The sequence below is a fragment of the Nonomuraea sp. CA-141351 genome (genome assembly GCF_050944675.1).
Lineage (GTDB): Bacteria > Actinomycetota > Actinomycetes > Streptosporangiales > Streptosporangiaceae > Nonomuraea.
This window is the reverse complement of the sequence record NZ_CP191982.1, coordinates 7567523-7797364: the sequence shown is the minus strand read 5'-3', so window position 1 is coordinate 7797364 and position 229842 is coordinate 7567523. Positions and strand designations below refer to the sequence as shown.

Here is a 229842-nt window from a genome sequence, read left to right as displayed (position 1 = left end):
AGGGGGCGAGGTGCGTCTCGAGTCGCCGCCTCCCGCCAGGTCGGCGATGATCTCCAAATTCCAGCGGCCCGCGAGCCAGTCGACGAGCTCGCCGGTGACCTCCCAGCTCACGTCCACGGTCCAACCCTCGTTACTGCGTACGACGTTCGTGGGCTGAGCTCCGGGATCGACAACCTGGCTGTGGAGAACACCGGCTAACTGCTCGGCCGGAACTTTCATCACCTGGAATTCTCCGGTAGCCATTCGATCTCCTTTTCCGGTGGGAACGTCGTCCCCGTGTGAAGGAGCAGAGTGGCGACGGAGGCGGCGAAATACGCGTCCGTGTTGTCAATAAATGACGGTTATTGGTCAGACACCGCCGATCATGATCAGGTCGCTCGGCCCCGCGGTGACGACGCTCTCGCCGTTCAAGGACACGCGGGCGGCGACCGCGGACGACAGGTACTCGTTGACGCCCTTCACCAGCAGGTCACCCAGGCGGCCGCCGGCCAGCCGCAGCACGGCCGCGCCGCCGTCCGCCGCGACGAGCTCGACGGTCCCGTACGGCGTCCGCACGCCGATCGGGCCCGTGTTGCCGGTCTGGACGAGCACGACGAGGTAGTGGACGTCCCGCTCGGGATGGCTGCGCAGGAACGCGTCGGCGGCGCCGTACAGCACGAGGCCGTCGCCGAGATCCGGGGCGGCCGACGGGGTGAACAGGGCGCACGGCGCGAGGTTCTCGTCCTGCGTGGGCACGGGCCCGTCCACCAGCACCCGGCCGCCGCCGTCGGCGTAGCCGGCGAGCAGCCGCTGCACGCCCCGGTGCATGAAGGGCCCGCCCGGCACGGTGACGGAGCGGTACGCGGCCAGCTCCTCGGCGGTCGTGTGCTCCAGGTCGACCAGCGCGTAGTCCAGGCCGCGCTCGCGCATCCGCTCATGGAAGGCCCGCAGCGCCCGCCCGCACCCGGGCCCGCCGGAGCCCGACAGCGCCGCGATCCCGGCGTACGGCAGGTAGAGGCCGAACGCGTCCCGCGCAGTCCCCGCGCACTCCAGGAACTCCGCCCCGTGCGCGGCGAAGAAGCCCGCCAGCGCCCGCACCACCGGCGCCTTGCCGGTGGCCGTGCCGCCGGCGTCGATCGGCGCGCAGTCCGGGTACGGCCCGTCGTGCGCCGCGTCGAGGTCCGCAGCCCAGCCCGAGGTGGACACGCCGGTGTAGACGTTGAACCCGGTCGCGCCCGCCGCCATGGCCAGCAGCGACTGGTGGAAGCTGGTCGCCCCGTCGATGTAGGCCGGGTCGTAGAGCCGGGAGAAGCCCCAGTTCTCCTCCATGTTCGGCCCGGGGGCGCGCTTGGCGGCGATCACGTAACGGGCCTGGGCGTCGCGGTCGGCGGAGACGACGCCCATCCAGTTGGTGAAGCCGTACGAGATGCCTCCCCACAGCTCCGGCCTGACCCTGGCCAGCCAGTCGTCCAGCTCGGGCACGGTCGGCGGGTTCAGGTTGACGACGACGGGCAGGTCGGAGCCGACTGCCTGGGCCCAGACGCGGTAGACCTCGGCCATGTACTCGGCGTGGAAGCGGCCCCAGTCGGCCTGGGCGAGCATCCCGCCCGCCCTGGGCGGCGGCTCGATCTCGGTCCAGTCCCGGTGAGCCGTCTTGTGCGCCGCGTTGTACGCCTCCGGCGTCCCGTACCAGGAGCGCAGCAGATCGCGGTAGAACGCCAGCCCGGACGGGCTGTAGTCGTAGGCGGTCAGCGGCCGCGCCCCGCTGGTGTAGATGCCCTCGTTCGCGATCTGCAGGGCGACGACCGGGCCCTCTGGGGCCAGCATGGGGGCCAGCACCTCCTTGCCCACGGCCGACAGCCACTGCGTGGTCTTCGTCAGGAACGCGGCGCCCAGCGGCGCGGGCAGCGGCCGGGAGACCGTTCCGTCCCACCAGCGCGACGGCTTCCCCCCGGAGTCGAGCAGCGGCTCGATCGAGGGGTCCGCGTCCGGGCAGACCCAGTCGGGCAGCCCGCCGTAGCCCACCTCGGCGTGGATGAACGGGCCCGGCTTGGCGATGACCCGCAGCCCCAGCTCGGCGCAGAGCGCCAGGAAGCCGGCGACGTCCCTGGCCGGATGGGTGGCACCGGTGAAGTCGGGCGCCAGGCCCGGCTCCGGCTGGTGGTGCCGCCAGGGCAGGTAGCAGGTGATCACGTCGATGCCGAGCTCGTCCCGTACGGCCCGCAGCCGGTCGGCCCAGACGGCCGGATCGTCGCGGTAGTAGGGGTAGTCGGCGGTCACGAGCGCCTGCCCGTCGATGAGCACGTTCGGTCTCCTCAAGCTTTCAATCCGGTGAACGCGATGCCCTGCAGGATGCGGCGCTGGAACACGATCAGCACCGCGATGACCGGCAGGACGGCGAGCGTGGCGCCCGCCATGATGTAGTACGCCCGCCCGCCGTCGGGGCTGGCGACGAGTTGCTGCAGCGCGAGCGGCAGCGTGTAGAGCTCGGGGTCGTTGGTGACGACCAGCGGCCACACGAGGTCGTTCCAGTGGAACAGGAAGCTGGTGATCGTGACGACCGCCAGCACCGGCTTCGACAGCGGCAGCACGATCCGCCAGAAGATCTGCATGCGGCCCGCGCCGTCGATGAGCGCGGCCTCCTCCAGTTCGGCCGGGATCGACAGGAAGAACTGCCGCAGCAGGAAGATGTCCAGCACGGAGGCGATGTTCGGGACGATGAGCCCCCACCCGGAGTCGAACATGCCGAGCGCCTGCGTGACGTGGATGCGCGGCACCAGCAGCGTGATCGCGGGCACCATCATGCCGCCCAGCATGATCACGAACAGTTTGTCGCGGCCGGGGAACGGGATCCGCGCGAACGCGTACGCGGCCAGCGCGTCCACCAGCAGCTTGGCCGGCACCAGGATGGCGCAGACCCACACGCTGTTGACGAACGCGTTCCCGAGCCCGCCGACGTCCAGCACGTAGTCGTAGTTGTCCAGCGTCGCCGCCCACTCGCCGGTCTTCTTGTCCAGCGGCAGCAGGCTCGGCACCTTGTTGTAGATGTCCTGTCCGTGCTTGACCGAGGTGGCCAGCATCCACAGGAACGGCACCACCGACACGGCCGCCAGCAGCACCAGCGCCACGTAGATGGGGACCTTTCTCATGCCGCCTCCTGCTTGACGAATCTGAACTGCAGAGCGGTCACGATCATGATGAAGACGAGCAGGATGAACGACATCGCGCAGGCCGCTCCCATCGCGTCGTAGCGGAACGCGAAAAGGTAGAGGTGCAGCACGTACGTCAGGCCCGACTGCTCGGGGCCGCCGGTGACGCTGCGCCCGTTCCCCGAGAAGATCACATACACCAGGCCGAAGACCTGCAGCGCCGCGATCACGCCCGTCACCAGCAGGTAGAAGGTCGTGGGCCGCAGCATGGGGAAGGTGACCCGCCAGAACCGCTGCCAGGGGCCGGCCCCGTCGATGATCGCGGCCTCCGTGATCGCGCCCGGGATGCCCTTGAGCCCCGCCAGATAGATGATCATCGAGATGCCGCACTGCCAGGCCGCGATGAACGCCAGCGCGGGGATGACCAGCTCGGGGGTGTTGAGCCAGTTCTGCCCAGGGATGCCGAACAGGCCGAGCACGGAGTTGATCAGGCCGTACTGCGGGTCGTAGAGCCAGCGCCAGATCGCGCCGACCGCCGCCTCGGCCGTGACGACCGGCAGGAACAGCAGCAGCCTGAACATGTTGGAGCCGCGCTTGATCGCGTTCAGCAGCAGCGCCTGCACCAGCGCCGAGATCATGGTCAGCGGGACGGCGATCAGCGTGTACTGCAGCGTGACCTGGACCGACCGCCAGAAGTGCGGGAACTTGACGTCGTCGAAGAGCAGGTCCGCGTAGTTGGCCAGGCCCACCCAGTTGGCGTCGGAGCGCAGGTTCCAGTCGGTGAAGCTGTAGTACAGGGCGGAAAGGGCCGGATAGAGCAGAAATATCAGGAAATAGGCGAGCGCCGGGGCGACCAGCAACCAGCCGATGAGCCGGTCGCGGCGGCGTGCTGAGGGCCGCCGCCGCGACCTGGTCGCCACCTGCGCTTCCGCCAGTGCGGGAGCGGTCACGTCAGCCGTTCCAGCCGAGCAGGGAGCGCGTCTTGGCCGCCGCGTCCGTCAGCGCCTGCTGGGCCGTGACCTTGCCGGTCAGCGCCGACTCGATCGCCGGGGCGATGATCTCGTCGTTGACCTGGATCCACTGCGGCACGGCCGGTCGCGCGTGCGCCACCTTGAGCTGCTCGAGGAACGCCGCCTGCTCGGGACCGCCGGCGACCACCTGCGCCTTGAGGTTGACGGGGAAGCCGCCGAACGCGTCGGCCACCGCGCCGTTGTTGGTCTCGTTCGCCAGGAACGCCAGCCACTTCCACGCCAGATCGGCGTTCTTGCTGGAGGAGAAGACGACGGAGTCCTCGCCGCCGATGTTGCCGGCCGGCTCGGTCTTGTACGGCAGCGGCGCCACGCCGAAGTCGAGGTCGGGGAACTGCTCGTGGATCGTCGGCACGTCCCACGGGCCGGAGATCGTCATGGCGGCCAGGCCGTTCTCGAACGGCTTGTCCGAGTCGGTGATCTGGCGCGGCGAGGACTTCAGCAGGTCCACCCAGAGCTGCAGCGCCTCCACCGCGGGCGGCTGGTCGAACAGCACCTTCTTGCCCGCGTCGTCGACCATCTGGCCGCCCGCCCCGTGCACGATGCCGGGGAACATCCAGGCGCCGTACCCGTCGCCCTTGGGGACGTTCATGCCGGCCACCTTGGCGTCGGCGGCGTGCACCCGCTCGGCGGCCTGCTTCAGCTCGTCCCAGGTCTTGGGCGGCGCCGGGACGAGCTTCTTGTTGTAGAAGAGCGCGACCGTGGTCTGGTCCTGCGGGAGGCCGTAGAGCTTGCCGCCCGCGCGGTTGGTGTCGAGGGCGCCCTTGTAGAAGGCGGCCTCGTCGACCAGGCCGGCGGGCACCTCCTTGATCGTGCCGTCCAGGGCGTACTTGGAGACGAGGGGCTGGTCGAGGATGCCTGCGTCCGGCGCGCTCTTGCTGGCCACGGCGCTGCCGAGCTTGGTGTTGTAGTCGTCCTTGGGGATCTTGACGATCTTCACCGTGACGCCGGCGTTGGCCTTCTCGAAGTCCTTTCGGACCTTCTCGATGACCTGCCCGGCCTGCGGGGTGCGGTCCTGGTACATCCAGAACGTCAGCGTCTTCTCGCCGGAGTCGCCGCCACCGCCGCCGCAGGCGGCCAGCCCGGCCGCGAGCACCGCCGCCAAGGCGCCACGCACAAGTACTCGGCTCATAGTCGTCTCCTCGTTGGGGGGATGGCCAGACCATAATCTAAGTATCGAAAAAAGTCAGGGATGGCCCGGAAACGCTTCGGTAACACCCAGTTCATGGCGATTTCGGGTTGTGAACTAACATGGCGGGGCATCCGGGGAGAGGGCGGGGACGAGAATGGGCACGTCAGAGCGCAGGACCGTACGGGATCTCCGCAGGGGCAACCGGGCGATGCTCCTGCGCGCGCTCTACTTCGGCGGCCCTGCCAGCCGCAACGAGCTGTCGGCCGCGACCGGGCTGAGCGCGGCCACGGTCAGCACCATGACCGGCGACCTGCTCTCCGAGAACGTCATCGTCGAGGCCGGCCAGGTCGACTCCGACGGGGGCAGGCCCCGCGTGCTGCTCAAGGTCAACCCCGTCTACGGGTACGCCGTCGGCGTCGACGTGGGGGAGACCCAGGTCAGCGTCGAGCTGTTCGACCTGGACATGACCAAGCGCGCCAGGGCCCACTACGCGGTCCGCTCGGCCAAGCACGACCCCGAGCTGGTCGCCCGGCACATCCTGGCCGGCGTCGACGCCGTGATCGCCGAGGGCGGCGTGCCCGCCGATCGGGTGCTCGGCGTGGGAGTGGGCGTCCCCGGCATCGTCGAGCCGGGACCGGACGCGCTGGTGCGGGCCAAGACGTTCGGCTGGGAGGCGGTGCCCCTGGGAGCGCTGCTGCGGGCCGGGACGTCGCTGCCGCTGTTCGTGGACAACGGCGCCAAGACCATGGGGCAGGCCGAGCTCTGGTTCGGGTCCGGCAAGGGCACCCGCGACGCGATCATCGTGCTCATGGGCTCGGGCGTCGGCGGCACGATCGTGACCGACGGCCACATCTACCGGGGCGCGGGCAAGGCCGCCGGAGAGGTGGGCCACCTGAAGCTCGTCGCCGGCGGGCGGGCCTGCCGGTGCGGGGCGCGCGGTTGCCTGGAGGCGTACCTGGGGGCCGAGGCGATACTCGAGCGCGCGGGCGTCGAGGCCGACTCCGCCGACGAGGAGTCCGCGCTGGCCCGGCTGCTCGACCAGGGCTCCCCGGTCATCGCCGAGAGCGTCGAGCTGCTGGGCGTGGGCCTGTCGAGCCTGGTGCACCTGTTCAACCCCGAGCGCATCGTCATCGGCGGCTGGGCGGGGCTCATGCTGGGTGGCCGGCTGCTGGCCGAGATCAGGGCGGCCACCGCCGACAACACGCAGGCGCAGCCGTTCGAGCCTTCGACGGTCGTGCTCGGCCGCCTCGGCGCCGACGCCGTGGCGCTCGGCGCGGCGACGCTGGTGATCGAGCCGTTCTTCGTGGACGCCGCCTTTCACCGGCCCGTCAGCACTATTGCCTAGGAGTTAAATCAAGCATTGACATAAGTTCCGGCCGCAGGCACGCTCTGCTCGATAGAGCGCTCTCTCACCACCCCCCAGTTTGTGAGGAGGAGCTGTGCACCCCCGCCGAAGTACCGCCCTCATCTGTGCCCTCATCGCCGGTCTGATCCTGCCGGCCCTGGTCGCGGCCCCCGCGCTGGCAGCCGACCCGCTCCTGTCGCAGGGCAGGCCCGTGACCGCCTCCTCGACCGAGAACGCGGGCACGCCCGCCTCGGCCGCCGTGGACGGCAACGCCGGAACACGCTGGTCCAGCGCCTTCAGCGACCCGCAATGGCTCCAGGTGGACCTGGGCGCCACCGCCGACGTCACCAGCGTCGTCCTGCAATGGGAGGCCGCCTACGCCAGGGCCTTCCACATCCAGGTCTCGGACAACGCCTCCACCTGGACCGACATCTACTCGACCACGACCGGCGCGGGCGGCACGCAGACGCTGAACGTGTCCGGCCACGGCCGGTACGTCCGCATGTACGGCACCACCCGCGCCACCCAGTACGGCTACTCGTTGTGGGAGTTCCAGATCTACGGCACCACCGGCTCGACCCCGCCCGGCGGCGGCGACCTCGGCCCCAACGTGCACGTCTTCGACCCGTCCATGCCGTCGGCGAGCATCCAGTCCACGCTCGACTCGGTCTTCGGCCAGATGGAGTCGAACCAGTTCGGCCTCCAGCGCCACGCCTTCCTGTTCAAGCCGGGCAGCTACAACGTCAACGCCAACATCGGCTTCTACACCTCCATCGCCGGCCTCGGCCGCAACCCCGACGACGTGACCATCAACGGCCAGGTCCGGGTGGACGCCGGCTGGTTCGGCGGCAACGCCACCCAGAACTTCTGGCGCTCGGCCGAGAACCTGTCCATCACGCCCCCGGGCGGCACCAACCAGTGGGCGGTCTCGCAGGCGGCGCCGTTCCGGCGGATCCACGTCAGGGGCAACCTCAACCTGGCGCCCACCGGGTACGGCTGGGCCAGCGGCGGCTACATCGCCGACAGCAAGATCGACGGGACCGTGCAGCCGTACTCGCAGCAGCAGTGGTTCACCCGCGACAGCACCATCGGCGGCTGGCTCAACGGGGTCTGGAACATGGTCTTCTCCGGCGTCGCCGGCGCGCCGGCGCAGTCCTTCCCCGACCCGCCGTACACGACGCTCGACACCAGCCCGGTGACCAGGGAGAAGCCGTACCTGTACGTGGACGGCTCCGGGAACTACCAGGTGTTCGTCCCGGCCCTGCGGCAGAACTCGCGCGGCGCGAACTGGCCGGGCACCGGCACCTCGATCCCGCTCACCCAGTTCTACGTCGCCAAGCCCTCCGACACCGCGGCCACGATCAACGCCGCGCTCGCCTCCGGCCTGCACCTGCTGTTCACGCCCGGGATCTACCACGTCAACCAGACCATCAACGTGAACAGGGCCGGCACGGTCGTGCTGGGCCTCGGCTACGCCACGATCATCCCCGACAACGGCGTCGTGCCCATGCGGGTGGCCGACGTGGACGGGGTCAAGGTCGCCGGGCTGCTGTTCGACGCCGGCGGCGTCAACTCGCCCATCCTCATGGAGGTCGGCCCGGCCGGCTCGACCGCCTCGCACGCCGCCAACCCCATCTCGATCCAGGACGTGTTCTTCCGCATCGGCGGCGCCCACGCAGGCAAGGCCACCACCAGCCTGGTCGTCAACAGCGACAACACGATCATCGACCACATCTGGGCCTGGCGCGGCGACCACGGCACCGGGATCGGCTGGACCGTCAACACGGCCGACACCGGCCTGATCGTCAACGGCGACGACGTCACCGCCTACGGGCTGTTCGTCGAGCACTACCAGAAGTACCAGGTCATCTGGAACGGGCAGCGCGGCCGGACCATCTTCTTCCAGAACGAGATGCCGTACGACCCGCCCAACCAGGCCGCCTGGATGAACGGCTCCACCCGCGGCTACGCGTCCTACAAGGTCGCCGACTCCGTCACCTCGCACGAGGCGTGGGGGCTGGGGGCGTACTGCTACTTCAACGTCGACTCGAGCATCGTGGCCGAGCGCGGCTTCGAGGCGCCGGTCAACTCGGGCGTGCGCTTCCACGATCTGCTCACCGTCTCCCTCGGGGGCAACGGGACGATCGCGCACGTGGTCAACAACACGGGAGGTCCCGCGCAGGGCACGGACACGATCCCGGTGAAGATCGTCACCTATCCCTGACGCGCACCATGCCGGGGCCGAGCGCGGCGACCCCGCCGACGCCCAGCAGCTGAAGGGTGCGTACGAGCTCGGTGTGCAGCAGGTCGAGCACCCGCCGCACGCCGGGCTCGCCGCCGGCCATCAGCCCGTACAGGTAGGCCCGGCCGATGAAGCAGGCCCTGGCGCCCAGCGCGACCGCGGCGGCCACGTCGGCGCCGCTCCGCACGCCTCCGTCCAGGAAGACCTCCGTGCGGTCGCCCACGGCGGCCACCACGTGGGGCAGCAGCTCCAGCGGCGTGGGGGAGCGGTCGAGCTGCCGCCCGCCGTGGTTGGACACGACGATGCCGTCCACCCCCACCGCCGCCAGCTCCTTGGCGTCGTCCACCCGCTGCACCCCTTTGACCAGCAGCGGCCCCTGCCACGCCGACCTGATCCACTCCAGGTCGGCGATGGTCACCGAGGGGTCGAACATCATGTTCGTGATCCCCGCCAGATCGTCCGGCGCTCCATCTACCGTGGCGAACCTGAGCGGCTCGCTGGTGAGGAAGTCGAACCACCACGCCGGATGCCGCGCCGCCTGCAGCACGCTGCGCCAGCGCAGGGAGGGCGGGACCGTCAGCCCGTGCCGCACGTCGCGCAGCCGCGCCCCGGCGACCGGCACGTCCACCGTCACCACGAGCACGTCCATGCCCGCCTCCCGCGCCAGGGCCAGCGAATCCAGGGTGCGGGCCCGGTCGCGGACCACGTACAGCTGGAACCAGTTCCACCCGCCGGGCGCCGCGGCGGCCACGGCGGCGGCGGTCGTGGTGCCCATGGTGGACAGCGTGTACGGCACGCCCGCCCGCTCGGCCGCCCTTGCCACGGCCCGCTCGCCCTCGCGGTGCATCATCCTGGTGAACCCGGTGGGCCCCAGCACGACCGGCATCGCGATCCGCCTGCCCAGGATCTCGACGGAGGTCGGGGCCTCGGCGACGTCGCGCAGGACCCGCGGGCTGAACTCCACCCGTTCGAACGCCTCCACCGCCCTGGCCATCGACCGCTCGCCCTCGGCCGCGCCGTCCACGTAGTCGAACACCATGTGCGGAGCACGTTTCCTGGCGAGCAGCCTGAGGTCCGCGACGTCGGCGGCGTCGGCCACCCGCTGCGCCCGCGAGAGCCGGGGCCAGGTGGGCATGACCGCACGCAGCTCCCGCCACCGGGGCAGGCGCCTGGGCTCCCGCTGACTCTCGTCGATAGTCAGGACGCTACCAAAGGTACGGTTATGTCGTGATCGACGACTGGACCACGCTGGCGGGGGAGTCGCCCGCCTCCCTGGCCACGGGGGCGGAGCTGATCGCCCGCTGGTCCGAGCCGCACCGCCGCTACCACACCCTCGACCACCTCGCCGCCGTCCTCGCCGCGGTCTCCCAGCTCGCGGAGCCGGCCGGCGATCTCGCGGCCGTGCGCCTCGCCGCCTGGTTCCACGACGCCGTCTACGACGGGCGGCCGGGCTGGGACGAGGAGCGCAGCGCCCAGCTCGCCCAGTCCAGGCTGCCCGGGTGCGGAGTGCCCGCCTCACGGGTGTCCGAGGTGGCCAGGCTGGTACGCCTCACCGCCGCCCACGACACGCTGACCGCGGGAGACCGGAACGGCGCCGTCCTGTGCGACGCCGACCTGGCCGTGCTCGGCCGGCCCGGCTACGACGATTACGCGGCCAGGATCCGGCAGGAGTACGGCCACGTGCCCGACGACCTGTTCAGGATGGGACGCGCCGAGGTGCTGCGCCGGCTGCTGGCCGTACCGAGCCTCTACCGGACGGAACGCGCGCGCGAGCTGTGGGAGGAGCGGGCGCGGGCGAACATGTCAGGGGAGCTGGCGGCTCTCACGGGCATGCGAGGTTAGCGGCGTCTGCGGCGGCGGAGGCCGGAGGCGACCAGCCGTAACAGCAGCTCCCGCGAGCTGACCGCCTCCGCGCCCAGCTCCACCGCCCGGGCGTGCACGGTCTCCGGCACGTCGTAGTGATCCCGGTCGAACGCCCGCTCCGGCACCCCTAGCCGCCAGGCGAAGTCGTGCAGCTCCTCCAGCGAGCTGTCACTGACCAGATGCGACCACATCAGGCCACGCGGACCGGGCCAGTTGGGCGGGTCGATGAGAACGGTCACGACGTCAAGGGTAGGGTCACGACGTCACGGGCGGGACCTTGCCCTGGATCGCCAGCTCGGCCAGGTCGGACACCACGACCTCGGCGCCCGCGGCGCGCAGCTCGGCCGCGCCGCCTTCCCTGGCCACCGCGACGACCAGCCCGAACGCGCCCTTCCTGCCCGCCTCCACTCCCGGCAATGCCGCGTCCACCACCGCGACCTTGACCGCGGGCAGCGCCAGACGGCGCGCCGCCTCCAGGAAGAGCGCGGGGTCGGGCTTGCCGGGCAGGTTCATCAGCGCCGCGTCGTTGCCGTCCACCAGCAGGTCGAACAGGTGCATCACGCCGGCCGACGTGACCAGCTTGCGGCCGTGCAGGCTGGCGGAGACCGCCGCCGTACGGGCGCCGCGCCGGCGCAGCTCGTGCAGGAGCACCACCGTGGACGGGAACGCGGCCACCCCGTACTTCTCCACCTGCGCCATGAAGATCTGGTCCTTGGCCAGGCCGAGCCCGTGCACGGTCGCCGCGCCCGGCTCGTCGTCGGGTGAGCCCTCGGGCACCGTGATGCCGCGCGCCGTGAGGAAGGCGCGGATGCCGTCGAGGCGCGGGCGGCCGTCCACGTGGCGCAGATAGTCGTCGCGGATGTCGAACGGCGCCGAGCGGCCGCGCAGGAACGCGTCGAAGACGTGCTTCCAGGCGGCCGCGTGCCCCCGAGCGGTGTCGGTTACCACGCCATCGGTGTCGAACACGACGGCGCTGATCGAGGTCAGGTCGATGACAGGCTCGTTCACATTGCGAACGTAGCTTCTCTACCAGGCGACGGGTAGCTCTTTGACTCCGTAGACGATGGCGAGTTCCCTGAACGGCACCTCGCCCGCGACGTGCAGCCCCGGGAAGCGGCGCAGCAGGGCGGGGAAGGCGATGCGCATCTCCATCTGAGCGAGCGGCGCGCCGATGCAGCGGTGGATGCCATGGCCGAACGCCATGTGCGAGCCCGCCATCTCCCTGCCGGGCTGTACCTGGTCCATGTCATCGCCCAGGGCGGGGTCGCGGTTGGCGCCGGTGAGCGAGCAGAGCACCATCTCGCCCTTCTTGATCGGCACGCCGTGCAGCTCGAGGTCGTCGCGGGCGAAGCGCGGGAAGGCCACCTGGACGACCGTCATGTAGCGCAGCAGCTCTTCGACGACGTCGTTGACGTATCCGTCGACCTCGCGCACCTTGGCGGCCTGCTCGGGGTTGCGCAGGAGCCACAGGGTGCCGAGGGCCAGCATGCTGGTGCTGGTGTCGTGCCCGCCGGTCAGCAGACCGTCGGCCATGCTGGCGAGCGTACGGTCGTCGAGCTCGTCACCGTGCTCGCGCAGCAGCTGGCCGAGCAGCCCGTCGCCCGGGTTCTGCCGTTCCCGCGCGACCAGGTCGGTCAGATACGTCATGGCGTCGTTGATCGCCTGCAGTGACGCCTCCGGCCCGGCCGTGAAGTCGAACCGGTCCTTGCTGATCTTCACGAAGCCGGCGCGCTCCTCGTACGGGACTCCGAGCAGCTCGCACACCACGAGCGACGGGATCGGGAGCGCGAACTCCTCGACCAGGTCCACCGGGGAGCCCTTCGCCTCGATGCGGTCCAGGTACTCCTGGACCATCGCCTCGATGCGCGGCTCCAGCCTGCGCAGGCGGCGCATGGTGAACTCGGGGGTCAGGTACTTGCGCAGCCGTGTGTGCTCGGGCGGGTCGCGGAACCCCAGGCCGCCCGGGTCCTCCTGGTTGGAGCCCAGGCCGATCACGCCGGCGAAGTCGTTGCTGAAGCGCTCATGGTCGCCCAGGACGCTCCGAACGTCCTCCCAGCGGGTGACGAGGTACACGGTCTGGCCGCCGGGGATCTCCATGGGGAAGACCGGGTGCTCGGTCCGGATGCGTCCGAGCTCGCCCACCGGGTCGAAACCTTCGCGCATGAACTGGACGAGGGGGAACTCATTGTCTGACATCGATATCCGTCCTGCTGGGATACATCACACCATGTCGGGATAAATCCCTGCATAGATGGTGCCATCAGGAACGGTGAATGTTGCCCTCCGAAAGGACGAATTTCCACCTCACCCTACGGACCCCTTCTCCACGGCGGTGGAACGATCTATCCGCCCTGCCCGGCCAGGACCGTGGTCGCCTCGCTCCGATGGTGGGTGTACGGGGGTGGTGGTTCGGGCGGCGGCGCCTCGGCTGACAACGACGGCGGGGCGGGCTTGGGCTTACGCGGCTCCCGTACCCCGCCCTCTGGCGGGTCGTCGAACGGGAAGTCCTTCCCTTCGGGCCCGTGCGGCTCCCCGGGCCCGAACCCGGGCGGCCAGGCGGGCGCCCCGCTGGGAAGAGCACGACGTCTGCGCGATCGTTTGCTCACCATTCCCCTCCTTCCGGGCCATTGTGCGCCCGCCCCCGCCACACGAACAGCCGTATTCCACGCCTCTATCCCTCGCGCCACCCCGGTGTCCCGTCAGGCCGCCCTTCCCCTCGGCCACCGTTCCGCGTCACCCGCGGCGCTCCGCCATCGGTCGCACGGCCACCACTCCGCGTCATCCACACCCTTCCGGCAAGGCCGGAACAGCAGTGAAACAGGGGCAAAATGGGGCGGCAGATGCCGTTTGGCGTACAAGATGGCGACATTCTGCGATGATCTCGTCGCATAGAGCCGGAGTTTGAGCCTCACGGATAGTGACTGATGCCGACATTTGAGGAAATAGCAGCCTTCGTCACCGAGAAGCCGCTCGCCACCGCCGTCATCGCCCTGCTGAGCCTGGCGGGGTTGGCGCTGGCGTTCCTGGTGATCAGGGTCGCCTGGCGCGCCATCGCCTGGTTGATCACCCGATACGTCGCCCCCCGTCCCATCGAGGACGTACTGACCATCGTCGCGGCGTCCATCGCCACCGGCGTGTCGGCGCAGGGTATGTGGCGCTTCTCCGGGGACGTGCTGGGCCTGGACGGGCCGCTCAGGCTGCTGCTGTTCGCGTTCATCGAGGTCGCGATCATCACGAGCGCGGTACGCGCCCGCCGCAACATGCGCGAGAACTTCTCCGCCGGGATCGACGGCATCGCCGTGTGGGCCCTCACCTGCCTGACCGCAGTGCTGTCCAGCATGGACGCGCGCAGCCTGCCCGAGGCGATGTTCAGGCTGGCCGCGCCGCTGGTGGCCGCCTGGTTGTGGGAGCGCGGCATGGCCATCGAACGCCACCGCATCCGCGGCACCGGCCGCATCAACTGGCGTCTGACGCCCGAGCGGCTGCTGGTCAGGATGGGCCTGGCCGAGGTCAGCGACCGTACGGCGAGCGAGGTCGACGCCCACCGCAGGCTGACCCGCGTCGCGCTGGCCGCCAAGCGGGCCAAGGCGTTGCGCGAGGGCGGGGCCTCCGACCGCAAGCTGCGCGCCGCGCTGGCCAAGCTCGACAAGGCCATGGACCAGGCCGTCGAGCACACCGGGCTGGCCGTCGACCAGGCCCGCCAGGAGGCGCTCCTGGCCCAGATCGCCGCCCTGTACAACACCACCGCCCTCATCGACGCCGATCCCCGCGTACCGTGGGAGCCCGAGGCCGACCACCATCCGGTGCCCGCCCGCCCGGCGCTGCCGCCCGCGCTGGCCGAGCTCGTCGAGGAGGAGGACGAGGACATCGAGGTGCTCGACACCACCCCGCAGGTCGTCGACACCGCCCAGCGGGCGGCGCTGATGCGCAAGGCACGCGCGTTCTGGGACCGCCAGATCGCCAAGGGCATCGTGCCTCGTACGGTGGACATCGCCCAGGAGATCGGCATCTCGCTGGCGACGGCGCGCGAGTATCGTGCCCTGTGGAAGCTCGAGCCGCAGGCACACGCCCTGATCGAGGCGCTGTTCCAGCAGCACGGCATCGTCGACACGGGCGCCTTCCCCGCCATCGCGGACGACGGGAGGGTCCTGACCAAGTCGTAGGGGGAGCACGCTTGCGGGAGCGCACGCTCGAACGCGTCAGGAAACTCCTGGCCAAGGCCGAACGCACCGACAACGAGCACGAGCGCGCGACGTTCATGGCGGCCGCGTCGGCGCTCATGGCCAAGCACGGCATCGACTCGCTCCCCCCGGCGGGCACGCGGCAGACACCCGGCGACCGGACCGTCACCCTGCCCAACCCTTGGGCCAGGGAGAAGGCCCGCCTCGTCAGCCTGGTGGCGCAGGCGGTGCGGTGCCGTCCCCTCCTCATCGGGCGTGGGGAGGAGGGCGGCCAGCGGGTGCACGTGTTCGGGTTCGCCGCCGATCTGGAGCGGGCCGACCTGCTGGCCACGTCGTTGCTGCTGCAGATGGCGACCGGGCTGGCGCGCGTGCGGGTGCCCGGCGACGTGACCTCCGTGCGGGCGTACCGCCGGTCGTGGCTGCTGGGGTTCACGGACGAGGTGTACCGGTTGCTGTGCGCGGCGGAGTCCCGGGCCGAGGAGGCCAGCACGGGGGCCGCGCTGGTGCTGGCCGACCGCCGGGCCGAGGTGGAGCGGGTGGTGGCGGCCCGCTACCCGAGGATCCGGGTGAGCGTGCCCCGGACGAGCGGCACGGGCTACCGGGACGGGGTGGCGGCCGGCCGCCGCGCCGACCTCGGCCGCACCGGAATGACCGTCGCCACCGCCCCCGAACTGACCCCGGGCTGAACCCCCCTCACGCGCCCGCTGGGCCCCTCTCCCGGCCCCCACCGCCTCTGCAGCCTCGTGCGCCCGCTTGGCGGCTCGCTGCACGCTTTAAGCGGCTCGCCTGGCCTCACCGCGCCTGGCCCTCGCAGGGGCACGCCTTTGGCTCGCCTGGCCTCACGCGCCCGGCCCTCGCAGGGGCACGCCGCCGAGGCGCTGCGCGGCGCGTGTTCAGCCGGGTGGGCGACCTCGGTGTGGAGGCCTCCCAGCGCGAGACCCCAGCGGGCACCCACCTCAGGGCTGTGCGCGGCCCAGACCGGGACAGGCGCGTGCCCGCGGATGGCGAGCCGTGCGGGCGGCCGGAGGGGCGGGGGCGGGATCCTCAGCCGAGGGCGGCGGAGACCAGGGAGCGGGCCTCTTCCTGGACCTTGGCCAGGTGGTCGGAGCCGCGGAACGACTCGGCGTAGATCTTGTAGACGTCCTCCGTCCCCGAAGGCCGCGCGGCGAACCAGGCGCTCTCCGTCGAGACCTTCACCCCGCCCAGCTCCGCCCCGTTGCCGGGCGCCGCGGTCTGCACCGCCGTGATCGGCTCGCCCGCCAGTGACGACGCCGTCACCTGTTTCGCCGAAAGCTTCCCGAGCACCGCCTTCTCCTCGCGCGTCGCCGGGGCGTCCACCCGGGCGTACGCGGGCTCCCCGAACCGCTCGACCAGCTCACGGTAGTGCGCGCTGGGCGACTTGCCGGTGACGGCCAGGATCTCCGAGGCCAGCAGCGCCAGGATGATCCCGTCCTTGTCGGTGGACCACACCGACCCGTCCCGCCGCAGGAACGACGCCCCCGCGCTCTCCTCGCCCCCGAATCCCAGCGACCCGTCGAGCAGCCCCGGGACGAACCACTTGAAGCCGACCGGCACCTCATAGAGCCGCCGTCCCAAAGAGGACGCGACCCGGTCGATGATCTGGCTGCTGACCATGGTCTTGCCCACACCGGCGTCGGCGGGCCAGCCGTCGCGGTGCGTGTAGAGGTAGGAGATGGCGACGGCGAGGTAGTGGTTGGGGTTCAGCAGGCCGCCGTCGGGGGTGACGATGCCGTGCCGGTCGGCGTCGGCGTCGTTTCCGGTGGAAATATCGTATTTATCCCGGTTGGCGATAAGAGAGGCCATCGCGTACGGCGACGAGCAGTCCATCCGGATCTTGCCGTCCCAGTCGAGCGTCATGAACCGCCACGTCGGGTCCACCAGCGGATTGACCACGGTCAGTTCGAGCCGGTGCCGCTCGGCGATCTCCCCCCAGTAGGCCACGCTGGCCCCGCCCAGGGGATCGGCTCCGATCCGGACCCCGGCGGCCCGGATCGCGTCCAGGTCGACCACGGAGGGCAGGTCGTCCACGTACATCCCGAGGAAGTCGTAACGCCCCACCACGCCCAGGGCCTTGGCGTACGAGACCCGCAGCACGCTCTCCAGCCCGCTCGCCAGCAGCCGGTTGGCCCGGTCCTGGATCCACGTGGTCGCGTCGGTGTCGGCCGGCCCCCCGTGCGGCGGGTTGTACTTGAACCCGCCGTCGCCGGGCGGGTTGTGCGACGGCGTGATCACGACGCCGTCCGCGAGTCCGGTGGTGCGCCCCTGGTTGTGCCGCAGGATGGCGTGCGAGACGGCCGGGGTCGGCGTGTAGCCGTCACGCGTGTCGATCAGCACCTCGACCCCGTTGGCCGCGAGCACCTCCAGCGCCGACACCCGCGCGGGCTCGGAGAGCGCGTGCGGGTCGATGCCGAGGAACAGCGGCCCGTCGGTCCCCTTCGACCGCCGGTAGTCGCAGATGGCCTGACTGGTCGCCAGGATGTGGTCCTCGTTGAACGCCGTCTTCAGCGACGACCCCCGGTGTCCCGACGTGCCGAACGCCACCCGCTGCCCCGCGTCGCCGGGGTCGGGATGCAGGGCGTAATAGGACGTCACGAGCCTGGCGACGTCGACGAGGTCGGCGGGCTGAGCGGGCTGTCCTGCGCGATCGTGCGTCATAGAGGCCACTTTACAAATCCGGCTGGGGCTCGCGGATGACCGCACGACGGCATGGGAAGGTACAGTCGCGTCAGCTACTAGAACGGAGTTCTGTTATGCGATTCGGATATTACCTGACCGAGCCGAAAGGGCCCGACCCGATCGGCGGGCTGCGCGACCAGATCGCCCAGGCGGCGGACGACGGCTTCGCCTCCGCCTGGCTCTCCAACATCTTCGGCCTCGACGCGCTCACCGCCCTGGCCGCCGCCGGCAACCAGGTGCCCGGCATCGAGCTCGGCACCGCCGTCGTACCCACCTATCCACGCCATCCGGCCGTCCTGGCCCAGCAGGCCATGACCGCCAACGCCGCCCTCGGCGGGCGCCTCGCGCTCGGCATCGGCCTGTCGCACCAGATCGTCATCGAGGGCATGTACGGCCACAGCTTCGAGCGCCCCTACCGGCACATGAAGGAGTACCTCGACATCCTGCTCCCGCTCAGCCGGGGCGAGCACGTCAAGTACGAGGGTGAGACGCTCAGGGCCGACCTCCAGCTGACCACGCCGGGCGCCGGCTTCCCCGTGCTGGTCGCCGCGCTCGGCCCGCGCATGCTCAAGCTGGCGGGCACCGCGGCCGACGGCACCGTCCTGTGGATGACCGGCCCCAAGACGGTCGCCGAGCACATCGCGCCCACCATCAAGGCGGCGGCTGCCGAGGCGGGCCGCGAGCAGCCCAGGATCGTCTGCGCGCTGCCGATCTGCGTCACCGACGACCCCGCCGCCGCCGTCGATCGCGCGAACGAGATCTTCGCGGTGTACGGACAGCTTCCCTCCTATCGTGCGATGCTCGACAGGGAGGGCGCGGCCACCCCGGGCGACATCGCGATCGTCGGCGACGAGGACACCGTGCTGGCCAAGCTGGACGAGCTGCGGCAGGCCGGCGTGACAGACTTCGTGGGCTCCGTGTTCGCCGGCAAGGAACGCACGCGAAACCTCCTGATCGGCGCGGCAAAGGGCTGATCGGAAGACATCTCAATAAACTCCGGCGGGGTGAATCGTTTGCTCCATGGCATTGATGTGTCCAACTGGCAGGGGACCGTCGACTGGACTGATCATGCGGAGGCAGGAGTGGCCTTCGCGTTCGCCAAGGCCACCGAGGGCGGCGACTTCACCGACAAACGGTTCGCGCGTAACTGGAACGGCATGCGCGAGAGCTGGCTCGTCTGCGGCGCTTATCACTTCGCCAGGCCCAAGGGCGATCCCGTCGCGCAGGCGCGGCACTTCTTGGCCACGATCAGGTCCGCCGGGGGCCTGCGACGCGGCGACCTGGTGGCCCTCGACCTGGAGACCAACGACGGGCTGCGCCCCGAGCAGGTCGCCCGCTACGCGCGCCGCTGGTGCCACCACATCGAGCGGCACGGCGGCGTGCGGCCGTTCGTCTACACCTTCCTGTCGTTCGCGGGCGGCGGACACTGCGCGGGCCTGGGCGAATACCCGCTGTGGATCGCCAACCCGGAGCGGCCGCGCGGCCAGCCCGTGGTGCCGCGGCCGTGGCGAGACTGGACGATCCACCAGTACGCGAACAGCCCGCTCGACCGCAACATCTTCCACGGGACCAGGCAGGAGCTGACAAAGCTGGGGTTTCACCCGCGATAGCATCGGTGTTCACCATCGAAGCAGCTCCGGTGTTGAGCGCCGGGGCGCGATCAAAGGGAGTCACCGTGTCAGCCGAGCTACGCATCACCCTCGCCGGAGCCGAGCGTGTGGTGGCGGCCGGCACGACGGCCGGCGAGGCGCTCGAAGCCGACGGCCGCACGGTCATCGCGGCCAGGGTCAACGGCGAGCTACGCGACCTGGCCCACCCGCTGTCCGAGGGCGACGCGGTCGAGCCGATCGAGATCTCCAGCGAGGACGGCAGGGCCATCGTCCGCCACTCCACCGCCCACGTCATGGCGCAGGCGGTGCAGGAGCTGTTCCCCGAGGCCAAGCTGGGCATCGGGCCGCCCGTGCACAACGGGTTCTACTACGACTTCGACGTCGCCCAGGCGTTTCACCCCGACGATCTCAAGCGCATCGAGAAGCGGATGCGGGAGATCGTCAAGCAGGGGCAGCTGTTCTCGCGCCGGCCCGTGTCCGACGACGAGGCGCGTGAGGAGCTGGCGGCGGAGCCGTACAAGCTCGAACTGATCGGGCTCAAGGGCGGCGCCGCCGAGGAGGAGTCGGTCGAGGTGGGGGCGGGGCAGCTCACCATCTACGACAACCTCGACCCCAAGACCGGCGAGCTGCAGTGGAAGGACCTGTGCCGCGGCCCGCACGTGCCGTCCACCCGGTCGATCCCGGCGTTCAAGCTCATGCGCTCGGGCGGCGCCTACTGGCGCGGCAGCGAGAAGAACCCCCAGCTCCAGCGCATCTACGGCACCGCCTGGGAGTCCCGCGACAAGCAGGACGACTACCTCAAGCTGCTTGAGGAGGCCGAAAAGCGCGACCACCGCAAGCTGGGCGTGGAGCTCGACCTGTTCAGCTTCCCGCCGGAGCTGGGCAGCGGCCTGCCGATCTTCCATCCCAAGGGCGGGATCATCCGCAAGGAGATGGAAGACTACATGCGGCGGCGGCAGGCGGAGGCGGGCTACGAGTTCGTCAACACCCCGCACATCACCAAGTCGTCGCTGTTCGAGACGTCGGGGCACCTTCCCTGGTATGCCGACGACATGTTCCCGGCCTTCGAGCTGGAGGGCATCGAATACCGGGTCAAGCCGATGAACTGCCCGATGCACAACCTGATCTTCAGGGCGCGCGGGCGGTCCTACCGCGAGCTGCCGCTGCGGCTGTGCGAGTTCGGCTCGGTCTACCGCTACGAGAAGTCGGGTGTGGTGCACGGGCTGACCCGGGTGCGCGGCATGACGCAGGACGACGCGCACATCTACACCACCAGGGAGCAGATGGCCGATGAGATCAAGTCGCTGCTGAGGTTCGTGCTCAGCGTGCTGCGCGACTTCGGCCTGGAGGACTTCTACCTCGAGCTGTCCACCCGCGACGACTCCGACAAGTTCATCGGCGACCCGGCGGAGTGGGAGGAGGCCACGCGGGCGCTGCACCAGGTCGCCACCGAGTCGGGGCTGGAGCTGGTCGACGACCCGGGCGGCGCGGCGTTCTACGGGCCGAAGATCTCCGTGCAGGCCAAGGACGCGATCGGCCGCACCTGGCAGCTGTCCACCATCCAGCTCGACCTCAACCAGCCCAAGCGCTTCGGGCTCGAATACCAGGCGGCCGACGGCAGCCGGCAGACCCCGGTCATGATCCACCGGGCGCTGTTCGGCTCGGTCGAGCGATTCCTCGGCGTGCTGACCGAGCACTACGCGGGCGCCTTCCCGCCCTGGCTGGCGCCGGTGCAGGTGGCGGGCATCCCGATCGCCGACGCGCACGTGCCGTACCTGCAGGATGTGGCCAAGAAGCTGCGCGAGCGCGGTGTCCGGATCGACGTGGACGCCTCCGACGACCGGATGCAGAAGAAGATCCGCAACGCGCAGAAGGCGAAGGTCCCGTACATGCTGCTGGCCGGCGACGAGGACATCGCCAACGGCGCCGTGTCGTTCCGCTACCGGAACGGGGAGCAGAAGAACGGCGTGCCGATCGACGAGGCCATCGCCGAGATCGTCAGCTCTGTGGAGCGTCGCGTCCAGGTCTGACCTGTTGCGGAGAACGGCGGAGTCGGCGGCTCCGCCCTTTTTCCTTGCCCGGCTCCGTGGCCGGCGGCGGATTAGCGGGGAAACAGGCGGAATGGTATGGCGGGGCGGCCGCCGAAGCGTTCGGCCTGCTGGTGGGCCAAGCCCTCGATCAGGTTGCGGGCGTACGACTCGGGGTCCTCGTCGGTGAGCGCCTCGATGTAGGCGCGGTGTTCCGTGAGCGAGCGCACACCACGCTCCAGGCCGTCGGTGACGTCCACGGCGTGGGTGGGGGAGTCGGAGCCCGCGACGGCGATCCAGCGGACGCCGTTCCAGGGCTCGGCGTCCGTATCCGGAAATATCCACCTGTTGCCGGCATCTCCGGCGGCGTCCAGCACGGCCCTGCCGACGGCTCGGTGGTCGGGCGTGTTCCAGTACGTACCGCCTGCCCAGGTGTCGTCCGGGTTCAAGGTGATCAGGAGCTCGGGGCGGTGCCTGCGGATGGCGGCGGTCAGGTCCTTCCTGAGCGCGATGCCGTACTCGATCACCCCGTCGGGGTGGTCGAGGAACTCCACGCTCGTCACCCCGACGACGGCCGCGCTGGCCCGCTCCTCCCGCTCCCGCAACGGCCCGGCCTCGGCCGGCGTCAGCGTGTCGATGCCTGCCTCGCCCCTGGTGGCGATCACGTACACGACCTCGCGGCCCTCGTCGGTCCAGGTCGCCACGGCCGCCGCGCAGCCGTACTCGAGGTCGTCGGGGTGGGCGACGACGGCCAGCGCGCGTTGCCAGTCGGTGGGCATGGGTTCGAGTTCGCCGGTCATGGCCCACACCCTAGGCACGGCTTGCAGGACGTGGAAGGGGTGCCGGTCCCGGTCAGGGGGTGGCGGGCAGATCCTCGTCGTCGGGGGCCTCGCGGAAGGGCGGGCGGGGCTCGCCGGGGAGGCGGACGTCGTCGACTGTCACGTTGACCTCTGCGACCCGCATCCCGAGCATGTGGCTGACGTTCCTGGCCACGTTCGTCTTGACCTCGGAGGCGACCTCCAGCACCACGTGGCCGTACTCGACCACGATGGTCACGCTCACCGCCACCTGCCGGTCCTGGATCTGCGCGCTGACGCCCTGGTTGGCGCGGCGGGAGCCGATGCCGATGCGGTCGCGTACGGACTCGAAGGCCCGCGCCAGGTCGCCACCCAGGTCGGCGACCCCGGCCACCTCGAGGGCCGCGAGCGCGGCGACCTTCTCGACCACCTCGTCGGCGACCTTGATCCGGCCCTTCACGACGGGGCCGAAGGACGGGGCTTCCGAGTGTGCCGGGGCGGGGCCCGAGCCGGTGCCGGTGACCGGGTCCGGCGCGAGGCCATCGGCCGGTTCCGGAGCGGGATCGGCGGGCGGGTCCGGAGCGAGGTCGGCCGGATCCGGGGCGTCGGGGGCGGGCTGGGTGGTCGGTGGGGCGTGGTGCTCGGCTAAAGCGTCGCTCATCGCGGCCTCCTATAGGCGGTGCTTGGGATTGTGCCGGAAGGTCCCCCCGTTTGTCCGTGGTCCTATGCTGCTAGTTATGCACGATCAGGCAGGGGCAGGGGCCCCCGACAACTTCGAGCGTCTGTGGACCCCGCATCGCATGGCCTACATCAAGGGCGAGAACAAACCGACGGGCAACGGTCCCGGCGACGGCTGCCCGTTCGACGCGATCCCCAAGATGAGCGACGAGGACGGCCTGATCGTCGCCAGGGGCGAGACGGTCTACGCCGTGCTCAACCTCTATCCGTACAACTCCGGCCACCTGATGGTGGTCCCCTACCGGCACGTGTCCGACTACGACGAGCTGGTGGCGGCCGAGCTGGTCGAGCTGGGGGAGTTCACACAGAAGTCGTTGCGCGCGCTGCGCAAGGCCAGCGGGGCGCAGGGCTTCAACGTCGGCATGAACCTCGGCCACGTCGCCGGCGCGGGCATCGCCGCGCACCTGCATCAGCATGTGGTGCCCAGGTGGGGCGGCGACACGAACTTCATGCCGGTCGTCGCCCAGACCAAGGTCCTGCCGCAGCTGCTCCGCGACACCCGCCAGCTGATCGCCGACGCCTGGGACTGACCCGAGCCCGTGACACCCGGTGGCGTGAGGCGCTCGGCGCCCTTCCCTCCACCGGACGAGCGGCGCTACGTCCGGGGCGGCGTCACTTCGTCGCGGCCGCTAAATCCGTGACGGGTCCGGCGACATTCTCGCGGTCACGCCGCAGCACGCCGATGCCGGTGGCCAGCAGGAGCGGTACGGCCAGCGCCAGCGCCATGGACAGCACGGCCGCGCCCGAGTCGTTGACGAGCATGCCCACCACGCCGCTGACCAGCGTGCCGATCAGGCCGGCACGCAGCGCGGGGGAGTGCTCGAACGCGGCCGGCACCACACCGGCCGACGCCTGCTCGGGCCGCATGATCGCGTACACGAGGAACGCGGCGGCGGCGATCACGATCGGCATCAGGTTGGGGCTGAGCAGGGTGGCCAGCATGGCCTGAAGCTTGCGCAGGATGACGTCGAACGCCTCCCCGCTCAGCACCTGCCCCACGAACCGGCCCAGGTGCGTCTGCTCGTCCGGCGGCTTCATGTAGTTGATCCAGGCGAACGTCATCACGATCACCCCGCCGGCCACCAGGAACGCGCCCAGCTTCACCAGCGAGACGCGCTTGCCCGCCAGGATCAGCGCAGTCACCGCGATGCCCGGGACGAACGCGATCACGCCGCCGAAGTCGCTGCCCATCCCGGATCCGCCGAGGACCATCGCGGACGCCCCCAGGACCACGATCGCGACCAGCCCCACCTTGCCGGGCCACCGGTGCGCGATGACCGTGGTGGCCAGGAGGGTACCGGTGGCCAGGAGCGCGAACGGGATGTTGCCCAGCCCGTAGTAGCGGGCCCCGACGTCGGCGCTGTAACCCATCACGCTGTTGAGCTGCAACGTCGTGCCGGTCAGCAGGTCGCCCGCCAGCGTCAGCGCGGTGAGCCCGGCCACCACCGCCAGCGGGCCGAGCGGCCTGCGCCGCCACGGCCCCGCGAACGCCACCCCCGTGACGACCGCCGCCCACCCGAGCACCCCGGCGATCAGCTGCGGCAGGCTCGACCAGGGCAGCAGGTTGACCAGGTAGCTGGAGACGGGCAAGGCGGCCAGTGCGACGGCCGCGAAGCGTACCGGTGCGAGGCCCTTGCGGCGGCGCAGCAGCAGGAACGCGATCACGTAGAACAGCACCTGCAGCACCGCCACGACCGTGAAGTAGATGCCCTTGATCGAGCGGATGGCCTGAGCGGTGGCGTCGGCCCGCTGGAGCCGTTCGAACGTCGCACCCGGACCGCCCACCTGCAGCGGCACGCCCACCACGGTGCTCGGGACCGGCACGCCGAGCTTGGTCAGCACGGTGGAGGTCAGGTCGGGCAGGATCGAGATGTCCTCGCGGTGAGTGGAGGCCGCGCCGAGCAGGTGTCCCTGCGCGCCGGGCTCGCGCAGCGCGGCCACGCGCAGATGGGGCACGGAGCCGTGGTCGGACAGGCCCGCGAGCAGCACCGTGGTGTCGGCGGGCAGGACCGACAGCAGCGCGCCCGCCTTGGCGTCGGCCATCCGCAGCGCCTCACGGCGCTCGGCCGCGCCGAGCGCGTCGGGCACCTTGGGCAGCTTCCCGCTGGTCAGGTAGGGGAGCACCAGGTCGTCCACGTCCATGGCGACCATCCGGCACTGTTGCAGGTCCGCGGTGCTGACCTGCAACGGGGACGGGTGGTACCGCTGGACCACGCCCTGCCGGTCGGCCAGCGCCAGCGCGGCGCCGGGGCCGATCGCGATCGAGCACTGTCCGGCCGCCTTCAGCGACTCTCCCAGGGTGCCGGCGTTGCGCTGCCCGGCGACGTCGATGAGGTAGCGGTAGTCGGGGATGGCCGCGCCCGCGCCCTGCTGCTCGGGCCTGGGGGGCGAGCCGCACCAGTAGCCGGCCGCCGACCTGGTGCCCGCAGACACGGTCAGCCATCCGTCGTAGGGGCAGGTCACGCCGCCGACGGTACGTACGGACAACGAGCCGATCGCGCTCGACCTGGCCAGCTCCCACAGGTTGGGGGTGTCGGCCCGGGTGATGTCGTTCCAGTGCAGGCCGGACACGCCGATGAGCGCCACCCGGCTCGCCGCCGTCTCCTGTCTGGCTTGGGCCGGCCCGGTGAACAGCCCTTGACCGATCAGTACTTGACCGATCAGCACGGCCAGTACGACTAGCGCGCGCCTCACCCCGATGACCTCCCACGATCGATTGGTTCCGTGGCACGGTGGAGCAAGGTCATGTTCCGGCGCCACCAGACCCGCCTACCCTCTCATGGGGTGCGTGTATCACGTGCATCGTTTCGCTCGTGCGCCGGGGCGGCCCTGTGCGGTCGAGGGGTGGCGTGGCAGGGTGCGCGAGGTCAGACGGCCTCCACCGTCACCTTGACCGCCTTGCTCTCGTGCTGGAGCCGGTCCAGCGCCGTGATCAGGTAAGTCCCCTCGGACTTGGCCGCGAACGACGGGCTGGTGACGATGGCCACCAGGTTGCGGGCGTCCGTGCCGTGGCAGTCCTTGCCGGACTTCGGCACCTCGTACACCGCGTACGCCCGCGCCCCCTGCGAAGGCGTCCACGACACCTGGGAGCCGGCGGCCTTGACCCCGGCGGGCGGGGCCGGGGCCGCGCCGCCGCGGGCCTTGAACAGGGGCAGCAGGGCGGGACGGGCGTAGTAGGCCTTGGCGACACGGTCCACTGCGCCGAGGGGGTTCGCGAGCAGGTTCGTGGCGCTGAAGTAGACGTCACCCTTCACCTGCTTGTGATCGCGGTTCACGCCGATCTGGGCGGCCAGCTCGCCGGGCTTCGTCCAGGACCGGTCGTCCTTGGTCCCCACCCGGTAGAGCCCCTCGCCGATGTACAGCTGCACGTCCGTGCCCTTGACCTCGTTGGACCACCAGGCCGCCAGCGTCTCGTAGTCGGCCAGCTTGTGGCCGCGCGGCCAGTAGAGCTGGGGCAGCACGTAGTCGACGGTGCCCGACTTGATCCAGGCGCGCGCGTCCGCATAAATCGAGTCGTACGCGGACATGCCCGAAGTGTCCGACCCGGTTGGGTCGTCCGACTTGTTGCGCCAGATACCGAACGGGCTGATCCCGAACTTGACGTAGTCCTTGGTGCCGTGGACGGCCTTGTCCACCTGGGCGACGAGCGTGTTGACGTTGTCGCGCCGCCAGGCGGCGAGCTTCTTGCCGTCGCCGTACTTCGCGAACGCCGCCGAGTCGTCGAACTTCTGACCCGCCTCCGGGTACGGGTAGAAGTAGTCGTCGAAGTGCACCCCGTCCACGTCGTACCGGGACACCACGTCGGTGATGACCTTGGTCACGTGGTCGCGCACGGCGGGCAGGCCCGGGTTGTAGTAGAGGCGGCCGCCGTACTTGACCGTCCAGTCAGGGTGCCGGCGCGCCGGGTGGCCGGCGGGCAGCTGGGCGGGGTCGCCGCCATAAGAGGCGCGGTACGGGTTGAACCAGGCGTGGAACTCCATGCCCCGCTTGTGCGCCTCGTCGATGAGGAACGGCAGCGGATCCCACCCGGGGTCCTTGCCCGCCTTGCCCGTCAGGTATTGGGTCCACGGCTCCAGCGACGACTTGTAGAGCGCGTCGGAGGCGGGCCGCACCTGGACGAAGACCGCGTTGAGGTTGCGCTTGGCGGCGGCGTCCAGGATCTTCACGTACTCGGCCCGCTGCCGGTCGGGCGAGAGCCCGGGCTTGGAGGGCCAGTCGAGATTCGTGGTCGTGGCGATCCACACCCCGCGCAGCTGGCGCTTGGGATAGCGGGCGGCGGTCTTGCAGGCCTCGACGGGGGCGGCGGCGACGGCCGTCTTCTTCTTGCTCGCTGCGGGGCTCGTCCCGGCTCCGGGACCGAAGACGTAGGCCGCGGCGGTCGTGACGACCGCAAGGGCGGCAGCGGCCAGGAGTGGGCGTCCGGTTCGCATAATGCCACCCAGTGTGGCAGCCACTCCGTCATGCTCGGGACGGAAAATCGAAATCGACTCGTGATAATTCTGTGACAAATGATATCGGCTGGGCCGGGAGGGGAACAAGACGCCCTCCCGGCTCCCCCAGCCATACTCCAGGGCCTTACTCCGCGGCGGAGGCCAGCTTGTTCGCGAGGTTCGGTGGCAGCGGCTCGTAGCGCAGGAATGTCCGCTGGAACGTCCCGGTGCCGTGTGACATGGATCGCAGGTCGATGGCGTACCGCGTGATCTCCAGCTCGGGCACCTCCGCCTTGACCAGCGTGCGCCCCGTGCCGACGGGCTCGGTGCCGAGCACCCGCCCGCGCCGCGACGACAGGTCGGACATCACCGACCCCACGTAATCGTCGGCCACCAGCACCGACAGCTCGTCGACCGGCTCCAGCAGCAGTGTCGGCACCTTCGACGCCGCCTCCTTGAGCGCGAGCTGCCCGGCGATCTGGAAGGCCATGTCGGACGAGTCGACCGAGTGGGCCTTGCCGTCGTACAGGGTGACGCGCACGTCCACCATCGGGTAGCCGGCCACGACGCCCCGATCCATCTGGGCCCGCACGCCCTTCTCCACCGACGGGATGAACTGCCGGGGCACCACGCCACCGACGATCTTGTCCACGAACTCGAACCCGGCGCCCGACGGCAGCGGCTCGACCTCGAGATGGCAGATCGCGTACTGGCCGTGGCCGCCGGTCTGCTTGACGTTGCGGCCCATCGCCTGGCACTTGCCGCCGAACGTCTCGCGCAGCGGCACCCGCAGCTCGACCCGCTCCACATCGACGCCGTAGCGCTTGGACAGGCGGTCGAGCAGCACGTCGGTGTGCGCCTCGCCCATGCACCACAGCACGAGCTGCTTGGTCTCGGCGTTGTTCTCCAGGCGCAGCGTCGGGTCCTCGGCCACCAGCCTGCCGAGGGCCTGTGCCAGCTTGTCCTCGTCGGCCTTCGACTTGGCCCTGATCGCCACGGGCAGCAGCGGGTCGGGCATGGCCCAGGCGGTCATCAGCAACGGGTGGTCGGCATCGGACAGCGTGTCGCCGGTCTCGGCCCGCGACAGCTTGGCCACCGCCACGATGTCGCCCGCGACGCCCTTGGCCGCCGGGCGCTGCTGCTTGCCCAGCGGGCTGGTCAGCGTGCCGATGCGCTCGTCCACGTCGTGGTCCTCGTGCCCGCGGTCGGCCAGGCCGTGGCCGGACACGTGCACGGTCATGTCGGGCCGTAGCGTGCCGGAGAAGACGCGTACGAGGCTGATGCGGCCCACGTACGGGTCGCTGGTGGTCTTGACGACCTCGGCCACGAGCGGGCCGTCCGGGTCGCACGTGATGTACTTGACCGGCTTGCCCGACAGGTCGGCGATCTCCGGCATGGGGTGCTCGAGAGGCGACGGGAAGCCCTGGGTCATGATCTCCAGCAGTTCTTCCGCGCCGACGCCGAGCCCGCTGCACAGCACCGGGTAGAAGCTGCCGCGCGCGACGGCCTTCTCCAGGTCCGCCACGAGGATCTTGGTGTCGATGGGCTCGCCCTCGAGGTATCGCTCCATGAGCGATTCGTCCTCGCTCTCCTGGATGATCCCCTCGATCAGCGCGCCGCGGTGCTCCTCTATCTGCGCCGCGTACTCCGCGCCCGGCTCCTTCTCCGTACGTTTGCCCGTGGCGTAGTTGTAGAACTTCTCGGACAGCAGCCCGATCAGCCCGTTGACGTTGCCGTTGGTGATCACCGGGAGGTAGAGCGGCGCGACCCCGTCGCCGAAGACGTCCTGGCAGGTGGTGAGCACCTCGTCGAACTCGGCCCGCTGGTGGTCGATCTTCGTGATCACCACCGCCCGCGGCATGCCGACCTGGGCGCACTCCTCCCACAGCATCTGGGTGAGGCCGTCGATCCCCTCGGAGGCCGACACCACGAACAGGGCGGCGTCCGCCGCGCGCAGACCGGCGCGCAGGTCGCCCACGAAGTCGGCGTAACCCGGGGTGTCGATCAGATTGATCTTGATGTCATTGCGCACCAGCGGCGCCACGGCGAGGTTGACCGACCGTTGCTGGCGCACCTCGACCTCGTCGAAGTCGCTGACCGTGTTGCCGTCCTCCACGCGTCCGGGGCGCTGAATGGTGCCCGTCGCGGCCAGCAGCTGCTCGACGAGGGTCGTCTTACCCGCTCCTGAGTGGCCGACCAGCACGACATTGCGTATCGCATCCGCCCTGTCGGCCGCGGGTGCCCTGCCCGCGGCTCCCACGGCGGCGCCTGGGTTCCGTTCTGCCACTTCGGCCTCCTGTGTTTCCGGCCTCACCACGTGAGGCTTTGGCTCCGTCGCCGGGACCCGTCGCCTTCCCTCAACGCTGGTCGCTACGCTCCTCCGCTCGCTCAGGCAGGCGACAATCCGTGACCGCGCCCGCGCGGAAGGTGTTGGAAACCGCATGGACGCGGTGTGTTCACCAAATACCCGTGTGGCGGATATCACAAGGGGGGTGGGGCAAAGAAAGTTGTCAGGCGTTCAATGGCCTACGATCGGACGGCGATGCTCAAACTCCTGCGCCCGGTCATGACCCGGATACTCACCCCGCTGGGCAGGGCTCTCGTCGGCCGCGGGATCGGCCCGAACGCCGTCACGGCGATCGGCACCCTCGGCACGGTGGTGTCGGCCCTGCTCTTCTTCCCCCAGGGGCAGCTGACCTGGGGCGCCCTCGTGATCACCGTCTTCGTGCTGTTCGACCTGCTCGACGGGGTGGTGGCCAGGCTCGGCGGGAAGGGCGGCTCCACCTGGGGGGCGTTCCTCGACTCGACGCTCGACCGGGTGGCCGACGCGGCCATCTTCGCCGGGCTGATCCTCTACTTCATCTCCAGGCATGACACGCTGATGGCCGCGGTGACGCTGGTGTGCCTGATCGCGGGCACCCTGGTCTCGTACGCCAAGGCCAGGGCGGAGGGGCTCGGGCTGACGGCCGACGTGGGGCTGGCCGAGCGGCCGGAGCGGCTGGTCGTGGCGCTGGTCGCGGCCTGTTTCGCCGGGCTCGGCGTTCCGTACGTCCTGCCTGCGGGGATGTGGCTGCTCGCGGCGGCCAGCGTGATCACCGTGGTGCAGCGCGGGGTGGCGGTCTACCAGCAGACGAGGAGAGATGAGCGATAACGCGTCTTTCGCCGATCGTGTGGTGGCCGCGGGCTTCGCGGCCGGCTGGAAGCTCGTGCCGCTGCTGCCCGAGCGCCCGACGGCCGCGATCTTCCGCTTCCTGGCCGACCGGGTCTGGAGCAGGCAGGGCAAGTCCGTACGCCGGCTGGAGTCCAACCTGGCCAGGGTGACCGGGCTCGACGTGGGCAGCCGCGAGCTGCGCGAGCTGAGCAAGGCGGGCATGCGCTCGTACTTCCGCTACTTCCACGAGATCTTCCGGCTGCCGTCGATGAACGCCGGCGAGATCGTGCGCCGGACCCACGTCATCGGGGCCGAGCACGTCCACTCCACCGTGGCGGCCGGCAGGGGCGTGGTGCTCGCGCTGCCGCACATGGGCAACTGGGACCAGGCGGGCGCGTGGCTGGTAGGCGTGGGCCACCCGTTCACGACCGTGGCCGAGCGGCTCAAGCCGGAGTCGCTGTTCCGCCGGTACGTGGCCTTCCGCGAGGGGCTCGGCATGGAGGTGCTGCCGCTCACCGGCGGCGACGGGCACAACTTCGGCACGCTGGCCGTCCGGGTGCGCAAGGGTGGCGTGGTGTGCCTGCCCGCCGAGCGCGACCTGACCAAGAGCGGCGTCGAGGTGCGCTTGTTCGGCGCGGCCACGAAGGTGCCCGCGGGGCCGCCGCTGCTGGCAGTCCAGACGGGTGCCGCGCTGCTCCCGGCCATCCTCTACAACGTGGGCGACGACTGGGGCATCCACATTCACGAGGAGATCCCGGTCCCCGCCGAGGGCACCAGGAAGGAGAAGGTCGCGGCGGTGGCCCAGGCGCTGACCGACGTCTTCGAGAAGGGCATCTCCGAGCATCCGGAGGACTGGCACATGTTGCAGCGGTTGTGGCTGGAAGACCTCTCAAGATGAGAGTCGGCATCGTCTGCCCTTATTCGTGGGACATGCCGGGCGGAGTCAAACAGCACATCGACGACCTGGCCCAGGCCCTGATGGCGCAGGGGCACGACGTGTCGGTGATCGCGCCGGCGGCCGACGACGACGAGCTGCCCTCCTACGTGACGGGCGCCGGCCGGGCGGTGCCGGTGCCGTACAACGGGTCGGTGGCCAGGATGTCGTTCGGCTTCCTGTCGGCCGCGCGGGTGCGGCGCTGGGTGCGCACGGGGGAGTTCGACGTGCTGCACATCCACGAGCCGCTGATCCCGAGCCTGGGCGTGCTGGCCTGCTGGGCGGCCAAGGGGCCGATCGTGGCCACGTTCCACGCGTCGTTCACCCGCTCGCGCGCCATCGCGGTGGCCGAGCCGCTGCTGCGCAGCGCGCTGGAGAAGCTGAGCGGCCGCATCGCTGTCTCCGACGCGGCACGCAAGAGCCTGGTCGAGCAGTTCGGCGGTGACGCCGTGCTGATCCCGAACGGTGTCACCGTCTCCCGCTACACCGAGGCCGAGCCGCTCGACGGCTGGGGGCCCGACGGCGCCACGATCGGCTTCCTGGGCCGGATGGACGAGGAGCGCAAGGGACTGCCGATCCTGCTCGACGCGTTCAAGACGCTGGCGGCCGAGCGGCCCGAGCTGAAGCTGCTGATCGCCGGGCCCGGCGACGCCAAGGACGTGTTCGAGCGGGTGCCCAAGCGGTTCCACGACCGGGTGACCGTGCTGGGCATGGTGAGCGAGGCCGACAAGATCCGCGTGTACCACTCGGTCGACGTCTTCTGCGCTCCCAACACGCGGGGGGAGAGCTTCGGCATCGTGCTGGCCGAGGCCATGGCGTCCGGGGCGACGGTGCTGGCCGGCGACATCCCGGCCTTCCGCAAGGTGCTCGGCGACGGGCAGGCGGGCGCGCTGTTCGCCAACGGCGACGCGGCCTCGCTGGCGCGGGAGGCCGCCACACTGCTCGACGCGCCTGAGCGCCGGGCCAAGCTGGCCGCCGAGGCGCTGGTGGCGGTGCGCAAGTACGACTGGTCGACGGTGGCGCGCGACGTCGTACGCGTCTACGAGACGGTCACCACGAGCGGCGCCGGGCGCGTGGAGGAGGACCTGTGACGCTGGGACGCGCTGCCGGCCACGTGGAGGATGACCGTTGACCTCGACCATGATCGTGCTGATCGTGGGCATCGTCGTGGTGCTCACGGCCGTCTACATCTCCTGGCGCGCGGGCCGGCTCGACCGCCTGCACATCCGGCTCGAGCTGGCCCAGGAGTCGCTGGACGCCGCGCTGATGCGGCGCAGGGCGGTGGTGCTGGAACTGGCCGGATCGCGCCTGCTCGACCCCGCCACCTCCCTGGTGCTGGCCGCCGCGGCGCACGAGGCCAGGACGGCGGGGCCCGAGGAGCGCGAGCACGCCGAGAGCGACCTGTCGCGGGCTCTGCGTGCCGCCGTGGACCAGGAGCGGTTCAGGGAGAAGCTGTCGGAGTCGCCCGGCGGCGGCGACCTGCTGGAGGAGCTCGACACCGCGGTGACCAAGGTGGTCTATTCGCGTCGCTTCTACAACAATGCCGTAGCGGTCACCCGTACGGCCCAGCGGCGCTGGCTCGCCAGAACCCTTCGCCTGGCGGGGCATACGGAATATCCGCAGTTCTTCGAGATCGATGACAATCCGCCGGCGACTATGGCAACTGAATGACCCCATTTGCGGAAGCCAGTAAGCTTCATCCCGTTTTCTGGGCTGAAGCGAGGAGTATTACACGTGCGGCTACCCCGGATGATCACGGTCACACTGGCCGGCGCGGCCGTGCTGCTGCCCGTAGCGGCCTGTTCCTCGGATGAGCCCGCCCCGGGCAAGGCGCCCCAGGCCGCCACGGCCGCGCCCAGCGAGGAGCCCACGGAGCCGGTCAAGGGGCACCCGTTCACCGGCAAGCCGTACGACGAGCTGAAGCCGGTGCTCGCGGTGAAGATCGAGAACACCGCGGCCGGCAAGCCGCAGCTCGGGCTGAAGAGCGCGGACATCGTCTACGTCGAGCAGGTCGAAGCGGGTCTGACCAGGCTCATGGCGATCTTCTCCTCCAAGGTGCCTCCCAAGGTGGGCCCGGTCCGCAGCGCCCGCATCTCCGACCTGCACATCACCCCGCAGTTCGGCAAGCCGGCCTTCGCCTACTCGGGCGTGCAGACCAAGATGCTGCCGTTCGTGGCCAAGGCGTCGCTGTTCGACGTGGGTGACACGCGTAATCCGGGCGCGTTCTTCCGCCAGCCCGGCCGCTTCGCCCCCTACAACCTGTTCGCCAACACCAAGCAGCTCCTCGCCAAGGCGCCCAAGGCGAGCAAGGCCAAGGACATCGGCCTCACCTTCGGCGACGCCCCGGCCGAGGGCGGCGTGGACAAGAAGTCGTACACGGTCAAGTGGCCGGGGGCGCGCTTCACCTTCGCCTGGTCGGCGGCGAAGGAGCAGTGGCTGATCTGGCAGGACGGCAAGAAGGACATGGCGGCGGAGGGCGGCCAACTCGGCGCGCCCACGATCGTCGTGCAGTACACCAAGACGGAACGCTCGGAGTTCCACGACAAGAACCAGAGCTACACGCCGCTCGTGCACACCGTGGGCAAGGGCAAGGCGATCGTGCTGCGCGACGGCAAGGCGTACAACGCGAACTGGGAGCGGGAATCAGAAGACGTCGGTACGACGTTCACCACCGAGAGCGGCGAGCCGATGAACTTCGCCCCCGGCCAGGTCTGGATCGCGCTCGCCAGCCGGAAACCCGTCATCCCCTAGCCCGCCGATCTGTCCAAGTATGGCGATAAATCCTGACATCTTGGCATGTCGGGGAAGGGGTCCTTCAGGACCTACCATGGGGTTGATAACTTACCGACCAGCCGTGAGAGCCGTGAGGATGACCGTGTCCACCAGCACGCCTGAAAGCACCCCCGTCACCGGAACCGCCCGTGTCAAGCGCGGCATGGCCGAGATGCTCAAGGGCGGCGTCATCATGGACGTCGTCACCCCCGAGCAGGCCAAGATCGCTGAGGACGCCGGCGCGGTCGCCGTGATGGCCCTCGAGCGCGTGCCCGCCGACATCCGTGCCCAGGGCGGCGTTTCCCGGATGAGCGACCCCGACATGATCGACGGCATCATCAGCGCCGTGTCGATCCCCGTGATGGCCAAGGCCCGCATCGGCCACTTCGTCGAGGCCAGGGTGCTGCAGGCGCTCGGCGTCGACTACGTGGACGAGTCGGAGGTGCTGACCCCCGCCGACTACGCCAACCACATCGACAAGTGGCAGTTCACCGTGCCGTTCGTGTGCGGGGCCACCAACCTGGGTGAGGCCATGCGCCGCATCACCGAGGGCGCGGCGATGATCCGCTCCAAGGGTGAGGCCGGCACCGGCGACGTCTCCAACGCCGTCACCCACATGCGCACGATCCGCGCCGAGATCAAGCGCCTCACCTCGCTGCCCGAGGACGAGCTGTACGTCGCGGCCAAGGAGCTGCAGGCCCCGTACGAGCTGGTCGTCGAGGTGGCCAAGACCGGCAAGCTGCCGGTCGTGCTGTTCACCGCGGGCGGCATCGCCACCCCGGCCGACGCGGCGATGATGATGCAGCTCGGGGCCGAGGGCGTGTTCGTGGGCTCGGGCATCTTCAAGTCGGGCGACCCGGCCAAGCGCGCCGCGGCCATCGTCAAGGCCACCACCTTCTACGACGACCCCGACGTCATCGCCAAGGTCTCGCGCGGCCTGGGCGAGGCCATGGTCGGCATCAACGTCGACGAGATCCCGCAGCCGCACCGTCTTGCCGAGCGCGGCTGGTAATCGGCGCGTCGTTGCAGGTCACCTGGCCTTTCCACGTGGCATGATCACATGCGGTGGGGCGCGTCCCGCGGCTCACTGCAGGTAGGTGATGGCCTGCCGTAAGGCAGGCAGGGTGCACCACAACGCGACGGTGAAAATTGCCGGAAGAGGCGACATCCGCGAAGGATGTCGCCTTTTTCGTGTTGTGTGATGTTCACTCCTTGGTCATGATCGTCAGTAAGGCTACCTGGCGTCCCCCTCACCCTCGACCGTCACAGGAGCGTCATCGTGTCCAAGCTGAACCGCCGGCAGTTCCTCGTCACGGGGTTAGCGGCAGGTGCCGCCGTCACCATCCCCGCCACCGCCGCGCAAGCCACGGTCTCCCGTGAACTGAGCGCCGACCCCTTCACGCTGGGCGTCGCCTCAGGAGACCCGGACCACGAGGGCTTCGTGCTGTGGACCAGGCTCGCCCAGCAGCCGCTGGCCGAGGACGGGTTCGGCGGCATGCCGCAGCGGCCGTTCACGGTGCAGTGGCAGGTGTACGCCGACGAGCACTGCCGCCGCGTCGTCCGTTCCGGCATCAGCGTGGCCACTCCCGAGTGGGGCCACAGCGTGCACGTCGAGGTCGACCGGCTGAGCTCCGACCGGGACTACTGGTACCGCTTCCGCGTCGGCAAGTACGTCTCGCCGGTCGGGCGCGCCCGTACCACCCCGCACCCTCTCTCGTACGGCAGCCCGCTGGCCATGGCGTTCGTCTCGTGCGCCCAGTACGAGCACGGCTTCTTCACCTCGTACCGCCGGCTCGCCGAAGATCACCCGGACCTCGTCCTGCACCTGGGCGACTATCAGTACGAGTACACCAAGGACACCTACACCATCCCCGGCGGCAACGTCCGCGACCACGAGGGCCCCGAGACGGAGACCCTGGCCAACTACCGCCAGCGCCACGCCCAGTACAAGGCCGACCCCGACCTCCAGGCCGCGCACGCCGCCGCGCCGTGGCTGGTGGTGTGGGACGACCACGAGGTCGACAACAACTGGGCCGACGAGATCCCCGAGAAGCCCGAGGTCCCCCAGCCGAACTTCCTGTCCAGGCGCGAGGCCGCCTTCCGCGCCTACTCCGAGAACATGCCGCTGCGCCGCACCTCCATCCCTCGCGGCATCGACATGCAGCTCTACCGGCGCATCCGGTGGGGGCGCCTGGCCACGTTCCACATGCTCGACACCCGGCAGTACCGCGACGACCAGGGCTGCGGCGACGGCTACCGCGACTGCCCGGCCGCCGTGGACCCGGCGCGCTCCATCACGGGGTCGGAGCAGGAGGCGTGGCTGGTGGACGGCTTCCACAAGTCGCGGGCGCAGTGGGACATCATCGGCCAGCAGGTGTTCTTCGCCCAGCGTGACAACAACGCCGGGCCCGCCAAGGTCACCAGCATGGACGCCTGGGACGGCTACGTGGCCTCCCGCCAGCGCATCACGCAGGGCTGGGTGGACGCCAAGGTGCGCAACGCGGTGGTGCTGACCGGCGACGTGCACGCGCACTGGGCCAGCGACCTCAAGCTGGACTACGACGACCCGACCGGGCCCTCGGTGGGGTCCGAGCTGGTGGCGAGCTCGATCTCGACCGGCGGCGACGGCGCCGACTCGGACCCGGCGACGCATCCGTTCCTGGCGATCAACCCGCATCTGAAGTTCTACAACAACCAGCGCGGTTACGTGCTGACCAAGATCGACCGAGAGCTCTTGACGTCGGACTTCAAGGTGGTGCCGCGGGTGCAGGCGCCCGGTGCCGAGGCTTACACGCGCGCCACGTTCGTCGTGGAAGACCGGGTTCCCGGGGTGCAGCAGACGTACCTGCGGCCGCTGGACCCGACGCTGCGCGTCGCGCAGCAGATGACGGTGGAGGAAACGGTCCGCCTGGAGACGGAACGCCCGTAACGGGCTCCGCCCTCGAACCCGTTCCAGGAGCCGGCGCCGGATCCGGCTCCTGGAACGGGAAGCCCCCGGCACAGTGGCCCCGGCAGGCCGGAATATTAGCCAGGCTAAGTTAGTTGGGCTAAGCATGAGGGACGATCCCACCCGTCTGGCCGAGCAGACGTCCAGCGTGCTGCGGCACGTGGTTTTCCTGCTCAGGCGCACAGTCGCCGGCCAGCCCATCACCAGTCAGCAGTACGGCGTTCTGGGCTCGCTCGAGCATGGGCCGCGCCGGATGACCGCGCTGGCCGAAGAGCATGGCGTGCAGCTCCCCACCATGACCGTGCAGATCAACCGGCTGGAGGACGCGGGGCTGGTGGCGCGGGGGTCCGATCCTGCGGATGCGCGGGTCAGGACCGTCGAGCTGACCGGCGAGGGACGCGAACGGCTGCTCGCCGTCCGTCAGGCCAGGGTCGCGTACCTCACCCAGGAGTTGTCCGCTCTCACCGAAGACGAGCGGACCGCGCTGGCGGCGGCCCTCCCCGTCCTGGCGAAGCTCGGCCGCTCCTGAGGCGCCTCCAGCCGAAGCCCGTCATGCGACAGGGCCCGTCAAGCGACAAAGCTCGCAGCAAAGGAGCACCATGCAATCCGGTGGCGGAATCCTTCGCCAGCCCATGTCCGTCTGGGCCACCGCGTTCGCGGCGGTCGTGGCCTTCATGGGCATCGGTCTCGTCGACCCCATCCTCCCCTCCATCGCCCAAGGTCTGAAGGCCACGCCCAGCCAGGTCTCGCTGCTGTTCACCAGCTACTTCCTGGTGACGGCGGTGGCCATGCTGATCACCGGCTGGGTCTCCAGCCGCATCGGCGGCAAGCGGACGCTGCTGGCCGGGCTGACGCTGGTGATCCTGTTCGCCGCGCTCGCCGGAACCTCCACCAGCGTGGCCGAGCTCGTCGGCTTCCGCGCGGGCTGGGGCCTCGGGAACGCGCTGTTCGTGGCCACCGCGCTGGCGGTCATCGTGGGTGCGGCCAGCGGCGGCGCGGAGTCGGCCATCATCTTGTACGAGGCCGCGCTCGGCCTGGGCATCTCCGCCGGTCCCCTGGTGGGCGCCCTGCTCGGCGACTGGAACTGGCGGGCCCCGTTCTTCGGCACCGCCACCCTCATGGCCGTCGGCTTCGTACTGATCGTCACCCTGCTCAAGGCGCCACCCAAGCCGGCGGCCAAGACCAGCCTCGGCGCTCCCATCAGGGCGCTCGCCCACGGCGGTCTGTCCACCACGGCCTTCACCGCGCTCTTCTACAACTTCGCGTTCTTCACGGTGCTGGCCTTCACCCCGTTCATTCTGAACATGTCCCCCTACGGCATCGGCGCGGTCTTCTTCGGCTGGGGCGTCTGTGTGGCGCTGTCCTCGGTGTTCGCCGCGCCGCCGCTGCAGCGCAAGATCGGCTCGGTGAACGTGCTCCACCTGGCGCTGGCGCTGCTCGCCGTGTTCCAGATCGGCATCGCGCTGTCGGGACATACCGGGATCATCGTGTTCACCGTCCTGTCCGGCATCCCCATCGGCCTGAACAACACCGTCTTCACGGAGTCGGCCATGGAGGTCTCCGACGCGCCCAGGCCGGTCGCCTCCGCCGGCTACAACTTCGTGCGCTGGATGGGCGGCGCGCTGGCCCCCTTCATCGCCACCAAACTGGGCGAGGAGATCGGCGTCGCCGTCCCGTACGTGCTCGGCGCCGTCTGCTGCCTCGTCGGCATGGCCATCCTCTACGCCAGGCGCCACCACCTGCGCGTACTGTCCACGGTCGACGAGGACCACACGGTGCACGACGCCGCAACGGTCCCCACGTACTGAGATCGCCGGCCCCTCCGAACGGCACGCCGGTCGCCTGAAGATGGCCCAATAGGAAGATCCCAGGCCATCCTGGTGTTGAATTGTCTGAACCCGCACCCAGACGGAAGGATCGGCTGTGCCCACGATCGGTGTACTCGCTCTCCAAGGAGACGTGCGCGAGCATGTGCGCATGCTTCAGGAGGCAGGCGCCTCGGCGACCGCCGTGCGCAGGCCGGCCGAGCTGGACGCGGTCGACGGCCTGGTCATCCCCGGCGGGGAGTCGACCACCATGTGGAAGCTCGCCGAGACCTTCGACATGCTGCAGCCGCTGCGGATGCGGGTCAAGGAAGGCATGCCCGCCTACGGCTCCTGCGCCGGCATGATCATGCTGGCGGACAGGATCGAGGACGGCATGGCCGGCCAGCAGACCATCGGCGGCATCGACATGGTGGTCAGGCGCAACGCGTTCGGCCGCCAGGTCGACTCGTTCGAGTCCGACCTGGACTTCGCGGGGGAGCAGGTGCACGCGGTGTTCATCCGCGCCCCCTGGGTCGATTCCGTCGGGGACGACGTCGAAGTGCTGGGCAGGTGCGAGCCTGGAGATAGGATCGTCGCAGTCCGTCAAGGGCCGCTGCTCGCGACGTCGTTCCACCCCGAGCTGACCGGGGACACGCGCGTGCACCGTTACTTCGTAGACATGGTGAGGGAGCTCTAGGTAATGTCCGGCCACTCCAAATGGGCGACGACGAAGCACAAGAAGGCCGCGCTCGACGCCAAGCGCGGCAAGCTGTTCGCGAAGCTCATCAAGAACATCGAGGTCGCGGCACGGACCGGTGGCCCTGACGCGGACGCCAACCCCACCCTCTTCGACGCCATCTTCAAGGCGAAGAAGAACTCCGTGCCCAACGACAACATCGAGCGCGCCCGCAAGCGCGGCGGCGGCCTCGAGGCCGGCGGCGCCGACTGGCAGACGATCATGTACGAGGGCTACGCGCCCGGCGGCGTCGCGGTGCTCATCGAGTGCCTCACCGACAACCGCAACCGCGCCGCCTCCGAGGTCCGCGTGGCGCTGACCCGCAACGGCGGCTCGCTGGCCGACCCGGGCTCGGTCTCCTACATGTTCAACCGCAAGGGCGTCGTGATCGTCCCCAAGAACGGGCTCGACGAGGACTCCGTGCTGATGGCCGTGCTCGACGCCGGCGCCGAGGAGGTCAACGACCTGGGCGACTCGTTCGAGGTCGTCTCCGAGGCCGGTGACCTGGTGCCGGTGCGCAAGGCGCTGCAGGAGGCGGGGATCGACTACGACTCGGCGGAGTCGAGCTTCCTGCCGACGATGAGCGTGCCGCTGGACGAGGAGGGCGCCAAGAAGGTGTTCCGCCTCATCGACGCGCTGGAGGACAGCGACGACGTGCAGAACGTCTTCGCCAACTTCGACGTCTCGGACGACGTGCTGGCGGCGCTGGACTAGCGCGGCCGGTTCGCGGGGGGCTCGGCTCGATGCCGGGCCCTTACTCTTGCGCGCGGCGCTTCACGGGCTCCTCGCACGGAAGCTTCCGCCGAGGTCGGTCGGCAGGAAGCCGCCGGGATCCGGGCGGCTCCGGTGCGCTCTTCGGGTGCGCGAAGGGGCCCGGTCAGCGTAAGGTCGGGCGACGTGACTTCCCCCACCACCCCTGCACAGGCACCTTCTCGAGCGCTGGGCTGGCTGCTGGCCGTGCCGGCGCTGTTCGGCACCCTCATCTCGCTCGTGCTGCCGACCGTCCAGACGATCTGGCTCAGCCTCCAGCGCGGCGGCGTCCTGACGGAGAGTCACTTCGTGGGGATGGACAACTACTACAAGCTGCTCAGCACGGGCGAGGTCTGGCGGGCGTTGTGGTTCACGTTGTCGCTGGCCGTGGTGCCGTTGCTGGTGGCCGTGGTGGTGGCGCCGCTGCTGGCGCTGGCGCTCGACCGGGCGGGCACGTGGCCGAGGCGGGCCGGGCGGATCGCGCTGTCGCTGGCCGTCGTCACGTTCTCGCCGGTGGGGGTGGCGGCGGCCTGGATGCGCGGGCTCATGCCAGACGCGCCGGGCCTGACAGGCCTGGTCGAAGGGCTGCGTGAGCCGGGAACCGCCCCTGGAACGCTCCGTCTGATCGTCGCGGCCGCCACGTTCGGGGTGGTGTGCTCGCTGGCGGTCATGGCGTTCCTGCCCGCCCTGCGCGCCGGGTCCGTCTCGTCCGCCGTCCCGTCCGGCTCCGTCGAGCCCGGCGCTCCTGTCCCGTACGGCGCCGTCGCGCCCAGCACCGCCCGCTCATACGGTGCCGCCCCGTCCGGCCCCGCCCAGCCCTACGGCTCCGTCCCTTACGGGACCGTCCCGTCCGGTGGGGCCGTTCCTGGCGGCGGCACACCTCCCCCTGGCGCCGGTGGGCCCGGCGGTGGTGGCGCGGCGCGTGCGATGCTCGTCGTGGGGGTGCTGCTCGCGATCGCCATGCTCGCCGTCGGGCTCCAGGCGTTCTCGATGGGGCTGGTGCTCACCAAGGGCGGCCCTGAGCGCTCCACAGAGACGCTCGCGGGTCTCCAGTACGACCTTGCCTTCAGGCTGGCCCAGTTCGGCCCTGGCGCGTCCGTTGCGACCCTCACAGGGGTGATCCTCGGCGTGCTGGGCATCGTCGCGACCATCATCGTGGCGGCCTCCCGGCTGAGGATCACGCTGACCCCGCGGGTCACACCGGTGACGCCGGAAGGCGCGGGGGAGGCGCCCGCCGATCGCAGGCCCCGCATCGCCGGCGTGGCCATCGGGGTGACGGCGCTGGTCGTCTTCGTGGCCGTCGCCCTGGTGCTCGCCTGGCCGTGGATCGACGGCGTGCTCGCCTCGCCCGGCACCGAGGCGGGCGCCCTGCGCACCCAGGTGAACACCTGGGTGCCCGCGGCCGGCGGAGCGATCATCTCCGTCGGCGTCGCCTACCTGGCCGCGCTCGGCATCGGCGGGCTGCGCCCGCTCGGGCGCGGGAGCGAGTGGCTGCTGCTGGTGTTCGCGCCGTGGCTGTTCGTCGGGCCTGGCCCGCTCGGCGTCGCGAACTGGCAGACCATGCGCAACATGGGCCTCATCGACTCCTTCCCGGCCCTCTTCCCGCCTCTCCTGATCAGCGTCCCCGCCCTGCTGGTGCTCACCTTGCTCTGCAAGGGGCTGGCGGAGCGCTCCGACCAGGACTTCTTCAGCGGGGTCTTCCTGCCGTCGCTCCCCATGGCGGGCATTCTCGCGGGGGCCGTCGCCCTGGTGAACGCCCAGGACCTCTTCTGGCCGCTGCTGGTCGCCCAGAAGCCCACACTGTTCACCTCGCCGGTCGCGCAGGTGTTCCAGCTCGGCAGCTTCTCCGTCCGCACGCCGGACGTCGGCGCCGCCACGCCGCTCCTCGTCGTCGCCGTCGCGCTGATCGCGATCGTGGCCGCCCAGCTGCTCTACCTCGACAGACTCACCATCACGACAAATGGTTCGCGACCGCGTACCCCTGCTGCATAAGTTGGGTCCTCGTGGATATTCGTGACCTGACTCCTGAGGACCTGGACGACGTCCTCGACGTTCGCAAGCGCTCGTTCGGTCCGCTCCCCTCGGGCGATGTCGAGAAGTGGCGCCGGTTGGTGCTCCCGGCGCTCGGCGAGGGCCGCTACCTGGGGGCGTTCGACGGCTCCAGGCTCGCCGGCGCCGCCCGGCTGCGCCAGTTCACGCAGTGGTGGCACGGCAAGCCGCAGCCGATGGCGGGCATCGCGGGGGTCACCCTCAACCCCGAGGACCGCGGCCGCGGCCTCGGCACCCGGCTCATGCGGGCCGTCGTCGAACGGGCCGCCGCGCTCGGCGACGCGGTCTCCGCCCTCTACCCGGCGACCACGCCCATCTACCGCTCGATCGGCTACGAGCACGCCGGAGCCCAGCACAACGTGACGCTCCCCGCCGAGTCGCTGCGCCAGATCAGACCGTCCGGGCAGGTCAAGCTGCGCAGGATGGGCCCGGGCGACGCCGCCGAGCTCGTCTCCGTGCTCCATCGCGTCCACGCCGGCGCCCGCTCGAGCGGGCCCATCTCCTGGGACGAACACACCTGGAGCCTGTGGCTCGAGAACGAGGACGACTTCCTCTACCTCGCCGAGGACGGCTTCGTCATCTACCGGTGGCGCGGCGACGACCTCCAGGTCGAGAACCTCGTCGCCGTCTCCGGCGAGACCACCAGGGCCCTGTGGTCCCTGGTGGGCAGCGCCTCCTCGATCGCGCACAACGTCGTCGCCTCCGTGGCCCCGGACGATCCGGTGCTGTGGCTGCTGCGCGAGCGGTCCAAGGAGGAGGTGAAGCAGGCGCGGTGGATGTTCAGGGTGCTGAACGTGGCCGCCGCGGTCGAGCGCCGTGGCTATCCGGCCTACGTCGCCTGCGACGCCGTGGTCACCGTGGACGATCCGCTGGCCGGTGGGGGGACGTGGCGGCTGGAGTTCGCGGGCGGGTCCTGCGCGGCCACCGCGGTCTCTGAGCCTGGGGTCGTGTTCAGCGCGAACGGGTTCTCGGCGCTGTATGCCGGGGTTCCGACGGCCACGCTGCGGATGTGCGGGCTCATGTCGGGCGACGAACGGTACGACGAGGCCCTCGACACGGCCTTCGCCGCCAAGCCGTACATGCTGGACTACTTCTGATCCGGCGCGCTGATCTCGTGTGTTGATCGCTGCGTGTTGATCCCCGCGCGCTGATCCGGCGTGCGACGGCCGGGCGTGGCGCGCGGGCGATTCCCCTGGCGTACGGGCGATTCTCGGTGCGTGGGCACCTCTGCCGGGGTAGAGTCTCGTGCCGAACAGGTGTTCGGCAGCGCGGGAAGGATGGACCGGTGCGGGTGATGGGCGTCGATCCGGGGCTGACCCGGTGCGGCCTGGGCGCCGTGGAAGGGCGTCCAGGCGCGCCGCTGCGGCTGGTGGCCGTCGGGGTGGTCCGCACCGGAGCCGACGAAGAGCTCGGCACCCGGCTCGTCGGCATCGAGGCCGGGATCGAGCAGTGGCTCGACGACGTACGGCCCGACGCGGTGGCGGTCGAGCGCGTTTTCAGCCAGCACAACGTACGCACCGTCATGGGCACCGCCCAAGCCGCCGGGATCGCCGTCCTGTGCGCGGCCAGGCGCGGGCTGCCGGTGGCGCTGCACACGCCGTCCGAGGTCAAGGCGGCCATCACCGGCAGCGGCACGGCCGACAAGAAGCAGATCGGCGCCATGGTCACGCGGCTGCTGCGCCTCACGGAGATGCCCAAGCCCGCCGACGCCGCCGACGCCCTCGCCCTGGCCATCTGCCACGTCTGGCGCGGCGGCGCCCAGCACCGCCTCGCGGAGGCCCTCGCCCGGGCCACGCGGAAGGACCCGAGGCCGTGATCCCCTGCCTGCGCCGTCATGTGTTCCAGCCACAGGCGGGGGACGAGGCGCAACGCGGGTCCCGGGTGCAAGGGAGGCACGTCGCCGAGCGCCACCCACGGCGTGTCGTACGTGGTCGTGCGGGAGGATGTCAGGCTGTGAGCGTTGTCGGTGGCGCGTCGGCCGTGGCGGCGTGGAAGGATGGTGGGCTGTGATCGCGTCAGTGTCGGGAAAGGTGACGGCTATCGCTCCCGACGGAGCCGTGATCGAGGTGGGCGGCATCGGCATCCTCACCCACTGCACACCCGGCACGCTCGCCACGCTGCGGATCGGCGATGAAGCGCGCCTGGCCACGTCGCTGGTGGTGCGGGAGGAGTCGCTCACCCTCTACGGGTTCGCCAGCGACGACGAGCGGGCCGTGTTCGAGCTCCTGCAGATGGCCAGCGGGGTCGGGCCCAAGCTGGCGCTGGCGATGCTCGCCGTGCACACGCCCAACGCGCTGCGCGTCGCCATGGCCAGCGCCGACCTCAAGGCGCTCACACAGGTGCCGGGGATCGGGCAGAAGGGGGCGCAACGGATCGTGCTGGAGCTGAAGGACCGGCTCGGCACCCCCGAGGAGGCCGTCAACGCCGCGCTCAACGGGGAGCGGCGGGCGGCGGCATGGCGCGATCAGGTCCACTCGGGGCTGGTGGGGCTGGGCTACTCCAGCAAGGACGCCGACGAGGCCGTCGCCACGGTGGAGCCGCGCGCCGACGCCGACCTCGCCGCGGGGCGTCAGCCGCAGGTCGCCGCACTCCTGAAGGCCGCGCTTCAATTCCTGAGTCTCCGATGACCGCCCCTTTTTCTCCCGGTGGGGCCGCTCTTCTCGCGTTCATCCGTTACGGCGGGGCCGGCGCCGACGCTCTTCCCGCGTTCATCCGTTACGGCGGGGCCAGCGTAACCGCACGCGCCGACGCTCTTCCCGCGTTCATCCGTTACGGCGGGGCCAGCGTAACCGCACGCGCCGACGCTCTTCCCGCGTTCATCCGTTACGGCAGGGCTAGCGTAACCGCACGCGCCGACGCTGGTTTCCGTCTGTCATGGCCGGTCGTGAAGGCTCACGGGCTGCCCGCCGTTACGAGCGAGACGTTGGACTGTCACCGTGCCCCGGCTCGGCGCCGTTCGCATTGCGCCGGGCCCCGCCGCACGACATCCCGCCGACGCGGCGCGGGTGTGGTGGCGGTGCTGCGGTGTTCCTGCGCCCCTGTGCCTGGTCGCCGCCCGCATTGCGCCGAGTCCCGTGGCGCGGCGTCTCGTCGCCGTGGCGTGGTGAGGGGTGCCGTGGTCGGGCCGTGGGGTGCCGGTGGGGGAGTTGCCTGGAGGAGGTGGGGGCGTGGAGTTTGAGCGGGAGCTCGTCTCGCCCGATGCCGGGGGCGATGAGCTGCAGATCGAGGCGGCGCTCAGGCCCAAGCGGCTGAGCGAGTTCATCGGCCAGAGTCGCGTGCGTGAGCAGCTCTCCCTCGTGCTCGAGAGTGCGTTGCGCCGGCAGCGGCCACCCGATCACGTGCTGATGAACGGGTCGCCGGGGCTGGGTAAGACCACGTTGGCCATGATCATTGCCGCGGAGCTCAACGCCCCGCTCAGGATCACCTCCGGGCCCGCGCTCGAGAGGGCCGGGGATCTCGCCGCCATCCTCTCCACGCTCGCCGAGGGCGAGGTGCTGTTCATCGACGAGATCCACCGGATGGCCAGGCCCGCCGAAGAGATGCTCTATCTCGCCATGGAGGACTTCAGGGTCGACATCGTCGTCGGCAAGGGACCGGGTGCCACGGCGATCCCGCTGGACATCGCGCCGTTCACGCTCGTCGGCGCCACCACCCGCGCCGGGCTGCTGCCCGCGCCGTTGCGCGACCGGTTCGGGTTCACCGCGCACATGGATTTCTACGAGGTCGGCGAGCTCGAGCAGGTGCTTTACCGGTCGGCCAAGCTGCTCGGCGTCGGGCTGCCGGAGGACGGCGCGCGTGAAATCGCCAAGCGGTCCAGGGGGACGCCTCGAATCGCGAATCGGCTGCTCAGGCGGGTGCGGGATTTTGCGGACGTAAGGGCCGATGGGGTGATAAATCGGGAAATCGCCTCGGCGGCGCTCAACCTGTACGAGGTCGACGCCGAAGGGCTCGACCGGCTCGACCGGGCGGTTCTGGGCGTGCTGCTGAAGAAGTTCGGCGGCGGCCCGGTCGGGCTGTCCACGCTCGCCGTCGCCGTGGGGGAGGAGCCGGAGACCGTCGAAGTGGTGGCCGAGCCCTTCCTCGTACGCCAGGGACTGCTGGCCAGGACCCCGCGCGGCCGGGTCGCGACCGCCGCCGCCTGGAGCCATCTCGGCATGACCCCACCCCCCGACGCGTTCGGAGCATCCCTTTTCGACTGATCACAGAACGGTTGCAACCGTTTCAAATTGGGAACTTCCCCGCGCGCCGAAACGCTGCCTCGTTGCCGCGTTTCGCAACAAGCGCCTACACTCCGTGGCTTGGCTGGCTGTGTAGGCTGACGGGCTGAGCGGCGCGGCCCGACGCAACGCACGGAATTTCCGGCGCGAGGCCGGTGTCAACTTCTTGTACGACTATGGAAGGTCGCCCCTTATGGACATGGGACAACTCGGAAGCATCCTGCCGCTGATTCTTCTGGTGGTGGTGTTCTACTTCCTGCTGATCCGCCCTCAGCGCAAGCGCCAGCAAGAGGCGGCCCAGATGCAGAACTCCTTGACGCCCGGCGCCCGGGTCATGACCACGACCGGTCTGTTCGGCACCGTGGTCGCGGTGGAGAATGAGGACGTGGTCCTCGAGGTGGCGCCAGGGATCGAGACCCGCTGGGTCAAGGCCGCGATCGGCCGCGTCGTCACGCCCGGGGACGGTCCCGCGGCCGACGAGTCCGCAGGTGACGAGGCCGAGACCGGCGAGGAGGGCAAGAACGAGTCCGAAGCCACCGCGGAGCGCGAAGGCGGTCAGGACTCCAGCACGAAGCAGTCCTGACTAAGCTCTGCCACAAACCTCTACCCGAAAGAACTGACGACCAGTGGCCCGACCGACCAGCCGCCACAGCCGACCGGGGCGTACGCTCCTGGTGTTGCTGGCGCTCATCCTCGCCCTGGGCGGGACGATGTTCCTGCAGAAGGCGTTCACGCCGAAGCTGGGACTCGACCTCGCCGGCGGCACGACGATGACTCTGTCCCCCGTGACTCTCAACAACGCGGCACCGCCGGAGGAGATCCTCGACCGAGCGGTCAGCATCATCCGCGACCGAGTCAACGGCAACGGCATCTCCGACGCGGAGGTCGCCAAGTCCGGCAGCAACATCATCATCTCGATCCCGGGCGTCGGACAGAGCGAGGCCCTCAAGCTGGTCTCGACCACTGCGGAGATGCGCTTCCGCCAGGTGCTCGCCATGGCGGCCACCCAGGTGCCGCAGGACCTGGCCACCAACGCGCCGACGCCGACCCCGTCGGGCTCGGCGAGCCCGTCCGCCACGCCGAAGTCCGGTAAGTCCGGCAAGTCCAGCACCTCCCAGGCCACTACGCCCAAGCCCAGCACGTCCCCGACGGGCAAGGCGCTGTCGTCCGCGCTGACCGCGCCGACCCCCACCGCGTCGGCGGAGGCGCCCAGCGCCTCGGCGAGCGCGCAGCCGTCGGCGACGGAGAACCCCCAGAAGCAGCCGAAGAAGGGCCAGAACGCCAAGGCCACGCCGACGGCGTCCCCCACCGCCCAGGCCAGCACGCCGCCCGCGCAGGACCAGGGCATCAACACCCAGGGCGTCGACCCCGCGGTGCTGGCCCAGTTCAACAAGCTCGACTGCGCCAACCCGGCCAACCGCGGCCAGGGCGTCCAGGACGACCCGAAGAAGCAGTTCGCCGCCTGCGACGCCGACGGCAGCTACAAGTACGTGCTCGACGTCGCCAAGGTCGTCGGCACCGACATCGCCTCGGCCTCGGCGGGCGTCCGCCAGGGCACCGTCGAGTGGCTCGTCCAGCTCGACTTCAAGAGCCAGGGCGCGGGCGAGTGGGCCAAGCTCACCCAGACCGCCTACAACGCCCAGGAGCCGCGTAACAAGGTCGCGGTCGTGCTCGACGGCGTCGTCATCACCGCCCCCAACATCATCAGCCCGATCCCCGGCGGCCGGGCCGAGATCACCGGCGGATTCAACCAGACCAGCGCCACCCAGCTGGCCGACCAGCTGAAGTTCGGCGCGCTGCCGCTGAAGTTCAAGCGGCAGTCGATCGACACGGTCTCCTCCACCCTCGGCCAGGACCAGCTCCAGGGCGGCCTGATCGCGGGCATCATCGGCCTCGCGCTCGTGGTCGTCTACTCGATGCTCTACTACCGGGGCCTCGGCATCGTGGCGGTGCTGAGCCTCGTGGTCGCCACGATCCTGACATACACGGCGGTGGTCGTGCTCGGCCACAACGCCGGGTTCCGGCTGTCGCTGCCGCACATCATCGGCCTCGTGGTCTCGATCGGCATCACCGCCGACTCCTTCATCGTGTACTTCGAACGAATACGAGACGAGATGAAGGAGGGCCGCCGGTCGCTCCGCGCGGCCGTCGAGGTGGCCTGGGTCCGTGCCCGGCGCACGATCCTGATCGCCGACGCCGTCATGTTCATCGCCGCGATCGTGCTGTACTTCCTGGCGGTGGGCGGTGTGGCCGGGTTCGCGTTCGCGATGGGCCTGACCACCTTGATCGACATCGTGGTGGTGTTCCTGTTCACGAAGCCGTTCATCGCCGTGCTGGCGAGGCTGAAGTTCTTCGCCAAGGGGCATCCGCTGTCCGGCCTCGACGCCGAGCGCATGAGCGAGGTCGGCTCGTCCGGCCGCCCGACCACTCCGCAGGAGGCCTGAGATGGGACTCGCGCGTCGCCTCTATCGCGGCGAGATCAACGTCGACTTCGTCGGCCGCTGGAAGTTGTGGTACAGCCTGTCCGGCTTCCTGCTGATCATCTCCCTGGCCGGTCTGCTGATCAACGGCCTCAACCTGGGCGTGGAGTTCAGGGGCGGCACGGTCTTCTCCTTCAAGGCGCCGACCGCCACCATCGAGCAGGTCCGCGAGGAGTTCCTCGCGGAGGGCGTGCACCAGCCGATCGTGCAGACGGCCGGCGACGGCTGGAGGGTCACCACCGAGACCCTCCAGGAGGGCGCCCTCAACCAGGTGCAGGGGGCGCTCGCCAAGGACTTCAACGTCCCCGCCGGGCAGGTCAGCGTCCAGTCGATCGGCGCGTCCTGGGGCGGTGAGGTCTCCCAGAAGGCCTGGATCGGCCTGGGCGTGTTCATGCTGGCGATCATCCTGTATCTGTCGATGGCGTTCGAGCCGAAGATGGCCTTGTCGGCGATCGTCGCGCTCATCCACGACCTCGTCATCACGGCCGGCATCTACGCCTGGTCGGGCTTCGAGGTCACGCCGGCGACCCTGCTGGGCTTCCTGACCATCCTCGGTTACTCGCTCTACGACGCGGTCGTCGTGTTCGACATGATCAAGGAAGTCACGGCCAAGCTGGGCCACACGTCGAAGCAGACGTACTCGATGGCGGCCAACAACGCGCTCAACCACACGCTGATCCGGTCGCTGAACACCTCGCTGGTCGCGATCCTGCCGGTGGCGGCGATCCTGTTTATCGGCACCACGCTGCTCGGCGCGGGCACGCTGAAGGACCTGTCGCTGGCGCTGTTCGTCGGCATGATCGTCGGCACGTACTCCTCGCTGTGTGTCGCCACGCCGCTGCTGGTGACCCTGAAGGAGCGGGAGCCGAAGTACCAGGCCATCGCCAGGAGGCTCGCCTCCACAGGAGGTGGTAAGGGGTCGAAGGGCTCCAAAAGCACAGCGGTAGCCAAGGGGTAACCAGAGCCGCACACGTACGACGCCCTCGGCCTTCACGGGCCGGGGGCGTCGTTCTGTGCGGGCGGAATGCACCATCATGGAGCCCGGCACACCGCCGGTGGAGAATTGCGAGGAAATGCCATGACCGAGCTCAGCACGATGATCCTGGACAAGATCAGGGACGTGCCCGACTACCCCAAGCCGGGCGTGCTGTTCAAGGACATCACCCCGCTGCTGGCCGACCCGGTCGCCATGGCGGCCGTGGTGGACGAGCTGGCCGGGCTCCGCCAGGTGGACAAGATCGTCGGGATCGAGGCGCGCGGGTTCATCCTCGCGGCCCCGGTGGCGTACCGGGCGGCGGCGGGGTTCGTGCCCGTGCGGAAGAAGGGAAAACTACCTGCCGCGACTCTTGAAGAGTCCTACGATCTGGAGTACGGCTCCGCCACCATCGAAGTCCACCGTGACGCCTTCGCGCCCGGCGACCGCGTTCTCGTGGTCGACGACGTGCTGGCCACGGGCGGCACCGCGAAGGCGGCCGTGGATCTGGTGAAGAGGGCCGGAGCCGAGGTCGTCGGCATCGCCGTGCTGATGGAGCTGGCCTTTCTCAAGGGACGTGAGCGTCTGCCGGGAGTGGAGTTGCACTCCCTCGTGATCGTCTGAGCCCGCCCGCGACGGTCCAGGTTCGCCTCCTGGATACACTGGGGAACCTGGACTCGAACGTGAGGAGCCATTGCGTGAGGAGTCTGTGTGCCCCGTGATGTGGTCGCGCCCGACGTAACCGACGCCGGCAATGCCGATGCGCCCGGCGTTCCGGCGCGTCGAAGGCGGTTTGGGGGTGGGGCCATGAATCCGGTGCTGGAGCCGTTGTTCCGTACGGTCCGCGCCACCCACCCCAAGGCTGACCTGCGCCTGATCGAGCGTGCCTACGATGTCGCCGCTTACCACCACCGCGACCAGAAGCGGAAGTCCGGCGACCCGTACATCACGCACCCGCTGGCCGTGGCCACGATCCTGGCCGAGCTCGGCACCGACGACGAGACCCTGTGCGCCGCGCTGCTGCACGACACGGTGGAGGACACCGCCTACAGCCTCGACGAGCTGCGCGGCGACTTCGGCGACACCATCGGGTCCCTGGTCGACGGCGTGACCAAGCTGGACAAGGTGAAGTTCGGCGACGCCGCCCAGGCCGAGACCGTGCGCAAGATGGTCGTCGCCATGTCGCGCGACATCCGCGTACTGATCATCAAGCTCGCCGACCGGCTCCACAACATGCGCACCATGCGTTATTTGCCCGAGCACAAGCGCCACCAGAAGTCCCGCGAGACCCTCGAGATCTTCGCCCCGCTGGCCCACCGCCTGGGCATGAACACGATCAAGTGGGAGCTCGAAGACCTCGCCTTCGCCATGCTCTACCCCAAGCGCTACGACGAGATCGCCCGCATGGTGTCGGAGCGCGCGCCGCGCCGCGACCTGTTCCTGCAGGAGGTCATCGAGAAGGTCTCCGGCGACCTGCGCGAGGCCAAGATCCGCGCCGTGGTCAAGGGCCGGCCGAAGCACTACTACTCGGTCTACCAGAAGATGATCGCCCGCGACGTGGCGTTCGACGACATCTACGACCTGGTGGGCATCCGCGTGCTGGTCGACAGCGTACGCGACTGCTACGCGGCGCTCGGCACCATCCACGCCCGGTGGAACCCGGTGCCGGGGCGGTTCAAAGACTACATAGCGATGCCCAAGTTCAACATGTACCAGTCGCTGCACACGACGGTGATCGGTCCCGAGGGCAAGCCGGTGGAGCTGCAGATCCGCACCCACGCCATGCACCACAGGGCCGAATACGGCGTGGCCGCCCACTGGAAGTACAAAGAGGAGGTCGGCACGCCCGGCCCCACGGGCAAGGTCAAGCCGGGCAGCGACATGGCCTGGCTGCGCCAGCTCCTCGACTGGCAGAAGGAGACCTCCGACCCGGGCGAGTTCCTGGAGTCGCTGCGCTTCGACCTGTCGGTCTCCGAGGTCTACGTGTTCACCCCGAAGGGGCAGGTCATCGCGCTGCCCGAGGGGGCCACGCCGGTCGACTTCGCCTACGCCGTGCACACCGAGGTGGGCCACCGCTGCATCGGCGCGCGGGTCAACGGGCGGCTGGTGCCGCTGGAGTCGCGGCTCGGCAACGGCGACACGGTCGAGATCTTCACCTCCAAGTCGCCCGACGCCGGGCCTTCGCGCGACTGGCTGAAGTTCGTCAAGTCGGGCCGGGCCCGTAACAAGATCCGGCAGTGGTTCTCCAAGGAGCGCCGCGAGACCGCGATCGAGGCGGGCAAGGAGGCCATCGGGCGGGCCATGCGCAAGCAGGGCCTGCCGCTGCAGCGGCTGATGTCCGGCGAGGCGCTCCTCGCGCTCGCCCGCGATCTGCGCTATCCCGACGTGTCCGCGCTCTACGCGGCCGTGGGGGAGGGGCACATCGCCGCCCAGGCCGTCGTGCAGAAGCTTGTGGCCTCGATCGGCGGCGTCGACAGCGCCGAGGAGGACATCGCCGAGACCTCCCTGCCCACCCGCCTCCGCGGCCGTCCCCGCGGAGGCGGCGCCGGCGTGGTCGTGGCGGGCGACGCCGACGTGTGGGTACGCCTGTCGAAGTGCTGCACCCCGGTGCCCGGTGACGAGATCGTCGGGTTCGTGACTCGAGGGCACGGGGTGTCGGTGCACCGGGCCGACTGCACCAACGTGCAGCAGCTCAAGTCGCAGCCGGACCGGCTGGTCGAGGTCAGCTGGTCGCCCAGTGACGACAGCGTGTTCCTGGTGGCGATCCAGGTGGAGGCGCTGGATCGGCCGCGGCTGCTGTCGGACGTCACGCGTACGCTGTCCGATCAGCACGTGAACATCCTGAGCGCGTCCGTGACGACGTCGCGGGACCGGGTGGCGATCAGCAAGTTCACGTTCGAGATGGGGGACCCGAAGCACCTGGGACACGTGCTCAAGGCCGTGCGCAGCATACAGGGCGTGTTCGACGTCTACCGGGTCAGCGGCGCGGGCGGCTGACCCACCCCGCGTGCGCCGCTCCGCGTTCACGCCGCTCCGGGGACGCTGTCCCCGTGCGTCGGGCTGACACCGGGCCCCGCGGGCGCCACGCGTCCCCTTGTGCGATGTGCGTGCCGACCTCCACGCACGGCCACGACCGCGCGCGGCTTCGCGTGAGTACGGGGCGCCAAGTGGTGCGCGGGGGCGATTACGGGGCTGAGGACCGGCTCGACGTGGACTGCGCGAGGCGCGGAGGCTGAGCGCGGCGAGTGCGGCGTCTGCGTGCCGAGCGGCCGGGAAAGCGTCTGGGCGCCGAGCGGCCGGGATAGCGTCTGGGCGGAGTGGCGAGTGCGGCGTCTGGGCGGAGTGGCGAGTGCGGTGTCTGCGCGGAGTGGCGAGTGCGGTGTCTGCGCGGAGTGGCGAGTGCGGTGTCTGCGCGGAGTGGCGAGTGCGGTGTCTGCGCGGAGTGGCGAGTGCGGTGTCTGCGCGGAGTGGCGAGTGCGGCGCCTACGTGGAGCGGCGAGTGCGGCGCCTACGTGCGAGCGGCCGGGATGGCGTGTGGGGGCCGAGTGGCCGGGACGGCGTCTGTGCGCCGAGCGGCCAGGCGGTGCGCGGCCGGGGCGCGCTCTTGGGGCGTTTGGGGCCTGTCGTGCCAGGCGGATGCGCCGTAGGCAGGGTGCCGTTCAGCGGAGGCACCACAAGAGGCGGGGCGTCGGCGGGCAGGGCGGGGTCAGCGGGGGCGGAGGTCGGGGAGGTTGACCACGATGGCCTCCTGGGTGCTGCGGGCGATGACGACCACGGCCTCCTGGGACGAGTCGGGATTCTCCTCGCGATGGGGCACATACGGCGGGACGAAGATGTAGTCGCCGGGCTTCGTGTCCAGCCGCACCTCCCGGTCGTCCTCCAGGAACACGAACGACGGCGTGCCGCTGACCACGTAGATGGCCGTCTCCGAGGCCCCGTGGTGGTGGTCGGACGAGCGGGTGGCGGGGGCGACGTGGGTCTGGCCCATCCACAGCCGCGAGGACCCGGCCGTGGCGCCGCTGATCGCGGCCAGCCGGCGCATGCCGGAGCTCTGCGCCGTCTCGCCCGAGAGCTCCCCTGAGGGCACGTGACGCAGCGGCAGGTGGAACGGGTCCCCTTCGGCCCGGTAACCCTCCCAGAGGCGCCCTCCAGCGCGTTCCAGCACGTCCGAGGCGACGCCGGTCAGCCGTACGGAGTCGTCGTGGGCGGCGAGCAGTTTCTCGGCCAGCTCCGGGTCGTGGGCGCGCAGCTCGCGCAGCAGCCACTTCCCGCTCCCTTGCCACCTGCGCCCCAGCCCGAGCGCCATCCTGGCCGTCTCCTGCACCACCTGCCAGCGCACGAACGTCTGCTCGCCCGGATCCGTGGCGCCCGACAGGTCGTCCAGAAGGTCCGACAGGGCGTATCTGGCCTGTTCGGCCTGTGAGCTCGTCAGGCCGCCCGGTCCGGCCGCCAGGCGCTCGCTCAGCGCCGCCTGGAGGTCGCTGGCCCTGCCGCTCGTCCGGTCGGTCAGCACCGCGCCGTCGGCGCACATGCGGGCCAGGCTCGGCTGGCGCCTGTCGAAGTCCTTGTCGAGGTAGGCGTTAAGGCTGGTCTCACTGTGCACGAACAGCTCGACGGGCCACTCGCGCCACCGCAGTGACTCGCGATACGGGGTGGGCAGACCGTCGAGCACCACCACGACGTCGAGGTCGGAGGTGCTGGTGCGGTGCTCGGTGAGGGCGCTCCCGCCGACGAAGGCGTACAGGGCTCCCGGGAACATGTCCTCGACGAGGGCACGTGCGGCGCTGACCGGATCCATGCCCGCCAGCCTAGGTCTCCGCCCACTCCGCCGCTGCCCCATTTCGCGCACCGGCCCCTGCAGGCTCCCTTGGCTCGCCGCCATCCCGCTACCGCTCGGCGGCGGAGTGGAGCTCAAGGGGCCGTGGCGCACCGGAGGAAGCGCGGCACGGGACGCGTCGGGCACGGCAGGGCGCAAGGGCGAACGCGCGTGCCGGGTGTCGGACGGCCGAGGGCGGGCGCGCGCCGGCGTGCGGCCGGGCGAAGGCAGGCGTCGCCGCGGTATCGCGGGCGGGCCGCCGAAGCCAGGCGCGTCCAGGCGTCGGTGGCCCGGTGGAGGCCATGAGGGGCCCCCACCGGGTCAGCTGAACTCGGCGAGCGTGCGCTCGGCCTCCTCCAGCCACGAGCGGCGAGCGGTCAGCGCTTCCTCGGTCTCCTTGATGTCCTTGGCGCGACCGGCGGCCTGAGCCTTGGACAGCCGCGTCTCCAGCTGCTCGATCGAGGTACGCAGCTGGTCGACGGTGCTCTGTGCCCGGGCCCTGGCCTCCGGGTTGGACCGCTTCCACTCGGCGTCCTCGGCCTTGCGCACGGCCTCGTCCACCTTGCGCAGGCCGCCCTCCAGCCGGTCGCGCTGCTCGCGCGGCACCGGGCCGGCGGCCTCCCAGCGCTCCAGGATGCTCCGCAGCGCCCCGCGGGCCGTACGGACGTCCGTGACCGGGAGGATCTTCTCGGCCTCGGCCAGCAGCTCCTCCTTGACCTCCGCGTTGGCGGCCAGCGAGGCGTCACGCTCGGCGAAGACGGCGGAACGGGCCTGGAAGAACTGGTCCTGGGCGCCCTTGAAGCGCGCCCACAGCTCGTCCTCGGCTTCGCGCGAGGCCCGCCCAGCGGTCTTCCACTGCTGCATCAGCTCGCGATAGATGGCCGCGGTCGTGCCCCAGTCGGTCGAGTCGGCCAGCGCCTCGGCCTCGGCGACGATGCGCTCCTTGGCCGCGCGTACGCCCTCGCGCTGCTCGTCCAGCCCCGCGAAGTACGCCTTGCGCCGCTTGGCGAACGCCGTGCGCGACGCCGACAGCCGCTTCCACAGCGCGGCCTCGGTGACCCTGTCGATGCGGTCGGCGGCCTTCCACTCCTCGACGAGCTGGCGCAGCCGTTCGCCACCCGACTTCCAGTGGGTGGTCTCGTCGGCGATGCGCTCGGCCTCGGCGACGATGCGCTCCTTGACCGCCCTGGCCTCGGCGCGCGCGTGCTCGCGCGCCGCCTTGACCTCCTCGCGGCGCTCGGCGACCAGCTCGGTCAGGCCGTCGAGCCGGGCCGTCAGCGCGGCCAGGTCGCCGATGGCGTGCGCGTCGGCGACGGCCTCCCGCAGCTTGGCGATGCTCGCCTCGGCCTGGGCCGGAGCCAGGTCCGTGCCCCTGACGCGCTGCTCGAGCAACTGCACCTGACCGGCCAGCTCGTCGTACTTGCGATGGAAGTAGGCCAGTGCCTCTTCGGGTTCACCGGCCTGCCAGGAGCCGACGGCCCGTTCTCCCTCAGCCGTACGCACGTAGACGGTGCCGTCGTCGTCTACCCGGCCCCACGGGTCGGTGCTCACCGTGTCCTCCCGCACTTTCCATCAGACCCTTCGGGACTACTTCGTCCCTAGTTTGTATTACGTCAGCTCTTGCTGGCGATTGTCACGTCTTTGATTTCGACGGTTTCCTTCGGTGCTCCCGTCCCGTCCCCCATGTCGGCGATGACGCCTGCTTTGTTCACCTTGTCCAGGATGTCGAGCCCCTTGGTGATCGTACCCACCGGCGTGTAATCCGGGGTGAGGCCGATGTCGCCGTAAACGAGGAAGAACTGGCTGCCCGTGCTGCCCGGCGCCTGTGTTTTGGCCATCGCCATCACGCCGCGCTTGTACTGGGCGCCCTGGAGGTTCTCCTCGGCCATGACGTAGCCGGGGCCGCCGGAGCCGTCCTGGCTCTTGCCGTCGGCCTTGGCCGTCGGGTCGCCGCACTGCAGCATCGGGAACTTCTCGGTGCCGAGCCGGTGGCACTTGCTGCCGTCGTAGTACTTCTTCTTCGCCAGGAACTCCAGCGAGTTGGTCGTGCAGGGCGCCTTGGCGTTGTTCAGCTCGACCACGATGTCGCCCAGGTTCGTCTTGAACGTCATCGTCTTCGTGGCGGGCGTGGTCTTCACCTTCGCCGGTGGCATGCCGACGTCCTTGATCTTCCCGCCCGCGGTGTCCTTGACGTAGTCGCAGGTGCCGGTGGCCGCGTCGTACGCCTTGGGCCCCGTGCTCGCGCTGGGCGCCGCCGTGGCCGTGTCGGCCGCCGACGCCGTGGGCGAGGATGCCGCGTCGGTCCCTGTGTTGTTGCCGCCCAGCAGCGCGACCGCGGCCACGATGCCGCCGACCACGATCACGACGCCCACAGTGGAGCCGATGATCGCTGTGCGCTTGGCCTTCTGCTCGCGCTCGAGCCGGCGCTGCATCTGCCGCTCGTAGTGCTCACGCGCCAGCTGCTTCTGCCGGTCCTTCCCCGTGGCCACCGCTTTGCCTCCCATAGTCAATCAACTGAGGTGGGCGAATCGTATCGGCCAACGGGTAATGATTCGCAGCCCGGCGACCCGCACCGGTACCCTTCGGTTACATTCCCATTGGCTTTTCGACGAGATCACCTGAGGCAGATGCTCATCGCCGGCTTCCCCGCAGGGGCCTTCCAGACCAATTGTTACGTCGTCGCGCCTGCCCCCGGCGAGGAATGCGTGATCGTCGATCCAGGTCAGGACGCGACCGACGGCGTCGACGAGCTGCTACGCGAGCACCGGCTCAAGCCGGTCGCGGTCCTGCTCACCCACGGCCACCTCGACCACGTCTGGTCGGTCGCCCCGGTCTGCGGCGCGCGTGACGTCCCCGCGTGGATCCACCCCGACGACCGCCACCTGCTGAGCGACCCGGCCGCGGGCTGGTCGGGCACGAGCGCCTCGATGTTCGCGGGGCTGGAGCTGAGCGAGCCCGACGACGTGCGTGAGCTGTCCGACGGCGCCGTGCTCGAGCTAGCCGGCCTGGAGCTCGTGGTCGACCACACGCCCGGCCATACCAGGGGGTCGGTGAGCTTCCGGCTGCCCGGTGACGAGATCATGTTCTCGGGCGACCTGCTGTTCGCCGGCTCCATCGGCCGCACCGACCTTCCCGGCGGCGACTACGCGACGATCCTGAGCAGCCTGGCTACCAAGTGTCTGCCGCTGCCTGACGATACGGTCGTGCTGCCGGGCCACGGACCACAGACCACGATCGGCCGCGAGCGCGCTAGCAATCCATACTTGAAAGAAGCGGCGCCGCAAGCCGGTCCCACACGAGGGATCTAATGAGTTTCCAAGCACCTAAAGGGGTCAAGGAATACGTTCCACCGCAGGCCTCGACGTTCTACGAGATCCGCGGAGCGTTCGCGGAGACGGCCAGGCGCGCGGGATACGCCTACCTGGAGACCGCGGTCTTCGAGGACACCCAGCTGTTCGCGCGCGGCGTGGGTGAGTCCACCGACGTCGTGAGCAAGGAGATGTACACCTTCACCGACCGCGGCGGCAGGTCGCTGACGCTGCGCCCGGAGTTCACCGCCGGCGTGCTGCGCGCGGTCCTGGAGTACGGCCTGCACCGCGGCCAGCTCCCGGTCAAGGTCTGGACCGACGGGCCCGTGTTCCGCGCCGAGGCGCCCCAGGAGGGCCGCTACCGCCAGTTCTACCAGCTCGACCTGGAGGCGATCGGCAGCGAGGACCCCGCTGTCGACGCCGAGACCATCGCGCTGGCCTGGCAGTGGTACTCCGGGCTCGGCCTCACCCAGGTGCGGCTGCTGCTCAACTCGCTGGGCTGCAAGGAGTGCCGGCCGATCTACCGGGCCCGGCTGCAGGAGTTCCTGCGCGGGCTCGACCTTGACGAGGCCACCAGGGCGCGGATCGAGATCAATCCGTTGCGCGTGCTCGACGACAACCGTCCCGAGGTGCGCGCGCAGCTCGAGGGCGCGCCGCTCATCGGCGACCACCTCTGCGCCGACTGCAAGGCCTACCACGACCGGGTCAAGCAGCTCCTGGCCGACCTCGGCATCCCATGGGAGGACGCGCCCAGGCTCGTGCGCGGGCTCGACTACTACACCCGCACCACGTTCGAGTTCGACCACCCGCTGCTGGGCGCGCAGTCCGGCATCGGCGGCGGCGGCCGCTACGACGGTCTGTCCGAGGCCATCGGCGGTCCCGCGTTGCCCGGGATCGGCTTCGGACTCGGCCTCGACCGCACCGTCATCGCCCTTGAGCGGGAAGGCATCGAGCTCGCCACCCCGCCGCGCTGCGAGGTGTACGGTGTGGCGCTGGGCGACGAGGCGGCGCGCGCCATGTTCAGGCTCCTGAGCGAGCTGCGCGCGGCCGGCGTCGCCGCTGACATGGCCTTCGGTGGCAAAGGACTCAAGGGGGCGATGAAGGGGGCCGACCGTTCCGGCGCCCGCTTCGCGCTGATCCTGGGCGAGCGTGACCTGGCGGCCGAGGCCGTGCAAGTGAAGGACCTGACCACCGCTGAGCAGACCGAGGTGCCCTTGGCCGAGGTCGTCGACGTTTTGAAAGGGAAAGTGCAGTGATCCGCACGCATCAGGCCGGGTCGCTCCGCAAGGAGCACGCCGGGCAGCAGGTGACGCTCGCAGGATGGGTGGCCCGCCGCCGTGACCACGGCGGCGTGGTCTTCATCGACCTGCGCGACGCCTCCGGCTCGGCGCAGGTGGTCTTCCGCGAGGAGGACCACGCCCACGACCTGCGAGCCGAATACTGCGTGAAGGTCGTCGGCCAGGTCAGGGTGCGCCCCGAGGGCAACGAGAACCCCGACCTGCCCACCGGCGCCATCGAGGTGGTGGCCGACCGGGTCGAGGTGCTGAGCGAGTCCGCGCCGCTGCCGTTCCCCATCGAGGGCAACGTGGGGGTGTCGGAGGAGGCCCGGCTCAAGTACCGCTACCTCGACATCCGCCGCCAGCAGGTGGCCGGCGCGATGCGCACCCGCTCCAAGGCCACCTACCTCGCCAACGAGGTGATGCACGAGCTCGGCTTCGTCTACGTCGAGACGCCCACCCTGACCCGCTCCACGCCCGAGGGCGCGCGCGACTTCCTGGTGCCGGTGCGCCTGCAGCCCGGCAACTGGTACGCCCTGCCCCAGTCGCCCCAGCTGTTCAAGCAGCTCCTCCAGGTGGCCGGCCTCGAGCGCTACTACCAGCTCGCCAAGTGCTACCGCGACGAGGACCTGCGGGCCGACCGGCAGCCGGAGTTCACGCAGATCGACGTCGAGATGTCGTTCGTGGACCAGGAGGACGTCATCGAGGTCGGCGAGAAGCTGATCGGCCGGCTGTGGAAGGAGATCGCCGGCTACGAGCTGCCGACCCCGCTGCCGCGCATGACGTACGCCGACGCCATGGCCCGCTACGGCTCCGACAAGCCCGACCTGCGCTTCGGCCAGGAGCTGGTCGAGATGACCGGCTACTTCGCCAACACCACCTTCCGCGTCTTCCAGGCCGAATACGTCGGCGCCGTGGTCATGCCGGGCGGGGCCTCCCAGACGCGCAAGGAGCTCGACGCCTGGCAGGAGTGGGCCCGCAGCCGCGGCGCCAGGGGCCTGGCCTACGTGCTCGTCCAGGAGGACGGGACGCTGGGCGGCCCGGTCGCCAAGAACCTCTCGGAAGAGGAGTTGTCCGGGCTCGCGGCCAAGGTCGGCGCCGAGCCGGGCGACGCGATCTTCTTCGCGGCCGGCCTTCAGCACGCCTCGCGTGAGCTGCTCGGCGCGGCCCGCCTGGAGATCGGCCGCCGCTGCGGCCTGATCGACGAGTCGGCGTGGGCGTTCCTGTGGGTCGTCGACGCCCCCATGTTCGAGCCCGTGCACGACGAGGTGGGCCGCGAGATCGGCTGGACGGCCGTGCACCACCCGTTCACCGGGCCCAAGCCGGAGTGGGCCGACAACTTCCAGGACCACCCGGGTGAGGCACTGGCGTACGCGTACGACATGGTCTGCAACGGCATGGAGATCGGCGGCGGCTCGATCCGTATCCACCGGGCGGAGATGCAGCAGCGCGTGTTCGACGTGCTGGGCATCTCCAAGGAGGAGGCGGAGAGCAAGTTCGGCTTCTTGCTGGAGGCGTTCAAGTACGGCCCCCCGCCGCACGGCGGCATCGCCTACGGCTGGGACCGCATCTGCATGCTGCTGTCCGGCGGCGAGTCGATCCGCGACGTGATCGCCTTCCCGAAGACGGCCTCCGGCTTCGACCCGCTCACCGCCGCGCCCACGCCGATCACGGCCGAGCAGCGCAAGGAGGCGGGCGTCGACGCCCAGCCCAAGGCCGAGGTCTAGGCATGTGAAAACGGCGGGCACCGTGGCCGGTGCCCGCCGTTTGCGTGCGTTCTACTTGAACGTGATGGTCTTGATGATCACAGGCTTCTTGGGTGCGGTGGTGCCACCGTCGCCGGTGATGTCGTCGTTGTTGAGGATCAGGTCCTTGCCGCTGGTGGCCAGCCCCTGCAGCATGTCCATGCCCTCGCTGACCATGCCGACGACGTTGTAGCCCGAGCCGATCTGGGTGTTCTCGTCCGACAGCGAAATGGCGAACTGGCTGTTGTTCTGGCCCATCGCGTCACCCGCCTGGGTCATGAACACCACGCCCTTGGCCAGGGGGATGTCGGTGTTCTCGTCGCCGTAGACGTACCCCGCGGTGCCCTGCCCGTCGGTCGGGTTCTTGCCGTCGGCCTTGGCCAGCGGGTCGCCGCACTGCAGCAGGTGCACGCCGGACACGTCGGGCGTGACCAGGCGGTGGCACTTCATGTTGTTGTAGAACTTCTTCTTCGCCAGGAAGCTGAGCGAGTTGACCGAGCACGGCGCGGCGTCCGTCATGAGATCGACGACGACCGTGCCGCGGTTGGTGACGATCGTCATCTTCTTCAGCTTCATGTTGGGCCGCTTGCCGGGCAGACCGACGAACTTGTTCGGCACTGAGGTCTCCCGCTTGTAGGTGCAGGAGACCGGGCCCGTCTTGGCCGGCGGGGTGGACGGCGCCGGCTCACTCGGGGAGGCGCTCGCACTCGCGGAGGGGCTGCTCTGCGCGGCCGCCTCGCCGGCGGGGTCCTTGTTGACCAGCGTGGTCGCGGCGAAGATGCCGCCCGCGACCACCACGACGGCCACGCCTGCGCCGATGAAGGTGTTCCGCCTCGCCTTGGCGGTCTGGGCGGCGGCGCGCTGCGCCTGCCGTTCCTTGTGCTCCCGCGCCAGCTCTTTCTGGCGGTCTTCCTCGTTCTGGCGGTCGTCGCCGCTCACCGCTATGTCCTCTCATTTTGCCCGTGCATGACCAAACAGCTTCCGCGCATGCTACCGGCCCTCGATATGTGCCGGACGTAAGTGGCGAAAGCCGCGCATGCGACAGCTGAGGTCGCGAACCATATGGTGCTCGCATTCGTAGTTGAAATGAGAACTAAAGGAGCCCCTCATGTTCGACCAGATCCTGGGCCTGCCGGCTCACCCCCTGATCATTCACTTCGCCGTGGTGCTGACCCCGCTGCTGGTCGCCACCGCCGCGGTCTACACGCTGGTGCAGCGCTGGCGCACGTACGCGGCGTGGGCGGTGGTGCTGCTCTCCCTTGCCGCGCCCGTGGCGGTTTTCGCGGCCAAGGAGAGCGGCGAGAGCCTCAAGGCGGCCCGCTTCGCCACGGCGGACGGCGAGCTCGGGGCCCGCGTCTCCACGCACGAGAGCTTCGCCAACCCGCTGCTGCTGTCGGTGCTCGGGCTGGCCGCGTCCGCCCTTCTGCTCGTGTACGCGACCCGGCCCGCCCGTGACTCTGTCGGCCGCGACAGGTTCGGCCGGACCACCACATTGGCTCTGTCGGCGCTGACATTGGTGCTGGCCGCGGTGGCCGGCTACTACGTCTTCCGTGCCGGCGACTCCGGTGCGAGAGCCGTCTGGGGCATTTGACCCGCACCTCGTCGCGGCGCGGACGCCGTGACTCGTGGAACGGGGCGCTCGGCGCTTCGCAGACCCGACTACCGTCTGGAGGTCTCCACGCCCTGAGACGACTGATTCCATTTCGTGCTGACTTGGTCGCCGTCCGCAAGCCTCAAGATGGCGAAGGTTCTGAGTACGCGCCACGCCTCCGGTAATCTCGCGTTGTGGATAGCTTGTTCGACTCGGCGGCCGAGGAGGCCACCCCCCAGCCCCTCGCGGTGCGGATGCGCCCGCGGACGCTCGACGAGGTGATCGGCCAGCGGCACCTGCTCGGCCCCGGCACCCCGCTGCGGCGCCTGGTCGAGAGCGAGGCTCCCATGTCGCTGTTCCTGTGGGGGCCGCCGGGCACCGGCAAGACCACGCTCGCCTACGTCGTCTCCAACGTCACCAAGCGCCGCTTCGTCGAGATCTCCGCCGTCTCCGCCGGTGTCAAGGACGTACGGGCCGCCATCGACAACGCGCGGCGCGAACTGGGCATGACGGGCCGCCAGACCGTGCTGTTCGTGGACGAGGTGCACCGCTTCAACAAGGCCCAGCAGGACGCGCTGCTGCCCGCCGTGGAGAACCGCTGGGTCACCTTCATCGGCGCCACCACGGAAAACCCGTTCTTCTCGGTCATCTCACCGCTGCTGTCGCGCTCGCTGCTGCTCACACTGGAGTCGCTGTCCGACGACGACGTGCGCGCCGTGCTGGAGCGCGCCGTGTCCGACCCGCGCGGCCTCGGCGGGCGCGCCACGCTCGCGCCCCAGGCCCTCGAGCATCTGATACGCCTGGCGGGTGGCGACGCGCGCAGGTCGCTGACATACCTGGAGGCCGCCGCGCTGCTGGCCGACGACATCACCGTGGAGGTGGTGGAGAAGGCCGTCGACAAGGCCGCCGTACGCTATGACCGGCAGGGCGACCAGCACTACGACGTGATCAGCGCGTTCATCAAGTCGATGCGCGGATCCGACGCCGACGCGGCGCTCCACTACCTGGCCCGCATGATCGAGGCGGGCGAGGACCCGCGCTTCATCGCCCGCCGCATCGTCATCTTCGCCTCCGAGGACGTGGGCATGGCCGACCCGACGTGCCTGCAGACCGCGGTGGCCGCCGCCCAGGCGGTGCAGCTCATCGGGCTGCCCGAGGGGCAGATCAACCTGGCGCACGCGGTCATCCACTGTGCCATGGCCCCCAAGTCCAACGCCGTGGTCAAGGCCATCGGGGCGGCCGTCGGCGACGTCCGCCGGGGCCTGATCGGCCAGGTGCCCGGCCACCTGCGCGACGCCCACTACCCGGGCGCGGCCAAGCTCGGCCACGGCGACGGGTACAAGTACCCGCACGATTTCGAACACGGGCTGGTGCGGCAGGAGTATGCGCCGGAGCAGGTGCGCGACCGCCGTTACTACGAGCCGACCCGCCACGGCGCCGAGGCGCCGATCGCCGAGCGCTGGAGCAAGATCCGCGACTTTCTCCGAGGCTCCTGAGCCTCGGCGCTTTCCCGGGATGGTGGCTGCTGTCGCTGGAAGCTCTTTTGATCTACATTGTAAAGAGGCGGGGCGTTGGCCCCCCTCGGGGTGCGGGTGGATTCCGCGACGTTGGTGGTTGTCGAGGCGCTCCGCCGGGGCGGTCGGAAACGGGCGCGTTGACAAGACAACCGCTCGGGACGGCACCGTCGTTTGCCGGCCGCCGGGCTGGCGTGCTGCGTTGCGGTGGTGTACGGCGGAGCGCGTGTGGCGGGAGCGCGTGACGTGGGTGGCGATCTGGCTGGACGGCGCGGCAGGAGCGCTGGACGCCGGCCCTTACTCGGCGCCGGGTCGGCGGGCTGTCGTGTGATGGTGTTCGGCGCAATGTACGGAGCGAGTGGCGATGCACGGGCGCCGAGGCATCCGCGTGTGGTGTGGCTTGCGTGCGGCGCGGTTTGCATGTGGCCGGCATGCGTGCGGCGCGGCACCCACGTGTGGCGGGCTTGTGTGCGGTGGGAGTGCTCATATGGCGGGGTGAGCGCGGGCAGGCGGGGCGGGGCGCGGGATGGCGTAAGTTTGGGTGTGCGGCCGTGCCAAGGCACGGCTGGGACGGGACTGGCCGCCGCGCGAGGTCATGATGGGGCGCGGCGCGGCCGGCAGCGTGGCCGGGAGTGCCGGATGGCGACGCGGCGGACCGATCAGGGCCGGCGACCTCACCAAGGTTGTCACTTCAACGCGATAGGGTCTTGCCGTTCCGGCCCAGCGTACGAGGGAGATGAGCGGATGCTTACCGCTGGAGAGCTCGCCGGGCTGATCGCGGCCACCGGCTGGATAGTCCTGGTCTGCGTTCTCGCCATGGTGCTCGTCAAGCTCGCCAGGCTGCTCACCGAGACCACGAAGGCGGTCTCCGACCTGAACGATCGTCTGTTGCCGCTGCTCGACGACATGAGCGTCACGGTCAACGAGACCAACAGGCAGCTGATGGCCGTCGAGGCCATCGCCAAGGACGTCAAGCAGGTCAGTGGCCATGCCGCCAAGCTCAGCGGGGTCACCCAGACCATCTTCACGGGACCGCTGATCAAGGTGTCGTCGCTCGGATACGGCGTGCGGCGCGCCATCGAGGCCCGCAGGGCGCCCAGGCTCAAGGTCCGGCCGCAGTCCGGGTTCAAAGCCGAGGCGAAGCCCGGGCTCAAGACCGAGGCGAAGGCGGAGGCCAAGGCCGCGCCGAGGCGGGCACGATGATCAGGCGGCTGTTCTACCTGTCGCTGGGCGCGTTCCTCACCTTCTGGGTGATGCGCAGGCTGCAGGCTCTCCACCCCAACCACGTCGCACGCAGGACGGCGAACGGCGCCGCGGGGATGCTCCGGCAGGTGAGAGACTTTACTTCCGACGCGCTCGGCGAGGCCGCGGAGCGCGAAACCCAGTTGCGGGCACGCTTCGGGCTCGACAACGCTGAAGACAACAACTAACGCAAAGGATGGCCAACATGGAGTCGGCAGAGATCGCCCGCCGCTTCCTGCGCTTCTTCGAGGAGCGTGGGCACAAGGTAGTGCCCTCGGCCAGCCTGATCGCCGAAGACCCCACGCTACTCCTGGTTCCTGCCGGTATGGTGCCGTTCAAGCCGTACTTCCTGGGGCAGCGCAAGCCTCCGGCGTCCCGGCTGGCCACCGCGCAGAAGTGTGTGCGCACCCCCGACATCGAAGAGGTCGGCAAGACCACGCGGCACGCCACGTTCTTCCAGATGCTGGGCAACTTCTCCTTCGGTGACTACTTCAAGTCCGAAGTGATCCCGTTCGCGTGGGAGCTGCTCACCCGCTCCGAGTCCGACGGCGGCTTCGGCTTTCCCGAGGAACGGCTCTGGGCGACCGTCTACCACGACGACGACGAGGCGTTCGATATCTGGCGTAACAAGGTCGGCCTGCCCGAGCAGCGCATCCAGCGGCGCGGTCTGGAGGACAACTACTGGCACATGGGTGTGCCCGGCCCTGGTGGCCCCTGCTCGGAGATCTACTACGACCGCGGTGCCGAATACGGCAAGGAGGGCGGCCCGGTCGCCGACGAGGACCGCTACCTCGAGGTGTGGAACCTCGTCTTCATGCAGTACCAGCTCAGCCAGGTCCGCACCAAGGTCGACTTCGACGTGGCGGGCGAGCTGCCGGCGAAGAACATCGACACCGGCATGGGCCTCGAGCGCATGGCGACGATTCTGCAGGGCGTGGACAACCTCTACGAGATCGACACCACGTACAAGATCCTCGACAAGGCGGCCGAGCTCACCAAGACCCGCTACGGGCGCGACCACCGCGCCGACGTCAGCCTCCGCGTGATCGCCGACCACGTCCGCACCGGCACCATGCTGGTCGCCGACGGCGTGCTGCCCGGCAACGAGGGCCGGGGTTACGTGCTGCGCCGCATCCTGCGCAGGAGCGTACGCAACCTGCGCCTGCTCGGCTCCGGCGACGACCGCTACATGCACGAGCTGACCGACGTCGCGATCAACGTCATGGGCGAGCAGTACCCCGAGCTCAAGGTGGACGCGCCGCAGATCCACGGGGTCATCGACGCGGAGGAGGCGTCGTTCCTCGGCACGCTCCGCACCGGCACGGCGATCTTCGACGTGGCCGTCGAGGAGACCAAGCGCAAGTCCGTGACCACGCTCTCGGGCGAGCAGGCGTTCCAGCTGCACGACACGTACGGCTTCCCGATCGACCTGACGCTGGAGATGGCGGCCGAGCAGGGGCTCAAGGTCGACGAGGAGGGCTTCCGCCGGCTCATGAAGGAGCAGCGGCAGCGGGCCAAGGCCGACGCCGCGGCGAAGAAGACCGGCAACGCCGACATCTCCGTCTTCGGGCAGCTGCTGGAGAAGGCGGGCAAGGTCGAATTCCTCGGCTACGACCAGACCGAGGCCGACACGAGCGTGGCCGGCATCCTCGTCGACGGCGTGTCCGTGCCGGTGGCGGGCGCGGGGGCGACCGTGGAGGTCGTGCTCGCGCGCACCCCGTTCTATGCCGAGGGCGGTGGCCAGCTCGCCGACCAGGGTGTGATCCGCACCAGCGGCGCCGAGGTCGAGATCGTCGACGTGCAGTCGCCGATCGCGGGCCTCGTCGTCCACCGGGGCAAGGTCCGCAGCGGCGAGATCAAGGTCGGCGACGAGGCGCAGGCGGAGATCGACATCGAGCGCCGCCGCGCGATCTCGCGCAGCCACAGCGCGACCCACCTCGTGCACCGCGGCTTCAAGAACGCGCTCGGCGAGACGGCCGCGCAGGCCGGCTCGGAAAACTCTCCCGGCCGCTTCCGCTTCGACTTCACCGCGGCGGGCGCGGTGCCGCCGAGCGTGCTGCGTGACGTCGAGGACGAGGTCAACGCGGTGCTCATCAACGACCTCAAGGTCAACGCCTTCACCACCTCGCAGGCGGAGGCCAGGGCGATGGGCGCGCTGGCGATGTTCGGCGAGAAGTACGGCGACGAGGTCCGCGTGGTCGAGATCGGCGACTACTCGCGCGAGCTGTGCGGCGGCACCCACGTCCACAGCTCCGGCCAGCTCGGCCTGGTCAAGGTGCTGGGTGAGCAGTCCGTCGGCGCGGGCGTGCGGCGCGTCGAAGCGCTCGTCGGCATTGACGCCTTCCGCTTCCTGGCCCGCGAGAGCGTGCTGGTCGCCCAGCTCACCGAGCAGCTCAAGGCGCGCCGCGAGGAGCTGCCCGAGCGCATCGACGGCATCGTCACCCGGCTGCGCACGGCGGAGAAGGAGTTGGAGAAGCTCCGCTCCGCGCAGGTGCTCCAGGTGGCGGGCGATCTGGCGGCCAAGGCCCGTGACCTGCGGGAAGTCTCCGTCGTGACACACCGCGCGCCTGATGGCACCGGTGCCGACGATCTGCGTAAGCTCGCGCTTGACGTGCGTGGCAGGTTCCCGGCCGACCGGCCGGCGGTCATCGTGATCGCTGGCGTCCCCTCCGACCGTCCAGTGGTGGTTGCCGCGGTCAACGAGGCGGGGCGCGAGCGGGGGCTCAAGGCCGGACGGCTGGTCGGCGTCGCCGCCAAGGCTCTTGGGGGTGGCGGTGGCGGCAAGGATGATGTCGCGCAGGGTGGCGGCACACGACCGGAGGGGATCGGCGAGGCGCTTCAGCAGGTCGAGCAGGCCATCGCGGATCAGCTCGGCTGACATGAGGTTCGGTACGCGGATCGGCGTGGACGTCGGCTCCGTACGCGTCGGCGTGGCTCGCAGCGACCCTTCGGGGTTCCTGGCCACGCCGGTCGAGACCGTCAGGCGCGGGAAGGGCGACCTCGACCGCATCGCCGCGATCGTCTCCGAACACGAGGCGATCGAGGTGATCGTGGGGTTGCCCACCTCGCTGTCCGGACGGGAGGGGCAGGCGGCTTCGCTGGCCCGCCAATTCGCCGGCGATCTCGCGGCCCGGCTCGAGTCGACGCCCGTGCGGCTGTTCGACGAGCGGCTGACCACGGTGGCGGCGCAGCATGGGCTGCGGGCCAGCGGCATGAAGGCCAAGAAGCAGCGCGGCGTCGTCGACCAGGCGGCCGCGGTCGTGCTGCTGCAGGACGCGCTCGACTCCGAGCGTGCCACGGATAGACCCCCAGGCAGGCCCGTCGCACCGCCCCCAGCGGCCGGCGGACCTGCCTCATGAGCGCGCGCGTCACGGGCGTCACGCCCGCGCCGACGTCGCGCCCATGTGGCCTGACGGAGCATCGGTCCGTACGGCTCGCGTCGGTGACGGTGTCTTGGACCGCTCCCCGGTGGGACTGCGGGGTGGTCGCGTGAACGGCCGGCCCACGGACGAGGACGACACCGGCGACCTGATCCCGTTCAGCTCGGACGACTCCACGCCGGAGGAGCCAGAGGAATCCGAGCCACCGCAGCCCGCGCCCGAGGCGGAGGCCGAGCCCAAGGCGGAGGCCGCGCCCGAGAGGGTGCCCACGCCCGAGGCGGAGGCTACGTCCGAGGCGGAGGCTACCTCCGAGGCGGAGGCTACTTCTGAGGCGGAGGCCGCGTCCGAGGGGGTTGCTGCCTCTGAGGCGGAGGCCGCGTCCGAGGGGGTGGCTGCGTCTGAGGCGGAGGCTGTCTCCGAGAGGGTGGTCGCGTCCGGAGCGGGGGCAGTTCCCGAAACGGGGACCGTGTCCGCAGGCGGGGCCGCGCCTGAGCCGGAGGCCGAGGCGGAGGCTGAGGAGGCGAACGTCGCGCTGGCGTACAAGCGCCGCCGGCAGGCCATCCGCAAGGCCGGGATTGTCTCCGCCAGCTTGGTCGCGGGCCTGGTGGCGTTGGGGGCGGGGGGGATCGCGGTGCTCAAGCCGTACCTCAGCCCCAACGACTTCGACGGGCCCGGAAGCGGCGTCGTGACGGTGCGGATCGTGCCGGGCTCGAGCGCGGAGGACGTCGGCTCCACGCTGGAGGAGGCCGGAGTGGTGGCGAGCGCGCGGTCGTTCGTGCGGGCGGCGGAGGAGCGCGCGGTCACCAACCGGCTGCGGCCGGGACACTATCGGCTGCGCAAGGGCATGGCCGCCGGGGCGGCGCTCGACCTGCTGCTCGCCCCCTCGTCCAGGGTCGTGCGGCGTGTCACCATACCGGAGGGCATGCGGACGTCCGAGGTGCTCGCCCGCGTCGCCAAGCAGACCGGGCTGCCGCTCAAGGAGCTCCAGAGCGTCGACAAGGGCCTCGTCGGCCTGCCCAAATACGCTTCGGGGCTCGAGGGGTTCCTGTTTCCGGCGACGTACGAGATCGAGCCCGGCGACACGGCCGTGGACGTGCTGGCGGCGATGGTCGAGCGCTTCGGCGTCGCAGCCCGGAAGCTGGGCCTGGAGGAGCAGGCGGCCCGCAAGCACCTGACGGCGCTGGAGGCGGTCACGGTGGCCAGCATGATCCAGGCTGAGGGCGGGACCGACGCGGACTATCCGAAGATCTCCAGAGTGATCTACAACCGCCTCGAGAAGGGCACCAAGCTGGAGATCGACAGCACCGTTCTGTACGCACAGAACCGCCGGAGCCTGAGGATCACGGAGCGCGACACCAAGGTGGACTCCCCCTACAACACCTATCGCCACAAGGGACTGCCTCCTGGACCCATCGCCAATCCGGGGGAGAAGGCGCTGCTAGCGGCCCTGAACCCTGCCAAGGGCGATTGGCACTGGTTTGTCACGACAGATCCGGCGCATAGAATCACCAAATTCACCAACAAAGAGAGCGAGTTCGTGAGATACCGGGAAGAGTTGAAAAAGAACCTCGGGACGCACTGATGTTCGAAGGGACTCCCCCCGTCCCGGCGCAAAGGCCCCAAAACGGGGCATGCGCCCTCTTTCCATCCCTTAGCATGGCTACCCAGAGTGCTCTCCGCTGGTCGTGGGAGCATGTCCGGCGGATCCCCCAGTTCCGCTCGGTGACGACCCCAGCCGGTTTGGCGGTTTCGCTTGACTCCCGGCTGGCCGTACCGGGAGATTGGCCAGCGCGACTATGAACGATCTCGATCTGAACACTCTGCTCGGCGCCGAGGACGACGAGGGTCGTGCCCGGCGCCGTCCCCGTGGTTCCGGCAAGCGCGGCGGCGGGCGCCGGCGGCGCAGGCGCCGTAACCGGGGCGGCTTCATAGCGCCGCTGCTCGCCTTCGTCGTGCTGGCGGGCATCATCGGCGGCGGCGGATACTACGGGTACCTGTGGCTCAGCGACGCGCTCGTGCCCGACGACTTCACCGGTCAGGGCACCGGCGAGGTCATCGTGGAGATCAAGGACGGCCAGAACGCCTCGGACGTGGCAGTGGAGCTGGAGCGGTTGGGGGTCGTGGCCAGCGCCAGGGCGTTCACCAACGCGATCGGCAACGCCAACAAGAGCGGCTCGCTGGTGCCAGGCTCGTACAAGCTGCGCAAGAAGATGTCGGCCGCGCAAGCGGTGTCGATGCTCATCCCGGCGAACCGGCTGCTGGCCAAGGTGACGATCCCGGAGGGTCTACGCCTGTCCCAGACCCTTCCCGCGCTCGCCAAGGCAACCGGCAAGCCCGCCAAGGATTTCACCGCCGCGGCCAAGAACGTCGGTGAGTTCGACCTGCCGTCCTACGCCAAGAACAAGCTCGAGGGGTACGCCTTCCCGGCCACGTACGAGTTCCAGCCCAAGACCACGCCGACGGAGATGCTGGCGACCATGGTCAAGCGGTTCAACCAGACCGCCGAGGACATGGACCTCGAGGGCGGTGCCAAGGCGCTCGGCCACACACCGCACGAGATCATGACCATCGCGAGCATCGTGCAGGCCGAGGCCGGCCGGCCCGAGGACATGCCGAAGATCGCCCGCGTCATCTACAACCGGCTTGAGCGCAAGCCGCAGATGAAGCTGTCGATGGACAGCACGGTCATGTACGCGCTCGGCAAGTTCCGCACCTACGCCACGCACGCCGAACTGCTGACCAAGTCCCGCTACAACACCTACATGTACGAGGGACTGCCGCCCGGCCCGATCGGCAACCCCGGCGACCACGCCATCGAGGCGGCACTCAATCCGGCGAAGGGCCCCTGGCTGTACTTCGTGGCCACCGACCCCAAGGGCAACATCACCAAGTTCGCCACCACCGAGGCCGAGCGCCAGGCGCTGCTGGCCGAGTGCTCCAAGAACGGCGGCTGCGGCGGCTGACCGTCCCGGCCGCACCGCCGTGGGCGTCCGTCCGTTGCTGGGCTGGGTGCGGGCACGCGGCCTGCACCCACGAGCCGCCCCCAGCGCGCGTCCCGAGGAGCGTGAGGGCATGGCCATGGTCGCGCGGCGGGGGCGAGTGATGCCAGGGCGGCCGTTTCGGCTGACCGCCGATCACAGCGTCGCGCCGTACCAACCCCATCCTTTACGGCTGCGCACGGTGGGCCCCCCCCCGCCGACATGCCCCGGCGCCTGTCCAAGGGACGCTCCTCCGGTGACGGCGCGTCCCGCCGCGACGCGCGCACGGTGGGCCGGCCAGGTGGCAGGGCGTTGGCGATAGGGTCTTGCATGTTCGGAAGGAGAGTGTGGATGCGGGCTGCGGTGATGGGATCGCCCATCGGTCATTCGCTCTCGCCTTACCTGCACAGGGCCGCGTACCAGGCGATGGGGCTCGACGGGTGGAGTTACGAGGCGTTCGAGTGCGACGAGGCACGGCTGCCCGGCCTGCTGGGCGAGCTGGTGCCCGTGCGCGGCCAGGGGCCCGGTGACGGGGACGCCTGGGCGGGGCTGTCGCTGACCATGCCGCTCAAGCGGGCCGTGCTGCCCCTGCTCGACACCGTGTCCGAGCTTGCCCTGGAGGTCGGCGGCGCCAACACCGTGGTGTTCCGCGACGGGCTGCGGCACGGCCACAACACCGACGTCTACGGCATCGAGCAGGCGCTCGCCGAGGCCGGGGTGCCCGCGCCGCGCTCGGCGACCGTGCTGGGGGGAGGTGCCACGGCGGCCTCGGCGCTGGCGGCGCTGCGTAACCTCGGGCTGTTCTCGGCGACGCTGCTGGTGCGCGACCCCGCACGGGCGGGGGAGACGACGGAGGTGGCCGAGCGGCTGGGCGTGGCGCTGACGGTGGAGACGTTCGACAAGCTCGACGCCCTGACCCGGGTGGATCTGGTGGTGTCGACGCTGCCCGGCGGGGCAGCGGACGCGTTCGCGGGACGGCTGGCGCGGGTGCCCGCGCTCTTCGACGTGGTCTACTCGCCCTGGCCGACCAGCGCGGCGACGGCCGTCCAGGCCGCGGGCGGCACCGTGGTCGGAGGGTTTGCGATGCTGCTGCACCAGGCGGTGCGTCAGGTGGAGCTGATGACGGGCCGTACGGATGTGCCGGTGGAGGCCATGCGCGCGGCCGGCGAAGCCGAGCTCGTCAGACGGTCATCTCGGACGGGTTGATGACGGTCACGCCGGTATCCGTGAAGTCCTTCACATTGCGGGTGACCACGCTCCAGCCGTGAATCCGGGCCGTTGCCGCGATTAACGCGTCGGAGACGGGGAGAGTGCGCATGGAGCGCATGCGCCCCCACTCCTCTGCGACCTCGCTGGTGATCGGGATGATCCGATCCTGGAAGGAGCGGAAGAGCCGGGCGAGCCACCTTTCGAGCACCAAGGCCTGCTGGGGATCGCTCCTGCGTCGCTGCTCGATTCCCCAGCGGATCTCACCGATCGACATGACACTGAGGTAGAGAGTCGGTCCCAGAGATGCGTCAACCCACCCCTTCACTTGCACGTTGCCGTGTGGCTTGCGCACCTCGGAGATGATGTTGGTGTCGAGAATGTAGCCGACGCTCACCAGCCGAGGTCCACTTCTCGCGGGAGACCCTTGTCGCGTGGGAACTCCAGATCGTCCGGCCAGTCCGGATCATCGAGCAGGAACTTTCTGAAGTCCGGCTGCTTGGCAGCCTTGAGACGACGGTATTCCTCCATGTCGAGGATCACCGCCACTTCCTTCCCATGCCGCGTGACGATCTGCGGGCCTTCGTCGTGCGCCTTCCTCACGACTTCACTGAAGTGCTGCTTGGCCTCTTGTAGCTGCCATTTAGTCACCTCTGCCTGGATTGCGGTCATGAGACCCCTTTCTGTCTAGTCTGGACAGAAGTCTATCGTGAGGATCCTGGCCAGGCGGGATGATTCGAGAGAGTCTCGTGGTTGTGGTAATGTAGCTCTCTGATCGGTCCGGCATGCCTTGCTGGACGCGCAAGCGGAGGTCTCCCTCCCACCTGAGTCACTGAAAAGGTGTCCGGGTCCAGGATCACGCCGGACTACTCCGGGGAGCTCAAAGGCCACGAAAGCCACAGAGCTCAGTGGCCCCGCATGCGCGACGTGCGGGGCTTTTCGCGTTCAGCGAGGAGCCCCCGCTACGACGAGCACGTAGGGATCGCAAACCTAGGAGGCCCCATCAGCACTGAGCCCCGCATCAACGAGCGTATCCGAGTTCCCGAGGTTCGCCTCGTGGGCCCGAACGGCGAGCAGGTAGGCATCGTCTCGATTCACGACGCCCTGAAGCTCGCCCAGGAGGCCGACCTTGACCTCGTCGAGGTCGCGGCCACGGCTCGACCGCCCGTGTGCAAGCTCATGGACTACGGCAAGTTCAAGTACGAGTCCGCGATGAAGGCGCGCGAGGCGCGCAAGAATCAGGCGCACACGATCATCAAGGAGATCAAGCTCCGGCCGAAGATCGACCCGCACGACTACGAGACCAAGAAGGGTCACGTGGTGCGGTTCCTCAAGGCGGGAGACAAGGTCAAAGTCACGATCATGTTCCGTGGTCGCGAGCAGTCCCGGCCGGAGCTCGGCTTCCGGCTGCTGCAGCGGCTGGCGGACGACGTCCAGGAGCTGGGGTTCGTGGAGTCCCACGCCAAGCAGGACGGCCGTAACATGATCATGGTGATCGGTCCGCACAAGAAGAAGGCCGAAGCCAAGGCCGAAAAGGCCGCAGCCAAGGCGCAGCGTGGCAGCGAGGACACTTCCTCACAGGAAGGATGACCCGCGGTTGGGGTTAGCCTTACAGAGCACCCCGATTCAGCCACCAGCAGACGAAGACGCCGCGACCGGGTCGGCCCAGCACCGGCCCGGCCCGTGGCACGACCGAAACGAGGAGAGACGGCGACATGCCGAAGATGAAGACGCACAGCGGTGCGAAGAAGCGGTTCCGGCTCACCGGCACCGGCAAGATCAAGCGTCGCCGTGCCAACCGCGCGCACTACAACGAGTGGAAGTCGTCCACGCTGACGCGCCGTCTCAAGAACGAGGTCGTCCTTTCCGACGCCGATTCCAAGAAGATCAAGAAGCTGCTCGCCAAGTAGCGCGATTCCCCGGGGAGAAGAAACATGGCACGCGTGAAGCGGGCGCTCAACGCCAAGAAGAAGCGCAGGGTCGTCCTCGAGAGGGCGAGCGGTTACCGTGGCCAGAGGTCGCGTCTGTACCGCAAGGCCAAGGAGCAGATGCTCCACTCGATGACGTACGCCTACCGGGACCGCAAGGACCGTAAGGGTGCGTTCCGCCGTCTGTGGATCCAGCGGATCAACGCCGCTGCCCGCCAGAACGGCATGACCTACAACCGCCTGATCCAGGGTCTGCGCCTGGCCGGGGTTGAGGTCGACCGCAAGATCCTCGCCGATCTCGCGGTCAACGACGGTCAGACCTTCGCCACGCTCGTCGAGGCCGCCAAGAAGGCGCTGCCGGCGAACGTGAACGCTCCGGCTGCGAGCTGACGAGCCGCGAGCTGAGGCAATTGCCTTAACGAGGGGCCCACCGACGACGGTGGGCCCTTTGCTGTATGTGACTGGGGGAGAGCATGGCCGGGTCCGAGCTGACCAACGTGAAGTCGCCGCGGGTGAAGGCGGCCAGGCGGCTCACCAAGCGCGCCTTCAGAGACCAGGACCGCAGGTTCCTGGCCGAGGGGCCGCAGGCGGTGCGCGAGGCGCTCAAGCTCGAGGGCGTGCCGCTGGAGCTGTTCACCACAGCGGAGGCCGAGCTGCGCCACCCCGAGCTGATCACCGAGGCCACGCTCAAGGGCGTGCCCGTGCATCGGGCCAGCGGCGAGGTCATGTCCGAGCTGTCCCAGACCGTGACCCCGCAGGGGCTGGTGGCGGTCTGCCGGCTCGTCCACGTGCCCCTGGACGAAGCCCTGGAAGGTACGCCCCGCCTGGTCGCGATGCTCGCCCACGTGCGCGACCCGGGCAACGCCGGCACCGTGATGCGGGCCGCCGACGCCGCCGGCGCCGACGCGGTCGTCTTCACCGACGCCTCCGTCGATCCGTACAACGGGAAATGTGTACGCGCCAGCGCCGGCAGCCTGTTCCACTTGCCCGTCGTCATCGGTGCACCGGTGAGCGCCGCCGTGCGTCAACTGAAGGAGCGGGGCCTGCGCGTGCTGGCGGCCGACGGCGCGGGCAAGCACACGCTCGACGACGTCGATCTCACGGGACCCACTGCGTGGATCTTCGGCAACGAGGCCTGGGGACTACCGGAGGAGATACTGTCCGAGGCGGACGATGTGGTCAGAGTGCCCATCTACGGACAGGCTGAAAGCCTGAACCTCGCCGCCGCCGCGGCGGTATGCCTTTACTCCTCGGCTAGGGCGCAGCGAGTGCCCTAGGCGGTGGGAAACCCGCTATTGTCGGCGTTGTAGGCGGAGGAGGCGAGGTCGTGCACGGCGCAGACACCGACGGGCGAGTGGTGGCCGCCGCGTGCACGATAGCCATCGACGACCTTCCCGACGGCCTCATCGTGACCGACCGATATGGCTGTGTGCTGGCCGTCAACCGGGCCGCCGCCAGGCTCACCGGCGTGGCCATGGAGCGCGCGGTCGGCAGGCACATGAACGACGTGTTCCCCTTTCGCGACCATGACGGGCGCGACTGGTGGAAGGCGCTCGACCCCGAGGGCGGGCTGCGCATCAGGAGCAGGGTGCCGGAGCGGCCGCTGCATCTGCCCGGCGGCCAGGAGCTCTACGTCGCGGCCAGGTTCGTACGCGAGCCCGAGCGCTGCGGCGAGGTCGAGCGCGTCACGATCACCCTGCGCGACGGCGGCGCCCGCGCCCGCCTGGAGCGCAGCCGCGCCGACCTGGTCTCCACCGTGGCCCACGAGCTGCGCTCGCCGCTGACCAGCGTCAAGGGGTTCACCGCGACCATGCTGGCCAAGTGGTCGCGCTTCACCGACGAGCAGAAGCGGGTCATGCTCGAGACCGTCAACAACGACGCCGACCGCGTCACCCGGCTCATCACCGAGCTGCTCGACGTCTCGCGCATCGAGTCGGGCCGGCTGGAGGTGCGCCGCCAGGTCGTCGACATCCCCGCCAGGGTGCGCCGGCTCGTCGCCGGGCGTGTCGCGGCCGGTGAAGCCGAGGAACGTTTTCGCCTGCTGGCAGGCGAAGACCTGCCGGAAATGTGGCTCGACCAGGACAAGATCGACCAGATCCTGGGTAACCTGGTGGAAAACGCGCTGCGCCACGGGCGTGGCACTGTGACAATTGAGATCGAGTCCGTCGGATGGGGAGTTGCCGTGTCAGTGCGCGATGAGGGCGAGGGCATCGAGCCCGAGCTGGCTCCGCGCGTCTTCAGGCAGTTCTGGCGGGGCGGCAACAGCCGCAGGCGCGGTGGCACCGGGCTCGGCCTCTTCATCGTCAAGGGCCTGGTCGAGGCGCACGGCGGCACGATCACCGTGCAGCGGGCGCCCGAGGGCGGGGCGGAGTTTCGATTTACCGTGCCCACCGGCACGCCCGACTTCGCCACCCCGTAGCGATCGAGTCGGCCCCGGTGGGCGGGCCCACTAGACTCTTTTCCGCTCAAGCCCTGGATTCGGAGCTCACTCTTGTCTGACTACGACCCCGTCGAGGTGACACCGTTGCATGCCGACGAGGTGTCGCGCATGGAGGCCGACGCCATCGCGGCGATCAAGGCGGCCGACAGCCTCGACGCACTCAAGCAGGCCAGGCTGGCGCATGCCGGCGACCGCTCGCCCATCGCCCTGGCCAACCGCGAGATCGGCGCCCTGCCGCCGGCCGCCCGCGCCGAGGCCGGCAAGCGCGTCGGCACCGCCCGCAAGGCGATCAACGAGGCGCTGGCCGCCCGCCAGGCCGAGCTGGAGGCCGAGCGCGACGCGCGGGTGCTCGTCGAGGAGACCGTCGACGTCACCCTGCCCTGGGACCGGCGGCCGCACGGCGCCCGCCACCCGCTGACCACGCTGCAGGAGCGCATCGCCGACGCGTTCGTCGCCATGGGATACGAGGTGGCCGAGGGGCCCGACCTCGAAGGCGAGTGGTTCAACTTCGACGCGCTCAACATCGCGAAGGACCACCCCGCCCGCTCCGACCACGACACGTTCTTCGTCGGGTCCACCGAGTCCGGCATGGTGCTGCGCACGCAGACCTCGCCGGTGCAGATCCGCGCGCTGCTCCAGCGCGAGCTGCCGGTCTACGTGATCTCGCCGGGCAAGACGTTCCGCACCGACGAGCTCGACGCCACCCACACCCCGGTCTTCCACCAGACCGAGGGGCTGGCCGTGGACGAGGGCCTGACGATGGCCCACCTGAAGGGGACGCTCGACCGGTTCGCCGAGGTGATGTTCGGCAAGGGCATCACGACCCGGTTCCGGCCCAACTACTTCCCGTTCACCGAGCCGTCCGCCGAGATGGACCTCAAGTGCTTCGTCTGCCGCGGCGCCTCGGCGATCCCCGGCAACCCGCCCTGCCGCACCTGCAAATCGGAGGGCTGGATCGAGTGGGGTGGCTGCGGCATGGTCAACCCGCGCGTGCTGGTCGCCTGCGGGGTCGATCCGTCGCGGTATTCGGGGTTCGCGTTCGGCATGGGCATCGAGCGCACGCTGATGTTCCGCCACAACGCCGAGGACATGCGTGACATGGTCGAGGGGGACGTGCGCTTCACCCTCCCGTTCGGAATGGAGATCTGATGAAGGTCCCGCTTTCCTGGCTGCGGGAGTATGTCGATCTCCCGGCGGTCACCGCCCACGAGGTGGCCGACAAGCTCACCGCCGCCGGGCTCAAGCTCGAGTCGATCGCCTCGCACGGCCACGACGTCAAGAACGTCGTCGTCGGCGAGGTGCTCGAGATCGAGGAGCTGAGCGGCTTCAAGAAGCCGATCAGGCACTGCAAGGTCGAGACCGGCGAGGCCGCGCCACGCGAGATCGTCTGCGGCGCCACCAACTTCGCCGCCGGCGACCGCGTGCCCGTCGTGCTGCCTGGTGGCGTGCTGCCCGGCGGGTTCGAGGTCGGGGCGCGCAAGACGTACGGGCGCATGTCGGAGGGCATGATCTGCTCCGAGCGCGAGCTCGGGCTCGGCGACGAGCACGGCGGCATCATGGTGCTGCCGCCGGACACCCCCATCGGCACGGACGTGGTCGAGCTGCTCGGCCTGCGTGACGAGGTCATCGAGCTGGAGATCACGCCTGACATCGGCTACGCGCTGTCGATCAGGGGCGTGGCGCGCGAGGTGGCGACCGCGTTCGGGGTGGAGTTCCGCGACCCCGCCGACGTCGAGCCGCCCGCCGAGACCGGCCCGTCGTGGCCGGCCTCGATCGCCGACCCGACCGCCTGCGACAGGTTCGTGCTGCGCGAGGTCCGCGGCTTCGACCCCGCCGCCCAGAGCCCGCTCTGGATGCGGGTACGCCTCACGCGCGCCGGCATGCGGCCCGTGTCGCTGGCCGTCGACATCGCCAACTACCTGATGCTGGAGCTGGGCCAGCCGCTGCACACGTTCGACCGCGACAAGCTGAGCGGCGAGATCGTCGTGCGCCGGGCCGTGGCGGGCGAGCGCCTCGAGACGCTCGACCACGTCGTACGCGAGCTCGACCCCGACGACATCCTCATCGCCGACCAGTCGGGGCCGATCTCGATGGCCGGCACCATGGGCGGGCTGGAGACCGAGATCTCCGACGGCTCGACCGACATCGTCATCGAGGCCGCCCACTTCTCCGCGACCGGCATCTCGCGCGAGTCGCGCAGGCACGGGCTGGTGTCGGAGGCGTCCAAGCGGTTCGAACGCGGCGTCGACCGGGAGCTGCCGCTCGTCGCCTCGTGGCGGGCCGTGCAGTTGCTGGCCGAGCTGGGCGGCGCGACCGTCCAGCCCGGAGTCACGCACGCCGAGGTCGAGGTGTCGCCGCCGCGCATCGCGATCCCGTCGGACTATCCCGGCACCGTGGCCGGCGACTCCTACTCCAGGGACACCGTGATCGCCCGGCTGGAGCAGGTCGGCTGCGTCGTGACCCCCGGCAACGACCCGGCCGTGCGCAAGGGCGGCGTCGACCCGACCGGCGTCGTCACCGGCGGCGCGCTGGCCGCCAAGCTGGCGGTTGCCGGCGACGACATGATCACGGTGACGCCGCCGTCGTGGCGCCCCGACCTCACCGACCCGAACGACCTGGCCGAAGAGGTCATCCGGCTGGAGGGCTACGAGAGCCTGCCGTCAGTGCTGCCCTCCGCCCCCGCCGGCGCGGGACTCACCGAGGGTCAGCGGCTGCGCAGGCGGGTCGGCAGGGCGCTGGCCGAGGGCGGCTATGTCGAGGTGCTCAACTACCCGTTCATCAGCCCCGATGACTTCGACCGGCTGCTGCTGCCCGCCGACGACGCGCGCCGCCACGCCATGCGGCTGGCCAACCCGTTGTCGGAGGACGAGCCGCTGATGCGCACGACGCTGCTGCCGGGGCTACTCAAGACCCTGGTCCGCAACGCCGGCCGCGGGTTCTCGGACGTGGCGCTGTTCGAGACGGGGCCGGTCTACCGGCCGCGCCAGGGCGCTCCCGAGGCGGCGCCGGTGCTCGGGGTCGAGCGCCGTCCGACCGCCGAGGAGCTGGCCTCGATCGAGGCGGCGCTGCCCGACCAGCCGTTGCGGGTCGCGGTGGTGCTGGCCGGGGAGTTCGAGCGGTCCGGCTGGTGGGGCGGCGGTCGCGCGGCCTCCTGGGCCGACGCGGTGCAGGCCGCGCGGCTGGTCGCGGGCGAGGCCCGGCTGGAGCTGTCGATCAGCGCCGACCAGCACGAGCCCTGGCACCCCGGCCGCTGTGCCGCCCTCTACGTGGGCGACACACTGGTGGGGCACGCGGGCGAGCTGCACCCGCGCGTCATCGAGGCGTACGGGCTGCCCCAGCGGACCTCGGCCATGGAGCTGGAGATCTCGCGGCTTGAGGCGGCCATGCCCGGCCCGGTCCAGACACCGCCGGTGTCGGCCTACCCGGTGGCCACGCAGGACGTCGCCCTGATCGTGCCCGACTTCACTCCCGTCGCCGACGTGGAGGCCGCCCTGCGCGACGGGGCGGGCGAGCTGCTGGAGTCGATCCGGCTGTTCGACGTGTACGCGGGGGAGCAGGTGGGCGAGGGGAACAAGTCGCTCGCCTACACGATGCGCTTCCGGGCCGGGGACCGGACGTTGACGGTGGAGGAGACGACGGCGGCACGCGACGCGGCGGTGGCCATGGCGGCCGACCGCGTGGGGGCTCAGCTCCGTAGCGCCTGATGCGGGTGAGGGGCTGGCATGGCGGCTGCCGTGCCAGCCCCTATCGCGCTCTGCGCTCGCACAGCTTGGTGAGGTCGATGTCGATGTCGAAGGGAACCGAGACCTTCAGCCTGTCGTGATGGATGCCGGCGACGACGTAGGACTTCATGACGTGATCAAGCTCGTAGACGTGGACGACCGGCTTGCCGTTGACTTCCTCGATCAGCCAGAAATGAGGGATCCCCGCCTCTGCGTAGAGGAGGGGCTTGCGAATCCGATCGCGCTCCTCTGAATCGGGTGAGACCACTTCGACAGCAAGGACGACGTCCTCGGGCTGGAAACACGTTACGTCGAGGCCGGACGGCGCGTTGAGGCCCAGGACGAGGAGGTCAGGCTCTGGACGCTGCCGGCGGGCCAGCTTGACGCTCATCTCTTGGACCACATCGTGGCCTACTGGCACGAGTTCGTCCAACTCGTTGTGCAGGCGATGTATGACCGTTTGATGGAAGCGTCGCTGGGGGCTCACGAAGACCAAGCTTCCATCAATCAACTCTGTGTGCGCAGGCAAATCCGGAATGTGATCGAGATCTTCTGCTACGAAGCCCTCCGGCGGCGGAATGATCCAGTCGGGTATCGAGGGAGGCGCCATCTTTACGATCACCGCTTCGGCAGTCACGATCCAACGCTACCAATGTATTGCGCTCACGCCAGGTAAACGACTGCATACGCTTGCGGATGTGAAGGCGGGAGGGTGATGAGGCAGATTCTGGTGTTCGCCGAGCGAGATGACGCCGAGGAGGTGGCGGAGACGCTCGAGGAGTGGTTCCCAGCGCTCGGGGTGCCGCGGGTAGTGCGGGAAACGCTGGCCGGGGAGGATGACGCCGAGGACGCGCAGTGGCTGGTCGTCGTCGAAGGGCTGGACGAAGGCGCGCTGGCCAAGGTGGATGAGCTGGTGGAGCGCTACGAAGGGTGGCGCGAGGGGGGGTGAGCCTGCTCAGAGCTGGTCGACCTCGGTCAGGTCGATGGCGAGCTCGAAGGGCGCGGATGCCTTCAGAAAGTCGCGGTGAATGCCGGTAATGACGTATGCCTTGGATGCCGGGTCCAGCTCGTAGACATAGACCACGGGCTTGCCTGCGTTCTTCTCGATCCGCCACAAGTGTTGAATCGCGGCTTTGGCGTAGAGCTGCGGTTTGCGGTGACGGTCGCGGACCTCGGATGCAGGAGAGACGACCTCTACGGCGAGGATCACATCTCGTGCCTCGTAGAGGGTCTCGTCGTCGTCGCACGCGGCTTCGGCCTTGATCACCATGACGTCAGGCTCCGGGCGCTGGCGTGGGCCCAGAATGACGCTCATGTCGCGTCGCACCCGGAAGGCTTTCGGGGCGGCTTGGCGTAGGGCGACGACGAGGAGGTCGACCATCAGCGCGTGGAAGGAGGCTTGGGGGCTCACGAAGACCAAGCTTCCATCAATCAACTCTGTGTGCGCAGGCAAATCCGGAATGTGATCGAGGTGTTCCGCGACGAACCCTCCCGGCGGAGGAAACACCCAGTCGGGCAGCGAGGGATGCCTCGTCATCTCTTCGATCACCGCTTCATCCGTCACGGTCCAACGCTACCAAGCTAATCCGCTCACGCCTTGTGAATGCATGCATACGCAGCATGAGCGTTCGTCGGTCGCGAACCCTCCCCTTCCGGTGGGCGCATTCGGGGAGAGTGGTGGCATGCGTATCGCTGTGTTGTCCGACATTCATGGGGTGCTGCCCGCGCTTGAGGCCGTGCTGGCCGAGTCCGAGGTGGCCGGGGCCGATCTGATCGCGTTGACCGGGGACATGGCCGCGGGGCCGATGCCGGTTGAGACGCTTGACGTGCTCGTCTCGCTGGGGGAGCGGGCGCTGTGGGTCAATGGGAACGCCGACAGGGAGCTGGTGGAGGCGGTCCGGGGGAAGGACTGCCCGTATCCCGTGTCCCAGTGGGCGGCCGAGCAGCTTCGGGACGATCAGGTGGAGTTGCTGGCCGGCCTGCCCGATCGGCAGGTGGTCGAGTTGGGGCGGCTGGGGGGCACGTTGTTCGTGCATGCGACGCCGCGCAGGGATGACGAGATGATCCTCGTGGACAGTTCGCTGGAGCGGTGGGGTGAGGTGCTGGCCGGGGAGAGCGCCGACACCGTGGTGCTGGGGAACACGCACATGCCGTTCGTGCGGCTGGCCGATCGGGTGCTGGTCGTCAATCCGGGGTCCGTCGGGATGCCGTACGGGAAGGACGGGGCGCACTGGGCGCTGCTCGATGGCGAGACCGGGGCCGTGACCCTGCGACGGACCCCGTTCGACGCGGCTCGCGTGGCCGAGCGGCTGGTCCGGGAGAGCGGGTTCGGCGGGATCGAGGAGTGGGTGGCGGACTACGTGACCGGCGTTCACTCCGATGCCGAGGCGTTGCGGGTGTTCGCCAGGGCGGAGAACAGGGCGGAGAACCGGTGAGCTAGGCGGCGGCCGCCTCTCTGCGGGCCTTCTCCGCCAGGGCGTGCTCGTCCGTTCTGGCGTCGTACCTGCGGAACTTCGGCAGCGCGGCGGCCAGGCCGAGCACGGCGGCCACGCACAGCAGGCCCCCCGACCCCAGGGAGAAGCGGGTGCCGCCCACGTTGGCCATCAGGCTGGCGCGGGCGTTGCCCAGCATGGGGCCGGACGCGTACGAGAGGAGCTCGATTCCGGCCAGGCGGCCGCGGAGCTCCCGCGGGATCGTCTGGTTCCACATCGTCATGCGGAAGATGCCGCTGACCATGTCGGCGGCCCCCGCGAGCGCGATGCAGACGACCAGGACCCAGACGTTCGGGGCCAGCGCGCACAGGGCCACCGCCGCGCCCCACAGCGTCGCCGCCACGATCACGCCGAGGCCCTGGCGCTGGACGCGGGCCGCCCAGGCGCCGGTGATCGAGGCGATCAACGCGCCCACCGCCGAGGCCGAGTACAGCAGTCCCAGCGCCTGCGGAGCGCGCAGTTCGTCGGCCAGGAACGGGAACAGCGACGTCGCCATGGCGAACACCATGGCCGCGATGTCCACCAGGTACGTCCCCATCAGGTCGCTGCGGCCCGCGGCGTACCGCACGCCCTCGACCAGCGACTTCAGCGACGCGGGGGCGGCGTCCTCGGCGGGCGGCAGTGACCTGATCCGCCACAGCAGGGCCAGCGACAGTACGAAGCTCAGCGTGTCGATGCCGTACGCCGCCGCCGAGCCGTACGCCGTCACCAGCAGGCCGCCCAGGGCCGGGGCCACGATGGCGCCGAAGTTCCAGCGCATGCTCGACAACACCGCCGCCGCGGCCTGCTGCTCGTGCTTGACGACCTGCTGGAACACGGCCTCCAGGCTCGGCCGTTGCAGGCAGGAGATGCCGGTGGAGATGGCGCCCATCACGTACAGGACCCAGACCTGAGGGCTCGGGAGCAGTGCGTTGACCATGAGGGCGGCGGAGGTGACGAGGAGCCCCAGCTCGCTCAGGACGATGATCTTGCGGCGGTCGAGCGCGTCGGCGATCGCCCCGCCCCACAGGCCGCACACCACCATCGGGACGAACTCCGCCAGGCTCACCAGGCCCACCGCGACGTAGGAGTCCGTCAGCTCCTTCATCTGGTACGGCACCGCGACCATGGTGATCAACGTGCCGAACATCGTGATGACGCCTGAGCTGAAGAGGAGGCGGTAGTCGCGGGAATCGCGGAGGGGGCTCAGGTCTATGGAGAGGTGGCGGAGAAGGCGCTTCAGTCCATCGGGCACGAGGGTCAATTGTCCGATGAGGGAGGTGAACAGGGCAAATCGATTTCAGCGGTGTCGTGAAAAGGCCGAGACCCCCGCCGGAGCGGGGGCCTCGGGGCGAGGGGTCGGATCAGGCGGCCGGGACCTTGTCCAGGAAGCCGAGGACCGAGCGGATCCGGCCGTCCTCGGCCAGCTCCACCACGTCGAAGCCGACCACGATCGGCTCGCCGCCCTCCGGGCCGAGGTGCCAGGTGAAGCGGGCGATGTGGTGGTGGGCGTCGTACACCTCGCCCGGGGTGAACACCAGGCCGGGGAACATGCCCTGCGCACCCTCGATCACCGCGGCGATCCCGGCGTGGCCGCTCACGTCGGCCAACGGGTCGGTGTAGGTGCCGTCCTCGGTCCACAGCTCGGCCACGGCCTTGGCGCGGGCCTCGGGGTCGGTCTCGTTCCAGGCGGCGATGTAGCGCTCGATGAGGTTCATGATCATTTCCTTTGTCGTTAGTTGTTGCGGGTCTTGCGGAGGCCGGTGATCTGGAGCTCGGCGAACACGCCGACCACCAGGGCCTGGGCGATGGCCCAGATCGCGCCGACGGTGGTGAGGTCCGCGGCGCCGGTGACGACGACGGCGATGCTGCCCAGGGTCCAGATGATGTTCAGCGTGATGACCGCCCTGGTGGCGGCCGGGCTGATCGCGCGGCGGGTGGCCAGGAGGCCGACCGCGGCGCCGTACACGAGGAGGAAGGCGCCGATCCCGCGCAGGAGGCCCGCGCCGGGGCCGAGCAGATCGCTCACCGGCGCGGCGAAGGCGAGGTAGACCAGCCCGTTGACGCCGGTGACGACGGCGTCGGCGGTCAGCGCGAGGCGCAGGAACTTCGTCCCGTCGGCGGTGACGGTCAGGGCGGTGGTCATGTCGGCTCCCTTGCGGCGGCTTGTTGCGACACCTGAACGATGTCAGCCGGCACGTAGGGAGCGCGATTACCCGCCACGTAAAGGCCTTCGAGGAGGCTGAGCGCAGAAAATTAGCGACCCGCCCCTGTTAGTGGTCAGAGCGCCGGTCTTGTCGGCTTCGTGGGCGGCTCTGGCGACGGGTTGGTGTCCGGCGAGCCGTGGCCGAGGAGTTCGACGACGAGGATGGGGTCTTTGCCGTCGCGGATGAGCTGGGTGGCTAAGGTGTGACGCACGGATCCAGCGACAAATGGGCCGGATTCAGGGCGCTGGCTGTCAAGGCGACGCTTCTGTGGGGTGCGTTGTCATGTCGTGCTCAAGACGCGCCTCGATCTTGACCGGATCCGCACGGCTCGCCGCGTGATCGACCCGATGTTTCTGGACAGTCCGCTGTTCCGGTGCGACGCCTTGGGACGCGCACTTGGCTGCGCGGTGAGCATCAAGCTGGAGACGGCGAATCCGGTCCGCAGCTTCAAGGCGCGGGGTACCGAGCTGGTCGCGAGCCGGCTGAGCGACCAGGGCCGGACAGCAGCGGTATGCGCCAGCGCCGGCAACCTCGGCTGGGCGCTCGCTTGGTCGGGTCGCCGCCCTGGCATCGAAGTGACGGTCGTGGCATCGCGCCGGGCACCCGCCGCCAAGCTCGATCGGATTCGCGCCCTGGGTGCGGCGCTGGAGGTGGTCGACGGCGACTTCGCAATGGCCCGAGAACGGGCGGCCGATATCGCGCAGCGGCGCGGTGTCCGCCTGGTCGAGGACAGCCTGGACATCGAAACCTGCGAGGGTGCGGCGACCATCGGCCTCGAACTGGCGCCACGGGCGTCCTCCTTCGACGCTGTCCTGATCGCCCCGGGAGGTGGCGCCATGGCCACCGGCGTGGGCTACGTCCTCAAGGCTCTGGCGCCCGGAGCCGAGGTGATCTGCGTGCAGCCCCATGGCGCACCCGCGATGACCCGCTCCTGGCACGAGCGCCGGGTCATCGCCACCGACTCCACTGACACCATCGCCGACGGCGTCGTCGGTCGGCACCCCATCCCCGCCGTCCTGGACGACCTCCTTCATGTGGCCGGCGACGCCGTCCTGGTCCAGGAGGCGTCCATCGTCGCGGCCATCCGGATGCTCCTGGAGCATGCGGGTCCGGTCGTCGAACCCTCAGCGGCCCTCGGCGTCGCGGCCGTCCTGGAAGACCCTGACCGCTTCGCCGGCCGCCACCTGGTCACCATCATCTGCGGCAGCAACGTCGACCTGGACGACAATCACCGCTGGGTGTGCTCTTGGCCCAGATGGTAGGTCCAGTAGTGGTCGAAGTCGCCGTTGGCGAGCAGTGCGCGGAGTTTCAGGACGGCTTCGGCGCCGGCGCTCTGCCCGGCCGTCGACGCGTTCGTCCGACAAACTCGCTACCCGGCGGCCGGAGCGCCGTGATACACAACCGACGTGCAAAACATCTTGGAGTTCCCCGAGGTCCTGCGGCTGATCGAAGACCGCTCGGCCGCGTTCCGCGCCGCGATCGCGTCCGCCCCCGACCTTGACGTCCAGGTCCCGACCTGCCCGGACTGGACGCTGCGCGAACTGGCGCAGCACCTTGGCGACGGCCGCCGCCGCCAGGCCGCCATCGTCGCGGCGGGCCCGGGCGCTGAGCCCCCGGCGAGGACGGACCCGAAGGGCGCCCCGACCGCGCCCCGCGACCGCGAAGCCCTGGACGCCTGGCTCGCCGAGTCGACCAAGCTCATGCTCGACGCGATGCGCGAGGCCGGCCCGGACCGCGGCTGCTGGACCTGGTGGGGCCGCTCGCAGGCCCCGGAGACCAGCGGAGCCGTGGCCCGGCACCAGATCCAGGAGATCGCCGTCCACACCTACGACGCCCAGCTCACCCAGGGGGCCGCACAGCCGCTGCCGACGGACGTCGCGGTCGAGGGCGTCGACGAGTTCCTGACGACCGTCTCGGCGACGACCGTCCCCTGGCCGTTCAAGCCGGCGACCATCGACCTGCACACGACCGAGGGCCGCTCCTGGCGCCTGACCCTCAACGCCGACGGTGTCCGCTGCGACGACCTCGCCGCCGACGCGGAGCCGGGCGACATGGCGATGCGAGGCGCAGCGAGCGAACTGGTCCTCTACTTCTACGAGCGCGTCCCGCTCGACGGCCTGGAGACCACCGGCGACACCGAGCCGATGGAGCAGCTCGCAGACTGGGACCCGAACGCGTAAAACGCGCACTTGTGACGCATCTGTCGGTGGTGCGGGCGCCACTGGGCCCGGGGTTGCGGACATCGCGCGGCTGCGGGCAGGCTGCGGGCGTGCTGTTCAAGGGCGAAAGGCGCACCTGCGGGCGGCTGCCGCTGCACTCACAGCACCACGGACCTGCTCTTCCAGGTGGCCTTCTGCTTCCGATGCCATGGTGCCCGCCCTGTGGGGACCACAGCGTCCCCGCTGCCCAGTCGGGAATCCACAGCTTCGACCCAGGCAGCCTTCCTGCCCGTGAGCTGCTTGAACGGTTCCGCGGCTCCGAGACCGGATGACTCCAGGGGGTGTTCCGAAGCAGGTGAACGGCGGTTCCAGCGCTGGGTTCGTCATCGCTCGCCGGGGATTATCGGCATGCCGAGGTCGACCGAGGTGTTGGGCCGGTTTCGGGCCCGGTCGAGCGTGGCGAGCTTGTTGCGGGCGGCCTCGGCGCTGGCTTGGAGTCCTTGGACCTCGCCGAGCCAGCCGTTGGCACGTGCCTCGTCGATGCGGTCGGTGAGGTTGCGGATGATCTCTTCCAGGCGCCGTCACTGTGCCGGGTCGACCCGGAGCATCGGGCATCGAATACAGGCTTCTCTGAACTTTCGATGTCAGGGCTCCGAGTGAGTGGCCTCGCACCTGGTGTCATCGCAGTGCTGCTGCGAAGTCAGGGCGGTTGGCGCTGGTGTAGGCGTGTTCGCGTCTGGACCATGCGATGATCTCTTCGGGACTGGCCGGACCATGGCCGGGGTCGGTTAGGCGCTCTGTCCACCACCGGATGTTGCGGGACTGGCGGTCGAGGATCGCGTCAACAACGGCAGCGCGGCGTGCGGCAGTGAGTCCGTAGGCGTCGACGAGGACCCGCACCTGGGCGGCTTGCGCAGCAGCCGGCGGCGCGGTGCTCTTGGAAGAGATGCACCACGTCCAGGCCATGTATCCGATGTCCTCAAGCGGATCGCCAGGGGCGGCGGTGTCGAAGTCGATGAAGGCGACCGGTAGCCCGGCGCGGAACACCGTGTTGTTAGGTCCGGGGTCGTGATGGCAGACGACTGGGTGCTCCCCGGTCAGGCCACTACTGCGAGTGGCGTCGTGCAACGAGCGAAGAAGCACGCCGGCTGAAGCGATCTGGGTGTCGCTCCAGCGCCGGAACTTGGCCGGCACCCAGCCAGGCAGGTAGCTGAAAATGTCACGGTCGGCTTCGTCCCGTCCGAAGTAGCGCGGTGCTCCCGGGAACCGGCATTGCTGAAGGTGCGTGAGCAGCTGAGCGACGAAGGCGGAGGAGTCGGTGGCGGGGCGCCGAACAGTATCAGCGACGCGGACGACACCTGAGGTGATGCGCCCTCCGGACAGGGGAAGCTCAGCCGGGACGTGTCGCATGGTGGGAGTTCTCCTATTCGGCGCCCGGGTTGTGGGGGACGGTGTTGATGCCGATGATCGTGGCAAGAACGCACCGTCGACGAGGCTTTCCCGGCCGCGAGCAACTCCTGGAAGTAGACGGCGACCGCCTCCATGGTCGCGCCGTCGGGATCGACCAGTCGGTAGGGCTCGTACCGGTCGCCCGTCTCCACCAGCCGGCCCCACCGAGGGGCCACCAACACCGTCAGGTCCCGCCCGGAACCTCCATCGTCCTTCATGACCGGTGACCGGAGCGACCGAAGACACCATCCGCTCCCTGAACTGCGGAATCTCCACGCTTGGTTCAGTCAACGGGGCGTGCTCGTGCGCGCAGGGGGTGCCGTAGGGGCGCCCGCACGTGCCGAGCTCGACCTTGCGCAGTTCGAAGTGCTTTTGGAACTCGTCCCACTCCTCCTCGGTGGGTTCACGGTATTCGGCGGCGGGCCGGTCTGCTCGTCGGATGTCCAGATATGTGCGGCAGGAGCGATCAAGTCGTCTTGGAAGACCGCGAGGTATGCCTGAGTGGGGTTCAGACTGTGGTGTCCGAGGATGCGGAGCACTGGTTCATCAGCTTCCTGCTCGAGGATGGGATCACCGAGCGTGAGGAACACGCGTGCCCTCAATGGGCGGGCGTGGACCGGGGGGTGGTCACGGCCGCCGTGACCTCAGACGGGGAGTTCTTCGACCGCCGCCACGCCGGAAGCGACGGTGTCTCCTCCAGGCAGCTGCCACGGGAGAGGAGACAGGACCGGAAGGACGACCTGGGGTATCTCACGCCCGGCCAAGCGGAACGGTATCTACGGCTCCGACTTCAACGCCCAAGCCGCGCACCGGCTCACCCGCATGTATGGGCACGTGGTCATCGAAGACCTGAACACCAAGGGCATGAGCGCGGCCGTCAAGCCCAAGCCCGACCCCGGCCAGCCGGGCAGATTCCTGCGCAATGGCGCGGCGGCGAAATCCGGGCTCAACAAGGCGATTCTCGACAAGGGCTGGTACGGCCTGGAAGTCGCCCTCCGCTCCAAGGCACGCTACACCGGCAGCGCCATCCATAAGATCAACCCCGCGTACACGTCCCAGACGTGCCCGGAACCTGCGTGCGGGAAGGTGGACGAGAAGAGCCGCAAGAGCATCCAAGCGATCTTCTCCTGCACTTCTTGCGGGCACACCCAGCACGCCGACATCGTCGGGGCGAGGAACACCAAGACCAAAGGACAGGCGGCCGGGCTGGTCGTCTCAGGGCGTGGAGACCCACGCGGGTCCGCGAAACGTCAAGCACCCCGTTCCACAGCACGCGCCGAGCACGCGGCACGAGCTGCCGCACAGCGGCACGGGAATCCCCGTCCCTTCAGGGCGGGGAGCAGGTCAATCCGCGGACCTGGTTAGGGTGTGGCGCTATGACATCCTTCGACGAGGTGGCGGCACTCGGGCGTGCGGAGAGCGGGCTGGCGGTCATCTCCACGCTCCGCGCCGCCGCGACGATCCAGACATCCGTGGTGAACGTCGCCTTCATGTCGCATCCGCTGACAGGGGCACAGGTCGCGGCGTTTGTGACCTACGGCAAGGTGAAGCTGGCCAACTTGCGGTTGCGCCCGCAGATGACCGTGACTGTGCGTTCCGGGTGGCAGTGGGCGGCCGTCGAGGGCACCGCCGAGCTCGTCGGGCCGGACGATCCGCACCCGGCGGTCGACGCCGAACGCCTGCGGCTCATCCTGCGCGAGATCTTCACGGCCGCGGGCGGCACGCACGACGACTGGGACACCTACGATCGGGTGATGCGGGAGCAGCGCCGTACCGCTGTGTTCGTGACACCGGTACGGATCTACAGCAACGGTTAGCCACGGGGGCGATGGCGATCGTCCTCCACGTTCAGTGGGGCCGCGATCTTGACGAACCCGGCGGGATCGTCGACCAGTTTTGCCTGCTCGGCTCGGCGTCCGCGCCTGTGGACCGGCCGGCCGGGTTCAGCGAGCTCGGCCGGCCGGTCCGGAGAGGACCCCGGGACATCCCGTCAAGCGGCGTCGAGGGCTTCGGTGATCTTGCGGGTCATGTCGGCCATGGTGAGGTTGGGCCGGCCCTGGTGGGTGCGGGCGGCTGCTTCGATGGCGACGAGGACGGTGCGGCGGAAGTTACCGGCCTCTGCCGGATCCTGCTGCTTGAGCAGGCTCATGGCTGCCGTCAGGGCCGGCAGCACGTGGTCGGCGATTGCGGCCACGGACTTGCCGTTCAGGTTGATGTCCCTGGTCTTTTCGGCGAGCACGTGCCCGACCAGGCCGGTGGCGGAGGCCAGGGCGATGGAGCCTTCGGTGGCGACCTTGTGGGGCTTGCCGGCGGCATCGGCGGCGGACATCAGCGTGACGGCGCCGTAGGCGGCGGTGCGCAGGGTGGACTTGTCCTGGTCGGTGAGGGTGATGGACATGGCGGTGCGCTCCTTTGAGTCTGTTACTGAGTCTGTTACGAAATGCAGTCGAACTGACGGACGGTGGAATGCGGTCCTGGTGGTGCCCGGAGTGTCTCGATCGCTGAGGGCGGGTCTACCGAGCGCGGGCTCGGTGTCAGTCGTCGATTGCCTGGTAGAGCGTGGTCCAGAAGTCGTGGATCAGCCGCGCCGGATCCGGGACGGACATGCCGACCTGGGTGAGCAGGATTCCGGTGAGCTGGTTGTCCGGGTCGGCGTAGGTCGAGGTGCCGCTTCCGCCGTCCCAGCCGAACTGGCCGATGGGCGCGTAGTCGCCGCGGTAGGTGCGCACCGCCATCCCCATGCCCCAGCCGCCGTGCTGCCCTTGGCCGAAGGACACATGGACGTTGTTGGTGGCCATGGCGTTGCGGGCGGCGTTCTGCTCGGGCGTGAGGCGGTTGGTGGTCATCAACTGGACGGCGGGCCGGGACAGGATCCGTTCGCTGCCGTGCGTCCCGCCATTGAGCAGCATCCGGAAGTAGGCGTGGTAGTCATCGACGGTGGAGACCAGCCCGCCGCCGCCGCCCGGGAAGGCCGGAGGCCGGCTCCACCGTCCGCCGGCGGGCTCGTCCCACACGTGGAACTCTCCGGTCTGCGGGTCGGGGGCGTACAGGGTCGGCAGCCGGTCGATCTTGTCGGCGGGCACGTGGAAGGCGGTGTCCTTCATGCCCAGGGGGTCGAAGATGCGTTCGCGCAGGAACGTCTCGAACGACTGGCCCGTGACCCTGGCCACCAGCACGCCGAGCAGATCGTTGCTGATCTGGTACTGCCAGCGCTCTCCGGGCTGGTGCATCAGCGGCAGCGTGCCGAGGCGGCGCATCCACTCATCCGGCTCGGGCATCGGCTCCGGCAGATCGGGCGTGAGCCCCTGCTCGAAGATCGCGCCCATGATCGGAGTGCCCAGCGACGTCATATCCATGCCGAGCCCGAACGTGGAGGTCAGCAGGTCCCGTACGGTGATCGGCCGCCGCGCCGGCACGGTGTCGTCCAGCGGGCCGTCGATCCGCTTGAGTACCCGCCGGTCGGCGAGTTCCGGCAGCCACGGCTCTACCAGGTCATCCAGCCGCAACCGGCACTCATCCAGCAGGACCATCGCCGCCGCGATCGCGACCGGCTTGGACGTCGAGGCCATCCGGAAGATCGTGTCCCGGCGCATCGGCGCGCCACCGTCGTGGCGCATCGTCCCGATCGCCTCGACGTGCGTCTCATCGCCCCGGCTGACCAGGGCGACGAGCCCGGGAATCTTCTTGGACTCGACATGCCGTGCCAGCACCTCGCGCAGTCTGCGCAGCCCTGTTGCGGAGAAGCCGCTGTTGCCAGTTCCCATCATGAATCTCCTTACCTACCTAATTCGATCTTGCGAGACCCGCCCCGGCGTGGCGCTCATGGGCTTCCATGAGCGACGCACGAGGGTCGGGGGTGAGTTCGGCGTGGCCCAGTTCGCAGCCCCGAGGCCGCAACCGCTGAACCGTTCATGGCATCCACCATCGCCGACCGCTCTGATACCGGGCTGTCGCCGTCCTGACGCGGCCGCTGACACGACACCGCATGGTCGACGGCGAGCGTGAGGGTTCGGCGGTGGGCTGGAGGAGCGGCGGGAGTGGATGCCGCTGCTCGGGCTGGAGCCGGCCCGCATCACGAAGAGGGACGACGGACGCCCAGCGAGGCGATCGCCATCGGGATGAACGCTGCCTTGACGTGCGGGTAGCCGCGGACAGGCTTCTCCGCCGTCCAGAATGCGACGTCGAGTCCTCCGTTGACCATCGGGGTGCCTTTCCAAAGTGGGGAGATCCGAGGTTGAGCAGCGGTACAGTCATTAGCACTGAAGATGATCTTGGTGTTGGGTTGAGCGTCAGCGAGTGCGGTGACGGGATCTGGTCTGGAGCTTGGGAGCGGTTCGTTCGTCAGCGGCCAGGTGCTGCGGAGCGGAGTGGCGCACCCGGTGGAAAGCGTGCGGGTCAGGAGCCGGACGGGTGCCGGTGGCCCCTCACCTGTGGATCAGGGAGGCGATGTCGCGGAACAGCCGGTCGTGGGCGGCGGCCGCCTCCGGGGAGGTCAGATCCATGTTCTGGATGAAGCCGTGCACCAGGCCAGGTTCTCGCCGGTGCGTCACCCGTACACCCACCTGTGCCAGGCGACGGGCGTAGGCGTCGCCCTCGTCGCGCAGCGCGTCGTGCTCGGCTGTCACGATCAGGGTGTCGGGCAGGCCGTGCAGGTCCGGTGTCAGCAGCGGGCTGGCGAGGGCGCGGGTGGCGGAATCCGGTGCCCATTGCGCGATGGCCCAGGAGAGGAAGTCGGCGTCCAGCGCGTGCCCGGTCCCCTTGTCGACGACGCTGGGTTGCGAGAGCGTCAGGTCGGTGTTGGGGCAGATGAGGATCTGTACGGCGGGCAAGGGATCACCCGCGTCGCGGAGCCGTAGGCAGGCCATGGTCGCCAGGTAGCCGCCCGCGCTGTCACCCGCCACCGCCGCCGGGTGCGACCAGCGCAGGACCGCGGCCACGTCGTCGATGGCTGCCGGGTAGAGATGCTCGGGGGTGCGCCGGTAGTCGACGGCCAGCACCTCGACGTCGCAGGCGTCGGCGATGCGCCGGCAGGTGCGGTCGTGGGTGTCCAAGTCCCCCATGACGAATGCGCCGCCGTGGGCGAACACCATGAGGGGACGCGCCTGCTCGCAGGGCCGGTAGTGGCGGAGCGGGAGTCCGTTGGGCCCGTGGAGGTCTTCCACGTGTGCCAGTGCGGGGCCCGGGGGACGCATGGCGGCGCGCTGGCGAGCGCCTACGCGGAGGCCGGGTACATCGGGAGGGAACATTGGTGCCTCGTCTCGCGGGGGTGGGCGCGGCTGATATTGGATTCGTGTCGGCCAATGGCCGGCAGCGGTCATCGTGCCGTCCGTCGGGGCCAGGAGGCCCTCTCCGGCTCGGTCATGCCGAACTCCTTCGATGGCTTGACTGGCCGAAACGCTAGATCCGGCCGCGGCGGAAGGCATGAGTAAAGTGACTCACGATCTGTCGTAGGTACATGGGGACGTGCAATGTTGCAGGGGCGGGCGGAGGAGATCCGAGCCGTCGAGGCTCTCCTGGCCGAGGCGAGATCCGGCAGCAGCGGAGCCCTGGTGATCAGGGCCGCGCCCGGCATGGGCAAGTCATCGCTCCTCGACCACGCCGCACAGGCGGCCGGCGGGGCACACGTGCTGCGCGTGGCCGGTGTGGAGACGGAGGCCGAGCTGCCCTTCGCCGCCCTTCACCTGCTGCTGCGGCCGGCGCTCGACCGGCTCGACACGCTTCCCGGACCGCAGGCCGCGGCCTTGCGCGGAGCGTTCGGGCTGGCAGCGGTAACGGAGACCGACAGGTTCCTGGTCGGGCTGGCCGCGCTCACCCTGCTGTCGGAGCTGGCCGAAGAACGACCGCTGCTGTGTCTCATCGACGACGCCCAGTGGCTGGACCACGCCTCGGCCTCCGCCCTGCTGTTCGCGGCACGGCGGTTGCGGTCCGAGGGGGTCACCCTCCTGGTCGCCGCGCGCGACGACCAGGACGCCTTCCCTGCGGCCGGTCTGCCCGAGCTGCGCCTCGGCGGGCTGGCACGCGAGCAGGCCGAGCGGCTGCTCAGCGACCGGCTCCCGGCCCACCTGCGAGAGCGGGTGCTCAAGGAGGCCGACGGCAACCCGCTGGCCCTCATCGAGCTGTCCAGGGCGGCTTGCGAGAGCGACCTGGAGTTCGGCGGACCGCTCCCGCTCACGGGCCGGCTCCTGGAAGCCTTCGCCGGCCGGGTCCACCGGCTGGCGGAACACACCAGGAGGATGCTCGCGGTGGCGGCCGCCGAGGACACCGGCGATCTGGGGGTCGTGCTGACCGCGGCCGGCACGCTCGACATCCCTGCCGATGCGCTGGAGCCGGCCGAGCTGGCCGGGCTCGTCAGGGTCACCGGCGGCGTCGTGCGCTTCCACCATCCGCTGCTGCGCTCGGCCGCGTACCAAGGAGCGCCCTCCTCGCAACGCAGGGCGATCCACCGGGCGCTGGCCAGATCCGTGAGCGCCGACCGGCGAGCCTGGCACCTGGCCGCGGCAGCGACCGGGCCCGACGAGCAGATCGCCGACGCCCTGGAACGTTCGGCGGAGCGAGCCGGAGCCCGCACCGGCTACGCGGCCATGGCTGCGGCCTATGAGCGCTCCGCACAGCTCAGCGCCGACCAGGAGCACCGGGCCAGGCGGCTGGCCGCGGCGGCGGGAGCGGCTAGCGAGGCGGGCCAGTCCAACCGCGCGGCGGACCTGAGCAAGAGCGCCGCGCAGCTGACCGACGACCCGATTACCCTGGCCCGGCTCGCCGAGGTCAGGGCGACGGCGGCGTTCGACGACGGCTCGCCGCAGCAGGCGGCCCGCATCCTCATCGAAGGGGCGGTGCGCATCGCCGAGGCCGCTCCCCGGCCTGCCACCCGCATGCTCGTGGCCGCCTCGCACAACGCCTGGTTCGGGGGTGACGCCGCGCTGAGCGCGGAGGCGGCGCGGCAACTCGACCGGGTGGCCCTCCCGCCGGGAGACGACCTCGCCGGCGTCACCCGCGGGCTCGCTCTCGTCCTCGGCGGCGATCTCGAGACCGGGTACCCGCTGCTGAGCGACTACCTCCGCCAGGCGTCGCCATCCAGCATCGAGGAACAGCTGACCACCGCCCACCCCGTCTTCGTCGCCGGACGCCTCGATCACGCCCTCGACCTGTCCACCTCCCTGGCCGCCCGGTGCCGTGCCGAAGGCCGCATCCGGTTGCTCCCCTTCGTCCTCGACCAGCTCGCCTACAGCCAACTCCTGACCGGGCGTCACCGCGACGCGCGTGACAACGCCGCGGACGGGCTCCAGATCGCCCTGGACACCGGCCAGGCCCACCACGCCACCGGACTGCGGGGCATCCTCGCCTGGCTGGCCGCCATAGAGGGCGACGAGGAGCGCTGCCGCGCCATGGCCGAGGACGGCGTCAGGTTCGCGCTCACGCACAGCGGCCGGGCCGTGGCCCTGCTCGCGACGTGGGCGCTGGCCATGCTGGACCTGACGCAGGGGCGTGATCAGGCGGCGCTCGACCGCCTCCAGGCACGCCGCCGCGGCTCATCGCACTTCGCCACCCGGATCGTCGTCGACGAGGTCGAAGCCGCGGTACGGCTCGGCACGCCGGAACGGGTGCTGGAGCCGCTGGCGCTTTTCCAGCGCTGGGCGGAGCTGTCGGGCGAGGCATGGGCGGGCGCCCTGGTCGCGCGCTGCCACGGGCTGATCCACGATTCGGAGAAGCACTTCACCCGGGCACTGGATCTGCACCGGCTGGCGGACCAGCCGTACGAGCAGGCCAGAACGCACCTGGCTTACGGTGAGTGGCTGCGCCGCCGTCGCCGCAAGGCCGAGGCGCGCCCGCACCTGCGCCACGCCCGGGAGGCCTTCGAACGCCTGGGCGCCAGACCCTGGACCGATCGGGCAGCCGCCGAACTGCGCGCTGCCGGTGAGGCGACGCTCACCCGCCGCCGCGTCGACCCTGGCGCCCAGCTGACCGCCCAGGAACTGCAGGTCGTGCGGCTGGCCGCGACGGGAGCCACCAACCGCGACATCGCCGCCCACCTGCTCCTCAGCCCGCGCACCGTCGGGCAGCACCTCTACAAGGCCTTCCCGAAGCTGGGCATCGCCTCCCGGACGGAACTGGCCCGGCTGGATCTCGACCAGCTCTAGCACTTCGAACGCCGCGAAGAGGCCCCCGGCGAGGCCCGGGCCGTGCCCAAGGCCGCGCCGCACCGGCTGCAGAGCCGCCGCGACATCCCGCTGTGGGTCGCTGCGGCTGTCCGGCTGTCGTGGATGCCCCCGTTGTCTGTCCCATCGCTGGTCTCTCCAGCGAGCGGCGACGCTTGACGGGGTCCCAGGAGCGGCCCGGCCGCCTCTGGGAGCCCGTCGAAGGGGCTCTACGCGCCCAGGATCTCCCTGCGCAGGTGGGTCTTGAGGATCTTGCCGCCGGGGTTGCGGGGCAGCTCCCCCTCCCGGAACCAGATGTGGGCGGGGATCTTGAACTTGGCGATCCGGTCGCGGAGGAACGACTGCAGGTCCTCCGTGGCAACCGAGGTGCCCGGCGCCAGCCGGATGACCGCGCCCACCTCCTCGCCCAACTCCTCGTGCGGCACGCCGATCACCGCCGCGTCGTCCACCGCCGGGTGCTCGAACAGGGCCGCCTCCACCTCCGCGCAGTAGACGTTCTCGCCGCCCCTGATCACCATGTCCTTGGCGCGGTCAACGATGTAGACGAAGCCCTCGTCGTCGATCTTGGCCAGGTCGCCGGTGTGCAGCCAGCGGTCCACGAAGGTCTGCGCCGTGGCCTCCGGCTTGTTCCAGTAGCCCATGATGACGTTCGGGCCGCGTACGCACAGCTCGCCCACCTCTCCGGGCGGCAGCTCGTTGCCCATCGGGTCCACCACGCGCACGTCCACAACGGGCGAGGGCAGGCCGATGCTGTCGGGCTTGGCCTGGTAGTCGGCGCCGCCGTTGCCGATGGCCAGGGCGCTCGTCTCGGTCATGCCGTAGCCGTTGGAGGGGGCGCGGTCGGGGAGGTTCTGGGTGATGCGCTCCAGGAGCTTGGGCGGGGCGGGGGCGCCGCCGTACCCGAGGGTGGTCAGGGACGACAGGTCGTACTTGCCGAAGTCGGGGTGGGACATGAGCTGCCAGGCGTTCGTGGGCACGCCGATCATGGCGGTCACGCGCTCGCGCTCGATCAGGCGCAGTGCCTGCTCGGGGTCCCACTTGTACATGAGCACCAGGCCGCCGCCGCTGAACATGGTGGTGGTCAGTGCCGAGAAGCAGCCCGTGACGTGGAACAGGGGGACGGTCAGGAGCGTGACCCTGCGGGTGGCGGCCGCGGCCGCGATGTCCTTGCCCGCCATGGCCACCGCGCGCATGAGGCCGAAGGCGACGGTCATGGGGGACTGGCCGAGGTTGCGGTGGCTGCCCAGCGCGCCCTTGGGGCTGCCGGTCGTGCCGGAGGTGTAGAAGATCGTGGCGGGGTCCTCCGGGGACAGCTCGACGTCGGGGAGCCGGACGTCGGCAGTGACCTCGCCCATCACCTCGTCGAACGCACGCGCGCCCGCCGGGACCTCGCCTCGGGTGACGATCAGAGGGACGCCCGTCGAAGCCAGCCTGGCGGCGCGCTCGCCGTCCGCGATCAGCACCTTGGCGCCGGAGTCGCTCACACCGTAGGCCAGCTCGGCCTCCGTCCACCACGCGTTGAGCGGTACGGCGACGGCACCCGCCGCCAGCGCTGCCGAGAACGAGACCACCCATTCCGGGTAGTTGCGCATGGCCACGCCCACCCGGTCGCCCTTCCGCACCCCGTACTCCTCGACCAGGCGGTTGGCCAAGGTCGCGGCGCGGCGGAAGTGGTCCTCGAACGTGATGTGCTCGTCCTCGTACACGAGGAAGACCTTCTCACTGTGGAACCCGCTCATCTCCAGCAGCGCCCGGAAGTGGGTCGGCGCGTGCTTCCACGTGCGTACCCCGGTGTCGCCGATCTCTTCGATCTCGAACAGCTGGCCGGGTCCGGTGAGCTGGGCCTGGACCTGGGCGTGCGAAAGAGACATGCGCAGAACTCCCGGCTGGTGGACGAATATTCTGGATAAATCACAGTACCGACCGGTAGGTACGTACGCCAGATGTGAAACTTTCATTTGCTTTCCGATAGTTTCTGGCGTCCAGCTTGCTGGTTTGGTGCCCGCCCGCTCCCTGCGTTGACCCCCTCCCTTGCACGTCAATACCGTCTGCGATGCAATCCGACGGGATCGAAAGCTTTCGGAACCGAGTGCCTGCCCTCCGGAGGTAGATGTCCGTTCGTCCTTGCTCGTCAGAGGACCTCGAACTCGGCCACGCTGACCTGGACCGCCTCCACCGACAGTGGCGGGAGCGGGCTCGCCGGGTACGACGTCTACCGCGAGCAGGGCACGACCGATCAGCTGCTCGGCCAGTCCACCACCAACTCGCTCGCGCTGACCGGGCTGAGCCCCTCGACCCAGTACCAGGTGTACGTCCGGGCGCGTGACGGAGCCGGCAACGTGTCGTGGAACGCGACCCTCACCGTCAGCGGGCGGACCGTCACCGCCAAGAACCTCGGCTACAACGGCACCCTGGCCCCGGACGCAAGCACCACCTTCGGCTTCCAGGTCAGCCGGCCGAGCGGCAACACGCAGACGCCTTCCGGCTACACCTGCGCGTAGCCTGCTCAGTCCCCTGGGGTGATCGCCGCCCTCAGGGGACCGGTCTATTTCACGATCAGCACTGACTCGGTGCGGGGGACGAGCTCGCCAATGATCGGATGGCCCGGGATCTCACCGGCGACGAGCAGCCCGCCCGAGGTCTGCGCGTCGGCCAGCAGCAGGCATTCGTCTTCCGGCACGCCACCGAAGTCGCAGTGAGGCGCCACCCAGTCCAGGTTCCTGCGGGAACCGCCGCTGACGTACCCGTCACGGACGGCCTCACGGGCGCCCGCGAGGTACGGTATCGCGGCGCTGTCGATGACGGCGGTGACCCCGCTCGCCCGGGCCAGCTTGTACAGGTGGCCCAGCAGGCCGAAGCCGGTGACGTCGGTGGCGCATCGCACCCCCGACGCCACGGCCGCGCGGGCGGCGTCACGGTTGAGCGTCGTCATCACGTCGATCGCCTCGCCGAACACCTCGCCGGTGGCCTTGTGCCGGGTGTTCAGCACGCCGACGCCGAGCGGCTTGGTGAGGGTGAGCGGGACCCCCGGCGCGCCGGCGTCCACGCGCAGCAGGTGGTCCGGGTGGGCGCGGCCGGTGACGGCCAGGCCGTACTTGGGGTGCGGGTCATCGATGCTGTGACCTCCCGCGAGATGGCAGTCGGCGGCCTGCGTGACGGCGAAGCCGCCGCGCAGCACCTCGTGAGCCAGTTCGAGAGGCAGGACCCCGCGAGGCCAGCCGAGCAGGTTGAGCGCCATGACCGGCTCGCCTCCGACAGCGTATACGTCGGACAGCGCGTTCGTGGCGGCGATCCGGCCGAAGTCGTAGGCGTCGTCGACGACCGGGGGGAAGAAGTCGGTCGTCGCCACCATGGCGTACGCGTCGCCCGGCATCTGGACCACGGCCGCGTCGTCCCCGTGGTCGATGCCCACGAGTAAGTCCCCCGCGGGGGATCCGCTGGAGCCGGCGAAACCGGCCACCAGCGTCTCCAGCTCGTTCGGGGGAATCTTGCAGCTACAGCCACCGCCGGTACCGTACTGCGTCAGTCTGAACTCGGTCATGGAACTATGATCACCTCTGGAGGCGTTCAGGTGCCTGGTGGCCCTCCTGGTCTTCAAAACCAGTGGCGTTGAGGATCTCAGCGCGGCGGGTTCGATTCCCGTCCGCCTCCGCTCATCGAGCAGCGGGGGAAGCCGTCAGTGGATCTACGCAGTCGCGTGCCGCGGACCGACAGCATGCTGTCCGACCCGCGGCTCGCCGCCGCCCAGGAGGCGCTGGGACGCGAACTGGTCAAGGCCGCGGTGCGGACGGCACAGCAGCGTGTCCGCGCGGGCAACCTCAAGCCGGACGAGGCGGTTGAGGCGGCGCTGGCTCTGCTGCCGAGCACGGCCAGTGGCATCAGCTCCGTCATCAACGCCACCGGCGTGATCGTGCATACCAACCTGGGCCGGGCTCCGTTGTCCCGTGCCGCGGTAGCGGCGATCAGGGCCGCCGCTGACTACGCCGACGTGGAGTTCGACCTGGCCGAGGGCGGGCGGGCACGACGGGGCCGTACGGCGCTCGCCGCGCTGGCGGAGGCGGTCCCGGAGGCGGAGGCGGTCCATGTGGTCAACAACAACGCGGCGGCGCTCGTGCTGGCCGCGACCGCCCTCGCCCAGGGCAAGGAGATCGTCATCAGCCGCGGCGAGCTCGTGGAGATCGGCGACGGCTTCCGCATCCCCGAGCTCCTCCAGTCGACCGGCGCCAGGTTACGCGAAGTCGGCACCACCAACCGCACGTCCCTGCGGGACTATCTGGACGCCTGCGGCCCCGAGACCGGCTTCATCCTCAAGGTCCACCCGTCCAACTTCCGCATCGAGGGCTTCACCTCCGAGGTGTCCATCGCGGAGTTGGCCACGGCCGGGCCGCCGGTGGTCGCCGACATCGGCTCAGGACTCCTGCGAGCAGAGCCGCTCCTGCCCGGCGAACCGGACGCCGCCGGCACCCTGCGCGGGGGAGCCGCGTTGGTCACCGCCAGCGGGGACAAGCTGCTGGGCGGCCCGCAGGCGGGCCTCCTGCTGGGCGACGCGGCCCTGGTGGATCGGCTGCGCCGCCACCCCCTGGCCCGGGCGCTGCGGGTGGACAAGCTCACCCTCGCCGCGCTGGAGGCGACGCTGCGCGGCCCGCGCCCGCCGGTGCACGTCGCGCTTCACGTGCCCGCCGAAGAGCTCGCCGGACGCGCGCGGCGGCTGGCCGCGCGCCTGGGCGACCGCGCGGAAGCGGTCGAGACCGTCGCCAGGGTCGGCGGCGGCGGCGCTCCCGGAGTGGAACTGCCCAGCGCGGGCATCGCCGTGGACGGGAAACTCGCCGTACGGCTGCGCACCGGCAACCCGCCCGTGGTGGGCCGGGTCACCGGCGGGCGGCTGATCCTCGACCTGCGCACGGTCGACCCCGGCCAGGACGAGATCATCGCCGCGGCCGTGGAGCGCGCGTGTATGTGATCGCCACCGCCGGCCACATCGACCATGGGAAGTCGACGCTGGTCAGGGCGCTGACAGGGATGGAGCCCGACCGCTGGGCGGAGGAACGGCGCCGGGGCATGACGATCGACCTCGGGTTCGCCTGGACCACGCTGCCCGGGGGTGAGCGGATCGCGTTCGTCGATGTGCCCGGGCACGAGCGGTTCGTCACCAACATGCTGGCCGGGGTGGGGCCGGTCCCGGCGGTGATGTTCGTCGTCGCCGCCGACGGTGGCTGGCAGGCTCAGTCCGCCGAGCACCTGGCCGCGCTCGATGCCCTGGGCGTACGGCACGGCCTCGTCGTCGTCACCCGCTGCGACCTGGCCGACCCCATGCCCGCGGTACGGCAGGCACGTGAGCGCCTCGACGGCACCGGGCTGGCGGGGGCCGAGATCGTGACGGTGAGCGGGCTGACCGGCGAAGGCCTCACCGAGCTGGAGGCCGCCCTGGCCAAGCTCGTCGCCGGGCTTCCCAGCCCGGACGCCGAGGGAGCGGTCCGGCTGTGGATCGACCGGGTGTTCACCGTCAAGGGCGCCGGGACCGTCGTCACCGGCACGCTCACCCAGGGGACTCTCCGCATCGGCGACGAACTGGACATCGACGGCCACCGGGTCAGAGTCCGAGGGCTGCAAACCCTCAACCAGGAAAGGGAAAGGGTCCACGCGACCGCGCGGGTCGCCGTCAACCTCCGCGGCGTCGACCGTGCGGCCCTGTCCCGCGGCATGGCGCTGGTCACGCCCGACGCCTGGCTGCCGACTCAGGTCGCCGACGTCCGGCTGGCTCCGGACGCGGGCCGGCGCGGTGAGGCCACCCTGCACGTCGGATCGGCGGCCGTGCCCGTCCGCGTCCGAGCCCTGGGGGCCGGCACGGCCCGGCTCACGTTCGACCGTGCCCTGCCGCTCAGGACGGGCGATCGCGCCTTGCTCCGCGAACCGGGTCGGCACGAGATCACCGCCGGTGTACACGTGCTGGACGTGCGCCCGGCTCCGCTACGGCGGCGGGGGGACGCGGCGGCGCGGGCCGCCGAGCTCGGCGAGACCGGCCTGCCCGACGCCGTCACCCTGTTGCGCTGGCACGGTGTGCTGTCGGGGGCCGAGCTGGCCGCGATGGGCTGCCCGCCGATCGGCGAGCCCGTGACTGGTGACTGGTTCGCCGATCCCGGGCACTGGTCGGCTCTGCGGCGCCGCCTCGCCGACCACGTCGCGCGCAGGCCCCCGCTGGATCCAGGGGTCACGCTCGAGGCCGCCGCGCAGCTGCTCGGACTGCCGGACCGCAGGCTCGCGGAAGCGCTCGTCGCGCCGCCGCTGACGGTCCGGTCGGGGCGCGTGGTCTCGGCCGGCGGCACCTTGCCCGCACCCATCGCCAAGGCGGTGGCCGAGCTGACCGCCCACCTCTGCGAGCATCCGTTCGACGCCCCGACCCCCGAACGGCTCGCCGAGCTCGGCCTCACCGGCAAGGCGCTGGCGGCGGCGATCCGCTTCGGCGCGCTGACATCGATCGGGAAGAACGTCGTGCTCCTGCCCGATGCGCTGGACCGGGCCGCCGGCACGCTGGCGCGGCTCGCCTCGCCCTTCACCGTCAGGGACGCGCGGCTCGCGCTGGCGACCAGCCGCCGCGTCGCCCTCTCCCTCCTCGAACACCTCGACGCACGAGGCGTCACCCGGCGCGTCAGCGACGACCTGCGGATCTATCAGGCCCCTCACGGCTCGGCGACGGCTCCGGCGCGTGAGGACGACGGGCGGTAACGACGGCGCCGGGGAACGATTTTCGGCCGTCTGTCAGACTTTTTGGCGACCATATTGACAGCCATGATCACAGCGGCTCACACTGAATGCGCGCACTGGGCTGCGTACCCAAATTTCCGGATATCCCGTGAAATGCCCAGTGATGTTTCGTTTTCGGCGGAGGCCTTATGTCAGATGAGCAGCGACGTTTCCTGTCCAGGCGAAACCTTCTCAGAACCGGAACAGTGGCAACGGTCTCCACAGTGGCAGCCGGGGCTCTGGCGAGCGACGCGTTCGCGTCGGCCACGACCGTCGAAGAGACCGCCAGGGTGACCGAGACCGCATCCGGCACGGTGACGGCCGTGGCCGAGCGCGACGGCCGTACCTTCAAGAACGTCTCCTACACCGGGTTTCCCGAGGGCGTGCTTCCGCGCGTCGGGGACCTCGTCACCGTCACCGACCGGGTCTCCGAGCTGGGGCTCGTGGCCCTTCCCCTCTGCACGTGGACGACGGGCGCGCCGAGCCGCGACAGCAAGGGCGTCGTGACCCTCAACGGCGTCAAGGCCGCTCCCTCACAGCAGCTCAGCGCCGCGGGGCAGAGCACGGTCCTCGTCGCGCTCATGGGCACGACGCTGCCGGACGCTCAGGTGCTCGACGTCAGATCACCCAGCACCGACTGATGCCGGAACTCCTCTCCCTCCTGGTCCGGTTCGCCGCGGCCACCCTCCTCCTTTACGCCGGAACCCGAAAACTCGCCGAACCGCGCGACTTTCGCCTCACCCTGGCCGCCCTGGCGGTTCCCGGGAAAGGCGCGCTGGTGTTCGCCGTGCCGTTACTGGAAATCGCGACCGCGATGATGCTGGCAGCAATGCCGTGGCCCATGCTCACCGCTCTTATGGTGGGCGTTCTCGGGCTTTCCTTCGCGGGTGCGGGCGCCATCGCACTGCTCGGCGGGAAGAACATCGGATGCGCGTGCCTGGGCCGTTCGTCGCGGCCGCTGGGCGTCAGGCAGATCGCGTACCTGCCCCTGTGGGGAGCCCTGGCCGTGCTGGTGCTGGTGGACCAGAGCGGGCTGCGCGCCGAGCAGGGATTGTGGACTCTGGCAGCCCTGGCACTGGGCCTCGCCGTCCTGGCCGGGCTGCGAGGCTTCCCCGTCGCCCGGGAGAACCTCGTGTTCACCCGGGCCCTCAACAAGGACGCTTCGTGATCGCACTCACCATAGCCGTCTGCATTCTGACCATCGTTGTGTTGATCTGCGTCCTGGCGCTGGTCGACCAGTACCGCACGCTCGAAGTGGTGCGCACCGAACTGGGGCTGAACGACACCCCCGAGGCGATCGCCCTTCCCGAGGGACTGCCGACGCCGCCGTCCTCGGCCGGACTGCCGGCCGAGTTCGACGGGCAGGAGCGCCTGATCGTGCTGTTCCTGTCAACGATGTGCTCCACATGTCAGACCATCGCCAAACGGCTCCGCGGCGAAGTGCCGCAGGGCGTGCGACTCGTCATCGAAGCACGCTCACACGAGGACGCCGAGACGTGGTTGTCCGCGGCGAGGATGCCCGCCGACCGGGTCATCGTCGACGAGGAAGCCAAGATCGCCAACACGCTTGAGATCAGCGTGGCACCCTCGGCCGTCGTGTTCCAGGACGGGAGGGCCGTGTCCGCCCAGACCATCCCGTCGTTCCGGCAACTCGAAGCGCTCCTGGCCGCGCCAGAACTCATCACCGTCCCTGAGAGACAAGCAGGAGTGGCATGACCACCATGCAGAACGCCGAGCCGGAGACCATCCGCACCATCAAGGACCCACTACGTCGCGCCGGCATCTACACGGCCGCCGGCGCCATCATCGCCGGGCTGGCCACCCTCCTCTCGCCGAAGGAGGCCAAGGCCGACCCGCTCGGATCGCCGTGCTGCGCGCTGGCGACGAGCCGTTGGTGCCCGTACCCGGTGGACCGGCCCCGTTGGTACTGCCCGTCCGGATACAACCGCACCTACTGGACCTGCAAGGACAGCAGCAACCGCACGGTGTACTGCGGCGAATGCACCACGTCGTCCTCCTGCTGGTCCGGCTCTTACTACTGCTCCATCTGGTACTACTGACCCCGGCATGCTGACCTACTGGGTGCTCTCACTGGCGGCTGTGGCGGGCTTCGCCCAGCTGTACAGCCCTTGAGGCCAGTCCTTCATCGGAGTGATCCGCCCCTTCGTGCAAGGGGACTCTGAACTCGGCCGGCAGCGAGCCCGGTCGTTCATCCTCATCCTCACCGCCGCGCACGTCTCGACGGCGACTCTGACGGTGTTCGTCTTGTCGCAGTTGGGTCAGCTGATCTCCGGTGCGCTGTCCGCCTTCGCGGTCACCGTCATCCTGGGCGTCGCGAGTGTGGCCGGCCTGGTGGTCGACCTCATCGCGGTCGCGCGGGGGCGCATGTCCTTGGGCCTGCGCCGCCAGACGGCCAAGGAACTGGCGCACACGACGGACACCTGGTGGGTGACACCGCTGCTGTGGGGTGGGGACACGGGCATCATCGGTACGACCTACCGGGTCTCGTTCACGTCGTGGGTCCTGCTGCTGGCGGCCCTCACGGGAGCGGCGCCTCCATGGCTGGGCGCGGTCTATGGCCTGGCCTTCGCGATACCGCTGGTCCTTTCCGTCAGCCTCGGCCCGCCGACCAGCACGGGACTCATGCGCAGCCAGCGCTTGTGGACCAATGTTCGAGGCGCGCAGATGCTCGGAGTAGTCGTCATGGTGGCCCTGCCCCTGTGGACGGCCTGGACATGGTGACACGAAGTTTCCGGTTGATCATCCGGGCCGCGGCATCCGTAGCCGTCGCCGTTCTGTGCGGCGGGTGCGATGCCGCGGCCCGGCCTGATGCCGAAGGAGAGGCACCGGCGGTGTGTGACGACACCATCCGCGCGGCGAAGGAGCTTCCACGGGCGCTCCTGGACGCCGGCATCGAACGAGCCGCGGGCGAATCGGATATCTGGTTCATCGCGCCGGACGACGCCACCTGGGGCGCTTCTGTGGAACCGGCCGGCAACGGGTTCTACGCCAAACGCCCGCTGTGGACGTCCAGCGACAAGCCGCCGTCCGTGACGGTCACGGCGGTCGGGGCGGACGCCAAGGGAGAAGCGACCCTCAGCCCCACGTCGGAGGGACTGCCGGGGCCGCTGCCGATGGGCGTCCACTTCCCCTCACGCGGCTGCTGGAAGATCACGGCCACGTCGGAGAAGGGCCGAGCGGAGATCATCGTCAAGATCTGACCGCTGAATCCCACTCAGCCCTTCACCGAGCCGGCGAAGCTGAAGGAGCTCGCCAGATACTTGTTGACCGCCACGTAAAGGACCACCGCGGGAGCCGTGTACAGGATCGAGAAGGCGGCCAGCTGACCGTACGCCACCTGGCCGTACTGCGAGAAGAACGTGTAGATGGTGACCGCTGCCGGCTGCTTCTCCGGCGTGTCCAGCAGGACGAAGGGGGCGAAGAAGTTCCCCCACTGGCCGACGAAGACGAAGATGGCCACCACGGCGATCCCGGGCGCCATCAAAGGGCCCACCACCGCTGTCAGCGAGCGGATCCAGCCGGCGCCGTCCACCCAGGCCGCCTCCTCCAGGTTCACCGGCACGCCGTCCATGAAGTTCTTCATCATCCAAATGGAGAACGGCAGCGAGCTCGCTGTCAGGAACAGCACCATCGCCGGTACGGAGCCGTACAAATTGAAGCGGAAGAACATCGCGTAGACGGGCACGAGAACGGCCGTCACCGGCAGGCCCGTGGTGAACAGGAGGGTCAGCATGAAGTGGCGGCGGTAGCGGAGCTGGTACCGCGACAGCGGGTACGCGGCCAGGCCCGCCACCAGGACCGTCAGCACCGCTGTGGAGCCTGAGATGACGATCGAGTTGATCAGGGGCAGGATGATCGTGTCCCAGGTCAGGACGGCCTTGAAGTTGTCCAGGGAGAAGGAGAGCCTGGGCTGGGCGGCCAGGCCGGCTTCGGGCTCGACCGAGGCGATCAGGACCCAGAGGAACGGGCCCAGGAAGGCCAGCGTGATGAGCGCGAGCGCGAGCAGGGCGCCGGCGCGGGCGGCGAGTCGTGTCATGCGTCCTCCACCTTGATCAGGCGCAGGTAGATCATCGAGAACAGCGCGCCGATCACGAGCATGACCAGCGCGATCGCGGAACCGTAGCCGATCTCGAAATAGCGGAACGCCTGCTCGTACATGTACAGCGGCGTCGTCTGGCTGGCCGTGCCGGGCCCGCCGCCTGTCAGGGCGTAGATCAGGCCGAAGCTGGCCAGGGTCTGCAGTGTGATCAGCATGAGATTCGCCATGATCGAGCGGCGGATCAGCGGGAGCGTGATGTGGAGGAGGCGGCGGCCCGGGCCTGCGCCGTCCACCGCGGCGGACTCCAGCAGGTCGCCGGGGACCTCCGAGAGGGCGGCCGAGTAGACGAGCATCGAGAAGGCCGTGCCGCGCCAGATGTTCGCCAGGATCACCGCCAGCATGGGGGCGGTGTAGAGCCATTCCTGGGAGACGCCGAGCACCGTGTTCAGGGTGCCCTCCTCGGCCAGGAAGGAGTACCAGCAGGCCGCGGCCACGACCTCCGGCACCACCCAGGCGGCTATCACCACGCCGTTGACGACGCTGCGCGTCACCCGGCCGCGGCCGCGCTGGAGCAGCGCGATGATCAGGCCCAGGGTGTTCTGGCCGATGACCGCCGAGCCGATGACGAAGACGAACGTGAGCAGGAACGAGTTCAGGAAGTTCGGGTCGCCGAAGAGCTTGACGAAGTTGGCCACGCCGACGAACCGCGAATGAACCGAGGCCGAGCCCGTCAGCGTCTCGTTGGTGAAGGCGATGTAGATGCTCCAGAGGATCGGCCCCGCCAGGAAGAGCGCGAGGAGCACGAGGGCGGGGCCGAGGGGGACGAGCCAGCGCAGAACGCCCCGCCGTGACGAGCCGCGTACCGGGCGGCTCGTCACGGACGGGGACGGGGCCGTGACGATCGTCATCGGGCCAGGACCTTGTCGGGGCCGCCTACGGCCGACGGCAGCGCCTTGGCGTAGCTCGCGGTGGCCTCCTCAGGGCTCATGGAGCCGGTCGTGACCGCCTCCATGGCCTCCTGGACCTGAGCGGACACCTTGGGGTACGCCTCGAAGGCCGGCCGGTAGTGGGTGACGGAGGCCAGATCGGTGAAGAACTTGATGCTCGGGTTCTCGGCGTTGTACTCGGGGTCGGCGGCCACGTCCTTGCGGGGGGCCAGGTCACCGGTGCCCACCGAGTACGTCATCGAGTTCTCCTTGTTGGTGGCCGTCGTGATGAAGTCGAACGCCTCCTGCTTGTTCTTCGTGTACGCGCTCATCGCCATCACCCAGCCGCCCGACATGCTGACCGCGCCCGGCGCCTCGCCGTTCTGCGTCGGCATGGCCGTCCAGCCCATCTTGTCCTTCCACTCCGGCCACGGCTTGGTGCTGGTCGGCTTCCACGCCGCCCCGGTCCACGCCCCGTCGAGCGCGATGCCCAGCTTGGCGTTCGGGAACCACTCGTAGTTGTTCTTGTCGGCGAGCTTGGAGTTGTGGGCGTCGGCCTGCTTCGGGCCCAGCTCCTCGCGGTAGATGGTGTTGATGAAGGTCAGGGCGTCGGTGAAGTTCTTGCCCCCGGCCACCCACTTCTTCTGCGTCTCGTCGTAGAGGGTGCCGCCCGGCGTGCCGTACAGGAGCATCTCGAAGCCCTGCATGGTCGACGCCTCGCCGTGGATCTTCGTGGAGTACATGCTGAAGGGGACGACGCCGGGGAGCTTCTGCTTGATCGTGCGGGCCGCCGTCAGCACGTCGTTCCAGGTCTTCGGCTCCCACGGGACGGGGAGCCCGGCCTTGGCGAAGACGTCCTTCTGGTACCACAGGCCGCGCGTGTCCGTGCTGATCGGCACACCGTAGATCTTGCCGTCGCCGCCCTTGGCGGCCTGCTTGACCGAGTCGGGGAACTGGGTGCTCCAGTCGGGCCACTTGGCCAGGTAGTCGTCGAGCGGGGCCAGCTTGCCGGCCGCGACGTCCGCGTTGACCTGGAACGTGTCGTGGTAGTAGAGGTCGGGCGCGGAGTCGGGGGAGCGGTTGAGAAGTGCCAGCTTCGTGTAGTACGCCTCGTTGTTGCCCTGGACGGGGGTGAGCTTGATCTTGATGCCGGGGTGGGCGGCTTCGTACTGCTTCTTCGCGTTGCCGAGCATCTTCTCCAGATGCGGCCACGTCGGCTCGACCTTGTAGAGGACCTCGAGTTCCTTGCCGCTGCTGGAGGTGTCTTGTGAGGCGCCGCACCCGGCGACGGCCGTCAAGAGGAGGAGGGAACCGGCCAGCGCACGTTTCATCACGGTCTCCCCGTGTTTCCTTGGGTTTGCCCGTGAACGTAAATCAATTTGATTTACTAAGTCAACACTCTGTGGTGACATGGCTCACATGCGACGCGGCACGAACCTGCCGGAAGTGGGGAGCTACAACCGAGCCGTGGTCCTGGAGGCGATCCAGGTGTCCGACGGCATCAGCCGGGTCCAGATCGCCGCCCGCACCAGGCTGACCGCGCAGACCGTATCGGTGATCGTACGCAGGCTGCTGGAGGAGGGGCTCGTCGTGGAGGACGGGTCCGTGCCGTCACGCGGCGGCAAGCCGCGCACGATCCTGCGCGTGGACCCCGGCGCCGGATACGCGGTCGGGGTGCACTTCGACCCCAAGGAGCTCTCGTGCGTGCTGGCCGACCTGGCGGGGCGGCCGCTCGCGCGGCTGCACCTGCCCGTGCGGCCCGGGCTCGAGCCCGAGTCGGTGATCCGGCAGATGGCCAGGGCGGCGCGGCGGATCCTGCGGGAGGCGGGGGTGGCGGACGACAAGGTGATCGGGGTGGGCCTGGCCTGCCCGGGGCCGCTGGACCGGGACGGCGTCATGGTGTGCCCGCCGCGGCTGCCCGAGTGGGACGGGGTGCCGGTCAAGGCGCTGCTGCACGAGCACACACGCTTTCCGGTGACCGTGGACAACGACGCCACCGCGGCGGCCATCGGGGAGCGGTGGGCCGGGATCGCCCGCACCACGCCCAGCTTCGCCTACCTGTACCTGGGGACGGGGATCGGCGGCGGGATTTTTCTGGATGACCAGGTGTATCGGGGGCGGTCGGAGAACGCGGGCGAGTTCGGGCACATCACGGTCGAGCCCGACGGGCCCGAGTGCTACTGCGGCAACCGGGGATGCGTGGAGGCGGTGTGCTGCCCGAGCGCCATCGAGGCCGCCCTCGGGGGAGACATCCCCTACGCCGCCATCTGCGCGGCCGCCGCCGCCGGCGAGCCCGAGGCGCGGCAGGTCATCGAACGGGTGGCCGGGCGGCTGGCCGACGCCGCCGTGAGCGTGGTGAACATGCTGGACATCGACCTGCTCGTGCTCGGCGGGCCCGCGCTCAGGGAGGCAGGGGAGATCTACCGCGAGGCGATCGCGCGGGCCGTGGCGAGCAGGCCGCTGGCCAGGCGGTTGCACGCCGTGCGGGTGGAGACCTCGCCGATCGCGGCCGACGCCGCCGCGATCGGCGCGGCATCCTTGGTCTTCCACCGCACGTACGCGCCCCGCCTGGGGGACTAGGCGCGCTTCAGCCTCAGGGTGACCAGCTCGAACGGGCGCAGCGACAGCGACAGCGCCCCCTCACCCGTGGGGCGTTCCAGCAGGTCAGTGGCCACGACCTCGGCGACGGGGAAGCCCGGTGCCAGCGTGACGCCGGCCCGGCCGCCCCTGGACTCGTGGAAGCGTACGATCACGTCGCCGCTCCCGTCGTCGGCCAGCTTGACGGCGGTCACCACCACCGCGTCGTCGTCCACCGTGATCAACGGCTCCACCTCCGCCGAGGCGGCACCGGACACGTGACGCTCGGGGAGGTTGATGAAGTAACCCTCGCGCACCGCGTCACCGATCGTCGCGCCCGGCACGAGCGCGTGGCGGAAGCGGTGCACCCCTTGGTCGGTCTCCGGGTCGGGGAAGCGCGGCGCACGCAGCAGGGAGACGCGCAGCGTCGTGGTGGTGCCCGAGTCGCCGACGGTACGGGTGACGTCGTGGCCGTACGTCGAGTCGTTGACCAGCGCGACGCCCCAGCCGGGCTCCTCCACGTGCACGAAGCGGTGGTTGCACGCCTCGAACTTGGCGGCCTCCCAGCTCGTGTTGGTGTGCGTGGCGCGGAAGGCGTGGCCGAACTGGCTCTCGGAGGCGTACCGGTCGGCGCGCACGTCCAGCGGGAACGCCAGCTTGAGGAACTTCTCCGTCTCGTGCCAGTCGACCTCCGTGAGGATGTCGAGCCGCCCGCCGGCGAGCGTGAGCAGCTGCGTCACGGAGGACGACCCGAACGAGCGCCGGACACGCACCGAGTCGCCGTCGAGGTCCACCTCCTCGGCCTCCACCAGGTCGGTGAGCGTGTTGCGGTAGAACTCGTCCACGTCCCAGGCGTCCCACTTGTTGGGGAAGTCGGGGTGGAGCTGGAGGAGGTTCGCCGCCTGCCCGGGCGCGACGGTCTCCCTGCCCGCGCTCAGGTCGTAGGCGGAGACGACCAGGCCGCGGTCGTCGATCTCCACCCTGAGCAGGTCGTTCTCCAGGACGAAGCCGCCGGCGTCGCGGACGCGCGCCTCCGTCCCGCGCAAGCCGGAGACGACCCTGGCGCCCCCTCCTGGCACGCCGTGGCGGGTGTGCGGGGCCCCGTTGAAGACCACCGTACGATCGCCGTCGCCCGCCAGGGCGCGCTGGGCCGCGTCGATGACGCCGTTCAGCTCCGACGCCACCGCCTCGTACGTCCTGCGCGCCTCCCGGTGCACCCAGGCGATCGACGAGCCCGGCAGGATGTCGTGGAACTGGTGCAGCAGCACCGTCTTCCAGATCCGGTCAAGCTGTTCGTACGGGTAGGAAGCGCCCGTACGCACGGCCGCGGTCGCCGCCCACAACTCGGCCTCCCTCAGCAGCGACTCGCTGCGCCGGTTGCCCTGCTTGGTCTTGGCCTGGCTGGTCAGCGTGGCGCGGTGCAGCTCCAGGTAGAGCTCGCCCACCCAGACCGGCGGGTTCGGGTACTCGGCCTCGGCCTTGGCGAAGAAGTCGGCGGGCGGCTCCCAGGTGACGGCCGGCGAGCCCTCCAGGTCGCGCAGCCTGGCCGCCTTGGCGACCATCTCGCGCGTCGTGCCCCCGCCCCCGTCGCCCCAGCCCGTCGGCGCGAGCGAGTGCCGCGCGGTGCCCTTGTCCTTGAAGTTGCGCTCCGCGTGCGCCATCTCGCGGCCGCTCATCGAGCAGTTGTAGGTGTCCACCGGCGGGAAGTGCGTGAAGATCCGCGTCCCGTCGATGCCCTCCCACAGGAACGTGTGGTGCGGGAACGTGTTCGTCTGGCTCCAGGAGATCTTCTGCGTGAGCAGCCGCTTCGAGCCCGCCGCCTTGATGATCTGCGGCAGGCCCGCCGCGAAGCCGAACGTGTCCGGCAGCCACACCTCCTCGTTGTCGATGCCGAACTCGTCGATGAAGAACCGCTTGCCGTGCACGAACTGCCTGGCCATCGCCTCCGAGCCGGGCATGTTCGTGTCGGACTCCACCCACATGCCGCCCGCGGGCACGAACCGGCCCGTGGCCACGGCCTTGGTCACCCTCGCCCACACCTCGGGCCGGTATTCCTTGATCCACGCCCACTGCTGCGCCTGCGACATCGCGAACACGAAGTCCGGCTCGTCCTCCAGCAGCGCGGTCATGTTGGAGGCGGTGCGGGCCACCTTGCGCACGGTCTCACGCAGCGGCCACAACCAGGCCGAGTCGATGTGGGCATGCCCCACGGCGCTGATCCGGTGCGCCGACGGCACCGCCGGGGACGACAGCACACCGGTCAGCTCCGCCCTGGCGGCGGCCGCCGTGCCGTTGACGTCCTGGAGGTCGACGGCGTCCAGCGCCCGCTCCAGGGCCCGCAGCAGCTCCCAGCGGCGGGTGCCGCCGGCGGGCAGCTCAAGCATCAGCTCGCCCAGCACCTCCAGGTCCATCACGAGCTGCCACACGGTCTCGTCGAAGACGGCCAGGTCCATGCGGCCCAGCCGGTACAGCGGGGCGGTGCCGGCGGTCTCCTTGTCGCCCAGGTGCGTCGGCTGGAAGGGCGGGTGGCCGAGGATGACGGGGTTGGAGGCGGCCTCGATGTGCAGGCGCACCCGCTCGCCGCCCTCGGCGGGGGAGCCGACGCGTACCCAATGGTTGCGGGGGTTGAGGCCCTTCACCGGCGAGCCGTCGGGGCGGTAGACGAGGCCCTCGGACTGGAAGCCCGGCATGTTCTCGTCGAAGCCCAGGTCGAACAGGGCCTCGACGGTCCTGCCCGCCCACTCGGCCGGCACGGTGCCGGTGACCGTGAACCAGCTCGTCCCCCACGGCGCGCCCCACGCGGCGCCTGGCGCGATCGGCTCGGGGGTCGCCGCCAGCCCCTCCTCGACCGGTACGGGCTCGCCCGGCGCGTGCCACACGGCCACGTCCAGCGGCACGGACTCGGGATAGACGGCCGGGCGGATGCGCTCGTCGAGCACACGCTTCAGTCGGGCCTCGACCAGGTTGCGGTCATCATGCATGTCGGGCGGCTCCCCACGAAAAAGGTGATAAATAAGCCCTTAGCACGTTAGGCAACCGGCTCGCGCTGGTCCACCTCGCGCCCCGGTGGTACACAGGCGTCATGGCAGAGATCGTCCTCTTGCACTCCGCACAGGGCCTGCGCCCGGGGGTGGGCGTGGCGGCGGAGGTTCTGCGGTCGGGCGGGCACGTCGTGCGCACGCCCGACTACTACGACGGCGAGGTCTTCGCCGACATCGAGCCGGGTCTGCGCAAGCGTGACGCGCTGGGCCCCGACGAGCTCGACCGCCGCTTCCGCCGGATCGGGGACGAGGTGGCGGGTCCCACGGTGTTCGCCGGGTTCTCGCTGGGAGCGTACGGGGCGCAGTTGCTCGCGGCGACGCACCCGATGGCGAGGGGCGCTCTGCTGTTCCACGGCGGGGTGGCCGTCGAGGGTGAGTGGCCGGACGGAGTCCCCGTGCAGGTGCACTACGCCGAGCACGATCCGTGGCTGGACAAGGAGGAGATCGCCAGGCTCGGAGCGGCGGTGGGAGCGGGATTCGAGTGCTTCGTCTATCCGGGTGACCGACACTTGTTCGCCGATCCCGGCCTGCCCGATTACTCGGAAGAGTCGGCGGCGCTCATGTGGAAGCGGTCGCTCGCGTTTCTCGGCCGGACATAACGCGCTTTCCGCAAATTGGGTCTCCCTTTTCTCTCGCGTTTTATTTACGATCACATCGACCAATCGAGATCGACGGAGGGATCGCACATGACGATCGAGATCAAGAAGGTCGAAGAAGTCGAGACGACGGGTAACAGCAACAGCTGCTGACCGTCTGCGCGGCCTCCCGCAGAGGCCCCCATCCGCGGGAGGCCCGCCTCCGACCTGCTCTGGAGTCGTCTCCATGCCAAGGATTCAGGTGAATCCGGCTTTTCCTCTTTTCATCGACGAGGAACACGAGAGGATACGGCTCGGCGATTTCCCGCCGACCGGGCGAATACTGGATCCCGCCCCGCCGCCCCTGCGCCGCCTGATCCGGCTCTGCGCCGAGTCGCCCGTCGAGCGGAGTGAATTGCACACTCTCATCGACGGCGTCGATCCTCAGGATATCGACGCGGCGGTCGAGCAACTTCTGGCCGCGCGGATTCTCGTCACCGACACCGAACTCGGCACGCTGACCGGCGAGGCCAGGCTGTCCCGGTTAGGGCTGTGGCTGTCCATGTTCCACCCGGCGGAGCAGGCCGCCGCGGCGATCGCGGACCTGTCGCGCAGACATGTCGCGGTACTCGGCGCGGGCGCCATCGGCGGGCACGTCGCGCTCCAGCTCGCCACCTCGGGCGTGGGCCGGCTGACGATCCTGGACGACGACCGGGTGGAGCTCAGCAACCTGCACCGCCAGCACCTCTACACCGTGCGCGACCTCGGCGAGCCCAAGACGGCCGCCGCCGCGCGCACCCTCCTGGAGCACTGCCCGGACCTGGAGGTCAGGCAGGTCGGGAGGCGCATCGCCGGGCCGCGCGACGTCGTCACCGACGCCGACCTCGTCGTGAACACCGTGGACACGCCGCAGCCGCACATCCGCCGCTGGGTCAACCAGGCCTGCGTCGAGGCGGGCACGCCGTTCGTCACCGGCGGCTTCAACCAGCACGTCGGCCTGCTCGGGCCGCTCGTCGTGCCCGGCAAGACCGGCTGCCTGGCCTGCCAGGAACGCGCGCTCGCCGAGCGCTACGGCACCACCACATTGCCGGTCAGCGACAACCCCGGGCGGACGATCCCGTCGTTCGGGCCCTTGTGCGGGATCGTGTCGGGGATGCTCGCCTCGGAGGTGATCCGCCACCTGACCGGGACCGGCGCGTCCGCGATCGAGGGCAGGAGCGTCTGGCTGGACCTGCTCACGCTCACCACCACCGCCCGGGACTTCGACCGGCTGGACGACTGCGAGGTCTGCGGGTGAGGGCCGATTTGTCGTTCCTCACTGTCGTCGCCGACGGGCCGGACGACTATGTGATCGGCAACGGCGAGACGTTCGTCAACGTGCCGGGGGTGGCGGCGGCCGTGATCGCGTCGCTCGACGGGACCAGGACGGCCGAGGAGGCCCGTGCCCGGGTGCTGGCCGAGCACGGCGTGGACGTGGACGTGGCCGAGTTCGTCACCGGGCTCGAAGGAGCGGGGCTGCTCAGCCGGCCGCGCCGCCCGCCGAACCTCTGGGACCGGATCCGGCCCCGTCACGTGGCCTGGCTCTTCTCCAGGACCGCCCACGCCGTGCTGGCCCTGCTGACGGCGGCCGCGCCGGCCGCCGCCGTCGCCAGGCCGGAGATCCTGCCCGGTTTCTCGTCGCTGGTGTGGTCCAACAGCCTCACGTTCACGGTGGCCTTCGTGGCCGGCTCGTGGATCCTCGTGCTGGTGCACGAGCTCGGCCACGTCGCCGCCGCGAGGTCGCTGAACGTGCGGGCCGAGCTGTCGCTCGGCACCCGGCTGCAGTTCCTGGTCGTGCAGACCAGGATCACCGGCATCTGGGGCGTGCCCAGAAGGGCCCGCTACCGCGCGTATCTGGCGGGCATGCGGGTCGACTGGTTCCTCGTCTGCGCCGGGGCGTGCGTCCTGTACGTCGCCGACCTCGCCATCGTGCGGCTGGTCATGGTCATCTGCCTGTCGCAGATCGCCTGGCAGTTCCTGTTCTTCATGCGTACCGACGTCTACTACGCCTTCGCCAACGCCAGCGGGAACAAGAACCTCATGGCGGACGCGCAGGCGTACCTGCGCGCCGCGCTCGCGGGGAACGCGGGGCAGGCCCGCCGCAGCGTCCGCGTCTACGCGTGGTTCCTGGTGGCGGGGCGGGTGCTCGGGCTGGGGTTCTTCGCCCTCTACACGGTGCCGATCACGCTCGCGGTGGTGCGGCGGTCCGTCGCGGAGCTGCCCGGCTGGCAGCCCGTCGCCACGCTCGCCCTGGTGGCCGCCGGGTGGGTGCTCTACCTGGCCCTGCTCGGCCGCCGGCTGATCACGTCAGCCCGGAGTGGAGCCCTTCGGCGAAGCCGGCCGGGCTCGTGAGATAGCCCACGGCGGTGGGTTTCCAGCCGCAGCCGGTGGTGGCGAGTTCACGACAAGTCGGGAAGTGGCCACATCGACCTCATAGACACCGTGCCGTCCAGATCACTAGGAATGCGGTATTCGTGCTTACCGATTTTCTGGAGGTCGTCCATGGGACGATGGCGGGCTGCGGCCGTCTCCATGGTCATGGTCGCATCGGTGCTCGCGGCTCCCGGCGCGCACGCGGCAACGGTATCCCCGCCGGCGGCGTTCACAAGGGCCCCGGCGAGCGACGAGATCACGCTGATCACCGGCGACCAGGTGCAGGTGCGGGCCGTGGACGGCGAGCACCACGCGGTGACCGTCACCCCCGCGCCGCGCGCTGACGGGTCCGTGCCGACGTTCCAGGTGCTGGAGTCGGACGACGGCGTGACCGTCATTCCCGACGACGTCGCGGCCCTGGTCCCCGAGCGGCTCGACACCGCGCTGTTCAACGTGACCGAGTTAGCCGAGCAGGGCTTCGGCACCGCGATCCCGCTCATTTTCACGTACGCGGGCAACACCACCAAGGCCGCGATCCCCGCCGTGAAGCAGGTCCGTACGCTGGAGAGCATCGGCGGCGCGGCCGTCCAGGTGGCCACGCGGGACGCGGCGAAGTTCGGGACGGAGCTGGCCAAGCTGGCCGCCCCGACGCTGCGCGCGGCCGGGCCGCTGGCAGGCGTGGAGAAGATCTGGCTCGACCGCAAGGTGGAGCCGGCACTGGAGCAGAGCGTGCCGCAGATCGGCGCGCCCGAGGCATGGGCCGCGGGCTACGACGGCACCGGCACGACCGTGGCCGTCCTGGACACCGGCGTGGACGCCACGCACCCCGACCTCGCGGGCAAGGTCGCCGACCAGCGCGACTTCACCGGCCAGAGCGTCACGGGCGACCCCCACGGGCACGGCACCCACGTCGCCAGCACCATCGCGGGCACGGGCGCCGACGGTATCGGCAAGGGCGTCGCGCCCGGCGCGAGGCTGCTCAACGGCCGCGTGCTCGACGCCGACGGCTACGGACTGCTGTCCTGGATCATCGACGGCATGGAGTGGGCGGCCGGCGAGAAGCACGCCGAGATCGTCAACATGAGCCTCGGCAGCCGCGAACCGGGCGGCCCGCTCACCACCGCCCTGACGCGGCTCAGCCGGCAGTACGGCACGCTGTTCGTGGTGGCGGCCGGCAACGACGGCTGCGACCAGTGCGTGGGCGCCCCTGGCGACGCCCCCGAGGCACTGACCGTCGGCGCCGTGGACAAACAGGACAAGCTTGCTCCCTTCTCCAGCAGGGGACCGATCATCGCCGACCTGGCCGTCAAGCCCGACGTCACCGCCCCAGGCGTGGACATCACGGCAGCCAAGACGGGCGGCGGCAGCCTCACGCTCTCCGGCACCTCGATGGCGACCCCGCACGTGGCGGGCGCGGCCGCGCTGCTGCGGCAGGCCCGCCAGGGGATCACCGGCAACGAGCTGAAGTCGCTGCTCATGGCCGGCGCCAAGCCGGGCCAGGGCATCGCCGTGGACGCCCAGGGCGCGGGCCGCATCGACGTGGCCGCCGCGCTCAAGGACACGGTCGTGGCCTCGACGGGCTCGGCCGGCTTCGGCAAGCTCACCACGGGCGAGCAGAAGAGCCTCACCGTCGGCTACCACAACCTCGGCCAGGCCCCCGCCGAGCTGAGCCTGTCGACCGGCGACGCGTTCACCGTCGAGCCGGCGAAGCTCACCGTGCCCGCCGGAGGGACGGCCGAGGTGAAGGTCACGGCCAAGGCGGACAAGGCCGGGCTCCTGCGCCAGGAGCTGACCGCTGCAGTGGCGGGCGGCGGCACGGTACGCACGCTGCTGACGGGCAGCGTCGACGAGAAGCGGGTCGAGCTACGCGTACGCGGCATCGCCAGGGACGGCCGCACCGGCCGCGGCGGCTTCACCGTGCTCAACCTGGACGAAGGCACCCTGGTCGGCCGGCTCCTGCCCGGCGACCCGTCCCAGCCCTGCACCGACCAGAAGTACGGCACCGGCACCTGCCTGCTGGTCAAGCCCGGCACCTACTCCGTGCTCGGCCACATCTTCACCATGCCCGCCACGCAGGACAGCACCACATCGGGCAAGCCGCTCAACGAGAGCCTGGTCGGCGACCCGGAAATGGAGATCACCGAGAACACCGAGGTGGTGCTGGACGCCCGCAAGGCCATGGAGGTCAAGGTCGAGACGCCCGACCACAAGACCAAGCGGAACACCGGGGCCGCCGCCGCCCTCATGTGGTACCGCTCGAGCAAGACGGGCACCGCGCTGCGCGGCGGCACCACGATCTCGCCCGGCGGGCAGATCGAGGAGCGGCTGTTCGTCCAGCCCACCAGGAAGGTCACCAAGGGCACCTTCACCGTCGCCACCCGCTGGCGGCTGACCGCCCCCGAGATCACCCTCTCCACGCCCGGCCTGAACCTCGACCCGCAGTACGTCGACCCTGTCCAGTTCAGCGACTTCTCCACCGAGTACCCGCGCCTGGACGGCACCCGGCTCCTCCTGGCCGTGGACGCGGGCCGGGGCAGCGCCGAGGAGATCAAGGCCCGCGACCTGCGCGGCAAGCTCGCCGTCATCCGGCGCACCGACAGCGTGCCCGTCTCCGCCCAGGCCAACGCGGCCGCGGCCGCCGGGGCGAAGCTGGTCGCCGTCTACAGCGACCAGCCGGGCGCCGACGTCACCACCGGCGGCAACATGGTCAAGCTCGCCGTCCCGACCGTGCGGCTGACGCACGAGGAGGGGCTGAAGCTGGTCGAGCGGCTGCGCCGCCTGCCGGTGCCGATCCTGGCCACCGGGATCGTCGCCAGCCCGTACGTCTACGACCTGTACCTGCGCGAGAAGGGCCGGGTACGCGACTCGCTCACGTACACGGTGAGGTCGAAGTCGCTGGCCAGGATCGAGACCGGCTACCACAGCCAGCTGTCCGACGACGTGACGGTGAACGAGGCCAGGTTCGTCTTCGAGCCGTGGGACACCTCGTCCATCTCCACGAACCACCCCATGGCCAAGGCGCCGCGCACCCGTACCGACTACGTCACACCGGACCCCGAGCTGCGATGGAGCACGTCGGCGGGCACCCCCGAGCGGTCCTACAACAACATGTGGCCGCACCCGGACACGCCACGCATCTCGATGTCGTCGCCGGAGTTCCGCCCGTACGAGGTGGGGGAGCGGGTCAGCCGGACGCTGTTCAAGCAGCCCCTGCTGCCCGGGATCAACCCGCGCAACCCGGTGCGCAGGGAGGGGGACCGGCTGCGCGTCTCGATGCAGGGGTTCGTGGACGCCGACCGGAACTACGGCGACGCCTACACCAGCCAGTTCGAGCACGGCCTGAAGACCGACTTCCGGCTCTACCAGGGCGACACGCTGCTGTGGCAGACGAACTACCTGCCCTCGGGCTCCGGGGTGCTCTCGCCGGACAAGGCCACGTACCGGATCGAGTACGCCGTCGCCAACGAGGCCGAGTGGGCGAAGCTGTCCACCCGTACGAAGGCGGTGTGGACGTTCGGCTCGGAGCGGGCCGCGGGCACGACGGTGGTGCCGCTGCTGCTGGCCTCGTTCGACGCGCCCGTGGACCTGAAGAACCAGGCCGGCTCGCGCAGGCTCGGCCTGTCCCTCTACCACCAGGAGGGCGCGGAGCAGAGCGCGGTCAAGGACGTCTCGCTGGAGGTGTCGTACGACGACGGCGCCACCTGGACGAAGGCCCGCCTGCGTGACAAGGGCGAGCGGGCCTACGAGACCACGCTCGGCCGCTCGCCGTCCGGGTTCGTGTCGCTGCGGCTGAACGCCTCCGACGTCAACGGCAACACCCTGTCGCAGGAGGTGATCCGCGCTTACGCGGTGCGCTGAACGCCGTGCATGAGGGTGTCGAGCACCCTCGTGGCCAGCGCGTCGGGATCGAAGCCTGGGGGAGAGCCGTGCGCGGCCTCCCCCAGGAGCGCGAGATAGGCCTGCCGCGCCCAGACGATGTCGGCGTCGGGGCCGAGCAGCTTCCCGAACACCGACTCACACTGCTCCATCACCTCGGCCCGCACCGCCTGCGCCTCGTGGCTGAGCGGCACTTGGCGGGCCAGGGTGAACCGCCAGCCCGGCTTGATCTGCAGGATGTTGGCCGTGGCCTGGTGCAGCGCCACCATGGCGGGAGCGGTGTGCGGGCGAGCGGCGTGCACGGCCTCCTGGATCTCCCGCCACGCGGCCACCTCCATGGCCTCGATCAGCGCCTCCCTGCTGGCGAACCTGCGGTGGATGGTGGCCCTGGCCACGCCCGCGGTCTCGGCGATCTGCTCCATCGTGGCCACCGGGTTGGCGCTGAGCACCTCTTCCGCCGCCGCCATGATTGCTCGCATGCTGCGCTCGGCGTCGGCCCGCAGTCTTCCCATGGAGGAGACGTTACAGCCTCAAACTGAGACTATTTGCCGCAGATAGCGATAGATCTGATACTTTTTAAAGCATGACGCATGCTCTTGTCACCGGAGCCTCCTCCGGGATCGGCGCGGAGTTCGCGCGCCGGCTGGCCGCCCGCGGGCACGACCTGGTGCTGGTCGCCAGGTCCCGGCCCGCGCTGGAAACACTCGCCGCCTCGTTGCGCCAGGCCCACGGGGTGCGGGCCGAGGTGCTCGTCCAGGACCTGTCCGCCCCCGACGCGGCCACCCGGGTCGCCGAGGAGGTCGCCGCCCGCGGGATCGCCGTCGACCTGCTGGTCAACAACGCGGGCTTCGGCACGGCGGGCCACTTCGCGCAGATCGCGCCGGAGCGCGAGCACGAGGAGCTCATGGTCAACGTGGTCGCGCTGGTGGGGCTGACGCACGCGTTCCTGCCAGGGATGCTCGAGCGCGGCTCGGGCGCGGTGGTGAACGTGGGGTCCACGGCCGGCTTCACCATCGCCCCCTACTTCGCGACGTACGCCTCGTCCAAGGCGTTCGTGCTCAACTTCAGCCTCGCGCTCTGGAGCGAGCTGCGCGGCAGCGGCGTCAAGGTGCTCGCGGTCGCGCCCGGGCCGGTGGAGACGCCGTTCTTCGACAAGATCGGCACCCGGGAGGCGGCCCTCGGCGCCAAGCCGGTCCCGCCCGAGCTGGTCGTCACCTCGGCCCTGCGCGCCCTCGACCGCGACCGCGGCTACGTGGTGCCGGGCCGCGGCAACGTGGGCCTCGCCCACCTGATGCCGCGCCGCCCCCGCAAGCTCCTGGCCCTGATCGGCCGCCGCGTCACCAGGCAGGTCGCCGACGCCCTCACACCCAGTGCCGCCGGCTCACCTCGATGACCTCCTCCGTGGTCAGCGGGGCCTTGGGGTGCCAGGTCAGGCACATCGGCACCCGTGCCTTGACGAACGGCTCGCCCTCGACAGCCGCATAGAACTCGCCTGAGCGCAGCCGCGAGACCTCCGGCACGTCGCCGCCCTTGGCGCGGGCCAGCTCCCTGGCGGCGGAGATCTGGATCGGCGCGTTGAGCAGACCGAAGAACTGTGTGGCCGAGTTGCCGGGGATCTGGTTGTGCAGTCCCTTGGGCGCCTGCGTGGCGAAAACCAGGCCGAGGCCGTACTTGCGGGCCTGCGAGGCCAGCAGCAGCGTGCTGCGGGTGGAGGCGGCGCCGCCGGTGGCCGGCGCGAACGTCTGTGCCTCGTCCATCACCAGGAGCGCGCCCAGCGGGCGATCCTGCACAGGGTGCCGCTTGAACCACAGGAACAACTCCATCTGGAGCCGGCTCACGAAGCTCTGCCGCTGGTCGAGACCGGGAAGCCCGACCAGGCTGATCACCGAGACGCGGGCCTGCTTCCCCTCGGGCGGGCTGACCAGGAGCGCCGGGTCCACCGGCTCTCCCGCGCCGCCGAACAGCGGGTCGTTGTCCATGGCGGCGGTCAGCGACTGGGCGAGGTCGGCTGCGATGCGGGGCGCGTTGGCCAGCTCGCTCACGCCCTCGGGCAGGTCCGACAGCAGCGCGGCGAAGCCTTTCAGGCTCCGCGCGCCCCGCAGGCCGTAGTACGCCAGTGCCTTCCTGAGCACGGCCTGGCCGAGCTGCGCCTTGGCGGTGTTGGCATCGAGCCGCACGCGCGGCACGATGAACGCGGCCGCCGCCTCCACCGCCTCGGCGAACTCGTCGGGATCGCCGGCCAGCGCCGCGAAGTCAGGCAGCGGCTGGAATGTCAGCGGCCGCCCGCCTGTCCTGCCAGGGGTCCAGACCACCACGTCGGTGCCCGCCAGGTACTCCTCGGCCCTGCGCGCGTCGCCATCCTCCCAGTGCGCCGGCGCCTCCGGCCAGCGCTCGCCCAGCCTGGCCAGGTCGTTGTTCGGGTCGAGCACGATGGCTGAGACGCCGAACAGCGCACATTCCTCCACCAGGCGGCGGATGAGCACGGTCTTTCCCGAGCCGGACCCGGCGAAGATCGTGACGTGCTTCCTGAGGGCCTCCAGCGCCACGCTGACGGGCGCGCCGTCCGAGTCCCGCCTGCCGACCGGGACGTACGGCACGCGCGGGCCGGCGGGCCCGCTCGAGTGCGCACTCCCGGAGCCCGCCGGCCCGTCCACGCCGGGGCTGTCGCTCGCCGGACCATGGACGCGGTAAGCACCGGAGCCCGCGCTGGGACCAGGCTCGCTTCCGGGAACGCTCCAGGCGTCGGCCAGCGCCTCGCTCAGGAACGTCACCCCGCGGGTCGGCCGGCGTTCCGCCAGCCAGGCCGGCAGGTCCGGCGGGTTCTCGGCGAGCAGCGCATTGAGCGCCGCCAGCACCCTCAGGTCGTCCTCGCTCACCTGCAGGGTCCGCCCGCCGGCCTGCTCGAACGCCGCGATGGCCGCCTGCGTGGCCGTGCCCTTGGACCAGGGCTCGTTCCTGAGCAGGAACAGCCGCCGCTTCGGCACCTCCCCGTCCAGTCCGGCCATCACGGACGCCCTGCGGATCCGGTTCAGCGCCGCGTTGCCGTGCCTCGCGGTGATCGCGCGGAAGGCCCAGTGGATCTCGTCCTCCCTGGCCTCGTCGAGCGTACGGCGAAGCCGCGCGTGCAGGGGCGGCTTGGAGCTCGGCGGCGGGTCCACGGTGAACACCATGCCCGGCTCACCCTGCTCGGCGATCCAGGCCGACAGCCCCGCGGACAGCAGAGCGGGCATCACCGCGTCCTCGCTGACCTGGTCGATCACGGGAGGCCGCCAGGCGTCCCGCAACTCGGCGAACCGAGCGTCGAGCACGCCGAGATCGGTGGCCTGAGCGGGTGAGGGGCCACCGCCCACCGCGGCGTCGTCGAACCCCTCCAGCTCCCTGACCTCCCCGTCCACCAGGCACACGCGGACGTGCCGGTCGATCTCGATGAGCAGCCGTCGCGGCGTGAAACCGGGAGCGTGCTCGAAGGCCGACGGCTTCACCGGCCAGGTCGGATAGGGCGGCTTGATCCCTGCCGCTCCGTACTGCACCTCGAACCGCTTGGCCACCAGCCGGCGCGCCGTCTCGGCGTCGGGCACGGTCATGAGCCGGACCGGCCGCCTGAACCGGTCGGCGACGGTGTCGACCGCGACGTTCTCGATGAGCCCCCAGGTCGCCGGTATGCACGAGACGACGGTCAGCGTCCTGCGGGTCACCTCGCGCAGCTCCATCAGCCCGCCCGCGATCAGCTCGATCGTGAGCTTCTCGCCGGGGTCGAGGACCGCCTCGTGAGCGGTCGCCGTCGAGGACTGCGCGACGAGCGGGTCGATCTGGTCGACGGCGATCACGGTCGGGCCGGTGAGGGCCAGCAGGCGGGAGATGTCCCTGACGATCTCCTGTGCGCTCCTTACGACGTGCCGGATCCCCCAGCGGGCACGCTCTCCTGGCGCCTCCTCCGGCGCCGACGAGAGGAACGCCTCGCCGAGGTCCTGCATCGCATGGTCCTCGCTGGCCTGTAACACCAGAGCCCGTGCGGTGTCCTGGGCCTGACCTCCGACATGCCGGTCGAAGCGGCGCAGGGCCGTGACGAAGGCGTCGAGCTCCTCCTTGGTGACGAGCCTTTTGCCGGAGATTGCCCGCCCCACCATCCTGGAGACGCCGACCTTCGAGGCCAGGCACGACAGGAATCGCCCGAGCTGGCTCTGCCCGTCGTTGCCCACTCGGTTCAGGCTGTCGAGGAGGGACACGACGGTGCTGTCCCAGAACCCCTTGGCGCTCAGCAGGCCGATCAGGACGAAGTAGCCTCCCGCTCGCTCTGTCTCCTCGCGCAACCAGCCGAGCAGGTGGGTCTTACCCGTGCCGCGCTGGCCCAGCACCACCACACCGACGGGACTGGCGCCAGGCTCGGCGGCGGCCTCGGCCAGGCCCTCGAGAACGACCTTCGTCGAGGCGGAATGCAGGCCGTCCACGTGGAAGGCCGAGCGACGCCAGACGTCGTCCGCGCTCTCGGTGTAGTTGAACCTGAGCGCGGAGAGCGCATCCGTGCCCAGGATGCTCATGGCCTGCCGATCCAGAGCAGGTGCTTGTCCTGCTTGCCGATGACCACCGCGGCCGCGCGGTCCTGAGGGGTGAGTGTCTTCTGGTTCGACTCGGGGACGAGGTCGACGTCGCTCAGCCGTTCCATGCGCGCCAGCGCCGCGTCGACCTCCGTCTTCGGCACGTCACCCAGCAGGGGGCGCAGCTTGGCCAGGCTGACCCAGGCTTCGGGCCGCGGCGCCAGCTCGGCGTAAGCCGCGCGAATCCTCGCCTCGAGGTCGACGGGCTGGGCCGCGTCGTCGTCGGGCTGGAAGATGTCGGCCAGCCGCTGGTCGGTACGTTCCATGAAGCGCGGCAGCCAGCCGAGCAGCGCCCGAGCGATCGCCCCTGACGAGCCGGACTGAGCCGGGAGCCTCCCGGCGCGCAGATCCTCCGCCAGGCGGGCCCATCCGGCGTCCGTCAGCACATGGACGTACGCCCGGCCCGGCTTGTGGCTCTCCACCAGCTTCAGGTCATTGAGCTTGCGCCGTAGCCTGCCGTCGATTGTCAGCTTGTGTTGCTGTTTCAGCTCGCTGTTGGAGATCTCGCGGGCTTCGACGGCCAGCACAACCAGTGCGGAGAACTCCGGGAGCGACAGCCCGTCGTCTGGCATATCTCATCCTTTCGTCCCGCGGCGACCCCGCAGGAACTGCCCGATCTGGCGGATCACGGTTTCGATGTCAGTCAGTACCTGGACATCGGGGAAGCGCAGCACGGCGTAACCATCTAATTGGAGCCGGACGTCCCGCTGCCGGTCGTCGGCGAACTTGGCGGCTCCCCGGTGCTCCGGGCCGTCGATCTCCACCACGCACCGCTCCTTCTCCCACAGGAGGTCCAGCCGGATCGGGACGGCCAGCGGGTGCGGCTGGTACGTCTGGTTCCAGGCCCTTCCCGAGGCCCACTCGCGCGTGGCCAGCGCCACCTCCAGGGCCTGCTCGCTGGGGCTGCCCGGATGCGGCCGTCCGGCGACCGCCGGGTAGCCGACGGCAGGCGGGCTGGAGGCGGTGGCCGGACCGGTCAGGCCGCGCTCCCCGGCGACTCCGGGCTCCGTGACGCCACCAGGGTCCGGGGCCATGCCGAGCTTGGCGACGCCCGGCACGTCCAGCGGCATGGTCTCCACCCGGTCCACCGCTTTCAGCGGCGCGCCCGTGAGCCAGACGCCGGCCGCCCCCCGATGGGCCATCCATTCGCAGGTGCCGACGAGCACCTCCTCCGCCACTGCACCGAGCCCATCGGGAACGCGCACCAGGATGGCTGCCCGCGCCCGGCCGAAACTGTCGGCCAGCACTCGGACCAGCCCCGCCATCCGCACCTCAGGAGGGAACGCGCTCTCTCCGCCCGCCAGCGCCCGCTCGGCCAGCTCGGCGAGGAAAGGGCCGAAGTGTTCGCCGGCCGAGGCCTTGCGCAGCGCCAGCGCGCGCACGGCCGGAAGGTGCGCGCCGCCGGGCCCCTCGATGCCCTCGGCGCCGGGCAGCCAGGCGGGGAACAGGGCCAAGGCCGCCTTGTCCAGCTCGCGCAGGACAGAGGCGGCCATTTCGGAAGTGGAACGGGGCTCGGCGGTGAAGTAGGTGACGATGGCGGGCGCGCCGGGCGGAAGCGGGTCGACGGCGAGGGCGATGGCGTCCGCGTCGCCGTCGAGCCGGACCACGCGGCCGATCGGTAACTCCGACCACGCGACGCCTCGCACCCCACGACCGGACATGTCCGGGAGGGTATCCCGGCTACCGGCCCGCCAGCCAGACCGGTTCCGGGGTCATGGCGGGCTTCTCGGGGTAGGCGGCGCGGGTGAGCAGGACCTGGGCCACGCTCGCCTTGAGCAGGGCGGCGATCCGGACCACCGGCAGCAGGGTCAGGGCGAACAGTGCGCCCACCGCCGTGTTGACGATCACGAACATCGTGGGGCTGCCGGCGAACCCGAGCCACTCGGGCAGCCCGTGCCCGACGCCGGGGATCCGGGCGATGGCCCAGCCGTAGATGGGGAAGGCGAGGCCGGCGACGGCCCCGGTCCACCACACGGCGGTGAGGATGAAGGCGGCCAGCGAGAACGGGAACGCGATGATCCCGTTCAGGAGATCCATCCACGCCTGGCCGCTGGTCAGCGGGTTCATCGCGCGGCGGAACCAGCCCGCGCCCTCGGGGGCGGGCGTGTACGGCGGGCGGGCGACCGGGTGGCCGAGCACGCGGGGGAGCGCGACCCGTTCGAGGTCGGCGAGGTGGCGGGACGCGGCGGCGGTCGCGGCGAGCACGGGCAGGCCGACGAAGACGACGGCGGCGCCCAGGCCCGCCGAGACCCCGGCGACGGTGACGGTGAACGAGGCGACGGCCAGCGGGAGGCCGAGCAGGACGTAGCGGGTGTCGGTGGTGAGGCGCTGGAGGGTTCTCATGGGGAAAACGCTACGAGCCGGGCCCGCGACCATCGAGCCTGCGTGCGGGCCTGTGCGTGGTAGGGAGAGCCCTACTTGAAGCCGCGGTCCTCCCGGTCCCTGCGGAAGGCGTCCAGGCGGTCGAAGTCCAGGTCGTGAGTGGAGACCGGCGCATCCCCCGGGCCGGTGAAGAAGCCGGCACGGCTCTCGGGGCAGGGGTCGGCGAACCCGGTGACCCCTGCGCAGGGATGCCCGTGGTACGTGGTCTCGTGGTGCCAGTCGCTCACCGCCACATATGTCATGAACTCGTACGCCCGGGCCACGCTCATGTGCCGCCACAGCTCGCGCGCCGGAGCCGGGCCGTCCCAGCGGGTGATCGAGAAGGCGGGCACCAGCACCGCGTCGAGGCCGTCCCGCCCGGCCAGGCTCGCCGAGTACCACAAGTCGGCGCAGAGCAGCACGTGCAGGCGGCGGCCGTTCAGCTCGAAGCCCGTGCTCGGGCGGCCGGGCACCACGCCGGCGCCCAGCTCCAGGCCGTAGGGATGGACCTTGTCGTACTCGGCCAGCAGCGTGCCCCCGGCGTCGAACACCGCGCCCCGGTTGACGGCGCCATCTACTGGGCCGTCGTAGTGTGAGCCGCCCACCACCGCCATGCCCGTCCCCATGGCCAGATCGCGCACCCTGGCCAGGTAGTCGGCACGGGGGAGGCTGCCACCCACCAGCTCGGGCAGCAGCAGCACGTCACCCTCCTGAGCGGGGACGAACGCCTCGATCGCGTCGAAGTTGGCGTGGCCGTCGGGGGACCAGCGCGGGGGCTGAACCAGGAGGATCCGCACCGCTCTACTGTGGCTGATGCACGCGGATGACGGCCAGGTCCTCCCGGCGCACGGGCTCGCGGCAGTGCGCGCACACCGTGACCGGCTCAAGCGCCTCGCCGCAGCTGTGCCGCCAGACCGTCGGCGGCTCGCCCCGGGTGACGTAGCGGTCGCCCCAGTCCATGAGGGACAGCAGCACCGTGTGCAGCGCCTCGCCGGCCTCGGTCAGCACGTACTCGTAGCGCGGCGGATGCTCCTCGTACAGCCGGCGCTCCAGCAGCCCGACCTCCTCCAGCTTGCGCAGCCGGGCGGTGAGGATGTCGCGGCTGGCGCCGGTGTTGCGGGCGATCTGGTCGAAGCGGCGCACGCCCAGGAGGATCTCCCGCATGGCCAGCAGGCTCCACCGCTCCCCGACGACCGCCAGCGCGTTGGCGATCGAGCATTCCCTGGGCATCCCAACCTCCGAGAGAAAGTTCGGAATTCCAACTTACCTGTTACCGGGGATCGCCGCGAGCAGTTCGCGGGTGTAGTCCTGCTCGGGGTGGTCGAAGATCTCCTCGGCGGTGCCGCTCTCCACGATCCGGCCGTCGCGCATGACGTGCACCGCGTGCGAGATCATCCGCACCACGGCCAGGTCGTGGCTGATGAACAGGTAACTGAGCCCCAGCTCCCGCTGCAGCTCGGCCAGCAGCTCCAGGATCTGCGCCTGGACCAGCACGTCCAGCGCGGAGACGGCCTCGTCCAGCACCACCAGCTCGGGTGAGAGGGCCAGCGCCCTGGCGATGGCCACCCGCTGGCGCTGGCCGCCCGACAGCTCGTGCGGCAGCCGCTCGGCCATGGAGGCGGGCAGCGACACCTTCTCCAGCAGCTCGGCCGCGGTCTTCGCCCGCTCCGCCGCGCTGCCGACGCGGTGCACGCGCAGCGGCTCGGCGATCGACTTCCCGACCGGGTAGCGGGGGTCGAGCGAGGCGTACGGGTTCTGGAAGACGGGCTGCACCCGCCGGCGGAAGGCGAACAGCTCCCGCCTGCCGAGCCCGGCCAGGTCCGTGCCGTCGAAGCGGATGCTGCCGGAGGTGACGTCGTCGAGGCCGAGCAGCAGGTTGGCGGTGGTCGACTTGCCCGAGCCCGACTCGCCCACGATCGACACGGTACGGCCCCGCGGGATGCCGAACGAGACCGCGTCCACGGCGGTCAACTCCTCGCCGGTGCCCCTGATCGGGAACACCTTGCGCAGGTCCTTCACGACCACCAGGTCCTCCGCCTCCTGCGGAGGCCCGGATACCAGCGCCTGCACGCGGACCGACGACAGGCTCGGCACGGCCTTGAGCAGCCGCCTGGTGTACTCGTGCCCGGGTTCGGCCAGGATCTCGGCGGCCCGCCCGGTCTCGACGATGCGCCCGTCGTGCATGACGGCCACCACGTCGGCCCGCTCCGCCGCCAGCGCCAGGTCGTGCGTGATGAGGAGGACGGCCGTGCCCATCTCGGCGGTGAGCTGCTCCAGCTGGTCGAGGATGCGCCGCTGCACGGTCACGTCCAGCGCGGAGGTGGGCTCGTCGGCGATGAGCAGCTTCGGCCGGCAGGCCAGCCCCATGGCGATCAGCGCGCGCTGCCGCATGCCGCCGGAGAACTCGTGCGGGTACTGCCCGATCCGCCGCGCCGGGTCGGGGATGCCGACGAGGTCGAGCAGCTCGAGCACACGGGCTCTGGCCGCCTTGCCGTGGGCGACACCGTGCACCTCGAGAGCCTCGGCGATCTGCTCCCCGATGCGCATGAGCGGGTTGAGGTTCGACATGGGGTCCTGCGGGACCAGGCCGATGCCCGCGCCGCGGATCGCGGTCATCTCCCGCTGGGTGGCCCGGGCCAGGTCGCGGCCGTCGAACAGGACCTGTCCGCCGGTGATGCGGCCGTTGTCGGGCAGCAGCCGGTTGACCGCGGCCGCCGTGGTCGACTTGCCGGAGCCGGACTCGCCGACGACCGCGAGGGTCTGGCCCGGCAGGATCTCCATCGAGACGTTCTTGACGACCGTGACGTCCTGCTTGCGGGTGCGGAAGGCGACCGAGAGGTCACGGATCTCCAGGAGCGGGGTCATGCTGTCCTCGATCGTTGCGTGGTGGCCTGGAGCAGGTCGGCCCAGAGGGCGTCGGTGGGGGTGGGGTCGCCCTGGACGAGCAGGCGGTTGCTCGCCAGTGCCAGGGCGATGTCGCGGCCGGGGACGAAGCCGACCGCGCAGCCCACGTAGCCGGGGTGGCCGAGCACGGTGACGGTCTCGTCCCACAGGTCGAGCCGGTAGGTACGGAACCCGAGCGCCTGCCCGGCGTCCGGCCCGGGGGTGAAGAACTCCCGGGCGACCTCGGGCCGCCACAGCCGGTCGTGCTCCTCGTACCGGGACATCGCCAGGCCGTAGGCGAGCAGGTCGGGGACGGTCGAGAAGAGCCCGGCGTGCCCGGAGACCCCGCCGAAGGCGTGGTGGGCGTTGCCGTCGGCCACCTCGCCGAGCACGGGCCCGCCCCGCCAGCGCGCGAAGTCGGAGCTGCGGTACGGGACGGGGTACGGCCGGCCGGTGTCGAGCATGTCCATCTCGATCCGGTCGTCCAGGGCGCTCATGGCCACCTCGGGGCTCGCCGGGCGGGCGTACGTGGTGGAGCCGAGGCCGAGCGGCTCGGTGACCAGCTCGGCCACGGCCTGGTCCAGGCTCAGCCCGGTGACGGACGCGACGATCCCGCCGAGCAGGACGAAGCCGAGGTCGGAGTAGTGGCGTGCGCGCCCGGGCCGGTACCGCGGGGGCGGCTGCTCGGCCTGGATGTAGAGCGGCCACCACTCCCACAGTCCGCCCCGGTGCAGGAGCAGGTCCCGCACGGTGATCGCCTCGTACGAGCGCGCCAGGTACGCGCTCAGCGGCGCGTCCAGGTCCACGAGCCGGTCGGACACCAGCCGGATGAGCGCCGTCGTGGTGGCGACGACCTTGGTGACCGAGGCGAGGTCGTGAAAGGTGTCCAGGGTCATCGGCGCGTCGCCCACACGCTCGCCGCCCTCCCAGCGCACGGTCCGGTGGCCGGTGCACTCGGTGAGGTCGAACCACGGCGTCCGCGCGGCCATGACCACCCCCGCGGGCGCGTGGACCGGTGTGTCCTCCGTCATCGGGTCAGCACCAGCGAGCGCGGCGGCTCGGCGACCGGCGCGGGCAGGATCAGCGGGTTCGCGCCGGGCGTCAGCGTGCCGAGGACGCGGGCGGCCCGGGCGCCCGTTCCTCCCGGCACGGTGCCCGGCAGTCCGTGCGCGGTCAGCCAGCCGATCAGCGCGAACGCGATGGCCTCCTTGTCGTCGGAGGGGGCGCCGTAATCGTCGGACGGCGCCACGTCCACGCCCGGCAGAGCCGCCCGCAGCCCGTCCATGATCACGGGATTGCGGCAGCCGCCGCCCGAGACGACCAGCGCGCCCACCCCGGCGGCCCGCACGTCCCCGGCGACCGTGCGGACGGTCAGCTCGGTGAGCGTGGCGACCAGGTCGGCGTCCCCGACCTCGTGCCCCGCCCTGGACAGGGCCGCCTCCACGTATCCGAGGTGGAACAGCTCCTTGCCGGTGCTCTTCGGCGCGGCCAGCCCGTAGTACGGCTCGTCGAGCAGCACCTCCAGCAGCCGCCCGTCCACCCGCCCCGAGGCCGCGATCCGGCCGTCCTCGTCGAAGCCGCGCTCGTTCAGCCCTCTGCTCGTCACCACCGCGTCGATCAGCGCGTTCGCGGGCCCGATGTCGTAGGCGTACAGCTCGCCCCCGCTCACCACGGTCATGTTCGCGATGCCGCCCAGGTTGAGCGCCGCCGCCCCACCCTCGTGCGAGCCGAGCAGCAGTCCGTCGAGCACCGACACCAGCGGCGCCCCGTGCCCGCCGGCCGTGATGTCCCTGATGCGCACATCCGACAGCACGGGGACGCCGGTCCGCTCGGCGATCCACGCGGGCTGCCCGATCTGCAGCGTGCCGAGCGCGTGCGTGCCCTCCACCCAGTGGTAGACGGTCTGCCCGTGCGAGACGATCAGGTCGACGGGCCCGCCCAGCGCGATGGCCGCGGCCGCGGCGCCGGCGAAGCTCTGCCCGATGAGCGTGTCGAGCACGCACACCTCGGACAGCGTCGTCTCCGCGGGCGGCAGCGCCGCGATCAGCCGGGCCCGCAGGTCCGCCGGGTACGGCGTGCTCGCCGTGTAGCCGACCCGGCCTTCGAGCAGGCCGCCGACGAGATGGAAGTCCACCACCGCAACGTCGATCCCGTCGTGCGACGTACCGGAGATCATTCCCAGAACCCTCATGCCCGCTCCCCCAGAACCGTCCGCAGCCGCCCACCGGCCCCGGCCAGCCGCGCCGCAGCGTCCTGCGGCGACAGGCCGAACCGGAAGGCGACGACCGCCTGCTTCACGTTGAAACCGTTGCGACGAAGCGCGGCGAGGGCCTCCTCGGGCCCGGCGCCGCTGATCGCCCGTACGATGCGCACGGCGCGTTCGCGCAGCTTGCCGTTGCTGGCCTTGACGTCCACCATCAGGTTCCCGTACGTCTTGCCGAGCCGCACCATGACGATCGTCGAGAACATGTTGAGCACGAGTTTCTGCGCCGTGCCCGCCTTGAGCCTGGTCGACCCGCTGATCACCTCGGGCCCGACGAGCACCTCGATCCCGTGCTCGGCCGCCTCGCTCAGCGGGGTGGCCTCGTTGCACGACAGCCCCACGGTCAGCGCGCCGCGCTCGCGCGCCCGCCGCACCGCCGCCACCACGTAAGGGGTGCGCCCGCTGGAGGCGACGCCCACCACGGTGTCGAGCGGCCCGATGCCGGCCGCGTCGATGGCCGCCGTCCCGGCCTCCTCGTCGTCCTCGGCACCTTCGCAGGGCGACACGATCGCGCTCTCGCCGCCCGCGATGATCGCGAAGACCTGCTCAGGTGGCGTGCCGAACGTCGGCGGGCACTCGGAGGCGTCCAGCACGCCCAGCCGCCCCGGCGTGCCCGCGCCCACGTACACCAGCCGGCCGCCCCGCTCCATGCGCTCGGCCGTGGCCTCGATCGCCTCGGTGATCCGCGGCAGGGCCCGGGCCACCGCGCCGGGGACGGCGGCGTCGGCCGCGTTCATGGTGGCCGCCAGCTCGGCCACGCTCATCGTGTCGATCCCGGTGAAACGGGGATCGTCCGCTTCGGTCGTCAGTTCTGAGAGATTCACCGCTTGCCTCGATCCTTAAGTGCCACGATTCCGCGGGTCGAGAGTGTCGCGCAGGCCGTCGCCGAGCAGGTTCAGCCCCACGACCAGCAGGACGACGACCGCGCCCGGCGCGATCAGCGTCCACGGGGCGATGAAGACCAGGCTGCGCGCCTCGAAGATCATCGAGCCGAGCGACGGCGCGGGCGGCGGCGTGCCCAGGCCGAGGAAGCTCAGCGACGCCTCCGTCAGCACCGCCCACGACAACGACAGCGCGATCTGGATGACGACGATCGAGGTGATGTTCGGCAGGACGTGACGGAGCATGATCTGCCAGCGGCTCATGCCGGTCGAGACGGCCGCCTTGACGTACTCGATCTCCCTGAGCGACAGCACCGGGCCCCGGGTGACGCGGATGAAGATGGGCACGTACACGATGGCGATGGCCACGGCGATCGTGAACCAGTTGCGGTCCAGCACCGAGGCCAGCGACAGCGCGAGCAGCAGCGGCGGGAACGCGAACAGCACGTTCGTCACCCCGCCGATCGCGCCGTCGGCGAAGCCGCGGTAGAAGCCGGACACGAGCCCGCCCAGCGTGCCCACCACGGTCGCGAACGCCACCGCGACGACCGCGATGAGCGCCGAGTTGCCCACCCCGGCCGCCACCCGCGAGAACACGTCCCGGCCGAACTGGTCGGTGCCGAACAGGTGGGCCCCCGATGGCGCCATGAAGCGCGACGGCGGGTGCTGCGCGATCGGGTCGTACGGGAGCAGCCCGGCGTACGACAGCGCCGCGACGGCGGCCAGCAGGACGAGGATCGCCGACCCCACCACCAGGGTGGGACTTCTCTTCACGACGCCCTCACTCGCGGGTCGATGATCCGATAGAGCACGTCTGTCAGCAGGTTCACCAGCACGAACGCCAGCGCGATCACCAGCACCGTGCTCTGCACGACCGCGTACTCCTTCTGCTGGATGCCCAGCAGCACCTGCCTGCCGATGCCCGGCACGGAGAAGATCTGCTCCACCACGACCGCGCCGCCCAGCAGGTAGCCGAACTGCAGGCCCGTCATGGTCACGATCGGCACGAGCGCGTTGCCGAGCACGTGCTTGACCTGCAGCCGCCGTTCGGGCACGCCCTTGGCGCGGGCGGTGCGGACGAAGTCGTTCGAGCGGACCTCCAGCACCGCAGTGCGGGTGGTGCGCAGGATCGGCGCCGCGATGCCGAAGCCCAGCACCAGCGCGGGCAGGAGCATCTGCTGCAGGTTGAGCAGCGGGTCGTCGAAGAGCGTGGCGAAGCCCTGTCCGTTGGGGTTGAAGCCGAACGACGCCGCGAGGATCGACAGCAGCGTGGTGGCCAGCAGGAACGCCGGGACCGACAACCCCGCCAGGCTCACGACCTGGCCGAGCGCGTCCCTGGACGAGTTCGTCCTGGACGCCGCCAGCATGCCGAGCGGCACGCCGATCAGCAGCGCCAGCACGATCGAGAGCACCGCCAGCTCGAACGTCACCGGCAGCGAGTGCAGGGTCAGGTCGAGCACGCTCTGCTGCTGGCGGGCCGAGTAGCCGAAGTTGCCGGTGAACATGTTGCCCAGCCACGAGAAGAACTGCGTGACCAGCGGCTGGTCCAGCCCGTAGTACTGCTCCAGGGCCTGCCGCTGGGCGGGGGTGAGCGCCGCGGCCTCGGTGCCGAGCCCCGCCGTGATCTGGTTGCCGGGGATCGCCCGGAGCATGACGAACACGAGCACGGCCACCCCGAACAGGGTCGCCACCGTGCTGACGACGCGGTTGCGGAGGCGCATCAGCTGACGCCTCAATTGACCGAGGTGGTCCGCAGGTACTGCAACGAGCCGCTGGCCATCGGCACGAACCCCTGCACGCCGGCCGTCGTGGCGGTGTAGGTGTAGCCGGAGAACAGCCAGATCCAGGGCGCGTTCTCCTCCAGTTTGGCCGAGACCTGGTCGTAGATCGCCTTGCGGGCGGCCTCGTCGGTCGTCGCCTTGCCCTCGGCGAACAGCTTGTCCAGCTCGGGCGAGCTGTAGCCGGCGACCTTGTTCAGGTTGCCCTTGCTGGTGAAGTAGCGGCCGTAGGAGCCGTCGGGGTCGGGACGGCCGCCGTTGAGCGCGACGGCCGCGTCGAAGTCGGCGGCCACCCAGCGGTCCACGAACGCGCCCGACTCCAGCACCTCCAGGTCCAGGTTGATCTTGGCCTCGGCGAGCTGCGCCTTGAGGTTCTGGGCCTCGTTGACCGAGGTCGCGTACTCGCCCTGGGAGACGATGGTCTTGACGGTCACCCCGCCGGACTTGCCGGCCTTGCTCAGGTACTCGGCCGCCTTGGTCAGGTCACGGGCCGGGCAGGGGCGCTTGTTCGGGTCCGACTTGAACAGCGGGGCGGTGATCGGCCCCGTCACCTCGCCCTCGCCCAGCGCTGCGGTGTCGAGCACCTGCTTGCGGTCGATCGCGCACTGGATCGCCAGCCGCACGTTGACGTCCTTGAGGTCGCCGTGCTGCGCGTTGAGCTGGAGCACGTGGTAGTTGAGCTGCGGCGTCTTGGCCACGGTGATCGTGCCGCCGCCCTCCGCGGTCTGTGCGACGAGCGGGTCGTTGAAGACCGCCAGCTGCACGTTGCCCGACTGCATCGCCGACACGATGGACGACTCGTCGGGGATGACCCGGAACTCGACCGCCGGCACCTTCGGCTTCTCACCCCAGTACGCGTCATTCCTGGCCAGCGTGATCGACTGGCTCGCCACGCGGTTCTTGACCTTGAACGGGCCCGTGCCGTTCGGGGTCGTGTTGAGCTTCTCCTCGGTGTCGTCGGAGGAGAGCATCGCCATGTTGACCGTGGCCAGGTTGGCGGGCAGGGCGGCGTCGGGCCCGGTCAGCTCCAGCACCACGGTGTTCGCGTCGGGCGCCTCGACCGACTTCACCGACGACAGCGACGCCCTGGCCACGGCCGCCGTCTTCTCGTCCATGATCTTGTCCAGCGACGACTTGACGTCCTTGGAGTCGAACGTGCTGCCGTCGGCGAACGTGACGCCCTGCCTGAGCTTGAGGGTGAGCTTCTTGCCGTCGTCCGAGGTCTGCCACGACTCGGCCAGGCCGGGCACGACCTTCAGGTCCTTGTCGAACTCGGTGAGCGTCCCGTACAGGTTCTGCAGCACGTTCACGGCCTGGAACTGGGTGGCCTTCCAGGGGAAGAGCGTGTCCGGGTCGGAGGTGACGCCGACCACGAGGCTCTTGCCGGAGGCCGCGCCGGTGCCCGCGGGGGAGGAGCCGGGGGACGAGGATGACGAACAGCTGGTGAGGGCGATGGACAGCGCAGCGGCGATGCCGACCGCGGAGAAAGCGCCACGGGGCATGTGGTCTCCTCGGGGGAGTGGGTCATAAAATTACGCAGACCTTACCACCAGGGTACTTTCTTTCCTTTACGGGGATGGGCGGCGATGGCCGAGGACGACGGGACCGTACTGATCCGCATCCGGGCCGCCATGCCCGCGCTGCGGCCGTCGGAGCGGCGGATCGCGGAGGAGTTCGTCGGCGATCCCGCCGGCGCCGCCAACCTGTCCATCGCCGAGCTGGCCGCCCGCTGCGGGACCTCCACGACCTCGGTGGTGCGCTTCTACCAGCGCATGGGGTACGCCCACTACAAGGACCTCAGGATCGACCTGGCCAGGGCGGTGGCGCGCGAGGAGCTGACCAGGTCGAGCCTGCCGGAGGCGTCCGGCGACATCGACCGCCACGACAGCCTGGAGGGCATCGTCTCCAAGGTGGCGATGAACGAGACGCTGTCCATCGCCGACACGGCCCGCTCCTTGGACATGGAGGCGCTGGGCGCCGCGGTGTCGCTGCTGCTGGCGGCGCGCAGGATCGACAGCTTCGGCGTGGGCGCGAGCTCCCTCGTGGGGCTCGACCTGCAGCAGAAGCTATCGCGCATCGGGCGTACCGCCATCAACTGGCACGACTCACACTCGGCCTGGACATCGGCGGCCACGCTCGACTCCGGCTGCGTGGCGGTGGCCGTCTCGCACACGGGCGCCACGGTGGACACGGTCGAGTTCCTCTCCATCGCCCGCAAGTCGGGCGCATCCACCGTGGCCATCACGAACTTCCGCGACTCGCCGCTGGCCCGCGCGGCCGACGTGACGCTCACGACGGCCGCCAGGGAGACGAAGTTCCGCTCCGGCGCGCTGGGCAGCCGCATCGCGCAGCTCATGGTGGTCGACTGCCTGTTCACGGGGGTCGCGCAGGCGTCCTACGACGAGTCGATGGCGGCGCTGCGCAACACGTACGCGGTCGTGCACGCCCGCGTCGTCCACAAGCGCGGGTAGAGGTTTCACAGGCGGGATTCACCTGGGGTTCACGGGAACTCTCTACCTTTTGGGCCCATGAGCTGGAGGTACCGGGCCAACGCCACGCTGGAGGGCCTGACGGGATACACGTTGAAGCGGCGGCTGGAGAAGGCGCCGCCGAAACCACCGCCGCCGCCCCCGCTGGTGCTCCAGCGGCTGCCCGGCGACGTGGTGCGGCCGCCCGTCGATCCCGAGCACGACCGGCTGCTGCGCGAGCCGGTCTTCCTGCTGTCGTCTGTACGGTCGGGCTCCACGCTGCTGCGGGTCATGCTCAACAGCCACTCCCAGGTGCACTCGCCCATCGAGACGCACTTCAGGCGGGTCACCGTCGGGCTCGGCACCGATCCCGTACGGCAGGCCATGGAGGCGCTCGGCCACAACCACAGCGACATCGAGCACATCGTGTGGGACCGGCTGCTGCACCGCGAGCTGACCCGCAGCGGCAAGCCGATCCTGGCGGAGAAGACGCCGAGCAACGTGTTCGCCTGGCGGCGGCTCGCGGCCTGCTGGCCGGACGCGCGCTTCGTCTTCCTGCTGCGCCACCCCATGTCCATCGTGCAGTCCTGGCACGAGGCCGACCCGGAGAAGAGGCCCATGGAGGAGGCCGTGCCGCGCACGCTGAGCTACATGACCTACCTGGAGGAGGCCCGTACCCACCTCGAGGGGCTGACCGTGCGCTACGAGGAGCTGGTCGCCGAGCCCGAGCGCGAGCTGCGGCGGCTCTGCCTCTTCCTGGGACTGGAGTTCGAGCCGGCCATGCTGAAGTACGGCAACAAGGACCACGGCGCCTTCGTCAAGGGCATCGGCGACTGGCGCGACAAGATCCGCGCCGGCACGGTCGTCGAGGGCCGCCCTCTACCGTCGGCGGACGAGGTGCCCGCCGAGCTGCGCGAGATGTGCCGTCAGTGGAACTACTGACAGTTCGCCGGCGGTTTGCCTGCCGTTCGCCGAAGCCTCCGATAGGTTGCCGTTCGTGATCGACGGGCCCTCGCGCCGTACCATGCTCGCCGGAACCCTCGCCGGCCTCGCCCTGCCCACTTCCGCCGAGGCCGCGACCGGCCTGCCCCCGCGCCCCAACATCGTCGTGATCCTGGCCGACGACCTCGGCTGGGGCGAGATCGGCAGCCAGGGACAGCGCCTGATCAGCACGCCGAACCTCGACCGGCTGGCGGCCGAGGGCGTGCGCTTCGAGACCGCGTACTCGGGAGCGCCGCTCTGCGCGCCGTCACGCTGCGCCCTGCTCACCGGGCTGCACGCCGGCCACGGCACCGTACGCGAGAACCCGGAGGGCGGGCCGCAGCTCTCGCTCACCGACGCCGACCTCACCTTCGCCGAGCTGCTGCGGCTGTCCGGCTACCGCACGGCCTGCTTCGGCAAGTGGGGCTTCGGCCCGGAACGGCCAGGGCAGGCGTCCCATCCGAACGAGCGCGGCTTCGACGAGTTCTTCGGCTACATCACCCACGTCCACGCCCATCAGTACTTCCCCGAATACCTGTGGCACAACGGCGCCAAGGTGCGCCTCGACGGCGGGTCGTACGCGCCGGACCTGTTCCGCCGCCGGGCCGTCGAGTTCATCCGGCAGGCCGGCGACGACCCGTTCCTGCTCTACTTCCCCACCAACCTGCCGCACTCGCCGAGCGTCGTGCCCGGCGATGCGGGGCCGTACGAGAACCGCCCGTGGAGCGGCCCCAACCGGCGCCACGCCGCGCAGGTGGCCAGGCTCGACTCCGACGTGGCCACACTGGTGCGCGCGCTGCGCGAGGCGGGCGTCGCCGAGCGCACTCTCGTGCTGTTCACCGCCGACAACGGCCCCCACCACGAGAAGGGCGTGACGCCGGAGCTGTTCGACTCCAACGGGCCCTTACGCGGCGTCAAGCGCCAGTTGTACGAGGGCGGCATCCGCGTGCCGATGATCGCCTGGTCACCGCGGTTACGGCCGCGCGTGGTCGAGCAGCCGGTGGCGTCGTGGGACGTGCTGCCGACACTGGCCGACCTGGTCGGCGTGCCGGTGCCGGCCCACCTCGACGGCCTCTCCTTCCGCGGCCTGCTCACCGGCGACGGCGCGCCCAAGCACGACCACCTCGTGTGGAACCGGCCCCGTAAGATGCAGGCGATCCGCCGGGGCCGGTGGAAACTGCTCCGCTTCGCCCCGCACATCGCGGGCGCCGGGCCCGAGGGCCGGATCGAGCTGTACGACCTTTCCACCGACCCGGGGGAGAGCCGCGACCTGGCCGCCACCAGGGTCGAGCTGGCCGACGAGCTGACGGCCCTGCTCGACGACTCCATCGGCCCCGACCCGCGCATCCCGTACGGGCTGAAGACCGAGCTCACCGGCGGCCAGGTCGTGGTGACCCTGCACAACGGCTCGCCGGTGCCGTGGCGGAAGGTCCAGCTGAGCCTGAACGGCGTCCGGGCCCACCCCGTACCGCTGGTGGACCCGGGAACGGCGATCACCGTGGGCTTCCCGACCCCGGGCGCCGGCCGGATCACGGCCCGCGCCCGCTTCACATCGGACGGCCGGTCGCACGCCTTCCGCGTCAGGGCAGACGGCCGACGTGGGCGAGCGCCTGCTTCACCAACATCCCCTGCCCGCCGCCCATCTCCTGCTGTACCGCCGGAGACACCGCGTCCTCAGGCGTGAACCACTCAAAGTCAAGGGCGTCCTGCCGGGGGCGGCAGTCACCCGCGACCGGGACGATGTAGGCAAGCGAGACCGCGTGCTGCCGCGGATCGTGGTACGGGGTGACGCCGGGGGTGGGGAAGTATTCGGCCACGGTGAACGGCTGCGGCGAGGCGGGGATGCGGGGCAGCGCCACATGGCCGAGATCCTTCTCCAGGTGACGCAGGAGCGCGTCGCGGATCCGTTCGTGGTGGAGCACCCGCCCCGAGACCAGCGCCCGGCTGACCGTGCCGTCTGACAAGATGCGCAGCAGCAGGCCGACGCGGGTGACCACGCCGGTGTCGTCGACCCGCACCGGCACGGCGTCGACGTAGAGAATCGGCAGCTGGCCCCGCACCGATTCGAGTTCTTCCGGTGAGAGCCACCCAGGCGTGGTTTCGGTCTTTTCGGTCATCTGCCGATCGTACGTCCCCGGGTCTCGCGCCCGGGAATCTTCCTGCCGGCCAGCCAGGACGAGACGCAAGTGACGAGCACGATGCCGAAGAACGGCAGATAGGCGATGACTTTCCGCTTCATGTGATCTCCCTCGCCAGCCGCCTGCGCTGCTGCTGGACGGTGTACTTGGGGTCGTTCGCGGACTCCACGCCGGCATGGAAGATCCCGAACCGGGTGCATGCCGAACCGGCCAGCAGGGCGGCGCCCGCAGCCGCGGCCGCGAGCCTGCTGCGGCGGCCCGCGGTCATCCCGGCCAGCGCGCCCGCCAGCACCAGCACCTCGCCCGCGCGCAGCAGCCTGCTCCGCTTGAGCGGCTCGGCCAGCGGCCCGAGCCGCCGCTCCATCCGGACGGCGGCCACGCACTCGGCGGCCGCGCCCAGCAGCGCCGCCCGCCGGGCCGGGCCCGCCTCCGACGGCGGCGCGGCCAGCATCCCCAGCCCGCCCGCCGCGGCCGCGGCCGAGCCCGCGAACAGGAACGGCATCTCCCTGAACCCTTCGTGCCAGGCGGGCACGGCGGTGTCGCAGATCAGCGCGGCGGTGTACGTGGCCACCGCGGGCCCGGTCAGCGCCGCCCCGACCGTGGCGGCCCGCCCCAGGCGGGGGAAGCGCCCGGCCAGGTCGGCGGCGGCCGCGAACCCGGCCTGCGGCCCGTACGCGGTGAGGATCCAGGTGCCGACGCTCATGGGCGAGGTCACCTTGAACACCCGCAGCATGTTGAGGAACCGCTCGGGCCGGCCCAGGTCATGGATCAGCGAGTAGAGCGACCCGCCCAGCGCGCACACGGCCGCGACCTTGCCCGCCCTGGCCAGCCGGGGCCGGCCGGTGAGCTCGGCGGCGGCCGCCAGCGTGGACGACGCGCCGGCCAGGCCGCCGAGGAACAGATAGCCGGCGATGTCCTGTGCCTGCCAGGTCGGCTCGTTCAGCACCGGCAGCCCGTAGTAGGAGTCGAAGGTCGCCTGCGACGGCCTGAGCCGCTCGCGCCTGTGGCCCGCCGAGCCCGGCGTGGCCTCGCGCTCGGTACGCAGCTCGGCCGAGCCGTCCAAGCGCACGTCGGTCTGACTGGTCATCCCCGCCTCCTCCATACCGGCAGCCCCCATACAGGCGCTGTCGCCGCCACGCCGGCCAGCAGGGCGAGTGCCGCGACCCCTGCGTGCCGCCACATCGACGGCAGGTCCCTGGTGGTCACCACGGGGTCGGGCGGCAGCCCGTACACCTCGGGCTCGTCCAGCAGCAGGAAGAACGCACCCATCCCGCCCACCCCGTCGTCCGTGTCGTGCCCGTACAGGCGGGCGGACGTGACGCCCTCCTCGCGCACCTGGTCGAGCCGGCGCGCGGCCCGCTCGCGCAGCTCGTCCAGGTCCCCGAACTGGATCGAGTCCGTCGGGCACGTCTTGGCGCACGCCGGCTCCTGCCCGTCGCCCAGCCGGTCGTAGCACATCGTGCACTTGGCCGCGAGGCCGCTGCTCTCGCGCGTGCCGATCACGCCGAACGGGCAGGCGGGCACGCAGTAGCCGCATCCGTTGCAGATGTCCTCCTGCACCACGACCGTGCCGTACTCGCTGCGGAACAGCGACCCCGTCGGGCACACGTCCAGGCAGGCCGCCTCCGTGCAGTGCTTGCACACGTCGGAGGCCATCAGCCAGCGGAAGTCCATGTCGCCGACCCCGGGCTCCTGGTGGCCGAGCGGACGCCGCTGCTCGATGAACGCGACGTGCCGCCAGCTGTCGGCGCCCAGCCCCACGGTGTTGTCGTACGACATGCCGGTGAAGGTCAGTCCGTCCTCGGGGACGGCGTTCCACTCCTTGCAGGCGACCTCGCACGCCTTGCAGCCGATGCAGATGCTGGTGTCGGTGAAGAACCCCACGCGGCCCATCACGCCTCCGTCCCGGTGCCGGCCGTGACGCCGGCCCGCCGCTGGTAGGACCTGACCAGCTCCGGCAGCGCCGTGCCGCGTGGGCGCCGCCCCGGCCGGATGTCGGCCGCCAGGGCCTTGACCTCCTGGATGTGGGAGTTGGGGTCCAGCGAGATCGCCGACAGCTCGTTGGCCGCGTCGCCCTTGGCCAGGCCGTTGGGCCCGTAGTGGAACGGCAGCCCGATCTGGTGCAGCACCCGGCCGTCCAGGTGCAGCGACGGCATCCGGTCGGTGACCATGACCCTGGCCTCGATGGCGTTGCGCGCGGTGATGATCGTGGCCCAGTCGCCGTGCACGAGCCCGCGCTCGGCGGCCAGCTCGGGCGAGACCTCACAGAACATCTCCGGCTGCAGCTCCGCCAGGTACGGCGTGTGCCGGCTCATGCCGCCCGCCGTGAAGTGCTCGGTCAGCCGGTACGTCGTCACCACGTACGGGTAGACCGACGCCCCCGGCTCGTCGCCGCTCGGCTGATAGCGGTTGTCCTCGTGCGGGTAGACCTTGCGCGCCGGGTTGCGCTGATGACCGTAGAGCGGGTTGGCCACGGGCGAGTCCTGCGGCTCGTAGTGCGCCGGCAGCGGCCCGTCCACCACCCCGGACGGCGCGAACAACCAGCCCTTCCCGTCGGACTGCATGATGAACGGGTCGATCCCCGACAGCGCCGCCACGCCCTGCGCGTCCGGCGGCGGCCGGTAGCCGGGGCTCTTGCCCGCCTCGAAGTCCGGCACGTCGAAGCCGGTCCAGCGGCCCGCGCCGTCGTCCCACCAGACCAGTTTCTTGCGCTCGCTCCACGGGCTGCCGTCCGGCCTGGCCGAGGCCCGGTTGTAGAGGATGCGCCGGTTCGCCGGCCAGGCCCAGGCCCATTCGGCGGCGATCCAGTCCTGCTCGGTGTGCGGCTTGCGGCGGGCGGCCTGGTTGACGCCGTCGGCGTACACGCCGCAGTAGATCCAGCAACCGCACACGGTGGAGCCGTCGTCCTTGAGCTCGTGGTAGCCCGACAGCGGCCGCCGGCCGGAGTCCCAGCCGTTGATCTCGGCCAGCACCGCCGCGGCGGACGGCTCCTCCAGGGGACCCTCGACCGGGTAGTCCCAGGTGAGCTCCAGCAGCGGCGCGTCCATCGGGTCCGTCGAGCCCGCCAGCTTCTCTCTGATGATCCGCCCCAGGTGGTACATGAACCACAGGTCGCTGCGCGCGTCCCCGGTCGGCTCGACCGCCTGGTGGTGCCACTGGAGCAGCCGGTTGGTGTTGGTGAAGCTGCCGCTCTTCTCCGTGTGCGAGGCCGCGGGGAAGAAGAACACCTCGGTGCCGATGTCCTTCGTGGCCAGCTCGCCCGTCTCGATCTCCGGGCCGTCCTTCCACCAGGTGGCGCTCTCGATCAGGTTGAAGTCGCGTACGACCAGCCAGTCGAGCTCGGCCATGCCCAGGCGCTGCATCCTGGTGTTGGCCGAGCCCACCGCGGGGTTCTCGCCCAGCAGGATGTAGCCCTTGCAGGTGCCGTCGAGCTGCGCCAGCACCGTGTCGTACGTGCTGTGCGACCCCGTCAGCCTGGGCAGGTAGCCGAACCTGAAGTCGTTGTCCGGCTGGGCGGACTCGCCCCACCACGCCTTGAGCAGGCTGACCAGATAGGCGGGCATGTTCGCCCAGTAGCCGCGGTGCGGCGAGTCTGCTCGCAGGAACGTGTGCAGGCTCATGTGCTCGTGCGCGTGCGGCATCGGGATGTAGCCGGGCAGCAGGTTGAACAGCGTCGGCACGTCGCTGGAGCCCTGGATGCTGGCGTGCCCGCGCAGCGCCTGGATGCCGCCGCCGGGGCGGCCGATGTTGCCGAGCAGCAGCTGCAGGATGCTCGCCGTCCTGATGAACTGCGAGCCGTCGCTGTGCTGCGTCCAGCCCACCGCGTACACGAACTCCGAGGTCTTGTCGGGCCCAGAGTTCTCCGTCAGATGCCGGCACACCTGCATGAACAGCTCGCGCGGCACCCCGCACACCCGCTCGACCATCTCCGGCGTGTAGCGGGCGAAGTGGCGGCGCAGCACCTGCATGACGCAGCGCGGGTGGCGCAGCGTCTCGTCGCGCTCCGGCGTGCCGTCCATCGGCAGGCCGGTCGCGCCGGACATCTCGGGACGGCCGGGCGGCATCCTGTCCAACGGCCGGTCCCGATCGCCGGAGGCCGCGGCGACCGTCATCCCCTCGTACTGCCAGCTCTCGTCGTCGTACGTGCGGGACTCGGGGTCGAAGCCGGAGAAGACCCCGTCGAGGTCCTCGGCGTCGCGGTAGTCCTCCTTGAGCAGGGTGGCCGCGTTGGTGTAGTTGACCACGTACTCGTGGAAGTACAGGTCGTTCTCCAGCACGTGGTTGATGATCCCGCCGAGGAAGGCCACGTCGGAGCCCGCGCGGATCGGCACGTGCAGGTCGGCCAGCGCGCTCGTCCGGGTGAAGCGCGGGTCGACGTGGATGATCACCGCGCCGCGCGCCTTGGCCTCCATCACCCACTGGAAGCCCACCGGGTGCGCCTCGGCGAAGTTCGAGCCCTGGATGACCACGCAGTCGGAGTGCTGCAGGTCCTGCATGAACGTGGTGGCGCCGCCCCGGCCGAACGACGTGCCGAGCCCGACCACGGTCGAGCTGTGGCACACCCGGGCCTGGTTCTCGATCTGCACCACGCCGAGCGCGGTCAGCAGCTTCTTGATGAGGTAGTTCTCCTCATTGTCCAGCGTGGCGCCGCCGAGGCTGGCGATGCCCATGGTCCTGGCGGTGCGCTTGCCGTCCCTCTCCCACTCCCAGGTCCGCCGGCGCGTGTCGATGATCCGGTCGGCCACCATGTCCATGGCGGCGGCGAGGTCGATCTCCTGCCAGTCGATCGCGCCCGGCGGCCGGTAGAGCGCCTTGTACTGGCGGTTGGACGCCGTGGTGAGCTGCAGGCTGGCCGCGCCCTTGGGGCACAGCCGGCCGCGGCTGATGGGGGAGTCGGGGTCGCCCTCGATCTGGATGACCTTCTCATCCCGTACGTAGACGTTCTGGGCACAGCCCACCGCGCAGTACGGGCACACCGACTTGACGACCCGGTCGGCCGTGGCCGTGCGCGCCCGCAGCGCCGCCGTCCTGGCCGACTTCGCCGCCGCGCCCCGCCCCGTGCGGTCCTCGCCGGTCAGCTGCCGCAGCAGCGGCCACCCCAGTTTCATGACGCCCCCCAAGCCCCTGGCCGGGTTCCTGCCCTGCTGCCGGGAGGCGAAAACCCGCAGGTAGAAGGGGTCAGAACAGGCGCGCGGCGACCTCGTCCCAGGCGTGGGCGTCGCCGGACGGCTCATAGCGGCGCAGCGGCTGCGAGGAGGCGACCAGTGAGCGCATCTCCTCCAGATCGGACACGAGTCCCGCCGCCCGCGCCTGCACCAGCACGTTGCCGAAGGCGGTCGCCTCGGCGGGACCGGCCACCACCGGCAGCCCGCAGGCGTCGGCGGTGAGCCGGCACAGCAGCTCGTTACGCGACCCGCCGCCCACGAGGTGGACGACCTCGACGTCGCGCCCCGACAGCTCCATCGCCTGCCGCACCGCCCGCCGGTGCCCGAGCGCCAGGCTCTCCATCACGCACCGCACGTACGCGGCCGGGGACGACGGAGGCCGCTGGCCCGTGCGGCGGCACTCCGCGGCGATCCTGGCCGGCATGTCGCCCGGCGGCAGGAACACCGGCTCGTCCGGGTTGACCACGGCCGCGAACGGCCGCTCGCCCGCCGCCGCCTGCAGCAGCTCGGCCAGGTCGGAGCCCGGCCAGGCCCGCAGGCACTCTTGCAGCAGCCACAGCCCCATGACGTTGCGCAGGTAGCGGACGGTGCCGTCGATGCCCGCCTCGTTGGTGAAGTTCGCGGCCCGGCTCTCGGGGGTCAGCACAGGTCCCGGCAGCTCCACGCCGGCCAGTGACCACGTGCCGCACGAGATGTAGGCGAAGGCGGGTCCGGAGGCGGGAACGGCGGCCACGGCCGAGGCGGTGTCGTGTGAGCCCACCGCCCTGACGGGCGCCGACCAGCCGATCTCCGCGGCCACGTCCCGCCGCAGCCCGCCGAGCGCCTCCCCCGGCTGCCGCAGCGGCGGGAACAGCTCCGCGGGCAGTCCGAGCCGCTTGATCAGCGGCAACGCCCAGGACCTGGTGCGCACGTCGAGCAGCCCCGTCGTCGAGGCGTTCGTCACCTCGGCGCCCAGCTCGCCGGTGAGCCAGTAGCCGATCAGGTCGGGGATCAGCAACATCGTCGCCGCCCCGTCGAGCCGGTCGGCCAGCAACTGGTAGATCGTGTTGAACGGCAGCACCTGCAGCCCGGACACCTCGTACAGCGCCTCCGCGCCGACCGACCCGGCCACCTGCTCGGCCACCCCATGCGTGCGGTCGTCGCGGTAGTGCACGGGGTTGCCCAGCAGCGCGCCCGACTCGTCGAGCAGCCCGTAGTCCACCGCCCACGAGTCCACGCCGATGGACGACACCGGTCCGGCGTCGCGCAGTCCGGTGAGGATCTCCCGGTAGAGGCCGAGGACGTCCCAGTAGAGCCGGTCCACCAAGCGTACGGGGCCGTTCGGGAAGCGGTGGGCCTCGGTCAGCCGCAGGCCGTCGGAGAAGTCGGCCAGCATCACCCGGCCGCTGGAGGCACCGAGGTCGACGGCGGCGAAACGGCGGCTCATTGGGTGGACTCCCTGGCGACGAGCTCCGGCTGGAACATGATGTGCTGGTGCGCGTGCGTGTCCGGATTGTCGCACTCGTCCAGCAGTAGCTCGGTGGCGATCCGGCCGAGCTGGTACGTCGGCTGCCGCATCGAGCTGAGCGACACGGTGGAGGCGGCGGCGAAGTCGATGTCGTCGTACCCCATCAGCGCCACCTCCTCCGGCACCCGCACCCCGGACCGCAGCAGCGCGCGGAGCACGCCGAGCGCGAGCAGGTCGTTGGCGCAGAACACGGCCTCGGGCAGGCCGGCCGCGATCAGGTCGGCTGCCGCCTTCTCGCCCGCGCGGGCCGTCATCGTGGCGGTCTCGGCGACCCTCAGATCGTCGGGGTCGAGCCCGGCCGCCCGCATCGCGGCCTTCGCGCCCTCCCGGCGCTCCACGCACTGCCTGATCGTCAGCGGGCCCGTCACGTAGGCGACGCTGCGCGCGCCCTTGGCCAGCAGGTGCGTCACGGCGGCCCGGCCGCCCGCGACGTCGTCCACGGCGACCGCGCACTGGTCGGGCCGGTGCGCCGGATGGTCGACCAGCACCACGCTGATGCCGCGCTCGCGCAGCCGGTCGAGCCTGCCGGGGTCCTCGCCGGACGGGGTGATCAGCACGCCGCGCACCCGGTGCTCGGCCAGCACCCGCAGGTTGCGGTCCTCTTTGTCCTGCGAGCCCGCGGAGTTGCCCAGGATCACCGCGTAACCCAGCTCGCTGGCCACGTCCTCGACCCCGGCCGCGACCTCGGTGAAGAACGGGTTGCCGATGTCGATCACGCTCAGGCCGATCGTCCTGCTGTGCCCGGCGCGCAGCGTCGAGGCCGAGCCGTGGCGGACGAACCCCAGCTCGTTGATCGCCGCCTGCACGCGCTCCCGGGTGGCGGGGGCGACTTTGCCGGGCCGGTTCAGTACGTTGGAGACCGTGCCTGGGGACACGCCGGCGTACGCGGCGACGTCCTTGATGCTGACCAGGGCCATGAGGATCTATTAAAACGTACAAACGGTCTTTATGCCAGTCGAGGCGCCGGTGGACCGGCGGTTGGGGCCTGTCGCCGAGCACGTATCTGGGCCCCTGTTCGTAAAACGTTTGTATCTGGATGCGCACTCGTGCGCGGATCCCCTAGTTTCATAACGTTCGAGTAACGCCAGCATCACGGGTCACGCCTCGATTCGGGCCGCCTGCCTGGGCAATCACCCGTGTTGATCAGCGAGAACTCGCCCGCGGCGCCGTCAAAGGCCTTGTGCGACGCCGTTGAGGAACGTTTTAATCCCCCGTAAACGCAGGCGTAACACGCTGTGAGCGCTAACAGTAATTCGAAAGGCAGGTTTCATGCCGGACGTCATCGCCTACGGCGGGGACTGGAATCCAGAGCAGTGGCCCGAGGAGACGTGGGAGCAGGATGTCGCGCTCATGCGCGAGGCCGGCGTCAACCGGGTCAGCGTCGGCATCTTCTCCTGGTCGCTGCTCGAGCCGGCGGAGGGCGTGTTCGAGTTCGGCTGGCTCGACCGCGTGATGGACCTGCTGGCCGCGAACGGGATCAAGGCCAACCTGGCCACGCCGACCGCCGGCCCGCCGCCCTGGTTCGGTGACGCGTACCCGGAGGCGCTGCCGGTGGACGCCGACGGGCGGCGGCTGTACCACGGCAGCAGGCAGGGCTTCTGCCCGAGCTCGCCGATCTACCGCGAGAAGGCGCTGCGCGTCGCCGAGCAGGTGGCCACGCGCTACCACGACCACCCGGCCCTGGCCCTGTGGCACGTGCACAACGAGTACGGCTGCCACAACGCGCGCTGCTACTGCGACACCTCGGCCGCGGCCTTCCGCGCCTGGCTGCGTTCGCACTACTCCTCGCTCGACGATCTCAACGACGCGTGGGGGACCGCGTTCTGGTCCCAGCGCTACAGCGAGTGGTCCCAGATCCTGCCGCCGCGCGCCACCCCGACCTTCCCCAACCCGGGCCAGCAGCTCGACTTCCGCCGCTTCAGCTCCGACGCGCTGGTCGAGCTCTACATCGCCGAGCGCGACCTGCTCAAGAAGATCAGCCCCGACGTGCCGGCGACCACCAACCTGATGGCGGGCGCGCACTGGGACATGGACTGCTGGGCCTTCGCCGCCGAGATGGACGTGGTCTCCACCGACCACTACCTGATCGGCGCCCGCGCGGAGCCGCACATCGACCTGGCCTTCGCCGCCGACTACGCCCGCTCGCTCAACGGCGGCCGGCCGTGGCTGCTGATGGAGCACTCGACCAGCGCGGTCAACTGGCAGCCGCGCAACCTCGCCAAGACCCCCGGCGAGCTGCGCCGCAACTCCCTGTCCCACCTGGCCAGGGGAGCGGACGGGATCATGTTCTTCCAGTGGCGGGCCTCCCGCACGGGCGCGGAGAAGTGGCACTCGGCGATGCTGCCGCACGCGGGCACGAACACCAAGGTCTGGCGCGAGGTGACCGCGCTCGGCGCCGAGCTGGCCGGGCTCGCCGGCGTGGCGGGCAGCACGGTCGAGGCCGACGTCGCGATCCTCATCGACCACTCCAGCGTGTGGGCCCAGGACCACCCCGCGCAGCCCAGCTCCGAGATGGACCCGGTGGAGGAGGCCAAGCGCTGGCATGCCGCGCTCTGGCAGGCCGGCATCACCTGCGACCTGGCCCACCCCGAGGGCGACCTGACCGGCTACCGGCTGGTGCTGGTGCCCGCGCTGTACCTGGTGAGCGACGCGGGGGCGGCCAACCTCGCCCGGTTCGTGGAGCGGGGCGGGGTCGCGCTCGTGGGCCCGTACAGCGGGATCGTGGACGAGCACGACCGGGTGCGGCTCGGCGGCTACCCGGGCGCGTGGCGCGACCTCCTGGGCGTGACCGTCGAGGAGTTCTTCCCCCTGGACGGGCCGATCGAGCTGGCCTCGGGGTGGTCGGGGAGCGTGTGGAGCGAGGTGGCCCAGGCCACCGGAGCGAAGGTGCTCGACACGTACGCCACCGGGGAGCCCGCCTGGACCCGCAACGAGTGGGGTGAGGGGTTCGCGCACTACCTCACCACCAGGCTGGGCGACGACGGCCTGGCCGAGGTCATCGCCGCCGTCGCGGCCGAGGCCGGGGTAGGGCCCGCCGCCGACGCCCCCGCCGGGGTGGAGGTGGTACGGCGCTCGCACGCCGACGGCCGCTCCTACCTGTTCGCCATCAACCACACGAGCGAGGACGCGGTCGTGACGCCGCCCACGGGCGGCCCCGTCACGGTGGCGGCGGGCGACGTCCGCGTGATTCCCGCCTGACGCCGGTGGCGGTGGCCGCGGCCCGCCGCCACCGCCTCTGAGCCATCGGAGAGCGCTTCCCTTAGGGAAGCGGTACCACCGGTCATCCCCCAGTCTCCGCACGGAGGTGCAGTACACCATGTCCGAAATATCACGACGCGACGCGTTAAAGGGGTTAGCCGCGGCGGGAGCCGCCGTCCCGCTGGCCTCGGTGCTGGACTCGCCGGCCCTGGCGGGACTCGCCGTCCCCGACGTCACCCTGAGCTGGCTCGAGGACAGGCCCGCGGAGGTGCCCGGCACCACCTGGGGCGTGCCGTGGCCGAAGGGCGCGGTGGCCAAGGAGCAGGCGTTCGCGCTCACGGCGGCCGACGGCAGCGCCGTGCCGGTGCAGACATGGCCGCTGGCGTACTGGCCGGATGGGACGCTGAAGTGGACGGCCCACGCGCTCGGCCCCGAGGCGCCCGCGGCGGAGACGTACACGCTGCGGCCGGGGAGCGCGGCGGCCCCCGCCAAGCCGGTCACGGTCAAGAACGAGAAGCAGTACGTTGACGTGGACACCGGCGTCATCCGCGCCCGCGTACGCAAGAGCGGCAGCGAGCTGATCAGCCAGATCTGGCGCGGCGAGACCGAGATCGCCCGCAAGGGGCAGCTCGTCAGCCTCCGGCAGGGCAAGATCGACGACGGCGACGACCGTACCGTCGAGGTCGACTCCTACCTCAGCGACATCTCCAAGGTGGAGGTCGAGCAGTCGGGCCCGGTGCGCGCGGTCGTCCGGATCGAGGGCCGGCACACCTCGAAGAAGGGCAGGTCGTGGCTGCCGTTCGCGATCCGGCTCTACTTCTACGCCGGGGCGGAGAACGTGCGCATGACGCACACGTTCGTGTTCGACCGTGACGGGCAGCACGACTTCGTCGCCGGGCTGGGCGTGCGCTTCCACGTCCCGATGCGGGACGAGCCGTACAACCGGCACATCCGGTTCGTCGGCGACGGGCACGGCCTGCTCACCGAGGCCGTCAAGGGCATCACGGGGCTGCGCCGCGACCCGGGCCTGGCCGTGCGCAAGGCCCAGGTGGCGGGGCAGCGGCTGCCGGACATCGCCACCTGGGACACCCGTGTCAGCAGCCGCGTCCACCTCATCCCCGACTGGGGCGACTACACGCTCGCCCAGCTCTCCTCGGAGGGTTTCACGCTCAAGAAGCGCACCAAGAAGGGGTACGGCTGGGTCGCCGTCGACCAGGGCAAGCGGGCCTCCGGGTTCGGGTACGTCGGCGGGACGAGCGGCGGCCTCGCGTTCGGCATGCGCGACTTCTGGCAGCGGCACCCCACCCAGCTCGATGTCAGGGGGGCCGCCTCGGACGAGGCCGAGGTCACCGTCTGGCTCTGGTCGCCGGAGGCCGGGCCGATGGACACCCGCTTCTACCACGACGGCATGGGGCAGGACACATACCCGGAGCAGATCGAGGGCCTCAACATCACGTACGAGGACTACGAGCCGGGCTTCGGCACCCCGCTGGGCATCGCGCGCACCACGGAGCTGACGTTCTGGGCGCTGTCCGCCACCCCCGACGCCACCCGGCTCGGGGCGATGGCGGACGCCGTGCGGACGCCGCCGCTGATCGTCGCGCCACCCGCGCACCTGGCTGCGACCAGGGTGTTCGGCGGCCTGTTCAGCCCGGTCGACCGGTCGACGCCGCAGAAGAAGACCATCGAGGACCACCTCGACTTCCTCTTCGACTACTACAGGAAACAGGTCGAACAGCGTCACTGGTACGGCTTCTGGGACTACGGCGACATCATGCACACGTTCGACGAGGACCGGCACGTGTGGCGCTACGACGTCGGGGGCTACGCCTGGGACAACTCGGAGCTGTCGCCCGACCTGTGGCTCTGGTACGCGTACCTGCGCTCGGGGCGCTCCGACATCTTCAGGTTCGCCGAGGCGATGACCCGGCACACCGGCGAGGTCGACGTCTACCACCTCGGACCGTGGGCCGGGCTCGGCAGCAGGCACAACGTGCAGCACTGGGGGTGCAGCGCCAAGCAGCAGCGCATCTCGACCGCCGTCTACCGGCGCATCTTCTACTTCCTGACCGCTGACGAGCGCACCGGTGACCTCATGCGGGCGCTGGTGGACTCCGACAAGACGTTCCTGGCCATCGACCCGCTCCGCAAGATCCGCACGGAGCCGTACACGCCGGACCCGTCGGCCCTCGCGATCGGGCTGGGCACCGACTGGAGCGGCCTGGCCGCCGCCTGGCTGACCGAGTGGGAGCGCGGCGGGGACCCGGTGGCGGAGAAGAAGCTCAAGGCCACCATGCGGACCATCGCCGCGATGCCCAACGGCTTCGTCACGGGGGAGGGGCTCTACAACATCAACACCGGCGAGTTCGCCCCGGCGGCGCGCAAGGTGTCGGTGTCCCATCTCTCGGCCATGTTCGGCCAGGTCGAGATCTGCGCCGAGCTCATCGACCTCGTGGACATGCCCGGCTTCGAGCGGGCCTGGCTCCAGTACTGCCGCCTGTTCAACGCCACGAAGGCCGAGCAGGCCGCCGAGACGGGCGCCGACTTCGGCAACCTCATCCTCAAGCAGGGCCATTCCAGGCTGACGGCGTACGCGGCGGTCCGGCTCAAGCGCGACGACCTCGCGTCGCGGGCGTGGACGGAGTTCGCCACGGGGGACGGGTACGCGCCCACGCTGCCGTGGAAGTCGGAGAAGGTGGCCACGACGCTCAACCCGACGGACGAGGCGTCCTGGGTCTCGACCAACACCACGGCCCTGTACGGCCTGGCCGCCATCCAGAACCTCGCCCTCGTCGGCGACAAAGTCCCCACATGACCCCTCCGCCCCAGCCCCGCGGCCGTTCGACGGTGCCGCGCCGCTCCAACCCCGGCCGCCGCCGACGCGCCGCTGACGCCGGTCGCGCGTGGCACCGCGACGCGACGCTTCGGCCGGCCGCCACCTCGGCGGCCCCATGCCGATCGGCGCCGCCCCGTAGTGCCGCCCCGGGCGCCGTGCGCGTCGCGCCGGCCACCGCCGTACAACGTCCCGCCGACGCGGCGCCATCGCGGCGTGTGCCGCGGCCGTCCGGGCCGTGGCTCCAGCTGGTCGCCGGACGGTCGCCGGCACGCGATCTCAGTGCGCTGCTACTGCTCGGCCGTGGAGCGTCGTTCCGGCCCGGCGCTCCATCCGGCCCGGGTCGGGCTCGAGCTCCCGCCTCGGGCACCCTGCACGTGGCGCCGGCCACCGCCGCGCCACGCCCCGGAGACGCGCGTCGGCCATCGCCGCAGCACGTGCCGCATACGCGGTGCCGTGCGAGCAGCAAGGAAGGCGCGCTGGACGGCGGCGGGTGCGGTGCGGCCTCGGGGCGGTACGACGCGAAGATCGGGCATTAAAACGTGTCATCGTCGCACGGGGGGCGGCTCGGTTCGACGGGGGCCGAGAGCGCATTGACAGCGAGCACCAGGAATCATAGTTTCCTGCACGAAGGATTAAAACGTTTTGAAGGGAGTGTCAGTGCAACGCGTCTGCTTCCTGCTGAAAGTCCGCCCAGAGCGGCTGGCGGAGTACCGCGAACGCCACCGAGACGTCTGGCCGGAGATGCGAGAGGCGCTCGCGCGCACCGGCTGGCACAACTACTCGCTCTTCCTGAGAGACGACGGCCTCCTCGTGGGCTACCTGGAGACCGAGGACTTCGAGGCCGCCAAGAAGGCGATGGCCGAGACCAAGGTCAACGCCCGCTGGCAGGCCGAGATGGCGCCGTTTTTCGAGAGCCTCGACGGGCGGCCCGACGAGGGCATGCACCCGCTGGACGAAGTTTTCCACCTGGATTGATCGGGAACCAATGACTGACATCAAGGCCGCGCTACGCGCACAGCACATCGAGACGCCGTCCTGGGCGTACGGCAACAGCGGCACGAGGTTCAAGGTGTTCGCACAGAAGGGGGTGCCGCGCGACCCGTACGAGAAACTCGCCGACGCCGCCCAGGTGCACGCGTACACCGGCGTCGCCCCCACGGTCGCCCTGCACATCCCGTGGGACAAGGTGGACGACTACGCCGACCTGGCCAGGCATGCCCGCGACCTGGGTGTGGGCATCGGAGCGATCAACTCCAACGTCTTCCAGGACGACGACTACATGCTCGGCAGCGTCACCAACCCCGCCGCGCGGGTGCGCCGCAAGGCCACCGACCACCTGCTGGAGTGCGTGGACATCATGGACGCCACCGGGTCCGACACGCTCAAGCTGTGGTTCTCCGACGGCATCAACTACCCGGGCCAGGACGACATCAGGTCCCGCCAGGACCGCCTGGCCGAGTCGCTGGCCGAGGTGTACGACCGGCTCGGTGAGGGGCAGCGCTTCCTGCTGGAGTACAAGCTCTTCGAGCCCGCCTTCTACGCCACCGACGTGCCCGACTGGGGCACCGCGTACGCCCACTGCGTCAAGCTCGGCCCCAAGGCGCAGGTCGTGGTGGACACCGGGCACCACGCGCCGGGCACCAACATCGAGTTCATCGTGGCGTTCCTGCTGCGCGAGGGCAAGCTCGGCGGGTTCGACTTCAACTCCCGCTTCTACGCCGACGACGACCTCATGGTGGGGGCGGCGGACCCGTTCCAGCTCTTCCGCATCATGTTCGAGGTGGTTCGCGGCGGCGGCCTCGACCCCGAGACCGGCGTGGCGTTCATGCTGGACCAGTGCCACAACATCGAGCCCAAGATCCCGGGCCAGATCCGCTCGGTCATGAACGTCCAGGAGGCCACCGCCAAGGCCCTGCTCGTGGACCGCGAGGCGCTGGCCGCCGCGCAGACCGAGGGCGACGTGCTGGGCGCGAACGCCGTGTTCATGGACGCCTACAACACCGACGTGCGGCCGCTGCTCGCCGAGTTGCGTGAGGAGTCGGGGCTGGCGCCCGACCCGATGACCGCGTACGCAAAGTCCGGATATTTCGAGAAAATCGCCGCCGAGCGTGTCGGCGGAACCCAGGCCGGCTGGGGGGCCTGACCGATCATGGAAGTCATCAAGGAACTGCTGGAACGCTCTCACCGCCTGGGAGCCGACCCGCGCAACACCAACTACGCGGGCGGCAACACCTCCGCCAAGGGCGCCGCGCCCGACCCGGTCACCGGGGAGGAGGTCGAGCTGCTCTGGGTCAAGGGCTCCGGCGGCGACCTCGGCACGCTGAAGGAGTCCGGGCTCGCCGTGCTCCGCCTCGACCGGCTGCGCGCGCTCAAGGGCGTCTACCCGGGCGTGGAGCGCGAGGACGAGATGGTCGCCGCGTTCGACTACTGCCTGCACGGCAAGGGCGGGGCCGCCCCGTCGATCGACACCGCCATGCACGGCCTGGTCGAGGCCGGCCACGTCGACCACCTGCACCCCGACGCCGGGATCGCGCTCGCGACCGCGGCCGACGGCGAGGAGCTGACCAGGCGCGTCTTCGGCGACCGGGTGGTCTGGGTGCCGTGGCGGCGGCCCGGCTTCCAGCTCGGCCTGGACATCGCCGCCATCAAGGCGGCAAACCCGCAGGCCATCGGCTGCGTCCTCGGCGGTCACGGCATCACCGCCTGGGCCGACACGTCGGAGGAGTGCGAGTCGCGCTCGCTGGAGATCATCCGCACCGCGGAGGCGTACCTGGCCGAGCACGGCCGCCCCGACCCGTTCGGCTCGGTGATCTACGAGACCCTGCCGGAGGCGGAGCGCCGCGAGCGCGCCGCCGCCCTGTTCCCCTACATCAGGGGCCTGGCCTCCACGGACGTCCGCGTCGTCGGCCACTACACCGGCACACCCGAGGTGCTGGACTTCGTCTCCCGCGCCGAACACCCGCGCCTGGCGGCCCTGGGCACGTCCTGCCCCGACCACTTCCTGCGGACCAAGGTCGCGCCCCTGGTGCTCGACCTGCCGCCGGACGCGCCCCTGGAGCAGGCCGTCGAACGGCTGCGCGAGCTGCACGCCGCCTACCGCGACGAATACACCGCCTACTACAACCGGCACGCCACCCCCGACTCCCCGGCCATCCGCGGCGCGGACCCGGCGATCGTGCTGGTTCCGGGCGTCGGCATGTTCTCGTTCGGCAAGGACAAGCAGACCGCGCGCGTGGCCGGCGAGTTCTACGTCAACGCCATCAACGTCATGCGCGGCGCCGAGTCCGTCTCCACCTACGCGCCCATCCCCGAGTCGGAGAAGTTCCGCATCGAGTACTGGGAGCTGGAGGAGGCCAAGCTGCGCCGCATGCCCAAGCCCAAGCCCCTCGCGACCCGCGTCGCGCTGGTCACCGGCGGCGGCTCGGGCATCGGCGCGGCCACCGCCCGCCGCCTGGCCGCCGAGGGCGCTTGCGTGGTGGTCGCCGACCGCGACCTGGCCGCCGCGGAGAAGATCGCCGCCGAGATCGGCGCGTCCGCGTACCGGGTGTCCGACGTCGCGGTGGCGGTCGCGGTGGACGTCACCTCCGAGGAGCAGATCTCCGAGGCGGTACGCGCGGCCGTGCTGGCGTTCGGCGGCGTCGACCTGGTCGTCAACAACGCCGGCCTGTCGCTGTCCCGCGCGCTGCTGGAGACCACCCTGGACGACTGGGACCTGCAGCACGACGTCATGGCCAGGGGCTCGTTCCTGGTGTCCCGCGAGGCCGCCCGGGTCCTGATCAACCAGGCCATGGGCGGCGACATCGTCTACATCTCCTCCAAGAACGCCGTCTTCGCCGGCCCGAACAACGTCGCGTACGGCGCCGCCAAGGCCGACCAGGCCCACCAGGTGCGGCTGCTGGCGGCCGAGCTGGGCGCGCACGGCATCCGCGTCAACGGCATCAACCCCGACGGCGTGGTACGCGGCTCCGGCATCTTCGCCTCCGGATGGGGCGCCAACCGGGCGGCCGTCTACGGGGTGGAGGAGGAGAAGCTCGGCGAGTTCTACGCGCAGCGCACCCTGCTCAAGCGCGAGGTCCTGCCCGAGCACGTGGCCGCCGCCGTCTTCGCCCTCACCGGCAACGACCTCACCCACACCACGGGCCTGCACATCCCGGTGGACGCGGGCGTGGCCGCCGCCTTCCTCCGCTGACGACCGGCAGCTGACAGGTCAGGAGTAGGCCGCCACCATCCCTATCACCGCCAGCGCGGCTCCGGCCGCCGTGACCAGGAGACCCCCGGTCACGGCGGCCCGCCGCCCCGCGCACGCCCGCCCAGTACATGATCACGTACGGCAGGAACCCCAGCCCGCCGAGCCCGACCGACGGCAACGTCAAGGCCGCCAGGACGCCCTTCGTCCCGGCGGGGACCGCGCGGTCGCCCTCCGGGGTGAGCTGGGCCCGCGTCACGTCGCCCGCCTCCGAGTCGGGCGAGGCCGCCACCTCCACGACCGGCCCGCCGGAGTCGGGCGTGAACTGCCCTTCGCAGTCGTACCGGCCCTCGCCCAGATCCTCACACGAGACGACGCGCAAGGTGCCCGGCGTCCCGGTCCGGCCGGTGGCGAGCTGGATGTCCGCGATCGCGAAGACCGACGGCAGCACGCCGATCGCCAGCCAGAGCAGCACCAGGATGACCCGGCCCACCGGCCCGGGGCCCCTCCCCCTTCGGTCAGGGGTCACGAAGGAGAGATCGGGCAAGTGCTCGGTCATGCGGCGATCCTCTCCCGGCCCATTTGTCGTTCACTTGCAACGGACTGTGGTTGTGCACCTCTGGCTTGCATATTCATCCCCTGCAGTGCATTATCTTCAACAGCAAGGTCATGAGATGTGATGCATGAACATGCAGGAGGGTTTGATGAGGGCAGCGATCGCGGGAGCCAGTGGCTACGCGGGCGGGGAGCTGCTGCGCATCCTGCTCGGTCACCCCGAGTTCGAGATCGGCGCGCTCACCGCGGCTTCGAGCGCGGGCAGCCGCCTCGGCGTCCACCAGCCCCACCTGCCGCAGCTGGCCGACCGCGTCATCGAGGACACCTCCGCCGACACGCTGGCCGGCCACGACGTCGTCTTCCTGGCATTGCCGCACGGCCACTCGGCCGCAGTCGCCGCCCAGCTGGTTGAGGAGACGGTGGTGGTCGACTGCGGCGCCGACCACCGGCTCACCGACCCGGCCGCCTGGCAGGAGTTCTACGGCGGCGAGCACGCCGGTTCCTGGCCCTACGGCCTGCCCGAGCTGCCCGGCCAGCGGGAGATCCTCAAGTCGGCCACCCGCATCGCGGTCCCCGGCTGCTATCCGACCTCCGTCCTGCTCGCCCTGTCGCCCGCCTTCGCCGCGGGGCTGGCCGAGCCGGACGTGGTCGTGGTGGCCGCCAGCGGCACCAGCGGCGCCGGCAAGTCGCTCAAGCCCAACCTGCTCGGCAGCGAGGTCATGGGCTCCGTCAGCGCGTACGGCGTGGGCGGCGTCCACCGGCACACCCCCGAAATGGAGCAGGGCCTGTCGGCCGTCGCCGGGAGCCCTGTGCGGGTCTCGTTCACGCCGACGCTGGCCCCCATGAGCCGCGGCATCCTCGCCACCTGCACCGCTCCTGCCGCGCCGGGCCTCACCAAGGAGTCGCTGCGGACGGCGTACGACGTCGCGCTGAAGGAGGAGCCGTTCGTCAAGCTCCTGCCCGAGGGCGTCTGGCCGGCCACCTCCATGACCTACGGCGCCAACACCGCCGCCCTGCAGGTGACGCTCGACGAGCGCGCGGGCCGCGTGGTCGCCGTCATCGCCATCGACAACCTCACCAAGGGCACGGCCGGAGGCGCCGTGCAGAGCGTGAACATCGCACTCGGCCTGCCCGAAGAACTCGGCCTCCCCCTGACAGGAGTCGCACCGTGAGTGTTACCGCACCACTCGGTTTCAGAGCCGCGGGTGTCGCCGCCGGGATCAAGTCCGGCGGCGCCCGTGACCTGGCACTGGTCGTCAACGACGGACCCAGCAGGGCCGCCGCGGGCGTCTTCACCGCCAACCGCGTGAAGGCCGCCCCCGTCCTGTGGTCGCAGCAGGTCCTGACGGGCGGGCGCCTGCGAGCCGTGGTGCTCAACTCCGGCGGCGCCAACGCCTGCACCGGCCCGGAGGGCTTCCAGGACACCCACGCCACCGCCGAGAAGGTGGCCGAGGCGCTCCAGGACTCCGCAGGTGAGGTCGCGGTCTGCTCGACCGGCCTGATCGGCGAGCGGCTGCCGATGGACGCGCTGCTGTCCGGCGTCGAGACCGCCTCGACCCAGCTCTCCCGCGACGGCGGCCTGGCCGCCGCGGACGCCATCCGCACCACGGACACCGTCTCCAAGATCTCGTTCCGGAGGGGCAGCGGCTACATGGTGGGCGGGATGGCCAAGGGCGCGGGCATGCTCGCCCCGGCCCTGGCCACCATGCTCTGCGTGATCACCACGGACGCCGACCTGACCAGCGAGGAGCTCGACGCCGCGCTGCGCAAGGCCACGGCCAAGACGTTCGACCGCCTCGACACCGACGGCTGCATGTCCACCAACGACACGGTGCTCCTGCTGGCCAGCGGAGCCGCCGGGGTCAAGCCGGACCTCGCCGAGTTCGAGCAGAAGGTCCAGGAGGTCTGCGCCGACCTGGCCAGGCAGCTCCTGGTGGACGCCGAGGGCGCCTCCAAGGCCATCGCCATCGAGGTGGTCGGTGCCGCATCGGAGGACGACGCGGTCAAGGTCGGCCGCACGGTCGCCCGTTCCAACCTGCTCAAGTGCGCCATCCACGGCGAGGACCCCAACTGGGGCCGCGTCCTGGCCGCCGTCGGCACCACCGACGCGGTGTTCGAGCCCGGCCGCCTGAACGTGGCCATCAACGGCATCTGGATCTGCCGGGGTGGCGCGGTCGGCGACGACCGCGCCAAGGTGGACATGCGCCCCCGCGACGTGACGATCACGATCGACCTGTCGGCCGGCCCGCACACCGCGACCGTGCACACCACGGACCTGACCGCCGAGTACGTCCACGAGAACTCGGCGTACTCCTCATGAGGGCCACCGCCGCGCAGACCAAGGCCGAGACGCTGATCGAGGCGCTGCCCTGGCTGACCCGCTTCCACGGCGCGACCATCGTCATCAAGTACGGCGGCAACGCCATGACCGACGAGTCGCTCAAGGAGGGCTTCGCCGAGGACGTCGTCTTCCTGCGCCACGCGGGCCTGCGCCCGGTCGTCGTGCACGGGGGCGGCCCGCAGATCAGCAGCGCGCTCGGCAAGCTGGGCATCGAGTCCACGTTCACCGCCGGGCTGCGGGTCACCACGCCGGAGGCCATGCAGGTCGTCAGGATGGTCCTGACGGGCCAGGTCAACCGCAACATCGTGGGGCTGGTCAACCGGCACGGCCCGTTCGCCGTCGGCATGTCCGGGGAGGACGCCCACCTGTTCACGGCCGTGCGCAAGCACGCGATCGTGGACGGTGTGCCCGTGGACATCGGCCAGGTCGGCGAGATCATCAAGGTCGATCCGGGCGCTGTGCGGGCCCTCATCGACGACGGCCGCATCCCGGTCATCTCCAGCGTGGCGCGCGGAGACGACGGGGAGATCTACAACGTGAACGCCGACACCGCCGCCGCCGCGCTGGCCGTGACGCTCCAGGCGCAGAAGCTGATCGTCCTCACCGACGTGGAGGGCCTGTACGCCAACTGGCCCGACGACACCGACGTGATCGACCAGCTCGGCGCCGAGGAGCTGGAGACGCTCATGCCCACGCTGTCCAGCGGCATGGTCCCCAAGATGGAGGCCTGCCTGACGGCGGTCCAGGGCGGCGTCCCGCAGGCCCACGTGCTCGACGGCCGGGTGCCACATTCACTGCTGCTGGAAATCTTCACCAATGAGGGAATCGGAACGATGGTGATGCCCTGATGAGCTTGTATCAGAGGTTCGAACAAGCCTTCATGCCCAACTACGGCGTCCCGCCGGTCGCGCTGGCACGAGGTGAGGGCACCCGCGTCTGGGACGTGGACGGCAAGGAATACCTCGACTTCATCGGCGGCATCGCGACCAGCTCGCTCGGTCACGCCCACCCCGCCCTGGTCGAGGCCGTCTCCAAGCAGGTCGCCACGATCGCGCACACGAGCAACCTGTTCCTGCACGAGCCGGAAGTGCTGCTCGCCGAGAAGCTCCTCGCCCTGCTGAACGCCCCGGCCAAGGTCTTCTTCGCCAACTCGGGCACCGAGGCCAACGAGGCCGCGTACAAGCTCGCCGTCAAGTACGGCAAGCGTGAGGGCCGCTCCTACTTCGTCGCCGCCGAGAACGGCTTCCACGGCCGGACGATCGGCGCCCTGTCCCTGACCGGCAAACAGTCGATCCGCGACCAGTTCGGCCCGTTCCCGATCGACGTCCGCTTCGTCCCGTACGGCGACGCCGCCGCGCTCAAGGAGGCCGTGACCGGCGACTGCATCGCGGTGTTCCTCGAGCCCACCCAGGGCGAGGCCGGCGTCGTGCCGCCGCCCGAGGGCTACTTCGAGGCGGCCCGCGAGATCTGCGACTCGACCGGCGCCCTGCTGGTGGCCGACGAGATCCAGTCGGCGATCGGCCGCACCGGCCACTGGTTCGCGCATCAGGCCGACGGCGTGACCCCCGACATCCTGACCCTGGCCAAGGGGCTGGGCGGCGGGATGCCGATCGGCGCGTGCATCGGGTTCGGCGACGCGGGCAAGCTCTTCGCCAAGGGCGATCACGGCTCGACGTTCGGCGGCAACCCGGTCTCGTGCGCCGCGGCGCTGGCCGTGCTCGACAACCTCGACCTCGACCACGTCAAGTCGGCGTCCGCGCGGCTGCGCGGCGGACTGGAGTCGAACCGCCACCCGCTGCTGAAGGGCGTGCGCGGGCGCGGCCTGTGGCTGGCCACCGTGCTGAGCGAGCCCCGCTCGGCCGAGGTCCAGAAGGCCGCCCAGAACGCCGGCTTCCTGGTCAACGCCCTCCAGCCCGACGCCGTACGCATCGCGCCGCCCCTGGTCGTCACGGCCGAGGAGATCGACGCGTTCGTGGCCGCGTACCCGGCGATCCTCGCGGAGGCGGCCAAATGACCAGGCACCGCGCGGACTCGGCGCAAATCAGACACTTCCTGCGCGACGACGACCTCACGCCCGCCGAGCAGGCCGAGGTCCTGGAGCTCGCCGCGGCCATGAAGAAGGACCGGTTCGGCTACCGCCCGTTCGAGGGCCCGCAGACCGTCGCCGTCCTGTTCGACAAGCCGTCGGCCCGCACCCGCGTCTCCTTCCACACCGGCATCGGCGAGCTCGGCGGGCTGCCGCTGGTCGTGGACAACGTCTCAGCGCTCATGGGCCGCGGCGAGCCCGCCGCCGACCTCGCCAGGGTGCTCGACCGGCAGGTCGCCGCCATCGTCTGGCGGACCACCGGGCAGGAGCTCATCGACGAGATGGCCGCCCACTCCCGGGTGCCCGTGGTCAACGCGCTCACCGACGAGTTCCACCCCTGCCAGATCCTCGCCGACCTGCAGACCGTCCAGGAGAAGCTCGGCAGGACCGCCGGGGTCACGTTCACGTACCTGGGCGACGGCGCCAACAACATGGCCCACTCCTACCTGCTCGGCGGCGCCACCGCGGGCATGCACGTGCGGATCGCCGCCCCGGCCGGCTACCAGCCGGACGCGGTCATCCTCGACCAGGCGGCCGCCATCGCGGCCAAGACGGGTGGCTCGGTGATCGCGCTGACCGACCCGGTGGCCGCCGTCCAGGGGGCGCACGTGATCGCCACCGACACGTGGGTGTCGATGGGCCAGGACGGCAAGGAGCAGCGGGTGTCCGTGCTCAAGCCGTACCAGGTGAACTCCGAGCTGCTCGAGCACGCCGCGCCCGACGCGATCGTGCTGCACTGCCTGCCCGCCTACCGCGACTACGAGATCACCACCGAGGTGCTCGAAGGCCCGAAGAGCGTCGTGTGGGACCAGGCGGAGAACCGGCTGCACGCCCAGAAGGCGCTTCTCTACTGGCTAGTGTCACGCAAATGACGATTCCGATGACCAAGGCCGCGCGGCAGGCGAAGATCACCGACCTGCTGCAGCGGAAGGCGGTGCGCTCCCAGCCGGAGCTCGCCAAGCTGCTCGCCGAGAGCGGGCTCGAGGTCACCCAGGCCACGCTCTCGCGTGACCTCGACGAACTCGGCGCGCTCAAGCTGCGCGCCGACGACGGATCCCTGGTGTACGCCCTGCCCGGCGAGGGCGGCGGCCGGATCCCGCTCACCAGGCTGGGCACCGGCGAGTCGCCGGCCGCGCGGCTGCACCGTATCGCCGAGGAGCTGCTGGTCAACGCCGAGGCCTCGGCCAACTTGGTCATCGTGAGAACCCCTCCGGGCGCGGCCCAGTTCCTGGCCTCCGCCATCGACCACGCCGACTGGGAGTCGATCCTCGGCACGGTCGCCGGCGACGACACGATCCTCGTCATCAGCCGCGATCCGACCGGCGGCCAGGCCGTCGCGGAGGCCCTGCTGAAGGTGGCCGACCGGCGCGCCTAGCGCCAAGCAGCGAGACTTGTACCTGGAGACAGTGAAATGCCGGAAAGAGTGGTCCTTGCCTATTCAGGCGGGCTGGACACCTCGGTCGCCATCCCGTACCTGGCCGAGCAGATGGACGCCGAGGTGATCTGCGTCGCCGTGGACCTCGGCCAGGGCGGCGAGGACATGGACGTGATCCAGCAGCGGGCGATCGACTGCGGCGCGGCCGAGTCGATCGTGGTGGACGCCAAGGAGGAGTTCGCCGCCGACTTCTGCGTGCCCGCCCTGCAGGCCAACGCCCTCTACATGGACCGCTACCCGCTGGTCTCCTCGCTCTCGCGCCCGCTCATCGTCAAGCACCTGGTCTCGGCGGCCAAGCAGTTCGGCGGCACGTTCGTCTCCCACGGCTGCACCGGCAAGGGCAACGACCAGGTCCGCTTCGAGGCGGGCCTGTCCGCCCTCGCCCCCGGCCTCAAGGTCGTCGCGCCCGCCCGCGACTTCGCCTGGACGCGCGACAAGGCCATCGAGTACGCCGAAGCCAAGGGCCTGCCCATCGAGACGTCGAAGAAGAACCCGTTCTCGATCGACCAGAACCTCTGGGGCCGCGCCGTCGAGACCGGCTTCCTCGAGGACATCTGGAACGGCCCCACCGAGGAGGTCTACTCCTACACCGCCGATCCGTCCCAGCCGCGCGAGGCCGACGAGGTGGTCATCACCTTCGAACAGGGCGTCCCGGTCAAGGTCGACGGGCGGGCGCTGACGCCGTACCAGGTCATCGACGAGCTGAACAGGCGCGCGGGCGCGCAGGGCGTCGGCCGGATCGACCTGGTCGAGGACCGCCTCGTCGGCATCAAGTCGCGCGAGGTGTACGAGGCGCCGGGCGCCATCGCCCTCATCGCCGCCCACATGGAGCTGGAGAACGTCACCGTCGAGCGCGACCTGGCCCGCTTCAAGCGCGGCGTGGACCAGCGGTGGAGCGAGCTCGTCTACGACGGCCTGTGGTTCTCGCCGCTCAAGAACGCCCTCGACGCGCTCATCGCCGAGGCCCAGAAGCACGTCTCCGGCGACATCCGCATGACTCTGCACGGCGGCAAGGCCACGGTCACCGGCCGCCGCTCGGAGCAGTCCCTGTACGACTTCTCGCTGGCGACCTACGACACCGGCGACACATTCGACCAGTCCCTGGCCAAGGGCTTCGTCCAGCTTTTCTCCCTCCCCGCTAAGATCGCCGCCGCGCGAGACGCCAAGAAGGGGTGAGGTGCACTATGGTCGCGCCCGAGCACAGGAGCCCGGGGCGAGAGAGCGTGGAACGATGCCAACGAGTCCCGAAGCGGGTGCGACCATTGAAATGGTCACGAAGGAGATAACGGTGAGTGATGGCAAGCCGATGCGGCTGTGGGGCGCGCGCTTCGAGAGCGGCCCGTCCGACGCGCTGGCCCGGCTGTCGGTGAGCGTGCACTTCGACTGGCGGCTCGTGCCGTACGACCTGGCAGCGTCCAGGGCGCACGCGCGCGTGCTGCACAGGGCGGGGCTGCTGAGCGACGAGGAGCTCGAGCGCATGATCGGCGCGCTCGACGACCTGGAGCAAGCCTGCAAGGCGGGTGAGTTCCGGCCGACGGTCGCCGACGAGGACGTGCACACCGCGCTGGAGCGCGGCCTGCTCGAGCGGCTCGGCTCGCTCGGCGGCAAGCTGCGCGCGGGGCGTTCACGCAACGACCAGATCGCCACCGACCTGCGCCTCTACCTGCGCGACCACGCCCGCGCGATCGTCTCGCGCCTGGTCGAGCTGGAGACCGCGCTCATGGCTCAGGCGGAGCAGCACGCCGACACGGCCGCGCCGGGCATGACGCACCTGCAGCACGCGCAGCCGGTGTCGTTCGGCCACCAGCTCCTGGCCCACGTGCACGCCTTCACCCGCGACGTCGACCGGCTCGCCGACTGGGACAAGCGCGCCGCGATCTCCCCGCTCGGCGCGGGCGCGCTCGCGGGCTCCTCGCTGCCGCTCGACCCGCAGGCCGTGGCAGAGGAGCTGGGCTTCTCGGCCGCCGCGCCCAACTCGATGGACGCGGTCTCCGACCGCGACTTCGCGGCGGAGTTCCTGTTCGACGCGGCCATGATCGGCGTCCACCTGTCGCGGCTGGGCGAGGAGATCGTCCTGTGGGCCTCGCAGGAGTTCCGCTGGATCGAGATGGACGACGCCTACTCCACCGGCTCGTCGATCATGCCCCAGAAGAAGAACCCCGACGTCGCCGAGCTGGCCCGCGGCAAGTCCGGCCGCCTGATCGGCAACCTGATGTCGCTGCTGACCACGCTCAAGGGTCTGCCGCTGACCTACAACCGCGACCTGCAGGAGGACAAGGAGCCCGTCTTCGACGCGGTCGACACCCTGCTGCTGGTCCTGCCCGCGGTGGCCGGGCTGGTCGCGACCATGCGGGTCAACACCGCCCGCATGGAGTCCTCGGCGCCCGACGGGTTCGCGCTCGCCACCGACCTGGCCGAGCTGCTCGTACGCCGTGGGGTCCCGTTCCGCGAGGCCCACGAGGCGGTCGGCCACCTCGTGGTGTGGTGCCAGGTCAACGACAAGGACCTGGGCGAGCTCACGGACGACGAACTGGTCAAGGTGTCGCCGCACCTGACGCCCGACGTGCGCGACGTTCTCAACGTGCCCGGCGCCCTGGCCGCCCGCAAGGCCCACGGAGGCACCGCCCCCGACCGCGTGCGCGACCAGCTCATCGCGCTCAGGGAGGCGGTCGACACGCAGGCGGCATGGGCAGCGGGGAGCTGAGCCCCGCCGCGCTGCCGCGGGGCTTCTTCGACAGGCCGTCGCACGAGGTGGCGCCCGACCTGCTCGGGCGCGTGCTCGTGCACGGCAGCGTGGATGGCGCCGTCGCCGTGCGCCTGACCGAGGTCGAGGCCTACGGCGGCCCCGGCGAGGATCCGGCGGCGCACACCTACCGGGGCAAGACGCCGCGCAACGCGGTCATGTTCGGCCCCCCAGGCCACCTGTACGTGTACTTCACGTACGGCATGCACTTCTGCGCGAACCTGGTGTGCCTGCCCGAGGGCTTCGGCTCGGCCGTGCTGCTGCGGGCGGGCGAGGTGGTGGCAGGCATCGAGGAGGCCCGCGCCCGGCGCTCTTCCAAGGGGAACGGCACAGTGGCGCGCGGCAGGACGATCCCCGACCGGGACCTCGCGCGCGGCCCGGCCAGGCTGGCCGTCGTCCTCGGCCTGCTCCGCGAGCACAACGGCCTCGACGCGATCGGGGACGCCTCGCGGGCGCTTCCCGGAGACGCCCCCTTCGCCTCCGGCCGCAGGCTGACCGGCGTGCCCCACGGAGCGGCGGCCGTGCTGGAGGGCCGCCCGGCCGACCCGGCCTCGATCAGGTCAGGCCCGCGTACCGGCATCTCGACCGCCAAGGACACCCCGTGGCGGTTCTGGATCGACGGCGACCCGACCGTGTCGCCGTACCGCCCTCACGTGCCGCGCCGCCGCAACGCCGCGGCCACCTCCGTCGGAGGGGCGCCCAGCTCGTGAGGACTGAAGATGTGCAGGTGGTCGCCGGTGTCGATCTCGAGTATCTCGCTCCGCAGCCCCCACCGCCTGCGTACGTCGACCTTGACGTCCCAGATCGCCTCCCAGGGCACGTGCCGCTTGCCCGCGAACCCGTGCACCACGGTGATCCCGCTCTCGTCGGCGGCCAGCCGTACGGGGACGACCAGGTCACGCAGCCCCATCCCGCCGATCAGCACGGCCGCGGGAACAGCCAGGATCACGCCGCGCACGTCGTCCTGGACCCACCAGTCGACGGCGAGTCCGGCACACGCCAGAGCCCCTAAGATCTTGAAAACGGCCAGCTCGCGACGGACCCTCCACATGGAGACAGAGCGTATCCAAGTGGCGGTCAACCTAGGCGATCGGGCAGGCTTGTCATACTTAATGTCCAACGTCTCAATGGAAAGCCGGCACCGTGACCGACATTCTCGATGACCTCGCGTGGCGGGGCCTTATCGCTCAGTCCACCGACCTCGACGCCCTGCGCGCGTCCATGGCCAAGGGACCGATCACGGTCTATTCCGGTTTCGACCCGACCGCCCCCTCCCTGCACGTCGGCCACTTCGTGCCGCTGCTCACGCTGCGCCGCCTGCAGCTCGCCGGGCACCGCCCGATCGGCCTGGTCGGCGGCGCCACCGGGTTGATCGGCGACCCGAGCGGGCGCAACACCGAGCGCTCGCTCAATGCCAGCGAGGTCGTCGCCGAATGGGTGGAGCGCCTGCGCGGACAGGTGGGCCGCTTCCTCGACTTCGACGCCCAGCCGAACGCCGCCCTCATGGTCAGCAACCTCGACTGGACCGGCCAGCTGAGCGCCATCGACTTCCTGCGCGACATCGGCAAGCACTTCCCGGTCAACCGCATGCTGGCCAGGGAGTCCGTCTCCGCGCGGCTGCAGGGGGAGGGGCTGAGCTACACCGAGTTCAGCTACCAGATCCTGCAGGCCAACGACTACCTCGAGCTGCACCGCCGCTACGACTGCACGCTGCAGATCGGCGGCAGCGACCAGTGGGGCAACATCACGGCCGGCGCCGACCTGGTCCGCCGCATCGAGGGCGCGCACGTCCACGCGCTCACGCTGCCGCTGATCACCAAGGCCGACGGCACCAAGTTCGGCAAGACGGCGGGCGGCGCGCTCTGGCTCGACCCCGAGATGACCTCCCCCTACGCCTTCTACCAGTACTTCCTCAACTCCGACGACCGCGACGTGATCCACTACCTCAAGGTGTTCACGTTCAAGAGCCGCGAGGAGATCGAGGTCCTGGAGAAGGCCGTCGCCGAGCGTCCCTTCGCCCGCGAGGCCCAGCGGACGCTGGCCGAGGACCTCACCGAGCTGCTGCACGGCAAGCAGGAGCTCGACGCGGTCGTGGCCGCCTCGAAGGCGCTCTTCGGCCAGGGCGAGCTGGAAGACCTGCCCGCCTCGACGCTGGGAGCGGCGCTGGCCGAGGTGCCCAAGGCCGCGATCCCCGCGCTCGGGGCGCCGTTCGTGGACCTGCTTGCCGACAGCGGGCTGGTGGAGTCGAAGTCGGCGGCCCGGCGTGCCGTGAAGGAGGGCGGGGCGTACCTCAACAACGTCAAGATCACCGACGAGGCGTACGTGCCGACCGCCGATGACCTGCTGCACGGGCGCTTCATGGTGCTGCGGCGCGGCAAGAAGTCGATCGGCGGCGTCGAGGTCGCCTCTTAGCTCTTGGCTGAAGCGGGCCTTTCCGGAGGTGGAAGGGCCCGCTTTCGCGTTCACCGGCGGGTGAACAGCGCCACCGTCAGTCCCGGCAGGTCGGCGGAGTGCTTGGCCAGGCTGAGCTTGAACCCCGCCTTCTCCACTTCCCCCACCCGCGGAATCGCCGACTGTTTGCTCCCGCGCCAGACCACCCAAACCCGGTCTCGCCCCTTCAAAGCGGCGTTCACATCGGACCGCTCGGGATAGCCGAATCCGTCGGGGGAGGGCACGTCGCCGGACTTGAGCACGTCGACGGGCATCCGGGAGTCGGCGTAGTACTCGAAGCCGATGCGGAGCTGGCTCTGCCCGTAGACGATCGCGTCATCGGGCTCGGCCTTGATGACGCGCAACGCCCAGGGGATGTTCTCGAACCGCCCGTTCTCCTCACGTACCGTCATGTGCTCCTGGAACGACAGCGCGCACCCCAGCAGCACGACCACCACCGCGGCCACCACGTGGAGCCGGGGGAGGGACGCCACGGCGAGCCCGGCCAGCAGCGCCAGCGCGGGAGCGGTCACGAAGAGGTAGCGATCCACGTAGACGGGCGTCACGAGCTGCGACACCGCGAGCAGCAGCACCGGAGGCAGGACCAGCCAGCCGGCCAGCGCGAACACCCACGCCCGCCGGTCCACTCGTGACGCTCTCCACAGCAGCACCGCACCGGCCAGCGCCATCGCGAACAACATCACCCCGAGCCCGGTCGCCCCCGCCGCCATCTTCGGGAACTTCAGCCACACCTCCGGCCCCCGCTGCGGGATCCAGCTGATCGCGTGCCGCTCCCCGAACCCCACCAGGCCCAGCACGACAGCGGGCAGGCAGCCGGCCGCGAGCGCCGCCGGCATCCGCACCACCGAGTCCCGGCGCGCCAGCGCCAGCTGGGCAGGGAGCACCAGCACCGCGAACAGATGAGTGCAGCACACGAGCGCGACCGCCACTCCGTAGGCCGTCCACCGCCTGGCATCAGGCCGCTCGACGGCCCGATGCAGCGTCCAGAACGAGAACACGACGGCGGCGGCGGCGAACGCGTACGGCCTGGCGAAGGCCCCGAAGTAGGACACCGAGGGCATGATCGCGAAGACGGCGGCGCCGATCACCCCGGCCCGCGTGCTGTGCAGCCGCCGGCCCAGGTCGACCAGGAACCAGGCCGCCACACCGATCCCCACCGCTGACGGCAACCGCAGCCACAGCTCCGCCGTGCCCGCCTTCACCCAGAGGTGCATGAACAGGTAGTACGGGAGGAAATGGCCGTCGATGTGCCGCGCCAGCTCCCACATCCCGGACAGCGACCGGGAGGCGGCGCTGATGGTGGCCAGTTCGTCGCCGTTCAGGGTGGCGGAGCCGGTCCCCGTGAACGCCGCGGCCCCGGCGAGCAATGCCATCCACCACGGGGTGGACGTGCGGAGCCGCTCGGCGGGACGGGCTGGGGGAGCGAGCGTGGCGGCAGTGGTCACCGGGGCAGGATACGCGTTCGCCCGGCTATTGCTGGGTGGTACGCGTCGGCTTCATAACGATCACCACCCGCCGCTCGGCATCGCCGACCGGCCGCTCGTACTCCAGGCCGTAGCGGTTGGCCAGCACGTCGAAGAAGTCGCCCGACGGATCGGGCTCCACCCGCTCGACCACGCCACGGATCTCCACATAGCGGTACGGCTTGTCCGGATCGTTGATGGAGACCGCTACCTGCGGATTCTCCATGACATTTCGATACTTGCGGCGGTCCATCGTGGTCGTGAACCGCAGGTGCTCCCCGTCCCAGATCGTCCAGACGGGGTTCACGTTGGGCACTCCGTCCGGTCCGATCGTCGCCAGATGGGCGAACAACGGCCGGTGCAGCAGGTCCAGGTGGCTTTCAGGAATCATCGCGCCTCTCCCTCGATATGGGCGTATTGATGATATCAAAGCTTTGATATCCATCAATGTTGTACCATTCCCGGCATGGGGATGCCTGCGGACGAACGTCTCGGACTGGACATCAAGCGCACGGAGCAGGCCTTGATCGCCGCCAAGCAGGCTGCCATCCGGCCGGCAGGGCTGACCGTTCCCCAGTACGCGGCCTTGTTCGCGCTGGACGGCAACCCCGGTATGTCGGGCGCGGCGCTGGCGCGAGCGTGCCTGGTCACACCCCAGGCCATGACCGTCGTCCTGAAGAATCTGGAGGAACGGGGGTTCATCGAGCGCTCACCGCACCCTTGGCACCGTAATGTCCTGGAGACCCGGCTGACCGAGGCCGGGCGCGCGGCGCTGGAGGCGGCGGACGAGCGGGCCGTGGTGGTCGAGCGGGCGATCGCGGCCGAGTTCAGCGCGGAGGAACGGAAGATCCTGCGGGACCTGCTTGCCCGGTGCGGTGAGGCCATTGCCCGCGCCGCCCGGGAGCTGTGACGATGCTGCCCGGCTGGGCGGTGACACTCCTGCTCGGCTGGGCGGTGAGGGTCCCGTTCGGCCGGGAGGTGACGCGCCGATTGGCGAGGCGATTTGACGTGGGGCGGATCGCGACCTAGTCTTTCACTTCGCGCCGGGAGTGAGCCGGACGCCACTCAGGCGGACGGGCCCCGCGCAAGCCCCTTGAACTGACGAGCCACTCGGCGGAGCCGCTTCGGCGTGCTCCCGCTTGAGGTCGTCTTCGGGCGCGCCGTGATCACCGGAAAATCGGTTGATTCGACACGCTCTGGATGACACGGTAAGTTACGAGGGTTGCCCCGGAAACGGGGTGCAACATCCTAGCCAGGTTTGACCGGCTTCCAGCAAATCCTCGGATTTGACAGGAGATTGGCAACTTGGTAAATTTTAGGAAAACGAACGGTGCGCCTCCGAGCGAGAGCCGAAGGGCTTGAGTGAGGATGTTCGCGTCCGTTTCTTGAGAACTCAACAGTGTGTTAAAAGCCAGTGCATGAGATTTACATGCATGACCCCGTCTTTTTGACGGATAGCTCGGATTGATTTCCGGACAGACATTGTTTGGAGAGTTTGATCCTGGCTCAGGACGAACGCTGGCGGCGTGCTTAACACATGCAAGTCGAGCGGAAAGGCCCTTCGGGGTACTCGAGCGGCGAACGGGTGAGTAACACGTGAGCAACCTGCCCCTGACTCTGGGATAAGCCCGGGAAACTGGGTCTAATACCGGATATGACGCGCTTTCGCATGGGATGCGTGTGGAAAGATTTTTCGGTTGGGGATGGGCTCGCGGCCTATCAGCTTGTTGGTGGGGTAGTGGCCTACCAAGGCGACGACGGGTAGCCGGCCTGAGAGGGCGACCGGCCACACTGGGACTGAGACACGGCCCAGACTCCTACGGGAGGCAGCAGTGGGGAATATTGCGCAATGGGCGGAAGCCTGACGCAGCGACGCCGCGTGGGGGATGACGGCCTTCGGGTTGTAAACCTCTTTCAGCAGGGACGAAGTTGACGTGTACCTGCAGAAGAAGCGCCGGCTAACTACGTGCCAGCAGCCGCGGTAATACGTAGGGCGCAAGCGTTGTCCGGAATTATTGGGCGTAAAGAGCTCGTAGGTGGCTGGTCGCGTCTGCCGTGAAAGCCCGCAGCTTAACTGCGGGTCTGCGGTGGATACGGGCCGGCTAGAGGTAGGTAGGGGCAAGTGGAATTCCTGGTGTAGCGGTGAAATGCGCAGATATCAGGAGGAACACCGGTGGCGAAGGCGGCTTGCTGGGCCTTACCTGACGCTGAGGAGCGAAAGCGTGGGGAGCGAACAGGATTAGATACCCTGGTAGTCCACGCTGTAAACGTTGGGCGCTAGGTGTGGGGGTCTTCCACGATCTCCGTGCCGGAGCTAACGCATTAAGCGCCCCGCCTGGGGAGTACGGCCGCAAGGCTAAAACTCAAAGGAATTGACGGGGGCCCGCACAAGCGGCGGAGCATGTTGCTTAATTCGACGCAACGCGAAGAACCTTACCAAGGTTTGACATCACCCGGACACCTGCAGAGATGTGGGCTTCTTCGGACTGGGTGACAGGTGGTGCATGGCTGTCGTCAGCTCGTGTCGTGAGATGTTGGGTTAAGTCCCGCAACGAGCGCAACCCTTGCTCCATGTTGCCAGCACGCCTTTCGGGGTGGTGGGGACTCATGGGGGACTGCCGGGGTCAACTCGGAGGAAGGTGGGGATGACGTCAAGTCATCATGCCCCTTATGTCTTGGGCTGCAAACATGCTACAATGGCCGGTACAGAGGGTTGCGATGCCGTGAGGTGGAGCGAATCCCTAAAAGCCGGTCTCAGTTCGGATTGGGGTCTGCAACTCGACCCCATGAAGTCGGAGTCGCTAGTAATCGCAGATCAGCAATGCTGCGGTGAATACGTTCCCGGGCCTTGTACACACCGCCCGTCACGTCACGAAAGTCGGCAACACCCGAAGCCCGTGGCCCAACCACTTGTGGGGGGAGCGGTCGAAGGTGGGGCTGGCGATTGGGACGAAGTCGTAACAAGGTAGCCGTACCGGAAGGTGCGGCTGGATCACCTCCTTTCTAAGGAGCTACTTTCACCTTTCACCGGCGCGTGTTCGGTGGGGTGACAGCTCACTAGTGGAGCACTGGCTACTCAACCAGGCTGTGATCGTCTGGCTGTAAGTACCGTCGCTGGTGACAGCGGAGTGGGAACGCGGCTGTGGGGGTTCGGACTGGTTGGACACACTGTTGGGTCCTGAAGGAACGGGCATGCGTGTCTGGTTCTTCGGAGACAGGGCCAGCGGACGCTTCACATGTGGTGGGGCGCGAGCTGGTTTGCTGTTTGTTGTTTGAGATTTGCATAGTGGACGCGAGCATCTTTGTGGCCAAGTTTTTTAGGGCACACGGTGGATGCCTTGGCATCAGGAGCCGATGAAGGACGTGGGAGGCTGCGTTAAGCCTCGGGGAGTCGCCAACCAGACGTTGATCCGGGGATGTCCGAATGGGGAAACCTAGCACCAGTCATGTGGTGTTGCCTCCGCCTGAATGTATAGGGCGGTTGGTGGTAACGCGGGGAAGTGAAACATCTCAGTACCCGTAGGAAGAGAAAACAATATGTGATTCCGTGAGTAGTGGTGAGCGAAAGCGGATGAGGCTAAACCGGGCGTGTGTGATAGCCGGCAGGCGTTGCATGTCCGGGGTCGTGGGACCTTCTAGCAGTCTCTGCCGGGGTTGCGAACAGTGATAAATCGGTGGGGTAGTTGAAAGCTCTGGGAAGGGCTGCCGTAGACCGTGAGAGCCGGGTAGGCGAAACCTTGTCGACTGTTTGAGGGGATCCCAAGTAGCACGGGGCTCGAGAAATCCTGTGTGAATCTGCCAGGACCACCTGGTAAGCCTAAATACTCCCTGGTGACCGATAGTGCACGAGTACCGTGAGGGAAAGGTGAAAAGTGCCCCGGTGAGGGGTCGTGAAATAGTACCTGAAACCGTGTGCCTACAAGCCGTAGGAGCTTAGTCGTTCTTCGGAGCGGCTGTGATGTGACTGCGTGCCTTTTGAAGAATGAGCCTGCGAGTTATGGTGTGTGGCGAGGTTAACCTGTGTGGGGGAGCCGTAGCGAAAGCGAGTCTGAATAGGGCGTTTGAGTCGCATGCTGTAGACCCGAAGCGGAGTGATCTACGCATGGGCAGGTTGAAGCTCAGGTAAGACTGGGTGGAGGACCGAACCCACCAGGGTTGAAAACCTGGGGGATGATCTGTGTGTAGGGGTGAAAGGCCAATCAAACTCCGTGATAGCTGGTTCTCCCCGAAATGCATTTAGGTGCAGCGTTGCGTGTTTCTTGCCGGAGGTAGAGCACTGGATGGCTAATGGGCCCGACAAGGTTACTGACGTCAGCCAAACTCCGAATGCCGGTAAGTGAGAGCGTGGCAGTGAGACTGCGGGCGATAAGGTTCGTAGTCGAGAGGGAAACAGCCCAGATCACCGACTAAGGCCCCTAAGCGTGTGCTAAGTGGGAAAGGATGTGGAGTCGCAGAGACAACCAGGAGGTTGGCTTAGAAGCAGCCACCCTTGAAAGAGTGCGTAATAGCTCACTGGTCAAGTGATTCTGCGCCGACAATGTAGCGGGGCTCAAGTACACCGCCGAAGTCGTGGCATTGACAGCTTTCGGGTTGTTGATGGGTAGGGGAGCGTCGTGCAGCCGGTGAAGCAGCAGAGTGATCTAGTTGTGGAGGCTGTGCGAGTGAGAATGCAGGCATGAGTAGCGAATCGAGGGTGAGAAACCCTCGCGCCGGATGACCAAGGGTTCCTGGGGCAGGTTAATCCGCCCAGGGTAAGTCGGGACCTAAGGCGAGGCCGACAGGCGTAGTCGATGGACAACGGGTTGATATTCCCGTACCCGCTTCAATGCGCCCATATCGAACCCCTTGATACTAAGAGTCCTTAACTCGCTCGGGCCTTCGGGCTTGGGGTCAGGGTGAACGCTCGGCCTGATTGGGTAGTAGGTAAGCGATGGGGTGACGCAGGAAGGTAGTCCAGCCCAGGCGATGGTTGTCCTGGGGTAAGCATGTAGGGAGCGAGGTAGGTAAATCCGCCTCGTATTGATCCTGAGATGTGATGCCGAGCCGATTGTGGTGAAGTGGATGATCCTATGCTGCCGAGAAAAGCCTCTAGTGAGTGTTGTGGCGGCCCGTACCCTAAACCGACTCAGGTGGTCAGGTAGAGAATACCGAGGCGATCGGGTGAACTGTGGTTAAGGAACTCGGCAAATTGCCCCCGTAACTTCGGGAGAAGGGGGACCTCTGCTGGTGATGAGTTTTGCACTCGGAGCTGGTGGGGGTCGCAGTGGCCAGGGGGAAGCGACTGTTTACTAAAAACACAGGTCCGTGCGAAGTCGTAAGACGATGTATACGGACTGACGCCTGCCCGGTGCCGGAACGTTAAGGGGACCGCTTAGTGTGAGTAATCATGCGAAGGTGAGAACTTAAGCGCCGGTAAACGGCGGTGGTAACTATAACCATCCTAAGGTAGCGAAATTCCTTGTCGGGTAAGTTCCGACCTGCACGAATGGCGTAACGACTTCCCCGCTGTCTCAACCGCAGACCCGGTGAAATTGCAGTACGAGTAAAGATGCTCGTTTCGCGCAGCAGGACGGAAAGACCCCGGGACCTTCACTACAGCTTGACATTGGTGTTTGGAACGGCTTGTGTAGGATAGGTGGGAGACTGGGAAGCTCGGACGCTAGTTCGGGTGGAGTCATTGGTGAAATACCACTCTGGTCGTTTTGGATGTCTAACTCTGGTCCGTGATCCGGATCGGGGACAGTGTCTGGTGGGTAGTTTAACTGGGGCGGTTGCCTCCTAAAGGGTAACGGAGGCGCCCAAAGGTTCCCTCAGCCTGGTTGGCAATCAGGTGTTGAGTGTAAGTGCACAAGGGAGCTTGACTGTGAGACTGACGGGTCGAGCAGGAGCGAAAGCTGGGACTAGTGATCCGGCATCGGCGTGTGGAAGCGGTGTCGCTCAACGGCTAAAAGGTACCCCGGGGATAACAGGCTGATCTTCCCCAAGAGTCCATATCGACGGGATGGTTTGGCACCTCGATGTCGGCTCGTCGCATCCTGGGGCTGGAGTAGGTCCCAAGGGTTGGGCTGTTCGCCCATTAAAGCGGTACGCGAGCTGGGTTTAGAACGTCGCGAGACAGTTCGGTCCCTATCCGCTGCGCGCGCAGGAGACTTGAAAGGGGCTGTCCCTAGTACGAGAGGACCGGGACGGACGAACCTCTGGTGTGCCAGTTGTACCGCCAGGTGCACGGCTGGTTGGCTACGTTCGGGAGGGATAACCGCTGAAAGCATCTAAGCGGGAAGCTTGCCTTGAGATGAGGTCTCCCACCTGTGAGGGGTAAGGCTCCCGGTAGACGACCGGGTTGATAGGCCGGAAGTGGAAGCGCGGTAACGTGTGGAGCTGACCGGTACTAATAGGCCGAGGACTTGACCACAAAGCATTTTTGCTCGCGTCCACTAGGCAATTCTGAGACAGCAAACAGCTGTTTCGCAGGGTTGCGGCGGTTATGGCGGGAAGGAAACACCCGGTTACATTCCGAACCCGGAAGTTAAGCTTCCCAGCGCCGATGGTACTGCACTCGGGAGGGTGTGGGAGAGTAGGTCACCGCCGCACAATATTTACGGAGGGGGCTTGACGCCACGCGCGTCAGGCCCCCTTTTTTGTTTCCTCCGTCAGGCGAGAGAGACGTTGCTGATCTCCACGCCGGCATCCTCGCCGCAGTGAGTGGCCGTCTACGGGGGAAGCGTTTTCATACGGGCTCATGGACGTTCCCGGGCTTGCTAGGCTGGAGACAGCGGGCCACCCCCACGGGTGGCCTTCGTCGCGTAAGGCCCGAGGTCGGGCGGCGACCAGCCCCGGTGGACCGTCGTTGTGAGTCCGCTGGGTGAGCCAACGAAATGGACCAGAAGTGAACAGAGATAACGGATCGGACGGCGGACAGCGCGGGCGCGGCGACTACGGGGACAGGCGCTCCAGCGGAGGCGGCAGGAGCGGCGGCTACGGCTCTCGCGGGCGAGACTCCGGAGGCGACCGTCCGTTCCGTTCCGACGACAGGTCGCGCTCCTACGGCCGAGATGGGGCGCCGCGGCGGGACGAAGGCTCTCGGGATGATCGCGGTGCGCGCCGTGAGGGTGACGAGCGTCGTCCGTTCCGGGATCGGGATGATCGCGGTCCTCGCCGCGAAGGCGGCTATGGCGACCGGCGCGAGGGCAGTTACGGGGACCGGCGCGAGGGTGGTTTCCGCGACGACCGTGGCCCGCGCAGGGAAGGCGGCTTCGGCGATCGTGGCCAGGGCCGTGAGGGCGGATACCGGGACAACCGTGGCCCTCGACGCGAAGGGGACGATCGCGGTCCTCGTGGTGACGATCGTCGTACCTATCGGGACCGCGACGACCGCGGCCCGCGCCGTGAGGGTGAGGAGCGTCGTCCGTTCCGGGATCGGGATGATCGGGGTCCTCGTCGTGAGGGCGGCCCTGCCCGTTCTTTCTCGCGCGACGATCGTGGCCCCCGCCGTGAGGGCGGCTCTGGCGATCGGGGTCCTCGTCGTGAGGGTGGCTCTGGCGATCGGGGTCCTCGTCGTGAGGGCGGCTACGGTGATCATGGTCCTCGTCGTGAGGGTGGTTTCGGCGACCGTCGTGAGGGTGGTTTCCGTGACGATCGGGGCCCCCGCCGCGAGGGTGGCTACGGGGATCGTCGTGAGGGTGGTTTCCGTGATGATCGGGGTCCTCGTCGTGAGGGCGGCCCTGCCCGTTCCTTCTCGCGCGACGATCGTGGCCCCCGCCGTGAGGGCGGCTCTGGCGATCGGGGTCCTCGTCGTGAGGGTGGCTCTGGCGATCGTGGTCCGCGTCGTGAGGGCGGCTACGGTGATCGTGGTCCTCGTCGTGAGGGTGGTTTCGGCGACCGTCGTGAGGGTGGTTTCCGTGACGATCGGGGCCCCCGCCGCGAGGGTGGCTACGGGGATCGTCGTGAGGGTGGTTTCCGTGATGATCGGGGTCCTCGTCGTGAGGGCGGCCCTGCCCGTTCCTTCTCCCGCGACGATCGTGGCCCCCGCCGTGAGGGCGGCTCTGGCGATCGAGGTCCTCGTCGTGAGGGTGGTTTCGGCGACCGTCGCGAGGGTGGTTTCCGCGACGATCGCGGCCCGCGCCGTGAGGGCGGGTACGCCGGTCGGCGCGAGGGCGATCGAGGCCCGCGTCGTGGCGGCGGTTATGGCGACCGTCGCGAGGGCGATTACGGTCCTCGGCGCGAGGGTGGCCCCGGCCGCCCGTTCTCGCGCGACGACCGCGGCGACCGCGGCGAGCGCTCCGACTCCTCCGGCACCCGCGCCAGGTACGGCAGGTCCGACCGGGAGGCAGAGGCTCCGCCGCGCGAGAAGCTGCCCGACGTCCCGCTCGACATCACCGCGGAGGAGCTCGACAAGGAGGTTCGCGAGGAGCTGCGTTCCCTCCCCGGCGACCTCGCCGAGTTGGTGGGGCGGCACCTCGTCGCCGCCGAGCGAGCGCTCGAGGACGACGATCCCGACCAGGCACACGAGCACACGAAGGTGGCACGCAGGTTCGCGGCCAGGATCGGCGTCGTACGTGAGGCCGCCGGCATCGTCGCCTACCGTGCGGGGCACTTCTCCGAGGCGCTGAGCGATCTGCGCGCGGCCAGAAGAATGACGGGCTCGGACGCGTACCTGCCGGTCATGGCCGACTGCGAACGCGGTCTCGGCCGTCCCGAGCGGGCGATCGACCTCGTACGTTCACCAGAAGCCGAACGCCTCGATCGAGCTGGGCGCATCGAGCTGACCATCGTCGAGTCCGGCGCCCGCCGCGACCTGGGCCAGCACGACGCCGCCATCATCACCTTGCAGCGGCTCCCCGAGCTGCGGGATCCGCAGCCCAGGCCATGGTCGGCGCGGCTGGCGTTCGCGTACGCGGACGCGCTGGCCGATGCCGGACAGCAGGAGGCGGCCGCGGAGTGGTTCGGCAGGGCTATGGCCTTCGACGAGGACGGGGAGACGGATGCGGCGGAACGGTACGCCGAACTGACGGGTGCCGTCATCGAGGACGTCGAGGAGGACTTCGACGACGCCGACGCCGGCGAGACGGATGAGGAACCGGACGACGCCGAGGCAGGCGACCTCCTGGAGGAGGAGCAGGTCCCGGAGGGCGGCGCAGCGGAAGGGACCGCCGACGTAGCGGATCGAGAGCCGCGGTCAGAGGTCCCGTCCGGCGAGCCGGCGCGAGAGCCAGAGCAGACGGGCCCGGCCGAGGTGCCGGATCCGGAGGGTTCGGCTGCCGAACCGGATCAGGAGCCGCTGCATGCGAGCGCGGCCGAGGTGAGTGACGGAGGACCTGAGCAGTCCGGCCCGGCCGACGCCGCAGAGGGCCCGGACGACCAGCAGGACGCGCCAGAGGCAACAGCGCAGGTCCAGGCGCTGAGCATCACCCCCGCGTTCATCGAGCCCGACTTCGGCGACGCGCTCGACGAGTCCGACGAACGCGCCTCGGACGACAAGCCCAAGAACGACGACTGACGCACGAGGGGCTCTTCCCGCGCCCCGCCGTACCGTCGACGCTCGGCGGTACGGCTGCCGTCCTGCCGTACCAGCTGCCGTGGTGGCGTCCCGGTACGGCGGGACGTGCGGTCGCGGCCCCTCACGCTTCCCTCCGCACCGAGGCGACACCGGAGCCGTCCCCCACATATGGGAGGGTGAGGTCGCGGCTGCCTCAAATGGCACCGTGATGCGGTGGCACGCACGTAGGAGGGCGCAGCACGGGAGCCTACGGTGAGACGCGGTCGAGCCAGTGAAGGATCCCCGCGACGTTCGACGGAGCCCCGCTCAACAGCTCGAGCTGCTCGCCCACACCACTGTCGTCTTCTGCCTTCGATGCGCTGTATCGGTCCTTCGTCCGATCCCTCACCATGGCCACGGCATGGTCCAGATCCAACCCCTCGGAACGGGCCTGCCGGGTGAGATCCACCCAGATGCGAAGCTCCTCAGCGGACCGTTCGAGGGTCTCCTGTACGGCGTCGACCGGCCCGTAATGGCTGAACAGCAGCCGTTGCGGCCCCAGCGCCTCGAACAACGCGATCGAGCCGAGCGCCGTCTGCAGGTCGAAGTCCGGCGGAGGCGTCGCGGGACGCAGATCGCCCGTTTCGGGCAAATAGACACCGGCCGCGTCACCGACGTACAGATCGCCGGTGGCGGAGTCGATCAGGCCGACGTGATGTTTCGCGTGCCCGGGCGAGTAATGGCTGTTCAGGGTGCGTCCGTTGCCCAGATCGATGGCCCCGGTGTCGCCGAGGGCCACGATGCGTTCTGCTTCGGTGGGAGACAGTTCGCCGAAAAGCACGTCGAGTTTGTCGCCCCACACCATCCGCGCGCTGGCCATCAACCGTGACGGATCAGCCAGGTGGCGGGCGCCCTTCTCGTGTACGACGATCTGCGCGGACGGGAAAAACCTGGCGATGTCGCCCACCCCGCCTGCATGATCCAGATGAATATGGGTCACCACTACGGTGGCCAGGTCCTCTGGTCCGACACCGAGTGAGGCGAGCGCGTCACGCACCACGGGCGCCGATGTCGACGTACCCGTCTCCACCAGGCACGGCCGATCCCCCAGAATCAGATAACCGGCGGTGATGCCTGTGTATCCAGCCATCTTGGTGTCGATTTCATAGACGTCGCCGCCCAGCGCGGTGATGTTCTCCACAGGCACTCCCGAGCGTCCATCCGTTATCCCCAGAACGGCGTTCCAGCCGATCCAGCCTCCTCCTCATCGTAGAGAGTGATCTCCACCAGAGCACCGACAGGAGGACAAAGTGGACCGAAACGAAGTCTTGCTGGTGGGGCGGCTCTCCGGGGCGGTCGAAGAGCACTCCATGCCCAGCGGCGACACCGTGACGAAGTGGCGCATCATCGTGCGCCGCCGTCGCCACAGACGCGGAGCCGCCCTGACGGACAGCATCCCGTGTGTCACCTTCGACCCGGAGACGGCCGCCGTAGTCCGCAGTCTCAAGCCGCGCGACTACTTGGAGGTGGCGGGGTCCTTCCGCTGCCGCGTCTTCGGCCCGTCCACGGCCAAGATCTGGCGATACGAGGTGGAGGTGAGCTCCGCCAAACCGTACGAAGCCGACCTCCCCGAACCCGACGCCGTCCCCGACGACCCCACTCTCAGCCCCAATGGGAGCCTCGCCACCCTGATCCCCCGCCAGGTGGCGTACCTGGCGGCGGCAAGTTGATCCACGTCGGGTGGCCTGCCTGGTTCCGGCAAGTTGATCCACGTCGGGTGGCCTGCCTGGTTCCGGCAAGTTGATCCACGTCAGGTGGCGTACCTGGTCCCGGCAAACTGACCGGAGCCAGCCGCTGGCCTGCCGTGCGGAACGGCAGCCGATCGAGGATCGCCCTCCCATCGGGGGTCGGCGTCCGAAGGTGGTCAACGAAGGCACTCGAGTGCCACCGCGCGGGGTTGGACGTCACCGCGCGGGGACTGGCCGCGCGCGGACAGCGTGTTCGCGCGTCCGGTCGGGATCCCCGGTCGGGGCGCCCGGCGTGGCCGCGGTGCGTGGCCACGACAAAGGGTGGCCCGTTCTCGACGCGCGCTCCCGCTGCTGCTGCTTGGGACGTGGCGGCAGCCGCTATGGATCTCAGCGGTGGTCAGGGAGGAAGCCGTTGCGTCAGTCGATGGCGAACGTACGGAGGACTAGGCCCGTCCTGGGCTTTGGGCCGAAGGAGGTGGATTTGCGGGGCACTCGTTCGCCGCCCGCGGCGACGGCCAGCACGTCGTCGACCTCGAGGGGCTTGAGGAGCACTGCGGTGCCGCCGGTACGGATGGCCAGCCGCACTGCGGCGTCCGTGTCGTGGTGCACGATGCGTACGGCCTGTTCGTCGTCGCGCATGCCCCACACCTTGGGCAGCACGAACTCCGTGAGGACGGAGGTGTTGAGGGAGTTCCAGCGCTCGGAGTGGCCGGGCGGCATGGCGCGGGCGAGCTGCATCGGGTCGGGGTCGGTGAGCAGATGCGAGCCGCCTTCACCGGCGAGCAGGAAGGCCGGCTCCGAGGCCTCCTCGAGCGCGGCCAAAGCCTCCGCCAGCTCGTCGAAGTCGCGAACGCGCCATGAGCCCTTTGCCCTGGCGGCCGCGTCGGCAAGGGGGAGGCCGGGAATCACGCGGTGGATGGCCTGGAGGTTGGGCGGATACGCGGTGGAGTCGACGAGCAAGGCCAACCCGAAATCCCACGGTCCGACCGCGGGCTTCGTGTCCTCCGCAGATGAACCGCCACCTCCGGCGCCCTCGCCTCCGACGCGCCCGGCTGCACCGGCCCCGGCTCCGGTGCCCTCTCCCTCTGCGCTTTCGGGTCCGGTGTCTCCGGTTTCGGTGGGTTCGGGTGCTGCGTCCCTGGCGGCACCGATAGCACCGAATCCCCCGGCTGCACCGCTTGCTCCAATGCTCCTGGAAGCACCGTTGCTCCCGTCAGTACCGGCAGCGGCCCGGCTGGCATCTCCGCCCAGGCCAGCACCGGTCCCCTCAGCGCCAGGGACACCTTCTGGTGTGGCGATGTGTGGCTTGGTTTGCGCGCGGTGGTGGGTGGCGTGCTCCTGGCGTTGGAGTACGCGGTACGTGGCGTAACGGTGATGGCCATCGGCGATCAGTGCTTGGCGGTTGTGGAGGTCGGCGTTTATGGCATCGATCTCGGGCGTGTCCGTGATCGCCCATAGGCGGTGCGTGAGGCCGTCTTCCGTGTGCGCGGACACGAGGGGAGAGCGGTTCGAGGCCACCTCGTCCACCAGGCGGGTGGCCGTGCCATAGTCGCCGTCGTAGAGGAGGAAGATAGGTTCGAGGTTGGCCTGGGTGGTGCTCATGAGGGCGAGCCGGTCGGCGATGGGCCCTGGCACGACGTCCTCGTGGGGCAGGATGATGCGCTGCCCCGGGTCGGCCAGGCCCACGTCGCCGATCAAGCCGCGTTGCAGGACGCCCGGCCCGCTCTGCTCGTACACGTAAAGCGCCGGCACCTCGTCCGGCACCAGGACGCCGGAGTCGAGCCAGGCTTTCAGCGTGTTCCTGGCCTCGGTGTAGCGGTTTTCGGCCGCTGCCTCGGTCGGTGGGGGAGGGGCGTGGTGAGGCGGGGCGGCTTGTGGCGCGGCGCTCGGTTCGGCGTCGGTTGAGGGGTGGCGGGGTGTGGTGTCCGTTGGGATCCGGCCGCTGAGCGGGGGCTCTGTTTCCTCTTGCCTGTAGGCGGTTGAACGCTGGGTTGGGGAGTCGCCGCGGGGGGAGCGGGGAAGGATGAGGCGGACGACGTTGTTTGGATGGGAATCCAGGAGGGTGTCTACGTCGGCCTCGGAGATCAGGTCGTACGGTGGGGAGGTCACCTTGGCAGGATCTTCGACAGCGAAACGTACGCCTCGGAAGGGGCGAAGCACCAGTCCATCCGGCAACGGCAGTTCAGGAGTCCCCATACCGGGCATGCTCCCATAAATGCTTGTGCCTTCCGGAAGTCACCCCTTGGTTGCCGCCGTGACCGTTCCGCAAGCAGGGCGGAGCGGGCCCCCCGTCCAGCGCTGAAGGAGTCCTCACGCATGACCCACGATGGAAACGTTCAGGATGACAACTCGGGCGCTCCCAGAGGTGGCGTTTACGATTGGTATCAGCGTGGGGTGAAGTTGCTGAAGGAGGGCAGCCCGGCTGCCGCTGCCGCGTTGCTGGAGCGTGCCGCCGCGGCTGAGCCGGAATCGCGCAGCATCCTGGAGGCGCTGGCTCGGGCGCAGTTCAACTCACGGCAGTACGCGGAGGCCGCGGCCAGTTTCCGGCAGATCGTGGACGCCAATCCGGCCGAGGATTATGCCTACTTTGGGCTGGGGTTGTCGTTGTGGCGGACTGGGGATGTGGAGGGCGCCCAGGAACCGCTGGCCATCGCGGTGGCCATGCGTCCGGATGAGCGGCATTACGTTTCGGCCTTGAAGAGTGTTCGCGCTACCTTGCGAGCTCGCCGGGAAATGTAGACAGGAAGGTTTTCTCTCTGCCGATTCGTCCTCGTCCTCGTCCTAGGTGGAACGGGTGCCGGGTTGCTTTGAGATCGGTGAACTGCCGTCGGTCCCGTGGGCTGAGGATTTTGGGGCGGCGCCCGGGCTCAGAGTCACGGTGCTGGAGATGCTGTGCGGCGCCGCGGGTGGCGGTGACAAAGGGCTCTGCGAGGTGTGAGTGAACTCGCATCGACGAGTGGGCTGAGGTCGAGGTGAGAGTCCAGGGGCGCGGTGTCAAGTGGCGATGGGATGGGCTGGATCCGAGGGCGGTGGGCTGTCGCTGGCGCTGGTTGGCTGCGGTGGGCTGTCGGCGGGGCAGGTTGGGACGCTGGGCTGGGCGGGGTGCAGGCGGGGGCAGTCTGACGCCGGGCTTTGGAGGGGGCAGGCTGGGAGTGGAGGTGTGTGGACATGGTCGGGCCTCGTGTAGGCGGGTGTGGGGGCGGCGCTAGAGTCTCACGCGGCGTGAAAGGCGAACGGGGAGAGGCGCTGTGCTGATCGACGGCTATGACACCCTGCTGCTCGACCTCGACGGCGTGGTCTATCTCGGCAGTCACGCGGTTCCTGGGGCTCCGGCGGCGCTGGAGGAGTCTCAGCGGCGTGGGGCGCGGCTCGCGTACGTCACCAACAACGCCTCCCGTACGCCCGCCGCCATCGCCACCCACCTGCGGGAGCTCGGGGCTCCTGCCACGGCCGGTGACGTGGTGACCTCGGCGCAGGCCGCTGCCCGGCTGGTCGCCGAAAGGGTGCCGCCCGGGTCGAACGTGCTCGTCGTCGGCGGGTCGGGGCTGCGGCTGGCCGTACGGGATCGAGGGTTGCGGCCTGTTTCGACCGCCGCCGAGTCGCCCGTCGCCGTGGTGCAGGGGATCGCGCCCGGCTTGTCGTACGGGCTGCTGTCGGAGGGAGCGCTGGCCGTGCGGCAGGGGGCCTTGTTCGTGGCCTCCAACGGGGACAGCACGATGCCCACACAGCGGGGGGAACTGCCGGGTAACGGGGCGATGGTCCGGGTGATCGCCGCTGCCACCGGGGTCGAGCCGGTTTACGCGGGCAAGCCCGACCCGCCGCTGCATCGGGAGTCCATGATCCGTACGGGGGCTCAGCGGCCGCTGGTCGTGGGGGATCGGCTGGACACCGATATCGAGGGAGCGTCCAACGCGGGCGTCGACAGCCTGCTGGTGCTGACCGGGGTGGCCAGCGCTGTCGATGTGCTCACCGCGGGTCCGCGGCATCGGCCCACCTATGTCGGTGAGGATCTGCGCGCGTTGCTCCTGCCGTATCCCAAGGTGCGGGACGGGGCCTGCGGAGGGTGGCGGGCCCGGTGGCAGGACGGTGTTCTGCGCCTCGACGGCGACGGAAGCCGGATCGACGGGTTGCGGGCCGCCTGTGACGCGGCCTGGGCTGTGGCCGGCAAGGGGCGGGTTGAGGAGGACGCCGTCAAGCCCGTGCTGGATCGGCTGGGGTGAGCGCACAGCGGCATCGTGCCGAGTGCTGATCGATCCGGCTGCCCGGACGTGATCGGTCAGGCGATTCTGTGGCTTGTCCGGCGGGTGAACTGCCAGGCGCCCACCGCCAGGAGCAGGGACGAGGCCGCCGCCAGCGCGCCCAGCGACAGCGGCACCCCGCCGCCCCACCCCCGCAGCACCAGCAGGCGCATGGCCTCGATCGCGTACGTGAGCGGGTTCGCCCGAGCCACCACCTCCATCCACCCCGGCATGGCCGGCAGGGGCACGAAAGCGTTGCTCATGAACAGCAGGGGCAGCGACGCGAAGCCGGTGATCGCGAAGAACGTCCCATGCGAGGGCACCGCGCACGCCAGCGCCATCGCCGCGGCCGTGAGCGCCAGCGTCAAGAGCGCCGTGGCCACCAGGATCGCCAGCACCCCCAGAAGACCCGACGCGGGCCGCACGCCCAGGGCGAGCGCCACGAGCAGGATCACCACCACCTGGGCCGAGTTCATCCCCACCTGGAACACGAACCGCGACACGATCAGCGAGCTGCGCCTGATCGGCATGCTGAGCAGCTTGTCCAGATAGCCCGACTCCTTGTCGAACAGCAGCGGCATCGCCGCCGTGACCCCGTTGCCCATCACCGTGAAAGCGATGATGCCCGGCACCGAGAACGCGATGTAGTCCCCCGTGCCCACCACCCGCGGATCGACCGCGCCGCCCAGCGCGCCCGAGAAGAACACCAGCCACGCGGCCGGCTGCAGCACGCTGAACAGCAGGTTCAGGCGTTCCCTGAGCGTCATCAGCAGCCAGCGCCGCGACAGCGCCAGCACCTCCTGCGACCACATCGTCAGAGCTCCTCTCGCAGCGCGTGTCCCGTGTGCCGGAGGAACACCTCGTCGAGCGACGGTGCCCCCATCGCGGACTTCAGTTCGGCGGGCGTCCCGGCGACCACCTGCCGGCCGTGGTCGATGATCGCCAGCCGGTCGCAGAGCCGGTCCGCCTCGTCCATGTAGTTGGTGGCCAGCAGCACGGTCATCCCCCCGTCGCAGAGCGAGCGGATGTGGTCCCACATGTGGTGGCGTGACTGCACGTCCAGGCCGAGCGTCGGCTCGTCGAGTATCAGCAGCTCGGGCCGGTGCAGCAGCCCGCAGGCCAGGTCGAGGCGCTTCTGCATGCCGCCGGAGTACTCCTGTACGAGCCGGTCGGCGCTCTCCGACAGCCCCACGAGCTCCAGAACCTCGCCGGCCCTGGCCTTCATCTGCCGCCTGGGCACGTGGTAAAGGGCCGCCTCGATCTCGGCCTTCTCCCGCCCGGTCAGCATGTAGTAGCCCATGGAGGAGACCTGCTGCGTGACGTACCCGATGCGCCGGCGCACCTCCCCGGCCGCCCGCACCACGTCGAACCCGCACACCCGCGCCGTGCCCCCGCTCGGGGGGAGCAGCGTGGAGAGCATCCTGATCGTGGTGGTCTTGCCCGCGCCGTTCGGGCCGAGCAGGCCGAAGATCTTCCCACCCTCGATGGCCAGGGCCAGGCCGTCGACGGCGAGGCGGTCGCCGAAGGCGCGGCTCAGATAATCGGCCTCGATGATCAGGCCCATTTGTTCGCCTTTCGCCTAATAGTTAACGAAATCATTAAATAACTGGGCGAAGGGCGGGTCAATGGGGTCCTGATGAGATGGATCTCTGAGGGTGGTGGGGTTGGGGCTCGCGTGCTCCGAAGGGCGCTGGGGTCTTGCGGGGTTTCAATGCGTGATGGGGCAGGGGAAGTCAGATCAGTTTGCGCAGGCGCAGCAGGTCACCGAAGCTGGCGTCGATCTTCACCCGTCCTCCGAGCAGCGCCCTGGCCAGGTCCAGCTCCCCGTCCACCAGTGCGATCAGGTCGTCGCTTGCGATCGTGAGCTTGACGTCGGCGGGCTTGCCGTCCGGAGGGGGCTGCTCCGTGAACGGGTCGAGCCCTCCGTAGTGCAGGCGGCCGAAGAAGATGACGTCAAGGTCGTTGACCCGGCAGCTGACCGTGCGCTCGACCACGTGCTTGGCGCGGTCGATCTCGTCGATCTCGTCGAACTGGGCGACGAGCTTGGCCAGTGCCGACCGGCACTCCTCGACGCTTGCCATGATGCGCATCCTTTCTTCCTTTTGCGGACGGTAGCGTTCCACATGAGTAGCACCACCGTATGAGCTTCAACGCATGACACGCCTGCCAAGGTCCCGGGCGCTCGCGGGAGGCGTTACGGTCGAGTCATGAGTGAGCTGCCGGAGGAGACCGGCGACCAGCGGGTCGACGCCATCGTGGCTGGTCTCGGCCGTCTGGTCGAGCTGCCGGTGAGCGAGCACGTGCAGGTCTTCGAGGAGGCGTTCTCCGGGCTCGAGTCCACGCTGGCCGCCGTGGAAGAGCAGTGAGCCGCAGGATCCGCCTCGACAGCGAGTTGGTACGCCGCGGCCTGGCCAGGTCGCGCGAGCAGGCCGGCCAGCTCATCGAGGCCGGCCGGGTCAGCGTCGGCGGCCAGCAGGCCCACAAGCCCGCCACCCAGGTCGACACCGCCTCCGCCATCGTCGTCGCGGCCTCGGAAGAGGGGCCCGACTACGTTTCGCGAGGAGCGCACAAACTGCTGGGTGCGCTGGAAGCGTTCGAGAGCCTGCGGGTGGAGGGCCGCCGCTGCCTCGACGCGGGCGCCTCCACCGGAGGTTTCACCGACGTGCTGCTGCGCCGCGGCGCAGCACATGTGCTCGCCGTGGACGTCGGCTACGGCCAGCTCGCCTGGTCGCTGCGCACCGACGAGCGGGTGACGGTGATGGAACGGGTCAACGTACGCGATCTGACCCCCGACATGGTGGGCGAGCCCCCCACGCTGGTCGTCGGCGATCTGTCGTTCATCTCGCTGCGGCTCGTGCTGCCCGCCCTGGCCTCGGTCGCCGCGCCGCGGGCCGACTTCGTGATGCTCGTCAAGCCGCAGTTCGAGGTGGGCAAGGACCGCGTGGGGGCAGGCGGCGTCGTACGCGATCCCGAGCTGCGAAAGGGCGCCGTGCGCGACGCCGCCGCCAAGGCCCGGGAGCTTGGGCTGACCGTGCGGGGCGTCACCGCGAGCCCGCTGCCGGGACCGTCGGGAAATGTCGAATATCTGCTCTGGCTGGGCAAGGGGGAAGGCGAGCTTCCGGTCGCCGACCTCGAAGCCGAGATCCAGCGTGCCGTCGCGGAAGGGCCGCAATGAATCGGACCGTGCTGGTCGCCGTACACACAGGGCGTGACGCCGCAGTCGAGAGCGCCCGCCTGGTCATCAAGCGGCTGGTCGACGCCGGGATCACCGTCCGGGTGCTCGAGTCGGAGTGTGGCGAGATCGGCTGCCACGGAGTCGAGTCGGTGCCCGGAGACCCGGGCGCCGTCAAGGACGCCGAGGTCATGATCGTGCTCGGGGGCGACGGCACATTGCTGCGCGCGGCCGAGCTGGCCCGCCCTGCCGGCACGCCGCTGCTGGGGGTCAATCTCGGGCACGTCGGGTTCCTGGCCGAGGCCGAGGTCGCCGATCTGGCGGCCGCGGTCGACAGCGTCGTGGCGGGCCGCTACGACGTCGAGGAGCGCATGACGATCGATGTTCTCGCCAGGCTGAACGGCCGGGTGCTGGCCGACACGTGGGCGCTCAACGAGGCCACCGTCGAGAAGCAGGAGCGCATGCTCGAAGTGGTCGCCGAGATCGACGGCCGGCCGCTGTCGCGATGGGGCTGCGACGGCGTGATCTGCGCCACTCCGACGGGCTCCACCGCCTATGCTTTCTCGGCGGGCGGACCTGTCGTATGGCCGGAGGTGGAGGCGCTGCTCATGGTGCCCATCAGCGCGCACGCGCTATTCGCCAGGCCGCTGGTGGTCTCCCCGCGCTCCACGCTGGCCGTCGAGATCCTGCCCGACACGCCGGGCGGCGTCCTCTGGTGCGACGGGCGCCGCCGTTTCGAGCTGCCGTCGGGCTCAAGGGTGGAGGTGCGCATGGGCGCCGATCCCGTGCGCCTGGCCCGCCTGCACGGCGTGGAGAGCACCGGAGCGCCGTTCACCGACAGGCTGGTCGCCAAGTTCGAGCTTCCTGTTCAGGGCTGGCGCGGAAGGGTGCGACCCTGAGTCAATGGATGGGAGAGCGCGTAGGATCACATGGGCGCAGGTGTTCGGAAACAATCCGTGTGGCCATCAGACACAGCAGTGAACGGGAGTGGGCAGTGCGACCAAGGGTCGAGGAGGTCCGCATCCAGGGGCTCGGCGTCATCGACGAGGCCGTTCTCGAGCTTTCCCCAGGCTTCAACGTGGTCACCGGCGAGACCGGCGCGGGCAAGACGATGGTCGTGACCGGGCTCGGGCTGCTGTTCGGCGGCCGGGCCGATCCTTCGCGCATCCGCCCCGGGGCAGAGCGGGCGTCCGTCGAGGGCACGCTGGTCATCGAGCCGGGCGGGCGCGTCGCCCAGCAGGTGGAGGACATCGGCGGCCAGGCCGAGGACGGCGAGCTGATCATCTCGCGCACCGTCTCGGCCGAGGGCAGGTCCAGGGCGTGGCTCGGCGGGCGCACGGTGCCCGTCGGCACCCTGACCTACCTGGCCGACGACCTGGTGGCCGTGCACGGGCAGATGGACCAGCAGCGGCTGCTCCAGCCGGCCAGGCAGCGCGCCGCGCTCGACCGCTACGCGGGTAACGAGCTGGTCAAGCCGCTGCGCGCCTACTCCCAGGCGTACAAGCGGCACAAGCAGGTCGGGGCGCTGCTCGAGGAGCTGACCACCAGGGCCAGGGAGCGGGCGCAGGAGGCCGACATGCTGCGCTTCGGCCTGGAGGAGGTCGAGAAGGTCGATCCCAAGCCGGGCGAGGACGCCGAGCTGCGCGGCGAGGAGGAGCGGCTCTCGCACGCCGACGCCCTGCGCAGCGCCGCCACGACCGCGCACACGGCGCTGCTCGGCGACCCGATGGAGGCGGCGGGGAGCCCTCACGACGTGATCTCCCTGCTCGGCGAGGCACGGGCGGCTGTGGAGGTCGTGCGCGACTTCGACCCCCAGCTCGCCTCCGTGGCCGACCGGCTGGCCGAGGCCGGATACCTCATCTCCGACGTGGCCACCGACCTGGCGGCGTACGCGGAGTCGGTCGACTCCGATCCCGCGAGGCTGGCGGCGGTGCAGGAACGCCGGTCGGTGCTGTCCGGGCTGATCCGGAAATACGCGGAAGACAGCGCAGGTGTCCTGGCCTGGGCGCAGCAGGCCGCCGGGCGGCTGGCCGAGCTCGAGGGCGACGACGAGCGCATCGAGGAGCTGACCCGCGAGTACGAGGAGCTGACCGCCCGGCTCACCGACCTGGCCGCTGAGCTCACCGGGGTGCGCCAGGCCGCCGCCGAGCGGTTCGGCCAGGCGGTGACCGAGGAGCTGACTGCGCTGGCCATGCCCCACGCCAGGGTCGTCGTCCAGCTGAGCCAGAGTCAGGATTTCGGCCCTGAGGGCCGCGACGAGGTCGAGCTGCGGATGGCCGCCCACCCCGCCGCGCCGCCCCTTCCGCTCAACAAGGGCGCCTCCGGCGGAGAGCTGAGCCGGGTCATGCTCGCGATCGAGGTGGTGTTCGCCGGCGCGGACCCGGTGCCGACGTTCGTGTTCGACGAGGTGGACGCGGGCGTGGGCGGCAAGGCCGCGGTCGAGATCGGGCGCAGGCTGGCCAGGCTCGCCCGCACCGCGCAGGTCATCGTGGTCACGCACCTGCCGCAGGTCGCCGCGTTCGCCGACCAGCACCTGGTGGTCGAGAAGGCGAGCGACGGCAGCGTCGTGCGCAGCGGCGTGGTCACGCTCGAGCACGAGGGCAGGGTGCGCGAGCTTTCCCGCATGCTGGCGGGCCTCGAGGACTCCGAACTGGGCAGAGCGCACGCGGAAGAACTACTAGGCCTCGCAGCGGCAGACAGGTGATCCTGAGTGACATAGCGGACACGCCGCGTGATGCGTGGCCTCTGCGCTGTTTCGCTCTGGCAGGATGGTCTTGATGAAGGTTCCGGGAAGCAAGATGCCGGGCCTCCGCGGCCGGAAGGTTGGTGACCTTCCAGGTGTAACGGCAGTGGCGAGAATCGACCGGCGTACAAAGAGGCTTACAAAGCGCCTCCAGCCCGGGGAAATTGCGATTATCGACCACGTCGACGTTGACCGGGTCAGCGCGGAGGCGCTCGTCGCATGCGGTGCCGCGGCCGTGGTCAACGTCGCCAGCGGCATCAGCGGCCGCTATCCCAACCTGGGGCCACAGATCTTGCTCGAAGCGGGCGTGCCGTTCGTCGACAACGCCAACCAAGAGCTGTTCGAACGGGTCAAGGACGGCGACATCGTCCGCGTCAACGACGGCGTCGTCTATCTCGACGACGACATCGTCGGCAAGGGCGACGAGCAGACCGTCGATGCCGTCGAGGCTGCCATGGCCGAGGCCCGCGCCGGGCTCGCCGTGCAGATCGAGGCTTTCGCCGTCAACACCATGGAGTACGTTCGTGGTGAAGGCAGGCTTCTCATCGACGGAGTCGGCGTGCCTGAGATCCGCACCCCCATGGAGGGCAGGCATGTCCTCATCGTGGTGCGCGGATATCACTACAAGGAAGACATCGCCACTCTCCGCCCGTACATCCGCGAATACCGTCCCGTCCTCGTCGGCGTCGACGGCGGGGCCGACGCGCTGCTGGAGGCCGGCTACCTGCCCGACGTGATCGTGGGCGACTTCGACTCGGTCTCCACCAAGGCCCTGACCTGCGGCGCCGAGCTGGTCGTGCACGCCTACCGCGACGGCAGGGCGCCGGGCCTGGAGCGTGTGCACCAGCTCGGCCGCGAAGCGGTGATCTTCCCCGCCACCGGCACCAGCGAGGACATCGCGATGATCCTGGCCGACGACAAGGGCGCCGAGCTGATCGTCGCCGTGGGCACCCACGGCACGCTGGAGGAGTTCCTCGACAAGGGGCGCTCCGGCATGGCCAGCACCTTCCTCACCCGGCTGATCATCGGAAGCAAGCTCATCGACGCCAAGGGCGTGAGCAGGCTCTACCGCAGCCGCATCTCCACCCCGCAGCTGCTCCTGCTCGTGATCACGGCGCTCATCACGATGAGTGTCGCGCTCTTCCTCTCGCCGATCGGCCAGACCTGGCTGAACGGACTGCAAGACGCCTGGAACGCGTTCATCTTCTGGCTGGTCGGACTCTTCTCGTGATCGATTTCCGTTATCACCTCGTCTCCATCGTCGCGATCTTCCTGGCGCTCGCGGTGGGCATCGTGCTGGGCACCACGCTGCTGCAGGAGCCCGCGGTCAGGTCGGCGCAGGAGGTGGCCGCCCAGCTCACCAAGTCGAAAGAGGAGCTGCGGACGCAGCTCGACACTCTCCAGGGTCGCGAGGCCGGCAACGACGCGTTCGTCGCCGCAATGACGCCGAGCCTGGTGGCGGGCGACCTGACGGGCCAGCGGGTGCTCCTGGTCGAGACGCCCGGCTCCAGCACCACCGTGCGTGAGGCCGCGCAGCAGGTGCTCACCCAGGCGGGCGCGGTGATCTCCGGACGGGTCACGCTGACGGAGAAGTTCCTCGACCCCAAGGCCACCGGCGTGCTCGACGGCCTGGTCAACCAGCTCAAACCGGCCAACATGATCTTCCCGGCCACGGCCACCCCCTGGGACAGGGCCGCCACGCTGCTGTCGGGAGCCTTCGTCACCACGGACCAGGCGCAGGTGGGCACGCCCAACCCCGCCACCGCCGACGTCGTCAGCTCCTTCGAGACGGGCGGGCTGCTCACTACCGACGGCGACCCGCTCAAGCGGGCCACGCTCGCCGTCATGTTCGCGCCGGAGAAGCCGTACGAGGGCGAGAACGCCGAGGTCCAGGCGGGCGCGCTCGTCTCCGTGGTGAGCGGCCTCGACGTGGCCGGCAAGGGCACGGTGCTGGCCGGGGCCGCGCCCACCACCGCCGTCCCCGGCGACCCGATCAGCGCCCTGCGCGACGAGAGCGACATCTCCAAGCGCGTCACCGCGGTCGACACCGCCGACATGCCCGCGGGCCGCGTCGCGGTCGTCTACTCTCTCCGTGAGCAGCTGAGCGGCCGCGCCGGCCAGTACGGCATGGGCAAGGGCGCCTCCGCGATGCTGCCCACGGTGCCGACCGCCACCCCGTCCCCCACCAACCAGTCAGGGAGCTGACATGCCTGCCACCCGCGCCCGTGGCCTGCTCTACGCCCTCGCCGGCGCCGCGATCGGCGCCGCGGCCGCCCGCGTCGCGTACACCGCGTTCACCCGCAGCCGCCCGGCAGACCTGACCGGCCGCTGGACGCGCAAGAACCATCGCGGCGAGCCCATCACGCTGCTCGAAGGCCCCGCGTTCGTGGCGGGGGCCGGCGCGGCGGCGGCGCTCACGCCCGGACTGCCGGGCCGCCTGCGCCTTGCCGCGCTGGTCGCCGGCGGGGGCAGCGGCGCGCTCGGCGCGTACGACGACCTGTACGGCACCACATCCTCCAAGGGCTTCAAGGGTCACCTGACGGCGCTCACCCGCGGCGAGGTCACCAGCGGCGCCGTCAAGATCCTCGGCATCGGCGCCACCGGGCTCGGCGCGGCCGCCCTCGTCTCCCAGGGGCCGCTCGACACCCTGGTCAACGGTGCCACCATCGCCGGCGCCGCGAACCTCGCCAACCTCTTCGACCTGCGCCCCGGCCGGGCCATCAAGGTGGGCCTGCTGACCGGCGGACCGCTGCTCGCCGCCTCGCTCTTCCGTGACGCGCCCGCCGCCGCCGCGCTGGCGGCCGTGCCGCTGGGCGCCGCCGCGGCGCTGCTGCCCGAGGACCTCGGCGAACGCGCCATGCTCGGCGACGCCGGCGCCAACGCCCTGGGCGCCCTGCTCGGGCTCGCCGCCGTCACCAAGCTGGGCAAGCCGGGCCGGTACGCCCTGCTGGGCACCGTCGTGGCGCTGACCGCCGCCGCGGAGAAGGTCAGCTTCACCAAGGTCATCGCGGGCAACCCCGTGCTCAACCGCCTCGACATGCTGGGCCGCCGTCCCGCCGACCCTGTGTGAGCCCGCGTTTGTCGGTAAGGCCTGCCAGGATGTTCTGCGTCAGCGGGGTCGAGAGCGGGGCTGGGGAGGCCGGGTGGCTGTGGTGACGGCGCGAGGGGTCGCGGGCGGCGCGATGCTCATCGGGGCCATCACCGTGCTGGCGCGCATCGCGGGCTTCGCCAAGCAGTACGCCTTCGCGCAGACGGTGGGGACCAACTGCCTTGCCACGGCTTACATGACGGCCAACCAGATTCCCAACATCATCTTCGAGGTGGTCGTCGGCGGTGCCCTGGCGGGGATGGTCGTCCCGGTGCTCGCGGGGGCGGCCGCCCGGGCGCCGGGGGCGTTCGCTCCGGACGAGGGCGACATCGGCCACCACCCGGCCGCCGGTGAGCGGGTCGGGTGGATCAGTTCTGCGTTGCTGACCTGGGTGGTCGTCGTCCTCGTGCCGCTGGGGGCGCTCACCGCCCTCTTCGCCGGCCCGATCATCGGGCTGTTCCTCGGCACGGCCATCGACGGGTGCGAGAATGCCGGGGCCGTGACGGCGGTCGCCGCCCGGATGCTGGTCGTCTTCGCCCCCCAGATCCCCCTGTACGGCGTCGCCGTCGTGCTCTACGGCGTGCTGCAGGCGCACAAGCGCTTCGCCGGGCCCGCGGCCGCGCCGCTGGTGTCCAGCATCGTCGTCATCGTGGCCTATCTCCTGTTCGTGCCGCTCAGCGGCGGGGTGACAGACCCTGCCACGGTGCCCGGTCCGGCCGAGCTGGCGCTGTCGGCAGGCACGAGCCTGGGGGTGCTGTCGCTGGTGCTGGCCGTGGTCAGGCCCACGGCCCGGCTGGGGTTGCGGTGGCGGCCGACCTTGAGGTTCCCCGACGGGGTGGCCGCCCAGGTGCGCAGGCTGGCGCTGGCCGGGATCTCCGCGCTGCTCGCCCAGCAGGCCGCCATGATCGTGGTGGTGCTGCTGTCGAACCACGCGATCGGCAGCGGAGCCATCGCCGTCTACAACTACGCGTGGGCGATCTACCTGGTGCCGTACGCGGTGCTGGCCGTGCCCATCGCCACCAGCGCGTTTCCCCGGCTGGCCGCGCAGGCCGGCGAGCCGGAGGCGTTCTCCGAGTTGGCGGCGCGCACCACTCGGGCCGTGGTCCTGGTGTCCGGGCTGGCGGCCGGCGTGCTGGCCGCGGCCTCCTGGCCGGGTGCCGTGGTGTTCCTCGGGTTCAAGTCCGACGTGCCCGCGGCCGACCTGGCCCGCGCCATCGCGCTGTTCGCGCCCGGGCTGGTGGGATACGGGCTCATCGCGCACCTGAGCCGGGTCCTGTTCGCGGCCGGACGCGGCCGGGCGGCTGCCACCGGGACCGTGGCCGGATGGGCGGTGGCGATGGTCGCGCAGGCGGTGTTCGCACTCGCGCTGCCCGAAGGGTGGCGGATCGGGGGCATGGCGCTCGGCATGAGCGTGGGCATGAGCGTGGGCGGGGCGCTGCTGCTCGGCTCCGTGGTCCGCGCCCGTGGGAGCCGGGCCGTGGCAGGGCTGCCCCGGGCCGCCGGCGCGGCGCTTGGCGGTGGCCTGCTGGGGTACCTGGCGGGAGCAGGTGTGGTGGGGCTGCTGGGGGCGGAGGGCATCTGGCCGAACGTGTGGGCCGCCGTGCTGGCCGCCGTCGTGGCGCTGGTGGTGGGTGCGGCGGTCGTGGCCGTCGTGGACAAGGCCGACGCCGCTACCGTCGCGGCGCTGCTGCGGCGTGGCGGGGCCCGTGACGGGGCCGGCTGAGCAGGGAATCGGTTGTGCGGGTGGTTTCGTGCCGAGCATCGCGTAAGGAGCGGGTTGTGCGGGTGGTTTTCGTGCAGGGCACCACGTAAGGAGCGGGTTGTGCGGGTGGCATTCGTGCTGGGCACCACGTCCGGCGGCACCGGGCGACATGTCCTGATGCTGGTCGAAGGGCTGGTGCGGCGAGGGCACCGGGTGGCCGTCATCGGGCCGCGCAGTGTCGAGGAGAAGTTCTCCTACGCCCGCGCGGGAGCCCGTTTCGTGGAGGTGGCCGTGTCGGATCGGCCGCACCCGGTGAACGACCTGCGCGCGGTCCTGGCCATCAGGCGGTTGATCCGGGACGCCGACGTCGTCCACGCCCACGGGCTGAGGGCCGGCGCGCTGGCCGGGCTTGCGAAGCGGTGGCGGGCCGGTGGACCGCGGCTGGCCGTCACCCTGCACAACGCGCTGACCGCCGGCGGGTTCGTCGGGCTCGTCTACGGGGTGCTGGAGCGGATCGTGGCCCGGCGGGCCGACCACGTGCTCGTCGTCTCGCCGGACCTCGGCGAGGGCATGTCCCGGCTCGGCGCCAGGGACGTGCGGGCCGCCGTGGTGTCGGCGCCCGCGCCGGGCCCGGCGAAACGAACGCCTCGGGAGGTCAGAGACGAACTGGGCGCGGGCGAGCGGCCTGTTCTCCTGACGCTCGCCAGGCTGGCCCAGCAGAAGGGGCTCGAGACGCTGCTCGACGTCGCCGCCGGGCCCTGGCCCGACGGAGAGCCGCTGTTCCTGATCGCGGGTGACGGGCCGCTCCGTGAGGAGCTGCGGCGCAGGATCGAGGACGAGAAGCTGCCCGTGCTGTTGCTGGGACACCGGCAGGACGTGCCCGACCTGCTCGGGGCCGCCGTCGCTCTGCTGATGCCGAGCCGCTGGGAGGGTCAGCCGCTCACCCTTCGCGAGGCGCTCATGTCGGGGACGCCGGCGATCGCCTCCAAAGTAGGGGGCATTCCAGAAATTTTGGGAGATGCCGGGATCCTGGTCCCTTACGGGGACGTCGAGGGGCTGCGCGCGGCCGTACGGGAGCTCATCGCAGCGCCTGGAGCTGCGGAAACGCTGGCCGCGGCTGCCGGGCGGCGCGGGCGAGAGATGCCCGGAGCCGACGACGCCGTGGAGAACGCGCTGGCCGTGTACGGCCCTCAAGAGCTCGAGGATGATTAGGCCGGGTCGGGGCGTTCTCATATACTGCCTGGGTTAGGGAGGGGAGTATCCCTTCGCGACAGCCTCGTCATCACGGTGCAGCCCCACTCCACGGGGCCCCCGGGGCTGCCGGTCCGCAGTTGTGAGCGGGCGGGAGAGACCTCCGGCAATGAGTCGTGCATGCCGGAGGGTCTTGAGTCGTGACTGTACCCGTGTGGGCCTGGATCGCCGTGATCGGCGGTCTCCTTGTTGTTCTGGCCATTGACCTGTGGATCGTTGACCGCGGAGAAGCCCGAGAGTTCTCCATGCGGCAGGCCGGATATTGGGTGACGTTCTATGTCGCCCTGGCTGTGGTGTTCGGAGCGATTCTCTGGGGCACGTTCGGACCTGACAAGGCCGGGGAGTTCTTCGCCGGCTACATCACCGAATACAGCTTGAGCGTCGACAACCTGTTCATCTTCTTCATCATCATGAGCAGGTTCGCGGTGCCGCGGGCCTATCAGCACAAGGTCCTGCTCGTCGGGATCCTGCTGGCCCTCGTGATGCGCGGCATCTTCATCGCGCTCGGGGCCGCGGCGCTGGAGCGCTTCAGCTGGCTGTTCTACTTGTTCGGCGCCTTCCTCGTCTACACCGCGATCAACCTCATCCGCCAGCACCTCAAGGACGAGGAAGAGGAGTTCAACGAGAACATCCTGCTGAGGTGGGTGCGCAGGGCGTTCCCCACCACCGAGGGGTACGTCGGCTCCAAGGTCACCGTCAAGATCGACGGCAGGCGCATGGTGACCCCGATGCTCATCGTGATGGTCGCGATCGGGAGCACCGACCTGCTGTTCGCGCTCGACTCGATTCCCGCGATCTTCGGGCTCACCAAGGACCCCTTCATCGTCTTCACGGCCAACGCGTTCGCCCTGATGGGACTGCGTCAGCTCTACTTCCTGCTGGGCGGGCTGCTCCAACGACTGGTCTACATCAGCTATGGTTTGGCGTTCATCCTCGGGTTCATCGGGGTTAAGCTGATATTGGAGGCGTTGCACGCCAGTGATGTCTCCTGGGCGCCCGAAATCCCCATCTGGGTGTCGCTCTCGGTCATTGGTGCCACGATGGTCGTCACCACCGTGGCCAGCCTGGTCAAAGCGCGCATCGACGCGCGCCAGGGCGAGGAGCCACACCCGGAGCAGGTCTAGCGAAAAGGACTTCGAGGCGCTTTGCTTGTGTAGTTGCGCCGTGTCATAGTTGCTTGTTCTGTAACATCACGGCAAAGCGCCCAATTCAGTCTCCACCAAAGGTTGTACGTGTCAGACGATTCTGCCAAGTCGAGCCGCGTCAGGCTCGCACGCGGGGTCTCCCCGTGGCTCATCCCGACGGCGGCCGCGGCGGCCGCCACCGCGCTGCTGACGCGCAAGGACCGGCGATGGGCGCTCGCGGCGGCGCCGCTGAGCGCGCTCACCGGGGGCATGCTCTGGTTCTTCCGCGACCCCGACCGCACGCCGGGCGTGGGCCGCATCCTGTCGCCCGCCGACGGGGTGGTGCAGAGCATCGACCCGTGGCCGGACGGCCGCACCAGGGTCGCGATCTTCATGAGCCCCCTGAACGTGCATGTCAACCGCGCCCCTCTTGCGGGAAATGTCGCATCCGTGCAGCATGTGGCAGGTGGGTTCCTGCCGGCGTTCAACAAGGACAGCGACCAGAACGAGCGCGTGGTGTGGCATTTCGAGACCGCGCTGGGCGACATCGAGATGGTGCAGATCGCGGGCGCGGTCGCGCGCAGGATCGTGCCGTACGTGAGCAGCGGAGCGAAGGTCGCGCAGGCCGAGCGGATCGGGCTCATCAGGTTCGGTTCGCGCGTCGACATCTACCTTCCCGAAGGGATTTCTCCTGCGGTGTCCGTGGGCGACAAGACGGTTGCGGGGGTGACCAGAATTGACCGCGGCTGACGCCGGTAGTTGGCAGGCGGATGAAGAGGAAGAAGAGCCTCGTGGTCCGGTCGGTAAGGCGTTCCGCCTGTCGGCTGCGGACTCGCTCTCGCTGGGCAACGCGGTCTGCGGGTTCCTCGCCGTGTGCGTCCTGGCGTACTCCGCGATCCAGCAGCTCCAGGGCGGTCATCGCTTCACGCCCGATCCGAGCTACTTCGCCACCGCCATCGTGCTCCTGCTCATCGGCGCGACCTGCGACCTGTTCGACGGCCTCGTCGCGCGGCGTTTCCGGGCCTCCGCGATGGGCGCCGAGCTCGACAACCTCGCCGACGTCATCAGCTTCGGGTTCGCGCCCGCGTTCATGGTCGTGATCTGGGGCGGGTTCACCGACCAGGTGCCGTTCGTGATGGTGGTCGCCGCGGCGGCTGCCGTGCTGGTGGCCGGGGTCGTGCGCCTGGCCAGGTTCGCCTGCGTCAAGACCAAGAGCGGCGACTTCATGGGCCTGCCCATTCCCATGGGCGCCATGACCGTGATCTCCATCGTGCTGCTGTTCCAGCCGAGCTTCTGGTCCCTGCTGGCGGTGCTCGGCGTGGCGTGGCTGATGGTCAGCCGGATCGAGTACCCCAAGCCGAAGGGGCAGCTCGCGGCGGGCGTCCTAGGCTGGATCATGGTGAACGTGGCCTTCCTGACCTTCTGGGTGGCCTGGCCGGAAGGCGGCGACCTGCCGATCAAGATCGGCGCGAGCATGCAGATCGCTCTCGTGGCGGCGATCCCGCTGCGGATGCTGGTCTACAAGCGGGAGCAGCGCCGGGAATCTGCTACGCGCATCGGCAGCTGACGGGATTTTTCGTCTTACTTCGGCTTTGATAGAGCCATGTCGGCTACGCCGCGCGAGCACACGCGCACGTACTATCTCGGCAAGCTGGCCACTGAGCTGGAGCAGCGCGGGCTGACGGCCACGTTGCGGTCCTATCCGCCCGCGTTGCGCATCAGCGATCCCGACACGGCGATGCTGGCGGAGACCGTCGACTGTGTGCCGCTGTCTGAGGGATCGTTCTATCGGTGGTCTTGGGGCGAACTCGTGGGAGTGGCTGACGACCCGGCCCTCGCCGCCGACCGCATCCTCCACGTCCTCACCCGCCCGTAACGGCCATCTACGCCATCCTTGGCCAAATCCCCATCCGTTGCGGCTGTGCATGGTGAGTCACGCCGATCAGCGCCGTCCTGTGTTGCGGCTGTGTACGGTGAGTCCAGCCGATCAGGGCCGTCATCTGTTACGGCTGCGCACGGTGGGCCGCACGCGCCGATGTGGGTGGCCGTCTGTCGTGGCCGGTCGTGAAGGCTCACGGGCCGGTCGCCGTGACGACGCGCATCCTGGGCCGATTCCGTGGTCAGCCTGACCTTGGCTGCACCGCAGCGCATGTTCGCTTTCGCGCAGACCGCCACAGCGAACACGCAGCGGATGTCAGCCGGATCAGGCGCAGACCGCGTTGAGCGCGCCTGCCTGAGCGTGGCGCGCGTGTTGACGGCGAGTTACCAGCCGCGGGCCTTCCATTCGGGGAGGGCGGGGCGTTCGACGCCTAGTGTGGTGTCCTTGCCATGGCCCGGATACACCCACGTCTCGTCCGGGAGGCGGTTGAAGACGCGTTCGACCACGTCGTTGTAGAGCTGGGTGAAGCGCTGCGGGTCCTTCCACGTGTTGCCGACGCCGCCCGGGAACAGCGAGTCGCCCGTGAACAGGTGGTGGCCCGCCTCGCCGCCGTCGTACAGCAGGGCGATCGAGCCGGGCGTGTGGCCGCGCAGGTGGATGACCTCCAGGGTGACCGCGCCGACGGAGATCGTGTCACCGTGTTCGACCGTGCCGTCCACCGGCACCGGGAGGGCGGGCGCGTCGAGCGGGTGGGCGATCACGTCGGCGCCTGTCACCTTGCTCACCTGCTCCAGCGCCTGCCAGTGGTCGCCGTGCTGGTGCGTGGTGACGATCGAGCGCACCGGCTGGTCGGAGATCAGGGCGAGCAGGCGGTCGGCGTCGGCGGCCGCGTCGATCAGCAGCTCTTCGCCGGTCTCGGTGCAACGCAGCAGGTAGGCGTTGTTGTCGTACGGGCCGACGGCTAGCTTGAAGATCGTGAGCGCGGGCAGCTCGCGCACGTCGGCGGGACCGCCGACCTGGACGTCACCTGTATAGGTCATGAAAAGTCCTCTGGGGGCGTCGCGGGCAGATCAGCGGGGGCCGGCATTGTCAGCCACGGCGGCGGCTCTGGCAGTCCCGTGCCGCCGGGCGTTAACGGCTGCCCCACAGGCACCAGCGTAACGCCCTCGCCGTTCGATCTTCCGGTCAGCCAGGCCAGCATGTCGGCGGGCGCGCCCTCGATCGCGGGGCCGGTGCCGAGGTCTGGCCATGTGTCGATGATCTCGCCGGACGCGTTCTTGAGGATGACCTCGCTCACCGTGCTGCGGGCGTGCGGCCAGGACGCGTGGTAGTCGCGGAGTTCGCGCAGGACGAACGGCTCCGGCCAGTCCGCGGGGCCGTACCCGGCGGCCAGGTCCACGTGGTGGAAGCCGATCTCGCGCAGGCGGCGTATCAGGAGGTACCAGGCGGGGTGCGCGGGCGGGCGCATGCCCTCGACCAGCGCGGACCAGCAATCCCGCGGCAGGTCGCGGACGGCGGCGGCGAGGCGGGCGGCGCTGTCCTACAGATCGGCGAGGTGCCGGGCGGCCGGTCGGGTTGCAGCGGAGCGGCGAGCCTGGGGCGGAGAGCGGTAGCTTGCGTGACCAGCGGAGCCCCGTGCGAGCGCGACCATAGACACGGCTCGATGGCGGCGGCCCTGGCCTCGTAGGAGGCGTACTGGGGGAGCCTGGCCCCCGTCTTCGCCCAGGTCAGGAGGTTGATGTGGGAGTCGGCGTTCTGGGCGACGTGGGCGAGGACATGACCCCTGGTCCAGCCGGGCAGGAGGGAGGGCGCGGCGATGTCGGCGTCGGACAGGGACGCGGCCGTGGCCAGCAACTGGTTGGTGGCCGAGACCAGCTCGGCCTGCAGCGCGGATAGGACGGTCATATCTGGATATTTCATCAGTTAGGGTGTCTGGGCCGGGGCCAGGCATAAAGGCGCAGGTCAACTGGTTGAATGCGGAAGGGCCCCTGCCCGAGTGGGAGATGGCCGTAGTCTGTGAAGGACGGATTTTCGGGGGCCGGGCAACGGTCCGCCGAAATTGTCGGACCCCCCGTCTACCATCCCCGTGGACCTATCCGCCTTTAGACCTCCGGGATCGCCGTGGCTGACCGCCTGATCGTGCGTGGTGCACGAGAACACAACCTCAAGGACGTCTCGCTCGACCTTCCGCGAGACTCGCTGATCGTCTTCACGGGCCTGTCGGGCTCCGGCAAGTCGAGCCTGGCCTTCGACACGATCTTCGCTGAGGGTCAGCGGCGCTACGTCGAGTCGCTGTCGGCGTACGCCCGCCAATTCCTCGGCCAGATGGACAAGCCCGACGTCGACTTCATCGAGGGCCTGTCGCCCGCGGTGTCGATCGACCAGAAGGCCACCAGCAAGAACCCCCGCTCGACCGTCGGCACGATCACCGAGGTCTACGACTACCTGCGGCTGCTGTGGGCGCGCATCGGCAAGCCCCACTGCCCGGTGTGCTCGCGCCCGATCGCCAGGCAGACGCCCGAGCAGATCGTCGACCGCGTGATGGACCTGGAGGAGGGCACCCGATTCCAGGTGCTCGCGCCGGTCATCAGGGGGCGCAAGGGTGAGTACGCCGAGCTGTTCCGCGAGCTTCAGACCAAGGGCTTCGCCAGGGCCAGGGTCGACGGGACCATCGTGCGGCTGGAGGAGCCGCCGACGCTGAAGAAGTACGAGAAGCACGACATCGAGGTCATCGTCGACCGCCTGTCGGTCAAGGAGTCGGCGCGGCGCAGGCTCAACGACTCGGTCGAGACGGCGCTGCAGCTGTCCGGCGGCACGATCACGCTCGAGTTCGTCGACCTGCCCGAAGACGACCCCAACCGGGAGCGGTTCTACTCCGAGCACCTCTACTGCCCCTACGACGACCTGTCGTTCGAGGAGCTGGAGCCGCGCTCGTTCTCGTTCAACTCGCCGTTCGGCGCCTGCCCCGAGTGCACGGGCCTCGGCACGAAGATGGAGGTGGACCCCGACCTGGTGGTGCCCGACCCCGAGCGCACGCTCGGCGACGGCGCGCTCCACCCCTGGTCGGGCGGCCACACGAGCGAATACTTCGTCAGGCTGATCGAGGCGCTCGGCCACACGGTCGGGTTCACGCTCGACACGCCGTGGGAGAAGCTGCCCAAGAAGGCGCAGAAGTCGCTGCTGTACGGCCACGACGAGCAGGTCCACGTCCGCTACAGCAACCGCTACGGCCGGCAGCGCTCCTACTACACCACCTACGACGGCGTCATCCCGTGGGTGCAGCGCCGGCACGCCGAGGCCGAGAGCGACTCGACCCGCGAGCGCTTCGAAGGCTACATGCGCGAGATCCCGTGCCCGGCCTGCAAGGGCGCCAGGCTCAAGCCGGTCACGCTGGCGGTCACGGTCGCGGACAGGTCGATCGCCGATGTGGCGGCCATGTCGATCGGCGAGTGCGCGAAGTTCCTGGCCGGGCTCAAGCTGTCCGACCGCGACATGCAGATCGCCGAGCGGGTGGTCAAGGAGATCAACGCCCGCATGGGCTTCCTGCTCGACGTCGGCCTCGACTACCTGACCATGGACCGCGCCGCCGCCACCCTGGCGGGCGGCGAGGCCCAGCGCATCAGGCTGGCCACGCAGATCGGCTCCGGCCTGGTCGGCGTCCTGTACGTGCTCGACGAGCCGTCCATCGGGCTCCACCAGCGCGACAACATGCGGCTGCTCGACACGCTGATCAGGCTGCGCGACATGGGCAACACGCTGATCGTGGTCGAGCACGACGAGGACACGATCGCGGCGGCCGACTGGGTGGTCGACATCGGCCCCGGCGCCGGCGAGCACGGCGGGCAGGTCGTCGTGTCCGGCACCGTACAGGAACTCCTCACCAGCGAGGAGTCGATCACCGGCCAGTACCTGTCCGGGCGCAAGAGCATCACGATCCCAGCCAAGCGCCGCAAGCGCGACAAGAAGCGGCAGATCACGGTCAAGGGGGCGCGCGAGCACAACCTCAAGGGGGTCGACATCGACTTCCCGCTGGGCGTGTTCACGGCGGTCACGGGCGTGTCGGGGTCCGGCAAGTCGACGCTGGTCAACGACATCCTCTACAACGCGCTGGCCAAGGAGCTCAACGGCGCGCGCACGGTGCCGGGGCGGCATTCGCGCATCAACGGCATGGACCACGTGGACAAGGTCGTCCACGTCGACCAGTCGCCGATCGGGCGCACCCCCCGCTCCAACCCGGCCACGTACACCGGCGTCTTCGACCACATCCGCAAGCTGTTCGCGGCCACGACCGAGGCGAAGGTGCGCGGCTACCAGCCCGGGCGCTTCAGCTTCAACGTCAAGGGCGGGCGCTGCGAGGCGTGCGCGGGCGACGGCACCATCAAGATCGAGATGAACTTCCTGCCGGACGTCTACGTCCCCTGCGAGGTCTGCCACGGCGCCCGCTACAACCGGGAGACGCTGGAGGTCCACTACAAGGGCAAGACCATCTCCGAGGTGCTCGACATGCCGATCGAGGAGGCCGCGGGCTTCTTCGAGGCGATCCCCGCGATCAAGCGCCACCTGCAGACGCTCAACGACGTGGGCCTGGGCTACGTACGGCTCGGACAGCCCGCCACCACGCTGTCCGGCGGCGAGGCACAGCGGGTCAAGCTCGCGTCGGAGCTGCAGCGGCGGCAGACGGGGCGGACCATCTACGTGCTGGACGAGCCGACCACCGGCCTGCACTTCGAGGACATCCGGCGCCTGCTGGGCGTGCTCGGCCGGCTCGTGGACGGCGGCAACACGGTGATCGTCATCGAGCACAACCTCGATGTGATCAAGACGGCCGACTGGGTCATCGACATGGGGCCCGAGGGTGGGTCCCGGGGTGGGACGTTGGTCGCCAGCGGTACGCCCGAGGAGATCGCGCTGGTGGACGAGAGCCACACGGGGCGCTTCCTGCGGAAGATCCTCGCCTTCTGAGCGGTCATGCGTCGTTTCTTTCTTGCGGGGTTTGTGTGACGGACGTGCCTCGGGCCGGCCGAGGTCACGTCCGGGGCGCGCCGCGGGGTTGATTCGGCGGACACGTCCCGGGCCGCCGAGGTCGCGTCCGGGGCGCGCTGGATGGGCGGCGCCGGCTACGTGCGGCGCAGTCTGCCGCTGACGGACGCCGTTGCCGCCGGATGGGTGTGCTCTCCCGTGGGGGATGTGCCGTTCCACCGGACGGAGGCGCGGGGTGGGGTCAGTGGGCGCGGGCGCGGGCGCGGCGTTTGGCGGCGTCGCCGCGTTCCAGCCACCACTCCGCCACCAGCAGCGGCAGCACCCAGCCCAGCCACGCGCTCAGCGCCGACACCGTGCTCGCCAGCAACGTCTCGTCGCCGTGGAAGGTCGTGTTCAGCTGCGGCGACAGGGCGATGACGAACACCACGCCCCAGAGGCGGTTCGTGATGATGGACAAGGTCAGGGCGAAGCTGCGGATCATCCATCGGCGGTGGTCGACGAACCTGCGCTGCCTGGCCATCCGCCAGCCCGCCAGTGTGCAGCCCACCCAGACGGTCGCCAGCACGACACCGCTGGCGGCCGTGACCGGGCCGAAGAACGGGGTGGTGACGCCGACCACCAGCCCCAGCAGACCGCTCGGGAGGCAGCCGCCGAAGACGTACACGCGGCCGATGATCCGGTGCGCGCGTGGATAGCGTCCGCGGAACCACGGCCAGATCTGCAGGCAGCACGTGATCATCGCGGTGGAGCCGAAGATGACGTGCAAGGAGAGCACCGCGAAGTGCGGCGGGAAGAAGTCGGGAGCGGGCACGCGGGACTGGGCCGGGTCCAGGGACAGGTAGGGCGGCAGCGAGTACGCGACGAATACGGCCGACACCACCGCCAGGGGGGCCACCCAGGGACGCCGCCACCATCGGGGTTTGGACGGGGAGGCGGATGGGCGTTCTGTCGTAAGAGTCATACCCGCAGGGTCGGCCCCGCCGCTGACCGCCCACCTACCACTCGCTGACCGGATCCTCACCGATCCCGCGGCCGCCCGCCACCCGGTAATCGGACCGAGGGGTGTCGCCCATAAAGTTGAGTATTGGTAATGGCGTGACCTGCAGGGGGTCAGCGGCGACGCGGAGGGTCGGCAAAAATCATGACGGTTACGGAGCAGGGCGGAGCCATGCCTGAAAACGGTTTCGGGCGGCGGGGGATGCTGGGGGCGGCCGGGATCGCGGTGTGCGGGCTGGCGCTGGCCGGGTGCGGCGGGGGAGAGAGCAAGGCTCAGCCGAGCCTCAAGGGCAAGGTCATCGCCAAGACGGCGGACGTGCCGGTGGGCGGCGGCACGGTGCTCGAGGACCTGCAGGTCGTGGTGACGCAGCCCACGCAGGGTGTCTACAAGGCGTTCAGCTCGGTCTGCACGCACAAGGGCTGCGCGGTCAGCGCTCCCGAGGACAACGTCATCAGGTGCGCCTGCCACGGCAGCGAGTTCTCCGCCGACAGCGGCAAGGCCACGAAGGGACCCGCGACCGCCCCGCTGGCCTCCTACAAGGTGAGGGTCGAGGGCGACGGCATCGTGGTCGCCTGAACGCGTACTTATGCGTAGAGACCCGGATTGGGCTCGGGCACGCTGAACCGGTGAGAGGGCGCCGGCCGTACCTGTAGTGAAAGCCAATCTGGGAGGAACGCACCATGACGGATACGACGCGCCGGACGGTGGTCTTCGGCGCCGGAGGCGCCGGGCTCGCGGCGGTTCTTACGGCATGTGCGAGCTACGGTTCGCCGACGACGGAGGCGAGTGCGGAGCCGCCGGCGGAGGAGCCTTCGGAGTCGTCGTCACCGAAGAAAAAGAAGGCGGCTTCGAAGAGCAAGGCGCTGGCCGACACGGCCGACATCCCCGAGGGCGGTGGGAAGGTCTTCGAGAACGAGAAGGTCGTGGTCACGCAGCCGGCGGCCGGGGAGTTCAAGGCGTTCACGGCGGTCTGCACCCACGCGGGCTGCACGGTGGCCAGCGTCTCCAACAAAACGATCAACTGTCCGTGTCACGGCAGCAAGTTCAACATCAACGACGGCTCCGTCGCGGATGGGCCCGCCGGCGAACCGCTCGCGGAGAAGAAGATCACCGTGGACGGCGACAAGATCAGACTCGCCTAGGCGTGCGTCTCATGAATTTCTCACCTATGTGCGGTTGGGTAAGCCCATGGGAGATGACGTACAGAGTCGCCGTGTCATGATCGCTGGCGTCGGAGCGGGCGGTCTGGCGCTGGCGCTCACCGCCTGTGGCGGCAGCACCGACACCACACAGCCCGCATCCTCCGGGTCGAGCGCGCCGCAGTCCAACGCGCCGGCCGGTGGGGCGCTGGCCAAGACCGCCGACATCCCCGTCGGCGGCGGCACGGTCTTCAAGGATCAGAAGATCGTGGTCACCCAGCCCACGTCGGGTGAGTTCAAGGCGTTCAGCGCCGTGTGCACGCACAACGGGTGCACGGTCGGGAACGTCTCGGACGGGGTGATCGTCTGCCCGTGTCATGGCAGCAAGTTCGCCATCGCGGACGGCTCGGTCAAGGACGGGCCGGCCGACAAACCGCTGCCCGCCCAGCAGATCAAGGTGGAGGGCGACCAGATCACCCTCGCGTAGCCCGATGCCCCTGGTGGGCAGGCCCGTCGCGCCGGTGGAAGGCACGGCGGGCCACCTTGTCGGTGCGGGCTACTAGGCTTTGAACGTGGCGAGATCAGCGGGCAGCCCCTTGAGTTTCCGGCCCAAGCCGGGTTCCATCCCCGATTCCCCAGGGGTCTACCGGTTCAGGGACACGCACGGCCGGGTGATCTACGTCGGCAAGGCCAAGAGCCTGCGCCAGCGGCTCAATTCCTACTTCGCCGACTTCTCCGCGCTCCACCCGCGCACCCAGTCGATGCTGACCACGGCCGCCGACGTCGACTGGACCGTCGTCGGCACCGAGGTCGAGGCGCTGCAGCTCGAATACTCCTGGATCAAGGAGTTCGACCCGCGCTTCAACGTGAAATACCGCGACGACAAGTCGTACCCGTACCTCGCGGTCACCATGGGTGAGGATTTCCCCCGGGTGCAGGTCATGCGTGGGGCCAAGCGCAAGGGCACGCGTTACTTCGGCCCCTACTCCCACGCGTGGGCCATCCGCGAGACCGTCGACCTGCTGCTGCGGGTCTTCCCGGTGCGCACGTGCAGCGCCGGGGTGTTCAAGCGGGCCGGCCAGATCGGCCGCCCGTGCCTGCTCGGCTACATCGACAAGTGCTCGGCGCCCTGCGTCGGCCGAGTCACCCCGGAGGAGCACCGCGACCTGGCCGAAGACTTCTGCGACTTCATGGCGGGCAACACCAGTCGCTTCATCAAGCGCCTCGAGAAGGAGATGCGCGAGGCCGCCGGGGAGCAGGAGTACGAGCGCGCGGCCCGGCTCCGCGACGACATCCAGGCGCTGCAGCGGGCGCTGGAGAAGCAGGCCGTGGTGCTCGGCGAGGGGACCGACGCCGACGTGATCGCGCTGGCCGAAGACCCGCTCGAAGCCGCCGTTCAGGTCTTCTACGTGCGCGGCGGTCGCATCCGCGGCCAGCGCGGCTGGGTGGTGGACAAGGTCGAGGAGACCTCGCCCGGCGAACTGGTCGAGCAGTTCCTCCTCCAGATGTATGCCGAGGCGAGCCCCGACTCGATGCCGCGCGAGGTGCTCGTACCCGCGCTGCCGCCCGACTGCGAGGCGGTCGCCGAGCTGCTGACCGAGCAGCGCCGCGCCCGCGTCGAGGTGCGCGTGCCGCAGCGTGGCGACAAGAGGTCGCTGATGGAGACCGTCGAGCGCAACGCCAAGGAGTCGCTCGCGCAGCACAAGATCCGTCGTGCCAGCGACCTGACCACGCGGAGCAAGGCGCTGCAGGAGATCGCCGACGCGCTCGACCTCGACCAGGCGCCGCTGCGCATGGAGTGCTATGACGTCTCCCACCTGCAGGGTGAGAACGTCGTGGCGTCGATGGTGGTCTTCGAGGACGGGCTGGCGCGCAAGAGCGAATACCGGCGCTTCGCCATCAAGAGCAAGGAGGGCGACGTCGCGTCGATCTACGAGGTGATCATGCGGCGGTTCCGCCGCTACCTCGAGGAGCGCTCGGCCACCGGCGAGCTGGCTCCCGACGACGACAGCGGCCACGGCCCCATCGACCCAGAGACGGGCAAGCCGCGCAAGTTCGCCTACCCGCCCAATCTCGTCGTCGTCGACGGCGCGGGTCCCCAGGCGGCCGCCGCGCAGCGGGCGCTCGACGAGCTCGGCATCGACGACGTGTCGGTGTGCGGGCTGGCCAAGCGGCTGGAGGAGGTGTGGCTGCCCGGCGACGACCAGCCGGTGATCATGCCTCGTTCAAGTGAGGGTCTCTACCTGTTGCAACGCGTGCGAGACGAAGCACACAGGTTCGCCATCACCTACCATCGGTCCAAGAGGTCCAAGACGGTGAAGGAGAGCGCGCTCGACAGCGTGCCGGGCCTCGGACCGGCACGCAGGCAGGCGCTGCTCAAGCACTTCGGCTCCGTGAAGAAACTACGCGAGGCCACTGCCGCGGAGATCTGCGAGGTTCCAGGCATCGGCCCGTCCATCGCCGAGGTCATCGTGTCGACGCTGAAGGGAGAGTCACCATGATCTCGCCAGGACGCCAGGGCGTGTCCGGGTGCCTCCGCTATGGTGGTGCGCCCGGACAGGGCGCGCGGGACGGAGAGAGGAAATGAGCACCGAGCCGGCGTTCGTCATCGTCACCGGCATGTCAGGGGCGGGGCGCAGCACAGCCGCCAAAGCGCTCGAGGACCTGGGCTGGTTCGTCATCGACAACCTGCCGCCGGGGCTGCTGTTCGCGATGGCGGAGGAGGCGGGCAAGGTCAAGCTGGCCGCGGACAAGGTGGCGGCCGTCGTGGACGTACGCAGCCTGGCCTTCACCACCGACCTCAACGCGGCCATCGAGGAGCTCGAAGGGCGCGGCGTGCGGGTGCGGGTCGTGTTCCTGGAGGCCAGCGACGAAGAGCTGGTGCGCAGGTTCGAGAACGTCCGCAGGCCGCACCCCCTCCAGGGTGAGGGGCGGCTCGTCGACGGGATCACCCGCGAGCGGGGCATCCTGCGGGAGGTCAGGGCCAACGCCGACCTGGTGATCGACACCTCCTCGCACAACGTTCACGACCTGCGCAACAAGATCGTCGCGTACTTCGGCGGCGAGGACCGGCCGGGGCTGCGGCTCAACATCGTGTCCTTCGGGTTCAAGTACGGGCTGCCGGTGGACGCCGATCTCGTGATCGACTGCCGGTTCCTGCCGAACCCCCACTGGGTGCCCGAGCTGCGGCCGATGAGCGGGCTCGACGCGCCGGTGAGCGAGTACGTGCTGGGGCAGCCGGGGGCCAAGGAGTTCCTCGACGCGTACGAGGAGGTCCTGCGGGTGATCGCGGCCGGATACGCCCGCGAGGGCAAGAGCTACGCCACGCTGGCGGTGGGCTGCACGGGGGGCAAGCACCGCAGCGTGGCCATGGCCGAGCAGATCGCGGCCCGCCTGCATGACCGCGAGATGGAGGTCCAGGTGAGTCACCGGGATGTGGGGCGGGAGTGACCGATGAAGGCGGCGCAGCGGCGGGTTTGCCGGATCCGGTAGAGGGCGATCTTCCCGGGTCCGGGAGTGACGGCGGTCTGCCGGCGAGAGAAGCGCCTGATGATGGCTCGGCTCTCGCGGGGCGTGCACAGCAGGCCGGCGATGACGGTGGCGTGTGCCCGGTGAGGCTTTCGCGTCCGGCTGAGGGGAGCCCGGTGCCGGGAGAACGTGGGGCATACCCGGGGACGCTGCAGGGGTTCGGGCCGCACGTCGTGGCTCTGGGCGGCGGGCACGGGCTCTACGCGTCCCTGTCCGCGTTAAGGATGGTGACCGATCGGCTGACGGCCGTGGTGACCGTCGCCGACGACGGCGGCTCCAGCGGGCGGCTGCGGCGCGAGCTCGGTGTGCTGCCCCCCGGCGACCTGCGGATGGCGCTCGCCGCGCTGTGCGGCGACGACGAGTGGGGCAGCACCTGGAGCGAGGTCGTGCAGCACCGCTTCCGCAGCGAGGGCGAGCTGCACGGGCACGCCGTCGGCAACCTCCTCATCGTCGCCCTGTGGGAGCTGCTCGGCGACCCCGTGGCCGGGCTCGACTGGGTCGGGCGGCTGCTGGGCGCGCACGGCCGCGTGCTGCCGATGGCGTCGGTGCCGCTCGACATCGTGGCCGAGGTCGAGCTCGACGGTGTCATCTCGACCGTGCGCGGGCAGGTGGCCTGCGCGCTGACGCCAGGACGCGTGCAGGCGATCTCCCTCGTGCCCGAGGACCCGCCCGCGCGGCCCGAGGCGATCGAGGCGGTGCTGGAGGCCGACTGGGTGGTGTTCGGGCCGGGGTCGTGGTTCACCAGCGTGCTGCCGCACCTCAAGGTGCCCGAGCTCGCAAGGGCGCTGCACGCGACCAAGGCCCGGCGGCTCGTCACGCTCAACCTGGCCCCCCAGCCGGGTGAGACCGATGACTTCTCCCCCCAGCAACACCTGGAGGTGCTCGGACAACACGCCCCCGACCTGGCGATCGACGTCGTGCTCGCGGACACCGGGGTGGTGGACGACCCGGGTGCGCTGGAGAAGGCCGCCGGGGCGCTCGGCGCGCAGCTGGTGATGGCCGACGTGGCCGCCGCCGACGGCTCGCCGAGGCATGACCCACGACGTCTTGCCTCCGTCCTGGACGAGATTTTCCTCCAGAAGCGTTGATCCTGGCCGGCGCGGTGCGAAGGTGCGAGAGACTGCTGAGAGCCGGTCTGAATGGGGGAGAGGACTAACGCATGGCCATGACAGGTGTGGTGAAGGACGAGCTGAGCCGCCTGCCGGTGCTGAAGCCGTGCTGCCGCAAGGCGGAGGTTTCGACGCTGCTGCGGTTCGCCAGCGGCCTCCATCTGGTGGGCGGGCGGATCGTGATCGAGGCCGAGCTCGACACCAACGCCACCGCGCGGCGGCTGATCAAGGACATCGGTGAGGTGTTCGGGCACAAGGCCGAGGTGCTCGTGCTCGCGCCCGCCGGGCTGCGTAAGGGGTCGCGCTACGTCGTACGCGTCTACCGCGACGGCGAGGCCCTGGCCCGTCAGACGGGACTGATCGACAACCACGGCCGCCCGGTGCGCGGCCTGCCCCGCCAGGTCGTGGCGGGCGCCTCCTGTGACGCGGAGGCCGCCTGGCGCGGCGCGTTCCTGGCGCACGGCTCGCTCACCGAGCCGGGGCGCTCGATGTCGCTCGAGGTCACCTGTCCAGGCCCGGAGGCGGCGCTCGCGCTGGTGGGCTCGGCGCGGCGCCTCAAGATCCACGCCAAGGCGCGCGAGGTGCGCGGAGTGGACCGCGTCGTGGTGCGCGACGGCGACGCGATCAGCGCGCTGCTCACCCGCTTGGGGGCCCACGACAGCGTGCTGGCCTGGGAGGAACGCCGGATGCGCCGCGAGGTGCGCGCCACCGCCAACCGGCTGGCCAACTTCGACGACGCCAACCTGCGGCGCTCGGCCCGTGCGGCGGTCGCGGCCGGGGCGCGGGTGCAGCGGGCGCTGGAGATCCTCGGGGAGGAGGCGCCGGACCACCTGGTGGTGGCGGGGCGGCTGCGGGTGGAGCACAAGCAGGCGTCCCTGGAGGAGCTGGGGCAGATCGCCGACCCGCCGCTGACCAAGGACGCCATCGCGGGGCGCATCCGCCGCCTGCTCGCCATGGCCGACAAACGCGCCTCCGACCTGGGGATCCCCAACACCGAGGCCAACCTCACCGTCGACATGCTCGCCCCCTGAGCGCCGATCCGTTTGCGGCCGTGCACGGGGCTGGGCTCCGATCGAAACCGTCGTCCGTTGCGGTTGCGCACGGTGGGCCGCGCCCATCAGGGCCGTCATCCATTACGGCTGCGCACGATGGGCCGCGCCGATCAGGGTCGTCGTCCGTTACGGCTGCGCACGGTGGGCCGCGCCGATCAGGGCCGTCATCCATTACGGCTGCGCACGATGGGCCGCACGCGCCGACGTGGGTGGCCGTCTGTCATGGCCGGTCGTGAAGGCTCACGGGCTGGTCGCCGTGACGACGCGCATTCTGGGCCGGCTCCGTGGCCGCTCTGACCGTCGCACCCGGTCGTCGGGCGTGGGCGAGTGCGGTTCGAGTGGCATGCCGTCCCGAGGCTTCTCCAGGAACCCCTGCCGAAGTCCGCACCTACGGCTACGGCGCGAGGGCGGTCGGGCGGCCGGTGGGAGGGGCCGCCGGGTGGCGTGGCCGAGACCGCGGTGGCCGATTTCCCGCCCGAGCTTCTCCAAGGGCCCCCAGCCGAAGTGCGGCCTGCACCTTTGGCGGTGACGAGTCGCGATGGGGTGGTGTGGCTCAGTCCTTGGCGGGCTTGCGGGGAGTGAACAGGTCCGTTGCCGGCTTTGGGGCCGGGGCCTGGGCGGGTTCGAACGGAGCGCGGTACTCGGGCTCCGGCTTCTCCGCCTCCTCGGCCGCCAGGGTGCGCTGGGCGCGGCGGACGCGGGTCACGCGGAGGGTGAGCAGGGCGAGGGCGGCGAGGGCGGCCACGGCGATGTAGAGCCAGGCGGCCCACGTCTCCGACAGCGGGTCCCGGTAGAGCGACGGCGCGTAGGGGAGGCCGGCGGAGAAGTTGTCCAGGGTGATGTCGGCCAGGTCCGCGGGGCCGCGCTCGGCCGGAGGGGTGCGCAGGGTGGCACCGATCATGATCGACGATCCCACGATCTGGCCCGCGGCCACGGCGGCGCCCGCGTACAGGGCCGCCATGGGGACCAGGACGACGCTGCGGGGGCGTACCGCGCCTATCGCCAGGGCGACGATCAGCGCGATCGCGAGGGACGAAACGAGCGAGAGGGGATGGCCGTTCCCGAACGTCGCGACGGCGGCGGGAAGGCGGGTCTGGAACAGGACGGCCGCCCCCAGAGCGGCCGCGCAGACCAGTGCGGCCAGTAGCCCTGCGACTAGGCCGGGCAGCAGGCCGGACCGGTTATGTGACATCTCAGCCCCCAGAGAATGCACGAATTTACATCGATGAGTCGGGCACTTTACTCGAACGTCGCAAAACGTGCCTCCCGAACGCCGATTCGGAGTGGGTACCTCTAGTGGTCTAAACCAATTTCAGTCCGATAAGGTTCGTGGTTGAGGTTTCAGCCCGCCATCTGGTTTCGAGGAGATCGGTTCCCGTGAGCATCCGCGTAGGCGTCAACGGCTTCGGCCGCATCGGTCGCAACTTCTGGCGCGCTGTCGCCGCCAGCGGCAAGGACATCGAGATCGTCGCGGTCAACGACCTGACCGACAACGCGACACTCGCTCACCTGCTGAAGTACGACAGCATCCTGGGCCGCCTGCCGTACGAGGTGAAGGCCAACACCGACGAGATCACCGTCGACGGCAAGGCGATCAAGGTCTTCGAGGAGCGCGACCCGGGCAAGCTGCCCTGGGGCGACCTCGGCGTCGACGTGGTCGTGGAGTCGACCGGCCTGTTCACCGACGCCAACAAGGCCAGGGTGCACGCCGAGAACGGCGCGAAGAAGGTCATCATCTCCGCCCCGGCGAAGAACGAGGACGTCACGATCGTCCTCGGAGTCAACGAAGGGGCCTACGACCCGGCCAGCCACACGATCATCTCCAACGCCTCCTGCACCACCAACTGCCTGGCGCCGATGGCCAAGGTCCTCCACGACACCTTCACCATCGAGAAGGGTCTGATGACCACCATCCACGCGTACACGCAGGACCAGAACCTTCAGGACGGCCCGCACAAGGACCTGCGCCGCGCCCGCGCCGCCGCGCTCAACGTGGTGCCCACCTCCACCGGTGCCGCCAAGGCCATCGGTCTGGTCCTGCCCGAGCTCAAGGGCAAGCTCGACGGCTTCGCCATGCGCGTGCCGATCCCCACCGGCTCGGCCACCGACCTCACTGTCGACGTGAGCCGCGACGTCACCGTCGAGGAGGTCAACGCCGCGGTCAAGGCCGCCGCCGAGGGTCCGCTCAAGGGCATCATCAGCTACACCGAGGACGAGATCGTCTCCTCCGACATCGTCACCGACCCGGCCTCGTGCATCTTCGACGCCGGTCTGACCAAGGTGATCGGCAACCAGGTCAAGGTCGTCGGCTGGTACGACAACGAGTGGGGCTACTCCAACCGCCTCGCCGACCTGATCGAACTGGTCGGCCGCGGTCTCTGATCCCACCGGCACCCCGCGAGGGAGCGCCGTTGTCTGGACTGAGGAGCGTAGGGAGCGTAGCGACCGGAGTGACGAGGGAAGGCAGCGGCTTCCTAGCGACCGAGCCCGCCTCATGGAGTGAGGCTGTGGACACGGTAGCGCCGTTGTCTGGACTGAGGAGCGTAGGGAGCGTAGCGACCGGAGTGACGAGGGAAGGCAGCGGCTTCCTAGCGACCGAGCCCGCCTCATGGAGTGAGGCTGTGGACACGGTAGCGCCGTTGTCTGGACTGAGGAGCGTAGGGAGCGTAGCGACCGGAGTGACGAGGGAAGGCAGCGGCTCCCCAGCGACCGAGCCGCCTCCACGGAGTGGAGGCCATGAACAGGAGCATGAGCATGCGCACGCTCGACGATCTCGACGTTAAGGGGCGGCGCGTGCTCGTGCGCGCCGACCTCAACGTCCCCCTCGACGGGGAGACGATCACCGACGACGGCCGCATCCGGGCGTCGGTGCCGACGATCAAGACGCTGGTGGAAGGTGGCGCCAAGGTCGTCGTCTGTGCCCATCTGGGCAGGCCCAAGGGCAAGGTGGATCCGAAGTACTCGCTCAGGCCGGTGGCCAGGCGCCTGGGCGAGCTGCTCGGCGAGGAGGTCGCCTTCGCCACCGACGTGGTCGGCGACAGCGCCCGTAGCACGGTTGAAACGCTCCAGGACGGCCAGGTGGCGCTGCTGGAGAACCTGCGCTACGAGCCGGGCGAGGAGTCCAAGGACGACGCCGAGCGGGCCGCGTTCGCGGAGAAGCTGGCCGGGCTGGCCGAGCTCTACGTGGGCGACGGGTTCGGCGCGGTGCACCGCAAGCACGCCAGCGTCTACGACGTGCCCAAGCTGCTGCCGCACGCGGCGGGCGGGCTCGTCGTGGCCGAGGTCGAGGTGCTGAAGAAGCTGACCGAGAGCCCCGAGCGGCCCTACGCCGTGGTGCTGGGCGGCGCCAAGGTCTCCGACAAGCTCGGCGTCATCGCCAACCTGCTGACCAAGGTCGACCGGCTGCTGATCGGCGGCGGCATGGCGTACACGTTCCTCAAGGCCCAGGGCTACGAGGTCGGCAAGTCGCTGCTCCAGGAGGACCAGCTCGACCAGGTGCGCGGCTTCCTCAACGAGGCCGTCGAGCGCGGCGTCGACCTGGTGCTGCCCGTCGACATTCTGGCGGCGGTCACGTTCGCGCCGGACGCCGAGCACGACGTGGTGGAGGCCACCGCGATCCCGGCCGACCGGGAGGGTCTCGACATCGGGCCCAAGACTCGCGAGCTGTTCGCCTCCAAGCTGGCCGACGCCAGGACCGTCTTCTGGAACGGCCCCATGGGCGTGTTCGAGTTCGACGCGTTCTCCGGCGGCACCAGGGCGGTGGCCGAGGCGCTGATCGCCCGCACGAGCGGCGGGGACGCCTTCACCGTGGTGGGCGGCGGCGACTCGGCGGCCGCCGTACGGAAGCTGGATCTTCCCGAGGACGGCTTCTCCCACATCTCCACCGGTGGCGGGGCCAGCCTCGAATACCTTGAGGGCAAGACCCTTCCCGGACTCGCGGCGCTGGAGGACTGAGCTACCTATGAGCACGCGGAAGCCGCTCATCGCCGGCAACTGGAAGATGAACCTCAACCATCTCGAGGCCATCGCGCTGGTCCAGAAGCTCGCCTTCGCACTCAATGACAAGGACTTCGACAAGGTCGAGGTCGCCGTCCTGCCGCCGTACACCGATCTGCGCAGCGTGCAGACGCTGGTCGACGGTGACAAGCTCAGGATCGAGTACGGGGCGCAGGACCTGTCGCAGCACGACGCGGGTGCCTACACCGGTGAGATCTCGGGCGCCATGCTGGCCAAGCTCGGCTGTACGTACGTGACCATCGGCCACTCCGAGCGCAGGCAGTACCACGACGAGGACGACGACCTCGTCAACGCCAAGGTGCAGGCCGCCTACCGCCACTCGCTCACCCCGATCCTCTGCGTAGGAGAGGGGCTGGCGGTGCGCCAAGAGGGCGGCCACATCGCGCACAGTCTCGGTCAACTCGACGGCGCGCTGCGCAAAATCACCGCCGAGCAGGCAAAATCGATAGTGGTGGCCTACGAGCCGGTGTGGGCGATCGGCACCGGCGAGGTGGCCACCCCGGAGGACGCCCAGGAGGTCTGTGGCGCGCTGCGAGTGAGACTCGCTGAGCTCTACGACTCCGAAGTGGCCTCCGGGGTCCGTATCCTTTACGGAGGCTCGGTCAAGTCAGGCAATATCGCGGGGATCATGGCTCAACCCGATGTCGACGGCGCGCTCGTGGGCGGCGCCAGCATCGACGCCGGGGAGTTCACGAAGATCTGCCGTTTCTACGATATGCCAGGCTAACTGAGCCGTTCTGGGGGTGCGACTTGACAACAGGCCGTACCCTCAGAAGGCAAGTTTGAATCGTCACGCGTAACAGAGCATTGAAGGAACAGGCATACCGTGGAAATCGGAATCTCCATCGCCCTCATCCTGGCGAGCGGTCTCATGATCCTGCTCGTGCTGCTCCACAAGGGCAAGGGTGGCGGCCTGTCTGACATGTTCGGCGGCGGTTTCTCGTCGAACTTCGGTGGTTCCTCGGTGGTGGAGCGCAACCTCGACCGGCTGACCGTCATCACGGGCACGGTCTGGTTCGTCTGCATCATCGCTCTCGGCTTGCTCATGAAGCCCTGAGCAACAAGTTAACGCGTGACAGTGATTCTCCCCCCGTGTCTGCGCGCGGGGCGATCGAGCGAGGAGTTCATCCGTGGGTAGTGGCAACGCGATCCGTGGCAGCCGAGTCGGCGCCGGCCCTATGGGGGAGGCCGAGCGCGGCGAGGCAGCTCCGAGAGTGCGGGTCTCGTTCTGGTGCGCCAACATGCACGAGACGCGCCCCAGTTTCGCCAGTGACGCGGCGGTCCCCGAGACATGGGACTGTCCGCGTTGTGGCCTTCCTGCCGGACAGGACGAGTCGGCCCCACCTGCCCCGCCGAAGAACGAGCCGTACAAGACGCATCTTGCCTACGTGAAGGAGCGCAGGAGCGACAAGGACGGCAAGGCGATCCTCGAGGAGGCACTGGAGCGCCTGCGTAACAACAAGTCCCCCTGGTAGTGGCTGGGTTCGGCGAAAGGGTCTCGGGTCTGCCGAGGCCCTTTCGCCGTTTCCGGGCTGCTCAGCGGCGCTCGTAGACCGCGTCGCCGTCCACGAACGTCATGCGTGCCCGCGTCGTCCAGATGTCGCCGGCCGGGAGCTCGAACGGGTCGCGGTCCAGCACCACCAGGTCGGCGGGGCGGCCCGGCTCGACGGCGCCGGCGGGGGAGCGGTTGATCCAGGCCGAGCCCGCCGTGTAGGCCGTCATGGCGGTGGCCAGGTCGATGCGCTGGCCGGGCAGGAACGGGGTCTGCGCGGTCGGGTAGTCCGCGTGGACGGAGCCGCCCGGCTCCGTACGGTTGACCGCGACGTGCATGCCCTGCATCGGGTCGGCGTTCGAGACCGGCCAGTCGCTGCCCGCGCAGAAGCGGGTGCCGTGCGCCAGCAGGTCCGCGAACGGGTACTGCCACGACGAACGCGGCTCCCCCAGGTACGGCAGCGTCAGCTCGTCCATCTGGGCGTGGTGCGTGGCCCACAGCGGCTGCAGGTTGGCCGTGACGCCCAGCGCGGCGAAGCGCGGCACGTCCGACGGCTCGATGATCTGCAGGTGGGCGATGTGGTGCCGGTTGCCGGGGTTCGTGCCCTCGAGGCTGTCCAGGGCCTCGCGCGCCGCCCGCTCGCCGATGGCGTGGAAGTGCACCTGGAAGCCGAGCCTGTCCAGCTCGGCGACGTACTCCTTGAGCTTCTGCGGGTCCACGTACGACAGGCCCGTGCCGCCGCACAGGCAGTACGGCTCCAGCGTGGCGGCGGTGAAGTTCTCCGTGATGCCGTCCTGCATGATCTTGACCGAGGTGGCACTGAAGCGGTCGAGGCCCTCGGCGGCGGCACGGCGCTCGACCAGCTCCTCCATCTGGTCCAGGCCACGTGTCCTGTCCCACCACAGCGCACCCACCACGCGGGCCCTGAGCCTGCCTGAGCGGGCCGCGGCCAGGTAGGTGGGCAGTTGGTCCTGGGAGCCCGCGTAGGAGCCCACGATGGCGTCCTGCCAGCCTGTGATGCCCAGGGAGAACAGGTGCTGCTGCGCGTCCGCCAGCGCGTCCTCCAGGTCCTGGGAGGTCGGGCGGGGGGTGAGCAGGCCGACGAGGTCCATCGCGCCCTCGTGCAGGACCCCGGTGGGCTCGCCTGCGGCGTCGCGCTCGATGCGGCCGTCGGCCGGGTCCGGCGTGTCCTTCGTGATGCCGGCTCGTTCCAGGGCTCGGGTGTTGACCCAGGCGGCGTGGTGGTCACGCTGGATGAGGTACGCGGGGCGATCGAGGAAGTCGAGCTGTTCGCGGTGGGGGAGGCCGCCGGGGAACGCCGACATGTCCCAGCCGCCGCCATCGATCCACTCTTTGCCGGGATTCTTCGCGGCATAGTCAGCTATCTCGGCTATGTACGCGTCAAGACCGAAATGCTCGGACAAATCGCACTTTGCCCGTTCGAGGCCTGCCTGGACGGGGTGCACGTGCGCGTCGGTGAACCCCGGCACCAGCAGTCCGCCGTCCAGGTCGACCGTCTCGTGGGACGGCGCCCGGCGGGCCAGCTCGCCTTCCGCGCCCACAGCTGCGATCACGCCATCGCTCACCAGCACCGCCTCGGCCCGCACGCCTTCCGGGGTGAAGACGCGGCCTCCTCGGAAGAGGATGTTCATGAGGTTCCCTTTCTCAGTGGTGGATCCGGCTCGCGCGCACCGAGCCCGCCGTACATCTTCCCGTCCAGTCCGGTGACCTGCGACAAGCGGGGTGGAGGCGCGCATGCTGCGCCCTGAGGGAGTGCTGCAGGGGCTGTGGGCGTCACGTCCCGTGGCGGCCGGGGTGGCGCTCCGGCGGCGGTGTGGGGTGGTGCCCATGAGGGGCCGGGGGCGAGAGGTCAGGCAAAATCGGGATATATCGTCGCATCTCGCGATAAAATACGCGATGAAACACATCGTTAGCGGATGTGTAACAGCCGCCGGTCATGCTCTTGTGCATGGGATTCTTGCGCATCCGCACCACGGTGGACGAGCGACCCGGCCGGCTGGCCTCACTCGCCGCGGCCCTGGCGGCCAGGGGCGGCAACATCCTCGGCCTGAGCGTGCAGTCTGACGCGGACGGCACTGTCGACGAGTTCGTCGCCGACATCCCCGCCAACCCCGAGACGGTGCGCGAGGCGCTGGAGGCGGCCGGCGGCCGCCGGGTCCAGGTGGTCCCCGCCACCGCTCACGAGCTGACCGACGAGCCCACCAGGGCGCTGCTGCTGGCCTCCCGGCTGCGTGCCATGCCGTGGCGGCTGCCCGAGCTCCTGGCCGAGTTGCTGCGCGCCGACGACGCCAGGTGGATCTATGGTGAAGCGGTGAGTGATCTTCCCGACCCGACCCAGCTCGTCGTGCCCGTGGCCCCCAGGCGGGCGGTACGGCTGCGCCGCGCGGAGCTGCCGTTCACGCTGACCGAGGCGGCCAGGGCGGCCTCCTTCGCCCGGCTCGCCCAGCCCGCCACCGAGCAGGCCACGGCCGAGCGCGCGATCAAGCTCGCCGACGGCGCGGAGGCCACGGTCCGCCCGCTCACCTCTATCTATCGCGAGGCCGTGCGCGACCTGCACGACAGGTGCTCGCCGGAGTCGCGCAGGTTCCGTTACTTCACCTCGATGCCCGCGCTGCCGGCGCGCATGTTCGACCGGCTGTGCGACAGGAGCAGGGGATATTCGCTGGTCGCCGGGCACGACGGGCAGGTCGTGGGCATGGCGAACCTCATGTTCACCCCCGACCCCGGCATCGCCGAGATGTCCTTCCTGGTCGAGGACCGCTGGCAGGGGCGCGGTCTGGGCACGGCGATGGCGAGGATGCTGGTGCGGGCGGCCCGCGACCTCGGGTACGCGGAGGTCAGGGCCACCTTGCTCTCCGACAACGCCAGGATGCGCAGGCTGCTGATCTCCCTGGGAGCCACGCTCGGCTACACCGAGGACCCCGGCGTGATGGAGGCCAGGCTGCCGGTCGGCGCGCTGGCGTCAGCCTAGATCGCTGATGTGAAATTTTGGTGATCGGCCGCGGGCGTGACGAAGGGCGTCCATTGTCGGTGTGTGAAGACTGACTTAGACGCCCTTCTGACCGCACTCTATGTGCATCTGGACGATCACGTGATGCCTTCGCGGGGACGGCCTCGCGGACGGGGCCGGCCGCCGGTGCTGACCCCGGCCGAGGCGGTGGTCGTGGCAGTGGCGCAGGTGCTGCTGCGGTGTGATGACGAACGCCGCTGGATGCGGATGGCGGCCAGCCGGATCGGGCACCTGTTCCCCAGGCTGCCGTCCCAGTCGCAGTACAACCGGCAACTGCGTGATCTGGGGCCGGCCATGTCGGCGGCGGCGTTGTGGCTGGCCCGCCAGGTCCCGACCTGGCACGAGCCTTTGCGGCTGATGGACGGCACCCCGATCCGCTGCGGCGCCTCGCGAGTGACGGTCAACAGATCACACCTGGGTGAGATCGCCGGATACGGCATGGACAAGTCCCACCACGCCTTCTACTGGGGCGCCAAGCTGATGCTGATCACTACCGCTGATGGCGCGGTGACCGGCTTCAGCCTGGCCCACCCCAAAGAGCTCGATGAACGCAAGCAGGCCCTGCACCTGCTGCACGTCCACCAGATAGCCGACGGGCCATGCCCGATCGTGTGCGACAAGGGATTCGCCGGAGCCGGCATCGAGAAGGCCGCCGCCGATCTGGGTCATCTCCTGATCCGGCCGACCCGCGAAGACGAGCCTGCACGCGCCCTGCCCTTTCCCGGCTGGCTGCGCCAGCGCATCGAGGCGATCATCTGGACACTGAAGAACCAGCTCGGCCTCGAACGCCACAACGCCCGCCACCCCGACGGCCTCTGGGCCCGTATCAGCCAGCGCATCCTCGCCCTCAACGCCGCAATCTGGCACAACTGGAACACCGACGCACCCGTGAAACGGTCCCTGACCGCCTACGACCACTAACCCAAATTCACATCAGCGATCTAGGCCCTCTTCGGCCGGCGGCGGCTCTTCGGAAGGCTCCTCGGCGGGCGGCTGATGAATGCCCAGGTGGCGTTCGATGCGCTCCAGGCTCTCCTCGATCCGTGTGAGCCGCTCGCCCAGCACCGAGCCGCCGGCGAAGAACATCTCGCTCGGGCGCTCCTTGGAGCTGCGCCCCACGCGGTCGAGCAGGCGTTGCCGTAGGTCCGCCAGATCCACGCCCGCGTCCACGAGCGCCTGCGCGGCCAGCCCCTCGCCCTCCCTGATCAGCCCCAGCAGGATGTGCTCGGTGCCGATGTAGTTGTGGCGCAGTTGCAGGGCCTCGCGCAGCGACAGCTCCAGCACCTTCTTGGCGCGCGGCGTGAACGGGATGTGCCCGCCGGGCGACTTGGCGCCACGGCCCACCTCGCGCTCGACGAAGGCACGTACGTGGTCGAGCTCCACGCCGCTGCCCTCCAGCACCAGGGAGGCCATGCCCTCGCCCTCGTGGATCAGGCCGAGCAATATGTGCTCCGTGCCGATGTAGTTGTGGCTCATCATCCGCGCCTCCTCCTGGGCGAGGACGACGACCCTGCGCGCACGGTCGGTGAAGCGTTCGAACACCGGGGGGCCTCCGTTCGACTGCCACTGCCTCCACTATGCGCTACAAACCAGCGGATGTGGGGTATTTGTCCTGTGTGGATCTTGACGAGGTGGCCGGCAGGCTCTATGCCCTGCCGCCGTCCGAGTTCACCGCCGCGCGCGAGGCCGAGGCCCGCGCGGCGAAGGAAGCGGGAGACGTACGGCTCGCGCGCGAGATCGCGAAGCTGCGCAAGCCGACGGTGTCCGCCTGGGCCGTGAACAGGCTCTCCCGGGAACGCCCCGAGGAGCTGGCCGAGCTGCTCGACGTGGGGGAGCGGCTGCGCGCCGCCTGGCAGGAGCAGGACGCCGGCGCGCTGGCCGAGCTGACCCGGCGCCGCGGCGACGTGACGGCCAAGGTGGGCCGCCTGGCGAGGCAGCAGGGTGGCCTGTCATCCGCGGCGGCGGCCGAGGTGGACCAGACGCTGGAGGCCGCCGTCGTGGACGCCGAGGCGGCCGGGCAGGTACGCGCCGGCCGCCTGGCCAAGCCCCTCAACTACAGCGGCTTCGCCCCCGCCCCCATCCCCCGCGAGCGGCCCGCCAGGCGCAAGCCTCCGGAAGAGGAGGCGAGAGAGCGCGAGGAGGCCGAGGCCAGGAAGGCCGAGGAGCACCAGGAGGCCGAGGCCGCGCACAAAGAGTGGCAGGAGGCGCTGGAGGCCGCCGTCAAGGAGCACGACGAACGCGCCGAGCGGGTGGCCCGGCTGGAGCAGAAGCTGGCCAAGGCTCGCAAGAGGCTCGCCGAGAGCGAACAGCGGCTGGAGGTCACACGGCGTGAAGAGCGCCACGCCCGCCGGCGACTAGGCTAGGGTGTACGAAACGGTTTCGTACACGCCTACGTCCCGAGGAGTGGCGATGACTGGCTGGACCCCCGACTCCATGCCCGACCTGACCGGCAAGACCGCCATCGTGACCGGTGCCAACAGCGGCATCGGGCTCCCCACCGCACTGGAGCTGGCCAGGCACGGCGCCCGCGTCGTCGTCGCCGCGCGCTCGCCGGAGAAGGGCGACGCGGCCGTCGCGGAGATCCTGCGGGCGGTCCCCGGCGGCCAGGTCGAGTATGGCCACCTGGACCTGGCGGACCTGGCCTCGGTCCGGCGGTTCGCCGAGAGCGTCGACAAGGTGGACCTGCTGATCAACAACGCGGGCATCGGCCTGATCTCCAGGCGGGAGACCAAGGACGGCTTCGAGATGCAGTTCGGCACCAACCACCTGGGCCACTTCGCGCTCACCGGCCTGCTGCTCCCGCTCCTGCTCGCCGCCCCCGGCGCGCGCGTCGTCACCGTCTCCAGCGACGCGCACAAAGGGGGCAGGATCGACTTCGACAACCTCGCCCTGGAGCACGGGTACGGCCGGATGAGCGCGTATGGACGCTCGAAGCTGGCCAACCTGCTCTTCACCCTGGAGCTCCAGCGACGCGCTGAGAGGGCCGGAGCTGACCTCACCAGCGTCGCCACCCATCCGGGCACCACCGCCACGAACATCGTCAAGCTGGGGCCGCTACAGCCCCTCATGAGTGTGTTCTTCAAGTCGGCCGCGGCCGGAGCAGTGCCGTCGCTCTACGCCGCGACCTCGCCCGATATTCGCGGTGGCGAGTTCATCGGCCCCAGGCTCAAGCACTTCACTCCGTCGGCCAGGGCGAGGTCCGAAGAGGACGCCAAGCGGCTCTGGGACGTGTCCACCCAGCTGACGGGCGTACGATTCGATGAGATCGCCTACAGCTGAAGGACTTTCACGTGGCTCCACTCGACCCTGGGCGTGAAAGGGCCATCCTCGACGCCACGATGGAGCTGCTGTCGGAGGTCGGCTACGACCGGATGTCGGTCGACCAGATCGCCAAGCGGGCCAAGGCCAGCAAGGCCACCATCTACCGGCGATGGGCGGGCAAGCCCGAGCTGGTGGTGGACGTCATCTGCCGGCGCTTCGACATGGACGCGCCCGCGGGAGAAGACACAGGGTCCCTCCGCGGCGACCTGGTCTCCATCTTCAGCGGGCTGTGCCAGGCGGTGGAGCGCAAGCACACGCTCGTCATCGGCCTGTCCTCGACGCTGGTGTCCAACCAGGAACTGGCCCGCACGCTGCGCGAGCACATGCCCGCGAAGGATCTCGACGATGTGCGGGCCTTGCTGGAGCGGGCCGTGGAGCGCCGGGAGCTGGCCGGGCCGGTCGACCCCGGGCGGCTCTTCGCGCTGGCCGAGGCGCTCGTATGGCATCGGATGATCTTCACGGGGCCGCCGTTCGGCCCGGAGTTCGTGGCGGAGTCGGTCGACGGGGTGCTGATGCCGCTGGTGACCGCCTGGTCAAAGGGCTGAGCGGGTGGCGTAGGCCAGGAAGGCGCACACAGGAAAGCCTTCCTGCTCGTACGGCGCCGCCAGCCGGGTGTAGCAGGCCCTGATCCGCTCGACGGTCTCCGGCGGCTGCCGGGCGATCACCGCGAAACGGGGACCTCCCGCCTGCACGATGTCGCTCCACCACGTCGCGAGGTCCACCTGGTGGCGCCAGCGTACGGTCTCCACGGCCGCCCCCTCGAAACCCGCCTCCTCCAGCAGCTCCGTGAAGCGCTGCGGCGTGTCATCGCCGGCGAACGGCCGGGCAGGGGGCTCGTAGGGGACCTCGGCGGCGGCGATGGCCTCGGCGAAGACGTTGGTGGCGGTCATCTCGTCAGACTTCCACCACGTCAGGGCGAGCGTGCCGCCCGGGCGCAGCACGCGGTGGAGCTCTTTGAGCGCCTTGGCGGTGTCGGGCACGTGATTGATGACGAAATTTCCCGCTATGGCGTCGAACTCCTCGTCCTCGAACGGGAGGTCGGGCAGCGCGGCCTCGCGGATCGTCGCGTACGGGTGGCGCCGGGCGGTCAGCTCCAGCATGGCCGGATTGACGTCGACGGCGGTGACCTCGGCGCCTAACGCGAGCGCCGCCGCGGTGACCACGCCCGTGCCGCAGCCGACGTCGAGCAGGCGGGGAGCGCACGCCCGGTCGAGGAGGGGGCCGACGGTGTGGAAGCTCAGCTGAGCGAAGCCGCGATCGTACGCTTCGGCGTTGGTCACGGGACCAAGCTTAGTCCAGCCGCAGAACCTAACATTTCTCTGTGAAATTTCGCGCCAAATGCTGTTTTTTCGGGAAAATCCGGCCGTATGGTCGTCGCCATGACCCTCGACGCCTTCATCGACGAGCTCCCCAAGGTCGAGCTCCACGTGCACCTGATCGGCTCGGCCTCGGTCCCCACCGTTCTCGAGCTCTCCCGCCGCCACCCCGGCGGACCCGTCCCCTCGACGGAGGAGGAGCTGCGCCTCTTCTACACCTTCCGCGACTTCCCCCACTTCGCCCAGGTGTACCGGGCCGTCAACGACCTCGTCCGCGAGCCCGAGGACGTGGCCACCCTCGTCCTCGGGCTGGCCCGCGACCTCGCCCCGCAGGGCGCCCGCTACGTGGAGCTGCAGGTGACCCCGTACGCCCACCACATCGTCGGCATGCCCATGCGTGAGGTCACCGAGGCCCTGGACCTGGCCGCCCGCCGCTCGCTGAGCGAGCACGGGGTGGAGATGGCCTACATCTTCGACATCCCCGGCGAGTACGGGGAGGAGGCCGCCAGGGTGACGGTGGAGCACGCGCTCCAGGAACCTCCCGCCGCGCTGGTAGGTTTCGGCATCGGCGGTATCGAGCAGGAGCGCCCGAAATATCGTGACGCGTACCGCTCGGCGTTCTCGGCCGCCCGTGCCGCGGGCCTCCACAGCGTGCCGCACGGCGGCGAGATGAGCGGCCCCGAGACGATCTGGGAGGTCATCGAGGGCTACGGCGCCGAACGCATCGGCCACGGCATCAACTGCCTCGCGGACCCGCGCCTGGTCGCGCACCTGCGCGACACCCAGCTCCCGCTGGACGTGTGCCCCACCTCCAACCTCTGCACGGGCCAGATCGGCAGCATCGAGGAGCACCCGCTGCCGCGGATGCTGGAGGAGGGGTTGTACGTGACGCTCAACAGCGACGACCCGCCCATGTTCGCCACGACGCTGGCGGAGGAGTACCGGGTGGCCGCGCGGACCTTCGGGTTCGGGACGAAGGAGCTCGCCCAGCTCGCCAAGAACGGCGTCCAGGCGTCCTACCTGGCGGGGGAGCGCAAGCAGGCGCTGCTCAAGGAGATCGACGACCTGCTGGCGACGGAAGGACGCTGAGCCGCCGGCCGGACGGCCGGCGGCTCAGACGGCAATCCCGGAGTCAGGGCGACGAGATGCGGCCCAGCTCCGGCGGGATCTTGCCGGCCGCCGCCCGGTCCAGCAGGAACAGCGTGCGCGCACGCCCCCTGGCACCCGACGCGGGCACCTGCACGTGCCCCGAGTCCGACAGCGCCAGGCGTACCGCGCCCGACTTCTCCTCCCCGGCGGC

General features: G+C 69.9%; 204 protein-coding genes, 1 tRNA gene, 3 rRNA genes and 1 pseudogene (2 of these 209 only partly in view). 131 read left to right on the top strand and 78 right to left on the bottom strand.

The window, feature by feature from the left end; genetic code table 11:
* The 5 genes from ACQPWU_RS36750 to ACQPWU_RS36730 form a co-directional block, all read right to left on the bottom strand.
* Positions 1-243: the 5' portion of a hypothetical protein gene (locus ACQPWU_RS36750; protein WP_433429981.1), read on the bottom strand. It extends 177 nt beyond the left edge of the window; only the first 243 of its 420 coding nucleotides appear in the window; its start codon is at positions 241-243; its stop codon lies beyond the left edge, outside the window.
* A 105-nt stretch (positions 244-348) separates the two neighbouring features.
* Positions 349-2283, bottom strand: coding sequence for a beta-galactosidase (locus ACQPWU_RS36745; RefSeq protein ID WP_433429980.1), 1935 nt, complete (start codon positions 2281-2283; stop codon positions 349-351).
* 11 nt (positions 2284-2294) lie between these two features.
* The gene (locus ACQPWU_RS36740; protein WP_433429978.1) at positions 2295-3128 is read right to left on the bottom strand and encodes a carbohydrate ABC transporter permease; all 834 of its coding nucleotides are present in this window, start codon (positions 3126-3128) and stop codon (positions 2295-2297) included.
* Positions 3125-4078, bottom strand: coding sequence for a carbohydrate ABC transporter permease (locus ACQPWU_RS36735; RefSeq protein WP_360700862.1), 954 nt, complete (start codon positions 4076-4078; stop codon positions 3125-3127). Before ACQPWU_RS36735 ends, ACQPWU_RS36740 begins: the two co-directional genes overlap by 4 nt.
* A 1-nt stretch (position 4079) precedes the next feature.
* On the bottom strand, positions 4080-5288 hold the full coding sequence (locus ACQPWU_RS36730) for an ABC transporter substrate-binding protein (RefSeq protein WP_433429977.1): 1209 nt from the start codon (positions 5286-5288) through the stop codon (positions 4080-4082).
* 154 nt (positions 5289-5442) lie between these two features.
* On the opposite strand from ACQPWU_RS36730, the gene ACQPWU_RS36725 reads away from it, so the two are divergent.
* Together ACQPWU_RS36725 and ACQPWU_RS36720 are read left to right on the top strand one after the other, a co-directional pair.
* Positions 5443-6633, top strand: coding sequence for an ROK family protein (locus tag ACQPWU_RS36725; protein ID WP_433429975.1), 1191 nt, complete (start codon positions 5443-5445; stop codon positions 6631-6633).
* Between the two features lie 94 nt (positions 6634-6727).
* Positions 6728-8857, top strand: a complete 2130-nt coding sequence (locus ACQPWU_RS36720) for a discoidin domain-containing protein (protein WP_433429973.1) — start codon at positions 6728-6730, stop codon at positions 8855-8857.
* On the opposite strand, the gene ACQPWU_RS36715 is transcribed toward ACQPWU_RS36720, so the two are convergent.
* Entirely contained in the window at positions 8844-10010 is a 1167-nt protein-coding gene (locus ACQPWU_RS36715; RefSeq protein ID WP_433429972.1) for an alpha-hydroxy acid oxidase, read from the bottom strand. The two genes, ACQPWU_RS36720 and ACQPWU_RS36715, sit on opposite strands and share 14 nt — an antisense overlap.
* 92 nt (positions 10011-10102) lie before the next feature.
* On the opposite strand from ACQPWU_RS36715, the gene ACQPWU_RS36710 reads away from it, so the two are divergent.
* Complete coding sequence (locus ACQPWU_RS36710; RefSeq protein ID WP_433429971.1) at positions 10103-10717, top strand: HD domain-containing protein; 615 nt, start codon at positions 10103-10105, stop codon at positions 10715-10717.
* Here ACQPWU_RS36710 and ACQPWU_RS36705 read toward each other — a convergent pair.
* The 4 genes from ACQPWU_RS36705 to ACQPWU_RS36690 all read right to left on the bottom strand — a co-directional run bounded on the left by ACQPWU_RS36705 (position 10714) and on the right by ACQPWU_RS36690 (position 13347).
* Positions 10714-10977, bottom strand: a complete 264-nt coding sequence (locus ACQPWU_RS36705; protein ID WP_433429969.1) for a DUF4031 domain-containing protein — start codon at positions 10975-10977, stop codon at positions 10714-10716. The two genes, ACQPWU_RS36710 and ACQPWU_RS36705, sit on opposite strands and share 4 nt — an antisense overlap.
* A 16-nt stretch (positions 10978-10993) precedes the next feature.
* Entirely contained in the window at positions 10994-11746 is a 753-nt protein-coding gene (locus ACQPWU_RS36700; RefSeq protein ID WP_433429968.1) for an HAD family hydrolase, read from the bottom strand.
* An 18-nt stretch (positions 11747-11764) separates the two neighbouring features.
* Positions 11765-12934, bottom strand: coding sequence for a cytochrome P450 (locus ACQPWU_RS36695; RefSeq protein WP_433429966.1), 1170 nt, complete (start codon positions 12932-12934; stop codon positions 11765-11767).
* Positions 12935-13080: 146 nt separating this feature from the next.
* Entirely contained in the window at positions 13081-13347 is a 267-nt protein-coding gene (locus ACQPWU_RS36690; RefSeq protein ID WP_433429965.1) for a hypothetical protein, read from the bottom strand.
* 315 nt (positions 13348-13662) lie between these two features.
* Here ACQPWU_RS36690 and ACQPWU_RS36685 point away from each other — a divergent pair, with 315 nt between their 5' ends.
* Together ACQPWU_RS36685 and ACQPWU_RS36680 are read left to right on the top strand one after the other, a co-directional pair.
* Entirely contained in the window at positions 13663-14901 is a 1239-nt protein-coding gene (locus ACQPWU_RS36685) for a hypothetical protein (RefSeq protein ID WP_433429964.1), read from the top strand.
* A gap of 11 nt (positions 14902-14912) precedes the next feature.
* The gene (locus ACQPWU_RS36680; protein ID WP_433429963.1) at positions 14913-15605 is read left to right on the top strand and encodes a DUF2786 domain-containing protein; all 693 of its coding nucleotides are present in this window, start codon (positions 14913-14915) and stop codon (positions 15603-15605) included.
* Between the two features lie 358 nt (positions 15606-15963).
* On the opposite strand, the gene pgm is transcribed toward ACQPWU_RS36680, so the two are convergent.
* Positions 15964-17595 (bottom strand): phosphoglucomutase (alpha-D-glucose-1,6-bisphosphate-dependent), encoded by a 1632-nt coding sequence (gene pgm / locus ACQPWU_RS36675; RefSeq protein ID WP_433429962.1) that lies wholly within the window; start codon positions 17593-17595, stop codon positions 15964-15966.
* A 95-nt stretch (positions 17596-17690) separates the two neighbouring features.
* On the opposite strand from pgm, the gene ACQPWU_RS36670 reads away from it, so the two are divergent.
* From ACQPWU_RS36670 to thrS, 3 genes are all read left to right on the top strand, one after another.
* Positions 17691-18590, top strand: a complete 900-nt coding sequence (locus ACQPWU_RS36670; protein ID WP_433429960.1) for a TIGR03564 family F420-dependent LLM class oxidoreductase — start codon at positions 17691-17693, stop codon at positions 18588-18590.
* A gap of 30 nt (positions 18591-18620) precedes the next feature.
* A complete protein-coding gene (locus tag ACQPWU_RS36665; RefSeq protein ID WP_433429958.1) occupies positions 18621-19226 on the top strand; it encodes a glycoside hydrolase family 25 protein in 606 nt (201 codons plus the stop codon).
* A 65-nt stretch (positions 19227-19291) separates the two neighbouring features.
* Positions 19292-21256, top strand: a complete 1965-nt coding sequence (gene thrS / locus ACQPWU_RS36660; protein ID WP_433429956.1) for a threonine--tRNA ligase — start codon at positions 19292-19294, stop codon at positions 21254-21256.
* Between the two features lie 71 nt (positions 21257-21327).
* Here thrS and ACQPWU_RS36655 read toward each other — a convergent pair whose 3' ends face one another.
* Positions 21328-22053, bottom strand: a complete 726-nt coding sequence (locus ACQPWU_RS36655) for a PIG-L deacetylase family protein (RefSeq protein WP_433429955.1) — start codon at positions 22051-22053, stop codon at positions 21328-21330.
* Between the two features lie 52 nt (positions 22054-22105).
* Entirely contained in the window at positions 22106-22711 is a 606-nt protein-coding gene (locus tag ACQPWU_RS36650) for an Asp23/Gls24 family envelope stress response protein (RefSeq protein WP_433429954.1), read from the bottom strand.
* 76 nt (positions 22712-22787) lie between these two features.
* Between ACQPWU_RS36650 and ACQPWU_RS36645 the strand changes: the two genes are divergently transcribed.
* Positions 22788-23318 carry an HIT family protein gene (locus ACQPWU_RS36645; protein ID WP_433429953.1) on the top strand — a complete coding sequence of 177 codons (531 nt, stop codon included), beginning with the start codon at positions 22788-22790 and terminating at the stop codon, positions 23316-23318.
* An 82-nt stretch (positions 23319-23400) separates the two neighbouring features.
* On the opposite strand, the gene ACQPWU_RS36640 is transcribed toward ACQPWU_RS36645, so the two are convergent.
* The 3 genes from ACQPWU_RS36640 to ACQPWU_RS36630 all read right to left on the bottom strand — a co-directional run bounded on the left by ACQPWU_RS36640 (position 23401) and on the right by ACQPWU_RS36630 (position 29505).
* On the bottom strand, positions 23401-25482 hold the full coding sequence (locus tag ACQPWU_RS36640; RefSeq protein ID WP_433429951.1) for a hypothetical protein: 2082 nt from the start codon (positions 25480-25482) through the stop codon (positions 23401-23403).
* Between the two features lie 173 nt (positions 25483-25655).
* On the bottom strand, positions 25656-27218 hold the full coding sequence (locus tag ACQPWU_RS36635) for a glycoside hydrolase family 10 protein (RefSeq protein WP_433429949.1): 1563 nt from the start codon (positions 27216-27218) through the stop codon (positions 25656-25658).
* Positions 27219-27363: 145 nt separating this feature from the next.
* The gene (locus ACQPWU_RS36630; protein ID WP_433429948.1) at positions 27364-29505 is read right to left on the bottom strand and encodes an elongation factor G-like protein EF-G2; all 2142 of its coding nucleotides are present in this window, start codon (positions 29503-29505) and stop codon (positions 27364-27366) included.
* A 234-nt stretch (positions 29506-29739) separates the two neighbouring features.
* Between ACQPWU_RS36630 and pgsA the strand changes: the two genes are divergently transcribed.
* From pgsA to ACQPWU_RS36525, 21 genes are all read left to right on the top strand, one after another.
* Positions 29740-30369, top strand: a complete 630-nt coding sequence (gene pgsA, locus ACQPWU_RS36625) for a phosphatidylinositol phosphate synthase (protein WP_433429947.1) — start codon at positions 29740-29742, stop codon at positions 30367-30369.
* Positions 30359-31267 carry a phosphatidylinositol mannoside acyltransferase gene (locus ACQPWU_RS36620; RefSeq protein WP_433429945.1) on the top strand — a complete coding sequence of 303 codons (909 nt, stop codon included), beginning with the start codon at positions 30359-30361 and terminating at the stop codon, positions 31265-31267. The genes pgsA and ACQPWU_RS36620 overlap by 11 nt, the downstream gene beginning before the upstream one ends.
* Positions 31264-32394 carry a glycosyltransferase family 4 protein gene (locus tag ACQPWU_RS36615; RefSeq protein WP_433429944.1) on the top strand — a complete coding sequence of 377 codons (1131 nt, stop codon included), beginning with the start codon at positions 31264-31266 and terminating at the stop codon, positions 32392-32394. Before ACQPWU_RS36620 ends, ACQPWU_RS36615 begins: the two co-directional genes overlap by 4 nt.
* A gap of 37 nt (positions 32395-32431) precedes the next feature.
* Complete coding sequence (locus tag ACQPWU_RS36610; RefSeq protein WP_433429943.1) at positions 32432-32974, top strand: hypothetical protein; 543 nt, start codon at positions 32432-32434, stop codon at positions 32972-32974.
* Positions 32975-33037: 63 nt separating this feature from the next.
* Positions 33038-34054, top strand: coding sequence for a DUF3048 domain-containing protein (locus ACQPWU_RS36605; protein ID WP_433429941.1), 1017 nt, complete (start codon positions 33038-33040; stop codon positions 34052-34054).
* A gap of 118 nt (positions 34055-34172) precedes the next feature.
* Positions 34173-35087, top strand: a complete 915-nt coding sequence (gene pdxS, locus ACQPWU_RS36600; protein ID WP_148436737.1) for a pyridoxal 5'-phosphate synthase lyase subunit PdxS — start codon at positions 34173-34175, stop codon at positions 35085-35087.
* A gap of 267 nt (positions 35088-35354) precedes the next feature.
* Positions 35355-37004 carry an alkaline phosphatase D family protein gene (locus ACQPWU_RS36595; RefSeq protein ID WP_433429939.1) on the top strand — a complete coding sequence of 550 codons (1650 nt, stop codon included), beginning with the start codon at positions 35355-35357 and terminating at the stop codon, positions 37002-37004.
* A 124-nt stretch (positions 37005-37128) separates the two neighbouring features.
* Positions 37129-37551, top strand: a complete 423-nt coding sequence (locus tag ACQPWU_RS36590) for a MarR family winged helix-turn-helix transcriptional regulator (RefSeq protein ID WP_433429937.1) — start codon at positions 37129-37131, stop codon at positions 37549-37551.
* 103 nt (positions 37552-37654) lie between these two features.
* The gene (locus tag ACQPWU_RS36585) at positions 37655-38830 is read left to right on the top strand and encodes an MFS transporter (protein WP_433429935.1); all 1176 of its coding nucleotides are present in this window, start codon (positions 37655-37657) and stop codon (positions 38828-38830) included.
* A 115-nt stretch (positions 38831-38945) separates the two neighbouring features.
* Positions 38946-39524 (top strand): pyridoxal 5'-phosphate synthase glutaminase subunit PdxT, encoded by a 579-nt coding sequence (pdxT, locus tag ACQPWU_RS36580; protein WP_433429934.1) that lies wholly within the window; start codon positions 38946-38948, stop codon positions 39522-39524.
* A 3-nt stretch (positions 39525-39527) separates the two neighbouring features.
* Entirely contained in the window at positions 39528-40277 is a 750-nt protein-coding gene (locus ACQPWU_RS36575) for a YebC/PmpR family DNA-binding transcriptional regulator (protein WP_433429932.1), read from the top strand.
* A 183-nt stretch (positions 40278-40460) separates the two neighbouring features.
* Positions 40461-42305, top strand: coding sequence for a hypothetical protein (locus ACQPWU_RS36570; protein WP_433429930.1), 1845 nt, complete (start codon positions 40461-40463; stop codon positions 42303-42305).
* Positions 42306-42316: 11 nt separating this feature from the next.
* Positions 42317-43459 (top strand): GNAT family N-acetyltransferase, encoded by a 1143-nt coding sequence (locus ACQPWU_RS36565; RefSeq protein WP_433429929.1) that lies wholly within the window; start codon positions 42317-42319, stop codon positions 43457-43459.
* A gap of 188 nt (positions 43460-43647) precedes the next feature.
* Positions 43648-44178: a crossover junction endodeoxyribonuclease RuvC gene (ruvC, locus tag ACQPWU_RS36560; protein WP_433429927.1), complete on the top strand. Its 531-nt coding sequence runs from the start codon at positions 43648-43650 to the stop codon at positions 44176-44178.
* Positions 44179-44368: 190 nt separating this feature from the next.
* Positions 44369-44989 (top strand): Holliday junction branch migration protein RuvA, encoded by a 621-nt coding sequence (ruvA, locus tag ACQPWU_RS36555; protein ID WP_433429925.1) that lies wholly within the window; start codon positions 44369-44371, stop codon positions 44987-44989.
* Positions 44990-45529: 540 nt separating this feature from the next.
* The gene (gene ruvB / locus ACQPWU_RS36550) at positions 45530-46561 is read left to right on the top strand and encodes a Holliday junction branch migration DNA helicase RuvB (RefSeq protein WP_433429923.1); all 1032 of its coding nucleotides are present in this window, start codon (positions 45530-45532) and stop codon (positions 46559-46561) included.
* A gap of 217 nt (positions 46562-46778) precedes the next feature.
* On the top strand, positions 46779-47162 hold the full coding sequence (gene yajC, locus ACQPWU_RS36545) for a preprotein translocase subunit YajC (protein WP_433429922.1): 384 nt from the start codon (positions 46779-46781) through the stop codon (positions 47160-47162).
* Between the two features lie 91 nt (positions 47163-47253).
* A complete protein-coding gene (gene secD, locus ACQPWU_RS36540; protein ID WP_433429921.1) occupies positions 47254-49023 on the top strand; it encodes a protein translocase subunit SecD in 1770 nt (589 codons plus the stop codon).
* Between the two features lies 1 nt (position 49024).
* Positions 49025-50017 (top strand): protein translocase subunit SecF, encoded by a 993-nt coding sequence (secF, locus tag ACQPWU_RS36535; RefSeq protein ID WP_433429920.1) that lies wholly within the window; start codon positions 49025-49027, stop codon positions 50015-50017.
* 120 nt (positions 50018-50137) lie between these two features.
* Entirely contained in the window at positions 50138-50656 is a 519-nt protein-coding gene (locus ACQPWU_RS36530) for an adenine phosphoribosyltransferase (RefSeq protein WP_433429919.1), read from the top strand.
* Between the two features lie 183 nt (positions 50657-50839).
* On the top strand, positions 50840-53029 hold the full coding sequence (locus ACQPWU_RS36525) for a RelA/SpoT family protein (RefSeq protein WP_433429917.1): 2190 nt from the start codon (positions 50840-50842) through the stop codon (positions 53027-53029).
* 709 nt (positions 53030-53738) lie between these two features.
* On the opposite strand, the gene ACQPWU_RS36520 is transcribed toward ACQPWU_RS36525, so the two are convergent.
* From ACQPWU_RS36520 to ACQPWU_RS36510, 3 genes are all read right to left on the bottom strand, one after another.
* The gene (locus ACQPWU_RS36520) at positions 53739-54830 is read right to left on the bottom strand and encodes a cupin domain-containing protein (protein WP_433429915.1); all 1092 of its coding nucleotides are present in this window, start codon (positions 54828-54830) and stop codon (positions 53739-53741) included.
* Between the two features lie 339 nt (positions 54831-55169).
* Positions 55170-56399 (bottom strand): DUF349 domain-containing protein, encoded by a 1230-nt coding sequence (locus ACQPWU_RS36515; protein WP_433429914.1) that lies wholly within the window; start codon positions 56397-56399, stop codon positions 55170-55172.
* 62 nt (positions 56400-56461) lie between these two features.
* Positions 56462-57337, bottom strand: coding sequence for a peptidylprolyl isomerase (locus ACQPWU_RS36510; protein WP_433429912.1), 876 nt, complete (start codon positions 57335-57337; stop codon positions 56462-56464).
* Between the two features lie 138 nt (positions 57338-57475).
* On the opposite strand from ACQPWU_RS36510, the gene ACQPWU_RS36505 reads away from it, so the two are divergent.
* From ACQPWU_RS36505 to aspS, 3 genes are read left to right on the top strand one after another with little or no spacing between them, the layout of a single operon-like run.
* Positions 57476-58156, top strand: a complete 681-nt coding sequence (locus ACQPWU_RS36505; protein WP_433429910.1) for an MBL fold metallo-hydrolase — start codon at positions 57476-57478, stop codon at positions 58154-58156.
* Positions 58156-59412: a histidine--tRNA ligase gene (hisS, locus tag ACQPWU_RS36500; RefSeq protein ID WP_433429908.1), complete on the top strand. Its 1257-nt coding sequence runs from the start codon at positions 58156-58158 to the stop codon at positions 59410-59412. Before ACQPWU_RS36505 ends, hisS begins: the two co-directional genes overlap by 1 nt.
* Positions 59409-61160, top strand: a complete 1752-nt coding sequence (aspS, locus tag ACQPWU_RS36495; protein WP_433429906.1) for an aspartate--tRNA ligase — start codon at positions 59409-59411, stop codon at positions 61158-61160. The genes hisS and aspS overlap by 4 nt, the downstream gene beginning before the upstream one ends.
* A gap of 51 nt (positions 61161-61211) precedes the next feature.
* Here aspS and ACQPWU_RS36490 read toward each other — a convergent pair whose 3' ends face one another.
* Positions 61212-62117 (bottom strand): peptidylprolyl isomerase, encoded by a 906-nt coding sequence (locus ACQPWU_RS36490; protein ID WP_433429904.1) that lies wholly within the window; start codon positions 62115-62117, stop codon positions 61212-61214.
* 169 nt (positions 62118-62286) lie between these two features.
* Between ACQPWU_RS36490 and ACQPWU_RS36485 the strand changes: the two genes are divergently transcribed.
* From ACQPWU_RS36485 to ACQPWU_RS36445, 9 genes are all read left to right on the top strand, one after another.
* Positions 62287-62769, top strand: a complete 483-nt coding sequence (locus tag ACQPWU_RS36485) for a DUF2231 domain-containing protein (protein WP_433429903.1) — start codon at positions 62287-62289, stop codon at positions 62767-62769.
* A gap of 194 nt (positions 62770-62963) precedes the next feature.
* On the top strand, positions 62964-64265 hold the full coding sequence (locus ACQPWU_RS36480) for a replication-associated recombination protein A (RefSeq protein ID WP_433429901.1): 1302 nt from the start codon (positions 62964-62966) through the stop codon (positions 64263-64265).
* Between the two features lie 762 nt (positions 64266-65027).
* A complete protein-coding gene (locus tag ACQPWU_RS36475) occupies positions 65028-65486 on the top strand; it encodes a DUF948 domain-containing protein (protein ID WP_433429899.1) in 459 nt (152 codons plus the stop codon).
* Positions 65483-65713, top strand: coding sequence for a hypothetical protein (locus tag ACQPWU_RS36470; RefSeq protein WP_433429897.1), 231 nt, complete (start codon positions 65483-65485; stop codon positions 65711-65713). The genes ACQPWU_RS36475 and ACQPWU_RS36470 overlap by 4 nt, the downstream gene beginning before the upstream one ends.
* Positions 65714-65730: 17 nt before the next feature.
* Positions 65731-68403 carry an alanine--tRNA ligase gene (gene alaS / locus ACQPWU_RS36465; RefSeq protein WP_433429895.1) on the top strand — a complete coding sequence of 891 codons (2673 nt, stop codon included), beginning with the start codon at positions 65731-65733 and terminating at the stop codon, positions 68401-68403.
* A 1-nt stretch (position 68404) separates the two neighbouring features.
* Positions 68405-68884, top strand: coding sequence for a Holliday junction resolvase RuvX (ruvX, locus tag ACQPWU_RS36460; protein WP_360694801.1), 480 nt, complete (start codon positions 68405-68407; stop codon positions 68882-68884).
* Between the two features lie 130 nt (positions 68885-69014).
* Entirely contained in the window at positions 69015-70487 is a 1473-nt protein-coding gene (gene mltG / locus ACQPWU_RS36455; RefSeq protein ID WP_433429894.1) for an endolytic transglycosylase MltG, read from the top strand.
* Positions 70488-70701: 214 nt separating this feature from the next.
* Positions 70702-71868, top strand: a complete 1167-nt coding sequence (mltG, locus tag ACQPWU_RS36450) for an endolytic transglycosylase MltG (RefSeq protein WP_433429892.1) — start codon at positions 70702-70704, stop codon at positions 71866-71868.
* A 366-nt stretch (positions 71869-72234) separates the two neighbouring features.
* Positions 72235-73089 (top strand): shikimate dehydrogenase, encoded by an 855-nt coding sequence (locus ACQPWU_RS36445; protein WP_433429890.1) that lies wholly within the window; start codon positions 72235-72237, stop codon positions 73087-73089.
* Here ACQPWU_RS36445 and ACQPWU_RS36440 read toward each other — a convergent pair.
* Together ACQPWU_RS36440 and ACQPWU_RS36435 are read right to left on the bottom strand one after the other, a co-directional pair.
* A complete protein-coding gene (locus ACQPWU_RS36440; RefSeq protein WP_433429889.1) occupies positions 73064-73486 on the bottom strand; it encodes a type II toxin-antitoxin system VapC family toxin in 423 nt (140 codons plus the stop codon). The genes ACQPWU_RS36445 and ACQPWU_RS36440 overlap by 26 nt on opposite strands.
* Positions 73483-73761 (bottom strand): type II toxin-antitoxin system Phd/YefM family antitoxin, encoded by a 279-nt coding sequence (locus ACQPWU_RS36435; RefSeq protein ID WP_364027682.1) that lies wholly within the window; start codon positions 73759-73761, stop codon positions 73483-73485. The genes ACQPWU_RS36440 and ACQPWU_RS36435 overlap by 4 nt, the downstream gene beginning before the upstream one ends.
* Before the next feature lie 255 nt (positions 73762-74016).
* Here ACQPWU_RS36435 and infC point away from each other — a divergent pair, with 255 nt between their 5' ends.
* From infC to ACQPWU_RS36400, 7 genes are all read left to right on the top strand, one after another.
* On the top strand, positions 74017-74679 hold the full coding sequence (infC, locus tag ACQPWU_RS36430) for a translation initiation factor IF-3 (protein WP_433445379.1): 663 nt from the start codon (positions 74017-74019) through the stop codon (positions 74677-74679).
* Positions 74680-74804: 125 nt separating this feature from the next.
* The gene (rpmI, locus tag ACQPWU_RS36425; protein ID WP_043622108.1) at positions 74805-74999 is read left to right on the top strand and encodes a 50S ribosomal protein L35; all 195 of its coding nucleotides are present in this window, start codon (positions 74805-74807) and stop codon (positions 74997-74999) included.
* A 24-nt stretch (positions 75000-75023) separates the two neighbouring features.
* Positions 75024-75407 (top strand): 50S ribosomal protein L20, encoded by a 384-nt coding sequence (gene rplT, locus ACQPWU_RS36420; protein ID WP_153263985.1) that lies wholly within the window; start codon positions 75024-75026, stop codon positions 75405-75407.
* Between the two features lie 83 nt (positions 75408-75490).
* On the top strand, positions 75491-76294 hold the full coding sequence (locus ACQPWU_RS36415) for a TrmH family RNA methyltransferase (RefSeq protein ID WP_360694814.1): 804 nt from the start codon (positions 75491-75493) through the stop codon (positions 76292-76294).
* 50 nt (positions 76295-76344) lie between these two features.
* Positions 76345-77436, top strand: a complete 1092-nt coding sequence (locus ACQPWU_RS36410) for an ATP-binding protein (RefSeq protein WP_433429887.1) — start codon at positions 76345-76347, stop codon at positions 77434-77436.
* Between the two features lie 129 nt (positions 77437-77565).
* A complete protein-coding gene (gene pheS, locus ACQPWU_RS36405) occupies positions 77566-78606 on the top strand; it encodes a phenylalanine--tRNA ligase subunit alpha (RefSeq protein WP_360694825.1) in 1041 nt (346 codons plus the stop codon).
* A complete protein-coding gene (locus ACQPWU_RS36400; RefSeq protein WP_433429885.1) occupies positions 78606-81161 on the top strand; it encodes a phenylalanine--tRNA ligase subunit beta in 2556 nt (851 codons plus the stop codon). The genes pheS and ACQPWU_RS36400 overlap by 1 nt, the downstream gene beginning before the upstream one ends.
* 40 nt (positions 81162-81201) lie before the next feature.
* Here the strand turns inward: ACQPWU_RS36400 and ACQPWU_RS36395 are convergent, their stop codons facing one another.
* Positions 81202-81816: a Uma2 family endonuclease gene (locus tag ACQPWU_RS36395; RefSeq protein WP_433429883.1), complete on the bottom strand. Its 615-nt coding sequence runs from the start codon at positions 81814-81816 to the stop codon at positions 81202-81204.
* A 78-nt stretch (positions 81817-81894) separates the two neighbouring features.
* Between ACQPWU_RS36395 and ACQPWU_RS36390 the strand changes: the two genes are divergently transcribed.
* On the top strand, positions 81895-82128 hold the full coding sequence (locus tag ACQPWU_RS36390; RefSeq protein WP_433429882.1) for a hypothetical protein: 234 nt from the start codon (positions 81895-81897) through the stop codon (positions 82126-82128).
* Positions 82129-82134: 6 nt separating this feature from the next.
* Here the strand turns inward: ACQPWU_RS36390 and ACQPWU_RS36385 are convergent, their stop codons facing one another.
* On the bottom strand, positions 82135-82716 hold the full coding sequence (locus ACQPWU_RS36385; protein WP_433445378.1) for a Uma2 family endonuclease: 582 nt from the start codon (positions 82714-82716) through the stop codon (positions 82135-82137).
* Positions 82717-82861: 145 nt separating this feature from the next.
* Between ACQPWU_RS36385 and ACQPWU_RS36380 the strand changes: the two genes are divergently transcribed.
* Positions 82862-83614, top strand: coding sequence for a metallophosphoesterase family protein (locus ACQPWU_RS36380; protein ID WP_433429880.1), 753 nt, complete (start codon positions 82862-82864; stop codon positions 83612-83614).
* A 1-nt stretch (position 83615) separates the two neighbouring features.
* Here the strand turns inward: ACQPWU_RS36380 and ACQPWU_RS36375 are convergent, their stop codons facing one another.
* The 4 genes from ACQPWU_RS36375 to ACQPWU_RS36360 all read right to left on the bottom strand — a co-directional run bounded on the left by ACQPWU_RS36375 (position 83616) and on the right by ACQPWU_RS36360 (position 86068).
* Positions 83616-84905, bottom strand: a complete 1290-nt coding sequence (locus ACQPWU_RS36375) for an MFS transporter (RefSeq protein ID WP_433429878.1) — start codon at positions 84903-84905, stop codon at positions 83616-83618.
* A 109-nt stretch (positions 84906-85014) separates the two neighbouring features.
* Positions 85015-85368, bottom strand: a complete 354-nt coding sequence (locus tag ACQPWU_RS36370; RefSeq protein WP_433429876.1) for a nuclear transport factor 2 family protein — start codon at positions 85366-85368, stop codon at positions 85015-85017.
* A 17-nt stretch (positions 85369-85385) separates the two neighbouring features.
* On the bottom strand, positions 85386-85796 hold the full coding sequence (locus ACQPWU_RS36365) for a hypothetical protein (protein WP_433429875.1): 411 nt from the start codon (positions 85794-85796) through the stop codon (positions 85386-85388).
* Positions 85797-85930: 134 nt separating this feature from the next.
* Entirely contained in the window at positions 85931-86068 is a 138-nt protein-coding gene (locus ACQPWU_RS36360; protein WP_433429873.1) for a hypothetical protein, read from the bottom strand.
* Between the two features lie 136 nt (positions 86069-86204).
* Between ACQPWU_RS36360 and ACQPWU_RS36355 the strand changes: the two genes are divergently transcribed.
* Together ACQPWU_RS36355 and ACQPWU_RS36350 are read left to right on the top strand one after the other, a co-directional pair.
* Positions 86205-87119, top strand: a complete 915-nt coding sequence (locus tag ACQPWU_RS36355; RefSeq protein ID WP_433445377.1) for a threonine ammonia-lyase — start codon at positions 86205-86207, stop codon at positions 87117-87119.
* 144 nt (positions 87120-87263) lie between these two features.
* Positions 87264-88037, top strand: coding sequence for a maleylpyruvate isomerase N-terminal domain-containing protein (locus tag ACQPWU_RS36350; protein WP_433429872.1), 774 nt, complete (start codon positions 87264-87266; stop codon positions 88035-88037).
* Positions 88038-88694: 657 nt separating this feature from the next.
* On the opposite strand, the gene ACQPWU_RS36345 is transcribed toward ACQPWU_RS36350, so the two are convergent.
* The gene (locus tag ACQPWU_RS36345) at positions 88695-89426 is read right to left on the bottom strand and encodes an aminoglycoside phosphotransferase family protein (protein ID WP_433429871.1); all 732 of its coding nucleotides are present in this window, start codon (positions 89424-89426) and stop codon (positions 88695-88697) included.
* Positions 89427-90299: 873 nt separating this feature from the next.
* Between ACQPWU_RS36345 and ACQPWU_RS36340 the strand changes: the two genes are divergently transcribed.
* Positions 90300-90830 carry a zinc ribbon domain-containing protein gene (locus tag ACQPWU_RS36340; protein ID WP_433429870.1) on the top strand — a complete coding sequence of 177 codons (531 nt, stop codon included), beginning with the start codon at positions 90300-90302 and terminating at the stop codon, positions 90828-90830.
* 11 nt (positions 90831-90841) lie between these two features.
* On the top strand, positions 90842-91282 hold the full coding sequence (locus ACQPWU_RS36335) for a TIGR03618 family F420-dependent PPOX class oxidoreductase (RefSeq protein ID WP_433429869.1): 441 nt from the start codon (positions 90842-90844) through the stop codon (positions 91280-91282).
* Positions 91283-91455: 173 nt separating this feature from the next.
* Here ACQPWU_RS36335 and ACQPWU_RS36330 read toward each other — a convergent pair whose 3' ends face one another.
* The 4 genes from ACQPWU_RS36330 to ACQPWU_RS36315 form a co-directional block, all read right to left on the bottom strand.
* Entirely contained in the window at positions 91456-91863 is a 408-nt protein-coding gene (locus ACQPWU_RS36330; protein WP_433429868.1) for a hypothetical protein, read from the bottom strand.
* Between the two features lie 136 nt (positions 91864-91999).
* Complete coding sequence (locus ACQPWU_RS36325; protein ID WP_433445375.1) at positions 92000-93229, bottom strand: serine hydrolase domain-containing protein; 1230 nt, start codon at positions 93227-93229, stop codon at positions 92000-92002.
* A gap of 308 nt (positions 93230-93537) precedes the next feature.
* Entirely contained in the window at positions 93538-93666 is a 129-nt protein-coding gene (locus tag ACQPWU_RS36320) for a hypothetical protein (RefSeq protein ID WP_433429867.1), read from the bottom strand.
* A 223-nt stretch (positions 93667-93889) separates the two neighbouring features.
* Positions 93890-94627 (bottom strand): alpha/beta hydrolase, encoded by a 738-nt coding sequence (locus ACQPWU_RS36315; protein ID WP_433429866.1) that lies wholly within the window; start codon positions 94625-94627, stop codon positions 93890-93892.
* A gap of 306 nt (positions 94628-94933) precedes the next feature.
* On the opposite strand from ACQPWU_RS36315, the gene ACQPWU_RS36310 reads away from it, so the two are divergent.
* The gene (locus ACQPWU_RS36310; RefSeq protein ID WP_433429864.1) at positions 94934-97600 is read left to right on the top strand and encodes an ATP-binding protein; all 2667 of its coding nucleotides are present in this window, start codon (positions 94934-94936) and stop codon (positions 97598-97600) included.
* 227 nt (positions 97601-97827) lie between these two features.
* Here the strand turns inward: ACQPWU_RS36310 and ACQPWU_RS36305 are convergent, their stop codons facing one another.
* Positions 97828-99489, bottom strand: coding sequence for a class I adenylate-forming enzyme family protein (locus ACQPWU_RS36305; RefSeq protein WP_433429862.1), 1662 nt, complete (start codon positions 99487-99489; stop codon positions 97828-97830).
* 147 nt (positions 99490-99636) lie between these two features.
* Between ACQPWU_RS36305 and ACQPWU_RS36300 the strand changes: the two genes are divergently transcribed.
* The gene (locus tag ACQPWU_RS36300; protein ID WP_433429860.1) at positions 99637-100119 is read left to right on the top strand and encodes a fibronectin type III domain-containing protein; all 483 of its coding nucleotides are present in this window, start codon (positions 99637-99639) and stop codon (positions 100117-100119) included.
* A gap of 44 nt (positions 100120-100163) precedes the next feature.
* On the opposite strand, the gene selD is transcribed toward ACQPWU_RS36300, so the two are convergent.
* Complete coding sequence (selD, locus tag ACQPWU_RS36295; RefSeq protein WP_433429859.1) at positions 100164-101159, bottom strand: selenide, water dikinase SelD; 996 nt, start codon at positions 101157-101159, stop codon at positions 100164-100166.
* Between the two features lie 18 nt (positions 101160-101177).
* Between selD and ACQPWU_RS36290 the strand changes: the two genes are divergently transcribed.
* The 9 genes from ACQPWU_RS36290 to ACQPWU_RS36250 all read left to right on the top strand — a co-directional run bounded on the left by ACQPWU_RS36290 (position 101178) and on the right by ACQPWU_RS36250 (position 107580).
* Positions 101178-101271: transfer RNA gene (locus ACQPWU_RS36290), tRNA-Sec, on the top strand.
* 26 nt (positions 101272-101297) lie between these two features.
* On the top strand, positions 101298-102578 hold the full coding sequence (selA, locus tag ACQPWU_RS36285; protein WP_433429858.1) for an L-seryl-tRNA(Sec) selenium transferase: 1281 nt from the start codon (positions 101298-101300) through the stop codon (positions 102576-102578).
* Entirely contained in the window at positions 102569-104341 is a 1773-nt protein-coding gene (gene selB, locus ACQPWU_RS36280) for a selenocysteine-specific translation elongation factor (RefSeq protein WP_433429857.1), read from the top strand. The genes selA and selB overlap by 10 nt, the downstream gene beginning before the upstream one ends.
* 242 nt (positions 104342-104583) lie before the next feature.
* Positions 104584-105000 carry a hypothetical protein gene (locus ACQPWU_RS36275; protein ID WP_433429856.1) on the top strand — a complete coding sequence of 139 codons (417 nt, stop codon included), beginning with the start codon at positions 104584-104586 and terminating at the stop codon, positions 104998-105000.
* Complete coding sequence (locus tag ACQPWU_RS36270) at positions 105000-105527, top strand: MauE/DoxX family redox-associated membrane protein (protein ID WP_433429855.1); 528 nt, start codon at positions 105000-105002, stop codon at positions 105525-105527. Before ACQPWU_RS36275 ends, ACQPWU_RS36270 begins: the two co-directional genes overlap by 1 nt.
* Positions 105524-106075 (top strand): hypothetical protein, encoded by a 552-nt coding sequence (locus ACQPWU_RS36265; RefSeq protein WP_433429854.1) that lies wholly within the window; start codon positions 105524-105526, stop codon positions 106073-106075. The genes ACQPWU_RS36270 and ACQPWU_RS36265 overlap by 4 nt, the downstream gene beginning before the upstream one ends.
* Positions 106072-106419 carry a hypothetical protein gene (locus ACQPWU_RS36260; protein WP_433429853.1) on the top strand — a complete coding sequence of 116 codons (348 nt, stop codon included), beginning with the start codon at positions 106072-106074 and terminating at the stop codon, positions 106417-106419. Before ACQPWU_RS36265 ends, ACQPWU_RS36260 begins: the two co-directional genes overlap by 4 nt.
* 106 nt (positions 106420-106525) lie before the next feature.
* On the top strand, positions 106526-107101 hold the full coding sequence (locus tag ACQPWU_RS36255) for a hypothetical protein (RefSeq protein ID WP_433429852.1): 576 nt from the start codon (positions 106526-106528) through the stop codon (positions 107099-107101).
* Between the two features lie 110 nt (positions 107102-107211).
* Complete coding sequence (locus ACQPWU_RS36250; protein WP_433429851.1) at positions 107212-107580, top strand: hypothetical protein; 369 nt, start codon at positions 107212-107214, stop codon at positions 107578-107580.
* Positions 107581-107594: 14 nt separating this feature from the next.
* On the opposite strand, the gene ACQPWU_RS36245 is transcribed toward ACQPWU_RS36250, so the two are convergent.
* The 3 genes from ACQPWU_RS36245 to ACQPWU_RS36235 are packed head-to-tail and all read right to left on the bottom strand — an operon-like array spanning position 107595 to position 110676.
* Positions 107595-108416, bottom strand: coding sequence for a carbohydrate ABC transporter permease (locus ACQPWU_RS36245; protein WP_433429849.1), 822 nt, complete (start codon positions 108414-108416; stop codon positions 107595-107597).
* Entirely contained in the window at positions 108413-109327 is a 915-nt protein-coding gene (locus ACQPWU_RS36240) for a carbohydrate ABC transporter permease (RefSeq protein WP_433429848.1), read from the bottom strand. Before ACQPWU_RS36240 ends, ACQPWU_RS36245 begins: the two co-directional genes overlap by 4 nt.
* Positions 109324-110676, bottom strand: coding sequence for an extracellular solute-binding protein (locus tag ACQPWU_RS36235; protein WP_433429847.1), 1353 nt, complete (start codon positions 110674-110676; stop codon positions 109324-109326). Before ACQPWU_RS36235 ends, ACQPWU_RS36240 begins: the two co-directional genes overlap by 4 nt.
* A gap of 88 nt (positions 110677-110764) precedes the next feature.
* Here ACQPWU_RS36235 and ACQPWU_RS36230 point away from each other — a divergent pair, with 88 nt between their 5' ends.
* A complete protein-coding gene (locus ACQPWU_RS36230; protein ID WP_433429846.1) occupies positions 110765-111925 on the top strand; it encodes an ROK family transcriptional regulator in 1161 nt (386 codons plus the stop codon).
* Here ACQPWU_RS36230 and ACQPWU_RS36225 read toward each other — a convergent pair.
* Positions 111922-114903 (bottom strand): alpha-mannosidase, encoded by a 2982-nt coding sequence (locus ACQPWU_RS36225; protein ID WP_433429844.1) that lies wholly within the window; start codon positions 114901-114903, stop codon positions 111922-111924. The genes ACQPWU_RS36230 and ACQPWU_RS36225 overlap by 4 nt on opposite strands.
* Before the next feature lie 101 nt (positions 114904-115004).
* On the opposite strand from ACQPWU_RS36225, the gene ACQPWU_RS36220 reads away from it, so the two are divergent.
* The 4 genes from ACQPWU_RS36220 to ACQPWU_RS36205 all read left to right on the top strand — a co-directional run bounded on the left by ACQPWU_RS36220 (position 115005) and on the right by ACQPWU_RS36205 (position 121808).
* On the top strand, positions 115005-115562 hold the full coding sequence (locus ACQPWU_RS36220) for a dienelactone hydrolase family protein (protein WP_433429843.1): 558 nt from the start codon (positions 115005-115007) through the stop codon (positions 115560-115562).
* Positions 115563-115785: 223 nt separating this feature from the next.
* Positions 115786-116835, top strand: a complete 1050-nt coding sequence (locus ACQPWU_RS36215; protein WP_433429842.1) for a HesA/MoeB/ThiF family protein — start codon at positions 115786-115788, stop codon at positions 116833-116835.
* The gene (locus ACQPWU_RS36210; protein WP_433429841.1) at positions 116832-117929 is read left to right on the top strand and encodes a PqqD family protein; all 1098 of its coding nucleotides are present in this window, start codon (positions 116832-116834) and stop codon (positions 117927-117929) included. Before ACQPWU_RS36215 ends, ACQPWU_RS36210 begins: the two co-directional genes overlap by 4 nt.
* A 150-nt stretch (positions 117930-118079) precedes the next feature.
* Complete coding sequence (locus ACQPWU_RS36205; protein WP_433429840.1) at positions 118080-121808, top strand: S8 family peptidase; 3729 nt, start codon at positions 118080-118082, stop codon at positions 121806-121808.
* Here ACQPWU_RS36205 and ACQPWU_RS36200 read toward each other — a convergent pair.
* Positions 121793-122338, bottom strand: coding sequence for a TetR/AcrR family transcriptional regulator (locus tag ACQPWU_RS36200; RefSeq protein ID WP_360711997.1), 546 nt, complete (start codon positions 122336-122338; stop codon positions 121793-121795). The two genes, ACQPWU_RS36205 and ACQPWU_RS36200, sit on opposite strands and share 16 nt — an antisense overlap.
* Positions 122339-122409: 71 nt before the next feature.
* Here ACQPWU_RS36200 and ACQPWU_RS36195 point away from each other — a divergent pair, with 71 nt between their 5' ends.
* Positions 122410-123219 (top strand): SDR family NAD(P)-dependent oxidoreductase, encoded by an 810-nt coding sequence (locus ACQPWU_RS36195; protein ID WP_433429839.1) that lies wholly within the window; start codon positions 122410-122412, stop codon positions 123217-123219.
* Here the strand turns inward: ACQPWU_RS36195 and ACQPWU_RS36190 are convergent.
* The 13 genes from ACQPWU_RS36190 to ACQPWU_RS36130 form a co-directional block, all read right to left on the bottom strand.
* The gene (locus ACQPWU_RS36190; RefSeq protein WP_433429838.1) at positions 123188-126364 is read right to left on the bottom strand and encodes an ATP-binding protein; all 3177 of its coding nucleotides are present in this window, start codon (positions 126362-126364) and stop codon (positions 123188-123190) included. The two genes, ACQPWU_RS36195 and ACQPWU_RS36190, sit on opposite strands and share 32 nt — an antisense overlap.
* The gene (locus tag ACQPWU_RS36185; RefSeq protein WP_433429836.1) at positions 126361-126993 is read right to left on the bottom strand and encodes a hypothetical protein; all 633 of its coding nucleotides are present in this window, start codon (positions 126991-126993) and stop codon (positions 126361-126363) included. The genes ACQPWU_RS36190 and ACQPWU_RS36185 overlap by 4 nt, the downstream gene beginning before the upstream one ends.
* A 3-nt stretch (positions 126994-126996) precedes the next feature.
* A complete protein-coding gene (locus ACQPWU_RS36180) occupies positions 126997-128082 on the bottom strand; it encodes an endonuclease domain-containing protein (RefSeq protein ID WP_433429835.1) in 1086 nt (361 codons plus the stop codon).
* 19 nt (positions 128083-128101) lie between these two features.
* Positions 128102-128764: a sensor domain-containing protein gene (locus tag ACQPWU_RS36175; protein WP_433429833.1), complete on the bottom strand. Its 663-nt coding sequence runs from the start codon at positions 128762-128764 to the stop codon at positions 128102-128104.
* A gap of 71 nt (positions 128765-128835) precedes the next feature.
* Positions 128836-129579, bottom strand: coding sequence for a carbon-nitrogen hydrolase family protein (locus ACQPWU_RS36170; protein ID WP_433429832.1), 744 nt, complete (start codon positions 129577-129579; stop codon positions 128836-128838).
* A 4-nt stretch (positions 129580-129583) separates the two neighbouring features.
* Positions 129584-130012 carry a winged helix-turn-helix transcriptional regulator gene (locus ACQPWU_RS36165; RefSeq protein WP_433429830.1) on the bottom strand — a complete coding sequence of 143 codons (429 nt, stop codon included), beginning with the start codon at positions 130010-130012 and terminating at the stop codon, positions 129584-129586.
* 33 nt (positions 130013-130045) lie between these two features.
* Complete coding sequence (locus tag ACQPWU_RS36160; RefSeq protein ID WP_433429828.1) at positions 130046-131647, bottom strand: ABC transporter ATP-binding protein; 1602 nt, start codon at positions 131645-131647, stop codon at positions 130046-130048.
* Positions 131644-132696 (bottom strand): serine hydrolase domain-containing protein, encoded by a 1053-nt coding sequence (locus ACQPWU_RS36155; protein ID WP_433429826.1) that lies wholly within the window; start codon positions 132694-132696, stop codon positions 131644-131646. Before ACQPWU_RS36155 ends, ACQPWU_RS36160 begins: the two co-directional genes overlap by 4 nt.
* Positions 132693-133856 (bottom strand): anhydro-N-acetylmuramic acid kinase, encoded by a 1164-nt coding sequence (locus tag ACQPWU_RS36150; RefSeq protein WP_433429824.1) that lies wholly within the window; start codon positions 133854-133856, stop codon positions 132693-132695. Before ACQPWU_RS36150 ends, ACQPWU_RS36155 begins: the two co-directional genes overlap by 4 nt.
* Complete coding sequence (gene murQ / locus ACQPWU_RS36145; protein ID WP_433429822.1) at positions 133853-134752, bottom strand: N-acetylmuramic acid 6-phosphate etherase; 900 nt, start codon at positions 134750-134752, stop codon at positions 133853-133855. Before murQ ends, ACQPWU_RS36150 begins: the two co-directional genes overlap by 4 nt.
* 15 nt (positions 134753-134767) lie before the next feature.
* Positions 134768-135583, bottom strand: a complete 816-nt coding sequence (locus ACQPWU_RS36140) for an ABC transporter permease (RefSeq protein WP_433429821.1) — start codon at positions 135581-135583, stop codon at positions 134768-134770.
* Positions 135580-136530, bottom strand: coding sequence for an ABC transporter permease (locus tag ACQPWU_RS36135; protein WP_433429819.1), 951 nt, complete (start codon positions 136528-136530; stop codon positions 135580-135582). Before ACQPWU_RS36135 ends, ACQPWU_RS36140 begins: the two co-directional genes overlap by 4 nt.
* 11 nt (positions 136531-136541) lie before the next feature.
* On the bottom strand, positions 136542-138089 hold the full coding sequence (locus tag ACQPWU_RS36130; protein ID WP_433429818.1) for an ABC transporter substrate-binding protein: 1548 nt from the start codon (positions 138087-138089) through the stop codon (positions 136542-136544).
* A gap of 84 nt (positions 138090-138173) precedes the next feature.
* Between ACQPWU_RS36130 and ACQPWU_RS36125 the strand changes: the two genes are divergently transcribed.
* Genes ACQPWU_RS36125 through ACQPWU_RS36115 form a run of 3 tightly spaced genes read left to right on the top strand, consistent with a single transcriptional unit; the run spans position 138174 to position 141720 of the window.
* The gene (locus ACQPWU_RS36125; RefSeq protein WP_433429817.1) at positions 138174-139058 is read left to right on the top strand and encodes a MurR/RpiR family transcriptional regulator; all 885 of its coding nucleotides are present in this window, start codon (positions 138174-138176) and stop codon (positions 139056-139058) included.
* 57 nt (positions 139059-139115) lie between these two features.
* Positions 139116-139997, top strand: a complete 882-nt coding sequence (locus ACQPWU_RS36120; RefSeq protein ID WP_433429815.1) for a sulfotransferase family protein — start codon at positions 139116-139118, stop codon at positions 139995-139997.
* Between the two features lie 55 nt (positions 139998-140052).
* Positions 140053-141720, top strand: a complete 1668-nt coding sequence (locus ACQPWU_RS36115) for an arylsulfatase (RefSeq protein ID WP_433429814.1) — start codon at positions 140053-140055, stop codon at positions 141718-141720.
* On the opposite strand, the gene ACQPWU_RS36110 is transcribed toward ACQPWU_RS36115, so the two are convergent.
* The 7 genes from ACQPWU_RS36110 to ACQPWU_RS36080 form a co-directional block, all read right to left on the bottom strand.
* Complete coding sequence (locus tag ACQPWU_RS36110) at positions 141617-142153, bottom strand: NUDIX hydrolase family protein (protein ID WP_433429812.1); 537 nt, start codon at positions 142151-142153, stop codon at positions 141617-141619. The two genes, ACQPWU_RS36115 and ACQPWU_RS36110, sit on opposite strands and share 104 nt — an antisense overlap.
* Positions 142150-142275 carry a hypothetical protein gene (locus tag ACQPWU_RS36105; protein WP_433429810.1) on the bottom strand — a complete coding sequence of 42 codons (126 nt, stop codon included), beginning with the start codon at positions 142273-142275 and terminating at the stop codon, positions 142150-142152. Before ACQPWU_RS36105 ends, ACQPWU_RS36110 begins: the two co-directional genes overlap by 4 nt.
* Positions 142272-143261 carry an NrfD/PsrC family molybdoenzyme membrane anchor subunit gene (nrfD, locus tag ACQPWU_RS36100; RefSeq protein ID WP_433429808.1) on the bottom strand — a complete coding sequence of 330 codons (990 nt, stop codon included), beginning with the start codon at positions 143259-143261 and terminating at the stop codon, positions 142272-142274. The genes ACQPWU_RS36105 and nrfD overlap by 4 nt, the downstream gene beginning before the upstream one ends.
* Complete coding sequence (locus ACQPWU_RS36095; RefSeq protein WP_433429807.1) at positions 143258-144067, bottom strand: 4Fe-4S dicluster domain-containing protein; 810 nt, start codon at positions 144065-144067, stop codon at positions 143258-143260. Before ACQPWU_RS36095 ends, nrfD begins: the two co-directional genes overlap by 4 nt.
* The gene (fdh, locus tag ACQPWU_RS36090) at positions 144067-147282 is read right to left on the bottom strand and encodes a formate dehydrogenase (protein WP_433429805.1); all 3216 of its coding nucleotides are present in this window, start codon (positions 147280-147282) and stop codon (positions 144067-144069) included. Before fdh ends, ACQPWU_RS36095 begins: the two co-directional genes overlap by 1 nt.
* A 70-nt stretch (positions 147283-147352) precedes the next feature.
* Complete coding sequence (locus tag ACQPWU_RS36085) at positions 147353-148765, bottom strand: rhamnulokinase (protein WP_433429803.1); 1413 nt, start codon at positions 148763-148765, stop codon at positions 147353-147355.
* The gene (locus tag ACQPWU_RS36080; protein WP_433429801.1) at positions 148762-149763 is read right to left on the bottom strand and encodes a LacI family DNA-binding transcriptional regulator; all 1002 of its coding nucleotides are present in this window, start codon (positions 149761-149763) and stop codon (positions 148762-148764) included. Before ACQPWU_RS36080 ends, ACQPWU_RS36085 begins: the two co-directional genes overlap by 4 nt.
* 352 nt (positions 149764-150115) lie before the next feature.
* Between ACQPWU_RS36080 and ACQPWU_RS36075 the strand changes: the two genes are divergently transcribed.
* From ACQPWU_RS36075 to ACQPWU_RS36055, 5 genes are all read left to right on the top strand, one after another.
* Complete coding sequence (locus tag ACQPWU_RS36075; RefSeq protein ID WP_433429800.1) at positions 150116-152044, top strand: beta-galactosidase; 1929 nt, start codon at positions 150116-150118, stop codon at positions 152042-152044.
* A gap of 118 nt (positions 152045-152162) precedes the next feature.
* The gene (locus tag ACQPWU_RS36070; RefSeq protein WP_433429798.1) at positions 152163-154859 is read left to right on the top strand and encodes a twin-arginine translocation signal domain-containing protein; all 2697 of its coding nucleotides are present in this window, start codon (positions 152163-152165) and stop codon (positions 154857-154859) included.
* Positions 154860-155537: 678 nt separating this feature from the next.
* Entirely contained in the window at positions 155538-155855 is a 318-nt protein-coding gene (locus tag ACQPWU_RS36065) for an L-rhamnose mutarotase (protein ID WP_433429796.1), read from the top strand.
* A 10-nt stretch (positions 155856-155865) separates the two neighbouring features.
* Complete coding sequence (gene rhaI / locus ACQPWU_RS36060; protein WP_433429794.1) at positions 155866-157023, top strand: L-rhamnose isomerase; 1158 nt, start codon at positions 155866-155868, stop codon at positions 157021-157023.
* A gap of 6 nt (positions 157024-157029) precedes the next feature.
* A complete protein-coding gene (locus ACQPWU_RS36055; protein WP_433429793.1) occupies positions 157030-159069 on the top strand; it encodes a bifunctional aldolase/short-chain dehydrogenase in 2040 nt (679 codons plus the stop codon).
* Here the strand turns inward: ACQPWU_RS36055 and ACQPWU_RS36050 are convergent.
* On the bottom strand, positions 159005-159625 hold the full coding sequence (locus ACQPWU_RS36050) for a hypothetical protein (RefSeq protein ID WP_433429791.1): 621 nt from the start codon (positions 159623-159625) through the stop codon (positions 159005-159007). The two genes, ACQPWU_RS36055 and ACQPWU_RS36050, sit on opposite strands and share 65 nt — an antisense overlap.
* A 145-nt stretch (positions 159626-159770) precedes the next feature.
* Here ACQPWU_RS36050 and argC point away from each other — a divergent pair, with 145 nt between their 5' ends.
* From argC to ACQPWU_RS36005, 9 genes are all read left to right on the top strand, one after another.
* Positions 159771-160793: an N-acetyl-gamma-glutamyl-phosphate reductase gene (gene argC / locus ACQPWU_RS36045; RefSeq protein WP_433429790.1), complete on the top strand. Its 1023-nt coding sequence runs from the start codon at positions 159771-159773 to the stop codon at positions 160791-160793.
* Positions 160790-161941 (top strand): bifunctional glutamate N-acetyltransferase/amino-acid acetyltransferase ArgJ, encoded by a 1152-nt coding sequence (gene argJ / locus ACQPWU_RS36040; RefSeq protein ID WP_433429788.1) that lies wholly within the window; start codon positions 160790-160792, stop codon positions 161939-161941. Before argC ends, argJ begins: the two co-directional genes overlap by 4 nt.
* Entirely contained in the window at positions 161938-162810 is an 873-nt protein-coding gene (gene argB / locus ACQPWU_RS36035; RefSeq protein WP_433429786.1) for an acetylglutamate kinase, read from the top strand. The genes argJ and argB overlap by 4 nt, the downstream gene beginning before the upstream one ends.
* On the top strand, positions 162810-163976 hold the full coding sequence (locus ACQPWU_RS36030) for an acetylornithine transaminase (RefSeq protein WP_433429784.1): 1167 nt from the start codon (positions 162810-162812) through the stop codon (positions 163974-163976). Before argB ends, ACQPWU_RS36030 begins: the two co-directional genes overlap by 1 nt.
* Positions 163973-164920 carry an ornithine carbamoyltransferase gene (gene argF, locus ACQPWU_RS36025; protein WP_433429782.1) on the top strand — a complete coding sequence of 316 codons (948 nt, stop codon included), beginning with the start codon at positions 163973-163975 and terminating at the stop codon, positions 164918-164920. The genes ACQPWU_RS36030 and argF overlap by 4 nt, the downstream gene beginning before the upstream one ends.
* On the top strand, positions 164917-165423 hold the full coding sequence (locus ACQPWU_RS36020) for an arginine repressor (protein WP_433429780.1): 507 nt from the start codon (positions 164917-164919) through the stop codon (positions 165421-165423). The genes argF and ACQPWU_RS36020 overlap by 4 nt, the downstream gene beginning before the upstream one ends.
* A gap of 36 nt (positions 165424-165459) precedes the next feature.
* A complete protein-coding gene (locus ACQPWU_RS36015; RefSeq protein ID WP_433429778.1) occupies positions 165460-166659 on the top strand; it encodes an argininosuccinate synthase in 1200 nt (399 codons plus the stop codon).
* A 91-nt stretch (positions 166660-166750) separates the two neighbouring features.
* On the top strand, positions 166751-168187 hold the full coding sequence (gene argH / locus ACQPWU_RS36010) for an argininosuccinate lyase (protein ID WP_433429776.1): 1437 nt from the start codon (positions 166751-166753) through the stop codon (positions 168185-168187).
* Positions 168169-168936, top strand: coding sequence for a DNA-3-methyladenine glycosylase (locus tag ACQPWU_RS36005; RefSeq protein ID WP_433429774.1), 768 nt, complete (start codon positions 168169-168171; stop codon positions 168934-168936). The genes argH and ACQPWU_RS36005 overlap by 19 nt, the downstream gene beginning before the upstream one ends.
* On the opposite strand, the gene ACQPWU_RS36000 is transcribed toward ACQPWU_RS36005, so the two are convergent.
* A complete protein-coding gene (locus ACQPWU_RS36000; RefSeq protein WP_433429773.1) occupies positions 168876-169277 on the bottom strand; it encodes a PH domain-containing protein in 402 nt (133 codons plus the stop codon). The genes ACQPWU_RS36005 and ACQPWU_RS36000 overlap by 61 nt on opposite strands.
* A gap of 92 nt (positions 169278-169369) precedes the next feature.
* Here ACQPWU_RS36000 and tyrS point away from each other — a divergent pair, with 92 nt between their 5' ends.
* A complete protein-coding gene (tyrS, locus tag ACQPWU_RS35995; RefSeq protein WP_433429771.1) occupies positions 169370-170638 on the top strand; it encodes a tyrosine--tRNA ligase in 1269 nt (422 codons plus the stop codon).
* A gap of 50 nt (positions 170639-170688) precedes the next feature.
* On the opposite strand, the gene ACQPWU_RS35990 is transcribed toward tyrS, so the two are convergent.
* Together ACQPWU_RS35990 and ACQPWU_RS35985 are read right to left on the bottom strand one after the other, a co-directional pair.
* On the bottom strand, positions 170689-172122 hold the full coding sequence (locus tag ACQPWU_RS35990) for a glycosyltransferase family 39 protein (RefSeq protein WP_433429769.1): 1434 nt from the start codon (positions 172120-172122) through the stop codon (positions 170689-170691).
* 25 nt (positions 172123-172147) lie between these two features.
* Positions 172148-172531 carry a PPOX class F420-dependent oxidoreductase gene (locus ACQPWU_RS35985; RefSeq protein ID WP_433429768.1) on the bottom strand — a complete coding sequence of 128 codons (384 nt, stop codon included), beginning with the start codon at positions 172529-172531 and terminating at the stop codon, positions 172148-172150.
* Between the two features lie 75 nt (positions 172532-172606).
* Here ACQPWU_RS35985 and ACQPWU_RS35980 point away from each other — a divergent pair, with 75 nt between their 5' ends.
* The 6 genes from ACQPWU_RS35980 to ACQPWU_RS35955 all read left to right on the top strand — a co-directional run bounded on the left by ACQPWU_RS35980 (position 172607) and on the right by ACQPWU_RS35955 (position 181636).
* A complete protein-coding gene (locus tag ACQPWU_RS35980) occupies positions 172607-173050 on the top strand; it encodes a MarR family winged helix-turn-helix transcriptional regulator (RefSeq protein WP_433429766.1) in 444 nt (147 codons plus the stop codon).
* Between the two features lie 573 nt (positions 173051-173623).
* A 16S ribosomal RNA gene (locus tag ACQPWU_RS35975) occupies positions 173624-175143 on the top strand.
* A gap of 303 nt (positions 175144-175446) precedes the next feature.
* Positions 175447-178552: ribosomal RNA gene (locus ACQPWU_RS35970) — 23S ribosomal RNA — on the top strand.
* A gap of 62 nt (positions 178553-178614) precedes the next feature.
* Positions 178615-178731: ribosomal RNA gene (rrf, locus tag ACQPWU_RS35965) — 5S ribosomal RNA — on the top strand.
* The 16S, 23S and 5S rRNA genes sit together here, the layout of an rRNA operon.
* Positions 178732-179225: 494 nt before the next feature.
* Positions 179226-180749 (top strand): hypothetical protein, encoded by a 1524-nt coding sequence (locus ACQPWU_RS35960; protein ID WP_433429764.1) that lies wholly within the window; start codon positions 179226-179228, stop codon positions 180747-180749.
* Positions 180659-181636, top strand: coding sequence for a hypothetical protein (locus tag ACQPWU_RS35955; RefSeq protein ID WP_433429762.1), 978 nt, complete (start codon positions 180659-180661; stop codon positions 181634-181636). Before ACQPWU_RS35960 ends, ACQPWU_RS35955 begins: the two co-directional genes overlap by 91 nt.
* Before the next feature lie 247 nt (positions 181637-181883).
* Here ACQPWU_RS35955 and ACQPWU_RS35950 read toward each other — a convergent pair whose 3' ends face one another.
* Positions 181884-182816, bottom strand: a complete 933-nt coding sequence (locus ACQPWU_RS35950; protein WP_433429761.1) for an MBL fold metallo-hydrolase — start codon at positions 182814-182816, stop codon at positions 181884-181886.
* Positions 182817-182925: 109 nt separating this feature from the next.
* Here ACQPWU_RS35950 and ACQPWU_RS35945 point away from each other — a divergent pair, with 109 nt between their 5' ends.
* Positions 182926-183345: a single-stranded DNA-binding protein gene (locus ACQPWU_RS35945; protein WP_433429760.1), complete on the top strand. Its 420-nt coding sequence runs from the start codon at positions 182926-182928 to the stop codon at positions 183343-183345.
* 435 nt (positions 183346-183780) lie between these two features.
* Here ACQPWU_RS35945 and ACQPWU_RS35940 read toward each other — a convergent pair whose 3' ends face one another.
* Positions 183781-185559 (bottom strand): DUF1015 family protein, encoded by a 1779-nt coding sequence (locus tag ACQPWU_RS35940; RefSeq protein WP_433429758.1) that lies wholly within the window; start codon positions 185557-185559, stop codon positions 183781-183783.
* Between the two features lie 120 nt (positions 185560-185679).
* Between ACQPWU_RS35940 and ACQPWU_RS35935 the strand changes: the two genes are divergently transcribed.
* Positions 185680-186102: a tetratricopeptide repeat protein gene (locus ACQPWU_RS35935; protein WP_433429757.1), complete on the top strand. Its 423-nt coding sequence runs from the start codon at positions 185680-185682 to the stop codon at positions 186100-186102.
* Positions 186103-186611: 509 nt separating this feature from the next.
* On the top strand, positions 186612-187583 hold the full coding sequence (locus tag ACQPWU_RS35930) for an HAD-IIA family hydrolase (protein WP_433429755.1): 972 nt from the start codon (positions 186612-186614) through the stop codon (positions 187581-187583).
* 56 nt (positions 187584-187639) lie between these two features.
* On the opposite strand, the gene ACQPWU_RS35925 is transcribed toward ACQPWU_RS35930, so the two are convergent.
* The 3 genes from ACQPWU_RS35925 to ACQPWU_RS35915 all read right to left on the bottom strand — a co-directional run bounded on the left by ACQPWU_RS35925 (position 187640) and on the right by ACQPWU_RS35915 (position 189691).
* Positions 187640-188413, bottom strand: a complete 774-nt coding sequence (locus ACQPWU_RS35925) for an ABC transporter permease (protein WP_433429754.1) — start codon at positions 188411-188413, stop codon at positions 187640-187642.
* A 2-nt stretch (positions 188414-188415) separates the two neighbouring features.
* Entirely contained in the window at positions 188416-189165 is a 750-nt protein-coding gene (locus ACQPWU_RS35920) for an ABC transporter ATP-binding protein (protein WP_433429752.1), read from the bottom strand.
* Between the two features lie 169 nt (positions 189166-189334).
* Complete coding sequence (locus tag ACQPWU_RS35915; RefSeq protein ID WP_433429751.1) at positions 189335-189691, bottom strand: SCP2 sterol-binding domain-containing protein; 357 nt, start codon at positions 189689-189691, stop codon at positions 189335-189337.
* A 117-nt stretch (positions 189692-189808) separates the two neighbouring features.
* On the opposite strand from ACQPWU_RS35915, the gene ACQPWU_RS35910 reads away from it, so the two are divergent.
* From ACQPWU_RS35910 to ACQPWU_RS35850, 13 genes are all read left to right on the top strand, one after another.
* Positions 189809-189967, top strand: coding sequence for a hypothetical protein (locus tag ACQPWU_RS35910; protein WP_360699597.1), 159 nt, complete (start codon positions 189809-189811; stop codon positions 189965-189967).
* A complete protein-coding gene (locus ACQPWU_RS35905; protein WP_433429749.1) occupies positions 189964-190776 on the top strand; it encodes a TlyA family RNA methyltransferase in 813 nt (270 codons plus the stop codon). Before ACQPWU_RS35910 ends, ACQPWU_RS35905 begins: the two co-directional genes overlap by 4 nt.
* On the top strand, positions 190773-191672 hold the full coding sequence (locus ACQPWU_RS35900; RefSeq protein ID WP_360699593.1) for an NAD kinase: 900 nt from the start codon (positions 190773-190775) through the stop codon (positions 191670-191672). The genes ACQPWU_RS35905 and ACQPWU_RS35900 overlap by 4 nt, the downstream gene beginning before the upstream one ends.
* Before the next feature lie 95 nt (positions 191673-191767).
* A complete protein-coding gene (recN, locus tag ACQPWU_RS35895) occupies positions 191768-193477 on the top strand; it encodes a DNA repair protein RecN (RefSeq protein WP_433429748.1) in 1710 nt (569 codons plus the stop codon).
* 73 nt (positions 193478-193550) lie between these two features.
* Entirely contained in the window at positions 193551-194747 is a 1197-nt protein-coding gene (steA, locus tag ACQPWU_RS35890; protein ID WP_360699589.1) for a putative cytokinetic ring protein SteA, read from the top strand.
* On the top strand, positions 194744-195721 hold the full coding sequence (locus ACQPWU_RS35885) for a copper transporter (RefSeq protein ID WP_433429746.1): 978 nt from the start codon (positions 194744-194746) through the stop codon (positions 195719-195721). The genes steA and ACQPWU_RS35885 overlap by 4 nt, the downstream gene beginning before the upstream one ends.
* A gap of 1 nt (position 195722) precedes the next feature.
* Positions 195723-196586: a hypothetical protein gene (locus tag ACQPWU_RS35880; protein ID WP_433429744.1), complete on the top strand. Its 864-nt coding sequence runs from the start codon at positions 195723-195725 to the stop codon at positions 196584-196586.
* A 73-nt stretch (positions 196587-196659) separates the two neighbouring features.
* On the top strand, positions 196660-198327 hold the full coding sequence (murJ, locus tag ACQPWU_RS35875; protein ID WP_433429743.1) for a murein biosynthesis integral membrane protein MurJ: 1668 nt from the start codon (positions 196660-196662) through the stop codon (positions 198325-198327).
* 99 nt (positions 198328-198426) lie between these two features.
* A complete protein-coding gene (locus ACQPWU_RS35870; protein WP_433429742.1) occupies positions 198427-199518 on the top strand; it encodes a glycosyltransferase in 1092 nt (363 codons plus the stop codon).
* A gap of 179 nt (positions 199519-199697) precedes the next feature.
* Positions 199698-200681 (top strand): TerC family protein, encoded by a 984-nt coding sequence (locus ACQPWU_RS35865; RefSeq protein WP_433429740.1) that lies wholly within the window; start codon positions 199698-199700, stop codon positions 200679-200681.
* Positions 200682-200789: 108 nt separating this feature from the next.
* Entirely contained in the window at positions 200790-201431 is a 642-nt protein-coding gene (locus ACQPWU_RS35860; protein ID WP_433429738.1) for a phosphatidylserine decarboxylase, read from the top strand.
* On the top strand, positions 201418-202248 hold the full coding sequence (gene pssA / locus ACQPWU_RS35855) for a CDP-diacylglycerol--serine O-phosphatidyltransferase (protein WP_433429736.1): 831 nt from the start codon (positions 201418-201420) through the stop codon (positions 202246-202248). The genes ACQPWU_RS35860 and pssA overlap by 14 nt, the downstream gene beginning before the upstream one ends.
* Positions 202249-202284: 36 nt before the next feature.
* Complete coding sequence (locus tag ACQPWU_RS35850) at positions 202285-202557, top strand: hypothetical protein (protein WP_433429735.1); 273 nt, start codon at positions 202285-202287, stop codon at positions 202555-202557.
* A gap of 386 nt (positions 202558-202943) precedes the next feature.
* Here ACQPWU_RS35850 and ACQPWU_RS35845 read toward each other — a convergent pair whose 3' ends face one another.
* The 3 genes from ACQPWU_RS35845 to ACQPWU_RS35835 are packed head-to-tail and all read right to left on the bottom strand — an operon-like array spanning position 202944 to position 204465.
* A complete protein-coding gene (locus tag ACQPWU_RS35845; RefSeq protein WP_360705008.1) occupies positions 202944-203600 on the bottom strand; it encodes an MBL fold metallo-hydrolase in 657 nt (218 codons plus the stop codon).
* A complete protein-coding gene (locus ACQPWU_RS35840; protein WP_433445373.1) occupies positions 203597-204040 on the bottom strand; it encodes a hypothetical protein in 444 nt (147 codons plus the stop codon). The genes ACQPWU_RS35845 and ACQPWU_RS35840 overlap by 4 nt, the downstream gene beginning before the upstream one ends.
* Entirely contained in the window at positions 203992-204465 is a 474-nt protein-coding gene (locus ACQPWU_RS35835; protein ID WP_433429733.1) for a maleylpyruvate isomerase N-terminal domain-containing protein, read from the bottom strand. The genes ACQPWU_RS35840 and ACQPWU_RS35835 overlap by 49 nt, the downstream gene beginning before the upstream one ends.
* 216 nt (positions 204466-204681) lie before the next feature.
* Here ACQPWU_RS35835 and uvrA point away from each other — a divergent pair, with 216 nt between their 5' ends.
* Positions 204682-207522 (top strand): excinuclease ABC subunit UvrA, encoded by a 2841-nt coding sequence (gene uvrA, locus ACQPWU_RS35830; RefSeq protein ID WP_433429731.1) that lies wholly within the window; start codon positions 204682-204684, stop codon positions 207520-207522.
* Positions 207523-207781: 259 nt separating this feature from the next.
* Here uvrA and ACQPWU_RS35825 read toward each other — a convergent pair whose 3' ends face one another.
* Complete coding sequence (locus tag ACQPWU_RS35825) at positions 207782-208501, bottom strand: DUF2306 domain-containing protein (RefSeq protein ID WP_433429730.1); 720 nt, start codon at positions 208499-208501, stop codon at positions 207782-207784.
* A 207-nt stretch (positions 208502-208708) separates the two neighbouring features.
* Between ACQPWU_RS35825 and ACQPWU_RS35820 the strand changes: the two genes are divergently transcribed.
* From ACQPWU_RS35820 to whiA, 7 genes are all read left to right on the top strand, one after another.
* The gene (locus tag ACQPWU_RS35820; protein ID WP_433429728.1) at positions 208709-209113 is read left to right on the top strand and encodes a Rieske (2Fe-2S) protein; all 405 of its coding nucleotides are present in this window, start codon (positions 208709-208711) and stop codon (positions 209111-209113) included.
* A gap of 104 nt (positions 209114-209217) precedes the next feature.
* Positions 209218-209679 carry a Rieske (2Fe-2S) protein gene (locus ACQPWU_RS35815; RefSeq protein ID WP_433429727.1) on the top strand — a complete coding sequence of 154 codons (462 nt, stop codon included), beginning with the start codon at positions 209218-209220 and terminating at the stop codon, positions 209677-209679.
* A gap of 76 nt (positions 209680-209755) precedes the next feature.
* Positions 209756-210163, top strand: coding sequence for a Rieske (2Fe-2S) protein (locus tag ACQPWU_RS35810; RefSeq protein WP_433429726.1), 408 nt, complete (start codon positions 209756-209758; stop codon positions 210161-210163).
* Positions 210164-210248: 85 nt separating this feature from the next.
* A complete protein-coding gene (uvrC, locus tag ACQPWU_RS35805) occupies positions 210249-212177 on the top strand; it encodes an excinuclease ABC subunit UvrC (protein ID WP_433429724.1) in 1929 nt (642 codons plus the stop codon).
* An 82-nt stretch (positions 212178-212259) separates the two neighbouring features.
* A complete protein-coding gene (rapZ, locus tag ACQPWU_RS35800; protein WP_433429723.1) occupies positions 212260-213126 on the top strand; it encodes an RNase adapter RapZ in 867 nt (288 codons plus the stop codon).
* A gap of 194 nt (positions 213127-213320) precedes the next feature.
* Complete coding sequence (locus tag ACQPWU_RS35795) at positions 213321-214292, top strand: gluconeogenesis factor YvcK family protein (RefSeq protein WP_433429721.1); 972 nt, start codon at positions 213321-213323, stop codon at positions 214290-214292.
* A gap of 71 nt (positions 214293-214363) precedes the next feature.
* On the top strand, positions 214364-215344 hold the full coding sequence (gene whiA, locus ACQPWU_RS35790; RefSeq protein ID WP_090764931.1) for a DNA-binding protein WhiA: 981 nt from the start codon (positions 214364-214366) through the stop codon (positions 215342-215344).
* 574 nt (positions 215345-215918) lie between these two features.
* Here the strand turns inward: whiA and ACQPWU_RS35785 are convergent.
* Positions 215919-216557, bottom strand: a complete 639-nt coding sequence (locus tag ACQPWU_RS35785) for a hypothetical protein (RefSeq protein ID WP_433429719.1) — start codon at positions 216555-216557, stop codon at positions 215919-215921.
* A 185-nt stretch (positions 216558-216742) separates the two neighbouring features.
* Here ACQPWU_RS35785 and gap point away from each other — a divergent pair, with 185 nt between their 5' ends.
* From gap to ACQPWU_RS35760, 5 genes are all read left to right on the top strand, one after another.
* On the top strand, positions 216743-217747 hold the full coding sequence (gap, locus tag ACQPWU_RS35780) for a type I glyceraldehyde-3-phosphate dehydrogenase (protein ID WP_433429717.1): 1005 nt from the start codon (positions 216743-216745) through the stop codon (positions 217745-217747).
* 372 nt (positions 217748-218119) lie between these two features.
* Positions 218120-219319: a phosphoglycerate kinase gene (locus tag ACQPWU_RS35775; protein ID WP_433445372.1), complete on the top strand. Its 1200-nt coding sequence runs from the start codon at positions 218120-218122 to the stop codon at positions 219317-219319.
* 7 nt (positions 219320-219326) lie between these two features.
* Positions 219327-220109, top strand: a complete 783-nt coding sequence (gene tpiA, locus ACQPWU_RS35770; protein WP_433429715.1) for a triose-phosphate isomerase — start codon at positions 219327-219329, stop codon at positions 220107-220109.
* A gap of 99 nt (positions 220110-220208) precedes the next feature.
* Entirely contained in the window at positions 220209-220439 is a 231-nt protein-coding gene (gene secG, locus ACQPWU_RS35765) for a preprotein translocase subunit SecG (protein WP_360709283.1), read from the top strand.
* 73 nt (positions 220440-220512) lie between these two features.
* The gene (locus ACQPWU_RS35760) at positions 220513-220857 is read left to right on the top strand and encodes an RNA polymerase-binding protein RbpA (RefSeq protein ID WP_185103360.1); all 345 of its coding nucleotides are present in this window, start codon (positions 220513-220515) and stop codon (positions 220855-220857) included.
* A gap of 61 nt (positions 220858-220918) precedes the next feature.
* Here the strand turns inward: ACQPWU_RS35760 and ACQPWU_RS35755 are convergent, their stop codons facing one another.
* Positions 220919-222526 carry an amidohydrolase gene (locus tag ACQPWU_RS35755; protein ID WP_433429712.1) on the bottom strand — a complete coding sequence of 536 codons (1608 nt, stop codon included), beginning with the start codon at positions 222524-222526 and terminating at the stop codon, positions 220919-220921.
* 317 nt (positions 222527-222843) lie between these two features.
* On the opposite strand from ACQPWU_RS35755, the gene ACQPWU_RS35750 reads away from it, so the two are divergent.
* Positions 222844-223866: an N-acetyltransferase family protein gene (locus tag ACQPWU_RS35750; protein WP_433429711.1), complete on the top strand. Its 1023-nt coding sequence runs from the start codon at positions 222844-222846 to the stop codon at positions 223864-223866.
* 63 nt (positions 223867-223929) lie between these two features.
* Complete coding sequence (locus ACQPWU_RS35745; protein ID WP_433429273.1) at positions 223930-224826, top strand: transposase; 897 nt, start codon at positions 223930-223932, stop codon at positions 224824-224826.
* Positions 224827-225003: 177 nt separating this feature from the next.
* Here the strand turns inward: ACQPWU_RS35745 and ACQPWU_RS35740 are convergent.
* A pseudogene (locus ACQPWU_RS35740) lies at positions 225004-225447 on the bottom strand (Clp protease N-terminal domain-containing protein); the annotation flags it as partial.
* A gap of 74 nt (positions 225448-225521) precedes the next feature.
* Here ACQPWU_RS35740 and ACQPWU_RS35735 point away from each other — a divergent pair.
* Genes ACQPWU_RS35735 through ACQPWU_RS35725 form a run of 3 tightly spaced genes read left to right on the top strand, consistent with a single transcriptional unit; the run spans position 225522 to position 227771 of the window.
* On the top strand, positions 225522-226268 hold the full coding sequence (locus ACQPWU_RS35735) for a hypothetical protein (RefSeq protein ID WP_433429709.1): 747 nt from the start codon (positions 225522-225524) through the stop codon (positions 226266-226268).
* A gap of 46 nt (positions 226269-226314) precedes the next feature.
* Positions 226315-227184: an oxidoreductase gene (locus ACQPWU_RS35730; RefSeq protein ID WP_433429708.1), complete on the top strand. Its 870-nt coding sequence runs from the start codon at positions 226315-226317 to the stop codon at positions 227182-227184.
* An 11-nt stretch (positions 227185-227195) separates the two neighbouring features.
* Positions 227196-227771 (top strand): TetR/AcrR family transcriptional regulator, encoded by a 576-nt coding sequence (locus ACQPWU_RS35725; protein ID WP_433429707.1) that lies wholly within the window; start codon positions 227196-227198, stop codon positions 227769-227771.
* Here ACQPWU_RS35725 and ACQPWU_RS35720 read toward each other — a convergent pair.
* On the bottom strand, positions 227760-228506 hold the full coding sequence (locus tag ACQPWU_RS35720) for a class I SAM-dependent methyltransferase (RefSeq protein WP_433429705.1): 747 nt from the start codon (positions 228504-228506) through the stop codon (positions 227760-227762). The genes ACQPWU_RS35725 and ACQPWU_RS35720 overlap by 12 nt on opposite strands.
* 99 nt (positions 228507-228605) lie before the next feature.
* Between ACQPWU_RS35720 and add the strand changes: the two genes are divergently transcribed.
* Positions 228606-229631: an adenosine deaminase gene (gene add / locus ACQPWU_RS35715; RefSeq protein WP_433429704.1), complete on the top strand. Its 1026-nt coding sequence runs from the start codon at positions 228606-228608 to the stop codon at positions 229629-229631.
* Positions 229632-229674: 43 nt separating this feature from the next.
* Here the strand turns inward: add and pgl are convergent, their stop codons facing one another.
* On the bottom strand, positions 229675-229842 hold the 3' portion of the coding sequence (gene pgl / locus ACQPWU_RS35710) for a 6-phosphogluconolactonase (protein ID WP_433429702.1). It continues 606 nt past the right edge of the window; the window shows 168 of its 774 coding nt (coding positions 607-774); its start codon lies off the right edge, out of view; the stop codon is at positions 229675-229677.

Bases quoted from the DNA above. Each gene is read 5' to 3' on its own strand.
- ACQPWU_RS36325 (WP_433445375.1), bottom strand. From the start codon at position 93,229: ATGGGAACTGGCAACAGCGGCTTCTCCGCAACAGGGCTGCGCAGACTG.
- ACQPWU_RS36080 (WP_433429801.1), bottom strand. From the start codon at position 149,763: ATGGCCCTGGTCAGCATCAAGGACGTCGCCGCGTACGCCGGCGTGTCC.
- ACQPWU_RS36165 (WP_433429830.1), bottom strand. From the start codon at position 130,012: ATGCCCAGGGAATGCTCGATCGCCAACGCGCTGGCGGTCGTCGGGGAG.
- ACQPWU_RS36585 (WP_433429935.1), top strand. From the start codon at position 37,655: ATGTCCGTCTGGGCCACCGCGTTCGCGGCGGTCGTGGCCTTCATGGGC.
- ACQPWU_RS36310 (WP_433429864.1), top strand. From the start codon at position 94,934: ATGTTGCAGGGGCGGGCGGAGGAGATCCGAGCCGTCGAGGCTCTCCTG.
- ACQPWU_RS35820 (WP_433429728.1), top strand. From the start codon at position 208,709: ATGCCTGAAAACGGTTTCGGGCGGCGGGGGATGCTGGGGGCGGCCGGG.
- ACQPWU_RS35835 (WP_433429733.1), bottom strand. From the start codon at position 204,465: ATGACCGTCCTATCCGCGCTGCAGGCCGAGCTGGTCTCGGCCACCAAC.
- argB (WP_433429786.1), top strand. From the start codon at position 161,938: ATGAGGGCCACCGCCGCGCAGACCAAGGCCGAGACGCTGATCGAGGCG.
- pdxS (WP_148436737.1), top strand. From the start codon at position 34,173: ATGACCGTGTCCACCAGCACGCCTGAAAGCACCCCCGTCACCGGAACC.
- ACQPWU_RS36095 (WP_433429807.1), bottom strand. From the start codon at position 144,067: ATGGGCCGCGTGGGGTTCTTCACCGACACCAGCATCTGCATCGGCTGC.
- ACQPWU_RS36020 (WP_433429780.1), top strand. From the start codon at position 164,917: ATGACGATTCCGATGACCAAGGCCGCGCGGCAGGCGAAGATCACCGAC.
- ACQPWU_RS36225 (WP_433429844.1), bottom strand. From the start codon at position 114,903: ATGCATGATGACCGCAACCTGGTCGAGGCCCGACTGAAGCGTGTGCTC.
- ACQPWU_RS36390 (WP_433429882.1), top strand. From the start codon at position 81,895: ATGAGGCAGATTCTGGTGTTCGCCGAGCGAGATGACGCCGAGGAGGTG.
- ACQPWU_RS36215 (WP_433429842.1), top strand. From the start codon at position 115,786: ATGCCAAGGATTCAGGTGAATCCGGCTTTTCCTCTTTTCATCGACGAG.
- ACQPWU_RS36635 (WP_433429949.1), bottom strand. From the start codon at position 27,218: ATGCGAACCGGACGCCCACTCCTGGCCGCTGCCGCCCTTGCGGTCGTC.
- ACQPWU_RS36220 (WP_433429843.1), top strand. From the start codon at position 115,005: ATGGCAGAGATCGTCCTCTTGCACTCCGCACAGGGCCTGCGCCCGGGG.
- ACQPWU_RS36175 (WP_433429833.1), bottom strand. From the start codon at position 128,764: ATGAGAACCCTCCAGCGCCTCACCACCGACACCCGCTACGTCCTGCTC.
- ACQPWU_RS36415 (WP_360694814.1), top strand. From the start codon at position 75,491: ATGGCCGGGTCCGAGCTGACCAACGTGAAGTCGCCGCGGGTGAAGGCG.
- ACQPWU_RS36120 (WP_433429815.1), top strand. From the start codon at position 139,116: ATGAGCTGGAGGTACCGGGCCAACGCCACGCTGGAGGGCCTGACGGGA.
- ACQPWU_RS36435 (WP_364027682.1), bottom strand. From the start codon at position 73,761: ATGACCGCAATCCAGGCAGAGGTGACTAAATGGCAGCTACAAGAGGCC.
- ACQPWU_RS36520 (WP_433429915.1), bottom strand. From the start codon at position 54,830: ATGGATCCGGTCAGCGCCGCACGTGCCCTCGTCGAGGACATGTTCCCG.
- ACQPWU_RS36485 (WP_433429903.1), top strand. From the start codon at position 62,287: ATGTTCGACCAGATCCTGGGCCTGCCGGCTCACCCCCTGATCATTCAC.
- ACQPWU_RS36305 (WP_433429862.1), bottom strand. From the start codon at position 99,489: ATGTCTCTTTCGCACGCCCAGGTCCAGGCCCAGCTCACCGGACCCGGC.
- ACQPWU_RS36685 (WP_433429964.1), top strand. From the start codon at position 13,663: ATGCCGACATTTGAGGAAATAGCAGCCTTCGTCACCGAGAAGCCGCTC.
- ACQPWU_RS36730 (WP_433429977.1), bottom strand. From the start codon at position 5,288: ATGAGCCGAGTACTTGTGCGTGGCGCCTTGGCGGCGGTGCTCGCGGCC.
- ACQPWU_RS36245 (WP_433429849.1), bottom strand. From the start codon at position 108,416: ATGACACGACTCGCCGCCCGCGCCGGCGCCCTGCTCGCGCTCGCGCTC.
- ACQPWU_RS36030 (WP_433429784.1), top strand. From the start codon at position 162,810: ATGAGCTTGTATCAGAGGTTCGAACAAGCCTTCATGCCCAACTACGGC.
- secF (WP_433429920.1), top strand. From the start codon at position 49,025: ATGGGACTCGCGCGTCGCCTCTATCGCGGCGAGATCAACGTCGACTTC.
- ACQPWU_RS35730 (WP_433429708.1), top strand. From the start codon at position 226,315: ATGACTGGCTGGACCCCCGACTCCATGCCCGACCTGACCGGCAAGACC.
- ruvX (WP_360694801.1), top strand. From the start codon at position 68,405: ATGAGGTTCGGTACGCGGATCGGCGTGGACGTCGGCTCCGTACGCGTC.
- ACQPWU_RS36475 (WP_433429899.1), top strand. From the start codon at position 65,028: ATGCTTACCGCTGGAGAGCTCGCCGGGCTGATCGCGGCCACCGGCTGG.
- tpiA (WP_433429715.1), top strand. From the start codon at position 219,327: ATGAGCACGCGGAAGCCGCTCATCGCCGGCAACTGGAAGATGAACCTC.
- yajC (WP_433429922.1), top strand. From the start codon at position 46,779: ATGGGACAACTCGGAAGCATCCTGCCGCTGATTCTTCTGGTGGTGGTG.
- rplT (WP_153263985.1), top strand. From the start codon at position 75,024: ATGGCACGCGTGAAGCGGGCGCTCAACGCCAAGAAGAAGCGCAGGGTC.
- ACQPWU_RS35985 (WP_433429768.1), bottom strand. From the start codon at position 172,531: ATGATTCCTGAAAGCCACCTGGACCTGCTGCACCGGCCGTTGTTCGCC.
- ACQPWU_RS36470 (WP_433429897.1), top strand. From the start codon at position 65,483: ATGATCAGGCGGCTGTTCTACCTGTCGCTGGGCGCGTTCCTCACCTTC.
- ACQPWU_RS35880 (WP_433429744.1), top strand. From the start codon at position 195,723: ATGCCTGCCACCCGCGCCCGTGGCCTGCTCTACGCCCTCGCCGGCGCC.
- ACQPWU_RS36370 (WP_433429876.1), bottom strand. From the start codon at position 85,368: ATGAACCTCATCGAGCGCTACATCGCCGCCTGGAACGAGACCGACCCC.
- ACQPWU_RS35960 (WP_433429764.1), top strand. From the start codon at position 179,226: ATGATCGCGGTGCGCGCCGTGAGGGTGACGAGCGTCGTCCGTTCCGGG.
- ACQPWU_RS35920 (WP_433429752.1), bottom strand. From the start codon at position 189,165: ATGGGCCTGATCATCGAGGCCGATTATCTGAGCCGCGCCTTCGGCGAC.
- rhaI (WP_433429794.1), top strand. From the start codon at position 155,866: ATGACTGACATCAAGGCCGCGCTACGCGCACAGCACATCGAGACGCCG.
- ACQPWU_RS36200 (WP_360711997.1), bottom strand. From the start codon at position 122,338: ATGGGAAGACTGCGGGCCGACGCCGAGCGCAGCATGCGAGCAATCATG.
- alaS (WP_433429895.1), top strand. From the start codon at position 65,731: ATGGAGTCGGCAGAGATCGCCCGCCGCTTCCTGCGCTTCTTCGAGGAG.
- ACQPWU_RS36320 (WP_433429867.1), bottom strand. From the start codon at position 93,666: ATGGTCAACGGAGGACTCGACGTCGCATTCTGGACGGCGGAGAAGCCT.
- ACQPWU_RS36715 (WP_433429972.1), bottom strand. From the start codon at position 10,010: ATGCCCACCTGGCCCCGGCTCTCGCGGGCGCAGCGGGTGGCCGACGCC.
- ACQPWU_RS36155 (WP_433429826.1), bottom strand. From the start codon at position 132,696: ATGACGGAGGACACACCGGTCCACGCGCCCGCGGGGGTGGTCATGGCC.
- argC (WP_433429790.1), top strand. From the start codon at position 159,771: ATGAGGGCAGCGATCGCGGGAGCCAGTGGCTACGCGGGCGGGGAGCTG.
- ACQPWU_RS36050 (WP_433429791.1), bottom strand. From the start codon at position 159,625: ATGACCGAGCACTTGCCCGATCTCTCCTTCGTGACCCCTGACCGAAGG.
- ACQPWU_RS36590 (WP_433429937.1), top strand. From the start codon at position 37,129: ATGAGGGACGATCCCACCCGTCTGGCCGAGCAGACGTCCAGCGTGCTG.
- ACQPWU_RS36575 (WP_433429932.1), top strand. From the start codon at position 39,528: ATGTCCGGCCACTCCAAATGGGCGACGACGAAGCACAAGAAGGCCGCG.
- ACQPWU_RS36000 (WP_433429773.1), bottom strand. From the start codon at position 169,277: ATGTGGAGGGTCCGTCGCGAGCTGGCCGTTTTCAAGATCTTAGGGGCT.
- ACQPWU_RS36740 (WP_433429978.1), bottom strand. From the start codon at position 3,128: ATGAGAAAGGTCCCCATCTACGTGGCGCTGGTGCTGCTGGCGGCCGTG.
- rapZ (WP_433429723.1), top strand. From the start codon at position 212,260: ATGAGCACCGAGCCGGCGTTCGTCATCGTCACCGGCATGTCAGGGGCG.
- ACQPWU_RS36655 (WP_433429955.1), bottom strand. From the start codon at position 22,053: ATGACCGGCGAACTCGAACCCATGCCCACCGACTGGCAACGCGCGCTG.
- pheS (WP_360694825.1), top strand. From the start codon at position 77,566: ATGGAGGCCGACGCCATCGCGGCGATCAAGGCGGCCGACAGCCTCGAC.
- add (WP_433429704.1), top strand. From the start codon at position 228,606: ATGACCCTCGACGCCTTCATCGACGAGCTCCCCAAGGTCGAGCTCCAC.
- ACQPWU_RS36135 (WP_433429819.1), bottom strand. From the start codon at position 136,530: ATGCGCCTCCGCAACCGCGTCGTCAGCACGGTGGCGACCCTGTTCGGG.
- ACQPWU_RS36240 (WP_433429848.1), bottom strand. From the start codon at position 109,327: ATGACGATCGTCACGGCCCCGTCCCCGTCCGTGACGAGCCGCCCGGTA.
- ACQPWU_RS36125 (WP_433429817.1), top strand. From the start codon at position 138,174: ATGGCCGAGGACGACGGGACCGTACTGATCCGCATCCGGGCCGCCATG.
- ACQPWU_RS36235 (WP_433429847.1), bottom strand. From the start codon at position 110,676: ATGAAACGTGCGCTGGCCGGTTCCCTCCTCCTCTTGACGGCCGTCGCC.
- ACQPWU_RS35915 (WP_433429751.1), bottom strand. From the start codon at position 189,691: ATGCGCATCATGGCAAGCGTCGAGGAGTGCCGGTCGGCACTGGCCAAG.
- ACQPWU_RS36015 (WP_433429778.1), top strand. From the start codon at position 165,460: ATGCCGGAAAGAGTGGTCCTTGCCTATTCAGGCGGGCTGGACACCTCG.
- ACQPWU_RS36355 (WP_433445377.1), top strand. From the start codon at position 86,205: ATGTTTCTGGACAGTCCGCTGTTCCGGTGCGACGCCTTGGGACGCGCA.
- hisS (WP_433429908.1), top strand. From the start codon at position 58,156: ATGAGTTTCCAAGCACCTAAAGGGGTCAAGGAATACGTTCCACCGCAG.
- ACQPWU_RS36400 (WP_433429885.1), top strand. From the start codon at position 78,606: ATGAAGGTCCCGCTTTCCTGGCTGCGGGAGTATGTCGATCTCCCGGCG.
- ACQPWU_RS35845 (WP_360705008.1), bottom strand. From the start codon at position 203,600: ATGACCTATACAGGTGACGTCCAGGTCGGCGGTCCCGCCGACGTGCGC.
- ACQPWU_RS36650 (WP_433429954.1), bottom strand. From the start codon at position 22,711: ATGAGCGACGCTTTAGCCGAGCACCACGCCCCACCGACCACCCAGCCC.
- ACQPWU_RS35850 (WP_433429735.1), top strand. From the start codon at position 202,285: ATGTCGGCTACGCCGCGCGAGCACACGCGCACGTACTATCTCGGCAAG.
- ACQPWU_RS36670 (WP_433429960.1), top strand. From the start codon at position 17,691: ATGCGATTCGGATATTACCTGACCGAGCCGAAAGGGCCCGACCCGATC.
- ACQPWU_RS35775 (WP_433445372.1), top strand. From the start codon at position 218,120: ATGCGCACGCTCGACGATCTCGACGTTAAGGGGCGGCGCGTGCTCGTG.
- pgsA (WP_433429947.1), top strand. From the start codon at position 29,740: ATGGCCTACGATCGGACGGCGATGCTCAAACTCCTGCGCCCGGTCATG.
- ACQPWU_RS36085 (WP_433429803.1), bottom strand. From the start codon at position 148,765: ATGAGCCGCCGTTTCGCCGCCGTCGACCTCGGTGCCTCCAGCGGCCGG.
- ACQPWU_RS35825 (WP_433429730.1), bottom strand. From the start codon at position 208,501: ATGACTCTTACGACAGAACGCCCATCCGCCTCCCCGTCCAAACCCCGA.
- selD (WP_433429859.1), bottom strand. From the start codon at position 101,159: ATGACCGAGTTCAGACTGACGCAGTACGGTACCGGCGGTGGCTGTAGC.
- ACQPWU_RS36110 (WP_433429812.1), bottom strand. From the start codon at position 142,153: ATGACCGAAAAGACCGAAACCACGCCTGGGTGGCTCTCACCGGAAGAA.
- ACQPWU_RS36620 (WP_433429945.1), top strand. From the start codon at position 30,359: ATGAGCGATAACGCGTCTTTCGCCGATCGTGTGGTGGCCGCGGGCTTC.
- ACQPWU_RS36075 (WP_433429800.1), top strand. From the start codon at position 150,116: ATGCCGGACGTCATCGCCTACGGCGGGGACTGGAATCCAGAGCAGTGG.
- ACQPWU_RS35940 (WP_433429758.1), bottom strand. From the start codon at position 185,559: ATGGGGACTCCTGAACTGCCGTTGCCGGATGGACTGGTGCTTCGCCCC.
- ACQPWU_RS35925 (WP_433429754.1), bottom strand. From the start codon at position 188,413: ATGTGGTCGCAGGAGGTGCTGGCGCTGTCGCGGCGCTGGCTGCTGATG.
- ACQPWU_RS36690 (WP_433429965.1), bottom strand. From the start codon at position 13,347: ATGGTGAGCAAACGATCGCGCAGACGTCGTGCTCTTCCCAGCGGGGCG.
- ACQPWU_RS36365 (WP_433429875.1), bottom strand. From the start codon at position 85,796: ATGACCACCGCCCTGACCGTCACCGCCGACGGGACGAAGTTCCTGCGC.
- argF (WP_433429782.1), top strand. From the start codon at position 163,973: ATGACCAGGCACCGCGCGGACTCGGCGCAAATCAGACACTTCCTGCGC.
- ACQPWU_RS35750 (WP_433429711.1), top strand. From the start codon at position 222,844: ATGGGATTCTTGCGCATCCGCACCACGGTGGACGAGCGACCCGGCCGG.
- ACQPWU_RS36205 (WP_433429840.1), top strand. From the start codon at position 118,080: ATGGGACGATGGCGGGCTGCGGCCGTCTCCATGGTCATGGTCGCATCG.
- fdh (WP_433429805.1), bottom strand. From the start codon at position 147,282: ATGAAACTGGGGTGGCCGCTGCTGCGGCAGCTGACCGGCGAGGACCGC.
- ACQPWU_RS36525 (WP_433429917.1), top strand. From the start codon at position 50,840: ATGAATCCGGTGCTGGAGCCGTTGTTCCGTACGGTCCGCGCCACCCAC.
- ACQPWU_RS35810 (WP_433429726.1), top strand. From the start codon at position 209,756: ATGATCGCTGGCGTCGGAGCGGGCGGTCTGGCGCTGGCGCTCACCGCC.
- whiA (WP_090764931.1), top strand. From the start codon at position 214,364: ATGGCCATGACAGGTGTGGTGAAGGACGAGCTGAGCCGCCTGCCGGTG.
- ACQPWU_RS36005 (WP_433429774.1), top strand. From the start codon at position 168,169: ATGGGCAGCGGGGAGCTGAGCCCCGCCGCGCTGCCGCGGGGCTTCTTC.
- ACQPWU_RS35910 (WP_360699597.1), top strand. From the start codon at position 189,809: ATGAGTGAGCTGCCGGAGGAGACCGGCGACCAGCGGGTCGACGCCATC.
- ACQPWU_RS36385 (WP_433445378.1), bottom strand. From the start codon at position 82,716: ATGACGAGGCATCCCTCGCTGCCCGACTGGGTGTTTCCTCCGCCGGGA.
- mltG (WP_433429892.1), top strand. From the start codon at position 70,702: ATGAACGATCTCGATCTGAACACTCTGCTCGGCGCCGAGGACGACGAG.
- ACQPWU_RS36270 (WP_433429855.1), top strand. From the start codon at position 105,000: ATGCCGGAACTCCTCTCCCTCCTGGTCCGGTTCGCCGCGGCCACCCTC.
- ACQPWU_RS35900 (WP_360699593.1), top strand. From the start codon at position 190,773: ATGAATCGGACCGTGCTGGTCGCCGTACACACAGGGCGTGACGCCGCA.
- ACQPWU_RS36330 (WP_433429868.1), bottom strand. From the start codon at position 91,863: ATGTCCATCACCCTCACCGACCAGGACAAGTCCACCCTGCGCACCGCC.
- ACQPWU_RS36530 (WP_433429919.1), top strand. From the start codon at position 50,138: ATGACCGAGCTCAGCACGATGATCCTGGACAAGATCAGGGACGTGCCC.
- ACQPWU_RS36150 (WP_433429824.1), bottom strand. From the start codon at position 133,856: ATGAGGGTTCTGGGAATGATCTCCGGTACGTCGCACGACGGGATCGAC.
- ACQPWU_RS36335 (WP_433429869.1), top strand. From the start codon at position 90,842: ATGACATCCTTCGACGAGGTGGCGGCACTCGGGCGTGCGGAGAGCGGG.
- steA (WP_360699589.1), top strand. From the start codon at position 193,551: ATGAAGGTTCCGGGAAGCAAGATGCCGGGCCTCCGCGGCCGGAAGGTT.
- ACQPWU_RS35935 (WP_433429757.1), top strand. From the start codon at position 185,680: ATGACCCACGATGGAAACGTTCAGGATGACAACTCGGGCGCTCCCAGA.
- ACQPWU_RS36105 (WP_433429810.1), bottom strand. From the start codon at position 142,275: ATGAAGCGGAAAGTCATCGCCTATCTGCCGTTCTTCGGCATCGTGCTC.
- ACQPWU_RS36505 (WP_433429910.1), top strand. From the start codon at position 57,476: ATGCTCATCGCCGGCTTCCCCGCAGGGGCCTTCCAGACCAATTGTTAC.
- argH (WP_433429776.1), top strand. From the start codon at position 166,751: ATGGTCACGAAGGAGATAACGGTGAGTGATGGCAAGCCGATGCGGCTG.
- ACQPWU_RS36185 (WP_433429836.1), bottom strand. From the start codon at position 126,993: ATGCCAGACGACGGGCTGTCGCTCCCGGAGTTCTCCGCACTGGTTGTG.
- ACQPWU_RS35815 (WP_433429727.1), top strand. From the start codon at position 209,218: ATGACGGATACGACGCGCCGGACGGTGGTCTTCGGCGCCGGAGGCGCC.
- ACQPWU_RS36695 (WP_433429966.1), bottom strand. From the start codon at position 12,934: ATGTCAGACAATGAGTTCCCCCTCGTCCAGTTCATGCGCGAAGGTTTC.
- ACQPWU_RS36160 (WP_433429828.1), bottom strand. From the start codon at position 131,647: ATGACCCCGCTCCTGGAGATCCGTGACCTCTCGGTCGCCTTCCGCACC.
- ACQPWU_RS36070 (WP_433429798.1), top strand. From the start codon at position 152,163: ATGTCCGAAATATCACGACGCGACGCGTTAAAGGGGTTAGCCGCGGCG.
- ACQPWU_RS36055 (WP_433429793.1), top strand. From the start codon at position 157,030: ATGGAAGTCATCAAGGAACTGCTGGAACGCTCTCACCGCCTGGGAGCC.
- ACQPWU_RS36380 (WP_433429880.1), top strand. From the start codon at position 82,862: ATGCGTATCGCTGTGTTGTCCGACATTCATGGGGTGCTGCCCGCGCTT.
- ACQPWU_RS35755 (WP_433429712.1), bottom strand. From the start codon at position 222,526: ATGAACATCCTCTTCCGAGGAGGCCGCGTCTTCACCCCGGAAGGCGTG.
- ACQPWU_RS36190 (WP_433429838.1), bottom strand. From the start codon at position 126,364: ATGAGCATCCTGGGCACGGATGCGCTCTCCGCGCTCAGGTTCAACTAC.
- rpmI (WP_043622108.1), top strand. From the start codon at position 74,805: ATGCCGAAGATGAAGACGCACAGCGGTGCGAAGAAGCGGTTCCGGCTC.
- ACQPWU_RS35980 (WP_433429766.1), top strand. From the start codon at position 172,607: ATGGGGATGCCTGCGGACGAACGTCTCGGACTGGACATCAAGCGCACG.
- ACQPWU_RS36445 (WP_433429890.1), top strand. From the start codon at position 72,235: ATGCGGGCTGCGGTGATGGGATCGCCCATCGGTCATTCGCTCTCGCCT.
- ACQPWU_RS36260 (WP_433429853.1), top strand. From the start codon at position 106,072: ATGACCACCATGCAGAACGCCGAGCCGGAGACCATCCGCACCATCAAG.
- ACQPWU_RS36230 (WP_433429846.1), top strand. From the start codon at position 110,765: ATGCGACGCGGCACGAACCTGCCGGAAGTGGGGAGCTACAACCGAGCC.
- ACQPWU_RS36725 (WP_433429975.1), top strand. From the start codon at position 5,443: ATGGGCACGTCAGAGCGCAGGACCGTACGGGATCTCCGCAGGGGCAAC.
- ACQPWU_RS36615 (WP_433429944.1), top strand. From the start codon at position 31,264: ATGAGAGTCGGCATCGTCTGCCCTTATTCGTGGGACATGCCGGGCGGA.
- ACQPWU_RS36645 (WP_433429953.1), top strand. From the start codon at position 22,788: ATGCACGATCAGGCAGGGGCAGGGGCCCCCGACAACTTCGAGCGTCTG.
- ACQPWU_RS36345 (WP_433429871.1), bottom strand. From the start codon at position 89,426: ATGCGACACGTCCCGGCTGAGCTTCCCCTGTCCGGAGGGCGCATCACC.
- ACQPWU_RS36195 (WP_433429839.1), top strand. From the start codon at position 122,410: ATGACGCATGCTCTTGTCACCGGAGCCTCCTCCGGGATCGGCGCGGAG.
- ACQPWU_RS35785 (WP_433429719.1), bottom strand. From the start codon at position 216,557: ATGTCACATAACCGGTCCGGCCTGCTGCCCGGCCTAGTCGCAGGGCTA.
- ACQPWU_RS36180 (WP_433429835.1), bottom strand. From the start codon at position 128,082: ATGTCCGGTCGTGGGGTGCGAGGCGTCGCGTGGTCGGAGTTACCGATC.
- ACQPWU_RS36130 (WP_433429818.1), bottom strand. From the start codon at position 138,089: ATGCCCCGTGGCGCTTTCTCCGCGGTCGGCATCGCCGCTGCGCTGTCC.
- nrfD (WP_433429808.1), bottom strand. From the start codon at position 143,261: ATGACCAGTCAGACCGACGTGCGCTTGGACGGCTCGGCCGAGCTGCGT.
- pgm (WP_433429962.1), bottom strand. From the start codon at position 17,595: ATGACGCACGATCGCGCAGGACAGCCCGCTCAGCCCGCCGACCTCGTC.